The organism is Pseudomonas gregormendelii, assembly GCF_017114825.1.
Lineage (GTDB): Bacteria > Pseudomonadota > Gammaproteobacteria > Pseudomonadales > Pseudomonadaceae > Aquipseudomonas > Aquipseudomonas gregormendelii.
This window is the reverse complement of sequence record NZ_JADEVO010000001.1, coordinates 1-230686: the sequence shown is the minus strand read 5'-3', so window position 1 is coordinate 230686 and position 230686 is coordinate 1. Positions and strand designations below refer to the sequence as shown.

Annotated in this window: 206 protein-coding genes, 2 tRNA genes, 1 rRNA gene, 1 other RNA gene, 5 pseudogenes and 1 riboswitch (1 of these 216 cut by a window edge); of the genes and pseudogenes, 104 read left to right on the top strand and 111 right to left on the bottom strand. The window is 60.2% G+C overall.

Annotated features, from left to right (window positions below):
- A protein-coding gene (locus IMW75_RS01060) for an ABC transporter ATP-binding protein (RefSeq protein ID WP_045058008.1) crosses the window boundary here: on the top strand, positions 1-650 show its 3' portion. It extends 460 nt beyond the left edge of the window; only the last 650 of its 1110 coding nucleotides appear in the window; its start codon lies beyond the left edge, outside the window; the stop codon is at positions 648-650.
- A gap of 139 nt (positions 651-789) precedes the next feature.
- Here the strand turns inward: IMW75_RS01060 and ybaK are convergent, their stop codons facing one another.
- The gene (gene ybaK / locus IMW75_RS01055) at positions 790-1260 is read right to left on the bottom strand and encodes a Cys-tRNA(Pro) deacylase (protein ID WP_045058009.1); all 471 of its coding nucleotides are present in this window, start codon (positions 1258-1260) and stop codon (positions 790-792) included.
- 296 nt (positions 1261-1556) lie between these two features.
- Here ybaK and IMW75_RS01050 point away from each other — a divergent pair, with 296 nt between their 5' ends.
- The 11 genes from IMW75_RS01050 to IMW75_RS01000 all read left to right on the top strand — a co-directional run bounded on the left by IMW75_RS01050 (position 1557) and on the right by IMW75_RS01000 (position 14106).
- Positions 1557-2408 (top strand): MIP/aquaporin family protein, encoded by an 852-nt coding sequence (locus tag IMW75_RS01050; protein WP_122840064.1) that lies wholly within the window; start codon positions 1557-1559, stop codon positions 2406-2408.
- 77 nt (positions 2409-2485) lie between these two features.
- Positions 2486-3991, top strand: a complete 1506-nt coding sequence (glpK, locus tag IMW75_RS01045; protein ID WP_205891655.1) for a glycerol kinase GlpK — start codon at positions 2486-2488, stop codon at positions 3989-3991.
- A 96-nt stretch (positions 3992-4087) separates the two neighbouring features.
- Complete coding sequence (locus IMW75_RS01040; RefSeq protein ID WP_045058012.1) at positions 4088-4843, top strand: DeoR/GlpR family transcriptional regulator; 756 nt, start codon at positions 4088-4090, stop codon at positions 4841-4843.
- A 243-nt stretch (positions 4844-5086) separates the two neighbouring features.
- Complete coding sequence (gene glpD, locus IMW75_RS01035; protein WP_045058013.1) at positions 5087-6625, top strand: glycerol-3-phosphate dehydrogenase; 1539 nt, start codon at positions 5087-5089, stop codon at positions 6623-6625.
- A 491-nt stretch (positions 6626-7116) separates the two neighbouring features.
- Positions 7117-8031 (top strand): glutamate/aspartate ABC transporter substrate-binding protein, encoded by a 915-nt coding sequence (locus IMW75_RS01030; RefSeq protein WP_045058062.1) that lies wholly within the window; start codon positions 7117-7119, stop codon positions 8029-8031.
- Between the two features lie 190 nt (positions 8032-8221).
- Positions 8222-8968 carry an amino acid ABC transporter permease gene (locus IMW75_RS01025; protein ID WP_205891654.1) on the top strand — a complete coding sequence of 249 codons (747 nt, stop codon included), beginning with the start codon at positions 8222-8224 and terminating at the stop codon, positions 8966-8968.
- The gene (locus IMW75_RS01020; protein WP_045058015.1) at positions 8968-9639 is read left to right on the top strand and encodes an amino acid ABC transporter permease; all 672 of its coding nucleotides are present in this window, start codon (positions 8968-8970) and stop codon (positions 9637-9639) included. Before IMW75_RS01025 ends, IMW75_RS01020 begins: the two co-directional genes overlap by 1 nt.
- On the top strand, positions 9636-10370 hold the full coding sequence (locus tag IMW75_RS01015) for an amino acid ABC transporter ATP-binding protein (RefSeq protein ID WP_045058016.1): 735 nt from the start codon (positions 9636-9638) through the stop codon (positions 10368-10370). Before IMW75_RS01020 ends, IMW75_RS01015 begins: the two co-directional genes overlap by 4 nt.
- 171 nt (positions 10371-10541) lie before the next feature.
- Positions 10542-12443 carry a two-component sensor histidine kinase AauS gene (gene aauS / locus IMW75_RS01010; RefSeq protein ID WP_205891653.1) on the top strand — a complete coding sequence of 634 codons (1902 nt, stop codon included), beginning with the start codon at positions 10542-10544 and terminating at the stop codon, positions 12441-12443.
- Complete coding sequence (aauR, locus tag IMW75_RS01005; RefSeq protein WP_045058018.1) at positions 12440-13768, top strand: two-component response regulator AauR; 1329 nt, start codon at positions 12440-12442, stop codon at positions 13766-13768. Before aauS ends, aauR begins: the two co-directional genes overlap by 4 nt.
- 8 nt (positions 13769-13776) lie before the next feature.
- Positions 13777-14106: a GlpM family protein gene (locus tag IMW75_RS01000; protein WP_163019478.1), complete on the top strand. Its 330-nt coding sequence runs from the start codon at positions 13777-13779 to the stop codon at positions 14104-14106.
- 1 nt (position 14107) lies between these two features.
- Here IMW75_RS01000 and IMW75_RS00995 read toward each other — a convergent pair whose 3' ends face one another.
- The 3 genes from IMW75_RS00995 to metE all read right to left on the bottom strand — a co-directional run bounded on the left by IMW75_RS00995 (position 14108) and on the right by metE (position 18447).
- The gene (locus tag IMW75_RS00995; RefSeq protein ID WP_045058020.1) at positions 14108-14776 is read right to left on the bottom strand and encodes a DsbA family oxidoreductase; all 669 of its coding nucleotides are present in this window, start codon (positions 14774-14776) and stop codon (positions 14108-14110) included.
- Positions 14777-14947: 171 nt separating this feature from the next.
- The gene (locus tag IMW75_RS00990) at positions 14948-15967 is read right to left on the bottom strand and encodes an alpha/beta fold hydrolase (RefSeq protein ID WP_205891652.1); all 1020 of its coding nucleotides are present in this window, start codon (positions 15965-15967) and stop codon (positions 14948-14950) included.
- A gap of 167 nt (positions 15968-16134) precedes the next feature.
- A complete protein-coding gene (metE, locus tag IMW75_RS00985) occupies positions 16135-18447 on the bottom strand; it encodes a 5-methyltetrahydropteroyltriglutamate--homocysteine S-methyltransferase (protein WP_205891651.1) in 2313 nt (770 codons plus the stop codon).
- A gap of 122 nt (positions 18448-18569) precedes the next feature.
- On the opposite strand from metE, the gene metR reads away from it, so the two are divergent.
- A complete protein-coding gene (gene metR / locus IMW75_RS00980) occupies positions 18570-19487 on the top strand; it encodes a transcriptional regulator MetR (RefSeq protein ID WP_045058023.1) in 918 nt (305 codons plus the stop codon).
- A gap of 200 nt (positions 19488-19687) precedes the next feature.
- On the opposite strand, the pseudogene IMW75_RS00975 reads toward metR, so the two are convergent.
- The 3 genes and pseudogenes from IMW75_RS00975 to nosR all read right to left on the bottom strand — a co-directional run.
- Positions 19688-19870, bottom strand: a pseudogene (locus IMW75_RS00975) (LysE family translocator); the annotation flags it as partial.
- Between the two features lie 24 nt (positions 19871-19894).
- On the bottom strand, positions 19895-20323 hold the full coding sequence (locus IMW75_RS00970; protein WP_045058025.1) for an NUDIX hydrolase: 429 nt from the start codon (positions 20321-20323) through the stop codon (positions 19895-19897).
- A gap of 76 nt (positions 20324-20399) precedes the next feature.
- Positions 20400-21767: a response regulator c-di-GMP phosphodiesterase, NosR family gene (gene nosR, locus IMW75_RS00965; RefSeq protein WP_205891650.1), complete on the bottom strand. Its 1368-nt coding sequence runs from the start codon at positions 21765-21767 to the stop codon at positions 20400-20402.
- A 262-nt stretch (positions 21768-22029) separates the two neighbouring features.
- Between nosR and IMW75_RS00960 the strand changes: the two genes are divergently transcribed.
- From IMW75_RS00960 to IMW75_RS00945, 4 genes are read left to right on the top strand one after another with little or no spacing between them, the layout of a single operon-like run.
- The gene (locus tag IMW75_RS00960; protein ID WP_205891649.1) at positions 22030-23904 is read left to right on the top strand and encodes a putative bifunctional diguanylate cyclase/phosphodiesterase; all 1875 of its coding nucleotides are present in this window, start codon (positions 22030-22032) and stop codon (positions 23902-23904) included.
- A gap of 44 nt (positions 23905-23948) precedes the next feature.
- Positions 23949-24908, top strand: coding sequence for a cytochrome-c peroxidase (locus IMW75_RS00955; protein WP_205891648.1), 960 nt, complete (start codon positions 23949-23951; stop codon positions 24906-24908).
- A complete protein-coding gene (locus IMW75_RS00950) occupies positions 24905-26716 on the top strand; it encodes a DAHL domain-containing protein (protein WP_205891647.1) in 1812 nt (603 codons plus the stop codon). Before IMW75_RS00955 ends, IMW75_RS00950 begins: the two co-directional genes overlap by 4 nt.
- Entirely contained in the window at positions 26713-28077 is a 1365-nt protein-coding gene (locus IMW75_RS00945) for an ATP-binding protein (protein WP_045058030.1), read from the top strand. Before IMW75_RS00950 ends, IMW75_RS00945 begins: the two co-directional genes overlap by 4 nt.
- A gap of 27 nt (positions 28078-28104) precedes the next feature.
- On the opposite strand, the gene IMW75_RS00940 is transcribed toward IMW75_RS00945, so the two are convergent.
- From IMW75_RS00940 to IMW75_RS00925, 4 genes are all read right to left on the bottom strand, one after another.
- Positions 28105-29613 (bottom strand): glucosyltransferase domain-containing protein, encoded by a 1509-nt coding sequence (locus IMW75_RS00940; RefSeq protein WP_205891646.1) that lies wholly within the window; start codon positions 29611-29613, stop codon positions 28105-28107.
- Position 29614: 1 nt separating this feature from the next.
- Positions 29615-30556 (bottom strand): glycosyltransferase family 2 protein, encoded by a 942-nt coding sequence (locus IMW75_RS00935; protein WP_205891645.1) that lies wholly within the window; start codon positions 30554-30556, stop codon positions 29615-29617.
- Complete coding sequence (locus IMW75_RS00930) at positions 30553-30927, bottom strand: GtrA family protein (RefSeq protein ID WP_045058033.1); 375 nt, start codon at positions 30925-30927, stop codon at positions 30553-30555. The genes IMW75_RS00935 and IMW75_RS00930 overlap by 4 nt, the downstream gene beginning before the upstream one ends.
- A 168-nt stretch (positions 30928-31095) precedes the next feature.
- Positions 31096-32517 carry an amino acid permease gene (locus IMW75_RS00925; protein WP_045058034.1) on the bottom strand — a complete coding sequence of 474 codons (1422 nt, stop codon included), beginning with the start codon at positions 32515-32517 and terminating at the stop codon, positions 31096-31098.
- A gap of 635 nt (positions 32518-33152) precedes the next feature.
- On the opposite strand from IMW75_RS00925, the gene IMW75_RS00920 reads away from it, so the two are divergent.
- Positions 33153-36272, top strand: coding sequence for a transglycosylase domain-containing protein (locus IMW75_RS00920; protein ID WP_205891644.1), 3120 nt, complete (start codon positions 33153-33155; stop codon positions 36270-36272).
- Between the two features lie 65 nt (positions 36273-36337).
- Here IMW75_RS00920 and IMW75_RS00915 read toward each other — a convergent pair whose 3' ends face one another.
- Positions 36338-36661: a hypothetical protein gene (locus tag IMW75_RS00915; protein ID WP_045058036.1), complete on the bottom strand. Its 324-nt coding sequence runs from the start codon at positions 36659-36661 to the stop codon at positions 36338-36340.
- 306 nt (positions 36662-36967) lie between these two features.
- Between IMW75_RS00915 and IMW75_RS00910 the strand changes: the two genes are divergently transcribed.
- The 3 genes from IMW75_RS00910 (at position 36968) to IMW75_RS00900 (ending at position 38592) form a co-directional block, all read left to right on the top strand.
- Positions 36968-37543, top strand: coding sequence for a PadR family transcriptional regulator (locus IMW75_RS00910; RefSeq protein WP_205891643.1), 576 nt, complete (start codon positions 36968-36970; stop codon positions 37541-37543).
- Entirely contained in the window at positions 37540-38325 is a 786-nt protein-coding gene (locus tag IMW75_RS00905) for a siderophore-interacting protein (RefSeq protein ID WP_205891642.1), read from the top strand. Before IMW75_RS00910 ends, IMW75_RS00905 begins: the two co-directional genes overlap by 4 nt.
- A 78-nt stretch (positions 38326-38403) precedes the next feature.
- A complete protein-coding gene (locus IMW75_RS00900) occupies positions 38404-38592 on the top strand; it encodes a hypothetical protein (protein ID WP_205891641.1) in 189 nt (62 codons plus the stop codon).
- 71 nt (positions 38593-38663) lie between these two features.
- On the opposite strand, the gene IMW75_RS00895 is transcribed toward IMW75_RS00900, so the two are convergent.
- The 3 genes from IMW75_RS00895 to IMW75_RS00885 form a co-directional block, all read right to left on the bottom strand.
- Positions 38664-39878, bottom strand: coding sequence for a hypothetical protein (locus tag IMW75_RS00895; RefSeq protein WP_205891640.1), 1215 nt, complete (start codon positions 39876-39878; stop codon positions 38664-38666).
- Between the two features lie 278 nt (positions 39879-40156).
- Positions 40157-40795 (bottom strand): Pr6Pr family membrane protein, encoded by a 639-nt coding sequence (locus IMW75_RS00890; protein ID WP_237142223.1) that lies wholly within the window; start codon positions 40793-40795, stop codon positions 40157-40159.
- Positions 40792-41022: a VF530 family protein gene (locus tag IMW75_RS00885; protein ID WP_045058041.1), complete on the bottom strand. Its 231-nt coding sequence runs from the start codon at positions 41020-41022 to the stop codon at positions 40792-40794. The genes IMW75_RS00890 and IMW75_RS00885 overlap by 4 nt, the downstream gene beginning before the upstream one ends.
- Before the next feature lie 425 nt (positions 41023-41447).
- Between IMW75_RS00885 and IMW75_RS00880 the strand changes: the two genes are divergently transcribed.
- The 7 genes from IMW75_RS00880 (at position 41448) to cmoB (ending at position 51166) form a co-directional block, all read left to right on the top strand.
- On the top strand, positions 41448-42830 hold the full coding sequence (locus IMW75_RS00880) for a carbohydrate porin (RefSeq protein ID WP_205891638.1): 1383 nt from the start codon (positions 41448-41450) through the stop codon (positions 42828-42830).
- Positions 42831-43042: 212 nt separating this feature from the next.
- Entirely contained in the window at positions 43043-45454 is a 2412-nt protein-coding gene (locus tag IMW75_RS00875; RefSeq protein WP_205891637.1) for a glucose/quinate/shikimate family membrane-bound PQQ-dependent dehydrogenase, read from the top strand.
- Positions 45455-45645: 191 nt separating this feature from the next.
- Positions 45646-48063, top strand: a complete 2418-nt coding sequence (gene lon, locus IMW75_RS00870) for an endopeptidase La (RefSeq protein WP_045058044.1) — start codon at positions 45646-45648, stop codon at positions 48061-48063.
- Between the two features lie 193 nt (positions 48064-48256).
- The gene (locus IMW75_RS00865) at positions 48257-48649 is read left to right on the top strand and encodes a protease inhibitor I42 family protein (protein WP_045058045.1); all 393 of its coding nucleotides are present in this window, start codon (positions 48257-48259) and stop codon (positions 48647-48649) included.
- A gap of 2 nt (positions 48650-48651) precedes the next feature.
- Entirely contained in the window at positions 48652-49293 is a 642-nt protein-coding gene (locus IMW75_RS00860; RefSeq protein WP_205891636.1) for a lysoplasmalogenase family protein, read from the top strand.
- A gap of 140 nt (positions 49294-49433) precedes the next feature.
- A complete protein-coding gene (cmoA, locus tag IMW75_RS00855) occupies positions 49434-50213 on the top strand; it encodes a carboxy-S-adenosyl-L-methionine synthase CmoA (RefSeq protein WP_205891635.1) in 780 nt (259 codons plus the stop codon).
- Positions 50210-51166, top strand: a complete 957-nt coding sequence (cmoB, locus tag IMW75_RS00850) for a tRNA 5-methoxyuridine(34)/uridine 5-oxyacetic acid(34) synthase CmoB (RefSeq protein ID WP_205891634.1) — start codon at positions 50210-50212, stop codon at positions 51164-51166. Before cmoA ends, cmoB begins: the two co-directional genes overlap by 4 nt.
- 122 nt (positions 51167-51288) lie before the next feature.
- On the opposite strand, the gene tadA is transcribed toward cmoB, so the two are convergent.
- The 6 genes and pseudogenes from tadA to IMW75_RS00820 all read right to left on the bottom strand — a co-directional run.
- Positions 51289-51780 (bottom strand): tRNA adenosine(34) deaminase TadA, encoded by a 492-nt coding sequence (gene tadA / locus IMW75_RS00845; protein WP_205891633.1) that lies wholly within the window; start codon positions 51778-51780, stop codon positions 51289-51291.
- Entirely contained in the window at positions 51780-53156 is a 1377-nt protein-coding gene (locus IMW75_RS00840) for a multicopper oxidase family protein (protein WP_205891632.1), read from the bottom strand. The genes tadA and IMW75_RS00840 overlap by 1 nt, the downstream gene beginning before the upstream one ends.
- A 261-nt stretch (positions 53157-53417) precedes the next feature.
- Positions 53418-54995 (bottom strand): glutamine-hydrolyzing GMP synthase, encoded by a 1578-nt coding sequence (gene guaA, locus IMW75_RS00835; RefSeq protein WP_045062146.1) that lies wholly within the window; start codon positions 54993-54995, stop codon positions 53418-53420.
- Positions 54996-55094: 99 nt separating this feature from the next.
- A complete protein-coding gene (gene guaB / locus IMW75_RS00830) occupies positions 55095-56564 on the bottom strand; it encodes an IMP dehydrogenase (protein ID WP_045062144.1) in 1470 nt (489 codons plus the stop codon).
- A 243-nt stretch (positions 56565-56807) separates the two neighbouring features.
- Positions 56808-57356, bottom strand: coding sequence for a hypothetical protein (locus tag IMW75_RS00825; RefSeq protein WP_045062141.1), 549 nt, complete (start codon positions 57354-57356; stop codon positions 56808-56810).
- A gap of 162 nt (positions 57357-57518) precedes the next feature.
- Positions 57519-57784: pseudogene (locus tag IMW75_RS00820) on the bottom strand (sulfite exporter TauE/SafE family protein); the annotation flags it as partial.
- 207 nt (positions 57785-57991) lie between these two features.
- Here IMW75_RS00820 and xseA point away from each other — a divergent pair.
- Together xseA and IMW75_RS00810 are read left to right on the top strand one after the other, a co-directional pair.
- Positions 57992-59371 carry an exodeoxyribonuclease VII large subunit gene (xseA, locus tag IMW75_RS00815; RefSeq protein ID WP_205891706.1) on the top strand — a complete coding sequence of 460 codons (1380 nt, stop codon included), beginning with the start codon at positions 57992-57994 and terminating at the stop codon, positions 59369-59371.
- Positions 59372-59374: 3 nt separating this feature from the next.
- On the top strand, positions 59375-60196 hold the full coding sequence (locus IMW75_RS00810; protein ID WP_205891631.1) for a peptidoglycan DD-metalloendopeptidase family protein: 822 nt from the start codon (positions 59375-59377) through the stop codon (positions 60194-60196).
- A 52-nt stretch (positions 60197-60248) separates the two neighbouring features.
- Here IMW75_RS00810 and IMW75_RS00805 read toward each other — a convergent pair whose 3' ends face one another.
- The 4 genes and pseudogenes from IMW75_RS00805 to purL all read right to left on the bottom strand — a co-directional run bounded on the left by IMW75_RS00805 (position 60249) and on the right by purL (position 65283).
- Positions 60249-60536 (bottom strand): HigA family addiction module antitoxin, encoded by a 288-nt coding sequence (locus tag IMW75_RS00805; protein ID WP_082069249.1) that lies wholly within the window; start codon positions 60534-60536, stop codon positions 60249-60251.
- A gap of 14 nt (positions 60537-60550) precedes the next feature.
- Positions 60551-60828 (bottom strand): annotated as a pseudogene (locus IMW75_RS00800) (type II toxin-antitoxin system RelE/ParE family toxin).
- A 241-nt stretch (positions 60829-61069) separates the two neighbouring features.
- Complete coding sequence (locus tag IMW75_RS00795) at positions 61070-61381, bottom strand: YqfO family protein (protein WP_205891630.1); 312 nt, start codon at positions 61379-61381, stop codon at positions 61070-61072.
- A 5-nt stretch (positions 61382-61386) separates the two neighbouring features.
- A complete protein-coding gene (gene purL, locus IMW75_RS00790) occupies positions 61387-65283 on the bottom strand; it encodes a phosphoribosylformylglycinamidine synthase (protein ID WP_205891629.1) in 3897 nt (1298 codons plus the stop codon).
- Positions 65284-65557: 274 nt separating this feature from the next.
- On the opposite strand from purL, the gene mltF reads away from it, so the two are divergent.
- The gene (mltF, locus tag IMW75_RS00785) at positions 65558-67018 is read left to right on the top strand and encodes a membrane-bound lytic murein transglycosylase MltF (RefSeq protein ID WP_122838826.1); all 1461 of its coding nucleotides are present in this window, start codon (positions 65558-65560) and stop codon (positions 67016-67018) included.
- Positions 67019-67030: 12 nt separating this feature from the next.
- Here mltF and pdxJ read toward each other — a convergent pair whose 3' ends face one another.
- The 8 genes from pdxJ to lptF all read right to left on the bottom strand — a co-directional run bounded on the left by pdxJ (position 67031) and on the right by lptF (position 75417).
- The gene (gene pdxJ / locus IMW75_RS00780) at positions 67031-67777 is read right to left on the bottom strand and encodes a pyridoxine 5'-phosphate synthase (RefSeq protein WP_122838825.1); all 747 of its coding nucleotides are present in this window, start codon (positions 67775-67777) and stop codon (positions 67031-67033) included.
- Between the two features lie 51 nt (positions 67778-67828).
- Positions 67829-68512, bottom strand: a complete 684-nt coding sequence (gene recO, locus IMW75_RS00775; RefSeq protein ID WP_205891628.1) for a DNA repair protein RecO — start codon at positions 68510-68512, stop codon at positions 67829-67831.
- A gap of 132 nt (positions 68513-68644) precedes the next feature.
- A complete protein-coding gene (era, locus tag IMW75_RS00770) occupies positions 68645-69547 on the bottom strand; it encodes a GTPase Era (protein ID WP_059403406.1) in 903 nt (300 codons plus the stop codon).
- Positions 69540-70229 carry a ribonuclease III gene (rnc, locus tag IMW75_RS00765; RefSeq protein ID WP_010463056.1) on the bottom strand — a complete coding sequence of 230 codons (690 nt, stop codon included), beginning with the start codon at positions 70227-70229 and terminating at the stop codon, positions 69540-69542. Before rnc ends, era begins: the two co-directional genes overlap by 8 nt.
- Before the next feature lie 184 nt (positions 70230-70413).
- Positions 70414-71268, bottom strand: a complete 855-nt coding sequence (lepB, locus tag IMW75_RS00760) for a signal peptidase I (protein ID WP_205891627.1) — start codon at positions 71266-71268, stop codon at positions 70414-70416.
- 5 nt (positions 71269-71273) lie between these two features.
- On the bottom strand, positions 71274-73073 hold the full coding sequence (lepA, locus tag IMW75_RS00755) for a translation elongation factor 4 (RefSeq protein ID WP_045062133.1): 1800 nt from the start codon (positions 73071-73073) through the stop codon (positions 71274-71276).
- Positions 73074-73244: 171 nt separating this feature from the next.
- Complete coding sequence (gene lptG / locus IMW75_RS00750) at positions 73245-74306, bottom strand: LPS export ABC transporter permease LptG (RefSeq protein WP_045062132.1); 1062 nt, start codon at positions 74304-74306, stop codon at positions 73245-73247.
- Positions 74299-75417: an LPS export ABC transporter permease LptF gene (gene lptF / locus IMW75_RS00745; RefSeq protein ID WP_045062131.1), complete on the bottom strand. Its 1119-nt coding sequence runs from the start codon at positions 75415-75417 to the stop codon at positions 74299-74301. The genes lptG and lptF overlap by 8 nt, the downstream gene beginning before the upstream one ends.
- A gap of 400 nt (positions 75418-75817) precedes the next feature.
- On the opposite strand from lptF, the gene IMW75_RS00740 reads away from it, so the two are divergent.
- From IMW75_RS00740 to IMW75_RS00725, 4 genes are all read left to right on the top strand, one after another.
- On the top strand, positions 75818-77308 hold the full coding sequence (locus IMW75_RS00740; protein WP_205891626.1) for a leucyl aminopeptidase: 1491 nt from the start codon (positions 75818-75820) through the stop codon (positions 77306-77308).
- A gap of 149 nt (positions 77309-77457) precedes the next feature.
- Positions 77458-77886 carry a DNA polymerase III subunit chi gene (locus tag IMW75_RS00735; protein ID WP_045062129.1) on the top strand — a complete coding sequence of 143 codons (429 nt, stop codon included), beginning with the start codon at positions 77458-77460 and terminating at the stop codon, positions 77884-77886.
- Positions 77887-77894: 8 nt separating this feature from the next.
- Positions 77895-78260 (top strand): hypothetical protein, encoded by a 366-nt coding sequence (locus IMW75_RS00730; RefSeq protein WP_045062128.1) that lies wholly within the window; start codon positions 77895-77897, stop codon positions 78258-78260.
- Between the two features lie 226 nt (positions 78261-78486).
- Positions 78487-81333, top strand: coding sequence for a valine--tRNA ligase (locus tag IMW75_RS00725; RefSeq protein ID WP_205891625.1), 2847 nt, complete (start codon positions 78487-78489; stop codon positions 81331-81333).
- A gap of 119 nt (positions 81334-81452) precedes the next feature.
- Here the strand turns inward: IMW75_RS00725 and IMW75_RS00720 are convergent, their stop codons facing one another.
- Positions 81453-84614, bottom strand: coding sequence for a trypsin-like serine peptidase (locus IMW75_RS00720; RefSeq protein ID WP_205891624.1), 3162 nt, complete (start codon positions 84612-84614; stop codon positions 81453-81455).
- Between the two features lie 225 nt (positions 84615-84839).
- Here IMW75_RS00720 and rlmF point away from each other — a divergent pair, with 225 nt between their 5' ends.
- A complete protein-coding gene (gene rlmF, locus IMW75_RS00715) occupies positions 84840-85856 on the top strand; it encodes a 23S rRNA (adenine(1618)-N(6))-methyltransferase RlmF (RefSeq protein ID WP_205891623.1) in 1017 nt (338 codons plus the stop codon).
- 188 nt (positions 85857-86044) lie between these two features.
- Here rlmF and IMW75_RS00710 read toward each other — a convergent pair whose 3' ends face one another.
- Positions 86045-86326: an HU family DNA-binding protein gene (locus IMW75_RS00710; RefSeq protein WP_007905514.1), complete on the bottom strand. Its 282-nt coding sequence runs from the start codon at positions 86324-86326 to the stop codon at positions 86045-86047.
- Between the two features lie 484 nt (positions 86327-86810).
- Here IMW75_RS00710 and yejK point away from each other — a divergent pair, with 484 nt between their 5' ends.
- Positions 86811-87815, top strand: coding sequence for a nucleoid-associated protein YejK (gene yejK, locus IMW75_RS00705; protein ID WP_045062124.1), 1005 nt, complete (start codon positions 86811-86813; stop codon positions 87813-87815).
- Positions 87815-88165 carry a glutaredoxin family protein gene (locus tag IMW75_RS00700; RefSeq protein ID WP_045062123.1) on the top strand — a complete coding sequence of 117 codons (351 nt, stop codon included), beginning with the start codon at positions 87815-87817 and terminating at the stop codon, positions 88163-88165. Before yejK ends, IMW75_RS00700 begins: the two co-directional genes overlap by 1 nt.
- Before the next feature lie 80 nt (positions 88166-88245).
- Here the strand turns inward: IMW75_RS00700 and IMW75_RS00695 are convergent, their stop codons facing one another.
- The 5 genes from IMW75_RS00695 to IMW75_RS00675 all read right to left on the bottom strand — a co-directional run bounded on the left by IMW75_RS00695 (position 88246) and on the right by IMW75_RS00675 (position 92157).
- Entirely contained in the window at positions 88246-89184 is a 939-nt protein-coding gene (locus tag IMW75_RS00695; RefSeq protein WP_205891622.1) for a glutathione S-transferase family protein, read from the bottom strand.
- A gap of 84 nt (positions 89185-89268) precedes the next feature.
- Complete coding sequence (locus tag IMW75_RS00690; RefSeq protein WP_205891621.1) at positions 89269-89577, bottom strand: GIY-YIG nuclease family protein; 309 nt, start codon at positions 89575-89577, stop codon at positions 89269-89271.
- A gap of 40 nt (positions 89578-89617) precedes the next feature.
- Positions 89618-90088: a nuclear transport factor 2 family protein gene (locus tag IMW75_RS00685; protein WP_045062120.1), complete on the bottom strand. Its 471-nt coding sequence runs from the start codon at positions 90086-90088 to the stop codon at positions 89618-89620.
- 112 nt (positions 90089-90200) lie between these two features.
- Entirely contained in the window at positions 90201-91508 is a 1308-nt protein-coding gene (locus tag IMW75_RS00680; RefSeq protein WP_045062119.1) for a CynX/NimT family MFS transporter, read from the bottom strand.
- The gene (locus IMW75_RS00675) at positions 91498-92157 is read right to left on the bottom strand and encodes a FadR/GntR family transcriptional regulator (protein ID WP_045062157.1); all 660 of its coding nucleotides are present in this window, start codon (positions 92155-92157) and stop codon (positions 91498-91500) included. Before IMW75_RS00675 ends, IMW75_RS00680 begins: the two co-directional genes overlap by 11 nt.
- 256 nt (positions 92158-92413) lie before the next feature.
- Here IMW75_RS00675 and IMW75_RS00670 point away from each other — a divergent pair, with 256 nt between their 5' ends.
- Positions 92414-92557, top strand: a complete 144-nt coding sequence (locus tag IMW75_RS00670) for a hypothetical protein (protein WP_160298074.1) — start codon at positions 92414-92416, stop codon at positions 92555-92557.
- The gene (locus tag IMW75_RS00665) at positions 92554-94056 is read left to right on the top strand and encodes a S8 family serine peptidase (protein ID WP_205891620.1); all 1503 of its coding nucleotides are present in this window, start codon (positions 92554-92556) and stop codon (positions 94054-94056) included. Before IMW75_RS00670 ends, IMW75_RS00665 begins: the two co-directional genes overlap by 4 nt.
- A gap of 73 nt (positions 94057-94129) precedes the next feature.
- Here IMW75_RS00665 and IMW75_RS00660 read toward each other — a convergent pair whose 3' ends face one another.
- The 4 genes from IMW75_RS00660 to IMW75_RS00645 form a co-directional block, all read right to left on the bottom strand.
- A complete protein-coding gene (locus tag IMW75_RS00660) occupies positions 94130-94894 on the bottom strand; it encodes an amino acid ABC transporter ATP-binding protein (RefSeq protein ID WP_045062117.1) in 765 nt (254 codons plus the stop codon).
- Between the two features lie 11 nt (positions 94895-94905).
- Complete coding sequence (locus tag IMW75_RS00655; RefSeq protein ID WP_045062116.1) at positions 94906-96003, bottom strand: amino acid ABC transporter permease; 1098 nt, start codon at positions 96001-96003, stop codon at positions 94906-94908.
- A gap of 10 nt (positions 96004-96013) precedes the next feature.
- Complete coding sequence (locus tag IMW75_RS00650) at positions 96014-97195, bottom strand: amino acid ABC transporter permease (protein WP_045062115.1); 1182 nt, start codon at positions 97193-97195, stop codon at positions 96014-96016.
- A 65-nt stretch (positions 97196-97260) separates the two neighbouring features.
- Complete coding sequence (locus IMW75_RS00645) at positions 97261-98292, bottom strand: amino acid ABC transporter substrate-binding protein (protein ID WP_045062114.1); 1032 nt, start codon at positions 98290-98292, stop codon at positions 97261-97263.
- A gap of 469 nt (positions 98293-98761) precedes the next feature.
- Here IMW75_RS00645 and IMW75_RS00640 point away from each other — a divergent pair, with 469 nt between their 5' ends.
- The 5 genes from IMW75_RS00640 (at position 98762) to IMW75_RS00620 (ending at position 104082) form a co-directional block, all read left to right on the top strand.
- A complete protein-coding gene (locus tag IMW75_RS00640; RefSeq protein WP_205891619.1) occupies positions 98762-99418 on the top strand; it encodes an alpha/beta hydrolase in 657 nt (218 codons plus the stop codon).
- A gap of 96 nt (positions 99419-99514) precedes the next feature.
- Positions 99515-101002, top strand: coding sequence for an ATP-dependent RNA helicase RhlB (rhlB, locus tag IMW75_RS00635; RefSeq protein ID WP_045062112.1), 1488 nt, complete (start codon positions 99515-99517; stop codon positions 101000-101002).
- A 140-nt stretch (positions 101003-101142) separates the two neighbouring features.
- Positions 101143-102090, top strand: coding sequence for an ornithine cyclodeaminase family protein (locus IMW75_RS00630; protein WP_205891618.1), 948 nt, complete (start codon positions 101143-101145; stop codon positions 102088-102090).
- Between the two features lie 147 nt (positions 102091-102237).
- Positions 102238-103374, top strand: a complete 1137-nt coding sequence (locus IMW75_RS00625; RefSeq protein ID WP_045062110.1) for an NAD(P)/FAD-dependent oxidoreductase — start codon at positions 102238-102240, stop codon at positions 103372-103374.
- 81 nt (positions 103375-103455) lie between these two features.
- Entirely contained in the window at positions 103456-104082 is a 627-nt protein-coding gene (locus IMW75_RS00620; RefSeq protein ID WP_045062109.1) for a helix-turn-helix transcriptional regulator, read from the top strand.
- A gap of 200 nt (positions 104083-104282) precedes the next feature.
- Here the strand turns inward: IMW75_RS00620 and hmpA are convergent, their stop codons facing one another.
- Positions 104283-105461, bottom strand: coding sequence for an NO-inducible flavohemoprotein (hmpA, locus tag IMW75_RS00615; RefSeq protein ID WP_205891617.1), 1179 nt, complete (start codon positions 105459-105461; stop codon positions 104283-104285).
- A gap of 146 nt (positions 105462-105607) precedes the next feature.
- On the opposite strand from hmpA, the gene norR reads away from it, so the two are divergent.
- From norR to IMW75_RS00590, 5 genes are all read left to right on the top strand, one after another.
- Complete coding sequence (gene norR / locus IMW75_RS00610) at positions 105608-107158, top strand: nitric oxide reductase transcriptional regulator NorR (protein ID WP_205891616.1); 1551 nt, start codon at positions 105608-105610, stop codon at positions 107156-107158.
- Between the two features lie 136 nt (positions 107159-107294).
- On the top strand, positions 107295-108197 hold the full coding sequence (locus tag IMW75_RS00605) for a chemotaxis protein CheV (protein WP_045059306.1): 903 nt from the start codon (positions 107295-107297) through the stop codon (positions 108195-108197).
- Between the two features lie 27 nt (positions 108198-108224).
- Entirely contained in the window at positions 108225-108683 is a 459-nt protein-coding gene (locus IMW75_RS00600; protein ID WP_205891705.1) for a GNAT family N-acetyltransferase, read from the top strand.
- Positions 108684-108840: 157 nt separating this feature from the next.
- Complete coding sequence (locus IMW75_RS00595; RefSeq protein WP_045059304.1) at positions 108841-109167, top strand: hypothetical protein; 327 nt, start codon at positions 108841-108843, stop codon at positions 109165-109167.
- A gap of 84 nt (positions 109168-109251) precedes the next feature.
- Positions 109252-110001 carry a YkgJ family cysteine cluster protein gene (locus IMW75_RS00590; protein WP_205891615.1) on the top strand — a complete coding sequence of 250 codons (750 nt, stop codon included), beginning with the start codon at positions 109252-109254 and terminating at the stop codon, positions 109999-110001.
- Between the two features lie 87 nt (positions 110002-110088).
- Here the strand turns inward: IMW75_RS00590 and IMW75_RS00585 are convergent, their stop codons facing one another.
- Positions 110089-110346: a hypothetical protein gene (locus IMW75_RS00585; RefSeq protein WP_045059302.1), complete on the bottom strand. Its 258-nt coding sequence runs from the start codon at positions 110344-110346 to the stop codon at positions 110089-110091.
- A 289-nt stretch (positions 110347-110635) separates the two neighbouring features.
- On the opposite strand from IMW75_RS00585, the gene IMW75_RS00580 reads away from it, so the two are divergent.
- The 6 genes from IMW75_RS00580 to IMW75_RS00555 all read left to right on the top strand — a co-directional run bounded on the left by IMW75_RS00580 (position 110636) and on the right by IMW75_RS00555 (position 119239).
- Positions 110636-111796 (top strand): efflux RND transporter periplasmic adaptor subunit, encoded by a 1161-nt coding sequence (locus IMW75_RS00580; RefSeq protein ID WP_045059301.1) that lies wholly within the window; start codon positions 110636-110638, stop codon positions 111794-111796.
- Positions 111793-114894, top strand: a complete 3102-nt coding sequence (locus IMW75_RS00575) for a multidrug efflux RND transporter permease subunit (RefSeq protein ID WP_205891614.1) — start codon at positions 111793-111795, stop codon at positions 114892-114894. The genes IMW75_RS00580 and IMW75_RS00575 overlap by 4 nt, the downstream gene beginning before the upstream one ends.
- A 9-nt stretch (positions 114895-114903) precedes the next feature.
- A complete protein-coding gene (locus tag IMW75_RS00570) occupies positions 114904-115581 on the top strand; it encodes a heavy metal response regulator transcription factor (protein ID WP_045059299.1) in 678 nt (225 codons plus the stop codon).
- The gene (locus IMW75_RS00565; protein WP_205891613.1) at positions 115571-116935 is read left to right on the top strand and encodes a heavy metal sensor histidine kinase; all 1365 of its coding nucleotides are present in this window, start codon (positions 115571-115573) and stop codon (positions 116933-116935) included. Before IMW75_RS00570 ends, IMW75_RS00565 begins: the two co-directional genes overlap by 11 nt.
- A gap of 287 nt (positions 116936-117222) precedes the next feature.
- A complete protein-coding gene (locus IMW75_RS00560) occupies positions 117223-117447 on the top strand; it encodes a hypothetical protein (protein WP_045059297.1) in 225 nt (74 codons plus the stop codon).
- Between the two features lie 289 nt (positions 117448-117736).
- Complete coding sequence (locus tag IMW75_RS00555) at positions 117737-119239, top strand: sensor domain-containing diguanylate cyclase (protein ID WP_205891612.1); 1503 nt, start codon at positions 117737-117739, stop codon at positions 119237-119239.
- A 121-nt stretch (positions 119240-119360) separates the two neighbouring features.
- Here IMW75_RS00555 and lpxC read toward each other — a convergent pair whose 3' ends face one another.
- The 18 genes from lpxC to rsmI all read right to left on the bottom strand — a co-directional run bounded on the left by lpxC (position 119361) and on the right by rsmI (position 138857).
- Complete coding sequence (lpxC, locus tag IMW75_RS00550) at positions 119361-120272, bottom strand: UDP-3-O-acyl-N-acetylglucosamine deacetylase (RefSeq protein WP_045059296.1); 912 nt, start codon at positions 120270-120272, stop codon at positions 119361-119363.
- A gap of 112 nt (positions 120273-120384) precedes the next feature.
- Entirely contained in the window at positions 120385-121578 is a 1194-nt protein-coding gene (gene ftsZ, locus IMW75_RS00545) for a cell division protein FtsZ (RefSeq protein WP_045059295.1), read from the bottom strand.
- Positions 121579-121651: 73 nt separating this feature from the next.
- Positions 121652-122911 (bottom strand): cell division protein FtsA, encoded by a 1260-nt coding sequence (gene ftsA, locus IMW75_RS00540; protein ID WP_045059294.1) that lies wholly within the window; start codon positions 122909-122911, stop codon positions 121652-121654.
- Positions 122912-122926: 15 nt separating this feature from the next.
- Complete coding sequence (locus IMW75_RS00535; protein ID WP_045059293.1) at positions 122927-123796, bottom strand: cell division protein FtsQ/DivIB; 870 nt, start codon at positions 123794-123796, stop codon at positions 122927-122929.
- Between the two features lie 4 nt (positions 123797-123800).
- Positions 123801-124757 carry a D-alanine--D-alanine ligase gene (locus tag IMW75_RS00530; protein ID WP_122838791.1) on the bottom strand — a complete coding sequence of 319 codons (957 nt, stop codon included), beginning with the start codon at positions 124755-124757 and terminating at the stop codon, positions 123801-123803.
- Entirely contained in the window at positions 124754-126214 is a 1461-nt protein-coding gene (gene murC, locus IMW75_RS00525) for a UDP-N-acetylmuramate--L-alanine ligase (RefSeq protein ID WP_205891611.1), read from the bottom strand. The genes IMW75_RS00530 and murC overlap by 4 nt, the downstream gene beginning before the upstream one ends.
- Positions 126207-127277, bottom strand: coding sequence for an undecaprenyldiphospho-muramoylpentapeptide beta-N-acetylglucosaminyltransferase (gene murG, locus IMW75_RS00520; protein ID WP_205891610.1), 1071 nt, complete (start codon positions 127275-127277; stop codon positions 126207-126209). Before murG ends, murC begins: the two co-directional genes overlap by 8 nt.
- Positions 127267-128484 carry a putative lipid II flippase FtsW gene (ftsW, locus tag IMW75_RS00515; RefSeq protein WP_045059289.1) on the bottom strand — a complete coding sequence of 406 codons (1218 nt, stop codon included), beginning with the start codon at positions 128482-128484 and terminating at the stop codon, positions 127267-127269. Before ftsW ends, murG begins: the two co-directional genes overlap by 11 nt.
- Positions 128481-129827: a UDP-N-acetylmuramoyl-L-alanine--D-glutamate ligase gene (gene murD / locus IMW75_RS00510; protein ID WP_205891609.1), complete on the bottom strand. Its 1347-nt coding sequence runs from the start codon at positions 129825-129827 to the stop codon at positions 128481-128483. Before murD ends, ftsW begins: the two co-directional genes overlap by 4 nt.
- A gap of 5 nt (positions 129828-129832) precedes the next feature.
- Positions 129833-130915, bottom strand: a complete 1083-nt coding sequence (mraY, locus tag IMW75_RS00505; RefSeq protein ID WP_045059287.1) for a phospho-N-acetylmuramoyl-pentapeptide-transferase — start codon at positions 130913-130915, stop codon at positions 129833-129835.
- Positions 130915-132282 (bottom strand): UDP-N-acetylmuramoyl-tripeptide--D-alanyl-D-alanine ligase, encoded by a 1368-nt coding sequence (locus IMW75_RS00500; RefSeq protein ID WP_205891608.1) that lies wholly within the window; start codon positions 132280-132282, stop codon positions 130915-130917. Before IMW75_RS00500 ends, mraY begins: the two co-directional genes overlap by 1 nt.
- Entirely contained in the window at positions 132275-133738 is a 1464-nt protein-coding gene (locus IMW75_RS00495; RefSeq protein WP_205891607.1) for a UDP-N-acetylmuramoyl-L-alanyl-D-glutamate--2,6-diaminopimelate ligase, read from the bottom strand. The genes IMW75_RS00500 and IMW75_RS00495 overlap by 8 nt, the downstream gene beginning before the upstream one ends.
- Positions 133738-135477, bottom strand: coding sequence for a peptidoglycan D,D-transpeptidase FtsI family protein (locus tag IMW75_RS00490; protein ID WP_177328544.1), 1740 nt, complete (start codon positions 135475-135477; stop codon positions 133738-133740). The genes IMW75_RS00495 and IMW75_RS00490 overlap by 1 nt, the downstream gene beginning before the upstream one ends.
- Positions 135477-135770, bottom strand: coding sequence for a cell division protein FtsL (gene ftsL / locus IMW75_RS00485; RefSeq protein WP_045059283.1), 294 nt, complete (start codon positions 135768-135770; stop codon positions 135477-135479). Before ftsL ends, IMW75_RS00490 begins: the two co-directional genes overlap by 1 nt.
- A complete protein-coding gene (rsmH, locus tag IMW75_RS00480) occupies positions 135767-136714 on the bottom strand; it encodes a 16S rRNA (cytosine(1402)-N(4))-methyltransferase RsmH (protein WP_045059282.1) in 948 nt (315 codons plus the stop codon). The genes ftsL and rsmH overlap by 4 nt, the downstream gene beginning before the upstream one ends.
- Positions 136711-137166 (bottom strand): division/cell wall cluster transcriptional repressor MraZ, encoded by a 456-nt coding sequence (gene mraZ, locus IMW75_RS00475; RefSeq protein ID WP_008147486.1) that lies wholly within the window; start codon positions 137164-137166, stop codon positions 136711-136713. The genes rsmH and mraZ overlap by 4 nt, the downstream gene beginning before the upstream one ends.
- A 355-nt stretch (positions 137167-137521) precedes the next feature.
- Positions 137522-137875, bottom strand: an RNA gene (gene rnpB / locus IMW75_RS00470) — RNase P RNA component class A.
- Positions 137876-137951: 76 nt separating this feature from the next.
- Complete coding sequence (rsmI, locus tag IMW75_RS00465; protein WP_205891606.1) at positions 137952-138857, bottom strand: 16S rRNA (cytidine(1402)-2'-O)-methyltransferase; 906 nt, start codon at positions 138855-138857, stop codon at positions 137952-137954.
- 176 nt (positions 138858-139033) lie between these two features.
- Between rsmI and IMW75_RS00460 the strand changes: the two genes are divergently transcribed.
- From IMW75_RS00460 to IMW75_RS00445, 4 genes are all read left to right on the top strand, one after another.
- On the top strand, positions 139034-140845 hold the full coding sequence (locus tag IMW75_RS00460; protein ID WP_045059280.1) for a penicillin-binding protein activator: 1812 nt from the start codon (positions 139034-139036) through the stop codon (positions 140843-140845).
- The gene (locus IMW75_RS00455) at positions 140845-141207 is read left to right on the top strand and encodes a YraN family protein (RefSeq protein ID WP_205891605.1); all 363 of its coding nucleotides are present in this window, start codon (positions 140845-140847) and stop codon (positions 141205-141207) included. Before IMW75_RS00460 ends, IMW75_RS00455 begins: the two co-directional genes overlap by 1 nt.
- A 104-nt stretch (positions 141208-141311) precedes the next feature.
- Positions 141312-141905 carry a phosphoheptose isomerase gene (locus IMW75_RS00450; RefSeq protein ID WP_045059278.1) on the top strand — a complete coding sequence of 198 codons (594 nt, stop codon included), beginning with the start codon at positions 141312-141314 and terminating at the stop codon, positions 141903-141905.
- A complete protein-coding gene (locus IMW75_RS00445; RefSeq protein WP_045059277.1) occupies positions 141902-142480 on the top strand; it encodes a BON domain-containing protein in 579 nt (192 codons plus the stop codon). The genes IMW75_RS00450 and IMW75_RS00445 overlap by 4 nt, the downstream gene beginning before the upstream one ends.
- Positions 142481-142637: 157 nt before the next feature.
- Here IMW75_RS00445 and IMW75_RS00440 read toward each other — a convergent pair whose 3' ends face one another.
- From IMW75_RS00440 to rplM, 7 genes are all read right to left on the bottom strand, one after another.
- Positions 142638-143051 carry a ClpXP protease specificity-enhancing factor gene (locus tag IMW75_RS00440; RefSeq protein ID WP_045059276.1) on the bottom strand — a complete coding sequence of 138 codons (414 nt, stop codon included), beginning with the start codon at positions 143049-143051 and terminating at the stop codon, positions 142638-142640.
- Positions 143052-143067: 16 nt separating this feature from the next.
- Positions 143068-143685 (bottom strand): glutathione S-transferase N-terminal domain-containing protein, encoded by a 618-nt coding sequence (locus IMW75_RS00435; protein WP_007905304.1) that lies wholly within the window; start codon positions 143683-143685, stop codon positions 143068-143070.
- A gap of 151 nt (positions 143686-143836) precedes the next feature.
- The gene (locus IMW75_RS00430) at positions 143837-144619 is read right to left on the bottom strand and encodes a cytochrome c1 (RefSeq protein WP_045059275.1); all 783 of its coding nucleotides are present in this window, start codon (positions 144617-144619) and stop codon (positions 143837-143839) included.
- On the bottom strand, positions 144619-145830 hold the full coding sequence (locus IMW75_RS00425) for a cytochrome b (RefSeq protein WP_045059274.1): 1212 nt from the start codon (positions 145828-145830) through the stop codon (positions 144619-144621). Before IMW75_RS00425 ends, IMW75_RS00430 begins: the two co-directional genes overlap by 1 nt.
- The gene (petA, locus tag IMW75_RS00420; protein ID WP_045059273.1) at positions 145830-146423 is read right to left on the bottom strand and encodes a ubiquinol-cytochrome c reductase iron-sulfur subunit; all 594 of its coding nucleotides are present in this window, start codon (positions 146421-146423) and stop codon (positions 145830-145832) included. The genes IMW75_RS00425 and petA overlap by 1 nt, the downstream gene beginning before the upstream one ends.
- A 267-nt stretch (positions 146424-146690) precedes the next feature.
- Positions 146691-147083: a 30S ribosomal protein S9 gene (gene rpsI, locus IMW75_RS00415; RefSeq protein WP_002555064.1), complete on the bottom strand. Its 393-nt coding sequence runs from the start codon at positions 147081-147083 to the stop codon at positions 146691-146693.
- A gap of 14 nt (positions 147084-147097) precedes the next feature.
- Positions 147098-147526: a 50S ribosomal protein L13 gene (rplM, locus tag IMW75_RS00410; protein ID WP_007905295.1), complete on the bottom strand. Its 429-nt coding sequence runs from the start codon at positions 147524-147526 to the stop codon at positions 147098-147100.
- A 245-nt stretch (positions 147527-147771) separates the two neighbouring features.
- On the opposite strand from rplM, the gene IMW75_RS00405 reads away from it, so the two are divergent.
- Positions 147772-148812, top strand: a complete 1041-nt coding sequence (locus IMW75_RS00405) for an NADP(H)-dependent aldo-keto reductase (RefSeq protein WP_205891604.1) — start codon at positions 147772-147774, stop codon at positions 148810-148812.
- Positions 148813-148916: 104 nt separating this feature from the next.
- On the opposite strand, the gene IMW75_RS00400 is transcribed toward IMW75_RS00405, so the two are convergent.
- On the bottom strand, positions 148917-150053 hold the full coding sequence (locus tag IMW75_RS00400) for an acyl-CoA dehydrogenase family protein (protein WP_045059271.1): 1137 nt from the start codon (positions 150051-150053) through the stop codon (positions 148917-148919).
- A 220-nt stretch (positions 150054-150273) separates the two neighbouring features.
- Here IMW75_RS00400 and IMW75_RS00395 point away from each other — a divergent pair, with 220 nt between their 5' ends.
- A complete protein-coding gene (locus IMW75_RS00395) occupies positions 150274-151194 on the top strand; it encodes a GlxA family transcriptional regulator (protein WP_177328543.1) in 921 nt (306 codons plus the stop codon).
- 196 nt (positions 151195-151390) lie between these two features.
- Here the strand turns inward: IMW75_RS00395 and zapE are convergent, their stop codons facing one another.
- The 3 genes from zapE to IMW75_RS00380 form a co-directional block, all read right to left on the bottom strand.
- Positions 151391-152485, bottom strand: coding sequence for a cell division protein ZapE (gene zapE, locus IMW75_RS00390; RefSeq protein ID WP_045059269.1), 1095 nt, complete (start codon positions 152483-152485; stop codon positions 151391-151393).
- 91 nt (positions 152486-152576) lie between these two features.
- Positions 152577-153932 (bottom strand): tryptophan--tRNA ligase, encoded by a 1356-nt coding sequence (locus tag IMW75_RS00385; RefSeq protein ID WP_205891603.1) that lies wholly within the window; start codon positions 153930-153932, stop codon positions 152577-152579.
- A 24-nt stretch (positions 153933-153956) separates the two neighbouring features.
- Complete coding sequence (locus IMW75_RS00380) at positions 153957-154586, bottom strand: alpha/beta hydrolase (protein WP_045059267.1); 630 nt, start codon at positions 154584-154586, stop codon at positions 153957-153959.
- Positions 154587-154731: 145 nt separating this feature from the next.
- Here IMW75_RS00380 and IMW75_RS00375 point away from each other — a divergent pair, with 145 nt between their 5' ends.
- Entirely contained in the window at positions 154732-155166 is a 435-nt protein-coding gene (locus tag IMW75_RS00375; protein WP_045059266.1) for a Z-ring associated ZapG family protein, read from the top strand.
- 82 nt (positions 155167-155248) lie between these two features.
- Here IMW75_RS00375 and IMW75_RS00370 read toward each other — a convergent pair whose 3' ends face one another.
- The 3 genes from IMW75_RS00370 to IMW75_RS00360 all read right to left on the bottom strand — a co-directional run bounded on the left by IMW75_RS00370 (position 155249) and on the right by IMW75_RS00360 (position 159523).
- Positions 155249-155977 (bottom strand): YiaD family glycine zipper/OmpA-like lipoprotein, encoded by a 729-nt coding sequence (locus IMW75_RS00370; RefSeq protein WP_045059265.1) that lies wholly within the window; start codon positions 155975-155977, stop codon positions 155249-155251.
- A 103-nt stretch (positions 155978-156080) separates the two neighbouring features.
- Positions 156081-156725 (bottom strand): MBL fold metallo-hydrolase, encoded by a 645-nt coding sequence (locus tag IMW75_RS00365; protein ID WP_045059264.1) that lies wholly within the window; start codon positions 156723-156725, stop codon positions 156081-156083.
- A gap of 59 nt (positions 156726-156784) precedes the next feature.
- Positions 156785-159523: a winged helix-turn-helix domain-containing protein gene (locus IMW75_RS00360; protein WP_205891602.1), complete on the bottom strand. Its 2739-nt coding sequence runs from the start codon at positions 159521-159523 to the stop codon at positions 156785-156787.
- Between the two features lie 159 nt (positions 159524-159682).
- Here IMW75_RS00360 and IMW75_RS26810 point away from each other — a divergent pair.
- Positions 159683-159760 (top strand): annotated as a pseudogene (locus IMW75_RS26810) (outer membrane lipoprotein carrier protein LolA); the annotation flags it as partial.
- 75 nt (positions 159761-159835) lie between these two features.
- On the opposite strand, the gene IMW75_RS00355 reads toward IMW75_RS26810, so the two are convergent.
- The 3 genes from IMW75_RS00355 to IMW75_RS00345 form a co-directional block, all read right to left on the bottom strand.
- Positions 159836-161200 (bottom strand): DUF1329 domain-containing protein, encoded by a 1365-nt coding sequence (locus tag IMW75_RS00355; protein WP_045059262.1) that lies wholly within the window; start codon positions 161198-161200, stop codon positions 159836-159838.
- Between the two features lie 28 nt (positions 161201-161228).
- Positions 161229-163124, bottom strand: coding sequence for a DUF1302 domain-containing protein (locus IMW75_RS00350; RefSeq protein WP_205891601.1), 1896 nt, complete (start codon positions 163122-163124; stop codon positions 161229-161231).
- Between the two features lie 335 nt (positions 163125-163459).
- Positions 163460-165142, bottom strand: a complete 1683-nt coding sequence (locus tag IMW75_RS00345; RefSeq protein WP_045059260.1) for a fatty acid--CoA ligase — start codon at positions 165140-165142, stop codon at positions 163460-163462.
- Between the two features lie 231 nt (positions 165143-165373).
- Here IMW75_RS00345 and IMW75_RS00340 point away from each other — a divergent pair, with 231 nt between their 5' ends.
- Both IMW75_RS00340 and IMW75_RS00335 read left to right on the top strand, forming a co-directional pair.
- Positions 165374-166267, top strand: a complete 894-nt coding sequence (locus tag IMW75_RS00340) for a glycosyltransferase family 2 protein (protein WP_045059259.1) — start codon at positions 165374-165376, stop codon at positions 166265-166267.
- A 27-nt stretch (positions 166268-166294) separates the two neighbouring features.
- Positions 166295-166927 (top strand): CatB-related O-acetyltransferase, encoded by a 633-nt coding sequence (locus IMW75_RS00335; protein WP_045059258.1) that lies wholly within the window; start codon positions 166295-166297, stop codon positions 166925-166927.
- Between the two features lie 42 nt (positions 166928-166969).
- Here the strand turns inward: IMW75_RS00335 and IMW75_RS00330 are convergent, their stop codons facing one another.
- Positions 166970-167599 carry a LysE family translocator gene (locus IMW75_RS00330; RefSeq protein WP_045059257.1) on the bottom strand — a complete coding sequence of 210 codons (630 nt, stop codon included), beginning with the start codon at positions 167597-167599 and terminating at the stop codon, positions 166970-166972.
- 132 nt (positions 167600-167731) lie between these two features.
- On the opposite strand from IMW75_RS00330, the gene IMW75_RS00325 reads away from it, so the two are divergent.
- From IMW75_RS00325 to IMW75_RS00315, 3 genes are all read left to right on the top strand, one after another.
- On the top strand, positions 167732-168697 hold the full coding sequence (locus IMW75_RS00325) for a 2-hydroxyacid dehydrogenase (protein ID WP_045059256.1): 966 nt from the start codon (positions 167732-167734) through the stop codon (positions 168695-168697).
- A gap of 33 nt (positions 168698-168730) precedes the next feature.
- On the top strand, positions 168731-169729 hold the full coding sequence (locus IMW75_RS00320) for a class I SAM-dependent methyltransferase (RefSeq protein ID WP_045059255.1): 999 nt from the start codon (positions 168731-168733) through the stop codon (positions 169727-169729).
- A gap of 51 nt (positions 169730-169780) precedes the next feature.
- A riboswitch (yybP-ykoY riboswitch) is annotated at positions 169781-169882 on the top strand.
- Positions 169883-169993: 111 nt separating this feature from the next.
- Positions 169994-170578, top strand: coding sequence for a TMEM165/GDT1 family protein (locus IMW75_RS00315; protein WP_045059254.1), 585 nt, complete (start codon positions 169994-169996; stop codon positions 170576-170578).
- A gap of 145 nt (positions 170579-170723) precedes the next feature.
- On the opposite strand, the gene IMW75_RS00310 is transcribed toward IMW75_RS00315, so the two are convergent.
- The 4 genes from IMW75_RS00310 to IMW75_RS00295 form a co-directional block, all read right to left on the bottom strand.
- Complete coding sequence (locus IMW75_RS00310) at positions 170724-171542, bottom strand: M48 family metallopeptidase (protein ID WP_045059253.1); 819 nt, start codon at positions 171540-171542, stop codon at positions 170724-170726.
- Positions 171543-171671: 129 nt separating this feature from the next.
- Positions 171672-172295, bottom strand: coding sequence for an SOS response-associated peptidase (locus IMW75_RS00305; protein ID WP_045059252.1), 624 nt, complete (start codon positions 172293-172295; stop codon positions 171672-171674).
- Between the two features lie 35 nt (positions 172296-172330).
- Positions 172331-172591: a putative signal transducing protein gene (locus IMW75_RS00300; RefSeq protein ID WP_045059251.1), complete on the bottom strand. Its 261-nt coding sequence runs from the start codon at positions 172589-172591 to the stop codon at positions 172331-172333.
- 12 nt (positions 172592-172603) lie between these two features.
- Complete coding sequence (locus IMW75_RS00295; protein WP_122838762.1) at positions 172604-172786, bottom strand: CPXCG motif-containing cysteine-rich protein; 183 nt, start codon at positions 172784-172786, stop codon at positions 172604-172606.
- Between the two features lie 139 nt (positions 172787-172925).
- Between IMW75_RS00295 and IMW75_RS00290 the strand changes: the two genes are divergently transcribed.
- The gene (locus tag IMW75_RS00290; RefSeq protein ID WP_205891600.1) at positions 172926-174089 is read left to right on the top strand and encodes a 1-acyl-sn-glycerol-3-phosphate acyltransferase; all 1164 of its coding nucleotides are present in this window, start codon (positions 172926-172928) and stop codon (positions 174087-174089) included.
- A 38-nt stretch (positions 174090-174127) separates the two neighbouring features.
- Here the strand turns inward: IMW75_RS00290 and IMW75_RS00285 are convergent, their stop codons facing one another.
- The gene (locus IMW75_RS00285) at positions 174128-174406 is read right to left on the bottom strand and encodes a hypothetical protein (RefSeq protein ID WP_045059248.1); all 279 of its coding nucleotides are present in this window, start codon (positions 174404-174406) and stop codon (positions 174128-174130) included.
- A gap of 193 nt (positions 174407-174599) precedes the next feature.
- On the opposite strand from IMW75_RS00285, the gene IMW75_RS00280 reads away from it, so the two are divergent.
- Complete coding sequence (locus IMW75_RS00280; RefSeq protein WP_045059309.1) at positions 174600-174806, top strand: hypothetical protein; 207 nt, start codon at positions 174600-174602, stop codon at positions 174804-174806.
- Positions 174807-174864: 58 nt separating this feature from the next.
- Here the strand turns inward: IMW75_RS00280 and IMW75_RS00275 are convergent, their stop codons facing one another.
- A complete protein-coding gene (locus tag IMW75_RS00275; protein WP_045059247.1) occupies positions 174865-175449 on the bottom strand; it encodes a YajG family lipoprotein in 585 nt (194 codons plus the stop codon).
- 195 nt (positions 175450-175644) lie between these two features.
- On the opposite strand from IMW75_RS00275, the gene IMW75_RS00270 reads away from it, so the two are divergent.
- Positions 175645-175878: a hypothetical protein gene (locus IMW75_RS00270; protein ID WP_045059246.1), complete on the top strand. Its 234-nt coding sequence runs from the start codon at positions 175645-175647 to the stop codon at positions 175876-175878.
- Positions 175879-176615: 737 nt separating this feature from the next.
- Complete coding sequence (gene mqo, locus IMW75_RS00265; protein WP_045059245.1) at positions 176616-178124, top strand: malate dehydrogenase (quinone); 1509 nt, start codon at positions 176616-176618, stop codon at positions 178122-178124.
- Between the two features lie 53 nt (positions 178125-178177).
- Here the strand turns inward: mqo and IMW75_RS00260 are convergent, their stop codons facing one another.
- The 4 genes from IMW75_RS00260 to IMW75_RS00245 form a co-directional block, all read right to left on the bottom strand.
- On the bottom strand, positions 178178-178465 hold the full coding sequence (locus IMW75_RS00260) for a PA4642 family protein (protein ID WP_205891599.1): 288 nt from the start codon (positions 178463-178465) through the stop codon (positions 178178-178180).
- Positions 178466-178528: 63 nt separating this feature from the next.
- Positions 178529-179014, bottom strand: a complete 486-nt coding sequence (locus IMW75_RS00255) for a hypothetical protein (RefSeq protein ID WP_205891598.1) — start codon at positions 179012-179014, stop codon at positions 178529-178531.
- A gap of 152 nt (positions 179015-179166) precedes the next feature.
- Complete coding sequence (locus tag IMW75_RS00250) at positions 179167-179640, bottom strand: WbuC family cupin fold metalloprotein (protein ID WP_045059242.1); 474 nt, start codon at positions 179638-179640, stop codon at positions 179167-179169.
- Between the two features lie 3 nt (positions 179641-179643).
- Positions 179644-180201, bottom strand: coding sequence for a hypoxanthine-guanine phosphoribosyltransferase (locus tag IMW75_RS00245; RefSeq protein ID WP_007905841.1), 558 nt, complete (start codon positions 180199-180201; stop codon positions 179644-179646).
- Positions 180202-180364: 163 nt separating this feature from the next.
- On the opposite strand from IMW75_RS00245, the gene upp reads away from it, so the two are divergent.
- Positions 180365-181003 carry a uracil phosphoribosyltransferase gene (upp, locus tag IMW75_RS00240; RefSeq protein WP_045059241.1) on the top strand — a complete coding sequence of 213 codons (639 nt, stop codon included), beginning with the start codon at positions 180365-180367 and terminating at the stop codon, positions 181001-181003.
- Between the two features lie 2 nt (positions 181004-181005).
- On the top strand, positions 181006-182280 hold the full coding sequence (locus tag IMW75_RS00235) for a uracil-xanthine permease family protein (RefSeq protein WP_205891597.1): 1275 nt from the start codon (positions 181006-181008) through the stop codon (positions 182278-182280).
- A 114-nt stretch (positions 182281-182394) separates the two neighbouring features.
- Here the strand turns inward: IMW75_RS00235 and hemH are convergent, their stop codons facing one another.
- The gene (hemH, locus tag IMW75_RS00230; RefSeq protein ID WP_205891596.1) at positions 182395-183420 is read right to left on the bottom strand and encodes a ferrochelatase; all 1026 of its coding nucleotides are present in this window, start codon (positions 183418-183420) and stop codon (positions 182395-182397) included.
- 13 nt (positions 183421-183433) lie between these two features.
- Complete coding sequence (locus IMW75_RS00225; RefSeq protein ID WP_045059238.1) at positions 183434-184336, bottom strand: TIGR01777 family oxidoreductase; 903 nt, start codon at positions 184334-184336, stop codon at positions 183434-183436.
- 195 nt (positions 184337-184531) lie between these two features.
- Here IMW75_RS00225 and IMW75_RS00220 point away from each other — a divergent pair, with 195 nt between their 5' ends.
- From IMW75_RS00220 to IMW75_RS00170, 11 genes are all read left to right on the top strand, one after another.
- A complete protein-coding gene (locus IMW75_RS00220; RefSeq protein WP_045059237.1) occupies positions 184532-185518 on the top strand; it encodes an NAD(P)/FAD-dependent oxidoreductase in 987 nt (328 codons plus the stop codon).
- Positions 185515-185730 (top strand): TIGR02450 family Trp-rich protein, encoded by a 216-nt coding sequence (locus IMW75_RS00215; RefSeq protein ID WP_045059236.1) that lies wholly within the window; start codon positions 185515-185517, stop codon positions 185728-185730. Before IMW75_RS00220 ends, IMW75_RS00215 begins: the two co-directional genes overlap by 4 nt.
- Before the next feature lie 273 nt (positions 185731-186003).
- On the top strand, positions 186004-186963 hold the full coding sequence (locus tag IMW75_RS00210) for a YbgA family protein (protein WP_045059235.1): 960 nt from the start codon (positions 186004-186006) through the stop codon (positions 186961-186963).
- Positions 186963-187904 (top strand): MerR family transcriptional regulator, encoded by a 942-nt coding sequence (locus IMW75_RS00205; protein WP_045059234.1) that lies wholly within the window; start codon positions 186963-186965, stop codon positions 187902-187904. Before IMW75_RS00210 ends, IMW75_RS00205 begins: the two co-directional genes overlap by 1 nt.
- A 20-nt stretch (positions 187905-187924) precedes the next feature.
- Positions 187925-189370: a deoxyribodipyrimidine photo-lyase gene (phrB, locus tag IMW75_RS00200; protein ID WP_205891595.1), complete on the top strand. Its 1446-nt coding sequence runs from the start codon at positions 187925-187927 to the stop codon at positions 189368-189370.
- 69 nt (positions 189371-189439) lie between these two features.
- The gene (locus IMW75_RS00195; RefSeq protein ID WP_045059232.1) at positions 189440-190222 is read left to right on the top strand and encodes an SDR family NAD(P)-dependent oxidoreductase; all 783 of its coding nucleotides are present in this window, start codon (positions 189440-189442) and stop codon (positions 190220-190222) included.
- Positions 190219-191466, top strand: coding sequence for an FAD-dependent oxidoreductase (locus IMW75_RS00190; protein WP_205891594.1), 1248 nt, complete (start codon positions 190219-190221; stop codon positions 191464-191466). The genes IMW75_RS00195 and IMW75_RS00190 overlap by 4 nt, the downstream gene beginning before the upstream one ends.
- Entirely contained in the window at positions 191463-192278 is an 816-nt protein-coding gene (locus tag IMW75_RS00185; RefSeq protein WP_205891593.1) for a DUF1365 family protein, read from the top strand. The genes IMW75_RS00190 and IMW75_RS00185 overlap by 4 nt, the downstream gene beginning before the upstream one ends.
- A complete protein-coding gene (locus IMW75_RS00180; RefSeq protein ID WP_205891592.1) occupies positions 192265-193536 on the top strand; it encodes an SAM-dependent methyltransferase in 1272 nt (423 codons plus the stop codon). The genes IMW75_RS00185 and IMW75_RS00180 overlap by 14 nt, the downstream gene beginning before the upstream one ends.
- Positions 193529-194032 (top strand): DUF2878 domain-containing protein, encoded by a 504-nt coding sequence (locus IMW75_RS00175; protein ID WP_205891591.1) that lies wholly within the window; start codon positions 193529-193531, stop codon positions 194030-194032. Before IMW75_RS00180 ends, IMW75_RS00175 begins: the two co-directional genes overlap by 8 nt.
- A 53-nt stretch (positions 194033-194085) precedes the next feature.
- Entirely contained in the window at positions 194086-194391 is a 306-nt protein-coding gene (locus IMW75_RS00170) for a YkgJ family cysteine cluster protein (protein WP_045059227.1), read from the top strand.
- Positions 194392-194446: 55 nt separating this feature from the next.
- Here the strand turns inward: IMW75_RS00170 and IMW75_RS00165 are convergent, their stop codons facing one another.
- The 6 genes from IMW75_RS00165 to hemA all read right to left on the bottom strand — a co-directional run bounded on the left by IMW75_RS00165 (position 194447) and on the right by hemA (position 199817).
- A complete protein-coding gene (locus IMW75_RS00165) occupies positions 194447-194965 on the bottom strand; it encodes an acyloxyacyl hydrolase (protein WP_045059226.1) in 519 nt (172 codons plus the stop codon).
- Positions 194966-195084: 119 nt separating this feature from the next.
- Positions 195085-195876: a glutamate racemase gene (murI, locus tag IMW75_RS00160; RefSeq protein WP_045059308.1), complete on the bottom strand. Its 792-nt coding sequence runs from the start codon at positions 195874-195876 to the stop codon at positions 195085-195087.
- Positions 195869-196624 (bottom strand): molybdopterin-synthase adenylyltransferase MoeB, encoded by a 756-nt coding sequence (locus IMW75_RS00155; RefSeq protein ID WP_045059225.1) that lies wholly within the window; start codon positions 196622-196624, stop codon positions 195869-195871. Before IMW75_RS00155 ends, murI begins: the two co-directional genes overlap by 8 nt.
- Complete coding sequence (gene prmC, locus IMW75_RS00150; protein ID WP_205891590.1) at positions 196618-197448, bottom strand: peptide chain release factor N(5)-glutamine methyltransferase; 831 nt, start codon at positions 197446-197448, stop codon at positions 196618-196620. Before prmC ends, IMW75_RS00155 begins: the two co-directional genes overlap by 7 nt.
- Positions 197449-198531, bottom strand: a complete 1083-nt coding sequence (gene prfA / locus IMW75_RS00145) for a peptide chain release factor 1 (RefSeq protein ID WP_045059223.1) — start codon at positions 198529-198531, stop codon at positions 197449-197451.
- Positions 198528-199817, bottom strand: a complete 1290-nt coding sequence (hemA, locus tag IMW75_RS00140) for a glutamyl-tRNA reductase (RefSeq protein ID WP_205891589.1) — start codon at positions 199815-199817, stop codon at positions 198528-198530. Before hemA ends, prfA begins: the two co-directional genes overlap by 4 nt.
- Positions 199818-200099: 282 nt before the next feature.
- Between hemA and IMW75_RS00135 the strand changes: the two genes are divergently transcribed.
- From IMW75_RS00135 to ychF, 8 genes are all read left to right on the top strand, one after another.
- Positions 200100-201824, top strand: a complete 1725-nt coding sequence (locus IMW75_RS00135) for a tetratricopeptide repeat protein (protein ID WP_205891588.1) — start codon at positions 200100-200102, stop codon at positions 201822-201824.
- Between the two features lie 4 nt (positions 201825-201828).
- The gene (lolB, locus tag IMW75_RS00130; RefSeq protein WP_045059220.1) at positions 201829-202446 is read left to right on the top strand and encodes a lipoprotein insertase outer membrane protein LolB; all 618 of its coding nucleotides are present in this window, start codon (positions 201829-201831) and stop codon (positions 202444-202446) included.
- A 2-nt stretch (positions 202447-202448) separates the two neighbouring features.
- Positions 202449-203300 (top strand): 4-(cytidine 5'-diphospho)-2-C-methyl-D-erythritol kinase, encoded by an 852-nt coding sequence (gene ispE / locus IMW75_RS00125; RefSeq protein ID WP_205891704.1) that lies wholly within the window; start codon positions 202449-202451, stop codon positions 203298-203300.
- 36 nt (positions 203301-203336) lie between these two features.
- Positions 203337-203411, top strand: a tRNA-Gln gene (locus tag IMW75_RS00120).
- A gap of 45 nt (positions 203412-203456) precedes the next feature.
- The gene (locus IMW75_RS00115; protein WP_003208392.1) at positions 203457-204398 is read left to right on the top strand and encodes a ribose-phosphate pyrophosphokinase; all 942 of its coding nucleotides are present in this window, start codon (positions 203457-203459) and stop codon (positions 204396-204398) included.
- A gap of 141 nt (positions 204399-204539) precedes the next feature.
- On the top strand, positions 204540-205148 hold the full coding sequence (locus IMW75_RS00110) for a 50S ribosomal protein L25/general stress protein Ctc (RefSeq protein WP_045059218.1): 609 nt from the start codon (positions 204540-204542) through the stop codon (positions 205146-205148).
- A gap of 160 nt (positions 205149-205308) precedes the next feature.
- Positions 205309-205893, top strand: a complete 585-nt coding sequence (gene pth / locus IMW75_RS00105; protein ID WP_008037207.1) for an aminoacyl-tRNA hydrolase — start codon at positions 205309-205311, stop codon at positions 205891-205893.
- 22 nt (positions 205894-205915) lie between these two features.
- A complete protein-coding gene (gene ychF, locus IMW75_RS00100; protein WP_205891587.1) occupies positions 205916-207016 on the top strand; it encodes a redox-regulated ATPase YchF in 1101 nt (366 codons plus the stop codon).
- A 145-nt stretch (positions 207017-207161) separates the two neighbouring features.
- On the opposite strand, the gene IMW75_RS00095 is transcribed toward ychF, so the two are convergent.
- Positions 207162-208379, bottom strand: a complete 1218-nt coding sequence (locus IMW75_RS00095) for an MFS transporter (RefSeq protein ID WP_045059216.1) — start codon at positions 208377-208379, stop codon at positions 207162-207164.
- Positions 208380-208711: 332 nt separating this feature from the next.
- Between IMW75_RS00095 and IMW75_RS27285 the strand changes: the two are divergent.
- The 3 genes and pseudogenes from IMW75_RS27285 to IMW75_RS00085 all read left to right on the top strand — a co-directional run.
- Positions 208712-209908 (top strand): annotated as a pseudogene (locus IMW75_RS27285) (methyl-accepting chemotaxis protein); the annotation flags it as partial.
- Positions 209909-209926: 18 nt separating this feature from the next.
- A complete protein-coding gene (locus tag IMW75_RS27280; protein ID WP_414704631.1) occupies positions 209927-210769 on the top strand; it encodes a methyl-accepting chemotaxis protein in 843 nt (280 codons plus the stop codon).
- Between the two features lie 116 nt (positions 210770-210885).
- A tRNA-Met gene (locus IMW75_RS00085) sits at positions 210886-210962 on the top strand.
- A 158-nt stretch (positions 210963-211120) separates the two neighbouring features.
- On the opposite strand, the gene IMW75_RS00080 is transcribed toward IMW75_RS00085, so the two are convergent.
- Positions 211121-212230: a DUF2817 domain-containing protein gene (locus IMW75_RS00080; RefSeq protein ID WP_205891586.1), complete on the bottom strand. Its 1110-nt coding sequence runs from the start codon at positions 212228-212230 to the stop codon at positions 211121-211123.
- 152 nt (positions 212231-212382) lie between these two features.
- Here IMW75_RS00080 and ggt point away from each other — a divergent pair, with 152 nt between their 5' ends.
- Positions 212383-214215 carry a gamma-glutamyltransferase gene (gene ggt, locus IMW75_RS00075; protein ID WP_205891585.1) on the top strand — a complete coding sequence of 611 codons (1833 nt, stop codon included), beginning with the start codon at positions 212383-212385 and terminating at the stop codon, positions 214213-214215.
- Between the two features lie 97 nt (positions 214216-214312).
- On the opposite strand, the gene IMW75_RS00070 is transcribed toward ggt, so the two are convergent.
- Both IMW75_RS00070 and IMW75_RS00065 read right to left on the bottom strand, forming a co-directional pair.
- Positions 214313-214912 (bottom strand): flavin reductase family protein, encoded by a 600-nt coding sequence (locus IMW75_RS00070; RefSeq protein ID WP_045059212.1) that lies wholly within the window; start codon positions 214910-214912, stop codon positions 214313-214315.
- 44 nt (positions 214913-214956) lie between these two features.
- Entirely contained in the window at positions 214957-216300 is a 1344-nt protein-coding gene (locus IMW75_RS00065; RefSeq protein ID WP_045059211.1) for an MFS transporter, read from the bottom strand.
- Between the two features lie 203 nt (positions 216301-216503).
- Here IMW75_RS00065 and IMW75_RS00060 point away from each other — a divergent pair, with 203 nt between their 5' ends.
- Together IMW75_RS00060 and IMW75_RS00055 are read left to right on the top strand one after the other, a co-directional pair.
- Positions 216504-217922 carry a short-chain fatty acid transporter gene (locus IMW75_RS00060; RefSeq protein WP_045059210.1) on the top strand — a complete coding sequence of 473 codons (1419 nt, stop codon included), beginning with the start codon at positions 216504-216506 and terminating at the stop codon, positions 217920-217922.
- Between the two features lie 174 nt (positions 217923-218096).
- On the top strand, positions 218097-219266 hold the full coding sequence (locus IMW75_RS00055) for a hypothetical protein (protein WP_205891584.1): 1170 nt from the start codon (positions 218097-218099) through the stop codon (positions 219264-219266).
- A 12-nt stretch (positions 219267-219278) separates the two neighbouring features.
- On the opposite strand, the gene can is transcribed toward IMW75_RS00055, so the two are convergent.
- Entirely contained in the window at positions 219279-219914 is a 636-nt protein-coding gene (gene can / locus IMW75_RS00050; RefSeq protein WP_045059208.1) for a carbonate dehydratase, read from the bottom strand.
- 141 nt (positions 219915-220055) lie between these two features.
- Between can and IMW75_RS00045 the strand changes: the two genes are divergently transcribed.
- Positions 220056-220460, top strand: coding sequence for a serine kinase/phosphatase (locus IMW75_RS00045; protein WP_205891583.1), 405 nt, complete (start codon positions 220056-220058; stop codon positions 220458-220460).
- Positions 220461-220579: 119 nt separating this feature from the next.
- On the opposite strand, the gene rimI is transcribed toward IMW75_RS00045, so the two are convergent.
- Positions 220580-221032 (bottom strand): ribosomal protein S18-alanine N-acetyltransferase, encoded by a 453-nt coding sequence (gene rimI / locus IMW75_RS00040; RefSeq protein WP_007942632.1) that lies wholly within the window; start codon positions 221030-221032, stop codon positions 220580-220582.
- Positions 221025-221765, bottom strand: coding sequence for an energy transducer TonB (locus IMW75_RS00035; protein ID WP_205891703.1), 741 nt, complete (start codon positions 221763-221765; stop codon positions 221025-221027). The genes rimI and IMW75_RS00035 overlap by 8 nt, the downstream gene beginning before the upstream one ends.
- Positions 221766-221970: 205 nt before the next feature.
- Between IMW75_RS00035 and mksB the strand changes: the two genes are divergently transcribed.
- The 3 genes from mksB to mksF are packed head-to-tail and all read left to right on the top strand — an operon-like array spanning position 221971 to position 226776.
- Positions 221971-223248: an Mks condensin complex protein MksB gene (mksB, locus tag IMW75_RS00030; RefSeq protein WP_045059205.1), complete on the top strand. Its 1278-nt coding sequence runs from the start codon at positions 221971-221973 to the stop codon at positions 223246-223248.
- On the top strand, positions 223238-223939 hold the full coding sequence (gene mksE / locus IMW75_RS00025; protein ID WP_205891582.1) for an Mks condensin complex protein MksE: 702 nt from the start codon (positions 223238-223240) through the stop codon (positions 223937-223939). Before mksB ends, mksE begins: the two co-directional genes overlap by 11 nt.
- On the top strand, positions 223936-226776 hold the full coding sequence (gene mksF, locus IMW75_RS00020; RefSeq protein ID WP_045059203.1) for an Mks condensin complex protein MksF: 2841 nt from the start codon (positions 223936-223938) through the stop codon (positions 226774-226776). Before mksE ends, mksF begins: the two co-directional genes overlap by 4 nt.
- Before the next feature lie 114 nt (positions 226777-226890).
- Here the strand turns inward: mksF and IMW75_RS00015 are convergent, their stop codons facing one another.
- From IMW75_RS00015 to rrf, 4 genes are all read right to left on the bottom strand, one after another.
- Positions 226891-229194: a PqiB family protein gene (locus tag IMW75_RS00015; protein WP_205891581.1), complete on the bottom strand. Its 2304-nt coding sequence runs from the start codon at positions 229192-229194 to the stop codon at positions 226891-226893.
- On the bottom strand, positions 229187-229810 hold the full coding sequence (locus tag IMW75_RS00010) for a paraquat-inducible protein A (RefSeq protein WP_122838723.1): 624 nt from the start codon (positions 229808-229810) through the stop codon (positions 229187-229189). The genes IMW75_RS00015 and IMW75_RS00010 overlap by 8 nt, the downstream gene beginning before the upstream one ends.
- On the bottom strand, positions 229797-230456 hold the full coding sequence (locus IMW75_RS00005; RefSeq protein ID WP_205891580.1) for a paraquat-inducible protein A: 660 nt from the start codon (positions 230454-230456) through the stop codon (positions 229797-229799). Before IMW75_RS00005 ends, IMW75_RS00010 begins: the two co-directional genes overlap by 14 nt.
- 147 nt (positions 230457-230603) lie before the next feature.
- Positions 230604-230686, bottom strand: a 5S ribosomal RNA gene (gene rrf, locus IMW75_RS27510); the annotation flags it as partial.

Here is a 230686-nt window from a genome sequence, read left to right as displayed (position 1 = left end):
AGCCGCAATTGCTGCTGCTCGACGAACCGTTTTCCAACCTTGATGGCGAGTTGCGACGCAAGCTCAGCCATGAGGTGCGCGACATCCTCAAGGCCCGTGGCACCAGCGCGATTCTGGTGACCCACGACCAGGAAGAAGCCTTCGCCGTCAGCGATCATGTAGGGGTATTCAAGGAGGGGCGCCTGGAGCAGTGGGACACGCCCTACAACCTGTACCACGAACCGCTGACACCTTATGTCGCAAGCTTCATCGGCCAGGGCTATTTCATTCGCGGCAGGCTGGACAGTCCCGAGTCGGTGCAGACCGAACTGGGCGAGTTGCGCGGTAATCGGGCGTATACCTGGCCGGTCGGCGGCGCCGTGGACGTGCTATTGCGTCCCGACGATATCGTTTATGCACCGGACAGCGGCTTGAGAGCGCGGATCGTCGGCAAGTCGTTCCAGGGGGCTTCGACCTTGTATCGCCTGCAATTGCCGACGGGTGCACAGCTGGAGTCGATTTTCCCGAGCCACGCCGATCATCTGGTCGGTGCTGAAGTGGGCATTCGTGTCGCGGCCGAACACCTGGTGTTGTTCCAGGCCTCCGGCAGCACGGCGGCGCAGATTCCGGCAACCGAGACCGGCGTGCGCCGCTACAGCACAGCCAGCTGAGCCAAGCGCAGTTGAACCGGCTCGTTCCCCTGTGGGAGCGAGCCTGCTCGCGATGGACGTTAACGATTACGCGAAGATCCTGATACCCAGCGGCGCACTGCAGTCTTTCGCGAGCAAGCTCGCTCCTACAGGAGCGGTGTCAGGCACGCCCGATATCCGCAAACTTCGCCTGGGTATGCTCGGCCAGCACCGCAGGAGCCAGCTCCACTTCCAGCCCCCTGCGCCCCGCACTGACAAAGATGCTGTCAAACACCTGAGCTGAATTATCGATAAAAGTGCGCAAGCGCTTCTTCTGCCCCAGCGGGCTGATCCCCCCCAGCAAATACCCGGTCGAGCGCTGCGCTGCCGCAGGATCTGCCATCTCGACCTTCTTCACCCCCGCAGCGTGCGCCAAGCCCTTCAAGTCGAGACTTCCGACGACCGGCACCACCGCCACCAACAGTTCGCCTTTTTCACTGGCCGCCAGCAATGTCTTGAACACCTGTGCCGGATCAAGGCCGAGCTTCTCCGCGGCCTCCAAACCATAAGAAGCGGCCTTGGGATCATGTTCGTAACTGTGCACACGATGTTCGGCTCGAACTTTTTTCAACAAATCCAATGCGGGGGTCATGTCAGCTCCAGACTGGGCGGCGGTGGAAAAATCCACTGGCGGATTCTAGGTCATTGCCCCCTAAAAGGCTCTATCGCGCCACTGTTTCATCGGTGCGCAGCAGCGGTTTACCACTCGTCCGCATTCCTCCTGCCGGGTGAACAATAGGATCATTCACATGACTAATAGTTGAAATGTGACCGATGGTTCACTTTCGACCTTTGACAGCAGTGTTTCTTGTCTATATTTTTTCGAATACGAATGCTGCACGAATGACCCTACGCAACACACAGACAAAAACAACAACGAGGTTTTTAATGACAACTGCTTTACAACAACCGCCGCTCTCGAGCCAGTGCATGGCCGAGTTCCTGGGCACTGCCCTGCTTATCTTTTTCGGCACCGGTTGTGTGGCTGCGCTCAAGGTCGCGGGTGCCAGCTTCGGCTTGTGGGAAATCAGCATCATCTGGGGTGTCGGCGTGAGCATGGCGATCTATATGACCGCCGGCGTTTCCGGGGCTCACCTCAACCCCGCCGTCAGCATCGCGCTGTGCATCTTTACTGACTTCGAAAAGCGCAAACTGCCCTTTTACATCCTCGCCCAGGTCGCCGGTGCCTTCTGTGGCGCCTTGTTGGTTTACACGCTCTACAGCAACCTGTTCTTCGATTACGAACAAACCCACCAAATGGTTCGCGGCACCCAGGCAAGCCTGGAACTGGCCTCGGTGTTCTCGACCTTCCCGCACCCGGCCCTGTCCACGGCCCAGGCGTTTCTGGTTGAAGTCATCATCACTGCCATCCTGATGGGCGTCATCATGTCCCTCACCGACGACAACAACGGCTTGCCCAAGGGCCCGTTGGCCCCGCTGCTGATCGGCTTGCTGATCGCGGTGATCGGCAGCTCGATGGGCCCGCTGACCGGTTTTGCGATGAACCCGGCCCGGGACTTCGGTCCGAAACTGATGACTTTTTTCACCGGCTGGGGTGAAATTTCCCTGACCGGAGGGCGTGATATCCCCTACTTCCTCATTCCGATTTTTGCACCGATTGTCGGTGCCTGCCTCGGCGCTGCCGCCTATCGCGGGCTGATTGCCCGTCATCTGCCCAGCGCCGCGCCCGAGACCACGGATGCAGTACCGGCCATTGACGGCAAACCGCGCACTTCTTGATACCGTAGGCGCGTGATCCTGCCAATCTGGTCCCGCGCCTGACTCCACTCCCTTTTATTCGTCCCAAGGCAATCGACATGACCGACATTCAGAATAAGAACTACATCATTGCCCTTGATCAGGGCACGACCAGCTCGCGCGCGATCATTTTCGACCGTGATGCAAACGTGGTGTGCACCGCCCAGCGCGAATTCGTGCAGCATTACCCGCAAGCCGGTTGGGTCGAGCATGACCCGATGGAAATCTTCGCCACCCAGAGCGCCGTGATGGTCGAAGCCCTGGCGCAAGCCGGCCTGCACCACGACCAGGTGGCCGCCATTGGTATTACCAACCAGCGCGAAACCACCGTGGTCTGGGACAAGACCACCGGCCGGCCGATCTACAACGCGATCGTCTGGCAATGCCGGCGCAGCACCGAGATCTGCCAGCAGCTCAAGCGCGACGGCCACGAGCAATACATCAGCGACACCACCGGCCTGGTCACCGACCCCTACTTCTCCGGAACCAAGCTCAAGTGGATCCTCGACAACGTCGAAGGCAGCCGCGAGCGTGCGCGCAACGGCGAATTGCTGTTCGGTACCGTCGACAGCTGGCTGATCTGGAAATTTACCGGCGGCAAAGTGCACGTCACCGACTACACCAATGCCTCGCGCACCATGCTGTTCAACATCCACACCCTGGAGTGGGATGCGAAAATGCTGGAGGTGCTGGATATTCCGCGCGAGATGCTGCCGCAAGTTAAGTCCTCCTCGGAAATCTACGGCCACACCAAGAGCGGCATCGCCATCGGGGGCATCGCAGGCGATCAGCAGGCCGCGCTGTTCGGCCAGATGTGCGTCGAGCCTGGCCAGGCTAAAAACACCTACGGCACCGGCTGCTTCCTGCTGATGAACACCGGCGACAAGGCAGTGAAATCCCAACACGGCATGCTCACCACCATCGCCTGTGGCCCGAGCGGTGAAGTCGCTTACGCGCTGGAAGGCGCCGTGTTCAACGGCGGCTCGACCGTTCAATGGCTGCGTGACGAACTGAAAATCATCAATGACGCCCACGACACCGAGTACTTCGCCAACAAGGTCAAAGACAGCAATGGCGTGTACCTGGTGCCCGCCTTCACCGGCCTCGGCGCGCCGTACTGGGACCCGTATGCCCGTGGCGCACTGTTCGGCCTGACCCGCGGCGTGCGCGTGGATCACATCATCCGTGCCGCGCTGGAGTCGATTGCCTACCAGACCCGCGATGTCCTGGACGCCATGCAACAGGACTCCGGCGAACGCCTCAAGGCCCTGCGCGTGGACGGCGGCGCGGTAGCGAACAACTTCCTGATGCAGTTCCAGGCCGACATCCTCGGCACCCAGGTCGAGCGTCCGCAAATGCGCGAAACCACGGCACTCGGCGCTGCGTACCTGGCGGGCCTTGCCTGCGGCTTCTGGGGCAGCCTCGATGAGCTGCGCGGCAAGGCGGTGATCGAGCGTGAATTCGAACCGACCCTGGACGAAACCGCCAAGGAAAAACTCTACGCCGGATGGAAAAAAGCCGTGAGCCGCACCCGCGACTGGGAACCCCACGAAGGCGATGAATAAGCCAGCCAAGGCACTCAGTATCGGCATGTAACTGGTCGGGAGCAGATTCCTGCGGCATCATGGGCAAATTTTGCCCGGCAGCCCAAAGGAAGCCCCATGAATCTGCCTCCCCGTCAGCAGCAAATCCTCGAACTGGTCCGCGAACGCGGCTACGTGAGTATCGAGGAAATGGCTACGCTGTTCGTCGTCACACCGCAGACTATCCGCCGCGACATCAATCAGCTCGCGGAAGCCAATTTATTGCGCCGCTACCACGGTGGTGCAGCCTATGATTCCAGCGTCGAAAACACCGCCTACGCCATGCGCGCCGACCAGATGCGCGATGAAAAACAGCGGATTGGCGAAGCGATTGCCGCACAAATCCCTGATCACGCCTCGCTGTTCATCAACATCGGTACCACCACCGAGTCGATTGCCCGCGCCCTGCTCAACCACAGCCACCTGAAGATCATCACCAACAACCTGCACGTGGCCTCGATGCTCAGCGCCAAGGATGACTTCGACGTGCTGCTGACCGGCGGCAATGTGCGCCGAGACGGCGGCGTGGTGGGCCAGGCCAGTGTCGACTTCATCAACCAGTTCAAGGTCGACTTTGCCCTGGTCGGGATCAGTGGCATTGATGAAGATGGCAGCCTGCTGGATTTTGACTATCAGGAAGTGCGGGTTTCCCAGGCGATCATTGCCAATGCCCGGCAGGTGATACTCGCGGCGGATTCCAGCAAGTTCGGGCGTAATGCCATGATTCGCCTGGGGCCGATCAGCCTGATCGATTGCCTGGTGACTGATCAGCCACCCGTGCCGGCGTTGGCGCAGTTGTTGAGTCAGCACAAGATTCGGTTGGAAGTCGTTTAAGGCTTTCTGCCTCAAAAGATCGCAGCCTTCGGCAGCTCCTACAGGTTCACTCACCCCTGTAGGAGCTGCCGGAGGCTGCGATCTTTTGCTTTAAATGTTCGAAAATTTTCCTTTCCCCGCCCTTCGATCAGTATTTTCAATCGAAGTTGACTGGATGTGCGCGTATTTATGGGCTACCATTTTCACAAATGAACATTAATGTTCGAATTCAAATATAGATAACCAAAAACCAGAGGCCAGCCGATGCCCACTTCTACCTTGCCTACCCCCCCACTCTCCGAGGTCTACGATGTTGCCGTCATCGGTGGCGGGATCAATGGCGTGGGGATCGCAGCGGATGCGGCCGGCCGCGGCCTGTCTGTGTTCCTTTGCGAAAAGGACGACCTGGCCAGCCACACCTCCTCGGCCAGCAGCAAGCTGATCCACGGTGGCCTGCGCTATCTCGAACATTACGAATTCCGCCTGGTGCGTGAAGCCCTCGCCGAACGTGAAGTGTTGCTGGCCAAGGCGCCACACATCGTCAAGCAGATGCGTTTTGTGCTGCCCCACCGCCCGCACCTGCGTCCGGCGTGGATGATCCGTGCCGGCCTGTTCCTTTATGACAACCTCGGCAAACGGGAAAAGCTGGCAGGTTCAAAAAGCCTCAAGTTCGGTCCAGACAGCCCGCTGAAGAGCGAAATCACCAAAGGCTTCGAATATTCCGATTGTTGGGTAGACGACGCACGCCTGGTGGTACTCAACGCCATGGCCGCCCGCGAGAAAGGCGCCCACGTTCACACCCAAACCCGCTGCGTCAGCGCCCGTCGCACCAAGGGCCTGTGGCATCTGCACCTGGAACGCGCCGACGGCAGCCTGTTTTCGATCCGCGCCAAGGCCCTGGTGAATGCTGCCGGGCCATGGGTGGCGAAATTCATTCGTGACGATTTGAAGATGGAATCGCCCTACGGCATCCGCTTGATCCAGGGCAGTCACCTGATCGTGCCGAAGCTGTACGAAGGCGAACACGCGCACATTCTGCAAAACGAAGACCAGCGCATCGTGTTCACCATTCCCTACCTGAATCACTTCACTTTGATCGGCACCACCGACCGCGAGTACACCGGCGACCCGGCGGCAGTTGCGATTACCGAAGGCGAGACCGATTACCTGCTCAAAGTGGTGAATGCGCACTTCAAGAAGCAGGTCAGCCGCGAAGACATTCTGCACAGCTATTCGGGAGTGCGTCCTCTGTGCAATGACGAATCCGATAACCCGTCGGCCGTGACCCGGGATTACACCCTGGCGCTGTCTGGTAGCGGCGAAGAAGCGCCATTGCTCTCGGTATTCGGCGGCAAGCTGACGACCTATCGCAAGCTGGCCGAGTCGGCCCTGGCGCAATTGACCCCGTATTTCACCCACATCAAGCCAAGCTGGACCGCCCACGCGACCCTGCCCGGTGGCGAGGACATGAGCACCCCGCAGGCGCTAAGCGCCTTGATCCGTGACAAGTTCGACTGGGTGCCCACCGAAATCGCCCGCCGCTGGGCCACCACCTACGGCAGCCGCACCTGGCGCATGCTCGAAGGCGTGCGCGACCTGAACGACTTGGGCGAACACATCGGCGGCGGTCTCTATACCCGCGAAGTGGACTACCTGTGCAGCGAAGAATGGGCAACCACCGCCCACGATATCCTGTGGCGCCGCAGCAAACTGGGGCTGTTCACCACCCCGGCAGAGCAACAGAAGCTGGCGGATTACCTGAGCAAGGTCGAGCAGAACCGCAGCAAGATTGAAGCGGCCTGATCGATAGCTGGCGGTACGCAAAGCCCCTGGATTGTGAGATCCAGGGGTTTTTGCATTCTGCGCTGCACTCCAGGTTACTTGCAGGCGCCCGCTCCCACAGGGTGTTGGTGGTGGACGCAGCATTTGTGTTCGGCGCAGATCACTGTGGGAGCCGGGCTTGCCCGCGATGGCGTCTGCACATTCGACGTTGATGTGGCAGGGAGAAGACAGTTGCTCGCGCAGCTAATCCCTGCATCGCATTCGGTTTTCCGAACGCTACCTGTCGATCTATTCGGTTAACCGGATCATTGCACTCTCTAAAACCCGCAACAAATAATTAATCCCCTTATAAATCAACACTTTGATCTACAGCCCCAGGCCTGGCACGAGTCATGCTCTACACTCTTGGACGAATACCTGTTGTGCCGATCCATCAGGCGCACCAGGCATTCGAAGCACAAAAAGGGCCGATGAACTGGCTCCATAAAAAAAACAATGTCGAGGAAAATTTGATGCGTATCGTTCCCCACCTCCTGGGCGCAGCCATTGCTGCCGCTCTGATTAGCACTCCAGTTTTCGCCGCCGAACTCACCGGCACACTGAAGAAGATCAAAGAGTCCGGCACCATCACCCTCGGGCATCGTGACGCTTCGATTCCGTTTTCCTACATCGCGGACGCTTCCGGTAAACCGGTCGGCTACTCCCACGACATTCAGCTGAAAGTGGTCGAAGCGCTGAAAAAAGACCTGGACCTCCCGGACCTGAAGGTCAAATACAACCTGGTTACCTCGCAAACCCGTATCCCGCTGGTGCAGAACGGCACCGTGGATCTTGAGTGCGGTTCAACCACCAACAACGTTGAACGCCAGCAGCAAGTGGACTTCTCCGTCGGCATCTTCGAAATCGGTACTCGTCTTCTCTCCAAGAAAGACTCCACGTACAAGAACTTCGACGACCTCAAGGGCAAGAACGTCGTGACCACTGCGGGCACCACGTCCGAGCGCCTGCTCAAGTCGATGAACGCCGACAAGCAAATGGGCATGAACGTCATTTCCGCCAAAGACCACGGCGAGTCCTTCCAGATGCTGGAATCGGGCCGCGCCGTTGCGTTCATGATGGACGACGCACTGCTGGCCGGTGAAGCCGCCAAAGCCAAGAAGGCCACTGATTGGGCAGTGACCGGTGATCCACAGTCCTACGAAATCTACGGCTGCATGGTCCGCAAGGGCGACGAGCCGTTCAAGAAGGCCGTAGACGCTGCCATCGTGGCCACCTACAAGTCGGGCGAGATCAACAAGATCTACGAAAAATGGTTCATGGCGCCAATCCCGCCAAAAGGCCTGAACCTGAACTTCCCGATGAGCGACGAGCTCAAGGCCCTGATCGCCAATCCGACCGATAAAGCGGCTGACGACAAGAAATCCTGATTTCTGACTAACCTTACCTCCTGACGGGACCAAAATCCCTTCAGGAGGTTGTCACTCCCTGCTGGCATTTTCTGGAAACACTCGAACCGGTGGCTGTCGAGCCGCTCGTGTGTGCCTGACTATCATGGTCGGGGCGGGAACGGAGCTTCCCCAAGCGGGCACTTGTATATCGATCCGAGGGGAGACCCGAATGAATTACAACTGGGACTGGAGTGTGTTCTTCAAGTCCACCGGCGTGGGCAGCGAGATCTATCTCGACTGGTACCTCACCGGTCTGGGCTGGACCATCGCCATCGCCATCGTGGCATGGATCATTGCCCTGACACTGGGCTCGATCCTGGGTGTCATGCGCACCGTACCGAACCGCTTCGTATCGGGCATCGCGACCTGCTACGTCGAACTCTTCCGTAACGTGCCACTGCTGGTGCAGCTGTTCATCTGGTACTTCCTGGTGCCCGACCTGCTGCCGCAGAATCTGCAGGACTGGTACAAGCAGGACCTCAACCCGACCACTTCGGCCTTCCTCAGCGTCGTGGTGTGCCTTGGCCTGTTCACTACCGCTCGCGTTTGCGAACAGGTGCGTACCGGCATCCAGGCATTGCCCCGTGGCCAGGAAGCCGCTGCTCGCGCAATGGGCTTCAAGCTGTCGCAGATCTACTGGAACGTGCTGCTGCCCCAGGCTTACCGGATCATCATTCCGCCGCTTACCTCGGAATTTCTCAACGTCTTCAAGAACACGTCCGTCGCCTCGCTGATCGGCCTGATGGAGTTGCTCGCACAGACCAAGCAGACCGCCGAGTTCTCCGCCAACCTGTTCGAAGCCTTCACCCTGGCGACACTGATCTACTTCACCTTGAACATGAGCCTGATGCTGCTGATGCGCCTGGTCGAGAAGAAAGTTGCCGTGCCGGGCCTGATCTCCGTAGGGGGTAAATGATGGAATTCGACTTCTCGGGCATCATCCCGTCCTTGCCGGGCTTGTGGAACGGCATGGTCATGACCCTGCAACTGATGGCGCTGGGCGTCGTCGGCGGGATCATTCTGGGCACCATCCTTGCGTTGATGCGCCTGTCCCACAGCAAAGTGCTGTCGAACATTGCCGGTGCCTACGTCAATTACTTCCGTTCGATCCCGCTGCTGCTGGTCATCACCTGGTTCTACCTGGCGGTGCCGTTCGTGCTGCGCTGGATCACCGGCGAAGACACGCCGATCGGCGCGTTCGCCTCGTGCATCGTGGCGTTCATGATGTTTGAAGCGGCGTACTTCTGCGAAATCGTCCGGGCCGGCGTGCAGTCGATTCCCAAGGGACAAATGGGCGCGGCCCAGGCCCTGGGCATGACGTACAGCCAGATGATGCGGTTGATCATCCTGCCCCAGGCGTTCCGCAAGATGACCCCGCTGCTGCTGCAACAGAGCATCATTCTGTTTCAGGACACCTCGCTGGTCTACGCCGTCGGCCTGGTGGACTTCCTCAATGCTTCGCGCGCCAGTGGCGACATCATCGGCCGCTCCAATGAGTTCCTGATCTTCGCAGGTCTCGTGTACTTCACAATCAGCTTTGCCGCCTCGCTGCTGGTCAAGCGTCTGCAAAAAAGGTTTGCCGTATGATCTCTATCAAGAATGTCAACAAGTGGTATGGCGACTTCCAGGTACTGACTGACTGCAGCACCGAGGTCAAGAAAGGCGAAGTGATCGTGGTGTGCGGGCCTTCCGGTTCCGGCAAATCCACCCTGATCAAGTGCGTGAACGCCCTGGAACCCTTCCAGAAAGGTGACGTGGTAGTCGATGGCACATCCATCGCCGACCCCAAGACCAACCTGCCAAAACTGCGCTCGCGCGTCGGCATGGTGTTCCAGCACTTCGAACTGTTCCCACACCTGACCATCACCGAAAACCTGACCATCGCGCAGATCAAGGTGCTCGGCCGCAGCAAGGAAGAAGCTACGAAAAAGGGCCTGCAGTTGCTTGAGCGGGTCGGGTTGTCTGCCCATGCGCACAAGCATCCGGGCCAGCTTTCCGGTGGCCAGCAGCAGCGCGTGGCGATTGCCCGCGCACTGGCGATGGACCCTATCGTCATGCTGTTCGACGAACCGACCTCGGCGCTCGACCCGGAGATGGTCAACGAAGTGCTCGACGTGATGGTGCAACTGGCCCACGAAGGCATGACCATGATGTGCGTGACCCACGAAATGGGCTTTGCCCGCAAAGTGGCCGACCGCGTGATTTTCATGGACGCAGGCAAGATCATCGAAGACTGCAAGAAAGAGGAATTCTTCGGCGACATCAGCCACCGCGCCGAGCGTACGCAGCATTTCCTCAACAAGATTCTGCAGCACTAAAAGCCGCACGCCCTCCCCTGTAGGAGCGAGCTTGCTCGCGATGAACTCAAAGACCTCGCGTACATCCAGAATGAACGCGCCATCGTTGACGACCATCGCGAGCAAGCTCGCTCCTACAGGGGACGATGGCGGTTTCAAGATTTGTGTTGTGGTTGACCCAAGGCATCTGTGATGAAATGCGACCCCACTCTCTATCGCGCCGCGCCGCCATCACTCGCCGTGAAACCCCGTCTGATTCGCCATCTGTTCCTGCCGCCGCTGGTCATCGCCCTGATGATTGGATTGGGTTACGTCGGCTTCTGGGTCAGTGAACATTTCGGCATCCGCAGCCTCAGCGAAAACGGCCAGCGCCAGCTGGAACTGCATGCCCGCGCCGTCGAAAGCGAAATCAGCAAATACACCTACCTGCCCAGCCTGCTGGAACTTGAATCCAGCGTGTCAAAGCTGCTCGACGATCCATCGCCGGAACACCGGCAGACGGTCAATGAATACCTCGAAGGCCTGAATCGGCGCAGCCGCAGCCGGGCCATCTATGTCATGGACACCACCGGCCGCGTCATGGCCACCAGCAACTGGCGCGATGTCGACAGTTACCTGGGCGAAGACCTGTCCTTTCGCGCCTATTTCCAGAACGCCGTGCGCGGTCAGCCGGGGCGCTTCTACGGAATTGGCAGCACCAACGGCGAACCGGGTTATTACCTGGCCCACGGCCTTGAGGAACAGGGCAAGATCATCGGCGTCGCGGTGGTCAAGGTGAGGCTGGAAGCCATGGAAGAACGCTGGCAGCGTGCTCGCCTGGAAGCCTTCGTCAGTGATGAAAACGGCATCATCATTCTGTCCAGCGACCCGGCACGACGGCTCAAGTCGGTCATCCCGTTGAGCGACGAAACCAAGGAGAAACTCGCCCGCAGCCTGCAGTATTACTGGTTCCCGCTGAATGAGCTGCAACCCCTGGCGCGGGAAAAACTGGCCGAGGGTGAGGAGAAACTGACCTTCCCCGCCAACAGCGAGGTGGAGTCCGCCCAGGAGGACATCAGCTACCTGTCGCAGACCCGCCCCCTGAGCGACACACCGTGGAATTTCACCCTGCTCACGCCCCTGCAGGACTTGCGCCGTGAAGCGATCAACCAGGGCATCCTGGTGGCTGTCGCGTTCGCCCTCGTGGCGTTCCTGCTGATTGCCTGGAACGAACGGCGCAAGGTTATCGCTACCCGCCTTGCCGCCCGGGAAGCCCTGCAGGAAGCGAACAATCAACTCGAGCGTCGGATTACCGAACGCACCAGTGACCTGCGCGCCAGCAATGAACGACTCAAGGGCCAGATCCGCGAACGGCGCCAGGCTGAAGAGACGTTGCGCAGGGCCCAGGATGAACTGGTACAGGCAGGCAAACTGGCGGCGATTGGCCAGATGTCCACCAGCATTGCTCACGAACTGAACCAGCCGCTCGCCGCCCTGCGGACCTTGTCCGGCAATACCGTGCGCTTTCTGGAACGCGGTCAGCTCGACGTCGCCAGTACCAACCTCAAGACCATCAACGAGCTGATCGATCGCATGGGCCGGATCACCGCCAGCCTGCGTTCCTTCGCCCGTCGTGGTGACGACAAGGGCCAGGCCAGCCTCGGCAAGGCGGTAGAGGCTGCGCTGCAACTGCTCGGTGCCCGTCTGGAAAGCGCGCACTTGCAGCTGCACCGCGAATTCGCCGATGTCCAGGTGCAGATCGACCAGACTCGCCTTGAGCAGATTCTGGTCAACCTGATCGGTAATGCCCTGGATGCCATGCAGGCCCAGCCCCTGCCGCAACTGTGGCTGGAGGGTGAACCCCACGATGGCAAATATCGCCTGCGGGTGCGTGACAATGGCCATGGCATCGACGCCGAGGCGCGCAAACATCTGTTCGAACCCTTCTTCACCACCAAACCCGGCGAACAGGGCCTGGGCCTCGGCCTGACCCTGTCCGCCAGCCTGGCCGCCGCCACTGGCGGGCACCTGGGTGTCGAGCACCCGGCCAATGGTGGAACCTCCTTCGTTCTCAGTTTACCGTTGGTAAGCCCCCTTCACGCCGAGCCCCTATGAACCACGAACTGAGTGTGCTGATCGTCGAAGACGACCCTCATGTGCTGCTGGGCTGCCAGCAGGCGCTGACCCTGGAAGACATTCCCTGCGAAGGCGTGGGCAGCGCCGAGGAAGCACTGGAGCGGGTCGGCGAAAACTTTGCCGGGATTGTCATCAGCGATATCCGCCTGCCTGGCATCGACGGCCTGGAACTGCTGACCCGGCTCAAGGAACGTGACCGCAGCCTGCCCGTGGTGTTGATTACCGGGCATGGCGACATTTCCATGGCGGTCGGCGCCATGCAAAAAGGCGCCTATGACTTCATGGAGAAGCCGTTCTCCCCGGAACGCCTGGTCGACGTCGCCCGTCGCGCGCTGGAGCAACGTAGCCTGGCGCGGGAAGTCTCCTCGCTACGCCGGCAATTGGCCGAGCGCGACTCGCTGGAAGGCCGGATCATCGGCCGCTCACCGGCCATGCAGAATCTGCGGGAGTTGATCGCCAACGTCGCCGACACCTCGGCCAACGTACTGATCGAAGGCGAGACCGGCACCGGCAAGGAGCTGGTCGCGCGTTGCCTGCACGATTTCAGCCGGCGCCATGCCAGGCAGTTCGTCGCGTTGAACTGCGGCGGCCTGCCGGAGAATCTGTTCGAAAGCGAGATCTTCGGTCACGAAGCCAATGCCTTTACCGGCGCGGGCAAACGGCGCATCGGCAAGATCGAACACGCCGACGGCGGCACGCTATTCCTCGATGAAGTGGAAAGCATGCCGTTACCGCTGCAAATCAAACTGCTGCGGGTTCTGCAGGAGCGGACCCTGGAGCGCCTCGGTTCGAACCAGAGCGTGGCGGTGGACTGCCGGGTGATCGCCGCGACCAAATCCGACCTGGACGAATCGAGCAAAGCGGGTGAGTTCCGCAGCGACCTGTATTACCGACTCAATGTGGTCACACTGGAACTGCCACCGCTGCGAGAACGCCGCGAGGATATCCTGCAACTGTTCGAGCATTTCCTGCAGCAGTCCTCCCTGCGCTTCGACCGCGCGGTGCCTGACCTGGACAACCAGACCCTGTCGAACCTGATGAGCCATGACTGGCCGGGGAATGTGCGCGAATTGCGCAACGTCGCCGAGCGCTTCGCCCTCGGCCTGCCGGCCTTCAAGAAATCCGGCGCCAGCGGCAGCAATCAGGGCCTGGCGTTCGCCGAAGCGGTCGAAGCCTTCGAGCGCAATTTGCTGGTGGATGCGTTGCAGCGCAGCGGCGGCAATCTGACCCAGGCGAGCCAGGAACTTGGAATGGCCAAGACCACGCTGTTCGACAAAGTGAAAAAATACGGGTTGAGCCACTGATGGACCTGATTCTAAAGGCGAGCCTGGGCGCGGCGGTGGTGCTGATCCTCGCCGCGCTGGCCAGGACCAAAAACTATTACATCGCCGGGCTGGTACCCCTGTTCCCGACCTTTGCCCTAATCGCGCATTACATCGTCGGCAAAGGCCGGTCGCTGGATGATCTGAAGACCACCATCGTGTTTGGCATGTGGTCGATCATCCCGTACTTCATCTACCTGGCCACGTTGTACGTGATGGTCGACAAGATGCGGCTGGAAGCCTCACTGGCGGTGGCAGCGGTGGCCTGGCTGATTGCGGCCACCGTGTTGGTCGGCGTGTGGGTGCGCTTTCAAACCTGAGCTATTGATTCACCGTGCCGCCCTTGGCTTCACTCATGATCTGCCGAATTGCACCCACGAACGTCTCCACAGGTTGTCCGCCGCTGATCGCATACTGACCGTTGAAGACCACGGTCGGTACCGAACTCACTCCGCGGGACAACCAGAGCTGTTCTTCTTCCCGAACTTCCCGGGCGAATTCGTCTGACGCCAGGATCGCCTCGGCCCGCTGCTGATCCAGCCCGACACTCGCGGCAATCCGCGCCAGTTGCTGATGATCGGACGGGTTAGCTCCATCGCTGAAATACGCCTTGAACAGCGCCTCCTTCAGGTTGAACTGCAACCCTTCCAGCCCTGCCCAATACAACAGGCGATGGGCATCGAAGGTGTTGTAGATGCGGCTGTTGCCGTCCGTGCGGAAAGCAAAACCGACCTCGGCACCGCGCTCGCGGATCATCTCGCGATTTTTCTGCGACTGCTCAGGCGTGGAGCCGTATTTCTCGGTGATGTGCTCGGTGATGTTCTGGCCTTCGGGTCCCATCTTCGGGTTCAGCTCGAATGGCTGGAACCGGATCTCGGCCTGGACCTCGTCACCCAACAGATCAAGGGCCTGGGTCAGGCCGTACAGGCCGACGACACACCAGGGGCAGGATACATCGCTGACAAAATCGATTTTCAGGGGGGTAGTCATCACTCACCTCGCAGACTGGAACGCGTCGCAAAGGTCCAACGATACACCCGTAGGCGCTGCCAGAGGCTGCGATCTTTTGATTCTGGTCTAGAGCGATCTGGGCAAGATCAAGATCAAAAGATCGTCCGAACGCGGCCCGAGCCTGCGGCAGCTCCTACAGGGACCGGGGGGTTACAGGAGATTGGGGGCCGGCAGCGGATCGATCTGCGCCCAATGCGACGTGTCTTCGCGGTGAGCCTGCAAATAGGGCAGCACCGCCGCCAACAGCGGCGCCTTGAACGCTTCCTGGAATCGATGTGCCAGTCCCGGAATCAGCTTCAACTGACTTCCGTGAATATGCGCCGCCAGGTGCACGCCATGCATGACCGGCAGCAACGGATCAGCCGTACCGTGCACCACCAGGGTTGGCACCCGCAGTTGATTGAGCAGCGCCACCCGACTCGGTTCCGCGAGGATGGCCATGATCTGGCGTTTCACGCCTTCGGGGTTGAACGCCCGGTCATAGGATTGCGCCGCCTGTTGCAGCAACGCCTGGCGATCATCACTCACCGTCGGGCTGCCCAGCGCCGCGAGCAGATCAGCCTGTTGTTCCAGCGCTGCTTCGCGATTCGGCGCACCACGACGCGCAAGCAACTGCACCAACGCCGCACTCGGTGCCGGCAGTCCTTCGGCACCGGAACTGGTCATGATCAGGGTCAGGCTCTCGACCCGTTGCGGCGCCATCGCCGCCATGTGCTGGGCAATCATTCCGCCCATGCTCGCGCCCAGCACGTGGAACTGCTCAACGTGCAAGGCATCCATCAACCCAAACGCATCATCAGCCATGTCGGTCAGGGTGTAGGGCGCGGACACTGGCAAACCAAGTTTGTAGCGCAGCACCTCGAAGGTCAGGTTGGCGTCGACGGGTGCCTGGCGCCACGTCGAGAGACCGACATCGCGGTTGTCATAACGGATCACCCGAAAGCCTTGCTGACACAGCGCGACAACCACTTCGTCCGGCCAGTGAATCAACTGGCCGCCAAGTCCCATCACCAGCAACAGCGCCGGATCCGAAGCACGGCCAATACTCTGATATGCCAGGCTTACCTGTGCCAGATCGGCTCGTTCAGTTGGAACATCGACATCGCAACGCGAAGCCGCCATCGACGGCAGGCCGAACAACAACGCGGCCAGTAAAAGAAATAAACGCATGAAAAAACACCGAAACGCAGAACCCCAGTAGAGCGCGAGTCTGATGAAGTTTGTTCAAGCGCGCTGCCACAGTTCCATGACAGTTTGATGAAGAGTGCCGAGCGGTCATATTCGCAACCATGCGATCGTTGATGGTCGGATCGCCGCCCGGAGCATGCGCCGCCAGGCTATGCCAATCGAGTGCGCAACTGCCGAGCCGCCGCCACCATGTTCACCAGCGCAGCTTCGGTCTCCGGCCATGCACGGGTCTTCAGTCCGCAATCGGGATTGACCCACAGGCGCTCGGCCGGAATCCGCTTGGCGGCCTTGCGCAGCAAGTTAATCATCTCGACAGTATCCGGCACTCGCGGCGAGTGGATGTCGTAGACGCCCGGGCCGATATCATTCGGGTAGTCGAACGCCTCGAAAGCCTCCAGCAATTCCATGTCCGAACGTGAGGTTTCGATGGTGATTACATCGGCATCCATGGCCGCGATGGCCTGGATCACGTCGTTGAATTCGCTGTAGCACATATGGGTGTGGATCTGGGTTTCGTCACGGACACCCGAGGCGGTCAATCGGAACGCTTCCACCGCCCAGTCGAGGTACTCATGCCATTGCGCCCGACGCAGTGGCAGGCCTTCGCGGAACGCAGCCTCATCGATTTGCACGATCTTGATGCCGGCTTTTTCCAGGTCCACCACTTCGTCACGCAGTGCCAGGGCCAACTGTTGAGCCTGGACTTTGCGCGAAACATCTTCCCGGGGGAACGACCACATCAGCATGGTCACCGGCCCGGTCAGCATGCCCTTCATCACCTTCTCGGTCTGGTTTTGGGCATAGGTAATCCAGTCCACCGTCATGGCCTTGGGACGGCTCAGGTCGCCATAGATGATCGCTGGTTTCACACAACGGGAGCCGTAACTCTGTACCCAGCCGAACCGGGTGAAGGCATAACCGTCGAGCTGCTCGGCGAAGTATTCGACCATGTCGTTGCGCTCGGCTTCACCATGCACCAGCACATCCAGGCCCAGGCGCTCCTGGACTTGCACGGCGTGCCGGATTTCGCTGTGCATGGCATCGGTATAGTCGTTGGCAGACAGCTTGCCCTGCTTGAATGCCTGGCGCGCCAGGCGGATCGCACCGGTCTGCGGGAACGAGCCAATGGTGGTTGTGGGAAATGCTGGCAACTGCAGGCGAGCACGCTGTTGTTCAATACGCTGGGCAAACGGTGATTGGCGCCGGCTGTCAGCGGCACTTACCGCCGCTACACGAGCCTGCACGGCAGTCTTGTGAATACGCGGCGATTCGGCACGACTGGCCTCAATGGCATTGCTTTCAGCCAGCGCCGCTCGCACCTTGGGCGCTTGTGGATCGTTAAGCGCGTCACGCAGCACGGCGATCTCGCCACACTTTTGCACGGCAAACGCCAACCAGCTTTTCAGTTCCGGATCGAGTTTGTCTTCGCGGTCCAGATCCACGGGGCTGTGCAGCAGCGAGCAGGAACTGCTGACCCACAGGTTGTCGCCAAAGCGTTCCTGGGCCGGTTGCAATTGCGCCAGCACCGATTCCAGTTCGCAGCGCCACACATTGCGCCCGTTCACCAGGCCCACGGACAGGATCTTGTAGGTCGGCAGGCGATCAAGCACCTGGCCGAGTTGATCCGGAGCACGCACGGCGTCGATGTGCAGGCCTTGCACCGGCAGGCCGACCGCCAGGCCGAGGTTGTCTTGCAGACCACTGAAGTAGGTCGCCAGGAGTTTTTTCAGCGGTGAGTACTGGAGGATGTGGTAGGCGCGTTCGAATGCGCTTTTCCACGCCTGGGGCAGGTCCAAGGTCAGAATCGGTTCGTCGATCTGTACCCATTCCACGCCTTGCGCGGCAAGGCGACTGAGGATTTCGTTGTAGACCGGCAACAGCCGTTCGAGCAGATCGAGCCGGTCGAAGTCGTCGCCCTTGGCCTTGCCCAGCCACAGGTAGGTGAGCGGGCCGATGATCACCGGCTTGACGGTGTGGCCGAGCGCCAAGGCTTCGTCGACCTCGTCGAACAGTTGCTCCCAGCTGAGTTTGAACTGCTGATCGGCGCTGAACTCCGGGACCAGGTAGTGGTAGTTGGTGTCGAACCACTTGGTCAGTTCCTGGGCGTATTGCGCCTGGCCATGCTCACTGCCGCAGCAGCTGGCGGTGGCGCCACGGGCCATGGCGAACAGGGTATCGAGGGTCGGCAGGCCGTTCTCGTCTTTGGCGCCGTCAAAACGCTGTGGGATCACGCCGAAGGTCAGGGAATGGGTCAGCACCTGGTCATACCAGGCGAAGTCGCCTACCGGCAGCAAATCGATGCCGGCGTCTTTCTGCAGCTGCCAATGGGTGGCACGCAACTGCCGGCCGACGCTGTGCAGCGCATCCTGGTCGAGGTCGCCCTTCCAATACGATTCAAGGGCTTTTTTCAGTTCGCGGTCTGCGCCGATGCGGGGAAAACCAAGTGTGTGGGCCAACGCCATGGGGAATGCTCTCAATCAAAAGGGGACGTGAAACATGGCGCTATTGTCGACAGACAGGACAACATGAGACAAACTCAACCTTTTCGTGTTGATCACAAGTTTTCCTCATGGAGACCCCCCCGGTGCTTGAAATCCGCCACCTGAAAACCCTGCACGCCTTGCGCGAAGCTGACAGCCTGGTCGATGCGGCCGACCGCCTGCACCTGACCCAGTCGGCCCTGTCCCACCAGTTCAAAGAGCTGGAAGAACGCATGGGCATGCCGCTGTTCGTGCGCAAAACCAAGCCTGTGCGCTTCACCAGCGCGGGTTTGCGCCTGCTGCAACTGGCTGATGCGACACTGCCGCTGCTGCGTGGCGCCGAGCGCGACATTGCCCGGCTGGCTGGCGGCACGGCGGGACGCTTGCACATGGCTATCGAATGCCACAGTTGCTTCCAGTGGCTGATGCCGACCATCGACCAGTTCCGCGACGCCTGGCCGGAAGTCGAACTGGACCTGGCCTCGGGCTTTTCCTTCGCCCCGCTGCCGGCCCTGGCGCGCGGCGATCTGGACCTCGTGGTGACTTCGGACCCGCAGGAGCTGGCGGGTATCACCTATGTGCCGCTGTTCACTTATGAGGCAATGCTTGCAGTGGCCAATCAGCATCGTCTGGCGAGCAAGGCGTACATCGTGCCCGAAGACCTGATAAGCGAGACCTTGATCACCTACCCGGTGGAACGCGACCGGCTGGACATCTTTACCCGCTTCCTGGAGCCGGCGGACATCGAACCGGCGCAGGTTCGCACCTCCGAACTCACGGTGATGATGATGCAACTGGTGGCCAGCGGTCGCGGCGTATGCGGCATGCCCCATTGGGCATTGCATGAATACAGCTCACGGGGTTATGTGAAGGCCAAGCGCCTTGGCGAGAAAGGCTTGTTCGCGACGTTGTACGCGGGAATTCGTGCGGACATGCTGGATGCGCCTTACATGCGCGACTTCCTGCTGACCGCCAAGGACACCTCGTTCTCGACGCTCGATGGCGTCAGTGCCGTCCGGTAGGAGCGAGCTAGCTCGCGATGGACGCCAACGATGACGCGGGAAACCTGACACCCCTCGGCGCACTCAGGTTTTTCGCGAGCGAGCTCGCTCCTACACGGTTCGGCTGACATCGATTACGTGGAAAGCCTCACAGCCTGAGCCGTCCCTGGGCTTTTCAGGTTGCCTTACGCTGCTCCAGCATCAAGCGCACCGCCAGCGCCGCCAGCACACCCCCCATGAAATACCGCTGCACTGCCAGCCAGCCCGGGTTGTGGACGAACCACGCCAGCCTTGCGTCCCTGGCAGATGGAGCGGGAAATGAGATAGATCATGTTCGGCCCGGGCGTGAGCACCATCAGCAACGCCGCGGCGGCGAAAATCAACAGGTCGTGGAGTGGAATCATGGGCAATCCTTCGTCCGTAAAAGATCAGGCAGTCGCGATGAGCGAAGCTCGATAAAACGGCAGGATCAGGTCCCGTGTCAATGGCGCCAGCAAGACATCGCCATCGGTGGCCGGATCGATCCAGATCACCTCTTCGATCTCCGCCGCCGGCGACACGTCAGTCGCAATCGCCAGCTGAAACAGCTCGGCCTGCACGACAAAACCCGGCTCATTGGCGGCCGGGGCGCTGAACTGGCCGAGGTAGGCGGCGTGCGCAGGATCGATCAACAGCCCCAACTCTTCCTCCAACTCCCGCGCCAGCGCGTGCACCGGTTGCTCCTGGGCTTCGATCTTGCCACCGGGCTGCATGAAGGCGGTGGTACCGCGTTTACGTACCAGCAGCGTGCGCCCGTCCGGGCCGATCAGCAGCGCCGCGGCAATGTGGATGACGCGGGGGGTTGAAGTAACCGTCATGAAGGAAAACCTGCCCTGGATAAAAAACCCAAGGATACAGGTCCGCCTGTCCGTTCCCAATGGATCAGTACAACGCCTAAGCCCTCTCCTGCGCGTGCGCAACGTTAGCCGGCGGCTCCTGCGGGACTTTTACAAAGATGCTGTACTTCGCCCCCTCCATGGCTTCAAAGGCGATGAGTTTCTCCACCAGTGCCCCGTTCAACACCTTGCCGGCGTTAAGCAGCAGCATGCCATTGTCAGCATTGAGGTTGCGCGCCAGGATCATGCCCGCCGTCACGTCGCGAGTAGTCAACACCTTGACCGCGGGGTCGGCCAGCGAGACATCGCTCTGGCAGGCGGCGCAGACCTGGATGAAATCTTCCACCATCCCCGGGTCATAGAGCCGTCCCGCATAGTTGCGGATATAGAGCAGAGCTTCATCGCTGTTCATCTGCCGCTCCAGAATCAGCCCGCGTTGCAACTCGATGAAATCCACCGCCAGTTTCAGCAGCCGCGAACCGAAGGGAATGGCCTCGCCCTTGAGCCGGTCGGGAAAACCGGTGCCGTCCCAACGCTCCTGATGGTGAAGAATCAGGCGGGCCGCATCCTTCATCGGGTCGAGGGTCATCAGCAACGTCTCGCTTTGTTTCGGATAACCGCGATAACGTTCGCGGTCGTTGTGATGCAGCAAGTCCGCCGGGGCGGTCATCATGCTGTCCGTCCAGCTCAGCTTGCCAATGTTGTAGAGCGCTGCGGCCATGGTCAGGTCGCGACCGGTGCCTTCATCCACCCCATGGCGGTTGCAGTACACCCGCACCAGCTCGATGATCTGGCGATTGGTCTGCTTGGCCGGCGGCAAGCGCAAATTGGCCAGCAGTGAAAACACCTCGGTACCCGTGACGTAGCTGCGCTTGAGCTCTTCGTAGGCCAGGTCGAGCATATCGGCCGTCTGCTGCAATTCGGCAGTGCGCGCGGCCACATGCTTTTCCAGCGTGGCATTGAGTCGCTTCAGCTGCTCGTTCTGCTGATCGGTTTCCTGCACCAGGCGCAGGCGTTCGCGCTCCGAGTGCTGGTAGGCGAGTGATTGGCGCAGGGTGAGCAGCAGCTCCTCATCGTGCCAGGGCTTGCTGATGTAACGATGAATCTGCCCTTCGTTGATCGCCTTGATGATGGCCGCGGGATCGGCGTAGCCGGTAAGCATGATTCGCGTGGTATGGGGATAAAGCTGGTGGACATGCGCCAGGAACGTGGCGCCATCCATATTGGGCATGCGGGCATCGCTTATCACCAGGTCGATGGGCTGCAGCGCCATGATCTCCAGCGCCTGGGCACCACCGGTTGCCAGCAGCACGTCGTAGGGTTGACCGCGCAGCAGGCGGCGCAGGCTATTGAGAATCGACTCCTCATCATCAACCAGCAGCACTTTGGGTTTATGACTCAAAGTGGTGGGGGGTTGCTCTTCCATGATGTCACCTCGGATAACACTGCTGCATCGCCGGGTCCGGGCGGGGTGGACAGCGCCTGAAAGCGGAGTCTGGCCTACAGGCTAGATGAAATTGAGCGCCTTCCGGCAAATGATTTCATTTTGCCAGCGCGAAGCACTGGCCAGAGGTCTATGCTCAGGTGACTCGGATCCTTTATCTGTACGTTCGGCCAGGTGATCAGGGAAAGGATACCCCTCCTATGAGCACACTCCACGAAACCGTTGCCGGCTTCGGCTCACGTCAATGACGACCCTGCTGGCGCGGACCAACCGGCGCATTCTGATCATCGACGATGCACCGTCGATTCATGCGGATTTCCGCAAGATCCTCGCTCCCGCCATCGACGACGAACTGGCCCTGGCCGACGCCGAGGAAGCCCTGTTCGGCACGCAGCCGGTGGAGCGCCTGACATTCCAGCTCGACTCCGCCTATCAGGGGCAGGAAGCCCTGGCGCGAGTCCAGCAGGCCCTGGTGGAGGGGCGACCTTATGCGATGGCCTTCATCGACATGCGCATGCCACCGGGCTGGGATGGCCTGGAAACCATCGAGCAACTGTGGAAGGCCGACCCGCAGCTGCAGATCGCCCTGTGTACGGCTTACTCCGACTACAGCTGGGAAGACATCGCCGAGCGGCTGGAATTCGGCGATCAATTGCTGGTGCTGAAAAAGCCTTTCGACAGCCTGGAAATCCGCCAGATGGCCAGCGCCATGACCTGGAAATGGCAGATGGCCCAGGACGCGGCATTAAAAGTCTTGAGCCTGGAACAGACCATCGAGGCACGGGTGCACGAACTGCTCAAGGTCTCGCACCTGCTGCAATACGATGTGCTCACCGAACTGCCCAACAGCACGTTACTCGGGGACCGCTTGAACCAGTCACTGGCCCTATCCCGGCGCCATGACAAACAACTGGCGGTGATGTTTTTCGGGCTCGATCGCTTCAAGCGCATCAACAACGCGCTCGGCCATCCCGCCGGCGACCAGATGCTCAAACTGGTCGGGCGCAACATGGTGGCGGCGGTGCGTGCGTCCGACTCGGTGTTCCGCTATGGCTCGGACGAGTTCGTGGTGATCCTCGCCGACATTCGCCATCCCCAGCAGACCACCGGCATCGCCGAGAAACTCCTGAACGCGATCCGGGCGCCCCAGCACATTGCCGGCCACGAATTGAGGGTCACCGCCAGCCTGGGTATCAGCCTCTATCCGGACGACGGTTTTGATGCGATTTCGCTGATCAAGAAAGCGGAAACCGCAATGCGCAACGTCAAGGAGACCGGCCCGGACAGCTACCGCTTTTTCATCGAAGAAATGAACCAGCGCGCCTTGTACCAGCAAAGCATGGAGACCGGCATCCGCCTGGCGCTGGCTCGCAACGAATTTGTCCTGCACTACCAACCCAAGCTGGACCTTCGCAGTGGTCAGGTGGTCGGCGCCGAGGCGTTGATCCGCTGGCACAAGCCCGGCCACGGCCTGGTCTATCCATCGGCATTCATCGCAGTGACCGAAGACAGCGGCCTGATCGTGCCGCTGAGCAAATGGGTCCTGGCCGAAGCCTGTCGACAGAGCTGCGCGTGGCGGGCAGCCGGGGTGCCACCGATCTGCATGGCAGTGAATATGTCAGCCATTGATTTCCGTCAGCGGGATTTTGTCGATGGCATCGAGCAGATCCTCGCGCAAACCGGCATGGAGCCGGCCCTTCTGGAGCTGGAGATCACCGAAAGCGTGTTGATGCAAAACATCGAGTCCACCGTTACCTCCCTGCAACGGATCAAGGCCCTGGGGGTGCGCCTGGCCATCGACGACTTCGGCACCGGTTACTCCAGCCTGAGTTACTTGCGGCGCTTTCCCATCGACGTCCTGAAAATCGACCAGTCATTCATTCGCGGCTTGGGCAGCGACAGCAACGACGCAGCGCTGGTCAGCGCCATCATCAGCCTGGGGCGCAGCCTCAAGCTGACCATCATTGCCGAAGGGGTGGAAACCGCTGAGCAACTGGACTTCCTCAAGGCCCAACACTGTGAGGAAGTCCAGGGCTACTACTTCAGCAAAGCGGTGGAGCCCGAGGTATTCGTTCGCTATGTGGAGTCGCTGAGGCCCTCCTTGTCGACCCTCCCGTGAATCCGATCCAACGACACTCATGCCCAGCGCCAAGGAAACACCAGATGAGGTTGCGCTTTCACCACCTGCTGCTGATACCCGTGCTCGGGGTATGCCTGAGCGCCGCAGCCGCGCCGCTGGACGAACCGCTCAAACCCCTGCCGGCGGTGCCTCAACAGGACGCTCAGCGGGTAGCACTGGGGCGCCAGTTGTTCAATGAAACGCGTTTGTCGGTCAATGGTTCACTGTCCTGTGCCAGCTGCCACCATCTGACCAGGGGCGGCGCCGACAACAAGGCCTTTTCGATTGGCTTTACCGGTCTTCCGGTGGCGGTCAATACCCCCAGCGTACTCAACGCCAGCCTGAATTTCCGGCAGTTCTGGAACGGTCGCGCAGACTCCCTGGAAGCCCAGATCGACGAAGTCGTACAGAGCCCCAGCGAGATGGGCAGCAACTGGCAACACGTGGTGCAGACCCTGTCCGCCGATGCGGCCTACCGCACTTCATTTGCCAACGCCTACCCCGACGGGGTGACCAGGGACAACGTGCAGAACGCCCTCGCCAGTTACGAGCGCACGCTGATCAGCGCCAACTCGCGGTTCGACCAGTACCTGCTGGGCGATACCCAGATACTCAGTCGCGAGGAAAAGTACGGCTATCAGCGTTTCAAGGAATACGGCTGCATCGCTTGCCACCAGGGGGTGAACATCGGCGGGAACATGTACCAGAAGTTCGGCGTCCTGGGCGATTACTTCCAGGTGCGGGGCAACCCGGTGGAGGCCGACCTGGGGCGATACCTGGTAACCGGGGACGAAGAGGACCGCAACGTGTTCAAGGTGCCCAGCCTGCGCAACGTCGCAATCACCGCGCCGTATTTTCACGACGGCTCGGCCGCGACGCTCGAAGAGGCGGTGGACGTGATGTTCAAGTTCCAGCTCGGCCGTATTCCTTCGGCCGAAGATAAAAACCTGATCATCAAGTTTCTCAAGACCCTGACCGGCGAATGGGAGGGTAAAGCCTTATGACACTGTCCTACCGACGCAACATGACGCTGTTGGGCATCGTCGCCCTGATGCTGGCCTCGACGCTGCTGTTCCTGTACCTCAAATCCAGCGCGGACCAGACCACGACCTACGCCGAATCCAGGGACTTGATCGGCCGCATCAAACAGCTGAATGCGCAGTGGGAAACCGAAATCCTCAAGGCCAGGATCGCCATCAGCCACAATTATGACCCATTGGTTTCGCCACTCACCGAGATGACCCGGCTCTGGCAACGATTCGATTCGATGGAGTCAAGCCACGACCGCAATGCCTCGGCCGCCTGGCGCACCAGTCATGATGCCTTCCTTGCCGCCCTCAAGGAAAAAACCCGCCTGGTCGAACAATTCAAGTCGCACAACGCCGTGTTGCGTAATTCACTGGCGTTTCTGCCCACCGCCGAGGACGACATCCAGGCGCAACTGGCCGAACTGGTGGACGGCGACAAACTGCAGTTGCAGAACATCGCCACTGACACCTATGACTTGCTGCTCAGCAGCCTGGAATTCGCCCAGGTCACCTCTGATGGCAAGGCTGCCGACATTCTGCTCGGCTTGAACAAACTGAAGGTCAACAAAGAACGCCTGCCCGAGCAGTTTCACAGCCCGATCGACATCCTCAGCAGCCATATTTCATTGATCCTGCGCGAACAACCACTGGTCAACCGGCTACTGGAAAACATCGAGGCCATCCCCGTGGCCGAACGCCTGGACGACATTACCGACCTGCTCAACACTGACCAGCACAGGACCGTAGCCGTCGACCAGCGCTACCATTTTTCCATGCTGATATTTTCAGTGTTGCTGGTGCTGTGCCTGGTGTACCTGACCATTCACCTGATGCGCAGTTTCAGGGTGATCCAGCGAGTCAACCAAGCCCTGGAAGCCGCCAATGACGACCTCGAATTGCGGGTAGAAAAACGCACCCGTGAACTGCGCGATACCCAGAGTGAACTGCTCGACACTGCACGCCAGGCCGGGATGGCCGAGATAGCGACCAACGTGTTGCACAACGTCGGCAACGTACTCAACAGCGTTAACATTTCCGCCGACCTGGTGACTCGTAAACTGCGCGCCAGCAAGGCCCAGGGCCTGGCCAAGGCGATGCAGCTGATTAACGATCATCCAGGGGATCTGGGCACCTTCCTGACCCAGGACCCGAAAGGCAAACTGCTTCCCGGTTACCTCAATCAACTGGTGGAAGCGATAGCCCTGGAGCAGCAGGGCATGAGCGAGGAACTGGCGCAGTTGAGCAAGAGCGTCGATCACATCAAGGACATCGTCGCCACCCAGCAATCCTATGCGGGCGCCAACAGCCTCATGGAGCCGTTGTACATCAGCGAATTGCTCGAAGACGCCCTGCGCATGAACGCGGGCGCCCTGACCCGACATCAGGTGACGGTGGTCAAGGATTACAGCGCATTGCCGCAAGTCATGGGTGACAAGCACCGGCTGCTGCTGATCCTGATCAACCTGATCAGCAACGCCAAATACGCGATGTCGGGCCTGAGTAATCGTGCGCGGCAAATGACCCTGGCGGTGAAAATCATCGATGACACAACCCTGCAAGTCAGCGTCAAGGACGACGGCGAAGGCATTGCCGAGGAAAACATCACGCGGATCTTTGCCCACGGTTTTACCACCCGCAAGGAAGGTCACGGCTTCGGTCTGCATAGCTGCGCCCTCGCCGCCATCGAGATGAACGGCCACCTCACCGCCCACAGCGACGGCCCGGGCAAAGGCGCCCTGTTCACCTTGCGGATCCCGCTGCACCTCGTACAGGAGCCAGCATGAGCGAGGGTTTCAACCGACGCATCCTGCTGATCGACGACACTCCGTCCATTCATGCGGATTTTCGCAAGATCCTCATGCCTCCCCCGGTGCAGACGCAGGAGATGGATGCGATGGAAGCGACCCTGTTCGGCAGCGAGACCGCACCGACCCGCGTGACGGTTGAGCTGGATTCGGCCTACGGAGGGCAGGAAGGCCTGAATAAACTGAAGTGGGCACTGGACCAACAGCGACCCTATGCCCTGGCCTTCGTCGACATGCGCATGCCCGAAGGCTGGGACGGCGCCCAGACCATCGAACAACTGTGGCAGGCAGACCCGCGCTTGCAAGTGGTGGTGTGTACCGCCTACTCCGATTATTCCTGGGATGAACTGCTCGACCGCCTGCACGCCCATGACCGGGTACTGATTCTGAAAAAGCCGTTCGACAATGTGGAAGTGCAGCAAATGGCCAATACCCTGCTGGCCAAATGGGACATGACAGAACGGGCCAGCTTGCAGATGAATCATCTTGAGCATCTGGTGCAGCGGGAAGTCGACGAGCGCAAACAGCTTGAATCACAACTGGTGCAATCGGAAAAACTGGCGTCGCTGGGGCAGCTCGCCGCTGGCGTTGCCCATGAGATCAACAATCCCATCGGCTTCATCTCATCCAACCTCGGCACGCTCGATGGCTACTTCCAGCAACTGCAGGAAATGCTCGATGCCTATGGACAGGCAGAGACCTTGATCCAGGCCGGTGAGTGGGCCGAACGCCTGCAGCAGCTGCGCGAACGGATTGAACTGGACTTCCTGCGCGAGGACATTCCGCTGCTGATCAAGGAGTCCAAGGACGGTATCAACCGGGTCGGCCGGATAGTCAGGGACCTCAAGGATTTTTCCCGGGTGGACGCCAATCAGGAATGGCAGTGGATCAACCTGCAGCAGGGCATCGAGTCGACCCTGAACATCGTCGCCAACGAACTCAAGTACAAGGCCGATGTGCTCAGGGAGTATCAGGTGCTACCCGACATCGAGTGCCTGCCCTCACAAATCAATCAGGTGTTCATGAACCTGATCGTCAATGCCTCCCAGGCGATTGGCCCGGAACGCGGCACCCTGACCCTGCGCACCGGGCATGCTGCGCAGTCGGTATGGATCGAAGTGCAAGACACCGGCTCCGGCATCGCACCGCAGAACCTGCAGAAAATCTTCGACCCGTTTTTCACCACCAAACCCGTGGGCCAGGGCACAGGCCTGGGATTGTCCTTGTCCTACGGCATTATCAAGAAGCATCGCGGAGAAATCACGGTTCGCAGTGAAGTCGGCGTGGGCACCACATTCCGGGTCGAGTTACCCATTCGCCAGAGCAGCCAGGTCGACTGACGCCCCGCGAGGCTGGCATCAGCGGGTTCACCAGCGCAAAGTCTTGATCGGCGGTGGTTCCTTGACGACGATAAACCCGTAGTCGCCAATCAGGTATATCCGGTAGTACGGCCTGTCCACCAGCGCTGGATAGGCCAGGTATCCCACGCGCGTGGCATTGCGCCGTTCCTTCTCGGCGACCACATTGGTGATGCCGACGCCGGGAAGGTTCTCGGCCAGTATGTAGAAGTCGATGTTGAGCAGGTAATGCAGCACCGGCATCTGCCTAAACGAACCGGCCGCGCCGGTCAGCCAGTGGTCGGAATAGGTCACCGACAGGTAGATACGCTTGGCTTCGCGCAGCTCGCGATGGGCGCTGATGTCTTGCGCAAGACTGCCCAGGGCCTGGGTGGCGAAGGCTTTCTGCACGGTCAGCACCCGGCCGTAGGCGTAGGACAGCGACAGCATTGCCAGCAGCGGTAAGGCCAGCAGCAGCGGCAGGCGCGGGTGAAGCCGCGCCAATGCCAGGTGGCCGAGGTAGAACAGCAGCACCAGCAGCACGGCGAAGCCCATCAAGGTTCTGGCGCCTTCGTTGAAGTCGCGAAATAACAGCGCCATGCCCGACACAAGCAAGGTCACCATCGGCAGGGTCAGCAGGCATACCAGGCCGATGGACAGGCGTTTGGCTGCGCTGTCCGGACGCCTGGAAATCTCGCGCCCCAGCCCTGCGGCGCCCGCTATTGCACACAACAGCAGCCCGGCCAGCACCCAGGTAAAGCCGCCATGGAACAGCAACTGCACCTTTTCCAGCACGCGGCCGATATTGATCAGCACCTGCAGCCAGGGATCGGCGTCCAGGTTCAATAACAAGGTGCGATTTGCCTCGGTAAACGGGTAGGCGGTCACGCCGTAGATCAACGCGCCAAGGGCCGCCTGGGCGATTCTCCAGCCGATCAGATCTCGCCACTTGCGCCATTCCAGCTGGTCATGGGCGCCCTTCAGCACTTCAAGGCAGCACAAGCCCAGGAACACATTAAAACTGATCTGATACAAGCCCAAACCCAACGCAACAAGACCGGCAGGCACCAGCCACTGGAGGATGCGCGAGGTGTGGTGAAAACTGATCGCGTAGACGACCGCCACCACGCTCAATGCCATCGCAGGGCCATCGTATTGATAAGACAGGTTCTGCAGAAAAAACGGGTTGTACCACAGCGGCAACACCACCAGGCAGTTGGAGACCCTGGGCTCGCGCCAGTAGTGAAACGTCAGGCGGGTCAAGGCCGAAGCCATGGCCAGCGTGGCGATCAACAGCGGCAACGGAAAAATGTTCGGCGCGCCAGGGCTCAAAGTCAGGGCGTTGTACATCAGCTCGGCGAACAACCGTCCCTGCCCTGCCCATTCCATGCCGCCCGACAACGCGCGCCAGTTGTCATCGATATAGCGGTAGTCGGCAAGGATCAGCGGCAACACATACACCAGCGTCGCCAGCACAAACAACCACCAGGCCTGGCGCCGCCCCAGCTCACGGGTCAGAGCGTCACGCAGTCGGCCCATGTTAAAGATCGCGCCCCTGCCTGGCGCCGACGATGTCCCTTATCACATAACGCGGTCGATGCTTGGCCTCGATGTAGATGCGGCCGACGTACTCGCCGAGAATGCCGATGCCGATCAGTTGAACACCGCCGAGAAACAGAATGGCGGTCATCAGCGAGGGGTACCCAGGGACGCTGTTACCGAAGAAGATCTTGTCCAGCACCATGTACACCGCATACAGCACGGCAAAGACTGAAATGGCACCACCGATGTAGGTCCACAGGCGCAACGGCACCGTGCTGAACGAGGTCACGCCCTCCAACGCCAGGTTCCACAGTTTCCAGCCGTTGAATTTGCTGTTGCCGGCCACCCGCGAGGCGCGCTCGTACTCCACCACCACGGTGTCGAAACCGGCCCAGGACAGCACGCCTTTCATGAACAGCTGATGTTCCGGCAGCGCGCGAATCACGTCGACGACCTTGCGGTCCATCAGCCGGAAATCGCCGACATTTTCTTCGATGCGGGTGTAGGAAATGCGATTGAGCAGGTGGTAGAAAAGTGAGGCACTGTGGCGCTTCATGTAGCTGTCGGCGCTGCGATCACGGCGCTTGGCAAGCACCACGTCCGCCCCCTTCAACCACTGTTCGATCAACAACGGGATTACGCTGATCGGGTCCTGCAGGTCGACGTCCATGGGAATCACCGCATCGCCGGTGGCATGTTCAAGGCCGGCGAACAGCGCGGGTTCCTTGCCAAAATTACGCGAAAAATTGATCAGCACGACCTGCTCGTCGACCTGCGCGAGCGCGGCCGCCTGTTCGGCTGTACGGTCCGTGCTGCCGTCGTTGATGAAAACAATTTCGACTTCGGTCTGGTCCAGTTTCAGCTCGTTGCGCACGGCCTGGTAAAACAGATTGATGGCCTGCTCTTCATTGAACACCGGCACGATGAGCGAGATTTTCATACCTGATGCTCGCGGAAGACAACGTATTTGGAGAAGAGGAAACCCAGCACCAGGCTCAATGCGGAAAACAGCCCGACCGTGAGCAGGCCATGCAGTCGCCAGACGTCGGCAACATGGCCCACCCCCAGACTCAAGGCACCCATGGTCACCAGGAATAGAGCATAGTTGGCGACCGACGTTTTGCCGTCGAAGGTGAATTGCGCGTTCATGTAGAAAGAGAAAGAGGCGGCCACGCAGAACGCCATGAGGTTACTGCTGGCCTGGCTGAAGTCAGCCGCCACGCTGAGCAGGAAAAAAATCTGCCAATGGATCAGCGTATTTGCAATCCCGATCACCGTGTAGCTGGACATTCCTTTCCACAAGCGTCTCATGCCGCCCCCTCCGTTGCTGACTACCGTCATCCTCGGCACATAAGGGTTTGAGCTTGGCGACTGTCAGAAATCACAGGCGGGGGTATTTTTCAGACCGGCGGTGAGGTCCTTTTCCACAAAAAAGCCCCGATCAACAGACCGGGGCTTGGGCATTTCACCTACGTAGACTCAGGGAGCTGAACGCACCGCACCCTGGGATACATTGGTCGGCTGCAATTTGAACACGTAGAACAACACCGTCAGCAGCACCAGGAAGGCCGGGCCGACATACAGCGCCACGCGGGTGTCCGGGAAGTAGGCCATGAGGCACACCACCAGCACCAGGAACGCCAGCGCCAGGTACGAGCTGACCGGGAACAGCCACATCTTGTATTTCAGGCCGGCACGTTCGCTGGCGCTCAGGCCTTTGCGGAATTTGAGCTGGGCCAACAGGATCATCACCCACGTCCAGATCGCGCCAAAGGTGGCAATTGCCGTCACCCAGACGAAGACTTTCTCAGGCACCAGGTAGTTGAGCAGCACGCCCAGCAGCAAGGCGCCGATCGACAGCAGCAGTGCGCGACGCGGTACGCCGTTGCTCGAGGTCGTGGCAAAACCGGCCGGGGCCTGGCCATTCTGCGCCAGGCTGTAAAGCATGCGCCCGGTGCTGAAAATGCCGCCGTTGCAGGACGACAGCGCAGCGGTAATCACCACGAAGTTAATGATACCGGCTGCAGTCTTGATGCCCAGACGCTCGAAAGTCATCACGAACGGGCTGCCCTGGGTGCCGATTTCGTTCCACGGGTAGATCGACAGGATCACGAAGAGCGCGCCGACGTAGAACAGCAGAATGCGCCAGAACACCGAGCCGATCGCGTTCGGGATTGTCTTCTGCGGGTTTTTCGCTTCGCCGGCTGTCAGGCCGATCATCTCGACGCCGAGGTAGGCGAACATCACCATCTGCAGGGACATCAACACGCCCTGTACGCCGTTGGGCATGAAACCGCCGTGGGCCCAGAGATTGGAAATCCCCAGCGCCACGCCGTCGTTGCCGAAGCCGAACGCGATCACGCCAACACCGCCGATCACCATGGCAATGATGGTGACGATCTTGATCAGGGCGAACCAGAATTCGAATTCGCCGAAGGCTTTCACAGCGATCAGGTTAATCGAGCCCATGCTGATCAACGCCGCCAGGGCCCAGATCCAGCGCGGTACCTCGGGGAACCACACACCCATGTACACCGCCACGGCGGTGATTTCCGCCACGCAGGTCACCAGCCACAGGAACCAGTAGTTCCAACCGGTGAGGAAGCCCGCCAACGGGCCCAGGTAATCTTGAGCGTAACGGCTGAAAGACCCGGCGACCGGGTTATGCACGGCCATCTCACCGAGCGCGCGCATGATCACCAGGATCGCCAGACCGCCGATGATGTAGGAAAGCATGATGGCCGGGCCGGCCATTTCGATGGCCTTGGCCGAACCAAGGAACAGACCGACGCCGATACAGGCACCGAGCGCCATCAAGCGAATATGCCGTTCGCCGAGTTCGCGTTTAAGCGGGCCGCCCTGAGCGGTCTCGCCGTGGGGCAGGTGATTGCCGACTGGCATGGGGGTACAACCTCGTCTTGTTATTGGATATGACCACCGAGTAACCAAGCGCGGGCGGGTCGCCATTGCTTGCCTGAAACCGGACCTGCTTCGTGGGCAGAACCGTCTTGTAGGACAAAACCTCCAAGATCAGCGGGGCGTGCAGTATAAAAAGCTTACGGCAGGGTTTTTCACTCTATAAACCACGACATTCAGCGAGAACTCTCGGGAAAAGACCGGTTTGCGGAGGGGCATTACCTGGACATTGTAGGAATTTTCGCAGCTAAAACGGCGCGAAGTATTGCACGCTATTGGTGCGTCGTCATGTCCCTACTTAGGCCGTATTTACCCGCGAACAGCTCTATCTCAAGCCTGTCGGGCAAATCCTGGGCATTACTTGCATTCCAACCTGCATTCCAACTTGCAATACAACTTGTAGGAGCTGTCGAGTGAAACGAGGCTGCGATCTTTTGATCCGTTTTTTTAAACACAAGATCAAAAGATCGCAGCCTCGTTTCACTCGATAGCTCCTACGGGCTCCTGCGGGCTCCTGTAGGCTCCTGCGCACAAGCTTGTTCACAATTTTTTCGCCATCGCCAACCACCGACTAAGCTTCAGACAAGTCCGATCAATCTGCGTGAATGGATCAGTCGACTATGGGCGCTTTGTGGCAAACCGATTCGAGTAAAACCGTGGTCCAGACTGAAGCTGTGGATGAAGCGCCGTCACCTGAAAAACCCCGTGGTTCAAAACATGGGTGGAAGGCTTTTTTCCTGTTGCTGTTGATTATCCTCATCGTCGTCGGCTTGGCGGCCGCCAAGGAAATGCGCACCTCGAAATTCCAGTCCAGGGAGGTCAGCAAGTATGCCGCGACGCTCAATTACGACCTGCAACCCGGTCCCAGCGATGCCATTCGCTATCCCGGCGCGGGTCCTTTTGACCTGCGCCTGGGCTACAGCTCCCTCGGGGAATTTCTACCACGCCTGATCAAGCGTGATTACGTGGTGAAGTCGCAAACCCGTTTCTCCCAGGCGTTGATGGACTACAGCGACAAAGGCTTGTTTGTCCCCTACGCGGAAAAAATCCAGGCCGGGCTGTCAATCACTGACTGCCGGGCGGCCCCCTTGTATCAATACAAATACCCGCAACAGTTGTACGCAAGCTTCGATGCGATTCCGCCAGTGGTGGTCAGCAGCCTGCTGTTTATCGAAAACCGCTTCCTGCTCGACCCGCGTCAGCCCCATGCCAACCCGGCGGTGGACTGGCCACGGTTCGGCATGGCCGCCTGGTCCCAGGTTGCAAAATTGCTGCACATGCCCGGTCAGTCGGCAGGCGGCAGCACACTGGCGACCCAGCTGGAAAAATACCGGCATTCGCCCGATGGCCTGACGGTGTCCGGTGCGGAAAAGATCCGGCAGATGATTTCAGCCACCGTGCGCGCTTATCAGGCCGGGCCCGACACCCTGGTCGCCCGGCAAAACGTTGTGCGTGACTACCTCAACAGCGTGCCCCTGTCCGCCGTGCCCGGGCATGGCGAAGTGCACGGCATGGCCGAGGGTTTGCGCGTCTGGTACGGGGCCGATTTCAACCAGGCCAACCAACGCCTGGCCAGCACTCAAACGGATCCGAAAAGCCTGGCGGAAAAAGGCCTGGCCCTGCGCGAAATGTTATCGCTGATGATCGCCCAGCGCCGCCCTTCGCATTACCTGACCAAAGGCCACGATGAACTGGCCAGCCTCACCGACAGCCACATTCGCTTACTGGCGCAGAATGGCGTGATCGACGCGCCGCTGTCGGCCGCCGCACTGGCCAGCAAAGTCACCTATCGCGACTGGGCCACGCAGCCGACTATCCAGCCGATCGAAACCAATAAAGGCATCAGCGTCGCCCGCAGTCGTCTCGGCGGCCTGCTCAACCGTCCGCTGTACGATCTCGACCGGCTTGACCTGTCGGCCACCAGCACCCTGCAAGGCGACCTGCAAACCCAGGCCACCGAGTACCTCAAGCACTTGGCCGACCCCGTCTTCGCCGCGCAAATCGGCCTGATGGGCGAACGTCTGCTGACCCCCACCAGCACCGCCCAGGTGCGCTACAGCTTCACCCTGTTCGAACTGACCCCGGACGGTTCCCGGGTACGAGTCCAGACCGACAGCACCGACCAGCCCTTCGACATCAACGAAGGCAGCAAGCTGGAGCTGGGCTCAACCGCGAAAATGCGGGTGATGACGACTTATCTGCAAATCATCGCCGAGCTGCATGATAAATATGCCGCCATGACCGTGCCGGAACTGAAGAAAGTCGAGGTCCCGGACCAGGATCGCCTGAGCCGCTGGGCCATCGATTACTTCATCCAGAACAAGGACCGCAACCTGCAAACCATGCTCGGTGCCGCGCTTGATCGAAAATACTCCGCCAGCCCCGGCGAAGCCTTCTTCACCGGCGGCGGATTGCACACCTTCAACAACTTTCGCAAAGAGGACAACGGACGCCTGCCCACCTTGCGCGACGCGCTGCGTGAGTCGATCAACTTGCCTTTCATCCGGCTGATGCGCGACCTGGTGCGCTACACCACCTACTCCGGCCCGAACAACAGTGCCGAATTGCTCAAGGACGACCGCGACCCCAGACGCCAGGAATACCTGGCCAGTTTCGCCGACCGCGAAGGCACCTCGTTCCTGCTGAAATTCTGGAAAAAGTACAAGAACAAGGACACCCAGGCACGCCTCGAAACCTTCCTCGACGGCATGCGGCCGACGCCGATTCGCATGGCCGCAGTGCATCGTTACCTGCTGCCGCAAGCCAGCCAGGAAAGCTTCAACAGCTTCGTCCGTTCGCACCTCAAAGGCGCCAAGCTCACGGAAAAACTCACGGACGAACGCCTTGAGCGGCTCTACGAAAACTATCGTCCTGGCGCCTACGACCTGCCCGACCAGGGCTTCATCGCCAAGGTCCACCCCCTGGACCTTTGGTTGATGGGTTACCTGCTGAACAACCCCGACGCCAAGTTCAGCCAGATCGTCAAGGCCAGCCAGTTCGAGCGCCAGGAAGTCTACAGCTGGCTGTTCAAGAGCCGACACAAAGGCGCCCGGGACAGTCGCATCCGCACCATGCTGGAGATCGAGGCTTTCCTCGACATTCACCAGCGCTGGCAGAAAGTCGGCTATCCGTTCGATCACCTGGTGCCCTCACTGGCCACGGCCATCGGCAGCTCGGGCGACCGCCCGGCGGCGCTGGCTGAGCTGATCGGGACCATTCTCAACGACGGTGTGCGCATGCCGACGCTGCGCATCGACAGCCTTCACTTCGCGGCGAACACGCCCTATGAAACCAGCTTGATCAGTAATCCGGATGCCGGCAAACGGGTCATGCCAACCGAGGTTGCCAAGGCCATGCGCGAAGCCCTGTCGCAGGTGGTAGATGCCGGCACGGCCAAACGGGTCTCCGGTAGTTTCATCACGCCCGACGGCAAACCATTGGCCATGGGCGGCAAGACAGGCACCGGGGATAACCGTATCGAAGCCATCGGTTCGGGCGGGCGGATACTCAGTTCGAAGTCGATCAACCGCACGGCCACCTTCGTGTTTTTTATCGGCGATACCCACTTCGGCACCATGACCGCATTCGTACCCGGTCGCACGGCTGAAGCGTTCAAGTTCACTTCTGCCCTGCCGGTGCAGGTGCTCAAGGGGATGGCGCCGATACTCACGCCCTACCTGCAACCCGGTAGCCAGACCCAGTGCCAGCCGCCGGTGGTTTCTCGGCTTTCTTCGAACTAATCGCGACGCCGCCTTGTCCAGCAGTGGTTGCTGTGCATGACCCTGCTAGACGAGCAACTCCAGCGTCAGCCACTGATCGCCGACGCTTTTGAGCCAGGTGCCGATCCGGCCCAGGCAAGCGCCCAGCGCATGCAGGTCTGCCGTGACGGCCCAGGAGTGTCGGCAACCCTTTGCGCAAAGCGCTCAAGAGCCTCCGCCAGTTGTTGCAGTTGGTGCTGACGGGTGTAATTGCCCTGCAGCAACGCCTTGTGTTCATCGGCAGCGCCCTTGAGGTCTCGTAAGACCAGCAAGCCATCGAAGATCAGTTGATCCAGGACATGAGTCAGGGCCTTCCAAGCCAGGTGCGCAAAAACCGTACACTGGCGCCGGCTGAAGGCGGCCCGGCGCACGAGCGTTCAGGAAGGTCTTGAGATAAAGGACAACTTGGGGCTTGCACCTCACGTAGCGCATTGCATGGAAACATCGCTGGCAAAGCTTATCAAAATCAAGAGCGTAAGCATCCTGACAACCTTTTGAACGGCGCATTCATAAACCGCTCCCTGGCTTCAATAAGCGGCCGCCCACGCATGCCCTCGCACTCGCCTGCGCAAAACGCTTTCAGGGTATTGCCTGCCAGGCAACCGTTCGTCGAGCGACATTGCCCATCAATAAGATATATCTTACGCTCTATCTAAACACGACAGAGAGCAAGAAAAATGAGAGACCATCATTCCCCCCACCGTGAACACGGCGATGGCCGCGACGGCTTCGAAAAACGCCCAGGCCGCGAGCGCGGCGGCCGTGGCCCACGGGTGTTCGCCCCGGGCGACCTGAAGCTGCTGCTGCTGGCGCTGATCGCCGAGCAGCCCTGCCATGGTTATGACCTGATCCGCCAGATTGAAGGCCTGTTCGACGGTGCATACAGCCCCAGCCCCGGAGTGATCTACCCGACCCTGACCTTCCTTGAAGAAAGCGAAATGATTCAGGGCGACGCCGACGGCGGGAAAAAAAGTTACCGCATCACCGACGCCGGCCGCTTGTACCTGAGCGAGCAAGCCGTGGCGCTGGACGGCGTGCGCATGCGCATCGATGTCAGCAAACGGTCGTTGCGCGGCCATGACCGCCCCGCTGAAATTCACGAAGCGGTGCATAACCTGCGCCATGCCCTGCAACTGCACCACGGTCGCTGGAGCGCGGCAGAAATCGTCCGTGTCGCCAGCCTGCTCAATAACACCGCCAAAGCCATCGTCGACGGCCCTGCCGTTCAAGCAGCCCAGGAGAAAGCCGAATGACTGCAGTCCAGACCCAAACCATTCACCGCGTCACGCACGAGATTAAACGCCGGCGCCTGGAAGTCTTGCGCGTGGTCGACCTGACACCACGCATGCGGCGCATTACCTTGGGCGGGCCGGAACTGGCGGGCTTCATCAGCCTCGGTACCGATGACCACGTCAAACTACTGTTCCCACAGAATGCGGCTGAAACAGCGGCGCTGGAAACCCTGGTACTCGGCGCCGGCAAAACCGGGCAACCGCTGCCGGCCATGCGCGACTACACCCCGCGTCGCTACGACCTGGATACGCTGGAGCTGGACATCGACTTCGTGCTGCACGGCGACGGCCCCGCCGCGACCTGGGCCGAACAGGCCGAACCCGGGCAGTTCCTGCACATCGGCGGGCCACGGGGGTCGATGATCGTGCCGGATATCTTCGACAGTTACCTGCTGATCGGCGACGAAACCGCCCTGCCCGCCATCGCCCGGCGCCTGGAAGGCCTGGCGGCCAATCGGCGGGCCCTGGTGATCGTCGAAGTGGAGAACGGCGCCGAGCAGCAAAAGCTCGAAAGCCCGGCCGAGGTCCAGGTGATCTGGGTCTTGCGCGAAGGTGGCAAGGACCACCTGTTGCGCACGGTCAAACAACTGCAGGTACCTGCAGGCAACCTTTACGCCTGGGTGGCGACCGAGGCCAGGACCTCGCGGCAGATTCGCCGGGTGCTGCTGGATGAGCATGGGCTGGACGATCAATTCGTCAAGGCGGCGGGTTACTGGCGGCTGGACGACACGGTTGAACAATGAAGCTGGCGCAGGGCAACACATAACACCGTCCTCACAGCGTCGCTGACCTGCCGAGCCTTACCGGGGTTGCGGCAGGTATTGAAGAAAAAAGATTGTCCTCATGTATCCGGCATTACGGCGGCGAATCCAGCCCAGCAGTGGCTGCCCGGCCTGGATCAGCAGGCCGCCTGCGACCCGCTCCATGCGCGTCGGAATTACGACGATATGCCGGCGTTGATTCAGGCGCTGGAGGAATTCAAAATGCTGAACGTTACATTAGAATCATAGATCTCGACCTTTAAATGCGGGGTTCCTGATCCGCTGGCAAACCAGTCACTCGACGGTGGCTGGTTCTGCGCTCAAACCTGCGAATCCCAGATCACCGTGACAGTGCCCGAATACGTCGTTCCGGTCTCCATCGATGGGACCCTACTGGCCGGGATTTCAAAAGACAGTCTCCCCGGAGCTGAAACGTAATTGGAAACTTTGAATTTTTTCGGGATCAATGCCGAGAGCTTATAAACTGGCACCCAGCCTCCCGCCTCATCTATCAGGCCTGCAGGCGCTTGGAAAAAGGTATCCAGCTTTACAAGCTTGCCAGTCGTACTTTTCAAAGCGCAGTCACTAGACAGGGTCATCTCGCAACGTAATTTCACGGTAAACAGTGAAGAAGCGTCGAGATGAAAGCCAGTTTGACCCAGCAAAAATGTTGGCGGTCGCCCAATGCTCTCCCAGTGATCCCAGCCTCTCGGAGGGGAAAGCACCACTTTATTGCCACCAAAGATATTAACCCGCAACACGTGAGTGACTCTCAGCGTGACTTTCACCGAGATATTGCTCTGATACGGCGTCAGAAAATAACCAGGTTCAAACTCGGTCGCCACATTATAATTAATGAGGCCTTCGTAGATCCCTGCATCCATTTCATAAGGGTTGGGTGTATCGACCTCATAAATAAAGTTCATCGAGTCAAGATACAGCCCGGGAAGACTGTACCGTGTCTTTTTCCCGCAGACTGCCCCCTCCGGGCCGTACCAGAAAAAATTGTACAAACCCATCGACTTTCCCGAATCAAGGCCAGATACAGCGCGGCATGGAGCATTGATGTCCTGAAACCATCCACCGACCCACAAAGACTTATGCCCCTCTGGTGGGTTCTTGCCCGTGATAGACAAGACGGTCGCAGGGCTAAGATCATATCGGGCACCAACACCGCGTATATGAAGTGTTACCGAATATTGCTTTCCGTTGACGCCTTTTACCGAGAAGCGCGAGGCAGACGGTATCCTGAACTGGACCGTATTTTCTCGGAGGTCATAGATGGGGCCACTGTTGAACCGGACATTTACTTTCGAACTTCCTGTGTGCGGTGCGGCGCACTTATCGGGGTGCTCCGCACAGATCCCGGTGATAGAAGATTTGTTAACGAATTTTTTGTTGGGAGCGCCCCCGTCGGGCACAAACTCAAAATCAATATCAACGTTAGCCGCACAGGCTATCCCTGCAGCGCCTGCGAGGACAGCTACCAGTAAACCGCGAAGAAGTATTGAAGTAGAAATACGCGATAGGTCCATTTATCTTGCTTCCCTTTAAACATTAAATACGGCACCGACCTCCATTAACTCAGCGCTTTCATTACGGATGCAATCCAGACAGCAAAGTTTATGAGAAATCGAAAAATCCGACTGCGCATCTGCAATGAAGGAAGAACACTGCTAGATATACACGTCACCCAATCAAGTGATATAGGAATACTCCGAAATCTCACAGCGAATCCGCAGGTACAATGACCGCCGTCATTGACTATTACGTAGCAGCCTACTCAAGAGTTTTCATGCTGCGAAACTTGCTGTTAGCGATGCCGATCCAACCACAATACGATCAACGCGCTCGCCACGAACCCGGCCAATACGCCACTGGCGTTGATCAGGACTTGTGGATAACCCAACGTGTCCACATTGATGAACGGATAGGGGTACACCGCCAACGCGTGTCCGCGAAACAGCACATACACGAAGTAAATTATCGGGTAAATCACCCACAGGCCAATGTGCCGCAGGCGCAACGTGCCCTTGGGTACGCAGAACCACCAATAGGCCAGGTACAGCAACGGCATCACGTCGTGCATCAGCTCGTCGGCCAGGAACTGCCAGCCTTCAGGGTGCCACAGATGTCGCAGCAACAGGCTGTACGCCACCCCGACCACGACGATGCTTACCATCACCCCGCTGCTCACCCATGGCTGCAGGAACCAGCGTCGCGTGGCTGATTCCCGGGAGGTCAGCTCACAGGTCAGGACCGTGGCCACCAAGGTGTTGCTCAGCACGGTGAAATAACTGAAGAAACTCACCAGCCCACCCATCAGGCTGGCCTCAAGGGTGAAGCGCGAATAGAGAATCAGGTACAGCTGAATGCTCAGCCCCGCCCAGCCGAGCACGGCTGCCACGGCGACGAAACGGCCCCTTGCCACGGCTTGGCCGAGCCTGTTCAAAGCGGTCGCTTGGTGCGCATCAACCTGATGTACAACTGCTCGACTTTTTCCCGCGCCCATGGCGTTTTACGCAGGAAGGTCAGGCTCGACTTGATGCTCGGATCGCTCTTGAAGCAGCGAATGTCGATACGCTCGGCCAGCCCCGACCATTCATAGTGCTCGACCAGGGCGTTGAGGATTTGCTCCAGGGTCACGCCGTGCAGCGGGTTGTTGTTCTGTTCGGTCATGCCGGGCCTTTGCGCGAAGAAAGAATAAAGAAGCCGCGCACCTTAGCCGAGGGCTTCGATTGGTGAAAGGGCTCAGTTAACTGTAGGCCAACCAGAAAAGATCGCAGCCTTCGCCAGCTCCTGCGGTTTTGCGCACTCGCCTGACTCGCGATGCGCCGGGTGATCGCCATCCGGGGCGTATACCAGCGCCCGGGTACATTTGAGCACCGCTCCCACAGGGTGTGTTTTTGCCTGTCAATCCCTGCGGCAAGGGGTCGCACACGACTGTTACCAAATCCGAAAGGATGCATCTCAGCAAAAGCGCTTTCTCTATTTGTAACAGAACATTATCCTTACGCCCTTCCCGGCTGAAACGCTTCTGCTGACTGCTCCACCCTTGCGCTTTTCAGTTCATCCCCCAGAAAAAGATCAAAGAAATTTTTCCCATGCCCGATTTGCACGTTTCGCAAGACAGCGCTGTCTGTGCGCCTGTTGCCCGCCTGAAAATGCTCCACCTGATCGGCGGCTTCACCGCGATGAGCCTGGTTACCTGTGCCCAGGCCGCCCCGGCCTTCGATAGCGAATCGCCCTGGATGCTGGGTGACTGGAACGGCAGTCGCACCGAGCTTGCGGAAAAAGGCTATGACTTCAAGGTCGATTACACCGGTGAAATGGGCAGCAACCTGCACGGTGGCTACGACCACGATCGCACCGCACGCTACAGCGACCAGTTCGGTCTGGGCACCCATCTGGACCTGCAGAAAATTCTCGGCTGGGACGCGGCCGAATTCCAGCTGACCGTCACCGAACGCAGCGGCAACAACATCAGTAATGACCGCATCAACGACCCGCGCGTCGGCGGGTTTACTTCGGCCCAGGAAGTCTGGGGACGCGGGCAGACCTGGCGCCTGACGCAAATGTGGTACCAGCAAAAATTCTTCGACCAGAAGCTCGACATCAAGGCCGGCCGCTTCGGCGAAGGCGAAGACTTCAACAGCTTCCCGTGCGACTTCCAGAACCTGGCGTTCTGCGGCTCCCAGGTCGGCAACTGGGTCGGTGGTATCTGGTACAACTGGCCGGTCAGCCAGTGGGCCCTGCGCGTCAAATATCACCTGACACCGGAGTTGTACGCGCAGGTCGGGGCGTACGAACAGAACCCGTCCAACCTGGACCGCAACAATGGCTTCAAGCTCAGTGGCAGCGGCACCCAGGGGGCGATCCTGCCGGTGGAGCTGGTGTGGTCACCCAAGGTCAAGGGCCTGCCAGGCGAGTACCGCGTCGGCTATTACTACAGCAACGCCAAGGCCACCGATGCCTACAAGGACAGCAATGGCCAGCCGGCAGCCCTGAGCGGCGAGGCCTACCGCAGCGCTTCGAGCAAACATGGCCTATGGCTTGGCGTGCAGCAGCAACTGACCAGCCGTGCCAGTGACAACTCCCGGGGGCTGAGCGTGTTCGCCAACGGCACGATGCACGACAAGAAGACCAACGCCATCGACAACTACGTCCAGGCCGGGGTCGTTTACAAGGGCCTGTTCGATGCACGGGCCAAGGACGATATCGGTTTCGCCATGGCGCGAGTGCACGTCAACCCGGCTTATCGCAAGAACGCCGAGGCGACCAACCAGGCCCGCGCCGTGTCCGACTTCGACGATCCGACCTACCTGCCGCCGCAGGACACCGAATACAGCGCCGAACTCTATTACGGCGTGCACGTCACCGACTGGCTGACCGTGCGCCCGGACCTGCAGTACATCCGCCACCCGGGTGGGGTAGACAAGGTCGATGACGCGCTGATTGGCGGGATCAAGATCCAGTCTTCGTTCTAAACAACACCCTAACCCCACTGCAGGAGCGAGCTTGCTCGCGATGGACCCGAGAACACCGCAGGGCACCAGACACCCAGCGTCATCGTTAACGACCATCGCGAGCGAGCTCGCTCCTACAGAGGGCCGTTTTTTATCTGAACCATGCCCACGCCAGATCGTCATCTACAGTGAACTTGCGCGGGACTACTTAAAACGTCACGGAGAACCACACTATGAGCACTGATGGTGCTTTGAGTCGAAGCCGTCTATTGCCGACTCTGCTCGGCATTCTGCTTTTGCTAATGGGCCTGGCCATGCTGGCCGGGGGAATCAAGCTGAGCATGCTGGGCGGCTCGCTTTACTACCTGCTGGCCGGTATTGGCCTGACGCTGACCGGCGCGCTGCTGATCGCTGCACAACGTGCTGCGCTGAGCCTGTACGCACTGGTGCTGTTCGCCAGCACCATCTGGTCGCTGTGGGAAGTGGGCCTGGACTGGTGGCAACTGGTGCCACGCCTGGCGCTGCTGTTTGCCCTGGGCATCGCCATGTTGCTGCCGTGGTTCCGCCGTCCGATGTTGCGCGAAGGCACGGGCCCCATGACCACCGGCGTTCTCGCCGTGGCCGTGGTGATCGCCGGTGCAACCGCACTGGCCAGCCAGTTCACCAACCCGGGTGAAATCAAGGGCCAACTGGACCGCGACAGCGTGCCGGGCATGGCCAACACCGCCCCGGCCATGCCGGACGGTGACTGGAACTCCTACGGCCGTAGCGCCCACGGCGATCGTTACTCGCCATTGGCGCAGATCACCCCGGAAAATGTTCACAAACTGGTTCCGGCCTGGGAATACCGTACGGGTGACATCCCGGGGCCGAACGATCCAGGCGAGACCACTGCGGAAAACACCCCGTTGAAAGTCAACGGCATGCTGTATGTGTGCACGCCGCACAGCCAGGTGATCGCTCTTGATCCGGACACCGGCAAGGAAATCTGGCGTTTCGATCCGAAGCTCTCCACGCAGAACGCGGCGAACTTCAAGGGTTGGGCGCACATGACCTGCCGCGGCGTGTCGTATCACGACGACGCCGTCTACGCTTCCGAGCAAAGCCCGACCGGTACTGCCAGCCCGGCGCCGGCCAGCAACGCCTGCCCGCGTCGCATCTTCCTGCCAACTGCCGACACCCGCCTGATCGCCCTGAACGCCGACACCGGCAAGATGTGCGAAGACTTCGGTAACGGTGGCCAGGTCGACCTGAGCGCCAATATCGGCGGCTTCAATGCCGGCGGTTACTACTCCACCTCGCCACCCGCCGTCACCAAAGACCTGGTCGTGATTGGTGGTCACGTCACCGACAACGTTTCCACCGACGAGCCAAGCGGCGTGATTCGCGCGTTCGACGTGCACACCGGCAAGCTGGTGTGGAACTGGGACAGCGGCAAACCCGACGACACCACACCGATTGCCGAAGGCCAGGTCTACACCCGCAACTCGCCAAACATGTGGTCGATGTTCGCGGTCGACGAAAAACTCGGCATGCTCTACCTGCCAATGGGCAACCAGACCCCGGACCAATTCGGTGGCGATCGTACTCCTGAGTCGGAACTGCACGCTGCCGGCCTGACCGCGCTGGATATCGCCACTGGCCAGGTGCGCTGGCACATGCAGTTCACCCACCATGACCTGTGGGACATGGACGTCGGTGGCCAGCCTACCCTGATGGACCTGAAAACCGCTGACGGCGTCAAGCCAGCGGTGCTCGCCTCCACCAAGCAGGGCAGCATCTACGTACTGGACCGCAGCACCGGCAAGCCGATCGTGCCGATCAACGAAGTGCCGGTACCGCAAGGCGCTGTTGCAGGTGACCACACCTCGCCGACCCAGCCCAAATCCGACCTGAACCTCATGCCACCACCGCTTCAGGAGCGTGACATGTGGGGCGTGACCCCGTTCGATCAACTGATCTGCCGGATCGATTTCAAATCCATGCGCTACGACGGCCCGTTCACGCCGCCATCGCTGCAGGGTTCGATCGTGTATCCAGGCAACTTCGGCGTGTTCGACTGGGGCGGTATCTCGGTTGACCCGGTGCGCCAGATCGCCTTCGTGAACCCAAGCTACATGGCGTTCAAATCGAAAATGATCCCGGCCGCCGAAATCGCTGCCCAAGGCCCGCGTAAAAGCGAAACCGAAGGCGTGCAGCCAAACAAAGGCGCGCCATACGGCGTCGTCCTCGAAGCCCTGCTGTCGCCAATGGGCCTGCCGTGCCAGGCACCGGCCTGGGGTTACGTGGCAGCGATCGACCTGACCACCTCGAAAGTCCTGTGGAAGCACAAGAACGGCACCGTGCGTGACAGCTCGCCAGTACCGATCCCGCTGAGCATGGGCGTTCCGAGCCTGGGCGGGACCTTCGTCACCGCCGGTGGCGTGGGCTTCCTGAGCGGCACCCTCGACCAGTACCTGCGTGCCTACGACGTGAAGAACGGCAAGCAACTGTGGGAAGGCCGCCTGCCTGCCGGCGCGCAAACCACGCCGATGACCTACACCGGCAAGGACGGCAAGCAGTACGTGCTGGTCATGGCCGGCGGTCATGGCTCGCTGGGCACCAAGCAGGGTGACTACGTAATTGCTTATAAACTGTCCGAGTAAGTATTAGCGGCGGTTAAACGAAAGGCGACCCCTGTGAGGGGGTCGCCTTTTTTGTGCCCCGGGATTTTGTCCGGCATTCGAAGACTCCATGCTGTCAAAACACTGAACACATACCCTGAAATATCCCTCGCCATTGAAACCACCCCCCACCTGCCCCATCTAAGACCCATATCCCATTGCGCAGGTGCCCCATGAGCGACCAGCAAGAATTCCCCGAAGACCCCAGCGAGTACGCGGACCCCGAGAACGCCGAGCACCACTCCACCGGCAAAGGCCTCGCACTCCCCGGCCAGAACCTGCCGGACAAGGTCTACATCATCCCGATCCACAACCGCCCCTTCTTCCCGGCCCAGGTACTCCCGGTCATCGTCAATGAAGAACCCTGGGCGGAAACCCTGGATCTGGTCAGCAAATCCGAGCATCACTCCCTGGCCCTGTTCTACATGGACACGCCCCAGGAAGACCCGCGCCATTTCGACACCTCGGCGCTGCCGCTCTACGGCACGCTGGTCAAGGTGCATCACGCCAGCCGCGAAAACGGCAAACTGCAGTTCGTCGCCCAGGGCCTGACCCGCGTGCGCATTCGCACCTGGCTCAAGCACCACCGCCCGCCTTATCTGGTGGAAGTCGAATACCCGCACCAACCCACCGAGCCGACCGACGAGGTCAAGGCCTATGGGATGGCGCTGATCAACGCGATCAAGGAACTGTTACCGCTCAACCCGCTGTACAGCGAAGAGCTGAAGAACTACCTCAATCGCTTCAGCCCCAACGATCCATCCCCCCTGACCGACTTCGCCGCCGCCCTCACTTCCGCCACCGGCAACGAGCTGCAGGAAGTGCTCGACTGTGTGCCGATGCTCAAGCGCATGGAAAAAGTCCTGCCCATGCTGCGCAAGGAAGTCGAAGTCGCGCGCCTGCAGAAAGAAATCTCCGCCGAGGTGAACCGCAAGATTGGCGAACACCAGCGCGAGTTCTTCCTCAAGGAGCAGTTGAAGGTCATCCAGCAGGAGCTGGGCCTGACCAAGGACGACCGTAGCGCCGACATCGAACAGTTCGAACAGCGCCTGGAAGGCAAAGTGCTCTCGGCTCAGGCCCAGAAGCGCATTGCCGAAGAAATCAACAAGCTGTCGATTCTCGAAACCGGCTCGCCGGAGTATGCGGTCACCCGCAACTACCTCGACTGGGCGACTTCGGTGCCTTGGGGCGTCTACGGCAAGGACAAACTGGACCTCAGGCACGCCCGCAAGGTGCTGGACAAACACCACGCCGGCCTGGACGACATCAAGGACCGCATCCTCGAATTCCTCGCCGTGGGTGCCTATAAAGGCGAAATCAGTGGCTCCATTGTGCTGCTGGTCGGGCCGCCCGGTGTGGGCAAGACCAGTGTCGGCAAATCCATCGCCGAGTCCCTGGGTCGTCCGTTCTATCGCTTCAGCCTCGGCGGCATGCGCGACGAAGCCGAGATCAAGGGCCACCGGCGCACCTACATCGGCGCACAACCGGGCAAGCTGGTGCAGGCGCTCAAAGACGTCGAAGTGATGAACCCGGTGATCATGCTCGACGAGATCGACAAGATGGGCCAGAGCTACCAGGGCGACCCGGCCTCGGCGCTGCTGGAAACCCTGGACCCGGAACAGAACGTCGAATTCCTCGACCATTACCTGGACTTGCGCATGGACCTGTCCAAAGTCCTGTTCGTGTGCACCGCCAACACCCTGGATTCAATTCCCGGCCCGCTGCTGGACCGGATGGAAGTGATTCGCCTGTCGGGCTACATCACCGAAGAAAAAATCGCCATCGCCAAGCGTCACCTGTGGCCCAAGCAGCTGGAAAAAGCCGGCGTCTCCAAGGGCAGCCTGTCGATCAGCGACAGCGCGCTGAAAGCGTTGATCGATGGCTACGCCCGTGAAGCCGGGGTGCGCCAGTTGGAAAAACAACTGGGCAAACTGGTGCGCAAGGCGGTGGTGAAGCTGATCGACGAACCCAAAGCGGTGATCAAGCTCGGCCCGAAAGACCTCGAAGCCTCCCTCGGTCACCCGGTGTTCCGCAACGAGCAAGTGCTCTCCGGTACGGGTGTCATTACCGGTCTTGCCTGGACCAGCATGGGCGGCGCGACCTTGCCGATCGAAGCAACCCGCATCCATACGCTCAACCGTGGCTTTAAGCTCACCGGTCAACTGGGCGATGTGATGAAGGAATCGGCAGAGATTGCCTACAGCTACGTGAGCTCGAACCTGAAGTCTTTCGGCGGCGATCCGAAGTTCTTCGACGAAGCCTTTGTGCACCTGCACGTTCCAGAGGGCGCCACGCCCAAGGACGGCCCGAGCGCGGGTGTCACCATGGCCAGCGCCCTGCTGTCCCTGGCGCGCAACCAGCCGCCGAAAAAAGGCGTGGCAATGACCGGTGAACTGACCTTGACCGGGCACGTGCTGCCCATTGGCGGGGTGCGCGAGAAAGTGATTGCGGCGCGTCGGCAGAAGATTTTCGAATTGATCTTGCCGGAGCCCAATCGCGGGAGCTTTGAGGAGTTGCCGGAGTACCTGAAGGAAGGGATCACCGTGCACTTTGCCAAGCGTTTTGCGGATGTGGCGAAGATATTGTTCTGATCGCGCCTGCAACACCGTTCGCGAGCAAGCTCGCTCCCACAGGGATTGCGACAAACCTGTGGGAGCGAGCTTGCTCGCGATAGCGTCGGCAGTGACGCCGCCCTCTTCCTGGTCGCCTCCGAGCGACTGTCACACTCTGTCTCATCTTCAGTTATGCTCGCCGTTCGTCGTCACCGCCGGAGCCGTTGAGCCCATGTCCCCGATTCGCCTGCTTGTTCCCATGAGCCTCGCTCTGCTTGCCGCCTGCTCCTCGCAACCGGGCCAGAACCTGACCGTGGAAAAACAGAGCCAATGCCCGGCCAAGCTGCATAACGGGCAGAACCTGATTGTGACGCTGCCCAGCAACCCGACCACGGGCTACCGCTGGGCGATTCAGGACTCGGCTGGCGGCGTGCTGCACGCCCTCGGCCCCGAGGTGTACAGCAACCCTGAAGACGCCGGCATCGTCGGCTCCGCCGGGATTTCGACCTGGCGCTTCCAGGCCTTCGCCACCGGCACCGGACGCCTGCGCCTGACCTCCCAGCAACCCTGGGCACCTGAGGTGTTGCCGGTAGACACCTTCGACTGCGCGATCTCGGTGAACTGACCGTGGGCTGGCTGATTCTGGCGCTGATGGGCGCGGTGACGTTCCTGTACGGCCTCAGCGTGCATGCCACGCTGCTGTGTCTGCTGGTCAAGCCATTGCCAATACTGGCCCTGCTCGGCTGGTTGCATGATGCGCCGCCCAGTGAATATCGCCGCTGGATCAGCCTCGGCCTGATGTTCTCCCTGCTGGGCGATGTGTTGCTGGCATGGCCGATGGATTTGTTCGTTTTTGGTCTCGGGGCCTTCCTGGTCGCGCATCTGGCGTACCTGAAGGCGTATCTGAGTGATTGCCGCCGGTGGGCGGTAATGCCGCTGATCCTGGCCCTGGTTGTCGGCGCCCTGTTGTTGGGGATTCTGATTGCCAGTGGTTTGGGGCCTTTGCTGATCCCGGTGATTGTCTACGGCCTGGCGATCAGCACGATGCTCTGGCGCGCATTGGCCCGCCTGGGCACCGATGTGCCGCAACGTTCGGCCATGCTGGCGGCGGCCGGCGCAGTGGCCTTCGTGTTTTCCGACAGCGTGATCGGCATCAGTCGCTTCGTGATGCCGTTCGAGGCGGCGCCGTATGTGATCATCCTGAGCTATTGGCTGGGGCAGTGGGGGATTGCGGCTTCGGCGTTCGCCACCGAACCGCGCCGCGCCTGAGAAAAAATCGTCCGAACGCGACCCGAGCCTGCGGCAGCGCCTGCAGGGGATCGCGTTGCAAGGTAGGAGCTGCCAGGCTGCGATCTTTTGATTTACGGTTTATCAGACAACCCGCGCATCAGCGCGCCAAGTTGGCTAAAATGCCGGCCTTTTCCACCCATGCCGCTGGAACCGCCGTGAGCAAAGAACCCGATCGCCTTTTCGCCCAGCCGTTGGCCCAGGTGCCTGACTTCGCCTTCAACGAGGATGTGGTGCGGGTCTTCCCGGACATGATCAAGCGCTCGGTGCCGGGTTACCCAACCATCGTCGAGAATCTCGGGGTGCTCGCCGCGCAGTTTGCCCAGCCCGACAGCGTGCTCTATGACCTGGGCTCGTCCCTCGGTGCCGTAACCCAGGCGTTGCGCCGGCACGTGCGCACGGACGGCTGCCGCGTGATCGCTGTGGATAACTCGGTGGCCATGGTTGAACGCTGCCGCGAATACCTCAACGGCCAGGACTCGATGTTTCAGGAGTTGTTGCCGGTGGAGGTGATCGAAGGCGACATCCTGGCGCTCAAGTTCCAGCCGGCCTCGGTGGTGGCGCTTAACTTCACCCTGCAATTCATCGCACCGGAGCAGCGCACCGCGCTGCTCGCGCGTATCCGCCAGGCTCTGGTTCCGGGAGGCGCGCTGATTCTGTCGGAAAAACTGCGCTTCAACGATCCTGAAGAACATGCGCTGCTCACCGACCTGCACGTCGCCTTCAAGCGCGCCAACGGCTACAGCGAGCTGGAGATTGCCCAGAAGCGCAGCGCCATCGAAAACGTCATGAAGCCCGACAGCCTTGAAGAACACCGGGAGCGCCTGCTCGCGGCCGGGTTCTCGAAAGTCGTGCCGTGGTTCCAGTGTCTTAACTTTGCCTCGTTGATTGCCTTGCCATGATTGATCTGTCTCCCCTCGCCCGCCGTCTCGCTGGCACCCCGCTGGCCGATTGGGCCAATACGCTGCAAGCCCAGCTCGACAAGAAAATGGAAAAAGGCCATGGCGATCTGGAGCGTTGGCAAAGCGCGCTGGACGCCTTGCCGAAGATCCAGCCGAGTGAAGTCGATTTGCTCAACGGCCTGACCCTGGACACCGATTGCGACGACGACACCCGCGCGCAGATGCGCTCGGCGCTGATGGGTTTGTCACCGTGGCGCAAGGGGCCGTTCGATTTGTTCGGCGTGCACGTCGACACCGAGTGGCGCTCGGACTGGAAGTGGTCGCGGGTTGCGCCCCATCTGGATTTGAAGGGCAAACGCATCCTCGATGTCGGCTGCGGCAATGGCTACTACATGTGGCGCATGCTCGGTGCCGGTGCCGACAGTGTGATTGGCGTTGATCCGAACTGGCTGTTCTTCTGCCAGTTCCAGGCCGTGCAGCGTTACCTGTCCGAACCGAATGCCTGGCACCTGCCGTTTCCGTTCGAAGACCTGCCGCCGAACATGGAAGGCTTCGACACGGTGTTTTCGATGGGCGTGTTCTACCACCGCCGTTCGCCGATCGAGCATTTGCTGGCGCTGAAGGATTGCCTGGTCAAGGGTGGCGAACTGGTGCTGGAGACGCTGGTGATCGAAGGCGATCAGCAGCAGGTGCTGGTACCCGAAGACCGTTACGCACAGATGCGCAATGTATGGTTCCTGCCGTCGGTTCCGGCGCTTATGCTCTGGTTGCGCCGCGCCGGTTTCACCGAAGTGAAGTGCGTGGATGTGAGCGTGACCACTGTCGAGGAACAGCGCGGGACGCAGTGGATGAAGTATCAGTCGTTGAGCGATTTCCTTGATCCAGAGGATCACAGCAAGACGATCGAAGGCCTGCCGGCGCCGATGCGTGCCGTCATCGTAGCCCGCAAATAAACTTCCCCCTGTAGGAGCGAGCTTGCTCGCGATGAACTCGAGAGCGCCGTGGGGAATCAGGCTCCCAGCGTTTTCGTTGACGACCATCGCGAGCAAGCTCGCTCCTACAAGGGGATTGGTGATTAGGGTTTGGCCCGGCGCGCCTTGAAGAACTCGCTCAGCACCGCGCCACACTCCTGCGCCAAAACCCCGCCTTCAAACAACACCCGGTGATTCAAAAAACCCTGGGTAAAGAACTGCCCCTGGCTCTGCACAATCCCCGCCTTGGGCTCCAGGGCGCCATACACCACCCGCGCAATCCGCGAATGCACAATCAACCCCGCGCACATGCTGCAAGGTTCAAGGGTTACGTAGAGCGTGCTGCCGGGCAGGCGGTAGTTGCTGGCGGCCAATGCCGCAGCGCGGATCGCGACCATCTCGGCATGGGCGCTGGGGTCGTTGCCGCTGATCGGGCAATTGAAGCCACGACCGATGATTTCTCCATCCTGCACCAGCACCGCACCGACGGGCACCTCTCCCAATGCCGCGCCTTGGGCCGCGAGGGCCAGCGCCTCGCGCATGAAATCCTGGTCACGGCTGCGATCGATGATCGCAGCAGGGCGAATCTGCCGCATCACGCCACCTCGATGGCGGCCATCAGGCCGGTTTCCATGTGGTCGATCACATGACAATGAAACATCCACACGCCGGGATTATCCGCCACCAGGGCGACCTGTGCGCGCTCGTTCTTGCCCAGCAGGTAGGTGTCCGTGAAGTACGGAATGACCTTGTGACGGTTTGAGGCAATCACTTTGAAGCTCATGCCGTGCAAGTGGATCGGGTGCTGATACTGGGTCATGTTTTTCAGTTCGAAGATGTAGCTCTTGCCCTTTTCGAGCTTGGCAATCGGCCGGTCGGCGCAGGTTTTATCGGTGATGTCCCAGGCCTGGCCATTGATCTGCCAAAGGCTGGGCGGCTTGCCGTTATCGACGTTGACCGACACCGAGCCCACCCATTCGAAATTGAAGTTGAGTTTCTCGGCATTGGCCAGGTCCGGCTCGGCCACCGGGTTGCGCGGCAGTGCGGGGGGCCATTGGCTCGGCGCGTCGGTGTTGGCCACCGAGCGCAAGGTCCCCAGGCGGACCGGGCCGTTGCGCAGGTATAACTCTTCACCCGCGGCAGGCGCCTTGATCGCCAGGCAAATGCGCATGCCCGGGCCGAGCCAGTACTCCTTGCCCAGCGGGCGCGGTTCGATAGGGTTGCCATCCAGCGCGTAGATCTGCGCTTCAACGCCGGGAATGTTCAGTCGATAGGTCAGGGTGTTGTCGAGGTTGAGCAGGCGCACGCGGGTGATCTGCCCGGCGGGCAAATCGATCACCGCCTGGGACACTCCGTTGATGGTCGACAAGCGCCCTGCGGTGCCACCCCGGGCCGCTTCGCGAGGGATGCTGAACGCAACGAACGCGCCCTCTTCATCGACGTGCCAGCTCTTCAGGCTCAAGGTCTTTTCATATTTGAAACCGGTAGGCTCGCGCTCTTCCACAATCAGCGGACCGACCAGGCCACGGCCAAGTTCTTCGCTGCTGTTTACGTGGGGGTGGTACCAGTAGCTGCCGGCATCGGGGACACGAAACTTGTAGTCGAAATACTCACCCGGCAGAACCGGGAGCTGCGACACATAGGGCACGCCGTCCATCTCCAGCGGCAGGCGGATGCCGTGCCAGTGAATAGTCGTGGCGACCGGCAGGCGGTTGATGAAACGCACTCGCAGCCATTCGCCCTGGCGCACGCGCAACTCGGTGCCCGGCGCCGAAGGGCCGAACGCCCAGGCTTGGGTGGTGTGCCCAGGGACCAGTTCGACGTCCAGTGGCGCCGCGATCAATTCGTAGTCATGACCCGCGTCGGCGTCAGCCATCTTGCCCAGCCAGTACCGCGAGGCGCCACCCGCTCCGAGACCAACGACAACAAGACCGGACAGGCCACCGAGAATTTGGCGACGGGTAAAGGACATGAACTCAGCTACCTCACTTATCTGCACCGGCCCGGGGGCCGGTAAAAGGCGAATACGATACACCTGCAGTTGAGAAACAGTAAGGGCGGCGCGGCGGATGGCCGCAGCCGGAGGCGGGCCTAGCCGAACAAGATCACTGTTGCCGCATGGGCTTGACGCTTGAAGGGGGACTGCCGACTTTCGCCGCCTGATAAACAAAAGGCCCCATGAATTCACGCTCATGGGGCCTTCGGGTATTACAGGCGATCAGTCAGAGTGGGATCATTCCCACTCAATGGTCGCTGGCGGCTTGCTCGACACGTCGTAGGTCACGCGGGAGATGCCTTCGATTTCATTGATGATCCGGCCGCTGACGGTTTCCAGCAGTTCGTAGGGCAGGTGTGCCCAACGCGCGGTCATGAAGTCGATGGTTTCCACGGCACGCAGGGCCACGACCCAGGCGTAACGACGGCCATCGCCAACCACGCCAACCGATTTCACCGGCTGGAACACTACGAACGCCTGGCTGACCTTGTGGTACCAGTCGGCCTTGCGCAGTTCTTCGATGAAGATGTGGTCGGCACGACGCAACAGGTCGGCGTATTCCTTCTTCACTTCACCGAGGATCCGCACGCCCAGGCCCGGGCCCGGGAACGGGTGACGGTAGACCATGTCGTATGGCAGGCCGAGTTCCAGGCCCAGGCGACGGACCTCGTCCTTGAACAGCTCGCGCAGGGGTTCAACCAGCTTGAGGTTCATTTCTTCCGGCAGGCCACCCACGTTGTGGTGCGACTTGATCACGTGGGCCTTGCCGCTTTTCGCGCCAGCCGACTCGATCACGTCCGGGTAGATGGTGCCCTGGGCGAGGTATTTGATGTTGTCCAGTTTGTTGGACTGGGCATCAAACACGTCGATGAAGGTGCGACCGATGATCTTGCGCTTTTTCTCCGGGTCGCTTTCGCCAGCCAGGTTGTTGAGGAACTGGTCCTCAGCGTTGGCGCGGATCACCTTGACGCCCATGTTCTCAGCGAACATGGCCATCACTTGCTCACCTTCGTGCAGGCGCAGCAGGCCGTTGTCGACAAAGACGCAGGTCAGCTGGTCGCCGATGGCCTTGTGCAACAGGGCCGCAACCACCGAGGAGTCGACGCCGCCGGACAGGCCCAGCAGTACGTTGTCGGTACCCACCTGGGCGCGGATGTTGGCGATGGCGTCTTCGGCAATCTTCGACGGAGTCCACAGGGCTTCACAGCCGCAGATGTCGAGGATGAAGCGCGACAGGATGCGACCGCCCTGCTTGGTGTGGGTCACTTCCGGATGGAACTGCACGCCGTAGTAGCCGCGAGCGTCGTCGAACATGCCGGCGATCGGGCAGCTTGGAGTGCTGGCCAGGATGTGGAATTCCTGCGGCATCCGGGTGACCTTGTCACCATGGCTCATCCACACGTCGAGGCCGAACAGGCCGTCAGCGTCGATGTGGTCTTCGATGCCGTCGAGCAGGCGACTCTTGCCGACCACGTCGACACGGGCGTAACCGAACTCACGCAGCTCGGAACCTTCAACCTTGCCACCCAGCTGTTCAGCCATGGTCTGCATGCCGTAGCAGATACCGAAGACCGGCACGCCCAGGTCAAACACCGCCTGCGGGCAGCGCGGGCTGTTGGCTTCGTGCACAGACTCGGGGCCGCCGGCGAGAATGACGCCTTTCGGAGCGAATTCGCGAATCGCGTCTTCATCCATGTCGAACGGATGCAGTTCGCAGTACACGCCGATCTCACGCACGCGGCGGGCAATCAGCTGGGTGTACTGGGAACCGAAGTCGAGGATCAGGATGCGGTGAGCGTGAATGTCGAGGGACATGATTCAGTCTCGTCTAAGTAATTCAGAAACAGTCGTGATTCAGAAACAACTCGGGGCTGAAGAAAACAGCCCCGGTTACTTAACTTTGTGCTTGAAGCCTCAACCTACGCGGTAGTTTGGCGCTTCCTTGGTGATCTGCACGTCATGCACGTGGGACTCGGCCATGCCGGCGCCGGTGATCCGCACGAACTCGGGCTTGGTGCGCATTTCTTCGATGTCGGCACTGCCGGTGTAACCCATCGAGGAACGCAGGCCGCCCATCAGCTGGTGAATGATGGCGCTCAGGGTGCCCTTGTACGGAACACGCCCTTCGATGCCTTCAGGTACAAGCTTCTCGGCGCCTGCCGAGGAATCCTGGAAGTAGCGGTCGGAAGAGCCCTGGGCCTGGGACATGGCGCCCAGCGAACCCATGCCACGGTAAGCCTTGTACGAACGGCCCTGGAACAGTTCGATTTCGCCCGGCGCTTCTTCAGTACCGGCGAACATCGAGCCCATCATCACGCAGGAAGCACCGGCTACGATGGCCTTGGACAGGTCACCGGAGAAACGGATGCCGCCGTCGGCGATCAACGGAACGCCGGTGCCTTCAAGGGCTGCGGCGACGTTGGCGATGGCACTGATTTGCGGCACGCCTACACCAGCGACGATACGGGTGGTGCAGATCGAGCCAGGGCCGATACCGACCTTGACTGCATCAGCACCCGCTTCGGCCAGGGCCTTGGCGGCAGCGCCGGTGGCGATGTTGCCGCCGATGACCTGCACGTCAGGGAAGTTCTGCTTGACCCAGCGAACGCGGTCGATCACACCCTTGGAGTGACCGTGGGCAGTGTCGACCACCACCACGTCAACGCCGGCATTGACCAGCGCCGCAACGCGATCGCCCGTATCTTTACCGGTACCGACTGCAGCGCCTACGCGCAGACGACCTTGATCGTCCTTGCTGGCCAGCGGGTAAGCCTTGGCTTTTTCGATGTCATTGACGGTCATCATGCCCTTGAGGGCAAACTTGCCGTCAACGATCAGGACGCGTTCGATGCGGTGTTTGTGCAACAGCTCGCGAACGTCGTTCTTGTCGGCGCCTTCCTTGACCGTGACCAGGCGCTCTTTAGGCGTCATCACTTCACGGACAGTGGCTTCCATACGGTTTTCAAAACGCACGTCACGGGAAGTGACGATGCCGACCAGGTCGCCATCGTGCAGTACCGGAACACCGGAGATGTTGTGCAGGCGGGTCAGTTCGAACAGTTCACGCACCGTGGCGTCAGCCTCGATGGTGATCGGATCCTTGACCACGCCGGCTTCGTAACGCTTGACCTTGCGCACTTCGGCAGCTTGCTGCTCGATGGTCATGTTCTTGTGGATAATACCGATGCCACCTTCCTGAGCCATGGCAATTGCCAGTCGGGCTTCAGTGACGGTGTCCATGGCGGCAGAAACCAGAGGAATATTCAGCTCGATGCCACGGGTTAGGCGGGTCTTGAGACTGACTTCGTTAGGAAGCACCTCGGAATAACCGGGCACTAGGAGAATGTCGTCGAATGTCAGAGCTTCTTGGCTGATACGCAGCATCGCGGGGGCTCCCGAGCGGGAAAATGGAAGCGCGCCATTATAGTCAGACACCCCCTCGGGTTCAATGTAAAACTCTGTCTATTATCGACCTTGCTGATATACGGGGATTGCTGCACGGATTTTCGGGCGCTCCTGCTTTTATGTAGGAGCTGCCGAAGGCTGCGATCTTTTGATCTTGTTTTCTAAAAACAAAGTCAAAAGATCGCAGCCTTCGGCAGCTCCTACAGGGGGGGGGTGCAGGGATCAGAGTTCGACTTTTACCCAACTGACCGGCTGATCCAGCCAATCGGCAAACTCATCGATAAAGCTCTGTTTGAACCCTGCCTCGGCCCAATTGTTGAAGATAAACCCCAGGTTGGAAAACCCGCACTCCTGCAGGAACAGAAATCCGTTGATGTCATCTTCATGCCCGCATTCGGGGCAGGTGAAGTTATCGGTGCGCCCCGGCATCCAGTCTTCCAGGCTTTCGAACAGCGCCTCGCCGACTTCCTTGCGGCACTCGGCGCAGCCCGCTTCTTCCAGAAAGCCCTTGGCCGGCGTGTAGATGCAGCGCTTGGTAATGATCTCCAGGCCATTGATCGGCTCACCGAACGGCAGCGCTTGCGGGTGCAGCACCACGGCACGAGCACCGTCGGCGATTGCGTGACCCATGCGGCTGCCGGTGCGGCCGCAGGTGGTGAGTTCTTCCTTGATGATGTTCTTGCGCACCAGCCACCGCACGACCGCCCTTGCTCGGGGTTCGTGCACCGGCAGGGTGGAGATTTTCGGGACGATGATGCTTTGAGAATTCATGGCACAAGCCTGCATGTTCTGAATGATCACCCTTGTGGGAGTGAGCCTGCTGGCGATTCGGTCGTTGCAGCCACTTTGAAGTTGCCTGACCCACCGCCATCGCGAGCAGGCTCGCTCCCACATGGATTTGCGGCCGGCAGCTTAATCCCTGACGCACTCAGGTCAAGTACTCAAATAACGCCCGATCAACGCGATCCCGCTGGCCAGCACCAGCCAGGTCACCAGCCGCACGAACGCCTCGCGGGACAACCTCAGGGTCAAACGCAGGCCAACCCACAAACCCACCGCCATGGCCGGCAACAAACACAGCGCCAGTAACAACAAGGGTAGCTCGGCGTACACCCCTGCGACAGCGAACAGGCGGCAGACAACCGGGTTGGACGGGCTTTGACCCACAGGCTGTAAATCCCGTAGGCGCTGATAAACAATTGCGTGGCCCAGGTGACTACCTGGACAGCCAAGACGGCGCCTCCATGGACATTTCAAAAATACCCTGCAGGCGCTGCCGCAGGCTGCGATCTTTTGATCTGGATTTTCGGCGAAGCAGGCATTTTTCAAGATCAAAAGATCGCAGCCTGCGGCGGCTCCTACGGGGATCGTGCATTGCGCAGGAGATTGCCTTTATCATGCGCCCCATGATTAAAGATCCCTTTGCAAGACTCGGCCTGGACCGTGAAGTCCTGACTGTCAGCCAGCTCAACGGCCGCGCGCGGGTGTTGCTGGAAGACGTGTTCAGCAACATCTGGGTCGAAGGCGAAATTTCCAACCTCGCCCGCCCGGCGTCCGGCCATGTGTATTTCACCCTCAAGGACAGCGGCGCCCAGGTGCGTTGTGCACTGTTTCGGCAAAACGCCGCGCGGGTCCGCCAGGCGCTGAAGGATGGCCTGGCGGTGAAAGTGCGCGGCAAGGTCTCGCTTTTCGAGGGCCGCGGCGATTACCAACTGATCCTCGATACCGTGGAGCCGGCCGGTGACGGAGCGCTGCGGTTGGCGTTCGATGCGCTGAAGGAAAAACTCAGCGCTGAAGGCCTGTTCAGTGCCGAACGCAAAGTGGCGCTGCCGGCGCATCCGCAACGCATCGGCATCATCAGTTCGCCGACGGGGGCGGTGATTCGCGACATCATCAGCGTGTTCCGCCGCCGTGCTCCGCAGGTTCAACTGACGTTGATCCCGACGGCCGTGCAAGGTCGCGAAGCCACGGCCCAGATTGTCAGGGCACTGAAGCTGGCGGATGCCCGAGGCTTTGACGCGTTGATCCTGGCCCGTGGTGGCGGCTCGCTGGAAGACCTCTGGTGTTTCAACGAAGAAGCCGTAGCCCGCGCCGTGGACGCCTGCGTGACGCCGATTGTCAGCGCGGTCGGTCACGAGACCGATGTGTCGATCAGTGACTTCGTCGCCGACGTACGCGCCCCTACCCCTTCGGCGGCTGCGGAGTTACTGGCGCCGGACTCCAGCGACCTGGTGCGCCGTGTCGAAAGCCTGCATCGGCGCCTGGTGATGCGTATTCGCGATCGCCTGATGCGCGATCGTCTGCGCCTGGAGGGCATGTCCCGGCGCCTGCGTCATCCCGGTGAGCGCCTGCGTCAGCAAGCGCAACGCCTTGACGACCTGGACATGCGCATGCGCCGGGCCTTCGAGCGCAGCCTCAACACCCGTCGCGAACGTTTGATCCGCCTGGAAACCCGCCTCGCCGGCCAGCATCCCGGGCTCCAATTGGCGATGCTGCGCCAGCGCCTCGACAGTCTCGCGGAACGCCTGCCCAAGGCCATGCGCGAAGGGCTCAAGGACCGGCGCATGCAGCTGCAAAACCAGATGCAAACGCTGCACGTGGTCAGCCCCCTGGCGACCCTTGGCCGCGGCTACAGCATCCTGTTGGATGAACGCGGTAATGCGATTCGTAACGCCGCCCAGACCCACACCGGCCAGCGCCTCAAAGCCAGGCTGGGCGAAGGCGAGCTGCAAGTCAGGGTCGAAGACAATCACCTGACGCCCGTCACCCTTTCTTTACTGGATTGATCCATGCCGCGCATTCTCGCCTCGCTGTTTTTCTTGTGCCTGACCTTCAACGCCCACGCCGACAGCTACATCACTCGCGTGCTCAACAAACCGGTGCCGGGCGGCGTGGCGGTGGTGGACCTGGGCACCTCTGCGCAACCACCCAAGGCCAGCTATCAAGGCAAGCCGGTGCTGGTGGTGAAGGAACAGAACAACTGGCTAGCCATTGTCGGCGTGCCGCTGACGGTCAAGCCTGGCCCCCAGCAAGTCAGCAGCGGCGGGCGCAACCTGGCGTTCACCGTTGGCAGCAAGAAGTACCCGGAACAGCACATCACCCTGAAAAACACCCAGCAGGTCAACCCGAACCCGGCCAACCTCAAGCGCATTGAGGGCGAGCTGGCCGAGCAGATCAAGGCCTACCGCACCTTCAGCCCGAACACCCCGAGCAACCTGCTGCTGGACAAACCGGTCAACGGCCCCCTCTCCAGCAAGTTCGGCGTGCGTCGCTTCTTCAACGGCGAAGAACGCAATGCCCACTCCGGCCTGGACTTCGCCGTACCCGCCGGCACTCCGATCAAGACCCCCGCCGCCGGCAAGGTGATCCTGATCGGCAACTACTTCTTCAACGGCAACACGGTGTTCGTCGACCACGGCCAAGGCTTTATCAGCATGTTCTGCCACATGTCGAAAATCGACGTGAACGTCGGCCAGCAAATGCCTCGCGGCGGCGTAGTCGGCAAAGTCGGCGCCACCGGCCGCGCCACCGGCCCGCACATGCACTGGAATGTGAGCCTGAATGATGCGCGGGTGGATCCGGCGATTTTCATTGGAGCGTTTCAGCCGTAAGTGATCCCCCCATCAATCAGCGCACGGCTGAGAAAGCGGGTTTGATCGTAGCTCAATCGATGCGAGCAAACCGCTCGATCTGAGGCTGCTCGCGGTGCTCGGCCTGCCACAAATCGTAGCTGCACTGCATGGCCAGCCAGGTTTGGGCCTTGCTGATGCCAGCGCGCTCCAAACGTACAGCCAGATCGGGACTGATAGGCGCGTGCCCATGCAATATTCTGGAAAAAGTTTCCCGGGCATACCCGAGACGTCGAGCCATTTCAGTAATGGTGATCCCCAGTCCGGGAACCACGTCCTCAAGCAAGATTTCGCCAGGATGAGGAGGATTGTGCATACCCATTCAGCTGCCTCTGCTCAGTGGTAGTCAAGATAATCAACCAGCTCGACGTGGTCGTCGAACATGCGAAAAATGATGCGCCAGTACCACTTATGCTGACCGACCAATAGTCAGCCAGCTCGCCTCTCAAACTATGGAATCGCCAACCGGGGAGATCCAGCTCACTTGAGTGGCGGGCGCTGTCCAGGATGAGGAGGACTCGACGCAAGCGCTTTGCATGATTCGTGTTGATGCCTTTGGTTGAACCAGTCTCATAGAAAGCTCTGAGGCCTTTATGTTTCCAGCTGACAATCATGCGAGGATTGTGACGCGATACATCACGCACTGCAATGGCTTATCGGAGGATTTTTGATCGGGCTTCATGGGGTCGGTCACTCGGATATTTAAACCCAGGAAACTAGAGATTCGGGTTCCGAGCGACAACCCTAAAAACCTGTAGGAACCCTGCGAAGCACACGTCAGACGCAAGCTTACAGACAACAAAAAACCCGCCGACCAAACTGGCCCGGCGGGTTTCCTGTCTCAGCAACCAGAGATCAATAATCCTCCAGCCGCCATACCTCGTAAGCCGGTGTCTCATACGGGTGACTGAGCTTCAACGCGGCCACCACGGCCACGATCAGCTCATCCGCCACGACCAGCTCGACTTTCCATTCCTCCACCTGCTCGACCTCGCCAGCCTCGCCAATGAACGGCTGACTGCCGTCCAGCGGGCGGAACTGGCCTTGGCCCAGGACCTGCCACGAACAGTGGTCATAGGCACCGATTCGACCGCCACCGGCAGCGAACACAGCACTCTTGACCCCATCGACGTGGCTGGTCGGAACGAAAAAGGAGAGCTTGAACATGGGGCTTAGTTCACCCACACGCGAGCGTTGCGGAACATGCGCATCCACGGCGCGTCTTCGTTCCAGTCTTCCGAGCGCCACGAGTTCTGCACGGCGCGGAATACACGCTCAGGGTGCGGCATCATGATGGTCACGCGACCGTCACGGCTGGTCAGCCCGGTGATGCCGCGCGGCGAGCCGTTCGGGTTGGCCGGATACTTCTCGGTGACCTTGCCGTGGTTGTCGACGAAACGCATCGCCACGCACCCCGACAGATCGGCTTCGAGCAAGGCTTCTTCGCTGGCGAACTCGGCATGGCCTTCACCGTGGGCGATGGCGATCGGCATACGCGAACCGGCCATGCCCTGGAGGAAGATCGAGTTCGATTCCTGGACCTGAACCATCGCCACGCGCGCTTCGAACTGCTCGGAACGGTTGCGCACGAAGTGTGGCCAGAACTCGCTGCCCGGGATCAGCTCATGCAGGTTGGACATCATCTGGCAACCGTTGCACACACCGAGAGTGAAGCTGTCGTTGCGTTCGAAGAAGCCCTGGAACGCATCGCGAGCACGGCTGTTGAACAGCGCGGACTTGGCCCAGCCTTCGCCGGCACCCAGTACGTCGCCGTAGGAGAAACCACCGCAGGCCACCAGGCCCTTGAACTCGTTCAGGTCGACACGGCCGGCCAGGATGTCGCTCATGTGCACGTCAATGGCGTTGAAGCCGGCGCGATCAAATGCCGCCGCCATTTCCACCTGACCGTTGACGCCCTGCTCACGCAATACGGCAACCTGTGGACGAATGCCTTTCTTGATGTAAGGCGCAGCGACGTCCTGGTTGACGTCAAAGCTCAGCTTGACGCTCAGGCCCGGGTTGTCTTCTTCCAGCAGCACGTCGAACTCTTGTTCGGCGCAGTCGACGTTGTCACGCAGACGCTGGATCTGGTAGCTGGTTTCAGCCCAGGTACGTTGCAGCAGACGACGCAGGCCTTCGAATACGGTTTCGCCGTTGAACGTGATGTTGATCTGGCCATTGTTCATTGGCTGACCGATCACCGACACGCAGTCGCCCAGACCGGCCGCGCTGAACTGCGCGAGGATGTCTGGCGTGGCGTCCTGACGAACCTGGATCACGGCGCCCAGTTCTTCGTTGAACAGGATCGCGGCGATGTCAGCGGAGGTTTCTGCCAGACCATCGAGATTCAGGCTCAGGCCGCAGTGACCGGCAAACGCCATTTCCACTACGCTGGTCAGCAGGCCACCGTCGGAACGGTCGTGGTAAGCCAGCAGGTGACCATCGGCGTTGAGGCCCTGGATCACTGCGAAGAAGGCTTTCAGGTCTTCGGCATCATCGACGTCCGGCGCTTGCGAGCCGAGCTTGCCGTGAACCTGGGCCAGGATCGAGGCGCCCATGCGGTTCTGGCCACGGCCCAGGTCGATCAGGATCAGGTCGGTGGTGCCCTTGTCCATGCGCAGTTCCGGAGTCAGGGTCTGACGGATGTCAGCCACTGGCGCGAAACCGGTCACGATCAGGGACATCGGCGAGGTGACGGTCTTGTCTTCGCCGTTATCGTTCCAGCGGGTGGCCATGGACATGGAGTCCTTGCCCACCGGGATGGTGATACCCAGGTCCGGGCACAATTCCATGCCAACTGCTTTCACGGTGTCGTACAGACGTGCGTCTTCACCCGGGTGACCGGCCGCGGACATCCAGTTCGCCGACAGTTTGATGTCGGAGATCTTGTTGATGCGCGAAGCGGCGATGTTGGTCAGGGTCTCACCAATGGCCATGCGGCCCGACGCCGGAGCGTCCAGCAGAGCCAGCGGAGTCCGCTCGCCCATGGCCATGGCTTCACCGGTGTAGACGTCGAAGCTGGTGGCGGTGACGGCAACGTCGGCCACTGGAACCTGCCACGGGCCGACCATCTGGTCACGGGCCACGAGGCCGGTGATGGTGCGGTCGCCGATGGTGATCAGGAAGCTTTTGCTGGCGACGGCCGGGTGATGCAGAACGCGTTCAACGCAGTCGGCGATCTCGAGCGTCGACGGATCGAAGTCATCGCCCAGTTCGTTTTCACGAACAGCCGAGCGGTGCATGCGCGGAGCCTTGCCCAGCAGCACTTCGAGTGGCATGTCCACCGGGTTGTTGCCAAAGTGACTGTCGGTGACGGTCAGTTGCGGCTCGGCAGTGGCTTCGCCGACGACGGCAAACGGGCAACGCTCGCGTTCGCAGATCGCCTGGAAGCGTTCGAAGTCCGCAGGGCCAACCGCCAGGACGTAACGTTCCTGGGATTCGTTACTCCAGATTTCGTGCGGGGCCATGCCCGGCTCGTCGTTTGGAATGTTGCGCAGTTCGAAGCGACCGCCACGGTTGCCGTCGTTGACCAGTTCCGGGAAAGCGTTGGACAGGCCGCCGGCGCCGACGTCATGGATGAAGCTGATCGGGTTCTTGTCACCCAACTGCCAGCAACGGTCGATGACTTCCTGGCAGCGACGTTCCATTTCCGGGTTTTCGCGCTGTACGGATGCAAAATCCAGGTCAGCCGAGCTGGTGCCGGTGGCCATGGAGGAAGCCGCGCCGCCACCCAGGCCGATCAACATGGCCGGGCCACCGAGGACGATCAGCTTGGAGCCGACAATGATCTCGCCTTTCTGTACGTGTTCGGCACGGATGTTACCCATGCCGCCGGCCAGCATGATCGGCTTGTGGTAACCGCGAACCTCGTCGCCACGGGGAGTGGTGATCGACTGTTCGAAGGTACGGAAGTAGCCGGTCAGGGCGGGACGGCCGAATTCGTTGTTGAACGCGGCGCCACCCAGTGGGCCTTCGATCATGATGTCCAGCGCGGTAACGATGCGCTCAGGCTTGCCGTACGGCACTTCCCACGGCTGTTCGAAGCCCGGGATCTGCAGGTTCGACACGGTGAAACCAGTGAGGCCAGCCTTTGGCTTGGCGCCGCGACCGGTAGCGCCTTCGTCGCGGATCTCGCCACCGGAACCGGTGGATGCGCCCGGGAACGGGGCGATCGCGGTCGGGTGGTTGTGGGTTTCCACCTTCATCAGGATGTGCACCGGCTCCTGCACCGCGCCGTACTGGCGGGTTTCAGGGTCCGGGAAGAAACGACCGGCGACGTTACCGACGATCACCGAGGCGTTGTCCTTGTAAGCGGACAGGACGCCTTCGCTGTGCATCTGGTAGGTGTTCTTGATCATGCCGAACAGGCTTTTTTCCTGGCTCTGACCGTCAATGTCCCAACTGGCGTTGAAGATCTTGTGACGGCAGTGCTCGGAGTTGGCCTGGGCGAACATCATCAGTTCGATGTCGTGTGGGTTGCGCTTCAAGCCGACGAAAGCGTTGACCAGATAGTCGATCTCGTCTTCGGCCAGGGCCAGACCCAGCTCGGTGTTGGCTTTTTCCAGCGCGGCGCGGCCGCCGCCCAACACGTCGATCGCGGTCAGGGGCTTGGGCTCGGCGTGGCTGAACAGACCTGCGGCCTGCTCCAGGTTGGCCAGGACGATCTGGGTCATGCGGTCGTGCAAGGCGTCCGAGATCAGCTGCGCTTCAGTTTCGCTGAACTGGCCGGCGACATAGAAGGCGATGCCGCGCTCAAGGCGCTGGATCTTGCCCAGGCCGCAGTTGCGAGCGATGTCGCTGGCTTTGCTGGACCAGGGCGAGATGGTGCCGAAACGTGGCAACACCAGGAACAGACGACCGGTCGGCTCCTGGACTGGAACACTTGGGCCGTACTTCAGAAGGCGCGCGAGCACCTGCTGTTCGTCGCCGGTCAGGACGCCGGTAACCTCGGCGAAGTGAGCGAATTCAGCATACAAGCCGCTGACAGCCGGGACGCATCGGCGAAGTTGCTCAAGGAGTTTGCTGTGGCGAAAGGCAGAAAGGGCAGGAGCGCCGCGCAGGATCAACATCTTCGGGACAGCCTCGGGAAGGGGTGTGCTTTGAGGCCGTGCATTCTAGCCTAAACCGCCCGTGACATCACCCGAAACGGTACGCACGGCCGTACCCGAACGTCGGGCCGGGGTTTCAGGGTAGAAACAGGAGGCGTTCAGCGCTTATTTTTTCCATCAAGAAGCGCCGTAAAAGCCCATTCCTGCGGGTTGTGCGCCGTTTTTTGCTGCTCTAGCAGACTGGCCCAGTGCTGTCGAGATATGGCGCTCGTGGTCCTTTGCGTATACTGCGCAGATGTTTTCCCCAACGGCTTTGCGTCCGCGGTACGCCAAATGGCTGATCGCAACCGGACTCTTCCTGATGCTTGGTGGCTGTGTTGATAAACCCAACACACTCGAGCGTGTAAAGGAGGACGGCGTGCTGCGGGTGGTTACCCGAAACAGCCCCGCCACCTACTTTCAGGATCGCAGCGGTGAAACCGGCTTTGAATACGAGCTGGTGAAACGTTTCGCCGACGATCTGGGGGTCGAGCTGAAAATCGAAACCGCCGATAATCTGGACGACCTGTTCAATCAGGTGGGCAAGCCCAACGGCCCTGTGCTGGCTGCTGCCGGACTGGTCAGCAGCGAGCAACGCAAAAAGCAGGTGCGGTTCTCCCACTCCTACCTGGAAGTCACCCCGCAGATCATCTATCGCAACGGCCAGTCACGGCCTACCGATGCGGGGGATCTGGTGGGCAAGAAGATCATGGTGCTCAAGGGCAGCACCCATGCCGAGCAACTGGCAGAGCTTAAACGGAAATTTCCGCGCATTGAATACGAAGAGTCCGACGCCGTCGAAGTCGTGGACCTGTTGCGCATGGTCGATGAAGGCCAGATCGACCTGACCCTGGTCGACTCCAACGAAGTGGCGATGAACCAGGTCTACTTCCCCAACGTGCGGGTCGCCTTTGACCTGGGTGACGCCAGCAACCAGAGCTGGGCCGTGGCGGCAGGCGAAGACAACAGCCTGCTCAACGAGATCAACGACTACCTCGATAAGGTCAAGAAGAACGGCACCCTGCAACGTTTGAAGGACCGCTACTACGGTCACGTCGACGTGCTCGGCTACATGGGCGCCACGACCTTCGCCCAGCATTTGCAGCAACGGCTGCCCAAGTACGAACAGCACTTCAAGGCCTACGCCAAGAAAGAAAAGGTCGACTGGCGCCTGCTGGCGGCGGTGGGTTATCAGGAATCCCTGTGGCAGGCCGCAGTGACGTCCAAGACCGGCGTGCGTGGCCTGATGATGCTGACCCAGAACACTGCGCAGGCCATGGGCGTGTCCAATCGCCTGGACCCCAAGCAGAGCATCATGGGCGGCGCCAAGTACCTGGCTTACATGAAGGAACAGCTGGACGATTCAATCAAGGAGCCAGACCGCACCTGGTTTGCCCTTGCGGCCTACAACGTCGGCAGCGGCCACCTGGATGACGCGCGCAAGCTGACCGCCAAGGAAGGGCTGAACCCGAACAAATGGCTGGACGTGAAGAAGATCCTGCCGCGCCTGTCGCAGAAGCAGTGGTACAGCAAGACCCGCTATGGTTATGCCCGGGGCGGCGAGCCGGTGCATTTTGTGGCAAACATCCGCCGGTATTACGACATCCTGACCTGGGTGACACAGCCGCAGCTTGAAGGTGATCAGGTGGCTGAAGGCAATTTGCATGTGCCGGGGATCGACAAGTCCAAACCGAACCAGGAATCGCCGCAGCTTTAAAGCAAAAAGATCTTAGCCCTTCAACGCAGCAGCCAGAATCAGCGCCTTCATCTCGGAAACAGCCGACTTGAACCCCACAAACAAAGCATGCGCCACCAGCGCGTGGCCGATATTAAGTTCGTTGATGCCCTTGATCGCAGCCACCGCTTCAACGTTGTGGTAGTGCAGACCGTGGCCGGCGTTGACGATCAAACCCTGGGCCAGACCAAAAGCCACGCCATCCGCTACACGCTTGAGCTCTTCAGCCACTTGCGTCGGCGTCTCGGCGTCCGCGTAACGCCCCGTGTGCAGCTCGATGGCCGGCGCACCCACTCGGCGGGACGCTTCGATCTGGCGCTCGTCCGCGTCGATGAACAACGACACCTCGCAGCCAATTTTCGCCAGGCGGTCCACCGCCGCCTTGATCCGAGCCTCCTGCCCCGCTACATCCAGCCCGCCTTCAGTGGTCAGCTCCTGGCGAGTTTCCGGGACCAGGCAAATGTGCGCAGGGCGGATGCGCTCGGCGAACACCATCATCTCTTCAGTGACGCCCATCTCGAAGTTCATGCGGGTCTGCAGCACATCCTTGAGCAGCAGCACGTCGCGCTCCTGAATATGGCGACGGTCTTCGCGCAGGTGCACGGTGATGCCGTCAGCGCCCGCCTCTTCCGCGTCCAGTGCGGCCTTGACCGGATCCGGGTAACGAGTGCCCCGGGCCTGACGCAGGGTGGCAACGTGGTCGATGTTCACGCCAAGAAGAATGCGATTGCTGGTGGTCACGGAAGCGCTCCTGAAGAGGGGAAAGTTCGGTGCACAGCATACACGGGGATTTTACGGCTTTCGAAACAACTCTCGGGAAACCAGGGGACGACCGCCCAGATGCACGGCAAGTGCCTGGCGCATCAACCGTTTGGCGGCCGATAAAGCACCCGGTGCCGACCAGTCCGCTTCGGCCATGGCCAGCAATTCAGTGCCGTTGAACAGTCCGGGCTGCAACAGGTACACCCGCTCCAGTCCCGCGTCCACCTGCAGGCGATACAGACCGTCCGGCGCTACAGGCTCACCGTGGATATCAGTGCCGAGCGCGAAGCCGTAGCCCAGATCATCGAGCAACCGCCATTCAAAGGAGCGCAGCAACGGCTCCAGCGGACGACCTTCGGCCAGCGCCAGCAACGTCGCGGCGTAGTGGTCGAACACGCCCGGCAGCGGGTCTTCGGCGGGTAGCAGGCGAATCAGCAGTTCATTGAGGTACAGGCCACTGAACAGCGCTTCGCCGTTGAGCCAGGTGGAAACCCCCGAGGCTTCCATCCGCCCGACGTTCTTCAGCTCCCCTCGCCCGCGAAATTCGACTTCCAGGGGCACGAAGGGCCTGGCCAAGGTCCCGGCCTTGCCCCGCGCACTGCGCAACACCGCCCGTAGCCGACCTTGCGGCGTAAGGAAGTCGACCAACGCGCTGCTCTCGCGGTAGGCGCGGGAGTGGAGTACGAAGGCGGATTGGCCGCTGGGCTGGGACATGAAGTTCTCGCTGACTGTAGGAGCGAGCTTGCTCGCGATGGTGGATAACGATAACGCTGGCTATCTGAATGAACGCGGCGCTTTCAAGTCCATCGCGAGCAAGCTCGCTCCTACAAGGGGTCCCGCAGTGTATTACAGGTCGCCGTAACCCAGCGAACGCAGCGCGCGCTCGTCATCGGACCAGCCGCCTTTCACTTTCACCCAGAGGTTGAGCATGATCTTGGAGTCGAACAGCAGCTCCATGTCCTTGCGCGCCTCGGTGCCGATGCGCTTGATGCGCTCGCCCTTGTCGCCAATGATGATCTTCTTCTGGCCGTCGCGCTCGACGAGGATCAAGGCATGAATATGCAGGGTCTTGCCCTGCTGCTTGAACTCTTCGATTTCGACGGTGATCTGGTACGGCAGCTCTGCACCCATCTGGCGCATGATCTTTTCGCGCACCAGTTCGGCGGCGAGGAAGCGACTGCTGCGGTCGGTGATCTGGTCTTCGGGGAAGAAGTGATCGTTTTCCGGAAGGTAGCCGGCAATCACCCGCTCCAGCGCTTCGAGGTTGTGCCCGTGCTGGGCCGAGATCGGCATGATCTGCGCGTTCGGCAGCTGCTCCTGCAACCAGCTCAGGTGCGGCATCAGCTCGGCTTTGTCTTCGATGCGATCCGTCTTGTTCAACGCCACGATCAGCGGGCCGGTCACATACTGGACGCGCTCCAGGACCATCTGGTCCTCGTCGGTCCACTTGGTGCGGTCGACTACGAAGATCACCACGTCCACGTCTTTCAAGGCTGCCGAGGCCGTCTTGTTCATGTAGCGGTTGAGGGCTTTTTCGCCACCTTTGTGCATGCCCGGAGTGTCGACGTAGATCGCCTGCACGGCGCCTTCGGTCTTGATGCCCAGCATGTTGTGGCGGGTGGTTTGCGGCTTGCGCGAAGTGATCGCGAGCTTCTGGCCGAGGATGTGGTTCAGCAACGTGGACTTGCCCACGTTGGGACGGCCGACGATGGCAACATAGCCACAGCGTGTTGCGGTTGAATCAGTCATTGCCATTCTCCACACCCAGGGCAATCAGTGCTGCGGCGGCCGCTACCTGTTCGGCAATACGACGACTCACACCCTGACCTCGGCTTTTTTCATTCAATAAGGTGATTTCACATTCGACGAAGAACGTCCGGCAATGCGGCTCACCCTGGATATCCACCACTTCGTAACGCGGCAGCTCACACCCACGCGATTGCAGGAATTCCTGCAGGCGGGTCTTTGGATCTTTGTTGGTGTCGACCAGCGTCAGGCCTTCGAACTCACCGGCCAGCCAGGCCAGCACGCGCTCGCGCGCCATGTCCATGCCCGCGTCCAGGTAGATTGCACCAATCAGCGCTTCCAGGGCATCGGCCAGAATCGACTCGCGACGGAAACCGCCGCTCTTCAACTCGCCAGAGCCCAGGCGCAGGTACTCGCCCAGATCGAAACCGCGGGCCAGTACAGCCAGGGTCTCACCTTTCACCAGGCGTGCGCGCAAACGCGACAACTGGCCTTCGCGAGCCAGCGGGAAGCGATCGAACAGCGCCTCGCCAGCGACGAAATTGAGGATGGCATCACCGAGGAATTCCAGGCGTTCGTTGTTGCGCCCGGCAAAGCTGCGGTGAGTCAGGGCCAGGACCATCAGTTCCTGGTCCTTGAAGGTGTAGCCGAGCTGACGCTCTAGACGGCTTAAGGAAACGCTCACGGTGTACCCACGCTGAGTTCGTGGCTGAATTCCACCGCCATCGCCGGGGTGCGGCGCAGGCTTGGGACAATTAACGCTGTGTTCAAAAATTACGTCCTGAATATCATTGTTTTCATGCTTCGGGCGCCGATTGTAGCGGCTCCAGAAATGCATTCGGCGCTGTGTTCAACAGCGCCGTGTGTGATTACTTGATCAGGCCAACCCGCGAGAAGTTCGGCAGGTGACTGAGTTTGGGTTCAGGCCAGCTCATCCAGACCGCGAAGGCCTTGCCGACGATATTCTTGTCGGGGACCATGCCCAGCAGGTCCTTGGGAATGCTCGGATCATCCCAATAGCGACTGTCGTTGGAGTTGTCGCGGTTGTCGCCCATCATGAAGTAGTGCCCGGCAGGCACGGTCCACGAACGGTCCGGCGTTGCGCGATAGCGGCTCATTTCCTTGCGGATCAGGTGCTCGGCGACACCGAGTTTTTCCTTATAGAGCTCGGCACTGCCCAGGGTGCCCGGCTCGGAGCCGATCAACTGCTCGGCAACGGACTCGCCGTTGACGAACAGGCGCTTGTCGGCGGTGTAGCGAATCTGGTCGCCCGGCAGGCCCACTACACGCTTGATGTAGTTGACGCTCGGATCGCTCGGATAGCGGAAAACCATCACATCGCCGCGCTGCGGGTCACCGATTTCGATCACTTTCTTGTCGATCACCGGCAAGCGGATCCCGTAGGAGAACTTGCTCACCAGAATGAAATCGCCAACGTCCAGGGTCGGTTTCATCGAGCCGGATGGAATCTGGAACGGTTCCACCAGGAACGAACGCAGCACCAGCACGATGAACAACACCGGGAAGAACGACTTGCCGTATTCGACCAGCAGCGGCTCCTTGTTCAGTTTTTCGACCACCATCCCGTCAGGCTGGCTGACGCTGCCCTGATAGGATGCAATGGCTGCACGCCGACGGGGCGCGAGAAAAACCAGATCGAGCAACGCCAACAGGCCGCAGACGAACACGGCGATGACCAGCAACAGCGGGAAATTTAGTGACATAGGACCTAACTATCCAACCTGAGCACTGCAAGGAAGGCTTCTTGTGGAATTTCCACGTTGCCGACTTGCTTCATGCGTTTCTTACCGGCCTTTTGCTTTTCAAGCAGTTTCTTCTTACGGCTGACGTCGCCGCCGTAGCATTTGGCCAATACGTTCTTTCTGAGTGCCTTGACGGAGGTTCGCGCAATGATCTGCCCGCCAATGGCGGCCTGGATCGCGACGTCGAACATCTGGCGCGGAATCAGCTCTTTCATCTTCTCGGTCAACTGGCGACCTTTGTAGTGCGCGTTATCCTTGTGCACGATCAGCGCCAGGGCGTCGACCTTGTCACCGTTGATCAGCACATCCAGTTTCACCAGGTTAGCCGACTGATAACGATCGAAATGGTAGTCCAGCGAAGCATAGCCGCGGCTGGTGGACTTCAGGCGATCGAAGAAGTCCAGGACCACTTCGTTCATCGGCAGATCGTAGGTCACCTGGACCTGGGTACCGAGGAACAGCATGTCGTGCTGCACGCCACGCTTCTCGATGCACAGGGTAATGACGTTGCCCAGGTGCTCTTGCGGCACAAGAATGTTGGCCCGCACGATCGGCTCGCGCATGTCTTCGATGGAAGACAGGTCTGGAAGCTTCGACGGGTTGTCGACGTAAATCGTTTCACCGGTTTTCAGCAACAGCTCGAAAATTACCGTCGGCGCCGTGGTGATCAGGTCCAGGTCATACTCGCGCTCCAGGCGCTCCTGGATGATTTCCATGTGCAGCATGCCGAGGAACCCGCAACGGAAGCCGAAGCCCAGGGCGTCGGAACTCTCTGGGGTGTACTGCAGCGACGAGTCGTTGAGGGTGAGCTTTTGCAGGGCCTCACGGAAATCTTCGAAGTCGTCGGAGCTGACCGGAAACAGGCCGGCGTAAACCTGCGGCTGAATGCGTTTGAAACCCGGCAGGACGTCGACGTCCGGGGTTGAGCTCAAGGTCAGGGTGTCACCCACCGGCGCACCGTGAATGTCCTTGATGCCAGCGATGATGAAGCCTACTTCACCGGCCTTAAGGTCAGTGGTAGCGGTATGCTTAGGGTTGAATACACCGACGCTGTCCACCAGGTGGATCTTGCCGGTGGACTTGACGAGAATCTTGTCGCCCTTCTTCACACGGCCATGGCGCACGCGTACCAGGGAAACAACGCCCAGGTAGTTGTCGAACCAGGAGTCGATGATCAACGCTTGCAGCGGATCTTCGTAGTTGCCGGTCGGCGCAGGAATGGTGCGCACCAGACGCTCGAGGACTTCATCGACGCCCAGGCCGGTCTTGGCGCTGCACTCGACGGCATCAGTGGCATCGATGCCGATGATCTTCTCGATTTCTTCCTTCACGCGGTCCGGATCGGCCTGCGGCAGGTCGATCTTGTTCAGCACGGGCATGACTTCCAGGCCCTGCTCGATCGCCGTGTAGCAGTTGGCAACCGACTGCGCTTCCACGCCCTGGCCAGCGTCGACCACCAGCAAAGCACCTTCACAGGCCGCCAGCGAGCGACTGACTTCATAGGTGAAGTCGACGTGGCCCGGGGTGTCGATGAAGTTCAGCTGGTACTTGATGCCATCGCGAGCGGTGTAATAAAGGGTGACGCTGTGGGCCTTGATGGTGATCCCGCGTTCACGCTCCAGGTCCATGGAGTCCAGTACCTGGGCTTCCATTTCGCGCTCGGCAAGGCCGCCGCACATCTGGATGAATCGATCGGCCAGCGTCGACTTGCCATGGTCAATGTGGGCGATGATGGAGAAATTGCGGATATGACTCAAATCACTCACGGATCAACACTCAAAAAGGCTGCAGGCATAGCCCGCGGAAAAATAGCCGGGAATTGTACCTGATCCACGGCGCAAGCGTCACCTGCGCAGGTCGGACGGCACTGACAAAAACGCCCCGGTCTCACGACAAGGGCGTTTTTCATTGGCTCGTTGTTCGGGAAATACCCGCAATCAACCGGCCCGGCGCAACAACCAGACCCCGGCCAGGGCGCACACGCTGGCAGGCACCAGCACCGCAAACAGCGGCGAGAAACCGAACACCAGGCTCGATGGCCCCAGCAGATCCTGGACGATTCGGAAGGTGAACCCCACCAGTACACCGGTGAACACCCGCTGACCGAGGGTCACCGAGCGCAGCGGACCAAAGATGAAGGAGATCGCCATCAGCACCAGTGCCGCAGTGACCAGCGGCTGCAACACCTTGACCCAAAATGCCAACCAGTAACGGCCGTTATTCAGCCCCTGGTCGGCCAGGTAATGGATATACCCCCACAAACCGGAGATCGACAGAGACTCTGGCGCCATGACCACCGTGCTCAGCAGTTGCGGACTGAGGGCAACTTCCCAGCGCTCGACCGGGGCCGCAACCACTTCAGTGTTCTTCTCATGGAATACCGTGGTGGTGACATCGCTCAGCTGCCAGTGGTCCTTGTCGAACTCCGCACGCTTGGCGAAGCTGGCCGACAGCATGTGCCGCTCTTTGTCGAAGCGATAGCGGGTGACACCGTACAGCAAGCCGTTGGGTTGTACCGAGTTGACGTGAATGAACTCGTCACCCTGGCGATGCCACAGGCCGTGACGGGCACTTTGCGCGTCACCGCTGCCCTGGGCCAGCGAACGATTGGCCTGGGCAGCGCTTTCGGTGGCCGGCGCAACGTATTCGCCGATCAGGACTCCGACAACCATCAGCACCAGCATCGGCTTCATTACAGCCCAGACGATCCGGCCAATGGACACGCCAGCGGCGCGCATGATGGTCAGTTCGCTGTTGCTGGCCAGGCTCCCCAGGCCGATCAGGCAGCCGATCAATGCCGCCATCGGCAACATGTCGTACAAACGTCGGGGGGCCGTCAGCAGGACGTAACTCAGCACGTCCAGCAAGGTGTAGGTATCGCTCGCATCGCCCATCTCGTCGATGAAGGCGAACAGCGTCGCCAAACCGAGAATGATGCCCAATACGGCCAGGATGGCCACGAAAACACTGCTACCAATGTAGCGATCCAGCTTAACCACGGGCCACCTCCAGCGCGCTGCGGCGACTCGCCATCTTCAGGCGCAGGGGCTCCCAATAGAGCAAGCCCAGCCCAATCGCCAGGAAGATTCCGTGCACCCACCACAAGCCGAGGGCCATCGGGATCTTGCCTTTTTCGAGCGCGCCGCGAGCGGCAATCAGGATGGTCAGGTAGGCCATATAAAGAAGAATCGCTGGCAGCAGCTTGAGGAATCGCCCCTGGCGCGGATTCACTCGCGACAGCGGCACCGCCATCAGGGTGACAATAAAGACCAGCAACGGCAGGGACATGCGCCATTGCAATTCGGTGCGCGAGCGAACGTCATCGCTGCCAATCAGGCTGCTGGTGGGCATCGCGTCACGGTCGGTGACTTCGTCGCTGACATCCGGCTTGGGCAGCAGCACGCCGTACTCGTCGTACTTGATGGCGCGATAGTCGGCCTGGCCCGGCTTGCCGTCGTAGCGATAGCCATTGTCGAGAATCAGGTAGCGGTTGCCGTCAGGGCGGATTTCCTGGCGCCCCCTCTCGGCCACCAGCACGGAAATTCCGCGATCCTTCTGGTCGGTGCTGGTGTTCTTCTGGGAAATGAACACGCCACCGAGGTTGATGCGATCGTCCGTCAGGGTCTCGGTGTAGGTCACCCGCGTTCCATCACGCAGGGCCTGGAAGCGGCCCGGCTCCAGGGTGTCGAATTCAGTCAGGGCGTCTTGCTTGTTCAGCAGCAACTGGAACTGGTTGGCCCCTTGTGGCGCCAGGCTCAGGCTCAGCCATGCCACCACCAATGCCACCAGGGTGGCCGGGAACAGGGTCATGGCGAACAGCCGTTGCTGACTCATGCCGGTGGCCGACAACACGGTCATTTCGCTTTCGAGGTACAGGCGACCGTAAGCCAGCAGAATGCCCAGGAACAGGCCCAGTGGCAGGATCAGTTGCAGGAAGCCCGGCAGACGAAACCCCATGATCAGGAACAGGGAGCCTGGATCCAGCAGGCCCGCAGCGGCCTGGGCGAGGTATTTGATGAAGCGTCCGCTCATGATGATGACCAGCAGCACGGCGCTGACGGCGCTCAAGGTCAACAGGACTTCGCGGGATAGGTAACGAAAGACAATCAAACCAGACACTCCAGGGTTGTCAGGCGAAGGCGGCCAAACAAGCAAACGTAGCAGGCGGACCGCAAAGCAGGGCCGCCGAAAAAGATGGCGCATTATCCTGTGATTGCATGCGCCTGTCACTGCGCGCGTTCGCCATGCGGGGCTCACTCGCGATGCTCGTCAACGATTACGCGGGACGTCTGACACTCAACAGTGCTCTCAGGTTCATCGGCGCAACGCCGCCCGGATCCAGTTCGCTCCTGCAAGGGCGGCCGGAACCGTGACGAACCTGCGACCCAGGGTTGTCAGGCGCCGCCGACGAGGTTCAAACTGCGGCCTTTGCCGCAAGCCTGCCTTGCGTACTCTATTTATAGGCAAGTTCAGACACTTGCGTGTTGATCATTGATTCAGGGGCCCCGACATGGAACTGGTTGTAAAAAGCGTTAATCCGCAAACGTTGAAAACCGCCACGCTGGTGGTTGCCGTCAGCGAAGGCTGCAAGCTCGGCGCCGTGGCCAGCCAAATTGACGCACTGAGCGGCGGCGCGATCAGCGCCGTGCTCAAGCGTGGCGACCTCGCCGGCAAAGTTGGCCAGAGCCTGCTGCTGCACAGCCTGCCCAACCTCAAGGCCGAGCGTGTACTGCTGGTCGGCGTCGGCAAGGACGAAGAACTGGGTGATCGCCCATTCCGTAAAATCATTGCCGGCATCCTTAACTCCCTCAAGGGCCTGAACGGCAGCGATGCGGTACTGGCACTGGACGAAGTCGTGGTCAAGGGTCGTGACAGCTACGGCAAGACCCGCCTGCTGGCTGAAACCCTGGTGGACGGCCAATACACGTTCGACCAGTTCAAGAGCCAGAAAGCCGAGCCACGCGCCCTGAAGAAAATCACCCTGGTGACCATCAAGGCCGCCCAGGCTGAAGTCGAGCGTGCCGTGGCCCACGCTACCGCGATCGCCAACGGCATGGCGTTCACCCGCAACCTGGGCAACCTGCCGCCGAACATCTGCCACCCGACTTTCCTGGGCGAGCAGGCCAAGAGCCTGGGCAAGGAATTCAAGAGCCTGAAAGTCGAAGTCCTTGACGAGAAGAAGATCAAGGACCTGGGCATGGGCTCGTTCTACGCCGTGGGCCAGGGCAGCGCCCAGCCTCCGCGCCTGATCGTCATGCAATACAACGGCGGCAAGAAATCCGAGAAGCCGTTCGCCCTGGTCGGCAAAGGCATCACTTTCGACACCGGCGGCATCAGCCTCAAGCCGGGCGCCGGCATGGACGAAATGAAGTACGACATGGGCGGCGCCGCCAGCGTCTTCGGTACCCTGCGCGCCGTGCTCGAACTGAAACTGCCGATCAACCTGGTGTGCATCCTGGCCTGCGCCGAGAACATGCCGAGCGGCAACGCTGCGCGCCCAGGCGACATCGTCACCACCATGAGCGGCCAGACCGTGGAAATCCTCAACACCGACGCCGAAGGCCGCCTGGTGCTGTGCGACGCCCTGACCTATTCAGAACGTTTCAAGCCCCAGGCCGTGATCGACATCGCGACCCTGACCGGCGCCTGTGTCGTCGCCCTGGGCGCACACACCTCCGGCCTGCTGGGCAACAACGACGAACTGATCGGCCAGCTGCTCAGCGCCGGTCAGTCCGCAGACGACCGTGCCTGGCAGTTGCCACTGTTCGATGAGTACCAGGAACAGCTCGACAGCCCGTTTGCCGACATCGCCAACATTGGCGGGCCGAAAGCCGGCACCATCACCGCAGCCTGCTTCCTGTCGCGCTTTACCAAGAACCTCAACTGGGCGCACCTGGACATCGCCGGCACCGCTTGGACCAGCGGCGGCAAGGACAAGGGCGCCACTGGCCGTCCGGTGCCCCTGCTGACCCAGTACCTGCTGGACCGCGCCAAGGCCTAAATATCGCTCACTGACCACTGTAGGAGCGAGCTCGCTCGCGAAAAACTCAAGATCACCGCGATTAACCTGGTTTCCCGCGTAATCGTTGACGACCTTCGCGAGCAAGCTCGCTCCTACAGATTCCGCGGAAGTTGATTCCAGGAACCGCAATGACCAAAGTCGACTTCTATATCCTGCCCAGCGCCGATCCGTCGGCGCGGCTGGACTTCGCCTGCAAGCTCACTGAAAAAGCCTGGCGCATGGGCCATCGCATCTACCTGCATTGCAGCGATGCGAGCCAACGTGACGATCTCGACGCACGCCTCTGGGCGTTCAAGGGCGAAAGTTTCGTGCCCCATGGCCCCGCCGAGAGCGAGCCGCAGGGTCTGATTGTGCTGGGCCTGGGAGACGACTGCGGTCAACATCAGGACCTGCTGGTTAATCTCGACCTGAAAGTACCGACCTTTGCCAACAAGTTCGCCCGCGTGGCGGAAGTGGTGGTGGAAGACCCGGTGATTCGCCAGGCCGCGCGGGAGAGTTTCCGTTTCTATCGCGAACAGGGCTATCCTTTGCAAGACCACCGTTTACAGCGACTCTGAGTATTCCGATGGACACGCCAAAACAGCAACAGTCCGCGCATCTGCTGGACGACCTCGAGTCGATCCGCCAACTGCTCGGCGATGACAACCTGCAACCACCGTTGCTGACCGACACGGTCGAGGACGAGGATCAGGAACAGATCCCCATGCTGTTCGAGGCTGCCGGCAACCCGCCAGCCGCCAGCGAACCGCCCCCTGCCCCGGCTGCCGAAGATAAAGGCCCGGACGCCTTGCTGCATCTGGACGGCGAGCTGCGCGCCGCTGCCATGCTGATCATGCAAGACGTGATCGACGACTTTGCGCCGCACATCGAAACCGAAATCAAACGCCGACTGGCGGCGCGGATGGAGCGGCTGCTCAGCCAGTACGAGTAGCCCACGCCATTCCAATGTAGGAGGTGCCGCAGGCTGCGATCTTTTGACTTGATCTTCAACGATTCCGGAAAAGATCAAGATCAAAAGATCGCAGCCTTCGGCAGCTCCTACCGTGTTCGCACCGTGAGAGATGACGCGCCCTGTCCGCCCCTGCTCGCCCTTCGCCCCATGCCCCGCTATACTCGTCGGCTTTTCCTGAATTAATGCCAATAGGGTCCCGCCGCGCATGGATAAGACCTACCAGCCGCACGCCATTGAAACTTCCTGGTACAACACCTGGGAGTCTGAGAATTACTTCGCCCCGCAAGGCGCGGGCGAGTCCTACACCATCATGATCCCGCCGCCGAATGTGACGGGCAGCCTGCACATGGGGCACGGCTTCAACAACGCGATCATGGACGCCCTGATCCGTTTCCGCCGCATGCAGGGTCGCAACACTCTGTGGCAGCCGGGTACCGACCACGCTGGTATCGCTACGCAGATGCTGGTGGAGCGTCAACTCGAAGCCCAGGGTCAGAGTCGCCACGATCTTGGTCGCGAGAAATTCCTCGAGAAAATCTGGGAATGGAAGGATCAGTCCGGTGGCAACATCAGCCGCCAGATCCGCCGCCTTGGCTCGTCCGTAGACTGGAGCCGCGAGCGCTTCACCATGGACGACGGCCTGTCTGAAGCGGTCAAGGAAGCATTCGTGCGCCTGCACGAAGACGGCCTGATCTACCGCGGCAAGCGCCTGGTCAACTGGGACACCAAGCTGCACACGGCGATTTCCGACCTCGAAGTGGAAAACCACGACGAGAAAGGTTTCCTGTGGAACCTCAAGTACCCGTTGGCCGACGGCGCGAAAACCGCTGAAGGCAACGACTTCCTGATCGTCGCGACCACTCGCCCGGAAACCATGCTCGGCGACGCCGCCGTGGCCGTTAACCCGAACGATGAACGCTACAAAGCCCTGATCGGCAAATTTGTCGAGCTGCCGCTGGTCGGCCGCCGCATTCCGATCATCGCCGACGATTACTGCGATCCTGAGTTCGGCACCGGTTGCGTGAAAATCACCCCGGCCCACGATTTCAACGACTACGAAGTCGGCAAGCGCCACAATCTGCCGCTGCTGAACATCTTCGACAAGAACGCCGCCGTCTTGCCGGCCTGCCAGGTGTTCAACCTCGACGGCACACTGAACGAAAGCATCGACGGCAAGATCCCGGCTGAATACGCAGGCCTGGACCGCTTCGAGGCGCGCAAGCAAATCGTTGCCGCCTTCGACGCCGCCGGCCTGCTGGTCAGCGTCGACGATCACGCCCTGAAAGTGCCGAAAGGCGATCGCTCGGGCACCATCATCGAGCCGTGGCTGACCGACCAGTGGTACGTGTCGACCAAGCCTTTGGCCGAGCCTGCAATTGCTGCCGTTGAAGACGGCCGCATCCAGTTCGTGCCGAAACAATACGAAAACATGTACTTCTCGTGGATGCGTGACATCCAGGACTGGTGCATCAGCCGTCAACTGTGGTGGGGTCACCGGATCCCGGCCTGGTACGACGAGTCGGGCAAAGTCTACGTCGGTCGCGACGAAGCCGAAGTGCGCACCAAGCACAACCTCGGCCCGGACGTGGCGTTGCAACAGGACAACGACGTACTCGACACCTGGTTCAGTTCGGGCCTGTGGACGTTCTCCACGCTCGGCTGGCCTGAGCAGACCGAATTCCTGAAGAAATTCCACTCCACCGACGTGCTGGTGACCGGTTTCGACATCATTTTCTTCTGGGTTGCCCGGATGATCATGCTCACCATGCATTTGGTGAAAAACGAAGACGGCACGCCGCAGGTTCCATTCAAGACCGTGTATGTGCATGGCCTGGTGCGCGATGGCCAGGGCCAGAAGATGTCCAAGTCCAAGGGCAACGTCCTTGACCCGCTGGACATCATCGACGGCATCGAGCTGGAAGATCTGGTGCAGAAACGCACTTCCGGCATGATGCAGCCGAAACTGGCGAAGAAGATCGAGAAGCAGACCCGCGACGAATTCGCCGACGGCATCGCCAGCTACGGCACCGACGCCCTGCGCTTCACTTTCTGCTCGCTGGCCTCCACCGGTCGCGACATCAAGTTCGACATGGGCCGCGTCGAAGGCTATCGCAACTTCTGCAACAAGATCTGGAACGCGGCGCGCTACGTGCTGGACAAAGGCGAAGACTGCGGCCAGAACGGCGAAGCCTACGAACTGTCCCTGGCGGATCGCTGGATCATCTCGCAGCTGCAACGCACCGAAGCCGAAGTGACCCGTCAACTCGACCAGTTCCGCTTCGACCTGGCCGCACAAGCCTTGTACGAGTTCATCTGGAACCAGTATTGCGACTGGTACCTGGAACTGTCCAAGCCGGTGCTGTGGGACGAAAACGCGCCGGTCGAACGCCAGCGCGGCACCCGTCGCACCCTGGTTCGCGTACTGGAAGTTGCCCTGCGCCTGGCGCACCCGTTCATGCCGTTCATCACCGAAGAAATCTGGCAGCGCATCGCGCCGCTGGCCGGCATCGAAGGCAAGACAATCATGCTGCAGCCTTGGCCAGTGGCCAATGAAGAGCGCATTGACGCAGCCGCCGAAGATGACATCGAATGGCTGAAAACGCTGATGCTCGGCACGCGTAACATTCGCGCCGAAATGAACATTGGTCCAGGCAAGCCGCTTAACCTGTTCCTGAAGAACGTCAGCGCCGAAGACCAGCGTCGTCTCACCGAAAACGAAGCCCTGCTGAAGAAGCTCGCGCGCCTCGAGTCGATCACTGTGCTGGCGGCAGACGAAGAAGCACCACTGTCCGCGACCGCCCTGGTCGGCGAGATGGAAGTGCTTGTGCCAATGGCCGGCCTGATCGACAAGGACGCCGAGCTGGCGCGCCTGGACAAGGAAATCCTGCGTTTGCAAGGTGAAGTCCAGCGCGTGGGCGGCAAGCTGTCGAACGCCGGTTTCGTCGACAAGGCGCCGGCCGAAGTCATCGAGAAGGAACGCGCCAAACTGGCCGAAGCGCAACAGGCTTTGGGCAAACTGGCCGAGCAGCATGCGCGGATTGCCAGTTTGTAACGGCACGGCGCAATGAAAAGGGAGGGCCATACGGCTAATGCCGTATCGGTGTTCGCTGGGAGTGTATGGATACGGGCCAAGTGCTTTGTGTAATCAGCATTTGGCCCGCGCCTGAGCGGCTACTGCAGTATGTCCCCACGGGGTACGGATCGTTGCCCTGCGATATCTTCAGTGATGGTGCAGATTGTCAACGGGAGCATTTGCTCGGGTATGGCTCTAGCTCTGACAAGGACAGCTTTATAGCCATTTTGATCATTGCAATCAGTGGCTTCGGGTGTTCCGAGTTTGTACAGGTAATTTTCGATTTGCGGATTATTCATCGATAACCAATTGACATGGTAGCGACCTCCCAATTTCTTGATTTGCAGCTCTGGAGTCGGGGCCGGACCTGCCTTGTGCAATTTGGCCGCCAGGATCAGTGCATTTCGAGCCGTACGGCTGTCGACGAGGGCAGAACCTGATGACATTCCGACGATGCACAGCATGTTCATGCCGATCTCAGGCCCGATCGTGGCGTTTATATAGGGATTCCGGGACGGGAGTGCTGGGCCGTAGCCGGTTGGGTCCTGGCATGCCTGTACATCATTGGTCGTTTTATAGCGATAGTGGTCCTTATCAATACCGAACGATAGATCCCAAGTGGGATAGACAGGATTGCCTTGCTCATCGAGTGTCGGTTTGGCGTGCTGCAAGGGACGGCGCGGCAGGGTGACGGAAAAGACCGGGGCGAGGTCGCAGCCCACAGCGTTGGCGTCAAACACGCCATCGAAGAAACAGCGGTTGAGAAAGGTAACGTCATTGCCGTAACTGCTGCCTGGAGATTCACTCCTGTCACTTGAGCCTTGACCCTCGGTGGTGACGCTTACAAGGGCGAATACCGTATTTAAGTTACGCGTCAGCATGGGGCTGCCGGAGCTGCCTGGGGCTACGCCCGTGCATCCATTCATGACCATATCCGGCCAAACCCAAGGCTGGTTTATGACCGGTCCGCCTTCCTCACTGGTGCAGGCAGCCACTTGCAGGGTCTTACCAGAAGGAGCCCCCACATTGAGCACATTGCTTCCTTCGGTTGGGAGCGTTGAGGCCAAGAGAAAAGGTTTAATGCCGTGCTGGATCAGGGTTTCCAGTGAGGCTTCCAGTTTGAGCAAAGCCAGGTCCCTTGACTTGACCTCGCTGTAACTGACTTTAGAAATCTTGTAGGCCTGACGCTGACCTCGCGTGTCGGCAAACAAGTTGAATATTACGACTCCTTTTGTCGGCTTGTTGAGGATGACCTCGCCATTGGTGTGTGAGATACAGTGACCAGCGGTCAGGACATAGGCCGGAGAGTTCGCATCGCTGGCAACACTTCTGGTATCCAGTAGAGTACCCGTACACGGCCAGCCCCCTTTGGTTTTGACCCGACCAATTCCCCTCCAGTGGTCATGAGTGCCGTTATTAGTAAGCACTTTATAAGCCGAATTGTTTACCAGGCCTTCACCGTAATCGTAAACATCGGCAGTTGCAGGGGCTGACGTTGTAGGGCCCGATGTTGTTGCCTGGCGTTGTGGCCCACTAGTCTTGCCAAACGTAGCTCGCATACCCGCGACATCCGTGTCGGCCTGCATGCCCAGCGCCCGATGCTCATGAGGTTGCAGGACAGAGGCAATGGCGCTGAAGAAGCTGTCGGTGTCTTGTTTGACATCAATGTATTCGTCGTTGATCGGGGAATAGGCTCTGTAATGGCCATTGCCGTAATTACGCAGGATCACGTCGTTTTTATTTGCGGCAGCCAGATCAAGACGCTGCCCTGGCTCCAGGATCGTCAAGTTGCGGTCCAATCTGGACAGTTCCTGTTTTGCTATCTGACGCGTCAAGGTATCGGCATACGGGTTATAGAAGCGCGGGTGGTCAACAGCATCCTGTGCCTGCTCGCGTCCCACTGTTTTTTCCAGTTTTGTCCTCGCTTCAGTAAATGCTGCGGGCAGTGAACCGGTCGCCAGGTAAGCGCGTTGTTCGCCCTCGGACAAAGGTGTTGTCTGGAGGAATGCTTCAAGACGTGCATGTGAAAGGTTCGGCGTTTCATTGTGGAGTTTACGAACCAGCTCGGATGCGGCGGGTCTGCTCCAGAACGGCATGAAAGGGTTTTTAAAGGCTTCGGGTAATCCAGGGTCGGCCTGACTGCAACTGGCATGCAGTATTGCATTGAACAATTGTGGACGGTGTTGTTCCGCCAGGAGTGCGATCTGCTCACGCAGGTGAACAATGCGGCCGGCGCGTGTTTCGCTGCCCCTGAAGTCCCCACCTCGCCCCAGTTGGGAGTCTTCCGGCTGTTCAGCCAGGAGGAGGCTGAACAATTGTTCCTGGCTCGATACCCCGGCAGAACGGTCGGACCTGCCCAGGTATTCACCGTTATTAGCGCGCGTCAGGTGAATCGTATGCTCGATACCTTCCACGTTGCCGCTCTTGGTGTATGTCGCCAAATGGCTGCCTTCTGAATCGAGCAAGGCGAGCGCCGTATTTGCCGGCCAGCCAGCTGTTTGCACGGCCAGTGCGAGTACCGGGCCGTGGTCGCCATCCTGCGGCAGGTAACCCTTATTGGGCATGTGGGTGATGATGTCGTTAATCAAACGGTCTGCATGACCGCGTCGTTGCATATCCGCCCTTTCGCCCTGCGATGGATTTTGCGAGTCAAGCAGCGGAAATTGATAGGGCTCGGTGTGGGTCTTATTGGCAGGCCTTGTCGAATTGGCAGGGTCGTTCCAAACCGATGCTCCTGGATAGGACGAACGAGTAACCGCGTCGAAACCAAAGCTGCCTTCAGGCACGTCTGGATTGACCGGCCGACCGGCGAGGCTCCTTGCCGCGCGTGGAAGGAGCGCGCCGCGCTTATTGGCGGGCTTTGCTTGTTCGAGCGATACAAGCGTCTCTGCTATTTTGTTCGGTTTGGCGCCTGTTTTATGGTGTTCGTCTGCCCCCAGCATAGGCCTTTCTAAGTCGATCAGTGCCGACGGGTATTTGTACAGGTCCACACGTTGTTGTTCTGCCGGCAGCGGCGTGACTCTTGGTTCGTGTCCGGAGCCCAGGTAAAAAAAATATCTCACATAATCCATAACACGGTAGGGAGGGAGTCGCGGTCCTTCTGCCCCTATTTTTGAGATGACCTCTTCCAGGAGTGAGTTGTTATTTTTTACTTGGAGAAGTCCGTACTTGGGCTCCGAAAAGATCTCTCCGGCAGCTGCGGTCATTAACGAGATCGGCGTTGTCGAAAATGGAGGAGAAAAAAGTGCAGTTGTTGGCATTGTCGCGTTCCCTATTAAAAAGCTGACCGGTCAAGGCAGCGCGGACTGCAAGCCCTGACCGGCGGCAAAATATTAAGGAATGAGTCAATGCAGAACCTGACGCCGGACAGGCAATGAGTTTCGGGAGATTGCAGGTGATCGCAGTGTTTGTCACAACTGGGTTCACAAGGCCTGGATGTGGGACAATGCCCGTCACTTTCAGCCATACCCGAATCGATCACACCCATGAACGCCCCCCGCACACCAAGACCTGCGCGCAAGAAGCCCGAATCCGCGACCCCGGCCAAAGCCGTCGAGCCCCGCGAAAAGGCCAGCCTGCACCCGCGCAACCGCCACCAGGGTCGTTATGACTTCCCGGCGCTGATCAAGACCACGCCCGAACTGGCGAAGTTCGTGATCACCAACCCATACGGCAAGGAAAGCATCGACTTCGCCAGCCCGGACGCGGTGCGGGTGTTCAACCGCGCGCTGCTCAAGTCGTTCTACGGCGTGGCCCACTGGGACATCCCGGCGGATTACCTGTGCCCGCCGGTTCCGGGGCGTGCCGACTATGTGCACTTCCTGGCCGACCTGTTGGCCAGCGTCAATGACGGCGAAATCCCCCGTGGCGCGCCGGTCAAGGTGCTCGACATCGGCATGGGCGCCAACTGCGTCTATCCGCTGATTGGCTACAGCGACTACCGCTGGCACTTCCTCGGCTCGGAAATCGACCCGACCGCCGTGGCCGCTGCCAAGGCCATCGTCCAGTCCAACGGGCTGAACAAGGCCATTCAGTTGCGCCAGCAAACCAACCCCAAGCGCATTCTGCTGGGGTTGCTGGAACCCGGCGAACGCTTCGACCTGACCATGTGCAACCCGCCGTTCCACGCTTCGATGGACGAAGCCACCAAGGGCAGCGAGCGTAAATGGCGCGCACTGGGTCGCGCCGACCCGAAACGCAAGCTGCCGGTGCTGAACTTTGGTGGCCAGTCGGCTGAACTGTGGTGCGAGGGCGGCGAGGCGCGCTTCGTGACTCAATTGATCGCCGAGAGCGCGCATTTCCAGCACAAGGTGCTGTGGTTCAGCACCCTGGTGTCCAAGGCGTCGAACCTGCCCGCGATCGAGATCGCCCTGAAAAAGGCCGGCGTGCTGGAAAGCCAGGTCGTGGAAATGTCCCAGGGGCAGAAGAAAAGCCGTTTCGTCGCCTGGACGTTCCAGACCAAGAGCGAACAGCAAATCTGGCGTCAGCGCTGGGCTCGCTGAGACCGTAGGCGCTGCGGCACGCTGCGATCTCTTGATGTTGTTGTGAAAGATCAAGAGATCGCAGCCTCGTTTCACTCGACAGCTCCTGCAGCGGTGATACTCCCGCGATGGTCCGAGCCCTCCGGCAAATCACAGGCACAAAAAAACCGTGCCCGGATCGCTCCGGAGCACGGTTTTTTTTACACGTCTTACTTGTTAACAGCGTCGGTCAGGCCTTTGGCCACAACCAGCTTGATAACTTTCTTGGCAGCGATTTCGATGGCAGCGCCAGTCGAAGGGTTGCGGCCAGTACGGGCAGGACGTTCGGTCACTTTCAATTTGCCGATACCTGGCAGAGTGATTTCGCCGCCATTTTCCAGCTGATCGGCAACGATTTGGCCCAGTTGGTCCAGAGCATTACGCGCGGTGGTTTTTGGCGCGTCGATAGCTTCAGCGATGTCGGCGATCAGTTGGTCTTTAGTAAGAGCCATGTAGTGTTCCTTCCCTATCAAATTCATATGGATTGCAGAGTGCAGTGTCAGCCATCGAGCCCGATCTTCTGGATCTGGCACCCTCGGCCAATAACCACGGGATCGGGGTTATAGATACCGAAATCAGGGTTTGGTTCGACCTGACAAATGCTGAATGCACGCTTAACGCAGTGACTTCGCGCAAGACCGGGCAAAACTAGCACAGAGACGGGGAAATATCCGCCTCTAGCTACCCATTTGGTCAGCTTTATTGGTCTAAAACGTTAAAAAACAGCATAAGGGCCGCTGCGCACCCGCAAATTGCCCCTCAACCCCCGTAGGAGCTGCCGAAGGCTGCGATCTTTTGATCTTTTTTGTTTAAAAAGCAAAGTCAAAAGATCGCAGCCTTCGGCAGCTCCTACAAAGGGCATGCATACCTAGTTGCGGTACACTGGGCGCTTTTTCGGGGAGCGCGCCCTCCTCTCTACAATCAGCCGAGAAGCCCATGCCGATCCGCCATTGCATCGTCCACCTGATCGACAAAAAACCCGACGGCACGCCTGCAGTTCTGCATGCCCGCGACGAAGAGTTACCTGAGTCGAGCGCCATCGAGAACATGCTTGCCGACCTCAACGAGAGCTACAACGCCAAACAAGGCAAGGCATGGGGTTTGTTCCATGCCGAGTCCGGGGCGCACCCGTTCAGCGGCTGGCTGAAGGAGTATCTCGAAGGGGGCAAGGACTTCACGGCATTCAGCCGGGTGGCGGTGGAGCATCTGCAGAAGCTGATGGAGGAATCCAACCTCTCGGTCGGTGGGCACGTGCTGTTTGCACACTATCAGCAAGGCATGACTGACTACCTGGCCATCGCCCTGCTGCATCACAGCGAAGGCGTCGCCGTGACCGAGCAGCTCGATGTGACCCCGTCCCGCCACCTGGACCTGGGTCAGCTGCACCTCGCGGCGCGGATCAACGTGTCGGAGTGGCAGAACAACAAGCAGTCCAAGCAGTACATTTCGTTCATCAAAGGCAAGAACGGGAAAAAGGTCTCGGAGTACTTCCGCGACTTCATCGGCTGCCAGGAAGGCGTCGACGGCCCCGGTGAAACCCGCACGCTGCTCAAGGCCTTCAGTGATTTCGTTGAAAGCGAAGACCTGCCGGAAGAGTCCGCCCGGGAGAAAACCAAGACGCTGGTGGACTACGCCAGCAGCCAGGCCAAGATGGGTGAGCCCATGGGCCTGGAGGAACTGTCCGGGTTGATTGATGAAGAACGTCCTAAGGCGTTCTACGATCACATCCGCAACAAGGACTACGGCCTGTCTCCGGAGATCCCTGCGGACAAACGTACCCTGAATCAATTCCGTCGTTTCACGGGCCGTGCCGAGGGCCTCTCCATCAGCTTTGAGGCGCACCTGCTGGGCTCGAAGATCGAGTACGACGAAGAAGCCGGCACCCTGATCATCAAGGGCCTGCCAACCCAGCTCACCGATCAGCTCAAGCGTCGCAACTGATGCTGCGGGGCGTGCTGAAAAAATTCCTGCTGATCCTGCTGGTGATCGTGGTCTATCAGAACTGGGGCAAGATCGAGCGGGTGTTCAATCCGTCCCAGGTGGTATCGGAGCAGACCCAGGCCAAGGCCGATGTGGTGCTCTACGCCACTGAATGGTGTGGTTACTGCAAGTTGACCCGACGGTTTCTCGACCAGAAAGGCATTCCCTACAAGGAGTTCGATATCGAGAAGGATGCCCAGGCGCGCAAGGCTTACGAGGCGCTGGGTGGCGGCGGTATTCCGATCATCGATGTAAACGGGACGTTGATTCGCGGGTATGACCCGGACGCCATACTCGCAGCCTTGAAATAAACAAGATCGCAGCCTTCGGCAGCGCCTGCAGATGAGCACCGCTCTAATTCAGGAACTGCCGGAGGCTGGGATCTGTTGATCTACCGCTGCTTTTCGAGACGAAACCCGAATCGCGGGAAATGCACATGCACCACCCCGCACCGCTCATCCTCGCGACGCAGAATCAGCTCTTCACTTCCGGCAAACACCAACTCACCCGCCACCGGATCAACCCCATAATCCGTGGCCGCAATCACTACCTGCTGACCCGCCTCGAAACCGTTAGGTTCTGCAAAGCGTTCCTGCGGCAACTGCGCCGGTGTAGCGCTGCGTGCCACCTCAAGCGCTTGCTCTGCAGTCATCTCGCTCGCAGCCCCATGGCCAAAGCCCAAGACGCGGCCCAACCAGGCTGACACTGCCGGATACCCATCGACCAGCGGCGAAGTGACCGGCGTCGCCTTGAGGAACCACAGTGGATGCGCCAGGGCGAAATCGGCAATCGACGGCTCGCCGAAGAGGAAATCACCCTGCTCGCGCTCCAGTTGCTGTTCGAGTCGCGCCATGATCGTCGGCCACTGGTGCCTGGCTTGCTCGGCAGACACGCGGGTGGCGCTGCCACCACTGAACAGCCCGGCGCGATCCGCCAGGAAGGCCTTGATTGCTTCCGGCGGCAGGCTGGCAAAACGCACGGCGACAGATTCCGGCTGGAACACCAGGCTAACGGCATGCTGGAACACCACTGAGTCCGCCCAGGCGGCGAAGGACGCAGCGATCATCTCCTGACCTTCCGGGAAGAGTGCCGGCAAGGCTTTTTCCTGCTCCAGGCGCCGGGCAATCAACGCAGTGTCGCAGTAGATGTCTGCACCGACCTGCAACACCGGCGTCTTGCGATAGCCACCCGTCAAGGCGGTGAGGTCAGGCTTGGGCATCACCGGTGAAATCTTCACCGAGCGCCAGGACAGCCCCTTGAAACCCAACAACAGGCGGGCCTTTTCGGCGAAAGGGGACGTCGGGTAATGATGCAGGATCAACTCGGACATGCTCGGCTCCGCCGCGCGAATTAGGAGTCAGCAGCTTAGCGCGCAATCGGCAGGCGGCCTACGGGTCTGCCTGATGGGAACTGATCAGTCAGATTGATAGTTCGCGACCAGGCACTCCTTGGCGCTTTTCCTGAGTTTCTTGATCAGCCGCTCCTGACGTAGCGCTTCACTCCTGTCGCGACAGGCCTCGGTGTACACCAGGGCCACGGCCGGGCTTGAGAGGAAGAAGCGCGCACCTTTACCCCGCTGATGAGTGGCGAAGCGGCGCACGGGGTCGTCGCTGATCCCGCAGTACAGCGAACCATTGGCGGCACGTACGAGGTAGACGAACCAGGGCTTGCTGATCAGCGGCGTTTCGACGGCGCTAACAGACGTTTGGCTGAGACTGTTCAATTGACGATCTGGATTGGGAAAGAAACAAGTGGCGATCTTATCAGCGCCCGGCCTGGAATGCCTTCAACCCCTTCAATGCCTGGGCCCGAACGGCGTTTTTTACCAAGGGCGACCAGCCCAATAGCAGACCTTTTAAACCCAGCGCCTGGCGCGACCAGGACCACAGGTCAAAAAGGTCGTGGTGCTCGCAGATTTTTCCGTCGCGAAACACGAACCGCGCCTGGATGTCGTTGACCACGGTATTGCCGGTCTGGCTGAACAGGTACGTCGCCACCCAATGTGCACTCCCGGTGCGCTCGTCGGCGCGGACGTCGTCGAACGTCAGGGAAAAGTCCTTGGCGCGAGTGGTGAGCATGCGCCACATATCACCCGCATCACGCCCATGCAGTTCACCGAAGGCCGGGTCACTGAACACCACGTCATCGGTGTAGCAGGCGCTCATGGCCTCGGCATCCAGCCGCTGGAAAGCCTGGTAAAACCGGGTAATCAATGCTTGGTGGGCATCACTCATGTGCAGGCTCCCTGGGTTGCAAAACAGTTTTGAAGATTGCCCGCACGATAGCCTGCCAATTCGCGGAACACTATCGGCATTCGTGGGCCGAATACCGATAGTGTCCGAGGTGTCAGAGTTTTTCGCTGACTACTTGAACGTACAACGATCGCCCGGCTCCCAGGCCGGCAAGGATCGCGCCCAGGCCGATGACCCCGAAAATCCAGCCGACCGCCGCCCAGCCGCCGGTCCAGTCATGCACGATGCCGACCGCCAATGGCCCCATGGATGCCAGGGTGTAGCCGAAGCCTTGGGCCATGCTCGACAGGTTCGCCGCTACGTGGGCATCTCGCGAGCGCAGCACGATCAGGGTCAGCGCCAGGCTGAACGCCCCGCCCTGTCCCAGCCCGAGCAGAATCGCCCAGCCCCACAAGCCATCGATCGGCGCATACAGGCACCCGAACAGGCCACTGAGGGTCAAAGCCATAACGACCACGATGGCCAGGCGCTGGTCCTTGCCGCGAGTCGCCAGCCAGGGAGCCGCCAAGGAACTGGCCAACTGCACAATCACCGAGCCGGACAGCACCAGCCCCGCCTGGGTCGGCGTCAGGCCGCGACCGATCAGGATCGAAGGCAACCAGCCAAACACGATATACGCCAGGGACGATTGCAGGCCCATGTACAGGGTCACTTGCCAGGCCAGCGGGTCACGCAGCAAACCGCGAACCCGGTAGGCGACATTGTGCGCACCGTGTTTGTGCCCGACTTGCGGCAGCCAGAACAGCGCCGCGACCAACGCCGGAATAACCCAGAAGCCCAGGCCCGTTGCCCAGCTCTGGTCGAAATGTTCGCTCAGCGGCACGGTGGCGCCTGCGGCCATCGCTGCCCCCAGGCACAGGGCCATGGTGTAGACCCCGGTCATGGTACCCGCGTGTTTGGCAAAGTCGCGCTTGACGATACCCGGCAGCAATACGCCGATCACACCAATGCTGGCACCCGCCAGCACGCTGCCGGCAAACAGGCCGATTTCGCCAAACGAACTGCGCAGGATGATTCCTCCGGCCAGCGTCAGCAGAATGCCCAGCACCACCCGTTCGGCGCCGAAACGGCGCGCCAGGATCGGTGCCAGCGGTGCGAACAGGCCGAGGCACAGCACCGGCAAGGTGGTCAGCAGACCGGCCTGGGCCGCCGATAATCCGAGGCTTTTCGACACGTCACTGAGCATCGGCGCCATGCTCGACAGCGCCGGGCGCAAGTTCAATGCCACCAGGATCAGGCCCAGCAACAGCAGCCAGGGCCGGCGCAGGATCGGATGGCTGTTCTGCACCTCGTCGTCATCGGCCTCGGCATCGATCAGCAGCTCTTCGAGCTCTGCCGTGCGTTTGGCTTCAGGGATGTTGCTGTTACGGCTGGACATGGTTTTCTCGTGTTCAAGGTTCATTGATCAACTGCCTGGACAGGGCTTTGGCCCGTTCCGGGTCACGTTGCTCGACGGCGTCCAGCAGTTCGATATGCAGGTCGAACACTTCCTGGCGCCGTGGGGTGATGTTCAGGGTCTGGCGCAGTTGCGCACCGACGATGCTGGAGAAGTAGCGATACAGCTCACTGAGCGTGGGGTTGTGTGCGGCATCGACCAGGCGCCGGTGAAACACCAGGTCGCAGGCGATGTAGCTGTCGAGATCGCCATGGTAGTGGCTGCCGCTGACCCCCAGTGCTTCACGCAAGGCCACCAGGTCTTCGTCAGTGCGGCGCAAGGCGGCCAGGCCAATGGCCTCGACTTCAAGAATGTGCCGGGTTTCGCGGGCCTGCTCATGAGAGCAGCGGGACAGCGCTTTGAGGGTGTCGAGTGGATCGATCACCGCGCGCAAGTAACTACCGTCACCCTGGCGAATCTCAATCAATCCGGAAAAGGCCAACACGCGCATGGCTTCACGCACGGTATTACGGCTGATACCGAGCTCTGCGGACAACTCGGGTTCGGTGGGCAGGCGTTGGCCCACAGTCCACGTGCCTTCGGTAATGCGTAAACGAAGCTGATCCAACGCCTGGTCGACCAGAGATCTTTTTACCAATGGAGACATCTGAGCCAAGACACCCTTGCAGTCATCCAATCATAGGATGTATTTCCTGACATGTTAGTCAGGTTTGCTCCTAAAGGCAACCGCTGCTCCATCCAGGTAGAACAGCCAGCTCACATCCGACAGATATTGAGGAACTTTCCCGCAACAGCCTCAGGCCTTTCCGATAGATGATCGCTGCACCCGGCCAATAGACTTCCTGCACCCAAGGCACTGCCTTGGGGCGTGCTTCAGCGCCTCCTAACTTCACACAGACAAGGAACACGCTATGCAGGAATTCAAATACGGCAACAAATCAGAACCTTCATTCTTTCTGGACACTGCCCCTGATCTGGTCGTCGTCCGAACCCTTCCCGGCTTGCCAGCCCTTCTCGACACCACCGCCCCCCCCTGGACCATGCACAACGGGTGATTCATTTCGAGTCGTCAGGACTGAGCGTTTTCAAGTTGCCAGCCGACTCCGGGAATCTGCAGGCCTGCAAGCGCTGCTTGCGTCAACTACCCAACGTGCGTTTCGCCGGCAGCGTCCTGGTGGCGGCGGACACCAGGGAACCCGTGATCTATACCGAAAATATCTTCATCAAGTTTATCGACTCACACGACTCGCTGGCCTGCGAAACCGTACTCGAAGAAGCAGGACTGACGATCAAGACAAAAGTCGTTTACGCACAAAACGCTTATTTCGTGACGCCAGGAGAAGGCTGCGGAACACAGGTATTCAATCAGGCACTGACCTTGCTCGAACGTGAGGATGTGGAGTACTGCCATCCTGAACTCCTGACAAAACGTCACTCACGCACTATCCACCCCAATCAGTGGCACCTGAAAAAAACCACTGTAAGCTATCAGTATGAAATTGATGCCAGTGCCAACGTCGAGGCTGCCCACGCCCTGAGTCTGGGCGCGAATGTAGTGATCGCCGTCATAGACGATGCTTTTGATATCGACCATCCCGAATTCACCTCGGCCGACAAAATCGTCGCCCCGAGGAGCTACAGAAACCCAAGGCAACCCGGAGCCGACCCGCGCCCTCAGCACGCCGATGAAAGCCATGGTACCGCCGCCGCAGGTGTCGCCTGTGCCGATGGCCTGCATGGCGCAAGCGGAGTCGCACCCAGAGCAAGACTGATGCCGATCAGCCTGGGTGACGCGGAGTCACTGGGAGGTCAGACCGAAGCGAACGCTTTCGTCTGGGCTGCGCTCAATGGCGCGGACATCATCAGTTGCAGTTGGGGCCCTCCGGACGGAAACTGGGCCGACCCTATGGATCCGGCCCATCATCAAGTCCATCCGTTACCCGCCAGTATTCGCCTGGCCATCAATTTCGCCGCGCTCAGAGGGCGAAAGGGCAAGGGCTGCCCGATTTTCTTCGCCGCCGGCAATGGCAGTGAAAGTGTCGACAATGATGGTTATGCCAGCCATCCACTGGTCATGGCCGTAGCCGCCTGCAACGACCACAGCCGCCGCAGCGCCTACAGTGATTACGGAAAAGCCATCTGGTGCGCGTTTCCCAGCGATCAGGAACAGCACCCGGATTACAATTTCCAGCCCAGCAGTTTTCCCGCTCGCACCCGCGGCATATGGACAACAGATCTGCGAGGAAGAAATGGCTACAACGACAAAGCCCTTGGGCAAGGTGACTTGTGGGGCAACTACACCGAGAGCTTTGGCGGAACGTCGAGCGCCTGCCCCGGCGCCGCCGGGGTGGCGGCTCTGGTTTTATCGGCCAACCCCGCGCTGACACGCACCGAGGTTCGCTCGATCCTTGCTGACTGTTGCGACAAGATCACTCATTTCCTGGATGGAGCGATGGGAGAATATGATCAGAATGGCCATAGCCACTATTACGGTCACGGCAGGCTCAATGCATTGAAGGCAGTGCAGTTGGCCTTGGATAAAAAGACCAGCTGATAGCAGGCGGTTGTCGATTGGAAAAAAATAAACCCGGCACTCAGTCCGGGTTTATTTCACTGCCGAGCGTCGATCAATGCAGGATCTGGCTCAGGAACAGCTTGGTGCGCTCATTCTGCGGGTTGTCGAAGAAGTCATTCGGCGCCGCCTGTTCAACGATCTCGCCTTTGTCCATGAAGATCACGCGGTTGGCCACGGTACGGGCGAAGCCCATTTCGTGGGTCACGCAAAGCATGGTCATGCCGTCTTCGGCCAGGCCGATCATGGTGTCCAGCACCTCTTTCACCATCTCGGGGTCGAGTGCCGAAGTCGGTTCGTCGAACAACATGATTTTCGGCTTCATGCACAGGGCACGGGCAATCGCCACGCGCTGCTGCTGACCGCCGGACAGTTGCCCCGGGAATTTATGCGCCTGCTCCGGAATGCGTACGCGTTCCAGGTAGTGCATGGCGATTTCCTCGGCCTTGCGCTTGGGCATCTTGCGCACCCACATCGGCGCCAAGGTGCAGTTCTGCAGGATGGTCAGGTGCGGGAAGAGGTTGAAGTGCTGGAACACCATGCCGACTTCGCGACGCACCGACTCGATCTGCTTGAGGTCGTTGGTCAGCTCCACGCCATCGACCACGATGCGCCCCTGCTGGTGTTCTTCCAGGCGATTAAGACAGCGAATAGTGGTGGATTTGCCGGAACCCGACGGGCCGCACAGGACGATTCGCTCGCCCTGCTTGACGTTCAGGTTGATGTCCTTGAGTACGTGAAACTGCCCGTACCACTTGTTCACGCCCTGCATCTGGATAATGCCTTCAGGGCTCACAGGCTGTTTAATTGCTTCGCTCATAAAAAGAACTCCTAACGCTTGTGGCCAGTGTCGAGCTTGCGTTCCAGATGCATGGAATAGCGCGACATACCAAAACAGAAAATCCAGAACACCAGGGCGGCGAACACGTAGCCTTCAGTGGCCATGCCCAGCCATTTCGGGTCGGCGGCCGCTTGCTTGACGCTGTTGAGCAGGTCGAACAGGCCGATGATGATCACCAGGCTGGTGTCCTTGAACAGCGCAATGAAGGTGTTGACGATGCCAGGGATCACCAGCTTCAGGGCTTGCGGCAGGATCACCAGGCCCATCGAGCGCCAGTAGCCAAGGCCCATCGCTGCGGCTGCTTCGTACTGACCTTTGGGAATCGCCTGCAAGCCACCGCGCACCACCTCGGCCACATAGGCCGACTGGAACAGGATCACGCCGATCAGGGCCCGTAGCAGCTTGTCGAAGTTCATGCCTTCTGGCAGGAACAACGGCAGCATTACCGAGGACATGAACAACACCGTGATCAACGGCACGCCGCGCCAGAATTCGATGAAGGTCACACAGACCACGCGAATCGCCGGCATGTTCGAGCGCCGCCCCAGTGCCAGGACAATACCCAGCGGCAAGGCGCCGGCAATCCCGACGGTGGCGATCACCAGGGTCAGCATCAGGCCGCCCCATTGGCTGGTCGCCACCTGGGTCAGGCCAAACACACCACCGTGCAACAGGCACCAGGCAATGATCGGATACAGCACCAGGAAGCTCAGCCCGTACACCGCTTTACGCGGGAAGCGCGAGATGAACAACGGCGCCACGCCGATAACCGCCAGCCACACGGTCAGGTCCACGCGCCAGCGCATGTCCACCGGGTAGTAGCCGTACATGAACTGGCCGAAGCGCTGCTGAATGAACACCCAGCAGGCGCCCTCCTTCGTGCAGTCGGCCTGGCTGGTCCCGACCCAGTTGGCATTGATGATCGCCCAGCTGAGGATCGGCGGCACCACGAGGTAGATCAGGTAGAACGCAAACAGGGTCAGCAGGGTGTTGAGCCAGCTGGAGAACATGTTGGCGCGCATCCACGCCACCACACCGATACTGCGGTCCGGTGGCGGCATGTCAGGTTTGAAAATATGAGTACTCATGCGCTATTCCTTACCGCTCGATCAGCGCAATGCGCTTGTTGTACCAGTTCATCAGCAGGGAAATGCTGATACTGATCGCCAGGTACACGCTCATGGTGATGGCAATCACCTCGATCGCCTGTCCGGTCTGGTTGAGCACCGTGCCGGCAAACAACGAAACCATTTCCGGATAACCGATACCGGCGGCCAGCGAGGAGTTTTTCGCCAGGTTCAGGTATTGGCTGGTCAGCGGTGGAATGATCACGCGCAGGGCTTGCGGGATGATCACCTTGCGCAGGGTCGGACCGTTGCGCAGCCCCAGGGAGTGCGCCGCCTCGGTCTGGCCATGGCTGACCGACTTGATGCCCGAGCGCACGATCTCGGCAATGAATGCCGCGGTGTACACGGTGAGCGCCAGGGTCAACGCCAGCAGTTCAGGGATCAATACCCAGCCACCGACGAAGTTGAAGCCTTGCAGCTTGGGCATTTCCCAATGCACCGGAGCGCCAAAGATCAACGCGCACAGTGCCGGGATCACCAGGAACAGTGCCAGGCCGACCCAGAATTTGTGGAATGGCACGCCGGTTTCTTCGAAACGTTTGTTGGCCCAGCGGCACATCAGCACGATAGCGACAATGGCCACGCCCACGCCGGCCACGAATGGCCAGAAACCATCCGACGCCAACGCCGCCGGCATGTTCAGGCCACGGCTGCTGACAAAGAAGGTATCGCCAAAGTTATGACTGGCACGCGGTCCTGGCATGGTCAGGAATACCGCGAAATACCAGAACAGGATCTGCAGCAGCGGCGGAATGTTGCGGAAAACCTCTACATACACCGTCGCCAGCTTGGCAATAATCCAGTTTTTTGACAGCCGTGACACGCCGACGATGAACCCGAGGATCGTCGCCAGGATCACGCCGATGAACGTCACCAGCAGCGTATTGAGCAGGCCTATGACAAACACCCGTGCATAGCTGTCCGATTCGGTGTAGTCGATCAGGTGTTGAGCGATGCCGAAACCGGCACTGCGCTCCAGAAAGTCGAAGCCGGAAGTGATGCCCCGGTGTTGCAGGTTGGTCTGGGTGTTGTCGAACAGAAACCAGCCCAGCGAGACCACCGCCACGATGGTGATGATCTGGAATAGCCACGCACGCACTTTGGGATCGCTGAGGCTGAGCCTCTGCTTTGGTGCGCCGATTGAATTTTGCATGAAGTGCCCCGCAAAGAATGGAACAGAACATCACCCGGCGGTTGGCCCACCGGGTGACAGAACCATCAGCGCACTGGTGGTGCGTATTGAATGCCGCCGTTGTTCCACAGCGCGTTCAGGCCGCGGTCGATTTCCAGCGGGGTGCCCTTGCCGAGGTTTTTCTCGAACACTTCGCCGTAGTTACCTACTTGCTTGATGATCTGTACGACCCAGTCTTTCGGCAGTTTCAGATCCTTGCCGTATTCACCGTCAGCCCCGAGCATACGAGCGACGTCCGGGTTCTTGGTGGCCTTGGCTTCAGCTTCGACGTTTTTCGAAGTGATGCCGGCTTCTTCAGCGTTGAGCATGGCGTAGCCAGTCCAGCGGACCACCGCCAGCCACTCGTCATCGCCGTTACGCACGACAGGGCCCAGTGGCTCCTTGGAGATGGTTTCCGGCAGAACCACGTAGTCTTTCGGCGCGGCCAGCTTGCTGCGCTGGGCGAACAGTTGGGACTTGTCGGAGGTCAGCACGTCGCAACGACCGGACTCCAGCGACTTGGCGCTTTCATCGGAGGTGTCGAAGGTGATCGGGGTGTATTTCAGACCGTTGCCACGGAAGTAGTCGGAAACGTTCAGCTCAGTGGTGGTACCGGCCTGGATGCAGATGGTTGCACCGTCCAGTTCCTTGGCGCTCTTGACGCCCAGCTTGTTGTTTACCAGGAAGCCGATGCCGTCGTAGTAGGTGATGAAGCCTGGAAATTTCAGGCCCATGCCCGCGTCACGGGAGCTGGTCATGGTGGTGTTGCGCGACAGGATGTCGATTTCGCCGGACTGCAGCGCGGTGAAGCGCTCCTTGGCGTTCAACTGACTGAATTTAACCTTGGTCGCGTCGCCGAATACGGCAGCGGCTACAGCGCGGCAGAAGTCAGCATCGATGCCGAGGATCTTGCCAGTGGCGTCCGGAACCGAGAAACCCGGCAGGCCGTCACTTACACCGCACTGTACAAAACCTTTCTTCTGCACTGCATCCAGGGTTGCACCCGCCTGAGCGAACCCGCTGACGCCAAGTACTGCGGCTGCAGTCACGACGGCCAGGGTGGATTTCAACATCTTCATTCAAACCTCCAGTTTTGCTCTTGTTGTGTCGGAGCGTGAGTCCAGTCGCACCCTTATGAGGCGTTGTTGACCCGTGTTGGCTTTTTTTAGGGTCAAGCGACGTAGGACCTTAGCTATGAGTCTAGTAGGAGAAAATCCACATCATGGATCACTCACTTCTCACCAGTCGGCCGAACGGGCTGTAGCCCTTCACGTTCGCGAAGCCCGTAGCGGCCACTGGCGAACATCCATCACCGGATTTTTGTTGCTATCCCGCCACCAGCAGTACACTGATAGTGTTACCGCCAGTCGCTGGATTGATTGCTCGGGTTTTCCCATAGCAAAGCCCGTACCAGACCGCCCGCCAAAGCGATTCAAAGACAGGTCAATAGCAAAACTTGTAACCTTGCGACATCTTCTTAACTGATCAACCAGACGCGCACTCAGATCTCGCACTCAATGAGAGCGCACGCACAAAAATGGAGCGAACATGACCGAGCCCCTGATTCTTCAACCCGTCAAGCCAGCAGACGCCTGTGTTATCTGGCTGCACGGCCTGGGCGCCGACCGTTATGACTTCCTGCCAGTGGCCGAAGCGTTGCAGGAAACCCTGTTGAGCACCCGCTTTGTTTTACCCCAGGCACCCACGCGCGCGGTCACCATAAATGGTGGCTACGAGATGCCCAGCTGGTACGACATATTGGCCATGAACCCGGCCCGGGCAATCAGCCGCGAGCAGCTGGATGAATCAGCAAAACGGGTGCTGGACTTGATCGAAACCGAGCGCGCCAGCGGAATAGACACCTCGCGAATTTTTCTCGCCGGTTTTTCCCAGGGCGGTGCCGTGGTGTTGCACGCGGCCTTCCTGAAATGGCAAGGCCCGCTGGGTGGCGTACTTGCCCTCTCCACCTACGCTCCGACGTTCAGCGACGAGCTGGACATTTCCGCCAGCCAGCAGCGTATTCCCGTGCTGTGCCTGCACGGCCAATACGATGACGTTGTGCAAAATTCGATGGGGCGCAGTGCCTACGAGCACTTGAAGGCCCGTGGTGTCACCGTGACATGGCAGGAATACCCAATGGGGCACGAAGTGTTACCCGAAGAGATCAGCGATATCGGCGCCTGGCTGACCGAGCGCCTACGCTAAACAGACTGTGTAAAAGCTGCCTTTGATCATCACACTACGCCGCGCCCGATTCTTGCATTACACTGGCCGGCGTACATTCCTTAATCAATTGATGAGATGACCGTGCTCAAAGCACTCAAGAAAATGTTCGGTAAAAGCGAGACTGAGCAGCTCGCGCCAGCCTCCAGCGCTCCGTCTCACTCACCCAGCCACCGCGCCGACGGTAATCAGTCTGGCCGGACCGCCACCGCAGCGGTACCCAAGCACGAGCCGATGACCCCACCGGCTGCCCCCACTGTCGAGGTAACAGCCGACGAGCCGCCGCGCAGCGAAGCCCCCAAGCCTGTCAGGCCGCGTCGCGAACCCAAGCCCAAGGCACCGGTTATTCCCTGGAAACTCGAAGACTTCGTCGTCGAACCCCAGGAAGGCAAAACCCGTTTCCACGATTTCAAACTCGCCCCTGAATTGATGCACGCCATCCAGGACCTGGGCTTCCCGTATTGCACGCCGATCCAGGCCCAGGTGCTGGGCTTTACCCTTGCTGGCAAGGATGCCATCGGCCGCGCCCAGACCGGCACCGGCAAGACCGCTGCGTTCCTGATCTCGATCATCACCCAGTTGCTGCAAACCCCGCCGCCCAAAGAGCGCTACATGGGCGAGCCACGGGCATTGATCATCGCGCCAACCCGGGAACTGGTGGTGCAGATTGCCAAGGACGCCGCTGACCTGACCAAGTACACCGGCCTCAATGTCATGACGTTCGTTGGCGGCATGGACTTCGACAAGCAGCTCAAGCATCTCGAAGCCCGTCACTGCGACATCCTCGTGGCCACGCCCGGCCGTTTGCTGGACTTCAACCAGCGCGGCGACGTGCACCTGGACATGGTCGAAGTCATGGTCCTGGACGAAGCCGACCGCATGCTCGACATGGGTTTCATTCCGCAGGTGCGGCAGATCATTCGCCAGACCCCGCCGAAGAACGAGCGTCAGACGCTGCTGTTCTCCGCGACCTTCACCGAAGACGTGATGAACCTGGCCAAGCAATGGACCACCGAGCCGTCGATCGTCGAGATCGAGTCGCAGAACGTCGCCAGCGAAAACGTCGAGCAGCACATCTACGCCGTTGCCGGTGCCGACAAATACAAACTGCTCTACAACCTGGTCAACGACAACGGCTGGGAGCGGGTGATGGTGTTCGCCAACCGCAAGGACGAAGTGCGTCGCATCGAAGAACGGCTGGTGCGTGATGGCGTCAACGCCGCGCAGTTGTCCGGTGACGTACCGCAGCACAAGCGCATCAAGACGCTGGAAGGCTTCCGCGAAGGCAAGATCCGCGTGCTGGTCGCCACCGATGTTGCCGGTCGCGGCATTCACATTGACGGCATCAGCCACGTGATCAACTTCACCCTGCCGGAAATGCCGGACGACTACGTGCATCGTATCGGCCGCACCGGACGTGCGGGCGCCGATGGCGTGTCCATCAGCTTCGCCGGTGAAGACGACTCCTACCAGTTGCCGTCCATCGAGGCACTGCTGGGTCGCAAGATCAGCTGCGAGACGCCGCCGACCCATTTGTTGCGGGCGGTTGAGCGTAAGCGCCCGTAAATACGGGCCGCAGTAGAAGAGGCGCAGCCGGCAACGGACTGCGCTTTTTTTTGCCTGGTTTTTCTCGAACGGAGCTTGCCGGAATAAACTAAAAGTCCATAATAGACAAAATAGTTCAGATGCAGTCTCCGGAGCCGTTCATGTCCAGCACGCCTTACGTGATTACCCAACCTCAAGCACGCGAGTTGCTCGATCAAATCGACGTGCCGCAGATCCTGCGCAAACTGTTCCGTGACCTGGCCGCAGGCCACGCGGTGCAACCGGCGCAGCAACTGGTTGAATTCCCCCAAGGCGCTGGCGACTTCATCAACTACTTGGGCGTGCTGGCCAAAGATGGCGTTTATGGGGTCAAGACGTCGCCTTACATCGTGCGCGAGCAAGGCCCGTTGGTGACGGCGTGGACGCTGCTGATGTCGATGCAGACCGGTCAACCGCTGTTGCTCTGTGATGCCGGTGAACTGACCACGGCACGTACGGCAGCGACCACCGCCGTGGCGGTCGATGCCCTGGCGCCGCCAACAGCGCAGCGCCTGGCAATTATCGGCAGCGGCAAGGTGGCCCAGGCGCACCTGCATTACGTGAAGGGCCTGCGTGCCTGGCAGAGCATCAACCTGTATTCCCCGAGCCTGGACGGTCTTGACGCTGGAGCGAAGGCACGGCTCACAGGGCTTGATCCGCGCCTGACGCTGGTTTCCAGTCGCGAAGCGGCCGTCCTGGACGCTGACGTGATTATGCTGTGTACCTCCTCCGCCGGCCCCGTCATCGACCCGTCCACCTTGAGCAAACCGGCCCTGATCACCTCCATCAGCACCAACGCGCCACGGGCTCACGAAGTGCCGCCGCACTGCCTCAACGCCATGCAGGTGTTCTGCGACTATCGTGTGACCACGCCCGGTTCGGCCGGGGAAATGCTGATTGCCGGCGAACAGCATGGCTGGGACAAGGACAGTATCGTCGGCGACCTGCCCGAGCTGATGAGCGAAAAAGTGCAGCGTCCGGCCTACGATCGCCACGTGTTCTTCCGCTCGATCGGTCTGGGCCTGGAAGACATCGCACTGGCCAATGCCATCTACCGCCTACAGCACTAACACCACCAACCCCTGTAGGAGCTGCCGAAGGCTGCGATCTTTTGATCTTGACCTGGTAAAAGCAAGATCAAAAGATCGCAGCCTGCGGCAGCTTCTACACAGGGGGGTATCAATAACATTGGCATTTGCGCCCATCAGGAGACATGCATGAGCCAGGCAGACTTCATCATCATCGGCGGCGGCATTGCCGGCGCTTCCACCGGTTTCTGGCTGTCGCAGCACGCGCGGGTGATTGTGCTCGAACGCGAATCCCATCCGGGCTACCACTCCACCGGCCGTTCCGCGGCGTTGTACACCGCCGCTTACGGCACACCACAGGTTCGGGCATTGACCCAGGCCAGCCGGGATTTCTTCGATGCACCACCGCCAGGCTTCTGCGAACATCCACTGCTGACCCCGCGCGGCGAGATGACGGTGGACTTCAGCGGCGACCCTGCCGAACTGCAGAACCAGTACCTGAGCGCCAAGGCCACAGTGCCGCAGATGCAGCTGCTCAGCGCCGAGGAAGCGTGCGTGCGCCTGCCGATCTTGCGCCGGGAAAAAGTTCATGGCGCCATCTATGACCCGACCGCCAGCGACATTGATACCGATGCGCTGCATCAGGGTTACCTGCGTGGAATCCGCCGCAACCAGGGCCAGGTTCTGACCGATACTCAGGTGGTGAGCCTGAGCCGGGACGCCGAGGGCATCTGGCAGGTGCAAACCGACGGCCAAACCTTTAGCGCCCCGGTCATCATCAATGCGGCAGGCGCCTGGGCGGACAAAATCGGCGCCCTCGCTGGCGCGCAGCCACTGGGCCTGCAACCCAAGCGCCGCGCGGCGTTCATCTTTGCCGGGCCCGAAGGCGTGGACATCCACCACTGGCCTATGCTGGTCAGCCTGGATGAATCCTTCTATATGAAGCCCGACGCCGGGATGTTCCTTGGCTCCCCAGCCAACGCCGACCCGGTCGAACCCCATGATGTGCAACCCGAAGAGCTGGACATTGCCATGGGCATCTACCAGATCGAGGAGGCCACCACCCTGACCATCCGCCGCCCGACCCGCACCTGGGCGGGCTTGCGCAGTTTTGTCAGCGACGGCGATTTGCTGTCCGGCTTCGATCCGCAGGTACCTGGACTGTTCTGGGTGGCGGCTCAAGGCGGTTACGGGATTCAGACCTCTCCAGCGATGGGCCAGGCCAGCGCTGCACTGGTGCGCGGCCAGGACCTGCCGGAAGCCCTGTCGAAATTCGGCCTCAATGCCGCCATGCTCGCACCCGCCCGCCTGAACCAGCAGGGGTAGTCAGGTGACGTCCACTCCCGTTTGCTGCAAACTTCCAGCGCCCTGCCTTATGGGCGCTGACGTCGCCCGGAGCACCACTGAATGAACGCCCCCGAGAAAGATCCGGCCCTGGATAACTACCGAGCCATCAGCGACGCGATTGCGACGCTGTTCTTTCCCCATGCCGAAGTGGTGCTGCACGATCTGCGCACGCAGAAAGTCGACTACATCGCCAACAACCTGTCGAAACGTGAAGTCGGTGACGATTCCTCGCTGGAAGACATGCTCAGTGAAGAGGTTAGCGAACGAAACATCGGGCCGTATGAAAAGCTCAACTGGGATGGTCAGAAAATTCGCAGCCTGAGCAGCGTGTTGCGTGACAGCGCTGGCCATCCTTTGGCGGTGCTGTGCATCAATCTGAATATTTCGCTGTTCGAAAACGCCAAGGCGGCGCTGGATCTTTTCCTGTCGCCGAGCAAGCTGATACCGCAACCGGACTCACTGTTCCGTGATGACTGGCAGGAGCGGATCAACACCTTCCTCCATGCCTGGCTGCGCGAGCGACAGCTGAGCCTGAGCATGCTGACCCGCGACCACAAACGCGAACTGGTCCTGGCTCTGCACGCCGAAGGCGCCTTCAAAGGCAAAAGCGCCTCCAACTATGTGGCCAATGTCCTGAACATGGGACGGGCGACGGTTTACAAACATTTGAAGGAACTCAAGGGCTGACCTGACTCTCCCGGGGCCGGCTTGCAAGGGGTGACTGTACAGGCCTCATCGCGGGCAAGCCTTGCTCCCACAGATCTCACCGACTGTGGTTACAGGGCTTGCCGCCACTGCCAGACCTCACCACCTGTGGGGGCAAGGCTTGCCCGCGATAAGGCCATCAGCTACACCTTTGCAATCCGCCCGTGCAAAAGGTGCGGTGGCTATTCCAGCGCGGATGCTGGCCCGAAGAACTCGTAGCGGCTTTGCTTCTCCGGCACACCCAGCGCCTTGAGATGGCGCTTGACCGCCGCCATGAAGCCCTTGGGCCCAAGGAAATAGGCATCCAGATCGCGTTCCTGCGGCAACCACTCGCCTAACTGTTCCTGGCTCAACACCCCCACCTTGTGCGCCGCCGGGCTCACGCCGTCATCTTCGGCATAGCAGTAGAACCGCTTGAGCTGCGGATGACGTTCGGCAAGCCCGTCGATCCAGTCACGAAACGCATGGACGCTGCCATTGCGCGCGCAATGGATGAAGTGCACCGGACGCTCAGTTGCCAGCGCCGCCTCAAGCATCGCCAGGGTCGGGGTAATACCAACGCCGCCACTGATCAGCACCAGGGGTTTGTTACTGGCGCTCAGGGTAAATTCACCCGATGGCGGGAACAGCTGGATGGACGCACCGACGTGCAGTTGATCGTGCAGGTGGTTGGAGGCACGACCGCCGTGCTCACGCTTGACGCTGATGCGGTATTGGCCATTGGTCAAGGCCGACAGTGAATAGTTACGGCGAATTTCTTCACCATCGAGTACCAGTTTCATGCCGATGTACTGGCCAGGCTCTGCTGCCAGGATCGGGCCCTTGTCGGCAGGCTCGAAGTAGAACGAAATGATCTCCGCACTCTCCTCGACCTTGGCCGCCACGATGAACTCCCGCGCGCCACGCCAGCCGCCAGGTGCCTGTTCCTTCTGGTCGTAGATGCTTTTTTCCGCGCCGATCAGGATATCGGCCAGCTGACCATAGGCAGCGCCCCAGGCGGCCATCACTTCAGGCGTGGCGATCTCGTCACCCAGCACTTCGGAAATGGCACGCAGCAAACAGCTGCCAACGATCGGGTAATGCTCCGGCAGGATTTGCAGGGCCACGTGCTTGTTGATGATCTTGGCCACCAGATCACCCAACTGGTCGAGTTGATCGATGTGACGGGCATACATCAGCACACCGTTGGCCAGGGCACGCGGCTGGTCACCACTGGCCTGGTGGGCCTGGTTGAACAAAGGGCGCACTTCAGGGTACTCGGAGAGCATCATCCGGTAGAAATGGGTAATTAATGTTTCGCCACCGCTTTCCAGCGACGGCACGGTGGATTTGACGATGGCACGATCTTGAGCGCTCAGCATAAGGTAACTCCTGGGTTTCTATTCGTTTGCCCTTACGTATCAGTTTTCATGCCAGATTTAATTTTCATATATATCAATAGCTTACCAACTATATAGTCATTTAGACCTGATTTGATTTATAGTCATATCGACTATATGGAGTCACTATGACTGCAAAATCCTTGCTCACCACGCTGCTTCCGCTGGTCTCTGACCTGTCCCGCGAGCTCCCGGAGGGCGAGCGCTATCGACGCCTGCTCGAAGCCATGCGCGCCCTGCTGCCGTGCGATGCCGCAGCCCTGCTGCGCATCGATGGCGAATGGCTGGTGCCCCTGGCAGTCGACGGCCTGAGCACCGATACCCTGGGGCGGCGCTTTAAGATCAGCGAGCATCCGCGGTTCGAAGCGCTGCTCAGCAGTCCGGGCCCCACCCGGTTTGCCGCCGATAGCGAGCTGCCAGACCCCTACGATGGGCTGGTCGATGGCCTGCATGAGCATCTGGAAGTCCATGACTGCATGGGCTGCCCGTTGTTTATCGACGAACGCCCCTGGGGCCTGCTGACGCTCGATGCCCTAGATCCGCAACGCTTCGAACCGATTGAGCTGGATGCGCTGCAAGCGTTCGCCAGCCTGGCGGCGGCCACGGTCAATGCAGCCGAACGGATCGAACGCCTGGCCAACAGGGCCGAAGACGAGCATCAGCGCGCCGAGGTTTATCGCCAGGCGAGCGGCCAGCAGAACCGCGAGATGATTGGCCAGAGCAAGGCGCTCAAACGCCTGGTTGAAGAAATCGACCTGGTGGGCAGCAGCGACCTCACCGTACTGATCACTGGCGAAACCGGGGTCGGCAAGGAACTGGTGGCCCAGGCCATCCACGCTGCGTCTGCCCGCGCCGAGAAACCGATCATCAGCCTCAACTGCGCCGCCCTGCCCGACACCCTGGTGGAAAGCGAGCTATTCGGCCACGTGCGCGGCGCCTTCACCGGCGCCACCAATGACCGGCGCGGCAAATTCGAACTGGCCAATGGCGGCACGCTGTTTCTCGACGAAGTGGGCGAGCTGTCGCTGACTGTGCAGGCCAAACTGCTGCGCGTGCTGCAAAGCGGCCAGCTGCAACGACTGGGGTCGGACAAGGAACATCAGGTGAACGTGCGCTTGATTGCCGCGACCAACCGCGACCTGGCCGAGGAAGTGCGCAGTGGTCGCTATCGTGCCGATTTTTATCACCGGCTGAGCGTCTATCCCCTGCTGGTGCCGGCGCTGCGCGACCGCGGGCGCGATGTACTGTTGCTCAGCGGATACTTCCTTGAGCAGAACCGCTCACGCATGGGCCTCAACAGCCTGCGTCTGAGCAGCGATGCCCAGGCCGCGTTGCTGGCCTACGACTGGCCGGGCAACGTGCGAGAGCTGGAGCACCTGATTGGCCGCAGCGCCCTGAAGGCGCTGGGTCACTGCAAGGAGCGGCCGAAGATTCTCACCTTGAGCGCGGCGGATCTGGACCTGCCCTACGGCAACGTCGAAGCAGTGCCAGAGCAACCCGCCGGTGCAGCGGTGGCACTGGTGTCGGGTGACCTGCGTGAAGCAACCGAAAATTATCAGCGACAACTGATCAGCGCTTGCCTGGAACGCCACCACGACAATTGGGCCAGCGCGGCGCGGGAGCTGGGCCTGGATCGGGCGAACCTTGGACGCATGGCCAAGCGCCTCGGCATGAAGTAACAGAGCTCGTTCGATCTTTTGATCCATCGAACATCGATTGAAGGCTAAAGCCTGCCCCCGACAAGTCGATAACCCGGCATCGATAGTTGTTGGCGGTCCCCGGCCCGCCCATCACCTTTCTCCACAGAAGGTTTTTATGTCCTCCACCAAAGCCCGCGCAGACTCACTCTCGCTTCTGCTATTTACCTTGCGCAGCGGCAAGCTGATGGCGATTAACCTGCTGAAAGTCAGTGAAATCATCCCCTGCCCGCCGCTGACCAAAATGCCGGAGTCACACCCCCACGTCAAAGGCATCGCCAGCCTGCGCGGAATGTCGTTGTCGGTGATTGACCTCAGCCGTGCCATTGGCGAACGACCGCTGGAAGACCCCAACGGTGGCTGCCTGATCGTCACCGATGTCAGCCGCTCCAAACAGGGCCTGCACGTGCAGGCAGTGAGCAAGATCGTCCACTGCCTGACCACCGATATCCGCCCACCGCCCTACGGCTCTGGCGGCTCGCGCTCGTACATCACCGGGGTCACCTCGGTCGATGGCACGCTGGTGCAGGTGCTGGATATCGAAAAGGTCATCCACGGCATTGCCCCGGCCCAGATCGAATCGGCACCGACCGAACTCAGCATGGAAGACGCCGACATACTCGGCAACGCCCGGATCCTGGTGGTCGATGACAGCCAGACCGCATTGCAGCAATCGGTGCACACCCTGCGCAACCTCGGCCTGCAGTGCCACACTGCCCGCAGCGCCAAGGAGGCCATCGATTGCCTGCTGGACTTGCAAGGCACCGAACAGCAGATCAACCTGATCGTTTCAGACATAGAAATGTCGGAGATGGACGGCTATGCCTTCACCCGGACCTTGCGTGAAACCCCGGATTTCTCCCACCTCTATGTGTTGCTCCACACGTCTCTGGACAGTGCGATGAACAGCGAAAAGGCTCGTCTTGCCGGCGCCAACGCCGTGTTGACCAAGTTCTCCTCGCCGGAACTGACCAAGTGCCTGATCGAAGCCGCCAAGACCGTTGCAGAACAAGGTCATTGAGGTGTGAGCAAGGATTTCTGTTTTCTGCTGCGGCGCGACCTCGCTGAAGCGGTGCCTGCGATCACTTGGCCGCAGGGTATTGTCCTCTGCGAGTACCGCCCGGACCTGGCTGAAGCCGTTCATCGTTTGATGGAACAGGGTTATCTGCACGGTGGCGGTCGCGTGCCGGCCCTGGATACCTGGCAAAGGCGTTTTGAAACCGATCCCGAGTACGACCCGTCCCTGTGCTTCATCGCGCTGGACGATGAAGGGATTGTGGGTGTCTGCCAGTGCTGGACGAGTGCCTACATCAAAAACCTGGTGGTGCATCCGCGGGCCCAAGGCCGAGGTTTAGGCCAGGCACTGCTGCTCCATGCTTTCAACATATTCCAGTGTCGGCGCGAAGGATTTGTCGATTTGAAGGTGCTGGAAGACAACCTGAGGGCGCAGCGGTTGTATGAGCATGTCGGGATGTATGTGGTTCGGCGCGAACCGGTACCTGCCTGATATCGCCAGGATCGCAGCCTGCGGCAGCTCCTGCAGACGAACGCGGTCGACCCTGTAGGAGCTGCCGAAGGCTGCGATCTTTTGGCGGTCGGGCAAACTTATCCTGTGGAGGCATACTCCAACTTCGGACAACCCATGCCCCAGGATCCCGGAACCCATGAAAGCAATCACCCTGACCTTCATCTGCCTCGGCGCCCTCGCCACTCAGGCCCAGGCTTCCAGCTCCGACGCCTGGGCCGCCTTCGACAAGGCTGTGCTCACCAGTTGCACCAAGGCGAGCGGCCTGAAGAACGCCAAACCGGTTGGCAACGCCGCTCAATTCGATGACCGGGTCGAGTACACCGCACTGCTGCTGCAAGGCCAGTACCCGCAAAAACACATGAAAGGCCAGCAAGGCACCGAGCTGTGCCTCTACAACAAGAAAAGCAAAACAGCCTATGTCACCGAGTGGGATTCCATCCGCCCGCCGGCCAAAAACCGGTGAATGGCGCATAACTTGCTTCCAGGCAGGCCTGCGTGGTGATTTTCCGTCACCGCTTGACTGCCTTCGGATGCGACTGACTGCTCAATGAATACGACGTTTTCCTGCGTAGGTTGTGGCAAATGCTGCACCGATCACCATGTCCCCCTGACCCTGGATGAAGCCCGCATGTGGGCCGCTGACGGCGGTCAGGTGATCGTGCTGGTCGAGGGTTTTCTCGCTAATGGCCTGGGCCTGCCAGTGCAGCAACGCGAACATGCCGAGCGTCGCTCGGTGCAGGTCAGCAGCGGCGAAACCGAGGCCTTCGTGGCCATTACCTTTGCCGCCTACAACCAGGGTCGCTGCCGGAATCTTGACGAAGACAACCTGTGTCGCATCTATGACCGCCGCCCGTTGGTCTGCCGCATCTACCCCATGGAGATCAATCCGCACATTCCGCTCGACATCGCGGTGAAGGAATGCCCGCCACAATCGTGGGAAAGCGGCCCGAACCTGATCGTCGGCGGCACCCTGGTAGATCAGCCACTGGCCGAGCTGATCCAGCGCTCCCGCCAGGCGGACCGCGACGACGTGCTGGTCAAGGATGCGATGTGCGCGCTATTGGGCATTCGCACCACGGCGTTGAAGGGCGACGGGTTCACCGCGTACCTGCCGGATATGGCGGAATTTGCCACGATCTTCGATGAGCTGGCCGGCCAGACGCTGCCGGAATGGGCCAGTGAGTGGCTGTTCCATGTGTCAGGCGACGACATCGCCGGCCAGGTGCAAGCCGCCGGTGCCGAGGTGACCAGCGAGGCAGCGCAAAACTATGCGTTTATTTCGTTGCGGTCGGCCTGATCTGAACACCTATCGCGGCCAAGCCCGCCCCTGTGGGAACGAGCCTGCTCGCGATGGCAGTGCACCCATCAGCAATTATCCAGAAACCTAGCGCTTACCCATCGAACGACGGGTACCCGGAGGCGCAGCGCCTGGGGTCTTGGTGTGGCCATTCTTCGCGCCATTCTTGTACCAGGGCTGGCTGGCGTTTTTTGTCGCAGCGAGCTCACCTGGCTTGAACGGGAACTTGAAGGCCGGGATTGCAGTTTTGGTTTCGCTGTCTGCGTTGGAGTCGACGCTGTCTGGCAAGTCTGCCGAGGCGTCGCTCGAAGCGTCGGCAACCGGCGGTTGTGTCGGGGAAGTCATGAAAGCTCCGGGTGATGCAAAAGAGTCGGGCCCGGTCAGCGAGCCGCGAAAGGCGGCAGTATACCTGCCCGGCCGACCCACGCACGCGCACCTTCGGTCGGCACTGCAAGAATTTTCAACGCCTGCTGACAACCGCTGCCTACGGGTAGGTGACGGTGCCTCTTACAGCCTTGGCAGCCAAACTGACAGCGCTGTCAGTTGGCAGTCACTTTGCTGACGGTGTAACAGGGCTATAAGGGAGGTATAAATCTCCCTCCCATTTCGATCTTCTGCCCGGCGCCCCACTCGCATGCGAATCCAGAAAAAGACCGCCCTGCTCGCCACCCTTCTGATCGCGCTGATTGCGCTGGGCATCTGGTACCTGAGCAAGCCAGCCACGGCGAAACTGGCCACGCCGAACGCCATTCCCGTGCGCGTAGTGAACGTCGCTGAAAAAGATGTTCCGCGCTTTGTCAGCGGCATTGGTTCAGTGCTGTCCCTGCACAGTGTGGTGGTGCGTCCGCAGATCGATGGTGTGCTCACCAAATTGCTGGTCAAGGAAGGACAATTGGTGAAAGCAGGCGACCTGCTCGCCACCATCGATGACCGCACGATTCGCGCCAACCTTGATCAGGCCCGCGCGCAATTGGGTGAAAGCCAGGCGCAGTTGCAGGTGGCACTGGTCAACCTCAAGCGCTACAAATTGCTCAGCGTCGACGATGGCGTGTCGAAGCAGACCTATGATCAGCAGCAGGCGCTGGTCAACCAGCTCAAGGCCACGGCCCAAGGTAACCAGGCCTCGATCGATGCGGCGCAAGTACAACTTTCCTACACGCAGATTCGCTCCCCGGTCACCGGGCGAGTGGGTATTCGCACGGTAGACGAAGGCAATGTCCTGCGCATGACCGATACGCAGGGGCTATTCACGGTGACCCAGATCGACCCGATTGCCGTGGAGTTTTCCCTGCCCCAGCAAATGCTGCCGACCCTGCAAGGCCTGATCAACGACCCCGAGCATGCGCAGGTATCAGCCTACATCGGTGCCGACACCGACGGCGAGACCGGCAACCTGCTGGGCGAGGGGCATCTGACGCTGATCGACAACCAGATCAATGCGAACACCGGGACCATCCGCGCCAAGGCCGAATTCAACAATCCCGGGCAAAAACTCTGGCCCGGCCTGCTGGTGACGGTAAAAATTCAGACAGCCCTGGATAAAGCCGCGCTGGTGGTTCCACCCACGGTCGTACAGCGCGGGCTTGATCAACATTTCGTCTACCGGGTCAAGGGTGACAAGGTTGAAATCGTCCCTGTGCAGATGGTGTATCAAGGCAGCGGGCAGGACATTATCAAGGGCGTGAAGCCCGGCGATGTACTGGTCAGTGACGGTCAATCCCGGCTCAAGCCCGGCTCCACGGTGCAGGTGCTGACCGAGCCGCCGCAGGTCGTGCAGTCGGAGCCCAAGTCATGAAAGGCCGCGGTTCGGTTTCCGCCTGGTGCATCGATCATCCGGTCGCGACGATCCTGCTGACGTTCGCCCTGGTGCTGCTCGGGGTGATCGCGTTCCCGAAATTGCCGATCGCACCCCTGCCGGAAGCCGAATTCCCCACCATCCAGGTGGCTGCGCAATTGCCCGGGGCCAGCCCGGAAACCATGGCTTCATCGGTGGCCACGCCGCTTGAAGTGCAATTCAGCGCCATCCCCGGCGTGACCCAGATGACCTCGAGCAGCGCCCTGGGCTCGACCAACCTGACCCTGCAGTTCACCCTCGACAAAAGCATCGACACCGCCGCCCAGGAAGTGCAGGCGGCGATCAACACGGCCTCAGGCAAACTGCCCAAGGACATGCCTAACCTGCCAACCTGGCGCAAGGTCAACCCGGCCGACAGCCCGGTGCTGATCCTCAGCATCAATTCGACCCTGCTGCCCGGCCCGGAACTCAGCGATCTGGTGGAAACCCTGCTGGCGCGGCAGATCAGTCAGATCGACGGCGTAGGCCAAATCAATATTACCGGTCAGCAGCGTCCGGCCATCCGCGTCCAGGCTTCCGCAGACAAGCTCGCAGCGATCGGCCTGACCCTGGCCGACATCCGCGTGGCCATTCAGCAGACCAGCCTCAACCTGGCCAAAGGTGCGCTGTACGGTGAATCAAGCATCTCGACCCTGTCAACCAACGATCAGTTGTTCCACCCCGAGGAATACGGCCAACTCATTGTTTCCTACAAGGACGGTGCCCCGGTTCATCTCAAGGACGTGGCCAAAGTCGTCAACGGTTCGGAAGATGCCTACGTGCAAGCCTGGGCCGGTGATCAACCCGGGGTGAACCTGGTGATCTCGCGCCAGCCGGGGGCCAACATTGTCGAAACAGTCGACCGCATCCAGGCCGCGTTGCCCGGCCTGGAGGCCATGTTGCCGGCCTCGGTCCAGGTCAAGGTGCTGATCGACCGCACGCAGACCATCCGTGCGTCGCTGCACGAGGTGGAAATTACCCTGCTGATCGCAATCGCCCTGGTCGTCGCGGTCATGGCGCTGTTCCTGCGCCAGCTCTCCGCAACGCTGATCGTCTCGGCGGTTCTGGGGGTTTCGCTGGTCGCCAGTTTCGCCCTGATGTACATCATGGGCTTCAGCCTGAATAACCTGACCCTGGTTGCCATCGTGGTGGCCGTGGGGTTTGTGGTCGACGATGCGATTGTGGTGGTGGAGAACATCCACCGTCACCTGGAGGCCGGCGATGGCATGCGCGAGGCGGCGATCAAAGGTGCGGGCGAGATCGGTTTCACCGTGGTCTCGATCAGCTTCTCGCTGGTGGCGGCGTTCATCCCGCTGCTGTTCATGGGCGGCGTGGTCGGGCGGCTGTTCAAGGAGTTCGCCCTGACCGCCACCGCTACCATCATGATTTCGGTCGTAGTGTCGCTGACCCTCGCGCCGACCCTGGCCGCGCTGTTCATGCGTGCGCCGGTGCATCATGCCAACCGCAAGCCGGGGTTCGGCGAACGCCTGCTGGGGTGGTACGAAAAAGGCTTGCGTCGTGCCCTGGCGCACCAGAAGCTGATGATCGGGGTGTTCGGCGTTTCGTTGGGCCTGGCCATTGCCGGCTACATATTCATTCCCAAGGGTTTCTTTCCGGTGCAGGACACCGGGTTCGTCCTGGGCACCACCGAAGCCGCTGCGGATATTTCCTACGGTGACATGGTGAAAAAACACCTGGCCATGGCCGAGATAGTCGCCGCCGACCCGGCCGTGCAGGTGTTCTCCCATTCGGTCGGCGTGTCGGGCAGCAACCAGACCATCGCCAACGGCCGGTTCTGGATATCCCTGAAAAAACGCGGCGACCGTGATGTCTCGGCCAGCGAGTTCATCGACCGGATTCGTCCGCAATTGATGAAAGTCCCCGGCATCGTGCTGTACCTGCGTGCCGGCCAGGACATCAACCTGAGCTCCGGCCCGAGCCGCGCGCAGTATCAATACGTGCTCAAGAGCAACGACGGCGCGACGCTCAGCACCTGGACCCAGCGCCTGACCGACAAGCTGCGCAGCAATCCGGCGTTCCGCGACATCTCCAACGACCTGCAACTGGGCGGCAGCATCACCCACATCAGCATCGACCGCAGCGCCGCCGCGCGTTTCGGCCTGACCGCAAGCGATGTCGACGAAGCGCTGTACGACGCCTTCGGCCAGCGCCAGATCAACGAATTTCAGACCCAGATCAACCAGTACAACGTCATTCTGGAGCTGGACACCCGGCAACGCGGCAAAGCAGAAAGCCTCAACTATTTCTATCTGCGCTCGCCATTGAGCGGGGAAATGGTGCCCCTTTCGGCCCTCGCCCGATTCGATGCGCCAACGGTGGGCCCGCTGTCCATTGCCCACGATGGCATGTTCCCGGCCGCCAACCTGTCATTCAACCTGGCCCCCGGCGTGGCCTTGGGCGATGCAGTGATCATGCTCAACCAGGCCAAGGCCGAGATCGGCATGCCTGCCGCCATGAGCGGTAATTTCCAGGGCGCAGCCCAGGCCTTCCAGAGTTCGCTGGCCAGCCAGCCGTGGCTGATCCTGGCGGCGCTGGTGGCCGTGTACATCATCCTCGGCGTGCTCTACGAGAGCTTTGTCCACCCGCTGACCATTATCTCGACGCTGCCATCGGCGGGGCTCGGGGCCGTGATCATGCTGTGGATCTGCGGGCAGGACTTTTCGATCATGGCGCTGATCGGCCTGGTACTGCTGATCGGCATCGTGAAGAAAAACGGTATCCTGATGATTGATTTTGCCCTCGATGCCCAGCGCAACCGTGGCCTGACACCGCAAGAAGCCATCTATGAAGCCTGTATCACGCGGTTCCGGCCGATCATCATGACCACCCTCGCCGCACTGCTGGGCGCCTTGCCGTTGATGCTCGGCTACGGCACCGGCGCCGAACTGCGCCAGCCACTGGGGATTGCGGTGGTCGGTGGCCTGCTGGTGAGCCAGGCGCTGACGCTGTTCACCACGCCGGTCATATACTTGTGGCTGGAGCGGCTATTCCATCGACCTGAACCAGCCCCGGTAGCGGCGCTGGCGACCACAGACTGAGGCGGGGTCATGCGCGTCCTGATTATCGAAGACGAAGAAAAAACCGCAGACTACCTGCACCGCGGCCTGACGGAACAAGGCTACACCGTGGACCTAGCGCGCGACGGCGTGGAAGGCCTGCACATGGCGCTGGAAAGTGACTATGCGGTAATCGTCCTCGACGTCATGCTGCCGGGCCTCGACGGCTTTGGCGTCCTGCGGGCGCTGCGTGCGCGCAAGCAAACCCCGGTGATCATGCTGACCGCCCGCGAGCGAGTCGAAGACCGCATCAAGGGCTTGCGCGATGGTGCCGACGACTACCTGGGCAAGCCGTTCTCCTTCCTCGAACTGGTCGCGCGCCTGCAAGCGCTGACCCGCCGCAGTGGCGGACATGAACCCGTGCAGGTGAGCATCGCCGACTTGTGGATCGACCTGATCAGCCGCAAGGCGACCCGTGCCGGAACCCGCCTGGACCTGACCGCCAAGGAGTTCTCGCTGCTGAGCGTACTGGCCCGTCGCCAAGGTGAAATTCTCTCGAAGACCGCGATCGCCGAGATGGTCTGGGACATTAATTTCGACAGCGATGCGAACGTCGTCGAGGTCGCGATCAAGCGTCTGCGCGCCAAACTCGACGGGCCTTTCGACGAGAAATTGCTGCACACCATTCGCGGCATGGGCTACGTGCTGGAGAGCCGTAGTGTCCAGTAACTCGATCGCCCTGCGCCTCAGTGGCATGTTCACGCTGGTGGCGTTGCTGGTGTTCCTGTTGATTGGCGGGGCCTTGTACCAGCAGGTCGACAAGGGCCTGGGCCTGCTGCCCGAAGCCGAACTGGATGCGCGCTACAGCGTGCTCGAATCCACCGTCGGACGTTACGGCACGCCCGAGCACTGGGTGAAGATCAACAACAAGCTCAAGCTGCTGGGCGAGGAAGACAAGCGCATACGCTTCTGGATCATCAGCGGCGATCCCCACTATGAATACGGCGAGCTCACGCCCCGGATCCGCGCCTTTGCCCAAGGCCCCCTGGGCATGCGCGACCTGAAGCTGCCGGACCAGCCTTATCCACTCAAGGTGTTGGTCAGTCAGTTTCCCGCCAAGGACCAGCGTCCCGCGCTGCGCTTCATGATCGGCATCGACACCGAAACCTTTTTCCAGACGCAGCACCACTTGCTGATCGCGCTGATCAGCCTGGCGATCGTTGGCGTGCTGCTGGCTTCTGCGCTTGGCTATTGGGTGGCACGCATCGGCCTCAAACCCCTGATCAAATTATCCCAGGAAGCCCAACGCCTGGCGCCGCCACTTCTATCCGCCCGGTTGCAACTGTCGCCGCTGCCGCCGGAGCTGAACCAGTTCGTCAGCTCATTCAATTCGACGCTGGAGCGGGTCGAGCAGGCCTACTCACGCCTTGAGTCCTTCAATGCCGACGTGGCCCATGAATTGCGCTCGCCACTGACCAACCTGATCGGCCAGACCCAGGTCGCGCTGACTCGCGGAAGGTCGGCGGAACATTACTTCGAAGTGCTGCAATCGAACCTCGAGGAACTGGAGCGACTGCGCTCGATCATCAACGACATGTTGTTCCTGGCCAGTGCCGACCAGGGCAGCAAGGCCACCAAACTGACTTCGACCTCACTGGCGGGTGAAGTGGCGACCACCCTGGAGTACCTGGATTTCATCCTCGAGGACGCTCAGGTTGAGGTCCAGGTCAGCGGCGACGCGCAGGTGCGAATCGAGATCGCACACCTGCGCCGGGCGCTCATCAACTTGTTGAGTAATGCCGTGCAGCACACGGAGCCCGGGCAGGTGATCCTTGTGCGCATCGAAGCCCAGGCTCATCAGGTCAGCATTGGCGTGGCCAACCCGGGCGCGCCGATCGCCAGCGAGCACCTGCCGCGCCTGTTCGAGCGCTTCTACCGGGTTGATGCTTCGCGCAGCAACAGCGGGAACAACCATGGCTTGGGGCTGGCGATCGTCAAGGCCATTGCCCTGATGCATGGCGGGGATGTGTTTGCGCGCAGTGATGAGGGCGTGAATACGTTCGGGATTCACCTGCCCATCTGATACGCCAGCTGGGTTCTTCCCGCTGAAAATATACGGCCTGACCCGCCGCAATCGCGAGCAGGGGCACTCCCACAGGGATTTTCCCCAACACTTTGAAATCAATTGTGGGAGTGAGCCTGCTCGCGATGCGGGCCCCCGCACTCCGGCGGTAACAGGCACACGCCAAGCAACGGCTATTTTTGCCAAATACGCAACAGTCCTTTCACGAATCCACTCTTTTTCCCCTCCCCGTTCAGCCTTATCTTTGCGCCACCAAACAGCACTTGCCAAGCAAGAAGGTTTTAAAGATGTCCAACTCCATGGGTATTGCCAGCGCTTTCGTTTTGTCCTCATTGTTCCTTTCCCCACTCGCCATGGCTGAAGAGTCCCTGACCTTCGCCACCCGCAACGCTGAACGCGCTGCGGCGTTCGAAGCCTATCAGGGTGAGATGACGGCCAAGGCTCAGGACGCTGGCCAGACCCCGCAAGCATCGACGCTCCACGCCCAGCCCGAGGCCGGGAAAGACAGCTGACCCGCTGCAGAATTCTATTTCCCTCGACACTTTTCATCGGCTCTTCCCTTTGAAAAGTTGTCTTCAAGCCGCTGCTATCAGCGGCTTTTTTTCGCCTGCCAATTCTTGCAATAAGTGCAACGATAGGCAAAACGGTCCACTACCTGCTTAACTCTGTAGGAGCGAGCTCGCTCGCGAAAAACGTTAACGATAACGCAGGCTGTCTGGAACAACGCGATGCCTCGACGTTCTTCACGAGCAAGCTCGCTCCTACAAATGCCCAACCGAAGTTCACGCAGACCTCATGCCCATGACCGCCAGTCGCCTCCCTCAATTTTCAGGCAAGACCGGTCGACCTGAACTCATGGTGATCCTCGGCAGCACCCTGACGGTCATCGCGATTCTCGGCATCGTCACCTTCCTGCTGATCCGCGAACATGCCGGAGCGAAGGAGACCGCCACCCGCAGCGCAACCACCATTGCGCAACTCATCGATGCCGACGTGTTGCGCACCGTCGAGCTCTACGACATGACCCTGCAAGGCCTGATCGCTGCCGCGCAACGGGACGACCTGCGCCAGGTCTCACCGCAGATCCGCCACCTGGTGCTGTTCGACCGCTCCACCACGGCCCGATTCAAAGGCGATATCCTGCTACTCGACAAGCATGGCGAGGTCCTCGCCGACTCATCCCTGATAGAGCCCCGGCCAGGAAATTTCGCCGACCGCGACTACTTTCAGGCCCACGTCACCAACACCGGCAGCGGCATGTACATCAGTCGCCCGTTCAAGCCCCGCTGCGATTGCGAGGACAGCAATGAATGGCGAATCAGCTTCAGCCGTCGTATTGCCTCGTCGACCGGGGAGTTCCTGGGAGTAGCCGTGGCATCAATGCGCCTGACCTACTTCGACCAGCTGTTCAACAGCCTGTACATCGGCAGCGACAGCACGCTGAACATCATCGACGACGCAGGCATCCTCCTGGCGCAGAAGCCCTACCTGGAGCATGACTCGATCGGCAAGAGCTTCGCCACCCGCCCCAATGTCGTGCGCATCCTGCGCGAAGGCAGTGGCAGCTTCGAGAGCGTTTCGAGTATCGATGGCCGGCAACGCCTCTATACCTTTTCCCGGGTTGGTAATCTGCCGCTGACGGTCATCGTCGCGCTGTCCGGCAACGACGTGTTTGCCGCCTGGCGGCGCACGGCGCTGGTGATCAGCGGGGCTACGGGCGTGCTGTGCATTGGCTTGCTGTGGCTTAGCTGGTTGCTGTGTCGGGAACTGCGTTTGCGCCATCAAGCCGAACAGGAACTGGCGCAACTGGCCGCCACCGATTCCCTGACCGGGGTCGCCAACCGCCGGATCCTTGACCTGACCCTGCGCCACGAATGGTTTCGCGCACAACGCTCAGGCCAGCCGCTGTCGGTGCTGATGATCGACGCCGATCACTTCAAGGCCTTCAATGACCGTCATGGGCATCAAGGCGGGGACGAGGCCTTGCGCACGATCGCCAAGGTAATCGCGGCCAATGTACGGCGTCCTGCGGACCTGGTGGCGCGCTACGGTGGCGAGGAGTTTTCGGTGATCCTGGCGGAAACTGACAGCACGGGTGCCCGGCAGATTGCCGAAAAGATCCGGATGGCGGTGCAACAGTTGCCGAAGACGGAGGGAGACGAGCTACCCATGACCGTCAGTATCGGTATCAGCACCTGGACTACCCAGACGGATGTGACCCTGGAGCAACTGCTGTTTGCAGCGGACAAGGCGCTGTATCAGGCCAAGGAGCAGGGGCGCAATCGGGTAGTGGCAGGCAGTTGATGGTTTCGCTGCCCCGTCAGGCCTGCTCGCGATGACGCCGGATCAAGCAACGAAATGTTTGTTAAGAGCCATAAAAAAAGGCCACCCGAAGGCAGCCCTTAAAAACTAGAGAGGTTTTTACTTACACGGCCGCAACTGGACGCATGTAAGAGATCGGTGCAGTGCTGGCGTCTTCGAAAGTCACGACTTCCCAAGCATCTGTCTGCTCAATCAACTTGCGCAGCAGCTGGTTGTTCAATGCATGCCCGGACTTGAAGCCCTTGAACTCACCTATCAGGCTATTGCCCAGCAGGTAGAGGTCACCAATAGCATCGAGGATCTTGTGCTTCACGAATTCGTCTTCATAGCGAAGGCCGTCTTCGTTCAGTACGCCATCCGCGTCGACCACAATAGCGTTTTCAACGCTGCCGCCGAGTGCGAGGTTGTGCTTGCGCAGGTACTCGATATCACTCATGAAACCAAAGGTACGGGCGCGGCTGACTTCTTTTACAAACGAAGTGCTGGAAAAATCCACGCTTGCACTTTGTGTGCGGTCACGGAAAACCGGGTGATCGAAATCGATCTCGAAACTCACCTTGAACCCTTCGAAAGGGACGAAAGTGGCGCGCTTGTCGCCATCTTCCACTGTCACTTCACGCAGGATGCGGATGAATTTCTTGGCGGCGTCCTGTTCTTCCAGGCCAGCCGACTGAATCAGGAATACGAAAGGTCCAGCGCTACCATCCATGATTGGAACTTCGGACGCGGAGAGCTCGACGTAGGCGTTATCGATGCCCAGGCCAGCCATGGCCGAGAGCAAGTGCTCCACCGTATCCACTTTGGTGTCACCACTGACCAGCGTGGTCGACATCGTGGTTTCACCAACGTTTTCCGCGCGGGCAGGAATCTGCACCACAGGGTCGAGATCGGCACGACAAAACACAATGCCGGTGTCGATAGGTGCGGGCTTGAGGGTCAGGTATACCTTCTCCCCGGAGTGCAGGCCTACACCTGTGGCACGGATAATATTTTTCAGTGTGCGTTGTTTAATCATGGCTTGGGCCGCTTCAGCGCAAATTGCGAACTGGTATCAACAAAGGCTGGCGATAATAGCAGACCAGACCTTTGCTGAACACCAATCACCTTCATAGCCCTGATACATTCCATCAATCGGCCTGACGACGCAGGAAGGCCGGGATGTCCAGGTAGTCCAGGTCATCTTGCGGATTCATCTTCGCGGCAGTCGCTGCACCGGCCTGGGCCTGGTTGCGCATGACGGTCGGACGGTCCAGATCACGGTAGTTCACGGCAGGAGCTTCCTGACGAGCGGGCGCGTGTTGCTGTGGCTGCGAGGTCACGGAGGTGTGCATGGTGTTGTCGATGACCTTCACCGGCTTCTCGATTTTCGCGCCCAGGCCGGTCGCTACTACAGTCACGTGCAGCTCGTCGCGCATGTCCGGATCGATAACGGTACCGACCTTGACCATGGCGTGCTCGGAAGCGAAGGCTTCGATGATGCTACCCACGTCGGAGTACTCACCCAGGGACAGGTCAGGACCGGCGGTGATGTTCACCAGGATGCCGCGTGCACCTTGCAGGTTCACGTCTTCCAGCAACGGGTTGCGAATGGCCGCTTCGGTGGCCTCGCGTGCACGGTTCGGACCGCTGGCGCAGCCAGTGCCCATCATCGCCATGCCCATTTCGCTCATCACGGTACGTACGTCGGCAAAGTCGACGTTGATCATGCCGGGACGCTTGATGATGTCGGAGATACCGCGAACGGCACCCGCCAGTACATCGTCAGCCTTGGCGAAAGCCGACAACAGGCTTGCGTCCTTGCCGAGGATGGTCAGCAGCTTCTCGTTGGGGATGGTGATCAACGAGTCGACGCTTTCAGACAGCAGACGGATACCTTCGTCGGCGATCTGCATGCGCTTGCGGCCTTCGAAAGGGAACGGACGGGTCACGACAGCAACCGTCAGAATCCCCATTTCCTTGGCCACTTCGGCAATGATCGGGGCCGCACCGGTACCGGTACCGCCGCCCATGCCGGTGGTGATGAACAACATGTTGGTGCCTTGCAGCACTTCAGCAATACGCTCGCGGTCTTCCAGCGCGGCTTGACGGCCGACTTCCGGATTGGCGCCAGCGCCGAGGCCCTTGGTCACGGCTGTGCCCAATTGCAGGATGGTCCGCGCGCCGACGCTTTTCAGCGCTTGGGCATCAGTGTTAGCGCAAATGAATTCGACGCCTTCAATGTTGCTCTTGGCCATATGGTTGACAGCGTTGCCGCCGCCTCCGCCAACACCGATAACTTTAATAACCGGGCTTGCGGGGATGTTGTCTACGAGTTCGAACATTTTCCCTCTCCTTACATTCTCTAGTTTTTTCGCCTACTGCGTTTGTTGCGGTCGTGCGGTGCTGCGTAATTCTTTAGAAGTTGCCTTGTACCCAGCTCTTGATGCGATCGAGCAAGGCAGGTTTGGCTTCTTCATTGCTATAGCCGTCGCGGCTACTGATGCCCGAGAACGAAATCCCGTCAGACTGCTTCTGCAGGCCGTACATCAACAGGCCAACGCCAGTGGAATAGATCGGGTTGCGCACCACGTCATCCAGGCCCTTGACGCCATGCGGCACGCCCAGGCGGACCGGCATGTGGAAAATTTCCTCGGCCAGTTCGACCGCGCCTTCCATTTTCGAGGTGCCACCGGTCAGCACGATGCCGGCCGGGATCAGGTCTTCGTAACCGCTGCGACGCAGCTCGGCCTGGATCAGGGTGAAGAGTTCGTCGTAACGCGGCTCGACCACTTCGGCCAGGGCCTGGCGGGACAGCTCGCGCGGTGGCCGGTCGCCAACGCTTGGCACCTTGATGGTCTCGCCAGCACCGGCCAGCTTGGCCAGGGCGCAGGCGTAGCGGATCTTGATTTCTTCGGCGTACTGGGTCGGTGTGCGCAACGCCATGGCGATGTCGTTGGTCACCTGGTCGCCCGCAATCGGGATCACTGCGGTGTGACGGATCGCACCTTCGGTGAAGATGGCGATGTCGGTGGTGCCGCCGCCAATGTCGACCAGGCACACGCCCAGCTCTTTCTCGTCGTCGGTCAGGACCGAATAGGCCGAAGCCAGTTGCTCGAGAATGATGTCGTCGATTTCCAGGCCGCAGCGACGCACGCACTTCTCGATGTTCTGAGCAGCGTTGACGGCGCAGGTGACCACGTGGACCTTGGCTTCCAGACGGACGCCGGACATACCCAGGGGCTCACGTACGCCTTCCTGGTTATCGATCACGTAGTCCTGAGGCAGGGTGTGCAGCACACGCTGGTCAGCCGGGATCGCCACGGCCTGGGCAGCGTCAAGAACCCGCTCGAGGTCGGCGGAGCTGACTTCGCGATCACGAATCGCCACGATGCCGTGGGAGTTCAGGCTGCGGATGTGATTACCCGCCACGCCGACGAACGCCGAGTGGATCCGGCAACCGGCCATCAGCTGCGCTTCTTCGATTGCGCGCTGGATCGATTGCACGGTGGACTCGATGTTCACCACCACGCCTTTTTTCAGGCCACGGGAAGGGTGCGTACCTATCCCGACGATTTCCAGCGTGCCATCGTCCGCGACCTCGCCGACCAGCGCCACCACCTTGGAAGTGCCGATATCCAGACCGACGATCATTTTGCCGCTTTGCACGTTTGCCATGGGTCCTGCCTCTTCTTAATTCTTCGCGACAGCGGGTTGGGCTGTCGTGGGCGCTGCAGGTTCCCGCCAGCCAACAGCGAGGCCGTTGGCGTAGCGCAGATCGATGCGCGCAATGTTCGTAATCTGTTCTTTAAGCGTCTTGTCATAGATGGCGATAAAACGGCGCATCTTTTCCAACAGGTTGCCGCGTCCCAGCAGCAACTCGATGCCTGGGCCTGCACTGCCGGCTCCGGTGGTCAGGAACCAGCTGCCGCGTTCACGCAGTTCCAGCCGTGCAATCGAGAAGCCCAACGGCCTGAGCATCTGGCTCAGCACCTGGTACTGCTGCATCACCTGCTGCTGGGCCCGTTGTGGACCGAACAGCTGTGGCAGGTGTTCGTAGTTCGCCAGCTCACGCGGGGTGAACGCCTGGCCCTGGTTGTTAAGCAACGACTCATCGCCCCAACGGGCCACCGGCAGCTGCTCTTCCAGGCGAATCACAACCTGGTCCGGCCATACCCGCCGCACTTCGGCGTGGGCGATCCAGGGCATTTGCTCCAGTTCGGTACGCATGCTCGCCAGGTCGATGGTGAAGAAGCTCGCCGCCACAAAAGGGGCGATCCGCTGCTGCACTGCTTGCTGGCTGATGTAGCTCAGGTCGCCTTGTACCGCGATCTTGCTAATCGGCCGGTCAGCGTAAGGCAGCAAACGCTGCGCACCTTCGTAAGTACCGAAACCCAGGGCGACCAGCAGCACTGGCCAGAACAGGGCTTTGAGAAAACCGAAGTTGGCTTTCGGCAGGCGCGCGGACATCGGCTCTTTGGCCACCATTCGGCTTGCACCCCGCGGCACCGGCTTACGGCCGGGCGGTGCGGGAGGCTGATGTCTCAGCTGGGCGCCTTGCATGGTCTTAACCTCGCGGCTCTAGGCTGGCGGCCAAAATGGCCAGAACCAGTTGCTGGAAATCCAGACCGGCAGCACGGGCCGCCATCGGCACCAGGCTGTGATCAGTCATGCCCGGCGCGGTATTGACTTCGAGAAACCAGAACTGCCCATCGGCGTCCTGCATCACGTCTGCCCTGCCCCAACCGGCGATACCCAGCGCCTCACAGGCTTTCGCCGTGAGGTCGATCAATTCTTTCTCTTTGTTGCTGTCGAGCCCGCACGGGATCCGGTATTGGGTATCGGAGGCCACGTACTTGGCGTCGTAGTCGTAGAAGCTGTGCGGTGTGCCCAGGGCAATCGGAGGCAACACCTGGTCACGCAGGGTGGCGATGGTGAACTCCGGACCTTGAATCCATTGCTCGACCAACACTTGCGAATCGTAGGTACTGGCCGCTTTCCAGGCGTCGATCAACTCGGACGTGGAAGTCACTTTGGCCATGCCGATACTTGAACCTTCATGGGCCGGTTTGACGATCAAAGGGAAGCCCAGTTCCGTCGCTGCAGAAATACAATCGGCCTCGCTGCAGAGCACGGCGTGGCGTGGCGTCGGAATGCCGAGGCTGTGCCAGACCTGCTTGGTGCGCAACTTGTCCATGGCCAGCGCCGACGCGAGGATGCCACTGCCGGTGTACGGGATGCCCAGGCATTCGAGCAGGCCCTGCATGCTGCCGTCTTCACCGCCACGACCGTGGAGAATGATGAAGGCGCGGTCGATCTTTTCGCTCAGCAGGCGTTGCAACAGATCGTCGCCCACGTCGAGACCAAACGCATCCACCCCGGCGCTTTGCAGCGCCTCGAGCACGGCGTTACCCGATTTCAGGGAAACCTCGCGCTCGGCGCTCCGGCCACCGAACAGCACGGCCACCCGACCGAAGTCTTTCGGCGCGATGGTGGAAAAGAGGTTGGCGTATGCAGCGGTCATTTCAACTTCCCCACGCTCGGCGCAGCAACGGCGCCAACGAATAACGGACTGTTCAACAGTTTCGGGGCGAGGCCACCGATATCACCCGCGCCCTGGCACAGCAGGATGTCGCCGGCACGCAGCAGTGGCTTGACGATCGGTGCAAGGTCAACGCCGCGCTCGATGTAGATCGGGTCGAGCTGACCACGCTGGCGGATGCTGTTGCACAGCTTGCGGCTGTCGGCGCCCGGGATGGGTTCCTCACCGGCCGGATAGACTTCCATCAGTAGCAGCACGTTGGCGTCGGCCAGTACATTGACGAAATCGTCGTACAGGTCGCGGGTGCGGCTGTAGCGGTGCGGCTGGTAGACCATCACCAGACGGCGCTCCGGCCAGCCACCGCGCACGGCCTTGATCACGGCGGCGACTTCGGTCGGGTGGTGGCCGTAGTCATCCACCAGCATCACGTTGCCGCCCTCTACCGGCAGTTCGCCGTAAACCTGGAAGCGTCGGCCGACACCCTGGAAGCCCGACAGGCCCTGGACGATGGCCTCGTCGCTGACGCCTTCGTCGGTGGCGATGCAGATGGTCGCCAGGGCGTTCAATACGTTGTGATTGCCCGGCATGTTCACCGAGACATCCAGCGGCTCGCGCTCAGGGCGTAGCACGGTGAAGAAGGTCTGCATGCCCTGCTGGCGCACATTGATTGCGCGCACGTCGCAGTCATCGCCGAAGCCGTAGGTGACGGTCGGACGCTTGACCAGTGGAAGGATTTCGCGCACCACCGGATCGTCCAGGCACACTACCGCCAGACCGTAGAACGGCAGGTTGTGAAGGAACTCGACGAAGGTCTTCTTCAGCTTGTTGAAGTCGCCGTCGTAGGTCGCCATGTGATCGGCGTCGATGTTGGTGACCACGGCCACCAGCGGCTGCAAGTGCAGGAAACTGGCGTCACTTTCATCGGCCTCGGCGATCAGGTACCGGCTGGTACCGAGCTGGGCATTGGTGCCTGCTGCATTCAGACGACCGCCGATGACGAACGTCGGGTCCAGGCCACCTGCGGCGAACACCGAAGCGATCAGGCTGGTGGTGGTGGTTTTGCCATGGGTACCGGCGACGGCAATGCCGTGACGGTAGCGCATCAATTCAGCCAGCATTTCGGCGCGCGGCACCACCGGGATTCGACGTTCCAGGGCGGTGGCGACTTCCGGGTTGGAGGTGTTCACGGCGCTCGAAGTGACCAGCACATCGGCCGTCGCGGCGTTCTCGGCGCGGTGGCCGATAAAGATGTGGGCACCGAAGGATTCCAGGCGCTCGGTCACCGGCGAAGCCTTCAGGTCGGAACCGGACACTTCATAACCCAGGTTCAACAACACTTCGGCAATGCCGCACATGCCCACGCCGCCGATACCGACGAAGTGGATGCGACGGATGCGGCGCATCTCCGGATGAGGCATGGCTTTCTGATTCTCAACCATGGGCCACCTCCAGGCAGGTATCGACAACGTTACGGGTAGCATCTGGTTTGGCCAGGCGGCGGGCTGCGGTGGCCATGTCATTGAGTCGTTGCGGTTGCATCAGGACCTCTGTCAGGCGTGCGGCAAGATCCGCAGCGCCGGTCGTTCTTTGTGGCATCAGGAAGGCAGCGCCTTCACGGGCCAAATAATCGGCGTTGCGGGTCTGGTGATCGTCGATGGCATGGGGCAAAGGCACCAGCATCGAGGGCAGACCGGCGGCAGCCAGTTCACTGATGGTCAGCGCGCCTGCGCGGCACACCACCAGGTCGGCCCAGCCATAGGCTTGGGCCATGTCTTTGATGAAAGGCTGCACCTGCGCCTCGACGCCGGCAGCGCGGTAGCGCTCTGCAGTCACTTCATCGTGGTTTTTGCCAGCCTGATGGAACACTTCCGGGCGCAGGTCGCCAGCGACTTGGGCCAGGGCTTCAGGCAGCAACTTGTTCAATGGCTCTGCGCCCAGGCTTCCGCCCAGGATCAGCAAACGCGCTTTGCGACCGGCCAGGGCCGAACGCGGTGTTTCGAGGAACAGTTCGGTACGCACCGGGTTGCCAGTGGTACGGCGGCTGTCCGACAGGGTAAAGGTGTCGGGGAAGGCTTCACACACCCGGGCGGCCAACGGCACCAGCAACCGATTGGCGGTACCGGCCACCGCGTTCTGCTCGTGAACGATCACTGGCACACCGGCCAGTTTGGCAGCAACACCACCAGGACCGGTCACATAGCCACCAAAGCCGACCACGCAGACCGGCTGCAGCTGGCGAATGATCGCCCGCGCCTGCCAGACCGACTTGAGCAACATGATCGGAGCCTTGAGCAGCGACAACTTGCCCTTGCCACGCAGACCACTGGCATTGATGCGGTGCAGCTCGATACCGGCCATCGGTACCAGTTCGTTCTCGATGCCACGCGGGGTGCCGAGCCAGTGCACGGTATAACCGCGGGCCTGGAACTCGCGTGCACAGGCCAGCGCCGGGAACACGTGGCCACCGGTGCCGCCCGCCATGATCAGCACGTTAGCGCCCATGGGTCGGCTCCTCGGCGAAGTCGCTTTCCTGGAATTCCATCTCTTCGCTGCCAAGATGGGTTCGACTCTCCCATTCGATGCGCAGCAGCAGGCCCAGGCACGCACAGCAGATCACCAGCGAGCTGCCGCCATAGCTGAGGAACGGCAGGGTCAGGCCCTTGGTTGGCAACAGGCCGACGTTCACGCCGATGTTGATCAGGAATTGACCGATCCACAGGAACGACAGGCCATAGGCGATGTAGGCGGCAAAGAACTGCTTGGCTTTTTCCGCCCAATAACCGATGTACATCCCGCGCACACAGACGAAGGCAAACAGCGCAACCGTGAACAGCGAACCTACCGCACCCAGCTCTTCGGCCAGGACCGAGAACACGAAGTCGGTGTGGGCTTCCGGCAGGTAAAACTGCTTTTGCACGCTGTTGCCCAGGCCAACGCCCAGCCACTCGCCGCGACCGAAAGCGATCAACGCCTGGGACAGCTGGTAGCCGGCGCCAAACTGGTCAGCCCATGGGTCGGCAAAGTTGGTCAGACGCGCCATCCGGTAAGGCTGCATCTGGATCAGCAGCACGACTGCGCCGACTGCCAGCAGCACCATCAGCAGGAAGCGGAACAACCCGACCCCGCCGAGAAACAGCATGGCCGCAGCGGCACCCATCATCACGACGGTGGCACCGAAGTCCGGTTCCATCAGCAACAGGCCGGCCATCGGCAGCAGCACGATGAACGGTTTGAAAAAGCCCATCCAGCTTTCACGTACTTCTTTCTGGCGCCGCACCAGGTAGCCGGCGAGGTAGATCACCACGAACACCTTGGCGATTTCGGAAGGCTGCACGTTGAAGAAGCTGAAGCCGATCCAGCGCATCGAACCGTTCACTTCACGGCCAATGCCGGGAATGATCACCATCACCAGCAAGCCGAACGCGCCAATCAGCATCAGCCAGCCCAGGCGCTGCCAGGTGGCGATCGGGATCATCATGGTGACGATGCAGGCGCCCAGGCCCAGCACCACATAGATCAGGTGGCGGATCATGTAATAGAGGGCGCTGCCCGACTGTACGGCAGCGACTTCGGTCGACGCCGAGGCAATCATCACCAGGCCCAGGCCCAGCAATGCCAGGCACCCGGCGAGCATCGGGAAGTCGAGATCGATGCCGCGCCCGGTAATGATCGGCGACGGGTACGGCTTGATGATATTAAGCAGGCTCATGCCAGATCCTCCACAGCGCGGACGAACTGGTGACCACGGTCTTCGTAATTCTTGAACATGTCGAAACTGGCGCAGGCCGGCGACAGCAGCACCACGTCACCTGGATGGGCGGCGGCGCGGCATTGTTCCACCGCCTCGACCAGGGAGCCGACGCGGATCAGCGGCACACGGTCGCCAATGGCTGCACCGATCTTGTCGGAGTCACGGCCCATCAGGATCACGGCACGGCAGTTGGCTGCCACCGGATCGCGCAAGTCGGTGAATTCTGCCCCCTTGCCGTCGCCACCGGCGATCAGCACGACCTTGCCGTCGATATCGGCGCCCAGGCCTTCGATGGCTGCCAGTGCGGCGCCTACGTTGGTGGCCTTGGAGTCGTTGTAGTAGCCCACGCCATCCAGGTCGCGGACCCATTGGCATCGGTGTTCAAGGCCGGCGAAGGTGTGCAGGCTCGACAGCATGGCGTCGAACGGCAGGCCCACGGCGTGCCCCAGCGCCAATGCCGCCAGGGCGTTGGATTGATTGTGGGCACCGCGAATCTTCAACTCGCGCACCGGCATCAGGTTTTGAAATTCGAAGGCCAGGTACTTCTCGCCGTCTTCTTCGCGGATACCGAATGCCTTGAAATCAGGTTTGCTCAGGCCGAAGGTCCAGCATGGCTGGCCTTCGCCCATCAGCGGACGGCTCAGGGCATCCTGGCGGTTGACCACGAACTGGCGGGCGCCGCGGAAGATCCGGTGCTTGGCCAGGTGATAGGCCGGCAGGCCGCTGTAGCGGTCCATGTGGTCTTCGCTGACGTTGAGCACGGTCGCCACTTCAGCGCCGAGATTGTCGGTGGTTTCCAGCTGGAAGCTCGACAGTTCCATGACATACAGCTCGACGTCGTCGGCGAGCAGGTCCAGCGCCGGCGTGCCCAGGTTCCCGCCGACCGCCACGCGCTTGCCGGCCGCTGCGGCCATCTCGCCGACGAGGGTGGTGACGGTGCTTTTCGCATTGGAACCACTGATGGCGACTATCGGTGCCTTCGCGTTACGCGCGAACAGCTCGATGTCACCGGACAATTTCACCCCACGGGCGGCGGCGGCCTGCAAGGCCGGGGTCGCCAGCGCCAGGCCGGGGCTCACGTAGAGCTCGTCGGCACGGCACAGGAACTCGACGTCAAGCTCGCCACAACGCACTTCCACGTGCGGATAGTCACGCTTGAGCGTGGCCAGTTCCGGTGGATCTTCCCGCGTGTCGGCGACAGCAAACGACGTGCCCCGGTTCGCCAGGAAGCGAACCAGGGACATGCCGCTCTTGCCGAGGCCGACAACGATGCGGAAGTGGTCAGAAGCGATCAGAGACACTCGTTCTACCTCAGCTTCAGGGTGGCAAGGCCAACCAGTACGAGAATCACGGTGATGATCCAGAATCGGACGATCACGCGCGGCTCGGGCCAGCCCTTGAGTTCAAAATGGTGGTGTATGGGTGCCATGCGGAACACCCGGCGGCCGGTCAACTTGAAGGAGGCCACCTGGATGACCACCGACAGGGTTTCCATCACGAACACACCGCCCATGATGAACAGGACGATTTCCTGACGGACGATGACCGCGATGGTGCCCAGGGCAGCGCCCAGCGCCAGCGCGCCGACGTCACCCATGAAGACTTGTGCCGGATAGGTGTTGAACCAGAGGAAGCCCAGGCCCGCACCGATCAGCGCGCCGCAGAATACGATGAGTTCACCGGCACCCGGCACATAAGGAATCAGCAGGTATTCGGCGAATTTCACGTTACCCGACAGATAGCAGAAGATCCCCAGCCCGCCACCGACCATCACGGTCGGCATGATCGCCAGGCCATCGAGACCGTCGGTCAGGTTGACCGCATTGCTCGAGCCGACGATGACGAAGTAGGTCAGGACAATGAAGCCTGCGCCCAATGGAATGCTGTAGTCCTTGAGCATCGGCAGGATCAGCGTGGTTTCCACAGGCGTGGTGGCGGTCATGAACAGGAAGATCGCCGCGCCCAGGCCGAATACCGACTGCCAGAAGTATTTCCAGCGGCTCGGCAGGCCACGGGAGTTTTTCTCGATCACCTTGCGGTAGTCATCCACCCAGCCGATCGCGCCGAACAGCAGGGTCACCAGCAATACGGTCCAGACGTAGCGGTTGCTCAGGTCAGCCCAGAGCAAGGTGCTGACGCCGATCGAAGACAGGATCAGCGCGCCGCCCATGGTCGGGGTGCCCGACTTGGACAGGTGCGATTGCGGACCGTCGTTACGAACCGATTGGCCGATCTGACGCTTCTGCAGGGTACGGATCATCCACGGGCCATAGCACAGAGAAAGGACCAGCGCGGTCAGCACACCGAGAATCCCGCGCAGGGTCAGGTACTGGAAGACCGCGAAGCCTTTGTAGAACTGTTGCATGTACTCCGCTAGCAGCAGCAGCATTAATGTTTCTCCAAACTGGACCCGCACAAAGCGGCAACGATGTTTTCCATCGCAGCGCTGCGCGAGCCCTTGATCAAAATGGTGGTGTTGGTGTCTTGCTCGGCGCCGAGGGCCTGGATCAGTTCAGCCTGAGTGCTGAAGTGACGGGCGTGCTCGCCAAACGCGGTCACGGCGTGGGCCATCATTGGCCCAACAGCGTAAAGCGCGCTGACTTTGCCGCGGGCGTATTCGCCCACGTCGCGGTGCCCCTGCTCCGCCCAGTCACCCAACTCGCCGATATCCCCGAGCACCAGAACGGTGCGGCCGGAAAAGCCGGCGAGTATATCAACGGCGGCGCACATGGAGGTGGGGTTCGCGTTGTAAGTGTCATCGATGACGCGCATGCCGTTGCTGGCCAGCTGCGCAACGGTGCGACCCTTGACCGGTTGCACCGCGCCGAGGCCGGTGGCAATGCCGAACAGGGATACTCCCAGCGCATGGGCAGCGGCTGCGGCAGCCATGGCATTGGCGACGTTATGGGTGCCGAGCAGGTTCAGTTGAACACGCTCCACACCGTCGGGACTGTGCAGGTTGAACGCCGGGCAGCCGCGAGCGTCGCGATCCAGATCACTGGCGTAGAAGTCGGCCGCGACATTGCTCAGGGCAAAGGTCAGTATTTTGCGACCGGCTGCGCGGGTCTTCCAGATTTCAAAAGCCTTGTCATCGAGATTGAGCACGGCGACGCCGTCGGCATCCAGCCCTTCGATAATCTCGCCCTTGGCCTCGACGATTTTTTCCGGCCCGCCAAACTCACCCACGTGGGCAGTCCCGGCGTTATTGAGCACGGCGACATGGGGCTTGGTCATCGCGACGGTGTAGGCAATTTCGCCGAGACGCGAAGCACCCAGTTCGATCACGGCAGCAGTATGTTCCGGCGCCAGTTCGAGCAAGGTCAGGGGCGCGCCCAGGTCGTTGTTCAGGTTGCCGCGGGTGGCCAGCACGGGACCACGGGTGCGCAAGATGCTTGCAAGCATTTCCTTGACCGTGGTCTTGCCGCTGGAACCGGTAATGGCCGCCACGGGCTGGGTGAACGCGACACGGTTGATCGCGCCCAGTTGACCGAGGGCCTGGCGGGTGTCTTTGACCACCAGTTGCGCCAGCGGGCTGTCGGCGACTTCACGCTCGACCAATGCCGCTACTGCGCCTTTGGCGGCGACGTCATTGAGATAGTCATGCCCGTCAAACCGCGGACCGGTCAGGGCCACGAACAACTGGCCCGGCTGGATCGCGCGGCTGTCGATGCTGACGCCGTTGAAGCTCGCATCGGCACTGACCAGGCGGGCGTTCAGCGCGCCGGTGAGTTCGCTCAATTTCAAGGCTTCAAGCACGGGCGACCTCCCATGCGGTCAGGGCGCGATCGGCCTCGACCAGGTCGGAGAACGGCTGACGTTCGCCGTTGATTTCCTGATAGTCCTCGTGGCCTTTGCCCGCCAGCACGATGACGTCATCGGCCGAGGCACCGGCAATCAGCTGGGCAATTGCCTGGCCACGACCGGCAACGAAGGTTACGTTATCCACAGCGCTGAAACCGGCACGGATGTCGTCGAAGATCACCGAAGGGTCTTCGGTACGCGGGTTGTCATCGGTGACCAGCACGCCGTCCGCCAGACGCTCCACCACTTCAGCCATCAGCGGGCGCTTGCCGCGATCACGGTCACCGCCGCAGCCGAACAGGCATAACAGGCGCCCTTTGGCGTGTGGGCGCAGGGCCATCAATACTTTTTCCAACGCATCCGGTGTGTGGGCGTAATCGACCACCACCAACGGTTGAGTGCCGCCGCCCAGGCGCTGCATGCGACCGGCCGGGCCTTCGAGTTTCGGCAGCACCTTGAGAATTTCGTCGAGCGCGTAATCCAGGCCGAGCAAGGCGCCGACTGCGGCCAACACGTTGCTCAGGTTAAACCGGCCGAGCAATGTGCTGCGCAAGTGATGCTCGCCCTGAGGCGTGACCAGCGTGGCGCGCACGCCTTCGTCGTCGAAATGCGCTTCACGGCAATAAAGGTAGGCGCGGGCGTCTTCGAGGCTATAGGTGATCAGTCGCGACTCGCGTTTGTCAGCGGCCAGCTGGCGGCCGAACTCGTCGTCGAGATTCACCACGCGGCATTTCAGGTCATTCCAGGCAAACAGCTTCGCCTTGGCTTCACCGTAAGCCTGCATGGTGCCGTGGTAATCGAGGTGATCGCGGGACAGGTTGGTCATCACTGCCACGTCGAACGCCAAGGCCGTCACTCGCCCCTGATCCAGGCCGTGGGAGGACACTTCCATGGCCACGGCCTTGGCCCCGGCTTTCTTCAAGTCGGCGAGGGTCGCCTGGACGGCTATCGGGTTTGGCGTCGTGTGCAGGCCGCTCTCCAGGGCGCCGTAGAAACCGCTGCCCAGGGTGCCAACAATGCCGCAGTGCTGACCGAGCAGGTCCAGGGCTTGCGCGACCAGCTGGGTAACGCTGGTCTTGCCGTTGGTGCCAGTGACGCCGACCAGGTTCAGGTGGCGGCTCGGGTCACCATAAAATCGCCCGGCGATGTCCGACAGCTGCGCTGCCAGGCCCTTGACCGGAATCAGCGGCACGTCAGTGATCGGCAGCACGGTAGCGCCTTCAACCTCATAGGCCACGGCTGCGGCGCCGCGCTGCAAGGCATCGCCGATGTGCGCACGGCCGTCGAACTTGCCGCCAGGCACGGCCAGGAACAGGTCGCCAGCCCGCACATTGCGGCTATCAAGGGTCAGTTCGCGGATCAGCAGATCACGACCGGCGTGGGCAAATATCTTGTTCAGACTTAGAGACATCAGCCGCGCCCTCCATTGGCTTTCAGCGGAACAGCCGGGGTGGCATTGGCCTGCTGGACCGGAGGCAGGTTGTCAGGAGTGATGTTCATCAGGCGCAAGGTCCCGGACATCACTTTGCTGAACACTGGCGCCGATACCAGGCCGCCGAAGTAACCGGCTTTGCTTGGTTCATCGATGACTACAACGATTGCGTACCGCGGGTCGCTCATCGGGCCGAAGCCGGCGAACAGCGAACGGTAGGAATTCTCGGCGTAACCTTTGGTGCCAACCGAGGTTTTACGTGCGGTACCCGACTTGCCACCCACGTGATAAGCCGGGACCTGGGCACGGAACACGCCGCGCGGGGCTTCGATCACTTGTTGCAGCATGGTCTGCATGGTCTTCGCGACTGTCTCGGGCAATACCTGGGTAGTTTGCGGCGCCTTGTCGGTCTTGATCAGCGTCAGCGGCGCCAGGCGACCGTTGTTGGCCAGCGCCGAAAACGCGTGCACCAACTGGATCGCAGTCACGGAGATACCGTAGCCGTAGGACAACGTGGCGGTTTCAGCCTTGCGCCATTCGCGGTAGTTCGGCAGGTTGCCGACGCGCTCGCCCGGGAATCCCAGGCCGGTGTCCTGGCCGAGGCCGACTTTCTGCGCCAGGCGGAAAATGGTTTCGCCGCCAATGTCGAAGGCGATCTTGCTCATGCCGACGTTACTGGAGTTGATCAGGATGCCGGTCAGATCGAGTACCGGGCCCTCGGACTTGGATACGTCCTTGATGGTGTATTTACCGATCTGCAAGGTGCCTGGATAGACCTCGACGGTATCGGTCGGTTTCCAGCGCCCGGATTCAATCGCGGCGCTCATGGAAATCGCTTTCATGGTCGAACCCGGCTCGAACACGTCGATCATTGCGCGGTTGCGCATCATCGCCGGCTGCAGGTTGCGACGGTTGTTCGGGTTGTATGTTGGCTGGTTGACCATAGCGAGGATTTCGCCGGTCTTCACATCCATGATCACCAGGCTGCCGGCCTTGGCGCCATTCTCGATGATTGCGTTGCGCAGCTCGCGGTTGGCCAGGTATTGCAGGCGCAGGTCAATGGACAACGCCAAGGGCTTGCCGGCCTTGGCGTTTTTGGTGACCTGTACATCCTTGATCAGTCGGCCGCGCCGGTCCTTGATGACCTGGCGCTTGCCCGGGACACCCGCGAGCCATTCGTCATAGGCCAGCTCGACTCCTTCGCGCCCGTGGTCGTCGATATCGGTGAACCCGACCATGTGCGCGGTGACTTCACCGGCAGGATAAAAACGCCGGAACTCTTCGATGCCATAGACGCCGGGTACTTTCAGGTCTAGTACCGACTGCCCCTGCTCCGGGGTCAGGCCACGCACCAGGTAGATGAATTCCTTGTTGGCCTGGGCTTCGAGACGCTCGCTCAGGGCTTTCGGGTCCTGGCCCAGAGCCGCCGCCAGTGCTGGCCACTTCTCTTTGGCCTGTTGCATTTCCTTGGCGTTGGCCCACAGCGTGGTGACCGGCGTACTGACGGCCAAAGGCTCGCCGTTACGGTCGGTGATCAGGCCACGGTGAGCCGGAATGGGAATGTGACGAACGCTGCGCGCATCGCCCTGGCCTTTAAGGAACGCACGGTCAACGATTTGCAGGTCAATGATACGCCAGCAGATCGCCGCGACCATGACGCCGAGCAAGCCCAGTACCAGGCGAAACCGCCATGGGAACAGTGCGCCCTCGAGTTTCATCATGGCGCCACCATTTGCACTTCAGCTGCGCCGGGAATGCGCATCTTCAGTTGCTCTGAGGCCAGAACTTCGATTCGGCTGTGTGCGGTCCAGGTACTCTGCTCGAGAATCAGCCGCCCCCACTCCGCCTGCGCCTTGTCGCGCACGCTCAATTCGTTGTACAGCGAGTTCAGCAACTGGCGGTTCCAGTGGGCACTGTAGGACACGCCGATAGCCGACACGAGCACACCGACAAATAGCAGCAGCATGAAAAAGCTTCCGCCGGGAAGTGGCTTGGCGAAAAGCTTGCTCACCGCAACTTCTCCGCGACACGCATGACGGCGCTACGGGAACGTGGGTTGGCTTTGAGTTCGGCCTCGGAGGCGGACTGCGCTTTGCCATGGACTTTGATTTTCGGCTCGAAGGCCACATGCCGCACCGGCAGGTTGCGCGGCAGGTTGTCCGCTTCGCCTTTCACCAGCTTGCGCATGAAGAGCTTGACGATGCGGTCTTCCAGGGAATGAAAGCTGATCACTACCAGGCGGCCGCCGATTTCCAGGCACTCCAGGGCGGCTTCGAGGCCAGCCTCCAGGTCGCCCAGCTCGTTGTTGACGTGGATACGCAAGCCCTGGAAAGCACGGGTGGCCGGGTTCTTGCCCTTCTCCCATGCCGGGTTGGCGACTTTCAGGACTTCAGCCAGGTCGCCGGTGCGCTCGAATGGCTTGATATCGCGACGCTCAGCGACGGCTCGAGCCATGCGTCCGGAAAAACGTTCTTCGCCGTATTCCTTGAACACCCGGGCAATCTCTTCCACCGGCGCGGTGTTGACGAATTCGGCAGCGCTGATCCCTCGCGAAGGATCCATGCGCATGTCCAACGGGCCGTCGTTGAGGAAACTGAAACCGCGCTCAGGGTCGTCAAGCTGAGGGGAAGACACGCCGAGGTCCAGCAGGATCCCGCTGACCTTGCCGGCCAGCCCGCGCTCGGCCACTTCCGAGCCCAGCTCGGCAAAGCTGCGCTGCACAACGACAAAGCGGCCGTCTTCGGCCGCCAGCGTTTGCCCAGTGGCAATCGCTTGAGGATCTTTGTCGAATCCCAGCAACCGGCCATCGGGCCCCAGCTGGCTGAGGATCAAACGGCTGTGTCCGCCGCGTCCGAACGTACCGTCCAGATAGCAGCCATCAGGACGTACGGCGAGAGCCTCCACGGCTTCGTCAAGCAGTACGGTGATGTGGTTGAAGCCGCTATCAATAGTCACAGAATTAAATCACGCAGTTCATCAGGCATGGCGCCCGGTTGTTGAATAGCAGCCAGATCAGCGGCAGAAACCGCATCCCAGGCATCCTCGTCCCATAATTGGAACTTGTTCAGTTGGCCTACCAACATCGCGCGCTTATCCAACTTGGCATATTCACGCAAACGCGGCGGAACCAGAAAACGACCACTGCCATCGAGCTCGAGGTCGACGGCGTTACCAATCAGTAAACGTTGCAGGCGGCGGTTTTCTTCGCGAAGCGAAGGCAGTGCGCGCAATTTGGTTTCAATAATTTCCCACTCATCGAGGGGGTAAACACACAAACAGGGATCAACGGCATCGATCGTGACAATTAACTGCCCGGAACTACGCGAAACGAGCTCGTCGCGATACCGGCTCGGCATAGCGAGACGGCCTTTTGCGTCGAGACTGATAGCGTTAGCTCCGCGAAACACGTCAGCGTTTCTCCAAATATTAGCGTTTTGAGCTCAAAAAACCCACTTCATGCCACTTTCCGCCACTTGCGCACACTATAGGAATGCGCCCACCACACCGTCAAGGCGCGCGGTAAAGGAAAAGTCTTACATAACTGTGATTTAGGAGCGCAAAAGGGGGGGCAACGAGAATCTGACGCATAATCTTGCTCAATAACTTGAACCAGCACTGAAGGCTGCGCCCGGAAGTTAAAGTAGTTTGTTAAGTGTAAGATTTTTTTGGTATTACGAAAGTGCTTCTGCTGAGGTTTCTGGAAGGAGGAAAAGCGCTACTGCCTGCGCCCTGTCCAATGCTGCAAACAGGGAGGGGAAAAAGGTGGAGAGTCGATCTGTAAGCCGGGTTCTGTCTTGAACAGTCATTCGTCTACGATGGCCATCACTGGACATCTTTAGCAACCTACCCGGTCCCAGCGCGGGCCACGCCTTGGGACCCTATTTGGTCTTGCTCCAAGTGGGGTTTACCTAGCCACGAACTGTTGCCAGACGTGCGGTGCGCTCTTACCGCACCTTTTCACCCTTACCGGCGCCGAAGCGCTTAGGCGGTTATTTTCTGTGGCACTTTCCGTAGGCTCACGCCTCCCAGGCATTACCTGGCACTTCGCCCTATGGAGCCCGGACTTTCCTCCCCCCCCTAATTTTCATAGAGGGCAGCGACTGTCCGATCGACTCTCCGCCGCGAAGGTTAACGGGACAGCGGCCGAAGAACAAGCGCTAAAAGCCTTTGGCCACTCCTGCGCGTCGGGTTTTCACTCGCCCTTCTGTTTTTCCAGCGCGACCTGATACAACACATTCTTGCGCTCACCGGTGATTTGCGCGGCCAGGGCGGCGGCACGCTTGAGCGGCATCTCTTCGAGCAGAAGATTGAGGATGCGCATGGCCTCGCTGCTGACCGCATCTTCTGTTTCAGGCATGGACCAACCCGCCACCAGCACCACGCACTCGCCCCGCTGCTGATTGCTGTCCGACTCGACAAACTCGCGCAACTCGGCCAGGGGCAGCCCCTTGAGGGTTTCGAAAGTCTTGGTGATCTCCCGGGCCAGCAAGGCCGGACGCTCACCACCAAACACCAGTTCCATATCCTGCAGACACTCCAGGATACGGTGCGGCGCCTCATAGAAAATCAAGGTACGCGGTTCTTCCTTGACCAGCTCCAGGCGGGCCCGGCGGCCTACTGCCTTGGCGGGCAGAAACCCTTCGAAGATGAAGCGGTCCGACGGCAGGCCCGCAGCCGACAATGCCGCAATCAATGCACAGGCACCCGGGACGGGCACTACATTAATGCCGGCCGCGCGCGCCTGGCGCACCAGGTGGTAGCCCGGATCGGAAATCAACGGCGTGCCGGCATCGGATATCAATGCCACATCGTCCCCTGCCAGCAACCGGGTAATAAAGCGGCTACCTTCATCCCGTTCGTTGTGCTCATGACAGGCCGCCAGCGGCGTTGGAATGCCAAAGTGCTGCATCAGGCGCTGGGAGTGCCGGGTATCTTCGGCGGCAATCAAGGCGACATCACGGAGGATCTTCAGGGCGCGCGCACTGATATCGTCCAGGTTGCCGATGGGCGTCGCCACCACATAAAGCGAGCCAGCAGCGGAATTCAAAGCACCTGGAGCAGTCAAAGCGCACACCTCATGATCGTTAAAAGTCGCCATTGTAGCGCGTAGCGCCGCTGGCGACAGGCGTCTGCCACTGCAGGTTTACCTGCCTCAGTTGCGTTGCTGCAACATTTGCATGAGCTAAATTGATCGATTCACGCCAGTAACATCGCGCCCCGGCCAGTGCTTGGGTACAATTCCACGCTAATTTGATCGAGTATCAGGAACACTACATGATCGCTTGCCTGCGGCTGTTCACTGCCCTCTGCCTCGCTGCCTTGCTGGCGGCCTGCGCCAGCTCGCCCTCCTCCAGCCTTGGCGACCTTCCACGGACTCCGGATGCCAGTATCGAGCAACTGCTCGAGCAGGCTTCCCAGAGCAAAGACCCGGAAAAAGCTGCGCTGTTACGCTTGAGCGCCGCCGACCTGGCCTATCGCCAGGGTAACGCTGGCCAATCGGCGCAAATCCTCCAGCAAGTACCGGTGGAACAACTCAAGCCTGGACAGCAGGTGTTCGCCAGCACGCTGGCCGCAGAACTGGCGATGGTGCGCAATCAGCCCAAGGCAGCGCTGACTGCATTGAGCCATCCGAGCCTGCAGCGCCTGAGCGAACTGCCGGTCGAGCAACAGGTGCGTACCGGTACCGTGCATGCCCGCGCGCTTGAAGCCGACGGACAAGCGTTGGCGGCTGCACGGGAGCGCATTTTCATTGCGCCCATGCTCGAAGGCGAAGCCGCCGGCAAGAACCATGAAGCGATCTGGACCCTGATCGCTTCGCTGCCAACCGACCAACTGCAGCCCACCTCCACCGATGACCTCGGTGGCTGGATGAGCCTGGCGCTGGCCGTGAAGACGGCGGGCACCCTGGAGCAACAGCAGGCCGCGATCGACAACTGGCGCGCCCAGAACCCCAAGCATCCGGCAGCCATCCAGTTGCCAATCCCCCTGACCAAGCTCAAGGAACTGGCCAGCCAGCCCCTGGGCAAGATCGGCCTGCTGTTGCCACAGGACGGCCCGCTGGCCGCTGTCGGCAAGGCGCTGCGCGAAGGCTTCATGGCCGCGCACTACCAGGCACAGCAAGCCGGTCAGAATCCGCCGGCCATCGAGTTCTATGACAGCTCGCGCCTGACCTCCATGGACGAGTTCTATCGCAAGGCCCAGGCCGACGGCGTGCAACTGGTCGTGGGGCCACTGGAAAAGCCACTGGTCAAACAACTCAGCACTCGCCCGCAACTGCCGATCACTACCCTGGCCCTGAACTACAGTGAAGGCACCCAGGGTCCGGCCCAACTGTTCCAGTTTGGGCTTGCCGCCGAAGACGAAGCCCGGGAAGTCTCCCGCCGCGCTCGCGCCGACGGCCTGACCCGCGCCGCCATCATGGTACCCAAAGGTGAATGGGGCGACCGTGTACTGCGAGCGTTCAGCCAGGATTGGCAAGCCAACGGCGGCAGCATCGTCGCCACCGAACGCGTTGACCAGCCGGTGCAACTGGCCCAGCAGATTGCCGACATGTTCCAGCTGCGTCAGAGCGAAGGTCGTGCCAAGAGCCTGCAAACCACGATAGGTTCGCAGGTCGCCGCCCAGCCTTCGCGTCGCCAGGACATCGAGTTCATCTTCCTGGCGGCAACTCCGCAGCAAGCCCAGCAGATCAAGCCGACCCTGAACTTCCAGTACGCGGGTGACGTGCCGGTCTACGCCACGTCCCACGTGTACAGTGCCAGCGGTGATGTGAACCAGTACAACGATATGAATGGCGTGCGGTTCTGCGAAACCCCATGGTTGCTGGACGTCAACGATCCGCTGCGCAAACAGGTTACCGCCCAATGGCCACAAGCCGCCGGCAGCCTGGGACGCCTGTATGCGATGGGCGCCGATGCCTACCGCCTGGCACCTCGCCTGGGGCAGCTCAAGGCTTTGCCGGACAGCCGCATCGAGGGTGAGTCGGGCAGCCTGGGCATGACCCAGAACCAGCGCGTCGAACGTCAGTTGCCGTGGGCGCAGTTCGTCAATGGCCAGGTCCAGCGCCTGCCGGACACCTCGCGCTGATGCCCGAGAGGACACGCCGACAAAGCGGTCAGGATGCCGAGCGCAATGCGCTCGAGCATCTGCAACAACAGGGTCTGCGCCTGCTGGCGCAGAACTGGTTATGCAAACGCGGCGAGCTTGATCTGGTCATGCTCGATGGCGATACAGTAGTATTCGTTGAAGTCCGCTACAGAAAAAACACTCAATGGGGTGGCGCGCTCGATAGCATCGATGAGCGCAAACGGCAGAAGCTGATTTTTGCCGCGCAGTATTTTCTTCAGCGCGAGTCGCGCTGGGCCAATTCCCCTTGCCGTTTCGACGTGATTGCCATCGACAGCAATCTCGATCAGTTGAACTGGTTGCAAAATGCCTTCGACAGCTGATCGACTGCGCGCTGAACCGGACACTTCCACCCAACACTTTTGCTCTTTGCTTTGCGGGCTGCACATTCCTGTGCCAGGTAGCCGCGCTAATTAAGGTCACACAGATGGACATGCAATCCCGAATTCGCCAGCTTTTTCAGGCCAGTATCGACACCAAGCAAATGGCGATGGACGTACTTGCACCGCACATCGAGCAAGCCAGCCAGGTGATGGTCAACGCCCTGCTCAACGAGGGCAAGATGCTGTCCTGCGGCAACGGCGGCTCTGCTGGTGACGCCCAGCATTTTTCCTCGGAGCTGCTCAACCGCTTCGAACGCGAGCGCCCCAGCCTGCCAGCCATTGCGCTGACCACCGACAGCTCGACGATCACCTCGATCGCCAACGACTACAGCTATAACGAAATCTTCTCCAAGCAGATCCGCGCCCTGGGCCAACCAGGCGACGTATTGCTGGCAATTTCGACCAGTGGCAACTCGGCCAATATTATTCAAGCGATCCAGGCCGCACATGATCGCGAAATGATTGTCGTAGCAATGACGGGCCGCGACGGTGGTGGCATGGCATCACTGCTTTTGCCCGAGGACGTCGAGATCCGCGTCCCGGCCAACGTCACTGCACGTATTCAGGAAGTCCACCTGCTGGCGATCCATTGCCTCTGCGACTTGATCGACAGCCAACTGTTCGGGAGTGAAGAATGACCCCTAATCGCCTAGGCCTGATGGCCCTGACACTATGCCTCGGTATCAGCGGCTGCACTTCGGTGGTTAACGCCAGCCGTGAGGCGCCGATTGATGATGACCGCGGGACCCGCACCTTCGGCAGCAAGATCGATGACACCCTGATCGAAACCAAGGTCGGCGTGAACATCGCCAAGGCCGACCCCGCCCTGGACAACGATTCGCACATCGTAGTCACCAGCTTCAACGGCGTGGTATTGCTGGCCGGGCAAACGCCTACCGCAGACCTGAAGGCCAAGGCCGAACAGGCCGCCTCTTCGGTCCAGCGCGTGAAGACGGTGCATAACGAACTGCAGGTACTGCCACCTTCAGGCTTCCTCGCTCGCCAGAACGACACCTGGCTGACCTCCAAGATCAAGACCCAGATGCTGACCGATGCGAGCATTCCGGGCTCGCGCATCAAGGTTGTCACCGAGAATGGCATCGTCTACCTGCTGGGCCTGCTGACCAAGCAGGAAGCGGCCCAGGCGACCAATCTGGTGCAAGGCGTGTCTGGCGTGCAGAAGATTGTCAAGTTGTTCGAGTACATCGATTGATGCGCCACGATCTGTAAGAGCTGTCGAGTGAAACGAGGCTGCGATCTTTTGATCTTTGGAAAAATCAAAATCAAAAGATCGCAGCCTTCGGCAGCTCCTAAGGGTTTGAAGGTGGTGAAGCAATAAAAAAGGCGATCCATCCGGATCGCCTTTTTTATTACTTCACCACCTTCAAACTCGGCCTTCCGCTTGGTCGCGGCGGCTCGCTGTCGGGCGGCGGAACATCGTCATCCGGCTCGATCTCTTCCTCGTCTTCCATAGGCGATTCCAGATCAAACACCATGCCCTGACCGTTCTCCCGAGCATAAATGCCCAGGATCGATGCGATAGGCACGTACAGGGTGTGCGGCACGCCACCGAAGCGCCCTTCGAAGCTGACCGCTTCGTTGTCCATGTGCAAATGCCGCACGGCTGCCGGCGATACGTTCAGGACAATCTGCCCTTCACTGGCAAAACCCTGAGGCACCTGCACCGACGGGTACTCGGAATTGACCAGCATGTGCGGGGTGCAATCGTTATCTACAATCCACTCATAGAGCGCGCGGACCAGATAAGGTCGACTGGAGTTCATAGCGGCTCCTTAAGCCTTAGCGCATATCGCGTTCGACACCAGACAGACTTGCCTGGAAAGCCTCACGCGCAAACGAGCGCTCCATATAATCAAGCAGCGGCTTCGCAGGCCGCGGCAATTCAATACCCAGAATCGGCAAGCGCCAGAGTATTGGTAATAGGCAGCAATCCACCAGACTTTGTTCCTCACTGAGGAAAAACGGCTTGTCCGCGAACAACGGCGACACGCCTGTCAGGCTCTCGCGCAGCTCCTTGCGGGCCACGACGCGGGCTGCTTCCTTGGTCCGCGAATCCAGAATCAGATCCACCAGGCCACACCAGTCACGCTGGATACGATGGATCAGCAGACGGCTGTTGGCACGCGCCACGGGATAAACCGGCAGTAGCGGCGGGTGCGGGTAACGCTCATCCAGATATTCCATCACTACGGTCGATTCCCACAACGCCAGGTCACGATCAACCAGGGTGGGCAAACTCCCGTAAGGGTTCACTTCGATCAGTTTAGGCGGCTGGCGACCAGCTTCCACATAAATGATCTCGGCGCTGACACCCTTCTCTGCGAGTACGATGCGTACCCGGTGGGAATAGTGGTCGGCGGGGTCGGAGTAACAGGCCAACCGATTGGTCACGCCCATGGCGGTCCTCCTCGCTTGTTGAAATTTCGAAAGCGGAAAAAACGAGCGCGCCCAGAGGGCGCCTCTCCGTAACCTCTGGATAACCAGATACGTTACATCTTCAGAGACGCCCTTGGGCGCGCGCGATTAACAGCAATTGCTTGAAACGTTATCAGTGCACGTCTTTCCAGTATTCGCGCTTGAGCAGGTAAGCGAATACGAAGAAGAACGCCAGGTACAGCAATACGTACGTACCGATGCGCTGATGTTGCAGCTTAACCGGGTTAGCCGAGTAAGCGAGGAAGGTTACCAGATTCTTGACCTTCTCATCGAACTGCTCTTCAGTCAGCGCCCCACTTTTCGGCACGATGGTCAGTTGATCACAGGCTTCATGCGTCAGCGGCGTACCCGTCAGAGGGTCATATTGCTTCTTGCCGTCCTCGACGATCTGCACCTGCTTGCAGCCGACAACCTGGCGACCTTGCAGGCCGACCAGCACGTTAGGCATGCCGACGTTCGGGAAGACCTTGTTGTTGACGCCCCAAGGGCGCGCAGGATCTTCGTAGAACGACTTCAGGTAACCATACAGCCAGTCGGTGCCACGCACGCGGGCGACCAGGGTCAGGTCGGGCGGTGCCGCACCGAACCAGGTCTTGGCATCTGCCGGTTGCATGCCGATGCTCATGTGGTCGCCGATCTTGGCACCCGTGAACACCAGGTTCGAGAGCATCAGGTCGTGCGGGATACCCAGGTCGTCGGCAACTCGCTCGTAACGCTGAAACTTGGCGCTGTGGCAACCCATGCAGTAGTTGGCGAACGTACGCGCGCCGTCTTGCAAGGCAGCCTTGTCGGAAACGTCGATGTCGACCTTTTCCAGCTCTGGACCGCCGTGCTCAGCGGCAAAGGACAGCACAGGCAATGCAGCAAGAATCAGTACAGCAAATAGCTTTTTCATCAGCCAGTCACCCTATCCGGAACCGGTTTGGTCTTCTCGAGCCTGGTGTAGAAAGGCATCAGAATGAAGTAGGCGAAGTACAGGAAGGTACACACCTGCGACAGCAAGGTACGGCCCGGAGTCGGAGCCAGGACACCGAGGATGCCCAGGATCACGAACGACACGCAGAACAACACCAGCCAGATCTTGCTCAGCCAGCCCTTGTAGCGCATTGACTTGACCGGACTGCGATCCAGCCACGGCAGTACGAACAGCACCGCGATGGCCGCACCCATGGCAATTACGCCCAGGAGCTTGTCTGGAACCGCGCGCAAGATCGCGTAGAACGGAGTGAAGTACCAGACCGGAGCAATGTGCTCTGGGGTCTTGAAGGCGTTGGCCACTTCAAAGTTCGGCTTCTCCAGGAAGTAGCCGCCCATTTCCGGGAAGAAGAATACAATCGAGCAGAAGATGAACAGGAACACCACCACGCCGACGATATCTTTCACGGTGTAGTACGGGTGGAAGGCAATGCCGTCCAGCGGTACGCCGTTTTCGTCTTTGTGTTTCTTGATGTCCACGCCGTCCGGGTTGTTCGACCCGACTTCGTGCAGCGCCAGGACGTGCAGCACCACCAGACCGAGAATCACGATCGGCAAGGCCACGACGTGTAGCGCAAAGAAGCGGTTCAGGGTGATGCCGGAAATCAGGTAGTCACCACGGATCCACTGGGTCAGGTCGTCACCGATGACCGGGATCGCACCGAACAGCGAGATGATCACCTGGGCACCCCAGTAGGACATCTGGCCCCAAGGCAGCAGGTAGCCCATGAAGGCCTCAGCCATCAGCGCCAGGTAAATCAGCATGCCGAAGACCCACACCAGCTCCCGCGGCTTCTGATACGAACCGTAGAGCAAGCCACGGAACATGTGCAGGTAGACCACGATGAAGAACATCGAGGCACCCACCGCGTGCAACAGACGCAGGATGGAGCCGTACTCGACGTCACGCATGATGTATTCGACGGAGGCAAAGGCTTCTTCCGCCGACGGGGTGTAGCTCATGGTCAGCCAGACACCGGTGACGATCTGGTTGACCAGAACGAGCAGTGCGAGGGAGCCAAAGAAATAGAAGAAGTTGAAGTTCTTCGGAGCGTAATACTTGCTGAGATGGTCTTCCCACATTTTAGTGGCAGGAAAGCGCGCATCCACCCAATCCATGAACTTGCTCATCACGCGTTCTCCGTATCGACGCCGACGACAATGATCTCGTCGGTCTCATAGGAATGCGGGGGAACTGGCAGGTTCAAAGGCGCAGGTTGCGACTTGTAGACGCGGCCAGCCAGGTCGTAGTGGGAACCGTGGCAAGGGCAGAAATAACCACCTACCCAATCCTTGCCCAGATCTGCGGGAGCCACTTCCGGACGGAAAGTCGGCGAGCAACCCAGGTGCGTGCAGATTCCGATCAGCAGCAGTACCTCTGGCTTGATCGAACGCGTTTCCGGGTCGACATAGGTCGGTTGTGTCGAGTTCTTGGAGGTCGGGTCAGACAACTGGCCCTCGATCTTCTTCAGATTCCCCAGGATTTCCTCGGTACGGCGGACGATGAACACCGGCTGACCGCGCCACTCAGCAATCATCTGCTGACCTGGTTCGATTTTGCTGACATTCACTTTCACCGGTGCACCTGCGGCTTTCGCCTTGGCACTGGGAAACCATGACCCCACGAACGGGACCGCAGCCCCCACCGCTCCTGCAGCACCCACCACGGATGTGGCTGCTACCAAGAAGCGACGCCGGCCTGCATTCACGCCGTCATTGCTCATTCAGTCCTCTCCCATCAGCTTTGTGGCCTGTTAAATCAGGCATCTACTAAGTAAATCTATGTACTTATAAAAATTTTGCCGAATGGTAATGAAAAGCCCCAATTCTGACAAGGTAATTACCCAAGAGCTCCACTGCCAAGCCTTGCAGTATAGGGCCTCTGCGGCTGTGGCAAGTTGTCACAGAGCAATTCTTTGATAAATCGCACCCATAAAAAAACGCCCAGCTCCGTGAGGAACTGGGCGTTCTTTTTTGAACGTGGAAGCGAATTAACGCTTCGAGTACTGCGGACGCTTACGCGCTTTACGCAGACCCACTTTCTTACGTTCAACTTCACGAGCATCGCGAGTCACGAAGCCAGCTTTGCGCAGAGCGCCACGCAGGGTTTCGTCGTACTGCATCAGAGCGCGAGTGATACCGTGGCGGATTGCGCCAGCTTGACCACTTACACCACCGCCGATCACGGTGACGTAGATGTCGAACTTCTCGACAGTCTCAGTCAATTCCAGCGGCTGACGAACTACCATGCGGGCAGTTTCGCGGCCGAAGAAATTATCCAGCGAACGGTTGTTGATGGAGATGTTACCAGTACCCGGACGCAGGAAAACGCGTGCGGTTGCGGTCTTGCGACGGCCAGTGCCGTAATTTTGAGTCGCCGACATAATGAACTATTCCGTTAAAACTTCAGTTCTTGGGGCTGCTGAGCAGTATGAGGGTGTACAGCGCCCGCATAGACTTTCAGCTTACGATACATGTCGCGACCCAGCGGGTTCTTAGGCAGCATGCCTTTGACCGCGGTCTCGATCACGCGCTCAGGGGCTTTAGCAATCAGCTTTTCAAAGTTGATCGACTTGATGCCGCCCGGGAAACCGGAGTGGGAGTAGTAGATTTTGTCGGTGGTTTTAGCACCGGTTACACGAATCTGCTCGGCGTTGATAACGACGATGTAGTCGCCGGTGTCAACGTGAGGAGTGTACTCAGCTTTATGCTTGCCACGCAGACGGCTCGCGATTTCGGTGGCCAGACGACCCAGGGTCTGACCTGCAGCGTCGACGACAAACCAGTCGCGCTGTACTGTTTCCGGTTTAGCAGTAAAAGTTTTCATTCTTTATAGCCTCAGGGGCCGCCCTGTAAATTAGACGGCGGATCTTACTGAATAGTGCGTACTTTGACAAGTCAAAGGCAGCCGGATACAGACGCTTTCGGGGGCTCGGGTCGGCGCGTCCGTTCAACGGCAAGATTCTTCGGCGGCGGCGCATCACTTCCACTGCAGAAAGAGGTGCGCAATTATGCAGATTGCGAAAAATATTTCAACCTGCTTTTATGATTGTTTTGCCCAAGGAGCACCCGATGGACTATCGACAGCTAGGCCGGACCCATCTGAACGTAAGCGCAATCTGCCTCGGAACCATGACCTGGGGCGAGCAAAACAGCGAGGCTGAAGCCTTCGCACAGATCGAACGGGCCAAAGGCGCTGGGATCAATTTTATCGACACCGCGGAGATGTACCCGGTGCCACCCAAAGCCGAAACCTACGCCACCACCGAGCGCTACATAGGGAATTACTTCAAAAGCCGCGGCGATCGCGCCGACTGGATCCTGGCCAGCAAGATCGCCGGCCCCGGCAATACGATCGACTACATCCGCGACAAGAACCTGCGGCACAACCGCCAGCACATCACCGAAGCCGTAGATGCGAGCCTCAAGCGCCTGCAGACCGACTACATCGATCTTTACCAACTGCACTGGCCGGAGCGCAGCACCAACTTCTTCGGCCAGCTGGGCTACAAGCACCAGACCGAAGCCAACCTCACTCCCTTGGAAGACACCCTCGAAGCGCTGGACGAGCAGGTCCGGGCCGGCAAGATCCGCCACATTGGCCTGTCCAATGAAACCCCGTGGGGCACCATGCGCTTCCTGGCGCTGGCCGAAGCCCGTGGCTGGCCGCGCGCCGTGTCGATCCAGAACCCCTACAACCTGCTCAACCGCAGTTTCGAGGTCGGCCTGGCGGAAATCGCCATCCGCGAACAATGCGGCCTGCTCGCCTATTCGCCGCTGGCGTTCGGTTTCCTGTCCGGCAAGTACGAAGGTGGCGCCCGCCCGCCAAAAGGCCGCCTGAGCCTCTACAGCCGCTTCAGCCGCTATTTCAACCCGCAGTCCGAGGCGGCCTGCAGCCGATACGTGGCATTGGCCCGTGAGCACGGCCTGGACCCTGCGCAAATGGCACTGGCGTTCGTCAACCAACAGCCGTTCGTGACCAGCAACATCATTGGTGCCACAACCCTGGAGCAGCTGGAGAGCAACATCGCCAGCTTCGAGCTGAAGCTGTCGGATGAAGTGCTTGAGGGGATTGAGGCGATACACAAGGATCACCCGAATCCTGCACCTTGATTAATCCTTGAAACCAATCGCGGGCAAGCCACGCTCCCACAGGTTCGGTTATTCCTGTGGGAGCGTGGCTTGCCCGCGATGGCGGCCTGACAGTCACCGCAACATCAAAGCGACCGGGCAATGATCTCCTTCATGATCTCGTTGGTCCCGGCATAAATGCGCTGCACTCGCGCATCCGCCCACGCCCGGGCCACCGGGTATTCCCACATGAACCCGTAGCCGCCATGCAACTGCACGCACTCATCGAGCACCTTGCACTGCAGGTCGGTACCCCAATATTTGGCCATCGCCGCCGTCGGCACATCCAGCTTGCCCTGCAAGTGCAATTCCAGGCAGCGATCAACGAAGACCCGGCCAATCTGAATTTCAGTGGCCATTTCCGCCAGCTTGAACCGAGTGTTCTGGAAGTCCGCAATGGCCTTGCCGAATGCCTTGCGCTCACGGGTGTAGTCGAGCGTCCACTGCAGCGCCGCTTCAGCCGAGGCCAGGCCGCCGATAGCCACCGTGAGCCGCTCCTGGGGTAATTCCTGCATCAGATAGGCAAAACCCATCCCTGCTTGCCCCAGCAGGTTTTCCTTGGGCACGCGCACGTCCTGAAAGAACAGCTCCGAAGTGTCCTGGGCCTTCATGCCGACTTTCTCCAGACGCTTGCCCTTGTCGAAGCCAGGCGTATCGGCCTCCACCAGAAACAGACTGGTGCCCTTCGCGCCGGCTTTCGGATCGGTCTTGGCCACGACAATCACCAGGTCAGCCAGAAAGCCGTTGGTGATGAAAGTCTTGGAGCCGTTGATCACATACTCGTCGCCATCCAGCACCGCAGTGGTCTTTACCCCCTGCAAGTCGGAGCCAGCCCCTGGCTCGGTCATGGCAATCGCCGTGACCATTTCCCCAGAGACCAGTTTCGGCAGGTATTTGTGCTTCAACGCCTCGCTGCCGTAGTGCAGGATATATGGCGCAACAATGTCCGAATGGAGAGAAAAACCGATACCGGTCAGCCCGAGTCGACCCACTTCTTCGATCACCACCGCGCTGTATAGGAAGTCCGCCCCCAGCCCGCCATATTCTTCCGGCAGATGCGAGCACAGCATCCCCGCCTCCCCCGCCTTGTTCCAGAGTTTACGGTCGATGTAGCCCTGTTTCTCCCATTGCGCATGAAACGGTACCGCCTCCTTATCGAGGAACGATCGAACGCTGTCGCGAAAGAGTTCGTGCTCGGAACTGAACAAGGTTCTGGGGATCATGCGGCACCTGTCGTTATTGTTGGAAGGATGGGGCCTTCAGAGACTATGCCTCGGCTTCGATACAGGACACTGGACACATCAGACAAAAAATAAGACGATCCAGCCGTCTGGTGACCACTTTCCCTTATAAAAATAAAGTTGAATTATGTCCAACCAAGCCTCCACGCCTTTACGGCGCGTCAGCATCCTGGCTATCGACCGGGTTTTCGCTTCCACCCTCATGCAAGCCAAGGATTTCTTCCACCTTGCCAGCCTGCGCTATGGCAAACAGCTCGGCCACGGTCTCGTGCCGGCCTTCGAGACTCGTCTGGTCAGCCCGGATGGCAAGCCAGTGAACAGCTTCAGTGATGTCATCATGCCGGTGGACGGCGGCCTGGAAAACGCCGACATCATCGTCCTGCCGGCGTTCTGGGACGACTTCGAGACGCTTTGCCAGCGCTACCCGCAAGTCCTGCCGTGGCTACGCCAGCAACACGCCCGCGGCGCCGTGCTGTGCGGCGAGGCGACCGGCGTATTCTGGCTCGCCGAAGCCGGGCTGCTCGACGGCAAGGAAGCCACGACCTACTGGCGCTTCTTCAACGCCTTCGCCGAACGCTTCCCCAAGGTCCAGCTCAATCAGGACAAGCACCTGACCGACGCCGACAACCTGTACTGCGCCGGCGGCACCACCTCAGCCTGCGACCTGTACATTTATCTGATCGAACGCTTCTGCGGCGCCAACGTGTCGCAAGCCGTGGCCCGCGACATCCTTTATGAAGTGCAGCGCAGCTACTCCCCCGGCCGCATCGGCTTCGGCGGACAAAAATTGCATCAGGACGTAATCATCCTGCAGATCCAGCACTGGCTCGAAGAACACTTCGCCGACAAATTCCGCTTCGAAGACGTCGCCCGCGAACACGGCATGAGCATCCGTAACTTCATGCGCCGCTTCCAGACCGCCACCGGCGACAAACCACTGCACTACCTGCAACGCCTGCGCATTGAAACCGCCAAGGGCCTGCTGTCCGGCAGCCGCAAAAGCATCAAGACCATCAGTTATGAGGTGGGCTACGACGATGCAAGCTTCTTCGCCCGCCTGTTTCGCCAACATACGGATCTGTCACCGAATCAGTATCGGCAGCAGTTTCAGCAGGCAGCGTAGCCCCGAGAAAAATACAAGACCTGTGGGAGCTGGCTTGCCAGCGATAGCGATTTGTCAGCGCAATGAATATTGCCTGACACGACGCCATCGCGGGCACGCTCGCTCCCACAGGGATTGCAGTGCCTTCGCTTTTTTCTTCAGCACAAATCAAAAAGGGCCTGCAATTGCAGGCCCTTTTTATAAGCTGAAGATCTGTTTAAGGCTTATGCGCCCTGGACAGGAATTCATGGGACTGCATTTCCAGCAGGCGGCTGAGGGTGCGCTGGAACTCGAAGTTCAGGCGACCGCCGGTGTAGAGGTCTTTGAGCTCGACTTCGGCGGAGATGATCAGCTTCACGTTACGGTCGTAGAATTCGTCGACCATGTTGATGAAGCGCCGGGCGATGTCGTCGGTGGTGACGCTCATCTGCTCGACGCCGCTGAGCAATACCGCGTGGAAGATCTTGCCCAGTTCGATGTAGTCGTTCTGGCTGCGCGGGCCGTCGCAGAGTTCGCGGAAGTCAAACCAGGCCACGTCGTCACAGGTGCGCAAGGCGCGGATTTCGCGATTTTCGATCATCAGCACGTCGTTCTCGACTGCTGCGGTGCATTCCGGCGTCAGGGCGCGGAAGCTCTTGCGCAGGCTTTCGTGTGACGCCTCGTTCAGCGGGAAGTGGAACAGCTCCGCTTGCTCGAGGTGGCGCAGGCGATAATCGACGCCGCTGTCGACGTTGACGATCTCGGTGTTCTGCTTGATCAGCGCGATGGCCGGCAGGAAACGCGCACGCTGCAGGCCGTCCTTGTACAGGCCGTCAGGCACGATGTTCGAGGTCGCGACCAGGGTCACGCCATTCTTGAACAACTCTTCCATCAGCGTGCCAAGGATCATGGCGTCGGTGATGTCGGAGACGAAGAACTCATCGAAACAGATCACCCGGGACTCGTCCGAGAAACGCTTGGCGATGATGGTCAGCGGGTTTTTTTCGCCGCCCAGTGTCTTCATTTCTTCGTGCACGCGCTTCATGAAGCGGTGGAAGTGGGTGCGGGTCTTTTCCTTGAACGGCAGCGCTTCGAAGAAGGTGTCGACCAGGTAAGTCTTGCCGCGACCTACGCCGCCCCAGAAATACAGCCCCTTGATCGGGGTCTGGTCTTTCTTGCCGAACAGTTTCCCGAGAAAACCGGGTTTGTTCTGCGAGGCCGCCACCAGATCGTCGTACAGGCGCTGCAAATGACGTACGGCAGTTTCCTGCGCGGCATCATGAAAGAATTCCGGGCGTTTCAGATCAGCTTGATATCGTTCTAGGGGCGTCATAATTCGTTAGCAAGGCAACAAAAACGGGCCGTCACTGTAGCGACGGCCCGTCGGAATGGCAATCAGCCCTTGGTCGGACCGAGCCGTCGATTTATTCCTGAACCGGAGTCAGCGCGATCCGCAACGCATCAATGCCGGCATCGCGAGCGGCGCTGTCAGCGAACGTGGCGCTGTCGGCCACACACTCGCCTTCGAGCCAGACGTTGAAGCTCAAGTCTTCGCTACGCACGTCCAGAGCCTGGCCCGCTTGCAACTGTTTGGTCACCTGACCTGCGGTTTTACCGTCAGCAAAGTTGCGCGACAGCAGCAACTGCTCACCATCAGCCGCCAGCAGGCGGAATCGGAAGCTGCCGTCGTCTTCGCGGAAGCTGACGAAGCGCGCGGCCTTGGTGGCTTTCTTTTTCGTGGTGGCAGCCACTTGAGTCTGGGCGACGAACGAGCGCAGACCGACCGCTTCACGCAGCTCGTTGAGGAACGGCGTGGCCACGGCACGGGCCTTCTTGGCGCCGATCTGCAGCATGTCTTCCAGGTCTGCCGGGCGTTCGATCAGTTGATGATAACGCTCGCGGGATTCACCCAGTTCGCTGTCGAGCAGCTGGAACAGACGGTTCTTCGCCTCGCCCCAACCCAGGCCCTGCAGCAGCTCACTGCGGAATTCGTCGGACTGCGCCGGGGTAGCGAAGGCCTGGAACAGCGTGAACAGGTGCGAGTTGTCCGGATCTTTCGCTTCGCCCGGTGCTCGGGAGTCGGTCACGATGCGCGAGATCGCGTCCTTCATTTCCTTGGCGCTGCTGAACAACGGGATGGTGTTGTCGTAGCTCTTCGACATCTTGCGACCGTCGAGGCCTGGCAACGTGGCGACGCTTTCTTCGATCAGCGCCTCGGGCATGGTGAAGAATTCCTTGCCCTGGCCAAACAGGTGGTTGAAGCGCTGGCCGATGTCCCGGGCCATTTCCACGTGCTGAATCTGGTCACGACCCACCGGCACCTTGTGCGCGTTGAACATCAGGATGTCCGCGGCCATCAGCACCGGGTAGCTGTACAAGCCCATGGTGATGCCGGCATCCGGGTCTTCACCGCTCTCGACGTTCTTGTCCACCGAGGCCTTGTAGGCGTGCGCACGGTTGAGCAGGCCCTTGGCGGCGACGCAGGTCAGCAGCCAGGTCAGCTCGGGGATTTCCGGGATGTCGGACTGGCGATAGAAGGTCACGCGCTCTACATCCAGGCCACCGGCCAGCCAGGTTGCGGCAATTTCCAGACGCGAGCGCTGGATGCGCAGCGGGTCATCGCATTTGATCAGGGCGTGGTAGTCGGCCAGGAAATAGAACGAATCGGCATTGCTGTCACGGCTGGCGAGGATCGCCGGACGGATGGCGCCGGCGTAGTTGCCCAGGTGTGGCGTGCCGGTGGTGGTGATGCCGGTGAGGATACGGGTACGAGTCGTCATGGGTTATCGCTTGTCAGACTGCAATCAATTCGAGAGACGCGGCAGGATCAGATCCTTGAGATCGGTCAGCTTGCCATGAAAAAAGTGTCCGCATTCTGCCACTTTCAGCAGCTCATGGGGACGCTGGAGTTTCCCGGACCAGTCGTAGACCAGTTGCGGATCGATGACTTCGTCGGTTTCCGGCTGGATCAGCGTCAGTTCGCCCTGCAGCGGCACCTGATCCTGATCCCCCAGGCGCATGACGGCCGGCGCTACCATGAACAGATGCTTGAGCTGTTCACCCTGGGCTTCCAGGCGCCCGCCGAGACTTGCTGCAACAAAACCACCAAAGGAGAAACCCAGCAGCGTCAGAGGTAGATCAGGATGTTTCGACCGCAACCAGGCAGCGGCGGCCTGGGCATCATCGACCTCGCCGGTCCCCATGTCATGGGAGCCGGCGCTGGCGCCTACGCCCCGGTAATTGAAGCGCAGGGTCACCAAACCGGCGTCGCGGGCCGTGCGCTGCAGGGTCGAGACCACTTTGTTGAGCATGGTGCCGCCCTGCACCGGGTTCGGATGGCAGATCAGCGCAATGCCGCGCGGCTGCTCATTTTCCAGGTACAAACTTTCCAGTTCACCGACTGGGCCATCAATCACTACAGGGGTTTCGCGCATAAGCAAGGAAGGAACTCCGTGACCTCGAATCGGGTCGACTCGTCTAGCAATTTGTCTGTGCCAATCTATCTGCGAGAGAATCGCGGTATACAGCGCAGGTTCGAGCCGTTAACGTAAAGCAAAGCCGTTTATAGAGGAAGGACTCGTGGAACACTCGCTCTTAGTTTGGTTGTTGCCGACTCTTGCCCTGGTTGTGGGTGTCGCCATTGGTTTCCTGATCGCTCGCCTGGTGCCGAATGCCGCGCCTAACAGCACGCAACGTCAGCTGGATGATATTCAGGAACGTTTCGACAGTTATCAGAACGAGGTGGTCACCCACTTCAACAGCACCGCGACCCTGGTCAAGAAAATGACCCAGAGTTACCAGGAAGTGCAGGATCATCTCGCCGATGGCGCAAACCGTCTTGCCCTGGATGAGCAGACTCGCCAACGCTTGCTCGCCGCCCTGCATGCCGATTCAGCCCAGGCGCCTCGTGAGCGCCTGACGCCGCCGCGCAACCAGGAGCCGCCTCGCGATTACGCGCCCAAAGCGCCAAACGCACCGGGCATGCTCGATGAGCATTACGGCCTGAAGAAGTAATCAGGTTTCGCGCAACATGAAAAAGCCCCCGGATGAGTGATTGTCCGGGGGCTTTTTTCACACCTGATATTCAGCCAGGCGCTTATGGGTACTGCTGAACAGTACCTTGCTGCTGACCACCATATTGCTGGCCCGGAATCGCCTTCAGGTTGACCTCAACCCGACGGTTCTGCGCCCGACCATTGACGTCAGCGTTGCTGGCTACCGGGTTATCCGGACCGGCGCCACGGGCTGTGAGGTTGGCACTGCTGACGCCCTGGGACGTCAGGTAGGTCGCCACGCTCTGGGCGCGCCGCTGGGACAGGTCCATGTTGTGCTGGCGACTGCCGGTGCTGTCGGTGTAGCCGACGATTTCGATCTGGTTCTGGTTGAACTCCTTCAGCGAGCCTGCAAGGTTGTTCAACGGCTGATAGAAGCTCGAGGCGATATTCGCCGAATCGGTGGCGAACGTGATGTTACCCGGCATGATCAGCTTGATCTGATCACCCTGGCGCTGCACCTCCACGCCGGTGTTGGCCATGCTGGCGCGCAGCTTCTTCTCCTGCTGATCAGCGTAGTACCCGTAACCGGCAGCGGAAGCACCTACCACTGCGGCGCCGATCAGCGCGCCCTTGCCACGATTGTTATGGTCGATGGCGGCGCCCGCAAGCGCCCCGGCCAGAGCGCCGAGGCCGCCGTACTTGGCGGTTTTGCTCATGCCCTGGGAACCGCTATCGGCCTGACCCTGGTTGTCATACGGGTTCGGCGAAGCGCAGCCAGACAGCAGCGCGATGGCAGTAGCGGCAATAATCAGACGAGGCGTGGTGAACATGAAGAGCTCCTACTTTTTGCATTCTGTGGTGCAACGGACTTAAGCATTGAACCTTTGCCGGCGTTGGATCATTTTGCGCGATAAAAATTCCATCAAGCAGACATCAGGCGCGCACGAACGGGTTTTCACGCATTTCGTCACCCAGTCGCGTGTCCGGTCCATGCCCGGTGACCACGGTCGCCTCTTCATCGAGGGTATACAGGCGCTGCTTGATCGACCGCACGATAGCGGCCTGATCCCCGCCCCATAAATCCGTGCGCCCTACCCCGCGACGAAACAGGGTGTCACCGGCGATGAGCAGCTTAGCGTCAGCAAACCAGAAACTCATAGAGCCGGGTGTGTGACCGGGTGTGTGCAATGCCACGCCACAGCCGCAAGCCAGTTCTTCATCGTCGGCCAACCAGCGATCTGGCGGGGGCACCGGCGTGTAAGGCACGCCGAACATCTGGCATTGCATCTCCAGGTTGTCCCAGAGGAACTGGTCCTCCTTGTGCAGATGCAGGGTCGCCCCGGTTTTCTCTTTCATCTGACCGGAAGCCAGGAAGTGATCCAGGTGTGCGTGGGTGTGGATGATGCTCACCACCTTGAGCCCGAGGGCGTCGAGTCGCGCCATGATCAGCTCAGGGTTGCCACCGGGATCGACGACGATGGCCTTTTTCGTAATCGGATCGCCGATGATCGTGCAGTTGCACTGCAACGGGCCGACGGGGAAGGTCTCGCGGATGAGCGTGGGGCTGGCAGCGACCATGGTGGTTCCTGAAAAGAATGGATGGCCTATTCTGGCACAGGCTGGCGGGCCCGACAGCGTCACCCCAATACACCCAACTCCTTCGCCCGCGCCACCGCCTGAGTCCTGCGCTCTACCCCCAGCTTGCTGTTGATATGACTGGCATGCGTCTTCACCGTATGCAGCGAAATAAACAGCTGATCACTGATCTCCTGATTCGAGCACCCTTGGGCAATGAGCTTCAGGACGGCCAGTTCTCGGGCACTCAGTTGCTCGCAGGTGTGGGATGGCTCCGAGGCAATGCGCGGTGGTATGGCGGGCAGATGCTCTGCCAGGGCGGCGCAAACCGCGGTCCTGGCGTTGTGCTGAAGTTGTTCGCGCAACCAGGCCGGATGTTTGCTCAGCAAGCCGTCGAAAGGTTGCACCACGCCACCCATCGCAGCATCAAGGGCCTGAGTGAGGCTTTGCCGGGCGTCAGGTTCGCGGTTGCTGGCCAGTAGCAGCTCGGTCTTCTGGGTCAGCACCATGACGCTGAGCATCTGACGCCCGGTTTGCTGGCCGTTTTCCAGCAATGCGTTCAACCGCCCCTCGGCCAGCATCAACTGGCCCTGGATGACCTCCAGCAAAGCCTGCTGCAATTCGATATGCAAGGGCAGTTGCGGATGAAATTCCGGCGGCGCAGCGGGGTTTTCGCCGTTGTAGGTCTGGCTCAGACGCGCCAGCCAGGCTTCGGCCAGGTCGGTGCGGCCCTGGGCCAGCCACAGCTCGCATTTGACCAGGGTAATCATCGCCAGGTAATAAATCGGCGGCACGTCCCAGATATGCATCAGGCGCTCGGCTTCGGCGAGTTCGGCGAATGCCTTGGAAAACCCGCCGCTGCTGCCTTCGATTCGGGCAATCACGCAATGGCCGATCAGTACGCTGATATCCCGGCAGGCTCGTGCTTCGCTGAGGCCAGCCTGCAGTCGAATGCGCGCAGCCTGTGGCTGCAGGCGCATGGCCAACAGAAATCCTTCGTATAACGTCAGGCGTGCACGAACAGCATAGAGTCGTTGCGGCGACAGCCCTTGCAGGCGTTGCAGGCCCTGGCGCACTTCATCCAGTGCCCGCAGGATTTCCCCGCGGGCCTGGAGCACTCGGGCACGGTCGTAATGCGCCAGCGCCTCGAACAATGGATTACCCACCCGCTGTGCCAGCTCCAGGGAATCGCGGTTCAACCCGCGTGCACGCCACAGGTCGCCGTCGGCGATGGCCAGGTTGGACAAGGTCGACAGGCACATCAAGCGTTGGCCATAGCGCTTGGAAGGCAGGCTCTCCAGGGCTTCAGTGCAATACAGCAGGGTCAGTTCACGGTTGCCCCGTCCGCGGGCGATGATCCCGCTCAGGGCCAGCCACTGCGCCAGCATGGACTTTTGCGCCGTGGCCGAAGGGGCCGGCAGGAAGCGGCTCAGATGACTGGCCAGTTCTTCGGCAGCGTCGAGTTGGCAGGCCAGCCCCAGAGCCCAGCTGTACAGCACGATCAGGCGCGGCGTGCTGATCAGCAGGCTGTCGGGCAAGTCCATCTTCCAGCGCAGCAACATGCCGACGTTCTGTTCGGCCAGCAGCTGCTCTTCGGACAGGTTCTGCACCAGGTTCGCTGCGACGTCCAGGTGACCGGCGCGCAACGCCTGTTCCACCGCTTCATCGAGTAGCCCCTGGGCGTTGAACCAGCGGCATGCGCGCAGGTGCAGGCTCGCTGCCGGCACGATGGCCTGGGCGGTCGGGCGGGTGCGCAGCAGATCGGAAAACAAATGGTGATAACGATACCAGCGGCCCTGCTCGTCCAGGGGCACCAGGAACACCTGGTGAGCCAGCAGGAAGCGCAGGATCTCTGCGCTGTCGTGAGCCTCGCGAACGGCGTCGCACAGTTCGCTGCAGAAACGCTCCTGGGGGGCGGTGTCGTAGAGGAAGGCCTGCACTTCGGCGGGCAGGCAATCGATGACTTCTTCAAGCAGGTAATCGCGGATCAGCCCTTCCCCACCATGCAGGGACTGAGGCAATGCACCTTCACTGCCCACTTCGGAGGCGGCCAGCAGCCAGAAACGCAGGCCAGCGACCCAGCCTTCGCTGCGCTCTATGAGGTTTTCCAGGGCTTCGCCGCGCAGTGAGGTGCTGTGGCGATCGAGCAGGCTCTGGGCTTCGTCGTGAGTCAGGCGCAAGTCCTGCTCGTGCAGTTCGAGCAATTGCCGGGACAGGCGCAGGCGCGCCAGATGCCAGTCCGGGCGCTGGCGGCTGGTCACCATCACCAGCAGGCCGTCAGGCAGATGATTGAGGAAAAATTGCAGGCAACGGTCGAGCACCGGCCCCTGGGCCAGGTGGTAGTCATCGAGCACCAGCAACAGTGGAGCCGTTGGCAGCAAGTGCACGGCCAGCTCATCGAGCAAGCCGTCCAGCCACTCCTCGAAAGCAAATGGCTGATGGCGCTGGCGCATTTTCAGCAGGCCAAGGGACTGGCTGCCAAGCTTGGGATAAAAATCCTGGAGGCCTTCGAGCAGCCGCTCAAGAAAACGCCCAGGGTCGCTGTCACGCGGACTCAGGCCCAGCCACAGACTCTGCCAGTGCGCGGGCAGACCTTGACAGAATTCCACGGCCAGGGAGCTCTTGCCGAACCCTGCCGGGGCGCTGACCAGCAACAGCCTGCCGCCAAGCCCGGCACTCAGTCGCTCGCACAGGCGCGGCCGCAGCACGTGGCCATCAGGCAGCGGCGGGCGAAAAAAACGTCCGTCCAGTGCCGCGACGGCAACGCTTGCAGGGCCCGGGATGGGGGACAGATCAGTCATGGCCGGCTCTTGTTTGATGGCGGGTGGCGGCGTTGCAGATGTCCGCAGACTAGCGGTAAACGAAGAGGTAATGAAGGTTATTGCTACAAATGGCTACAAAAAGGCCATCAAGCTCTACGCCCGAATGCATGCAGGCCCGTAGGAGCGAGCTCGCTCGCGATGGTCGTTAACGATGACGTGGGTTGCCTGACTCCCCGCGGAGCCCTCAGGTTCATCGCGAGCAAGCTCGCTCCTACAGGAGCGATAGGCAAAAAAAAACGCCCCGAACCAGTCGGGGCGTTTTCAGAGGGTGCGGCCTCTGCTCAGTGCAGCTTAGCGAACACCTTCCTGACGCAATGCCGCAGGGGTGAAGTCGCTGGTGGTAGCAGTGAAGCCGAAGTCATATGCCGACTTCTCTTCGTTCTTCATGCCCAACGCCAGGTAACGACCCGATTGCAGGTCATACAGGGTTTCCAGGGCATACCACGGCACTTGTTTGTCGTAGTAGTTCTCGGCGTGGGCTTCCGCAACGCGCCACAGTTGATTACGACCGTCGTAGTGATCGATCACCGCCGCCTGCCAGGTGTCTTCGTCGATGTAGAAGTCACGCTTGGCGTAGATATGGCGCTGACCTTCCTTCAGGGTTGCAACCACATGCCACACCCGGCGCAGCTCGTATCGAGCCAGGTCCTGGTTGATGTGGCCGGCCTTGATGATGTCGGCGTACTTGAGCTTCGGATCGTCGAGCTTGTAGCTGTCGGAGGCGATGTACATCTCTTTCTTGCCTTCGAGTTTCCAGTCGTAGCGATCTGGCGCTCCGTTGTACATGTCCAGGTTGTCAGAGGTACGCAGGCCATCGGCGGCAGTACCCGGCCCGTCATAAGACACTTGCGGGGCGCGACGCACCCGACGCTGACCGGCGTTATAGACCCACGCCGAACGCGGCTCCTTCACTTGGTCGAGGGTTTCGTGCACCAGCAGTACACCACCGGCCAGACGTGCCGGCGCGGTCACTTTCTGCTTGAAGTAGAACAGGATGTTGCCCGGGTTCGCCGGATCGTAATCCTTCATCTTGTCGCGGAACACGAACTGGTCCTGGAAATACACCAGGCTGAACGAGCCGTTAGGCTGTGGAGTGGCCTGGGTGACCAGGCGAGTCACGCTGCCGCCGCGATACCGGGTGATGTGGTTCCAGATAACCTCAACGCCAGTTTTCGGGATTGGGAACGGGACGGCAGTCTCGAAGTTTTCCAGGCCGTTACCACCGGACACCAGTTTGGTGTTGACGGCGTTTTTCTTGATGGAGGCGAACACTTCATCCGGCACTGTGGCACCGCGATGGGACGGGTAGACCGGCATCTTGAAGGTTTCCGGGTAACGCTTGAACATCGCGTACTGGCCCGGGGCAAGCTTCTCTTTGTACTGATCCACGTTCTGCGCGGTGATGGTGAACAGCGGTTTTTCACTGCCGTACGGGTTGGACAGGAAGCCCTTGCTGTCGACTGTGCCCGCATTTTTGGCCATGGGTTTCCAGGCCGGGATCGAACCGTCGGCGTTACCCGCCATCTCGGCGCCCATCGGTGTCAGGCTCTTGCCCAGCTTGTCTGCCTCGGCAGCGGGAACCGCCGCCATGACGCTGGTCGCCAGCAGCGAAAGTCCCAGAACACCGGCTTGGAACAGACTCTTTGTTATTTTCATATGTGTGTTCGTCCTGAAAATACTGTGCTTAGAAGTTCACGCCGACGCTGAGCGCAACAAAGTCGCGATCGTCCACAGTGGTATATTTGCCGTCGAAGAAGTTGGTGTACGCCAGGCTCGCGGTGTAGGTGTTCTGGTACTCGGCATCAACGCCCAGGCTGACCGCTTTGCGACCTTCCTCGAAGTTGCCGCCAGGGCCAGGCGAGTAGCCGCTCACGTCATGGGACCAGGCCACGTTAGGCTTGAGGTTCACGCCGGCGAATACGTCGTTGTATTCCCAGATCGCACGACCGCGGTAGCCCCACGAGGTTGCGGTGGTGAAGCCTTCGTTGGTGCAATTGCGACTGCGGTTGTTCTGCGGCGAACCAGCACCTGCACCGTTGATGGTGCTGGCGTTGAGGATGTTGGCGCAGGTGTCGGTACCGGCTGGGCCAGTCGGTGGCAGCTCACCTGGACCGTAGACCGGATCGCGGCCGTAGCGCACGTCAGAGGAGCTTTCCAGGCCGCCGACGTGAGTCACGCCCACTTCACCTACCAGGGTCAGACGGCTCGCGCCCATCACTTGATCGAAGAAGTGCGTCAGGGTGGTCTGGAACTGGGTGATTTCCTTGCGACGATAACCGTGCAGGTCCTGGCCAGGAACGCCAGTCAGTAGCGAAGCATTGCCCAGGGCGCCGCCCAACGGACGCACACCGGCGAACAGGATGTCGGTGGAGTTGAGCTGCACCGGCGCGTTCGGACGATAGCTGATCTCACCGCTCCACGCCGTACCGGTAGGCAGGGTGGTGGAGAAGCTCAAGCCGTACAGGCGAATGTCTTCCGGGTATTCGATGAAATACTGCGAGTTGCCCGCCACCAGCAAAGGTGCCAGTGCAGCGAATGGACCCGGCAGGCCCGCGGCGGTGTTGTACACCGATTGCGGTGCACCCGTGGCGCTGAAGATCGGCGCACGGCTGTGGTAGTTCATGAAGTAGGCACCGAATTCGGTGTCCAGCGGATCGAACATGTACTTCAGGGACGCGCCCCATTGGCCGCTGTCCCGCGCATCGCGATCGGGGCCGCGACGGACCAGCACACCTTCCTCGTTGACGTCTACGCCAGCGCCAGCCAACGGTCCCAGGGCAACGGCCGGGATGGTCGAGCGTTTGTTCAACACCCGCAGGTTGCTGTCACAGCCATCTGCAACGATGTCCGGCTGGGAGAAGAAGGTGCCGCAGTTGTCGACGACGGTCTGGTCCCATTCCAGCTGGTAGAACGCTTCAGCCGAGAGATTCTCGGTGAGGCTCTGGGAGACGTAGAACATGTTGACCGGGATCAGGCCTTCCTTGATCTCGGCACCCGGACGACGGAATGCGGATACGTCGATCGGGTTGATCGAGTTGATGCCACCGCCGATGAACGTACTTTCGCCCCAGCTCACTACCTGCTTGCCCAGACGCACGGAGCCCGGCTGATCGGCGATGGAGTAGTTGTGGTAGACGAAGGCATCGAGGATCTGGCCGCCGGAGGATTTGGCGCCTTCCTTGCGGTTGTCGTTGCTGACGTTCTTGAATTCAAGGTCTTCGTTTTGCAGTGCGAAGTCGTACCAGTATTTGCCCCGCACGAACACACCGGTGTCGCCGTATTTCAATTCAAGGTCATGGATACCCTTGAAAATCTTCGAGAAGGCCTGGCCGCTCTTGAAGTTCAGGTGACCGTCATCGGAAGTCTGGGACAGCCCTTGGCCGCCGTTGTTGACCCCGATGAGGTTCTTGTTCGGCGACTGGGTGGAAACGCTCATGCCCAGGGAGAGAGAAGAGTCGAACTGACCTTCGATTTCACCAATGTTGAAACTGACGCCGAATGCGGGCCCGGCGAGCGTAGAAGCAAGACTGACCGCCAGAGGCAATTTCGCCCGGCGCCAGAACTGGTTTACTGATGTCATCGACGCTACTCCATGTGCATTATTGTTATGGCAGTGAGTACTTTTAAAAACGTTGTGGCTGACCGGACGCCAGGGCGTTCCGAATTCAATCCAATGTGCATCGCCCCGTTTGTGCGTTTGCGCTCGTTCTTAAAAATCCTTGAGCGGACTATAGCCAGCAGGTAGTAGAGCTTGATCCCTCTAAAGTGTGATTTGCAGCTGCCAGCCACTCTGGAACAGTCCTTTCGCCAGTCCGACAACTGTCGGCACGGGAAGAATGGCTGAAAATTCAGATTTCACAAGCCAAGCGCTTGCTTGGTGGGGCTGGCGTGCCTTTTCGGGCACGCCAGGATCGCTTAAAGCGTCGAGAGGAAGGTGCTGTTGTTGGCCTGCCATTCGGTAATGTCGAGGCGGATTTTTTTCTTGTCCAGCTTGCCGACGCTGGTCTTGGGAATTTCGGTAACAAGAGCAATCTGGCTCGGGATCGCCCACTTGCTCAGGTGCCCCAGTTCCACGAACGGCTTGAGGTGTTCCTTGAGTTCCTTGGCCCCGATTACGTGGCCTTCGCGGATCACCAGCAAGGCGAACGGGCGCTCGCCCCACTGCGGATCGGCGATGCCCACCACTGCTACTTCGCGTACCGCTACATGACGGCTGATCAGGTCTTCGAGGTCCAGGGAGGAAATCCACTCGCCGCCGGTCTTGATCACGTCCTTGATGCGGTCGCGAATATCGATCACGCCCATGGTGTCCAGGGTCGCCACGTCGCCGGTGTGCAACCAGCCGCCCGCCCACAGCTCGGCGCCCTTCTGCGGTTCATTGAAATAGCCTTCAGTGAGCCATGGCGCGCGCAGTACCAGTTCCCCCTGAGTCTCGCCATCGGCCGGCAGGAAATGACCCTCGGCGTCGACGATCGCCGCCTCCACCAGGGGGCCCGGCACACCGGCCTTGATGCGGTAAGTGGTGCGCTCATCTTCAGTGCCTGCCATCAGCTCGTCGTTGAGGTGCGCACAGGACACCAGCGGGCCGGTTTCCGACATGCCATAGGCTGCGGTCAACTGAATGCCCTTGGCCTTGGCGGCCTCATACAGCGCCCGGTTCAGGGCACTGCCGCCGATGACGATTTTCCAGCCGCCAAAATCGGTGTCCTGCGCGGCCTTGGCATTGAGGACCATCTGCAGGATGGTCGGTACGCAGTGGGAAAAAGTGACCTTCTCCTTGCGCCACAACTCCACCAGAAACTCCGGGTCGTAACGACCGGGGTAAACCTGCTTGAGCCCGAGCATGGTCGCCACGTACGGCAAGCCCCAGGCATGCACGTGGAACATCGGGGTGATCGGCATGTACACATCATTGGTGCCCAGCAGGCGCACGCTGTCGATGGCGCCCATGATGGTCGACACCCCCATGGTGTGCAGCACCAGTTGTCGATGGGTGAAGTACACGCCCTTGGGGTTGCCGGTGGTGCCGGTGGTGTAGAAGGTGGTGGCGACCGAGTTTTCGTCGAAATCCTCGAAATCGTATTGGGCGCTCGCTGCCGCCAGCAGTTGCTCGTACTCCCCCACGAGATTGGGCAGGTCAGCAGTTTTTTCCGGCAGGTCGGTCAGCAGCAGGGTTTTCTCGACGGTGGTCAGGTGCCCGGCGATCGCGTTGTACAGGCCCACGAACTCGCTGTTGACCAGCACGAAGCGGTCTTCAGCGTGGTTCATGGTGTAGAGGATCTGTTCCGGTGACAGACGTACGTTGATGGTGTGGATCACCGCGCCGATCATCGGGATGGCGAACATGCATTCCAGATAGCGATGGCTGTCCCAGTCCATCACCGCCACGGTATCCCCCGGCTTGACGCCGGCGGCGGTCAGTACGTTGGCGAGTCGTGCCACGCGCTCGATCAGGGTCGGGTAGCTGTAGCGCAATTGATCGCGATAGACGATCTCGCGGGTCTTCTCGTAGCGGGCACCCGACATCAGCAGGCGTTTAATCAGCAGCGGGTATTGGTAAGCGCCTTCGGCTGGGGGGATAACGCGAGTCTGCAACATAAGAATCCCTTTTCCTGACTGCACGGTCGTGGCTGAAAGCAGCACTCTAATGCGCCGGCCCGGGCATCAAATCAGCCAAAGGAATGATTTCGTCGGAGGGTCAGATGCTGGCTTTGCGCCATCACCCGCAACCTCTGGCGGCCACGCTTATTGCCTGTGCAGGGCAACTTGTAATGGATGCCAGCAGGGTTTCGTGCGAGCCTATGCACTTTTACCGACACAATGACAGCGATGAATACTGAAGTGACCGACCCTCTGGATTGCTCCAGTAAACAAGCGCCCCTGGTTTCCATTGTGGCGCCTTGTTATAACGCGGAAAAATACCTGGAAGAGGCGATCGCCAGCATCTTCGCCCAGGATTACCCGAATTTTGAAGTCATCATCGTCGACGATGGCTCCAGCGACAACAGCATCGCGATGCTCAGGCAATTGCAGCAAACCCATGACTTCCAGCTGTATACCCAGGCCAACCAGGGCGTCAGCGCGGCCCTCAACCACGGCTTGCGTTATGCCAAGGGCGACTACGTATCCACGCCGGACCTGGACGACATCATGCTGCCGCAGTCCGTGCGCATCCGGGTGGATTACCTGGAACAGCACCCGCAAGTTGGCTGTGTGGGGGCGCTGATCATCTACATGGACAGCGACGGCAATACCATCAAGCAGCAACAACGCGACGAGATCCGCACCTACGACTTCGACAAGGTGCTCAGCGGCGCCGTGGTGATCGGTGCTCCGGTTGCGCTGTATCGCATGAGCGCCATGCGCAGTGCCGGCTTTTATGCGCCAAGCCTGCGGGTCCAGGATTTCCAGATGACCCTGCGCATCGCCCGCCTGGGTTACGAGGTGCATGAGCTGCCGGTGTGCGTGACCCGCTATCGCCGTCACCCCAACAACCTGTCGAGAAAGTACAAGGTGCTGCTACAGGCGGACCTTGAAGCCATCGCGCCGTACCTGGGCCACCCCGCATACCAGAGCGCTCGCACGCAACTGGTGAACAAGGCCCTCAAGTACGCGGTCGTCGAAGACAAGAAGGAAGCCTGGAAACTGTTGCGCTCCATTCCCTGGCGTCACCTGAACCGCACCAGCTTCCGCCGTTTGAAACGCTTGATGCTGCATCGCTGAACGCCCTCCCCGCTTCCAGGCCTGGCCATGAAATTTCTCGAAAAACTCAAACAACGAAAAATCCGCAAGCACCTCAAGCGCCTGGAAAAACTGCAGCGGGCGCCAGAGAAAATTCGCCTGCGCTACCCCCGCTATGAAATAGGCGTGGGGACCTATGGCATTCCCGAGGTCATGGAATTTGGTGACGATACGATCCTGAAGGTCGGCTCCTACACCTCGATAGCCGAAGGCGTGCAGATTCTGCTCGGCGGCGGGCATCGCACCGACTGGGTCAGCACCTACCCGTTCCCGTTGATGATTGACGAAGCCCGGGATATTCCCGGGTGCAGCCCGACCAAGGGTGATGTGGTAATCGGCAGCGACTGCTGGATCTGCGCCAATGTGCTGATCCTGTCGGGCGTCACCATCGGTCATGGCGCGGTAGTCGCCGCGGGGGCCGTGGTCACCCGTGACGTGGAACCCTATGCGATCGTTGGCGGCAACCCCAGCCGGCACATTCGCTGGCGCTTCGAGGAAGACGTGCGCCAGGAACTGTTGGCATCTGCCTGGTGGGACTGGCCGATGGAAGAGGTGAAGACTGCGTCACGGGTGCTGTGCAGCAGTGACATGGACGGGTTTCTGGATTACGTCCGCCAGCGCCAGTCGAATCAACCCGGGTGACGGATTGGCCGCGACAAGATGGCGCGGCGCTCCCCAGTTCCTTCAATGCATTTCGGTAAACGCCAGTTTCACCCCGATGGCAATCAGCACCGCGCCCATCGTCCGATCGAACCAGTGGCCCATGCGCGCAAATCCGGCGCGCACTCGCTGCTGGCTGAACAGCATCGCCACCAGGCAGAACCAGATCGCCGTGGCCACCGCCAGATAGACGCCGTAGCCAGCCTGCACCGACAACGGCGTGTGCGGGTTGATCACCACCGTGAACAGCGACAGGAAGAACAGCGTGGCCTTCGGGTTCAGACCATTGGTCACAAAGCCCGAAGTGAAGGCGCCACGGGCAGTGCGCTCACCGGCTTCCTTGTGCAGGTCGTCGGTCACCGGCTTGGCCGGTTTCGCACGCAGCGCCTTGAATCCGATGTACAGCAGGTACGCGGCAGCGGCCCATTTCAAGGCGTTGAACAGCACGATCGATTGCGACACGATCAGCCCAATGCCCAGCAGCGAATAACCCACATGCAGGAATATCGCCGAGCCAACCCCCAGTGCAGTCCAAGTGCCGGCGCGACGACCGTGGGTCACGCTTTCGCGCACCACCACCGCAAAGTCCGGGCCGGGGCTGGCCACGGCGAGCAGGTGAATGAGGGCAACGGTCAAGAACTCTGTCCAATACATGCGCAAATCCTTAGTGGCAGGCCTGGCGAAATCCAGCGGCGTATAGGTCAGCCCTGCGATGAGTAACTGATTGTTTCATCTGTTAGGCTCGGCAGATTACGCCTTCAGATCAATGCACAAAAGGTACAGTTGATGACGAACACTCACCGCGCAGTTTTCCTCGACCATCCTTCCCTGGACCTGGGCGACCTCGACCTGGCACCGTTGCGCGATTGCTTCAGCGACTTGCAACTGTTCGCCCAGACAACGCCAGACCAGGTGATCGAGCGCCTCAAGGGCGCGACTGTCGCCATCAGCAATAAAACCGTGATCGATGCAGCCGCAATCGCCGCGAGCCCCGGGCTGAAGCTGATCCTGATTGCCGCCACCGGCACCAACAATGTCGATCTGGCGGCCGCGCGCGCCCACGGCATCACCGTGTGCAACTGCCAGGGATACGGCACACCCTCGGTGGCGCAACACACCATCATGTTGCTGCTGAACCTGGCAACGCGCCTGGCCGACTACCAGAAAGCCGTGGACGAAGGACGCTGGCAACAGGCGAAACAGTTCTGCCTGCTGGACTATCCGATCGTCGAACTGGAAGGCAAGACCCTTGGCTTGCTGGGGCATGGCGAACTGGGTGGCGCCGTCGCCCGGCTGGCGCAAGCATTCGGCATGCGCGTGCTGCTGGGCCAGATACCGGGGCGCCCAGCCAGGCCGGATCGACTGCCGCTGGCAGAGCTGCTGCCGCAGATCGACGCCCTGACCCTGCACTGCCCACTGAACGAACACACCCGCCATTTCATTGGAGCCCCGGAGCTGGCCTCGATGAAACCGGGCGCATTTGTAGTGAACACGGCCCGAGGTGGCCTGATTGACGAGCAGGCGCTGGCCGACGCTTTGCGCAACGGCCACCTCGGCGGCGCGGCCACCGACGTGCTCAGCGTAGAGCCACCGACCGCCGGCAATCCACTGCTGGCCGACGACATCCCTCGCCTGATCGTCACCCCGCACAACGCCTGGGGCAGTCGTGAAGCGCGCCAGCGGATCGTCGGCCAACTCACGGAAAATGCGCAGGGATACTTCAGCGGTAAAGCGCTGCGTGTCGTCAGTTGATAGACTGCGGCACTTTTTTCCAGGGAGCAGATTATGGATCCGCGCAGTGAAGTACTGCTTCGTCAGGCCGAGTTATTCCAGGGTTCGGTATTGCTCGCCGGGTTGCCCGCCGATGATCTGCTGGGACGCCTGCCCGATGCCCACGGCTGGTGCTGGCACGCTGGCGATCAAGCAGCCCTCGATGCCCGCTTCGCCGGGCGCAGCCAATTTGGGGTGACCGCGCCAGAGCGCGAGTTCGAAACAGCGGTGGTGTTTCTGCCCAAATCCAAGGACCTCACCGACTACATTCTCAACGCCCTGGCCTCGCGCCTGGCCGGTCGCGAGTTGTACCTGGTGGGCGAGAAGCGCAGCGGCATCGAAGGCGCCGCCAAGCAACTCAACCCTTTTGGCAAACCGCGCAAGCTCGACAGCGCGCGCCACTGCCAGCTGTGGCTGGTCACCGTCGCCGATGCGCCACAGGCCAAATCCCTGGAAAGCCTGGCCCAGACTTATGAGCTGGACCTGTCTGAAGGACCGCTGACCGTCATCAGCCTGCCCGGGGTGTTCAGCCACGGCCGCCTGGATCGCGGCAGTGCGCTGCTGCTCGAGCACCTCGACAAGTTGCCAAGCGGTCATTTGCTGGATTTTGGTTGCGGTGCCGGTGTGTTGGGGGCGGCGGTCAAGCGCCGCTATCCGCACAATCAGGTGACCCTGCTCGACGTGGACGCCTTCGCGGCCGCCAGCAGTCGCCTGACGCTGGCCGCCAACGGCCTTGAAGCAGACGTGATAACCGGTGACGGTATCGACGCGGCACCCATGGGTTTGAGCGCGATTTTAAGCAACCCGCCGTTCCATGTGGGCGTGCATACCGATTACTTCGCCACCGAGAACTTGCTGCGAAAAGCAGCCAAACATCTGAAAAACGGCGGGGAACTGCGCCTGGTTGCCAACAGCTTCCTGAAGTACCAGCCGCTGATCGAAGAGCACCTTGGCGTGTGTGCGATCAAGGCCGAAGGACAGGGCTTCAGGATCTATCGCGCCAAGCGCGGCTGAAATCTTTTCTGCAAAAAGAAACTTGCTCATTCGGATTTGCCTAGGCAGAATCCGCTCCGTCCTAGGGGAGTAGTCTCCCACGAGCGCCACGCTCGTCCGGCATACGTCAACATACTTGGTCCTCAGACCATGGCGTATGCGACCTCGAGGTCCGCACAGACGGACCTCAGGGTTTGACAAGACCTATGACACGAACACCTTACCCGGGGCGGGGAGGCTGTACGTGTCATAGCCGTGTCGACCCGCCCCTTAGGAAAATCCCTGATGCTGGACTCTCTACTCGTTCCAACCGCAATCGTTGCCTTGGCCGAAATCGGTGACAAGACGCAACTGCTCGCCCTCATTCTCGCCGCGCGTTTCCGCAAGCCCTGGCCGATCATCGCCGGCATCGTCGCTGCCACCCTGGCCAACCATGCGGCTGCCGGCGCAGTGGGCGCATGGGTCGGCAGTTTCTTCTCGGATGCGATGCTGCACTGGATCCTGGCCGCGAGCTTCGCCGCCACTGCGCTGTGGACCCTGGTGCCGGACAAGATGGATGACGACGAAGCCAGCACCGCACGCAAGTTCGGGCCGTTCGTGACCACGCTGATCGCGTTCTTCCTCGCTGAGATTGGCGACAAGACCCAGATCGCCACGGTCATACTCGCAGCACAGTACCCGGAATTGTGGCTGGTAATCATTGGTACCACCCTGGGCATGTTGATTGCCAACGTGCCGGTGGTTCTGGCGGGTAACTTTGCCGCGGAAAAACTGCCATTGACCCTGATTCGCCGCCTGGCGGCTTCGGCGTTCTTCATCCTGGCGATCGTTGCGGTGTACAAGGCGATGCAGAGCAGTGGGTGGGTTTGACGCGCTAGGTCTTAGAACGAGTTAACGTTCATCGCGGGCAAGCCCGCTCCCACAGGGTTGGTGGTGATCACAAAATTGTGGCCACCACGGGACCTGTGGGAGCGGGCTTGCCCGCGAAGGCGTCAGCGGCATCACCCCATGATTATCAAGACTTCGGCGCTTTCTCGTAGAGCGGCATCACCTTCGGAATCGCTGCTTCCAGCGAAGCGATCCGGCTGGTCGAAGCCGGGTGAGTGCTCATGAACTCCGGCGGCGAACCTTCCGAGACCTTGCTCATCTTGTTCCACAGGGTAATCGCTGCATTCGGGTTGTAGCCGGCACGGGCGGCCAGTTCCAGGCCGATCAGGTCCGCTTCGTTTTCATTGGAGCGACTGTTAGGCAAGGTCATGCCGTAGTTGGCCACGGTGTCCGCCAGCGCCAGGCTGTCCTGGCCCAGGCCGAACAGCGCACCGGCGCCCTGCTTGGCCATCTCGATACCATAGGCTTTGGACATTGCTTCACGCCCGTGCTCGCGCAGGGCGTGGGCGATTTCATGGCCCATGATCGCCGCGATTTCATCGTCGGTCAGCTTCAACGTGTCGATCAGCCCGGTGTAGAAAATGATCTTGCCGCCCGGCCCGCAGTTGGCGTTGAGTTCGTCGCTCTTGATCAGATTGACTTCCCACTTCCACTGCGCCGAATCAGGACGGAACACCGGCGCCTGGGCGATCAGCCGGCTGGCAATCGCCTGGACGCGCTTGGCATCATTGCTGGTTTTGTCCAGGACGCCCTGGGTGGTCGCTTCACCGACGGTCTTCTGGTAGGACTGGGCATACATCTGGTTGACCTCGTCGGTCGACAGCATGCTGAACATGTACTGCTTGCGCTCAACACCTACCGCGCCACCGCTGGTGGTGTTGACCGACTGACAACCGGCGAGCAGCAGACCTGCGCTCAGTGCACACAAAACCAATGTCTTGTTCATCGAAAAGCTCCTTGAAAACATGCCGGTATCCTAGGCGCGGAATGAAATCGGCGCCAGATACAACAGACATACAGACGCGCATTTGAGGAAAAGATCCGAACCCGAGCCGAAAATTGCCCATGGCAGCGCCTACCCCGGCGTCAAACACTCCGGGCCATTGAGCTTTGGATCGTTTATCAGGTTGGCCAGCACCCGCTCGCGCAAGGGCGCAGGCTCGCTCGCCAGCAGGGCCTGCAAGGCATGCAACGGCGTCTCTGGATCGAGCCACGCTTGCTGCCCGGCGGCATCCAGAATCAATGGCCGACGCTGGCTCGCGGCCGGCTGCGTGATCACCGCGGTACTCAACCACACCTGCTCCTGCACCGGATATGCCTCCCAGATTGCCGCGAAAAACAGCGACGCGCCCTCTCCCGGCGTCAGCCAGTACGGACGCTTGCGCGCGGTGCCGCGCCATTCGTAGAACCCGTTGGCCGGCAACAGGCAACGGCGCAGGCGCAGGGCTTCGCGGAACATGGGTTGTTCGGCCACGGTTTCAGCTCGGGCATGCGCGGGCGTGCGGGAAAGATCGGTCAGCCACGGCGGGGTCAGCCCCCAGCGCGCGCGCGCCAACTCGCGCTGGCCATCAGCGCCAGCGCGCAGCATCAGCACCGAATCGGTAGGGGATATGTTCCACTGGGCCTGCTGATCAGCGGGAAAACCAGGCAGGGCCGCAAAGGCGGGGTTCCAGCGAAACAGGGCATAACGTCCACACATGGGGCAGCACAACTCTTGATCAAACGAACGCCAGCCTAACAGACCAGCGTGCCGGGGAAACTCTCCGGTTCATCCCCGGGCAGCGGCAGCGCGGCATTGTAAGCGCTGATCAGCTCACGCGCGTAGGCCGCCTGGTCATTGTCAACCGACAGCCCGAGCAACCCGTAGATGGGCAATTCTCCCGTACCTCCGACCAGGTCCCGCCCCACCAGGTGGGCCTCGATCCCCTCGCTGGCCAGCATGCCTTGCAGCAACTCCCCTTCCATCAGGTTTTCCGGTTCGTAGATCCGCTGCATGTCACGCCCCTTTCACTCGTTTTCGCTATGGACTTCCAGCAACCATTCCTGACCATCGGTCTGCAGTACAAAGGTTATCGGGCGACAACACACCGGACAGTCCTCGATATACGTCTGATCGCCACCGGACAAGTCCAGTACAGCCTCGGCTTGCTCACCACAATATGGACATTCGTAGCGCTCGGTTTCCAGCATCGCGGTCTCCCAGGTGACTTGTGCGTATAATCGCCGGTCTATTTGCAGGGCTATTTTTGTCTGTCTATTTTTCAGACCGTGCCCCGTTGGTTTGATCAAAACCTTTACTTACCCTAGCCGTTTCCAACAAGAGAGCATGATGGGCGAATTCGATACCATCCGACCTTACGACGACAGCGAAGTCCCGGCGGTGCTGGCACGGCTGCTCAGCGACAAGGCGTTGCTAGATATCCTCACCCACTTCCGCTTCCCGCGCTTTGCCGGAGCCCTTGGCTGGGCGCTTAAACCTCTTATAGCTCATCGGTTGCGGCGTGAGTTCGCCGGCGTGAATTCAGTGGCAAGCCTGCAGGATAAAGTCGAAGTTTATGTCGACCACACCATTGAGCGTGCTACCGACGGCGTCACCTACAGCGGCGTCGAGCAATTCAAGTCCGGCAGCGCCTACCTGTTCATCGCCAACCACCGCGATATCGTGATGGACCCGGCCTTCGTCAACTATGCCGTATACCACGCGGGGCTGCCGACCCCACGTATCGCGATTGGCGACAACCTGCTGCAGAAACCCTTCGTCAGCGACCTGATGCGCCTGAACAAGAGCTTCATCGTGCATCGCTCGATCACCGGTCGCCGGGAAAAGATGGCGGCGTACCAGTTGCTCTCGGCGTACATCAATCATTCGATCCGCAACGACTGCGCCTCGATCTGGATCGCCCAGGCTGAAGGTCGGGCCAAGGATGGTGATGACCGGACCGAGTCGGCGATCCTCAAAATGTTTCATATGAGCCGCAAGGACGAGCCGTTCGGCGAGGTCATTCGGTCTCTGAACCTGACTCCGGTATCGATCAGCTACGAATACGATCCCTGCGACCAGGCCAAGGCCCGCGAACTGTACATACGCGCCACCACTGGCACCTACACCAAGGTGCCGGGCGAGGATGATGTCAGCATTGCCAAGGGAATCACCGGCTACAAGGGCCGAGTGCATGTGAACTTTGCGGCGCCCATCACCCAGGTCTTCGACGACACCAAGCAATTGGCGATCGAGATGGACAAGCAGATTCTCGGGGGGTATCGGCTGTTTCCGGTGCATTACCTGGCCTACGCCCAATGGCAGGACGCGGATCCGCAACTGCAGGTGCCAGACGCGGCCAAGGTATTTGCGGCGGATGAGTTGGCCAAGGCTCAGGAGGAGTGGCAGCGGCGCCTGGACGAATGCCCTGCGGAACATCGTCCATACCTCATCCAGCAGTATGCGACGCCGGTGCGTAATCAGTATCGGGTCAAGGCCGGATTGCCCCTATAGGCCGGAGCTGCCGCAGGCTGCGATCTTCTTTTAGAGGTTCAAAACTGCGTGCTGACCCACGACACGACCAGCGCCAGCGCCAGGCACGCAAAACCAAAGCGATAGAAAAACCGGTTCATGCGCAAGGTCGCCCAATCCAGGGTCGGCTCCACGCTTGGCCGGCTCTGGCGCTGGGCCTCGATACTGGCCAGTGCGCGCTGCTCGCGGCGACGGGTGGCATGCAGCAGCCAGCTGCCCGGGAAGGCGAGCAGCAGGGCCAGCAGGTTGATCAACTTGGCGGGATGGGCGATAAACAGCGTCATCAAATGCAGCGACATCACGAACCTCTGGCGAATCGGATATGGCAAGTCGCCAGATCGACGACTGCGGCGCGGATTCTACCGAAAGGCCGCCCACCTGCCCCACCTTTCCGACAAATAACGAAAAACTGAGCAAATGCTGTTCTGTGTCACGGCGACGTCATCTGACTGGGTCAGTCTGGCGCCCCTCGAAACCGACACGGAAAACGTCATGCTGCACGCCGAAAACCAGGATCGCCTCTACCTGATCGCCGCAAGCGAAGAACAGCAGAACCTTGTGGGAAGCCTGTCCTTCAATGTCCAGGACCGCCACTGGCTGGTGTATTGCGCATTGGGCGGGCATCAGCATGAGGACTTGCCGGAGACGGATTTGCTCACGGGGATCAGCGTGCTGGATTTCTATTCCCAGGCGGCCTGACATAAAAATGCCCGGGCCATTTCTGGTCCCGGGCATACTTTTTTCATCTCGCGAACGCTTATTGGCCCAGCACCTGACCCACTGTCGGGTCCTTGAACAGGCGCGTCAACGCATCACTCAACACATCGCTGACCAGCTTGGTGTTGGTTTCCTGATTAGGTGCCATGCCGAAACGCTGGTCCAGGGAGGCGCCGTAGCGACCGCTGTAACGACGATTGGCATTCTGCACATCGGAGCGGAACGTGGCGCCGATGGTAGCCTCGGTCACGTACATGCCTTCCTTGGGCGACTGATACTTGAGCTCGGCCAGGGTCACAGTCAATTGCGGCGCGTTATTGGCGCTGGAAACCGGGGTGAAGCCCAGCAAACGCACGGCTGCTTCAGCCTGGGCCTGCAGCTTCGGCAGGATCTGCGCACTTTGCACGGTGATCGCGCTGGTCTCCGGGTACATGCCACCGCGGGTACCCAGGGTTGGCGAAGGACGGCCATCCACCACCCGCACCACCACCTGCTGGCCATGGCCAACGGGCGCGAGCTGCGTGGTCAGCTTCGGCTCCGGGCTCAGTTGTTGCGGGCTGTGGGCGCAGCCGACGAGGGTCAAACTGGTCACAGCGATCAAACCGAACAACAAGCGTTGCAACATGCTCTTCTCTCCAGAATCAGGCACAAACAAGGTCGCAGTATAGCTGTGCGCCACGACAGGGAACCAGCGCCACAAATAAGGAAAAGCCTGAAGTGCATTTAGGAATCATTGTCTGTCACACACCTGTCATCGCTCATACACCGTCCCGTCACCGCTCAATGCCAACCTTCAGGCAACCCCAGGAGGAATCTTGCCATGCGCTTTCTCATTTCGCTGTTCGCCCCCCGCCCCCTGCACCGCTGTTTTGCTCTGCTCGACCGCCAGGGTCGCTGCCAGGCGTTCAAGCAGTGCAGCCTCCAGCCAATGGGGGACGGCTGGGTCGAAATCGACGAGATCCGCCTCAACTGGTTGCACCAGCCACTGCCTCAAAGTGCCCGGGTGATCCAGCGCCAGCCACGTGCGCGGGCGCCGCGTATGTTGACCACCTGACCGGACGCCGAACAAAAGTCATAAAACACGACCATTTCCCTGCGTTTCTTCGCTACAATCTCCCCCCGATTATAAGGACGTCTCCTGATCGGGCCCCGCAACATTGTCAATGCGCCTGTATTGACCCTCGACATCGCCCACAGAGAGCCGCCCACACAGATCGAGTGAAGCTGGCGTGCTTGCTGTTTCCTGAGCAAAACCCCTACTTTTCGCGAATCTGCAGAGCTGTCGTTACGCTCGGTCACTGAGCTGTTTGCCCGTTTTGCCTGTCATGCACTCCATGAAGGCGATACATCCGGGCACGGTGCCAGGCTGGGACAGCCCTTTTTGAGGTTCACGTCTTCAAAAGAGCGTGAAAAAAACGGGTTTTCACAACTTCACAAGAGTGTGGCGAGCAAATGAATAGTTTTGCGTCTGAATATGCACCATTAGCGTCTGAAACAGCCCAACGACACAGGACCGAGTACTCCTCGAACACCGGAGCCTGAAGCCTGTCCGCTACGGATTTGGTTGCACAAACGGATGTATCGACCATAAGTCGAATTGCCTCCCGCGCGCTGAAATGAGTTCATGTAGCTCATAGGCCCGGCCGGTAGCGTCCGTCGAAGTTGCGATAAATTGCGAAGATTCGGACATGGAGATCCTGGCCATGAGTACCTGGGGCATCACTGACACGCCCCGGAACACCTGGCAGCCATGCCGACAATTTGGTGCTGCAGATTTTGGAGACGCGTTAAATGGCGCATAACGAAGCAGTCGACGTAGTACTGGTAGGGGCCGGCATCATGAGTGCCACCCTGGCCGTACTGCTCAAAGAGCTCGACCCTGCGATCAAGCTGGAAGTCGTCGAGCTGATGGATTCCGGTGCCGCGGAGAGTTCCAACCCGTGGAACAACGCCGGTACCGGTCATGCCGGGCTGTGTGAGCTTAATTACACGCCGCAGGCCGCCGACGGCACCGTCGACATCAAGAAAGCCGTGCACATCAATACCCAGTTCGAGGTGTCGAAGCAGTTCTGGTCCTACCTGACCCGCAAAGGCACGTTCGGCTCGTGCAAATCGTTCATCAGCCCGGTCCCTCACCTGAGCTTCGTGCAGGGTGACAGCGGCGTGTCTTTCCTCAAGGAACGTTTCAATATCCTGAGTAAGCACCACGCGTTCTCGGACATGGAATACACCGAAGACAAGGCCACCATGGCCGAGTGGATGCCGCTGATGATGCCCGGCCGTCCAGCCGGCGAAGTGCTTGCCGCCACTCGCGTGATGAATGGTACCGACGTCAACTTCGGCGCCCTGACCAATCAATTGCTCAAGCACCTGACCAGCGCCCCCGATGCCCAGGTCAAGTACTGCAAGCGCGTTACCGGTCTCAAGCGTAATAACGGCGGCTGGACCGTCAGCATCAAGGACGTCAACAGCGGCAGCACCCGTGAAGTCGACGCCAAATTCGTCTTCCTCGGCGCGGGCGGCGCGGCGCTGCCGTTGCTGCAGGCGTCCGGTATCGAGGAAAGCAAAGGCTTCGGCGGCTTCCCGATCAGCGGCCAGTGGCTGCGTTGCGACAACCCGGAAGTGGTCAAGCACCACCAGGCCAAGGTCTACAGCCAGGCTGCCGTGGGTTCGCCGCCAATGTCCGTGCCGCACCTGGACACTCGCGTGGTCGACGGCAAGAAGTCGCTGCTGTTCGGACCTTACGCCGGTTTCACCACCAAGTTCCTCAAGCACGGCTCCTTCATGGACCTGCCGCTGTCGGTTCGCGCCGGCAACATCGGCCCGATGCTGGCCGTGGCGAAGAACAACATGGACCTGACCAAATACCTGGTCAGCGAAGTGATGCAATCGATGGAACAGCGCCTGGAATCCCTGCGCCGTTTCTACCCTGAAGCGAAAGCCGAAGACTGGCGCCTGGAAGTGGCCGGCCAACGGGTGCAGATCATCAAGAAGGACCCGAAAAAAGGCGGCGTCCTGCAGTTCGGTACCGAGCTGGTTGCGGCCAGGGACGGTTCCCTGGCAGCACTGCTGGGTGCTTCGCCGGGCGCATCGGTGACTGTTTCGATCATGCTCGAGCTGATCGAGAAGTGCTTCCCGAACAAGGCGTCGGGTGAATGGGCGGCCAAGCTGGCGGAAATTTTCCCGGCTCGGGAAAAGGTTCTGGAAACCGACGCGGCGCTGTATCGCAAGATCAATGCGCACAACAACGTTGCGCTGGAACTGGTTGAAGCCAGTAACGAGACCGAAAGCTACGCTTGATTCGGCCTCACAAAAAAACGCCCCATTGGGGCGTTTTTTGTTGGTAAAAGATCTTAACCGCGAGCTTTTTTGATCAGCTCGATGTATTCGGCCGCGTTGCGCTGATCCTTGATCACCGCAACGAAGTCATTGCCCTGCTCATCCTTGCCATCGAGCTCATGCCCGGCCTCGACGAAAAACGTCAGGAATCGCTCGAAATCATCGATGCGCAAGCCGCGGTAGGCCTTGATCAGTTTGTGCAGCGACGGCGAAGTGGCGTCGACCGGCTCGAAATCGAGGAACAACTTGATCTGCTCATCGCCGATCTCGTCACCAATCACTTGCTTCTTATCTTTACGCATTGCCGACTCCAGCTCGCAGACATTTCACGGGGCGGGCAGTTTACCCCTCACTTGGCGCCGTACTCAACGCGGACGAACGCTGCCCGTGTGCAGGTCGGCCCAAACGTGGCCGTTGGCGTAGCTGAGGAACTGGCAATACACGGTGTCGTTGCGCAACAAGTCGATCACCACCCGGTATTGCGCCATTGGGTAGAAAAGCGTCAGGGTCTTGCTTGAGCTGTCGTAGGTCGGCTTCTTCAGGCTTTTGCTTTCGCCGTCAAAATTGACCAGCACCTGATTGATGGTCGCACCTTTGTTCAGGGACTTGCCCTTGAGGCGGATCATCAGCGGCGAGGTGACGGGAATGGGCTGCTGGTTCGACTGGCGCTGGCTGCCCACCACCACCGAGTACTCGGTGACCTGGAGCAATTGCTGTTGATCAGGTTCGGCGTCACGCACGTTCAGGTCATCGGGGGGCAGGAACTGCGAGTGCATCGGCGCAGGGGCTGCGGCCAGGGGCAGGCTTGCGGTCAGTAACAGGACGGCGCAGCTGCGAATCAAAAGGCTCATGAGGGGCTCCGAAGAAGAGGCCAGCACTTTAGCATGCGCCAACATCATTCATTGTGGGAGCGAGCCTGCTCGCGATAGCGTCAGGCCAGGCGACATCTTCGCGGCTGACACACCGCTATCGCGAGCAGGCTCGCTCCCACAGGGATCGAAGATCAATCGAACTGCGCGCGCATCCAGGCGTGGTATTCGGCCACACCGGGCTCGCCTTCGCGGGGAGCCCAATCCGGGAGTTCGCCTTCACCTACCGGGCGATACGGGCCGGCCTTGCACTCGAACATCAGGCTGTCGGCTTCCAGCACCACCAGGCCATGAAACACGCCCGTGGGCAGGTCAACGCCAATGCTGTCGCCACCCGCCTGGAGGATACGCTTGCTCACCACCGCTCCCGACTCATCAAAGATCAACAGCCCGAGACGCCCCTTGAGTACCAGCAGGGTTTCCGCCTTGTTGTCACCCAAATGCCGGTGAGGCGGAATGTATGTGCTCGGCTGCAGACCTACCGCCATGCGGTGGCAGGCATCTTCCATCTGATGAAAGTTATGATGCTGGCGCCCGCGCGGATTCGCCGCCGCTTTCTCGGCCAGTTCAGCGAACAGCGTGTTATCAAGAAAGCTCGGCGTGGTCATTGCTTACATCCCCTTGACGGCAAAAATCCCATTGGCGTTGCGCCAGTAACCCTTGTAGTCCATGCCGTAACCGAAGATGTAGCGGTCGATGCACGGCAGGCCGACGAAATCGGCCTTGAGGTCCGGGCGGGCCTTGCGGTCGTGGTCCTTGTCGATCAGCACGGCGGTGTGCACCTTGCGCGCACCGGCGTGCTTGCAGAAGTCGATGATCGCTCCCAGGGTATGACCTTCATCGAGGATGTCGTCGATGATCAGCACGTCACGGTCGATGAACGACACTTCCGGCTTGGCTTTCCAGAACAGATCGCCGCCGCTGGTTTCGTTGCGATAACGGGTGGCGTGCAGGTAGGACGCTTCCAGCGGGAACTGCAGGTGAGTGAGCAGCTTGCCGGCGAAAATCAGGCCGCCGTTCATTACGCAAAACACCACAGGATTGCTTTCAGCCAGTTGCTCGTTGATGTGCGCACCGACGCGGGCGATGGCCGCCTCGACTTCAGCTTCGGTGTACAGGCAGTCAGCCTCTCGCATGATTTGACGGATATGCTCGAGATCAGCGGACATGGCGCTCTCCAAGGGTGGCGGATTCGGGAAAAGCGGGCAAAGGTACGCATCAAGCCAGGCCAGATCAAGCGTTTGTGGACTAACGTACTCTATGTCTATAGGACAACACCCTCGGATAGATTAATCTAAGCCGGTTTTTTTGCCCGCCGCCGGAGCTTTTCCCATGCCCATCCTCGAGATCCGCCATCCGCTGATCCGTCATAAACTCGGCCTGATGCGCCGTGCAGACATCAGCACCAAGAACTTTCGCGAGCTCGCTCAGGAAGTCGGTGCCCTGCTGACCTATGAAGCCACCAAAGACCTGCCCCTGGAAGCCTACGACATTGAAGGCTGGTGCGGCACCGTGTCGGTCGAGAAAATCGCCGGCAAGAAAATCACCGTGGTACCGATCCTGCGCGCCGGCATCGGTATGCTCGAAGGCGTACTCAGCCTGATCCCGGGCGCCAAGGTCAGCGCCGTGGGCGTGGCCCGCAACGAACAGACGTTGCAGGCTCACACCTACCTGGAAAAACTGGTTCCGGAGATCAACGAGCGTCTGGCGATGATCATCGACCCGATGCTGGCCACCGGCAGTTCCATGGTTGCGACCATCGACCTGCTGAAGAAAGCCGGTTGCCGCGACATTCGCGCCATGGTGCTGGTTGCGGCGCCCGAAGGCATTGCCGCTGTGGAAAAGGCTCACCCGGACGTGACCATCTACACCGCTTCGATCGACGAAAGACTGAACGAACACGGCTACATCATCCCGGGCCTGGGCGATGCCGGTGACAAGATCTTTGGCACCAAGCAGAAGGACGCTTGAGCATGCAGGATGAGTTCAACGATCCGCTCTGGCGCACGGTGCTGTCCGGCGCGCAGATGCTGTTCGTGGCCTTTGGCGCCCTGGTTCTGATGCCTTTGATTACGGGTCTGGACCCTAACGTGGCGCTGTTCACCGCAGGGTTGGGGACGATCCTGTTCCAGATCGTCACCGGTCGTCAGGTCCCGGTATTCCTGGCGTCGAGCTTTGCCTTCATCACTCCGATCATTCTCGCCAAAGGCCAGTTCGGCCTGGCGGCAACCATGGGCGGCGTGATGGCAGCAGGTTTTGTCTACACCTTCCTCGGCCTCGCCGTGAAGATCAAGGGCACCGGCTTCATTGACCGCCTGCTCCCACCGGTGGTGATTGGCCCGGTGATCATCTCCATCGGCCTGGCCATGGCGCCGATTGCCGCCAACATGGCGATGGGCAAGGCGGGCGACGGTGCCGAGCTGATTCCTTACCAGACGGCAATGCTGATCTCGATGCCCGCCCTGCTCACCACCCTGATCGTGGCGGTATTCGGCAAAGGCATTTTCCGCCTGGTGCCGATCATCTCGGGTGTGCTGGTGGGGTTCGCCATGGCGTTCTATTTCGGCGTGGTCGACACCGCAAAGATTGCTGCCGCGCCCTGGTTCGCGATCCCGCACTTCACCGCACCGGAGTTCAACTGGCAGGCGATCCTGTTCATCGTCCCGGTGGCCCTGGCGCCAGCGATCGAACACATCGGCGGTGTCATTGCAGTCGGCAGCGTGACTGGTCGTGACTACCTGAAGAAGCCGGGCCTGCATCGCACCCTGCTGGGTGACGGCATTGCAACCACGGCAGCCGGCCTGTTCGGCGGCCCGCCCAACACCACTTATGCCGAAGTGACCGGCGCGGTGATGCTGACCAAGAACTACAACCCGAAGATCATGACCTGGGCGGCGGTCTTCGCCATCAGCCTGGCGTTCGTCGGCAAATTCGGCGCGCTGCTGCAAAGCATTCCGGTACCGGTGATGGGCGGGATTCTCTGCCTGTTGTTCGGCTCGATCGCGGCAGTCGGGATGAACACGTTGATTCGCCACAAGATCGATCTGGGCGAAGCGCGCAACCTGGTGATTGTGTCGGTGACACTGGTATTCGGGATTGGCGGGGTGCTGGTCGGCACTGGCACAGGGCCGGACGATTTCGGCCTCAAAGGCATTGCGCTGTGCGCGGTGGTGGCCATTGCCCTTAACTTGCTGCTGCCAGGGCATGACAGCTGGAAGCACAAAAAGGCGGATGAGCCTCTGCTGTAAGCCAGTTTTGAAATCGCCATCGCGGGCAAGCCTTGCCCCTACAGATCCTCAGTCGAACCACATGGATGCGCACTGACATGAAATCTGTGGGAGCCAGGCTTGCCCGCGATGCTTTTACAGCGCCAAAGGCGCTCGCTCGCACAACGTGCTCAACGCCTTAGCCCACTGCGGGTCATCGTTCAGGCACGGCACCAGCACCAACTCCTCTCCCCCCGCTTCACGGAACTGCTCCAGCCCGCGGTCGCCGATCTCTTCCAGGGTCTCGATGCAATCGGCGACAAACGCCGGACACATCACCAGCACCTTCTTAACCCCCATTCCGGCCAACTCATCAAGGCGGGCTTCGGTGTACGGTTCGATCCACTTCGCCCGACCCAGGCGCGACTGGAATGACACCGACCACTTGCCGTCCGGCAGCCCCATCCGTTTGGCGAACTCCGACGCGCTGCGCAGGCATTGGGCCCGATAACAGGTGGCCAACACTTCTGGCGAAGCGTTTCTGCAGCAGTCTTCATTCTTGAAACAGTGCTGCCCCGTGGGATCCAGCTTGGTCAGGTGGCGCTCGGGCAAGCCGTGAAAACTCAACAACAGGTGATCGTAATCCTGCTCCAGGTATGGCTTGGCACTGGCAACCAGCGCGTCGAGGTACTCCGGCTGATCGTAAAAAGGCTGCAGCACCGAGAACTGCACATCCAGCTGGTGCTCGCGCACGACCCGCCGCGCCTCTTCAATCACCGTGGTCACGGTGCTATCGGCAAACTGCGGATACAGCGGTGCGAGGGTAATTCGCTTGTGGCCCTGGGCAACCAGCTGCAACAGTTTGGACTCGATCGACGGCTCGCCGTAACGCATGGCCAGCTCAACCGGCCCCTGGGTCCAGTGCGCAGTCATGGCCTGCTGCAGACGACGGCTGAGCACCACCAGCGGCGAGCCGTCCTCCCACCAGATCGAAGCGTAGGCGTGCGCCGACTGTTCCGGGCGCTTGATCAGGATCAGCGAGACCAGCAGGCGTCGCACCGGCCAAGGCAAGTCGATTACATACGGGTCCATCAGAAATTGATTGAGGTAACTGCGCACATCCGCCACCGAAGTGGAGGCCGGGGAGCCAAGGTTGACCAGAAGCAATGCGTGATCGGTCATGCAACGTCCTATTTCAAAGGCGGCTGGACAAGTCGTCCAAAGCCGCACGCAAATCGGTGAACTGGAAGGTGAAACCCGCTTCCAGCAAGCGGACCGGCATGGCCTTCTGGCCACCCAGCAACAACAGGGACATTTCCCCCAGGCACACTTTCAACGCCAGGCTCGGCATTGGCATGAACGCTGGACGATGCAGCACCGCACCCAGGGTCTTGGCAAACTCGCTGTTGCGCACCGGTTTCGGCGCGCAGGCATTATAAGGACCGCTGGTGGTGTTCTGGTGCAGAAGAAAATCAATCAGGCCGACCTGATCCTTGATATGGATCCACGGCATCCACTGCCGACCATTACCCAGAGGCCCGCCCATCGCGAGTTTGAAAGGCAGTAACAGGCGCGACAAAAAGCCGCCATCGGCCGACAACACCAACCCGGTGCGGATCAGGATGACGCGCAGGCCCAAGGCCTCGGCACGCTGGGCAGTTTCTTCCCAGGCGATGCACAGCTGACTGGCAAAATCGTCAATCACCGGTGCCGACTCCTCGGTCAACTCGCGCTCGCCTCCGTCGCCATACCAGCCGACCGCAGAACCGGAGATCAGCAGCGCTGGTTTCTGTTCACGGGTTTCCAGCCAGGCCAGCAAGGATTCGGTCAGGGTGATGCGGCTGCTCCACAACAGTGCCTTGCGTCTGGATGTCCAGGGTCGATCAGCAATGGGCGCGCCTGCCAGATTGATGATGGCATCCAAAGGTGCCTGCCCGAGGTCTTCCAGCCGGGCAATTCCACGGACCTGGGCGCCGCATATTTTCGCGACCTTTTCCGGTTGGCGGCTCCAGACGGTCAGCGTGTGTCCCTGGCTCAACCAGTGTTGGCAGAGTTGGCGTCCTATCAAACCAGTACCGCCGGTCAGCAATATGTGCATGACTTCTTCCTCGCGTGGCCTTTTATCCTGCTCACTAGTCTATTTTTATAAGCAGGGATCTTTGGTATCGGGCAGTGTCTGTTTAAACAATAGGCCAACCTGTCAGAACTAGAACGCTAAAAGTTATACCAAAAAACAATATTGTACAGGTTTAAACCACGGCGTAGTCTGTACAGAAAGGTAAACGAGGCCCCTATGACTGTACCTATCGCAATCATCGGCACCGGCATCGCCGGGCTCTCCGCCGCCCAAGCCCTGACAGAGCTCGGGCATGTTGTTCAACTTTTCGATAAAAGCCGCGGCAGTGGCGGTCGCATGTCGAGCAAGCGCAGTGATGCGGGGGCTCTGGACATGGGCGCGCAGTATTTCACTGCCCGTGACCGCCGCTTCTCCACGGAAGTGCAGCGCTGGCAAGCCCAGGGTTGGGTCGCCGAGTGGACGCCGCAGCTGTACACCTTCCACGGTGGCCAACTGAACCTGTCGCCGGATGAACAGACCCGTTGGGTTGGCACACCGCGCATGAGCGCCATCACTCGCGGCCTGCTGGGCGACCTGGAAGTGCAGTTCGGTTGCCGGATTACCGAGGTCTACCGCGGTGAACAGCACTGGCACCTGCAGGACGCCGAAGGCTTTACCCATGGCCCATTCAGCCACGTGGTCATTGCCACCCCCGCCCCGCAGGCGACTGCCTTGCTCGCCTCGGCGCCTAAGCTCGCCGGTGCCGCCGCCGGGGTGAAAATGGATCCGACCTGGGCCATCGCACTGGCGTTCGACCAGCCGCTGGACACACCTATGGAAGGTTGTTTCGTGCAGGACAGCCCGCTCGACTGGCTGGCGCGCAACCGCAGCAAACCCGGGCGTGACACCGCGCTCGACACTTGGGTTCTGCACGCGACCAGTGCCTGGAGCCGGCAACACATCGACCTGCCCAAGGAAGCCGTGATCGAACAATTGCACGGCGCATTCGCCGAATTGCTGCACAGCGCCATGCCGGCGCCCACCTTCAGCCTGGCCCACCGCTGGCTCTACGCCCGTCCAGCCAGCAGCCATGAATGGGGCACCCTGGCTGACGCCGATCTGGGACTCTATGCCTGTGGCGACTGGTGCCTGTCGGGCCGCGTCGAAGGCGCCTGGCTCAGCGGCCAGGAAGCTGCCCGTCGTCTGCACGAGCACTTGCAATGAATCGCATCAACCCAAGTAAACTGCTGCTGTCGAAATGGACAGCAGCCCAACCGCAACACCGCGAAAAACACTTTATGGTGACCGAGCTGTTCCGTGATGAGGAAGGTGTGGTGCTGGAAATTGAGTTGCAGGCGGTATTAACCAAACGCAATCAACGCATGGATTGGCAAGCCCTGAAAAACAGCGACGCCTGGAAGTTGGGCTGGAATTAACCACCGGCAGGCGCGAGCTTGCTCGCGAAGAAATCCCAGACGTCGCGTTCATCCAGATTCCCCACGTCCTCGTTCACCACCCTCGTCACCAAGCTCGCTCCTGCAGAGTCCTGGCAGTCTAAACGCCGCCCGTGGCAACCCCCGCCGGCAGGGCATGCACAAGCTCCTCACAAAACCTGTACAAATGATTTGACTTGTACAGCTTCGAATCTATGATGAAGTCATGTTGTACATATCTTCGGGTTTGTACAGGTCTGGATTCGAGGTGCCCTGATGTCCAACTCCGCCGTGAAACCGAAAATTGCCATCAGCGCCTGCCTGATGGGCGCCGAAGTTCGCTTCAACGGCGGACACAAGGAATCGCGGCTGTGCAGTCGCACTCTCACCGATTACTTCGAGTTTGTACCGGTCTGCCCTGAAGTGGCGATAGGCCTGGGTATCCCGCGCCAACCGATTCGCCTGATTGGCGACCCTGAACATCCTCAAGCGGTCGGCACGGTCAACCCGGACCTCAATGTCACTGAGCCGCTGGCCGCCTATGGCGAACAAATGGCCGCTGAACTGGGCGATATCTGTGGCTACATCTTCATGCAGAAGTCGCCTTCCTGCGGCCTTGACCGGGTCAAGGTCTACCATGCCAACGGTGCACCAGTAGACGGCGGCGGACGCGGCATCTACGCCCAGGCCTTTTGCGAGCGTCATCCGGATTTGCCGGTGGAAGAAGACGGCCGGCTCAACGATCCGGTACTGCGGGAAAACTTCCTGACTCGGGTGTTCGCCTATAGCGCCTGGCAACAATTACTGCGCGAAGGGCTGAGCCGTCGCGGCCTCACCGAATTCCACTCACGCTACAAATACCAGCTGATGGCTCATAACCCGGTGCAGTACAAAACCCTGGGCAACCTGCTGGGCACCATGGGTCAGACAGAGCCCGACACCATCGGCCCGCGCTATTTCAGCGAGCTGATGGCAGCCTTGAAAAAATGCGCCACGCGGCGCACGCACAGCAATGTCCTGCAGCACATCAGCGGTTATCTCAAACAGGCGATAAGTGCCGAAGACAAACAGGAAATGCAGCACGTTATTGGCCAATACCGCCACGGCATCGTGCCATTGGTGGTGCCCATGACCCTGCTCAAGCACCACTTCCGCCAACACCCGGACCCTTACATCGCGCAACAGGTTTACCTGCAACCGCACCCGGAAAACCTCAGCCTGCGAAATGCGATTTAATGACTAACCCACTCGACACCAGCGCCAGCGAAGACCTCGGCGACGATTTCAAGAAAGCCCTGGACGAAGGCTGGCTGCCGATCCGTGAAGTGGCTCGGCAAACCGGCGTGAATGCCGTGACCTTGCGAGCCTGGGAACGGCGTTACGGTTTGATCGTGCCGCAGCGCACGCCCAAGGGGCATCGGCTGTTCTCGGCTGAACATGTGCAACGTATCCTGACCATCCTCACCTGGCTCAATCGTGGCGTGGCTGTCAGCCAGGTCAAGCAATTGCTCGACACTCCACAAGTCACCAGCGAACCGATCGAAAACGATTGGCATGTGCTGCGCCAGACCTTGCTGCTGGCAGTCACCGGACTGAATGAACGTGCCCTCGACGACGCCGTCAATCAGGCGATGGCGCTGTACCCACCGCGAACCTTGTGCGAGCAGCTGTTGCTGCCGCTGCTCAAGGAGCTGGAACAACGCTGGCAGGGCCAATTTGGCGCGCAGATGGAGCGAGGTTTCCTTTACTCCTGGTTACGCAGCAAGTTCGGCGCGCGCATTTACCACAACAACCGGCAATTACGCAGCGCACCTGTGCTGCTGGTCAATCAGTCAGACCTGCCACTGGAACCGCACCTGTGGCTGACCGCCTGGCTCATCAGCAGCGCCGACTGCCCCGTCGAAGTGTTCGACTGGCCGCTACCGAACGGGGAACTGGCACTGGCGGTTGAACACCTGCAAGCCCGTGGCGTGCTGCTGTATTCCAGTAAAGCGATGAACCTGGGTCAGCTACCGAAACTTTTGAATGGCATCGGTTGCCCAAAATTGATTGCCGGACCGACCGTCTGTATTCACCACGTCGAGTTGTCCGCAAAAACCTCCGGTATTCCCGAGCTGTTCCTGGCCGAAGATCCCTTGTCGGCGCACCAGGAACTGGTCCTGCGGGGGGTCATCTGATGAGCTCAACGGACACCCGCATGCAACTGATCTGGCTGCGCAGCGACCTGCGCCTGCACGACAACACAGCGCTCTCGGCCGCTGCTGGCCGTGGCCCGTGCGTGGCCGTCTACCTGCTGAGCCCGCAGCAATGGCTGGAGCACGACGATGCCGCGTGCAAGGTGGATTTCTGGCTGCGCAACCTGGCCGTGCTCAGCCACTCGCTGGGCGAACTGAACATACCCCTGCTGATCCGTACCGCCACCCACTGGCATCAAGCGCCACAAGTGCTGCTCGAGCTGTGCCAGCAACTGCAGATCGAAGCGGTACACGTCAACGAGGAGTACGGCGTCAACGAAACCGCTCGAGACGCTGCGGTGGCCGAGGCGCTCGAGGCCAAAAACATCGGTTGGCATAGCTACCTCGACCAACTGTTCTTCAAGCCAGGCAGCGTGCTGACCAAGACCGGTACTTACTTCCAGGTCTTCAGCCAGTTCCGCAAGGTCTGCTACGAACGCCTGCACCGCTCATTGCCGGGCCAAGTACCGGCACCCGCGCCACAAACCGCGCTGGACATCGAGAGCGACAAAGTCCCGGCCCAGATAGAAGGCTTCGAAGCGCCTGGCGAACACTTGCGTTCGTTTTGGCCGGCGGGTGAAGCCGAAGCCCGGCGCCGCCTGGACGCCTTCGTCGATGCCCAGATCGACTACTACAAAAGCGAGCGGGACTTCCCTGCCAAACCCGGTACAAGCCAGCTGTCGGCCTACCTGGCAGCCGGCGTGATCTCCCCGCGCCAATGCCTGCACGCGGCCCTGCAAAGCAATCAAGGCGAATTCGAGAGCGGCAAGGTCGGGGCAGTCACCTGGATCAATGAACTGCTGTGGCGCGAGTTCTACAAACATATTCTGGTCGGCTACCCGCGGGTCTCTCGCCACCGGGCGTTCCGCCCGGAAACCGAGGCCCTGGCCTGGCGTGACGCGCCTGAAGAGCTACTCGCCTGGCAGGAGGCACGCACCGGTTTGCCGATCATAGATGCCGCCATGCGCCAGTTGCTTGAAACCGGCTGGATGCACAATCGGCTGCGCATGGTAGTGGCCATGTTTCTGACCAAGAACTTGCTGATCGACTGGCGTGAAGGCGAGCGCTTCTTCATGCGCCATCTGATCGACGGCGACCTGGCGGCGAATAACGGTGGCTGGCAGTGGAGTTCCTCCACCGGCACCGACTCCGCCCCCTATTTCCGCATCTTCAATCCGCTGAGTCAGTCGGAAAAATTCGACACTGAAGGCCTGTTCATCAAGCAGTGGGTACCGGAACTGAATGGGTTGAATAAAAAGGAAGTGCACAACCCGGCCGATCTTGGTGGGCTGTTCGGCGTTGCCGACTATCCATCGCCGATCGTCAATTTGAGCACCTCGCGCCAACGGGCGCTGGCTGCATTCAAGAACCTGCCGTCGAGGCAGGACGCAGGAGGCGGCCATGCATGATGTAGCAGTGAGCCTTGCCACACAGTTTGCACTGGGCCCGGTGATCGCCGGGCTGCAAAGGAGAATGGGATGAGCCTTACACCTGCACGCCGTTATTGGTTGACCGGCGCCAGCAGCGGCATTGGCGCCGCATTGGCCGAAGAGATCCTCAAGACTGGCGCGCACCTGGCCGTCAGCTCGCGCTCGACGGCGCCGTTGAAAGCGCTGGCACAACGGTATCCCGGTCAAGTCCTGGTCGTGGCGGGCGACCTGACCAACAGCCAGACGGTCCGCGAGATCGGCGAGCAGATCACCGAGCAATGGGGGTCGCTGGACACCGTCATCCTCAATGCCGGCACTTGCGAGTATGTCGACGCCCAGCAGTTCGATGCCTCGATCATCGAATACGTGGTGCGCACCAACCTGCTCGCCAGTGCCTACTGCGTTGAAGCCGCGCTGCCTCTGTTGCGCGCGGGCACCGCGCCGCACCTGGTGGGAGTGGCCAGTTCGGTCACCTACCTGCCGCTGCCACGGGCCGAGGCCTACGGCGCATCGAAGGCGGGTTTGCGCTACATGTTCGAATCCCTGCGCATCGACCTGGCGTGCGAAGGCATCGAAGTCACCGTGGTCAGCCCGGGCTTTGTCGATACACCGCTGACCGCCAAAAACGATTTTCCGATGCCCCTCAGCTGGCCTGTGGATAAAGCCGCCCGGCATATTTTCGCCAAGCTGAATAACCGACCACTGGAAATCGCCTTCCCGGCGCTGTTCATGGCGGCCCTGTGGCCACTGTCGAAGATGCCCAACTGCGTCAAGCTGGCGATCGGCAAACGCATGGTGCGCAGCAATCCACCGATACAGGACATCCCGTGAAAATAGCCATCATTGGCAGCGGCATTTCGGGGCTGACCAGCGCCCACCTGCTCAACCGCAGCCACGAGATCACCCTGTTCGAAGCCAGCGACTGGATCGGCGGGCATACCCACACGGTGGATGTCACCGTGGATGGGCGCAATTACGCCGTGGACACGGGTTTCATCGTGTTCAACGACTGGACTTACCCCAATTTCATTCGCTTGCTCGGTTTGCTCGGTGTGCGCTTCAAACCCACCACCATGAGTTTTTCCGTAACGGACCCGGACAGCGGCCTGGAATACAACGGCAACAACTTCAACAGCCTGTTCGCCCAGCGCAGAAACCTGCTGTCCCCCGGGTTCTGGGGCATGTTGCGCGACATTGTGCGCTTCAACAAACAGGCGCTGCGCGACCTGGAAGAACAACGGATCAGCGCTGACACCACCCTGGATCAATACCTCAAGGCCGGCAAATACGGCGAACGGTTCATCCTGCATTACATCGTGCCCATGGGCTCGGCAATCTGGTCGATGTCCATGGCTGACATGCTGGCTTTCCCACTGCAGGCGTTCGTGCGGTTTTTCAAGAACCACGGCCTGCTGTCCGTGACTCACCGCCCGCAGTGGCAGGTGATCGAGGGCGGCTCGAGTGCCTACGTGGCACCCTTGATCGCGCCGATGGCTGACCGGATCCGCGTCAACTGTGCGGTCACGCGAGTCGAGCGTGACGCCGACGGCGTCGTTATCCACAGTGCTGCCGGCGTCGAGCGCTTTGATAAAGTGGTGTTCGCCTGTCACAGCGATCAGGCGTTAAAACTGCTGTCCGCCCCGAGTGCCGCCGAGCAATCGATCCTCGGTGCAATGCCCTACGCCGATAACGAAGTGGTGTTGCACACCGATACTCGCCTGCTACCCGAATGCGAACTCGCCCAGGCGGCCTGGAATTATCGGCTTGGAGGGCCCGGGCACACGTCAGCGGCCGTCACCTACGACATGAACCTGCTGCAGGGCATCGACAGCCCTACCCGGTTCTGCGTCAGCCTGAACCAGAGCGCAGGCATCAGCCCATTCAAGGTACTGGCCAAATACACTTACGCTCATCCGCAGTTCAGCCTGTCTGCGGTCGCCGCCCAGGCTCGCTGGGAAGAGCTCAACGGTGCGAACCATACCTGGTACTGCGGGGCTTATTGGGGCAACGGATTTCATGAAGATGGCGTGGTCAGCGCACTGCGCGTGGCTGGCGCGTTGGGTGAAACCCTGTGAACAGCGCCCTCTACAGTGGCTGGATTGCTCACCGACGGTTCAGTCCGCGGCAGCACCAATTTCGCTACCGGATCGGCTTGCTCTACCTGGACCTCGACGAGCAGGACGCGGTACTCGCGCTGTCGCCGCTGGCGGGTCGCAGCCGCCTGGCGCCGTTCTCGTTTCGTGAAGGTGATTATCTCAAGGCCTTTACCGGTACCGGCATGCGCTTGATCGACGCGGTGCGCCAACAGGTCGGCCAGGCCATCGGCCATGTGCCGCAAGGGTCGATCTGCCTGCTGACCCAGGTACGCAGTTGGGGCCTGGCGTTCAACCCGGTCAGTTTTTTCTACTGCCACGAAGCCGATGGCCAACTGGCGGCGATTCTCTGCGAAATCACCAATACCCCCTGGCGTGAACGCTATCACTACGTGTTGCCGGCCAGACCGCCGGAAAACCTTGCGGATTTCCATCAGCATTTCGCGGTGGCCAAGGCCTTTCATGTATCGCCTTTTTTACCCCGGGACCTTGAGTACCGGATGAGCTTCAGTCCTGCCGCAGCAAAACTGGGCGTGCACATGGCGGACTGGCAAGGCGAGCTGAAGCTGTTCGACGCCACGCTCAACCTGGAGCGCGAAGCCCTCGATCGCACCAGCCTGCACCGATACTTGCGTCGCTTTCCATGGATGACCGGGAAAACCTGCCTGGCAATCTACTGGCAAGCCGTACGCCTGCTGTTCAAGGGCACCCCCGTTTTTGCTCATCAACCTGCCGATGGCAGCGTTCAAACCGCCACTGTTGTCCCCAAGGACTGCCGCCATGAAATCCTCTAGCGTTTCGGCCAAGGCCCCGTTGTTCAATACCAATGGCATCACAGGCCTGTTATTGCGTCGCGGGGTACTGCGGCAACTGGCGCACCTCAAACATGGACAGCTGGTGGTCGTTGAAGACGGCGAGCGTCAGATGTTCGGCACGCCAGGCAGCCATTTGCTCGGTGAAATCCACATTCTCGACGCCGCGGCCTGGGGCCTGGTGGCGAGCAACGGCTCGATCGGCGCCGGTGAAGCGTTCATCCATGGTTATTGGAGTTCGCCGGACCTGACTGCCGTCGTGCGGGTCTTCGTCAGCAATCTTGACGTGCTGGACGCCCTGGAAGGCGGCCTGGCAAAGCTGGGGCGGCCGCTGGTGCGAGGTTTGCACTGGGTCAACCGCAACACGCGCAAGGGCTCGCAGAAGAACATCGCCGCGCATTACGACCTGGGCAATGAGCTGTTCGAACAGTTTCTCGACCCGACCATGATGTATTCGGCGGCACAGTTCCTCACGCCCGAGGACACTCTCGAGCAGGCGCAGTTGAACAAGCTGGAACGAATCTGCCAGAAGCTTGCGCTCAAGCCGACCGATCACCTGCTGGAGATTGGTACGGGCTGGGGCAGCATGGCGCTGTACGCAGCGCAGCAATATGGCTGCAAGGTCACCACCACCACACTGTCCAAAGAGCAGTTTGCATTTACCGCGCAACGGATCGAGGCGCTCGGGCTGCAAGATCAGGTCACGCTGCTGCTGTCGGACTACCGCGACCTCACTGGCCAGTACGACAAGCTGGTGTCGATAGAAATGATCGAAGCCGTCGGCCACCGCTTTCTACCGACTTACTTCAAGCAATGTGCGCAGTTGCTCAAGAGCAACGGCCTGATGCTGTTGCAAGCCATCACCATTCGCGACCAGCGCTACGAGCAGGCCAAGAGCAACGTCGACTTCATCCAGCGCTACATTTTCCCCGGAGGCGCCCTGCCCTGCGTGCAGAAAATGCTCGAAATCGTCAGCCGCGACACCGACATGAACCTGCTGCACATGGAAGACTTCGGCCTGCACTACGCCAAGACACTGCGCCTGTGGCACGAGAATTTTCGTCGGGCGCACAACCGCCTGAGCGAAATGGGTTACGACGATCACTTCCTGCGGCTGTGGGAGTTCTACCTGTGCTACTGCGAAGGTGGTTTCCTGGAACGCACCATCGGTACCGCGCAAATGCTGCTGGCCAAACCGGCGGCAATCACTGAGCCGCTGCTGGGTCGATTTCATGCGTGAGCGCTTTGCCAATGCCGTGCTCTTCCAGATGGGCTGGTTCGCTTGCGTAATGGGTGGCGACAGTTTGTGGTTACTGGTGCCACTGGCGGCATTGGTGATCCATCTGCTGTGGATAAGTCGCTGGAGCGATGAAGGTCGCTTGATTCTCAGTGTGGTCCTGCTGGGGACTACAGTGGACAGCACACTGCGCTGGCTGGGGGTGTTCGACTTCACCGACGTCGCGCCATTGATACCCCTGTGGCTGATGTTGCTCTGGGCACTGCTGGCCACGACCTTGCGCCACTGCCTGGCTTGGAGTGCCAAACCGTGGCGGCTTGCCAGCATTCTGGGCGGCCTTGGCGGGCCGCTGTCGTATTACGCCGGCAGCCAACTGGCCGGCGTGCAGTTTCCCTATGGACCCTGGCCGACACTGGTGGGCATCGGCCTGCTCTGGGCGCTGCTGTTTCCGGCACTGCATTTCATGGCCCGACGGCTGGCGTCGAACACTCCACACTAAACGTCTGTCAGGGCTTTCACACTCGTGCAGCCCACTGCCTTACACTGCGCACCATGAAAACCATTCCCCTCACACCCGTTGCCGAGCCTGCGGTCACCTGCTCGACTTGCGCAGCCTGCTGCTGCCAGCTCGAAGTCATGCTGATTACCGACACGGGCGTGCCCGAGCGTTTTATCGACACCGATGATTGGGGTGGGGAAGTCATGCTGCGTCTGGATGACGGCTGGTGTGCGGCGCTGGATCGCAACACCATGATGTGCACGATCTACGAGAAGCGTCCGTTGATCTGCCGGGAATTCGAGATGGGGGCACCGGAGTGCATCGAGGAACGCCGGGGCATTACCACGGCGTATCGTTGAACGCAGATTCATGCGGGAACCGGCAAGCCCGTTCCCGCATGAATTAATCCCGCCGTTACAGGGGCATCGTGTAATGCAGGGCGTAGCTTTCGACACCGTCGTTATGGCTGCTCAGGCCGGCATTGGAATAGTGCGTGGCACGAATCCCGACCTCATGACCGCCCGTGAAGCGCAGGCCGAAACCGATGCGGTCTTCGAACTGGAAGGACTGGCCAATGTTGTTGTCTTCAAGCTGGGTGTCGGAGAAAAACGCCACACCTACCCCGGCTTCGATGTACGGCTTGACGTTCTGGCCGGCAAACTCGTAGACGAACACGGGTGCAAACGACAGGCTGTTGTTACTGGAAGTCTTGTCACCCTCCCAGTAGGTATACGCGCCGCTCCAGAAACCGGTGAGTCGACCAACGTCGGTCTGCCACCAGCTCTTGTCCCAATCAAACTGCATGCCCAGCCGATAGGTCATGGTTGAATCGCTGGTCGCTCCGACCCCGAACTCCACGCCTGCCGCCTGTGCGGTAAAACTGTGCCCCAATAGTGTGGCCGCAAGCGCAGCCAAGCAGAATAGTCGCTTCACTAGAAACATCCTTTTCCGAACGAATTCGTATGGTTTTTTTGGTGTCGCCATTAATCACAGCTATAGAAGTCTGCGCCTACTCAGAAGTTCAGACTATTCCGATACATTTCACATTTTTTTTACAAGTCGAAACTACGCACTACGCCGGGGGAATTCCAGAGTAATGGCAAGATATTACTGAAATGCTGTGGATTGGCGCTGGTCCAGAACTGCGCAGCCCGCGCCGGGCCTGCGGCAAGCAGCTCGCGTTCGGCCAACAAACGCTGAAGCTGGCGTGCTACTGCAGCCCCGGTATCGATCAAGCTGATGTGCGCCGGGATCATCTGCTTGAGCAGCGGCTTGAGGAAGGGATAGTGGGTGCAGCCAAGAATGATCGTGTCGCAGCCGGCGTCGAGCAAGGGCTGCACGTAGCCGAGTAACAGCTTGCACAGCACCGGGCTGTGCAGGTCGCCGTCCTCAATCAGCTCCACCAGGCCCGGGCATGGCTGGGTGATCACTCGTACGTCGGTGGCAAAACGGTCGAGCAGCGCGGCGAATTTGGCGCTTTGCAACGTACCGGTAGTGGCGAGTACACCGACCACACCACTGCGGGTCGCGGCCGCTGCGGGCTTTACTGCGGGCTCCATGCCGACGATGGGCCACTGAGGGTAGTCACGGCGCAAATCGGCCACGCCTGCCACCGTGGCGGTATTGCAGGCCAGCACCAGCGCCTTGGCGCCCTGTTGCTGAAAAAAGCGCGCCATGACGCTGCAGCGCGCACGGATGAACTCCGGCGATTTCTCGCCATAGGGAACGTTGCCGCAATCGGCAACGTACAGCAGAGTCTCGTCGGGCAACAGGCGCTGGATCTCGGCCAGTACCGATAGCCCGCCGACACCGGAATCGAATACGCCAATCGGCGCCTCACGCACGGGCAGGACCGCAGACCGCGCAGCCCGGATCGCGCTTGACCCGAAGTTCACGAAAGCGCGCGCCCAGGGCATCGATCAGCAACAGCCGCCCCACCAGCGGTTCGCCGAACCCGGCCAGCAGCTTGAGCGCTTCGAGTGCTTGCAGGCTGCCGACCAGGCCCACCAGAGGGCCAATGACCCCGGCTTCGCTGCACGTCAGTTCGGCTTCGCTGCCGTGGCCATACAAGCAGTGGTAGCAGGGACTGTCCGGACGTCTTGGGTCGAACACCGACAATTGTCCTTCGAGGCGAATGGCGGCGCCGCTCACCAGGGGTTTGCCAGCCAGTACGCAGGCGGCATTGACGGCTTCGCGGGTGGAAAAATTGTCCGAGCAGTCCAGCACCAGGTCCACCGCAGCCACTGCGGCGGCCAGGGAATCTTCGTCGAGGGCGGTGCGCAGGGCTTTGAGCTGGATTTCGGGATTGATCGCGCTCAGTCGGCGGATCGCCGAGTCGACCTTGCTCACGCCGACGCTGTCTGTGTCGTGGATAACCTGACGCTGCAGGTTGGTCAGGTCGACGCTGTCGAAGTCCGCCAAGTGCAATTCGCCCACGCCCGCCGCCGCCAGGTAAAGGGCTACCGGCGAGCCGAGACCGCCCAGGCCGATGATCAGCGCCCGGCTGGCTTTGAGCCGCAATTGGCCATCGATATCGACGTGCTGCAGCAGAATCTGCCGACTGTAGCGCAACAATTCCTGATCATTCAGCACGGCAGGCGTCCAAGGCTGATACGTTCGTGGCCGCCCAGGTCGGTGCGGCTGTGGACTTCTTCAAAGCCACGGGTCATCAGCAAATCGCGCACGGCGAGAGCCTGATCGTAACCGTGTTCGAGCATCAGCCAGCCACCGGCATCGAGGTGGTTCGGGGCCTGGTCGACGATCAGGCGCAGATCGTCGAGACCATCGATGCCGGCGACCAACGCACTGGCAGGCTCGAAGCGCACATCGCCCTCGGCCAGGTGCGGATCGGCGCTGGCGATATAAGGCGGGTTGCTAATGATCAGCTCGAAGCGCTGACCTTGCAACGCACTGAACCAATGACTGCTCAGCACGGTGGCGTTGTTCAGGTGCAGGCGCTGGCGATTGCGCTCGGCCAGCGCGACGGCTTCCTGCACGCGATCCACGGCGGTGACTTGCCACGCCAGGCGCTCGCTGGCCAGGGCCAGGGCAATTGCGCCGCTGCCGGTGCCCAGGTCGAGCACCTTGGCAGGGGCGACCGGCAACAACTCCAGCGCGGCCTCTACCAGCAGCTCGGTGTCCGGGCGCGGGATCAGGGTGTGCGGTGCGACTTCCAGGTCGAGCTTCCAGAAACCCTGTTGGCCAAGAATATAGGCCACCGGCTCGCCGCCACGACGGCGCTGCAGGTACCCGGCAAATTTGAGCGCCGCTTCACTTGGTACGATGCGCTCCGGCCAGGTGTGCAAAAAGCTCCGGGACTTGCCCAGGGCCGCAGCCAGCAGCAACTCTGCGTCCAGGCGCGCGGTGGGCGAGTCCGGTAGATCGGCGGCGCGTAGCAGGCTGGCAATGATCGTCATTTACTCACCTATCGCTGCCAATTGATCAGCCTGGTACTCGGCCAGCAACGGCTCGATTACCGCATCGACGCCACCGGTGAGAATTTCATCGAGGGAATACAGCGTCAGGTTGACCCGGTGGTCGGTGACCCGGCCCTGGGCAAAATTGTAGGTGCGAATCCGTTCCGAGCGATCGCCCGAGCCCACCAGCAGCTTGCGCTCGCTGGCGATGGCATTGGCGGCGGCACTGGTCTGCTGGTCGTTCAGCTTGGCCGACAGCCAGGACATGGCGCGCGCACGGTTCTTGTGCTGGGAACGCTCTTCCTGGCACTCGACCACGATGCCCGACGGCAAGTGAGTGATGCGGATCGCCGAGTCGGTCTTGTTGACGTGCTGGCCACCGGCGCCTGAGGAGCGATAGGTATCGACCCGCAAATCCGCCGGGTTGATCTCGATCGCTTCCTGCTCGTCCGGCTCGGGCAATACCGCCACCGTGCAGGCCGAAGTGTGGATACGACCCTGGGATTCGGTGGCAGGAACCCGCTGCACCCGGTGCACGCCGGATTCGAACTTGAGCTTGCCGTAGACGTTGTCGCCCTCGACGCGGGCGATCACTTCTTTATAGCCGCCGTGTTCGCCGATGTTCTCCGAGAGGATCTCCACCCGCCAGCCACGGCGCTCGGCGTAGCGCGAATACATGCGAAACAGGTCGCCGGAAAAAATGGCCGCCTCATCACCGCCAGTGCCGGCGCGGATTTCGAGAAACACGTTGCGGCCGTCGTTCGGGTCCTTGGGCAGCAGCATACGTTGCAGGCTGGCTTCGATTTCGAGCAGTTGCTCCTTGGCTTCGCGGACTTCTTCCACGGCCATTTCGCGCATGTCCGGGTCGCTGTCCTTGAGCAGCGCCTGGGCGCCTTCCAGATCACCCTGAACCTTGAGCAACTGCTTATAGGTTTGCACGATAGGTTCGACTTCCGCGTATTCCTTGGAATAAGTACGGAATTTGGTCTGGTCGGAAATGACTTCGCCGTCGCCAAGCAAGGCGGTCAGTTCCTCGAAACGGTCCTGGAGGATGTCCAGCTTATTGAGCAGTGAAGCTTTCATTGCGGTTTCTTATCCGAAAAGCTATCCGATGGGCCCTCACCGAGGGCAAAGAGTTCCTGGGCCATGGCCAGCGCATCGAGGCGACCTTCGGCAGAGAGCTTTTTCAACTGCACGCTCGGGGCGTGCAGGAGTTTGTTGGTCAGGCCGCGTGCCAGTTGGATCAACACCTCTTCGGCGCTGCCGCCATTGGCCAGCATGCGCTGGGCCTTCTGCAATTCTTCGTCCCGCAGGCGTTCGCTTTGCTGACGATAGGCCTTGAGCACGTCCACCGCGGCCAGTTCACGCAGGCGCACCATGAAATCTTCAGCGCCGATGGAGACCATCTCTTCCGCCGCCTGCGCCGCACCTTGACGACTCTTGAGGTTTTCCGCGACCACTTCGTGCAGGTCGTCGACGCTATAGAGGTAGACGTCTTCGAGTTCGCCAACTTCCGGCTCGATATCCCGGGGAACGGCGATGTCCACCATGAAGATCGGCTTGTGCTTGCGCAGCTTCAGGGCGCTTTCCACCGCGCCCTTGCCGAGGATCGGTAACTGGCTGGCGGTGGAGCTGATGACGATGTCACTGCGCACCAGTTCGGCCGGGATATCCGACAGCAATACCGCATGCGCGCCAAACTGCTCGGCCAGGATGCTGGCGCGCTCCAGCGTGCGGTTGGCGACCACGATACGCTTGACCCCGAGTTCGTGCAGATGACGGGCGACCAGGGTAATGGTCTCGCCGGCGCCAATCAGCAAAGCCTGGCTGCGCTGCAAGTCGCTGAAAATCTGTTTCGCCAGGCTGACTGCGGCAAAGGCCACCGACACAGGGTTCTCGCCGATGGCAGTGTCGGTGCGCACCTGCTTGGCCGCATTGAACGTAGCCTGGAACAGTCGCCCGAGCAGCGGCCCGATTGTCCCGGCTTCCCGGGCTACCGCGTAGGCCGATTTCATCTGGCCGAGAATCTGCGGTTCGCCCAACACCAGCGAGTCGAGCCCGGAGGCGACTCGCATCATGTGACGAACTGCCGCATCATCTTCGTGCACATAACTGCTGGCGCGCAGCTCTTCGATGCTCAAATGGTGATAATCGGCCAGCCAGCGCAACACCATGTCAGCCGAAAGGTGATCCTGCTCTATATAGAGTTCGCTGCGATTGCAGGTGGAAAGGATCGCGGCTTCGCGGCTGTCGGTCAGTCGGCAGAGCTGCTGCAAAGCCTCTACCAGCTGCTCAGGGGAAAAGGCCACGCGCTCGCGGACGTCTACTGAAGCAGTCTTGTGGTTAATACCGAGTGCAAGGAAGGCCATTCAAGGTCGCTGATAGTGACGTGAAGCCGGCAATTGTCCTACTTCGACAGATTCAGAACAACTACTCGATATCTATCGCCCCTGTAGGAGCTGCCGAAGGCTGCGATCTTTTGAGATTTTAAAGGTGCGGTAAGGGCAAGATCAAAAGATCGCAGCCTGCGGCAGCTTCTACGATCGTCCTGACCACCTGACTCTGTAAAGTCATCCTTCGAGACTCGGTTATGTTTGGCCGAAGGCTTGTGTCATGATGATCCGACCGCAGGTTAGTCGTCCTCTTCCTATATGAATAGATCCTCCGCGTTGCTCCTTGCTTTTGTCTTCCTCAGCGGCTGCCAGGCCATGGCGCCCGTGTCTCCGGACGATCCGTCGCCGGTCGAAGACAGCACTCCGGCCCCTGAAAAGCCCAAGGTCTACAGCTCCTTCAGCGAAGAAACCGTCTTCAGCCTGTTGAGCGCGGAACTGGCTGGCCAGCGCAATCGTTTCGACATTGCCCTGGACAACTACGTGACCCAGGCCATCAACACCCAGGATCCGGGGATCTCCGAGCGGGCGTTCCGGATTGCCGAGTACCTGGGCGCCGACCAGGCCGCCCTGGACACCGCGCTCATCTGGGCAAAAAACGCCCCGGACGACCTCGAGGCGCAACGGGCTGCTGCCGTGCAACTGGCTCGTGCCGGGCGCTATGACGACTCCATGGTGTACATGGAGAAGGTCCTGCAAGGCAAAGGCGACACCCACTTCGACTTCCTCGCCCTGTCCGCTGCCGACACCGACCAGGACACGCGCAACGGTTTGATGCAAAGTTTTGACCGCTTGCTGCAACGCCATCCCGACAACGGCCAGCTGATTTTCGGCAAGGCCCTGTTGCTGCAACAGGACGGCGATGCCAAGGGCGCCTTGTCCCTGCTCGAAGACCATCCGCCGGAAGATGGCGAAATCGCCCCGATCCTGCTGCGGGCGCGCCTGTTGCAGTCCCTCGATCGTGGTGACGAGGCCCTGCCGCTGCTGCGCAAAAGCATCAAGCAATACCCCGACGACAAACGCCTGCGCCTGACCTACGCACGCATGCTGGTGGAACAGGACCGCATGGACGACGCAAAGGTCGAGTTCTCCAGCCTGGTCCAGCAATACCCTGAAGACGACGAACTGCGCTATTCGCTGGCACTGGTTTGCCTGGAAGCCAAGGCCTGGGAAGAGGCCAAGGGCTACCTCGAAGACCTCATTGCCCGGGACAGCCATGTCGACTCGGCGCACCTGAACCTAGGACGTATCGCTGAAGAGCACAACGATCCACAGGGCGCCCTGGCCGAATACGCACAGGTAGGGCCGGGCAATGATTACCTGCCGGCACAATTGCGCCAGGCGGATATCCTGATGAACAACGGCAAGACTGCCGAAGCCCAGAGTCGCCTGGCCGCTCAGCGAGACGAACAGCCCGATTACGCCATCCAGCTGTACCTGATCGAGGCCGAAACCCTGTCCGCCAACAAGCAACAGGACAAGGCCTGGGCTGTTCTCGAAAAATCGTTGCAGCAATACCCGGACGACCTGAACCTGCTGTACACCCGCGCCATGCAGGCGGAAAAACGCAATGATCTGGCGCAAATGGAAAAAGACCTGCGCCTGATCATCAAGCGCGACCCGGACAATGCGATGGCGTTGAACGCCCTCGGCTACACCCTGTCTGACCGTACAACGCGATACGCCGAAGCCAAGGCCCTGATCGAACAGGCGCACCAGATCAACCCGGAGGACCCGGCGGTTCTCGACAGCCTCGGCTGGGTCAACTACCGGCTGGGCAATCTGGACGAGGCCGAGCGCTATTTGCGCAAGGCCCTGGAGCGCTTTCCCGACCAGGAAGTCGCCGCTCACCTGGGCGAAGTCCTTTGGGCGAACGGCAAACAGCGTGAAGCGAAGCAAATCTGGGGCAAATTCCTCAAGGATCAGCCCGACAGCCCACTACTGCGCGGCACCATCAAGCGCCTGACCGGATCAGAGACTCTTTAAGATTATGTTTTTGCGCCATTTCATCGTTTTCAGCTTCATCGCCCTGCTCGCCGGTTGCGCGGGCTTCGGCGCTCGCGAATCCGTCGAAGGTCACGGTAATTCCGCCCAATGGCGTGAGCACAAACAGCAGCTCACGGGACTGGATGGCTGGCAGATCAACGGCAAGATCGGCATTCGCGCACCCAAGGATTCGGGCAGCGGCACCCTGTTCTGGCTGCAACGCCAGGATTACTACGACATCCGTCTGTCTGGCCCCCTGGGTCGGGGCGCTGCACGCCTGACCGGTCGCCCCGGCAAGGTGTCGCTGGAAGTCGCCAACCAGGGTCGTTATGACGCGCCGAACCCGGAAATCCTTCTCGAAGAACAGCTGGGCTGGAAATTGCCGGTGTCCAACCTGGCCTGGTGGGTGCGCGGACTCCCGGCTCCCGACAGCAAAAGCCGCCTGACCCTGGACGCCGATAGCCGCCTGGCCAATCTCGACCAGGATGGCTGGCAGGTTGAATATCTGAGTTATGCCGAGCAGAACGGTTTCTGGCTGCCCGAGCGCATCAAGCTGCACGGTACCGACCTTGACGTCACGCTGGTGATCAAGGAATGGCAACCACGCAAACTGGGGCAGTGAACATGACTGCTGCGCGCCTGACGCTGCCCTCACCGGCCAAGCTCAACCTGATGCTGCACATCCTTGGTCGCCGCGAAGACGGTTATCACGAGCTGCAGACGATTTTTCAGTTCCTGGATTACGGTGACGAGATCACCTTCGCCGTTCGCGATGACGGCGCGATCCGTTTGCACACCGAATTCGACGGCGTCCCTCACGACAGCAATCTGATCGTTCGCGCTGCAAGACAACTGCAGGAGCAATCCGGCTGCCCGCTCGGGATCGACATCTGGATCGATAAAGTCCTGCCCATGGGCGGCGGCATCGGTGGCGGCAGCTCCAATGCCGCCACCACCCTGCTCGGCCTGAACCATCTCTGGCAACTGGGCTGGGACGCAGATCGCCTGGCCGCACTCGGCCTGACACTGGGCGCAGACGTCCCGGTTTTCGTGCGTGGCCATGCCGCTTTTGCCGAGGGCGTGGGGGAGAAACTCACCCCTGTAGACCCCGAAGAACCGTGGTATCTCGTACTGGTACCGCAAGTATCTGTAAGTACAGCAGAAATTTTTTCTGATCCGCTGTTGACACGTAACACTCCTCCCATTAAAGTGCGCCCCGTTCCCAAGGGAAACAGTCGAAATGACTGCTTGCCGGTAGTAGCAAGGCGTTATCCAGATGTACGTAACGCATTGAATTTGTTAGGTAAATTTACCGAAGCAAAACTCACCGGAACTGGAAGTTGTGTGTTTGGGGGCTTCCCAAGCAAAGCTGAAGCTGATAAAGTCTCGGCCCTTCTTACAGAGACCCTTACAGGGTTTGTAGCAAAAGGAAGCAACGTTTCGATGTTGCATCGCAAGCTGCAGAGTCTGCTCTAAAGGAACCGAGTACTGGGTACTCGTTGCAACAGATACAGGGGCGTCGCCAAGCGGTAAGGCAGCAGGTTTTGATCCTGCCATGCGTTGGTTCGAATCCAGCCGCCCCTGCCATTTTCTATACTCATCCAGGTTACCCTCAGCCTCTAGGTACTGCGCGTGTCCAAGATGATGGTCTTTACGGGGAATGCCAACCCCGATCTGGCTCGGCGTGTCGTACGTCAGCTGCATATCCCTCTCGGTGACATCTCTGTCGGTAAGTTCTCCGACGGCGAAATTACTGCCGAGATCAATGAAAACGTCCGCGGTAAAGATGTCTTCATTATTCAGCCGACTTGCGCTCCGACCAACGATAACCTGATGGAACTGGTAGTGATGGCTGACGCCTTCCGCCGCTCCTCGGCTACTCGTATCACTGCTGTAATTCCTTACTTTGGTTATGCCCGTCAGGATCGCCGTCCGCGTTCCGCACGTGTGGCTATCAGCGCGAAAGTCGTGGCTGACATGCTTACCGTAGTCGGCATCGACCGTGTTCTCACGGTTGATTTGCATGCTGACCAAATCCAGGGTTTCTTCGATATTCCGGTAGATAACATCTACGGCTCCCCGGTTCTGGTGGATGACATTGAAGATCAGCGCTTCGAAAACCTGATGATCGTATCCCCGGACATTGGTGGCGTCGTGCGTGCACGTGCCGTTGCCAAATCTCTGGGTGTGGATCTCGGGATCATCGACAAACGCCGTGAGAAAGCCAATCACTCTGAAGTGATGCATATCATCGGTGATGTCGAAGGGCGTACCTGTATTCTGGTCGATGACATGGTCGATACCGCCGGCACCCTGTGCCACGCGGCCAAGGCCCTGAAAGAGCATGGCGCTGCCAAGGTTTTCGCCTACTGCACACACCCTGTGCTGTCCGGTCGGGCGATCGAAAACATTGAGAATTCCATGCTGGACGAACTGGTGGTGACCAACACCATCCCGTTGTCCGCTGCTGCTCAAGCCTGCTCGCGTATCCGTCAACTGGATATCGCGCCGGTGGTTGCTGAAGCGGTCCGCCGCATCAGCAATGAAGAATCGATCAGCGCGATGTTCCGTTAAGGGCCCTGCCCTTCTGGAACATCTCGTTGACGAAAAGCGCCCCGCCCCGGCATTCCTGTCGGGGCGGGGCTTTTTTGCCCATATCGCCTTTAGCGCTGGTCGCAAACGCTAGGGCGAATGTGGTTATTTTGGAGATACAACATGAACGAATTTACCCTGAATGCTGAAGTGCGTTCCGACCTGGGGAAAGGTGCGAGCCGCCGCCTGCGTCGTCTCGCAAGCCTGGTACCTGCTGTAGTTTACGGTGGCGAAAAAGCCCCTGAATCCATCAGCATGCTGGCTAAAGAAGTTGCCAAACTGCTCGAAAACGATGCGGCTTACAGCCACATCATCGAACTGAACGTTGGCGGCACCAAGCAAAACGTGATCATCAAGGCTCTGCAGCGTCACCCGGCCAAAGGCCACGTGATGCACGCTGACTTCGTACGCGTTGTAGCTGGCCAGAAACTGACCGCTGTCGTGCCTGTACACTTCGTTGGCGAAGAAGCTCCGATCAAGAAAGGCGGCGAAGTTTCGCACGTTACTTCCGAAATCGAAGTGACCTGCCTGCCGAAGGACCTGCCTGAGTTCATCGAAGTCGACCTGTCGAACGCTGAAATCGGCGACATCATTCACATGTCCGACCTCAAAGCCCCTAAAGGCGTTGAGTTTGTTGCTCTGGCACACGGTGACGACAAGGCTGTTGCCAACGTTCACGCTCCACGTGTTGCTCCAGAAGAAGACGCTGCTGAAGAAGGCGCTGCAGAGTAATTTCACTCTGTTCGCCGGAGTGACCGGTAACATCGCGGACTAGTACGTAGCGAGAAAGCGGGCGAGAACGCGGAGTTTACATAATGGTAAATGAGCACTTGTCGTCCACTTTCGCCGCACTCGGCGATGTTAACCACCACTCCAAGGAAGGGCCCCTATCGTGACTGCCATAAAACTGATCGTTGGCCTGGGAAATCCAGGCGCTGAATACGAACAGACCCGGCATAACGCAGGGGCCCTTTTTGTTGAGCGCATCGCGAACGCACAAGGCGTGAACCTTGTGGCGGACCGCAAATATTTCGGCCTGACCGGGCGCTATTCGCATCAGGGTCAGGATGTTCGTCTGCTGATCCCCACCACCTACATGAACCGCAGCGGCCAGGCCGTGGCGGCACTCGCAGGATTCTTCCGCATCAAGCCCGAAGAAATCCTGGTGGCGCATGACGAACTCGACCTGCCTCCGGGCGTTGCCAAGCTCAAGCAGGGCGGCGGCCATGGCGGTCACAACGGGTTGCGCGACATCATTGCGCAACTGGGCAATCAGAATACCTTCTACCGCTTGCGGCTTGGCATTGGCCACCCGGGCGTAGCCAGTATGGTTTCAAACTTCGTCCTGGGTCGTGCGCCACGCGCCGAACAGGAAAAACTCGATGCCAGCATCGACTTTGCCCTCGGCGTGCTGCCGGATATCCTCGCCGGTGAATGGAACCGCGCGATGAAAAACCTGCACAGCCAGAAGGCCTGACTTTTACCCGAGGGGAAACACCATGGGATTCAATTGCGGCATCGTCGGCCTGCCTAACGTCGGCAAGTCCACCCTGTTCAACGCCCTGACCAAATCCGGGATCGCGGCCGAGAACTTCCCCTTCTGCACCATCGAACCGAACACCGGGATCGTGCCGATGCCGGATGCGCGCCTGGAAGCTTTGGCTGCCATCGTTAATCCGAAGCGTATCCTGCCGACCACCATGGAGTTCGTCGACATCGCAGGCCTGGTGGCCGGCGCGTCGAAAGGTGAAGGCCTGGGCAACAAGTTCCTGGCCAACATCCGTGAAACCGATGCGATCGCCCACGTGGTCCGCTGCTTCGAAGACGAGAACGTGATTCACGTTTCCAACAGCGTCGACCCGAAACGCGACATCGAGATCATCGACCTGGAACTGATCTTCGCCGACCTCGACAGCTGCGAGAAGCAACTGCAGAAAGTCGCGCGCAACGCCAAGGGCGGCGACAAGGACGCCGTGGTTCAAAAGGCATTGCTTGAGCAACTGATCGCTCACTTCACCCTGGGCAAGCCTGCACGGACCCTGATGAAGAGCATGGGTGCCGACGACAAGGCGGTGATTCGTGGCTTCCACCTGCTGACCACCAAGCCGATCATGTACATCGCCAACGTCGCTGAAGACGGTTTCGAGAACAACCCGCTGCTGGACATCGTCAAGGCCATCGCCGAAGAAGAAGGCGCCATGGTGGTTCCGGTCTGCAACAAGATCGAAGCCGAAATCGCCGAGCTTGAAGACGGCGAAGAGAAGGACATGTTCCTTGAGGCCCTGGGCCTGGAAGAGCCTGGCCTGAACCGCGTGATTCGCGCCGGATACGAAATGCTGCACCTGCAGACCTACTTCACCGCCGGCGTTGAAGAAGTCCGCGCCTGGACCGTACGCGTCGGTGCGACCGCACCACAAGCCGCTGGCGTGATCCACACCGACTTCGAAAAAGGCTTCATCCGCGCCGAAGTCATCGCCTATGACGACTTCATCCAGTACAAGGGCGAAGCCGGTGCCAAGGAAGCCGGCAAATGGCGCCTGGAAGGCAAGGACTACATTGTTAAAGACGGCGACGTGATGCACTTCCGTTTCAACGTGTAAGACTCCCCGCTCAAGAAGAAGCCGCGTTCAATACGCGGCTTTTTTGTACCTGTCAGATTATTCGAAGATCGCAGCCTCCGGCAGCTCCTAGAGGGTGTACACCTCACATCAGTAGGAGCTGCCGAAGGCTGCGATCTTTTGATCTTCAGGCCTTTCTGGTTCTCGGCAGGAAGATCGCCAACACCCCCAGCAATGGCAGGAACGAGCACAGGAAATACACGAACTCAATCCCGCGGGCATCCGCCAGATAGCCCAGCAGCGCCGCGCCAATCCCGCCAAAACCAAACATCAAGCCAAAGAATATCCCGGCGATCATCCCGACATTGCCCGGGACCAGCTCCTGGGCGTACACCACGATGGCCGAGAATGCCGACGCCAGGATGAAACCGATCACCACGCTCAAGACGCTGGTCCAGAACAGGTCAACGTGAGGCAAAAGCAGGGTGAAAGGCGCAACACCAAGGATCGAAAACCAGATGACGGCCTTGCGCCCAATCTTGTCGCCGATCGGGCCACCGAAGAACGTACCGGCTGCCACCGCCCCCAGGAACAGAAACAGATGCAGTTGCGAACTGGCCACCGAGAGGTCGAATTTCTCGATCAGGTAGAAGGTGTAGTAACTGGTGAGGCTGGACATGTAGAAGTACTTGGAGAACACCAGCAGCCCCAGCACAACCAGTGCGCCGGTCACCCTCCCCTTCGACAGACCGTGGGTTGCCGCCTGCCCTTGTTTGAGCTTGAACAGGTTCAGGTGATTGGCGTACCAGCGGCTGATGCGGTGCAGCACAAACAGCGCAAACACCGCGAACAGGCCGAACCATGCCACATGCCCCTGGCCGAACGGAATGATAATGGCTGCCGCCAGCAATGGGCCGAACGCCGAGCCCGCATTGCCGCCAACCTGGAAAGTAGACTGCGCCAACCCGAACCGCCCGCCCGAGGCCAGTCGCGCTACCCGGGAAGCCTCCGGGTGAAAGGTCGAAGAGCCGATACCGATCAGCGCCGCCGCCAGCAGGATCATTGGAAAGCTGCCGACCACCGACATCATCAGTATGCCGATCAAGGTGCATACGCTCCCGGCCGGCAGCAGCCACGGCTTGGGATGACGATCTGTGTGATAGCCGACCCATGGCTGCAACAGCGAAGCGGTCAGTTGAAAAGTCAGGGTAATCAGGCCGACCTGGGTAAACGTCAGGCCGTAATTGGCCTTGAGCATCGGATAGATCGACGGCAAGACCGACTGGATCAGGTCGTTGATCAAATGGGCCAGCGCCACGGCGCCGATGATGCGCATGACCAAAGGGCTGCTTTGTGAAGTCGCTGATGCCGGCGCGGCGCCGGTCTGGGCATTGCTGATAGCCATGAGAATTTCCGCACAACGGGTGGGTGCAAATGGGCAGGAGCGTCAATGTGCCATTTTTCAGTGCATCAGCGCCATCCCCTTAGCCTGCTAACGACATTTACGAATGCTTTCCATGCGGGTAATAGCGCATCGCCATGGTCTGAATCTTGCGTTACCACTTCCTTTAGACGCGGCCCCTTACAAAGGGGACCGAGAATGGGAAGTTTCGCTACGCAGTCGGCCTACAGAGCGGACGAGGGTGAACTTTCGAGGCCTTTAAACGGGCACCAGTCGCGGCCAACACGGCCTCGGCGCACGCCAATGGTGCGTGGTGCCCAGGGGAGTCACGGGGCATGCAGGCTTTTTTATCACCGGGCATTGGCTTGCTGGGGCGCTTTGGCTTCGCACGCAAGTTTCAACTGTTGTTTTTGCTGTTCATTCTGCCGCTGGCGGGCAGCCTGTGGATGATCGGGCAGGATTACCGCAGCAAACTGAATCTGATCTCCGAAGAGCGTGCCGGGGTTCGGCAACTGCTGTCACTGGATGCGCTCGACAATCTGCTCGCAGCCCAACGGGATCGCGCCGCGCGCTGGCGAGCCACGGAAACCAATCGTCAACCCACGCCCGCCACGCTCGCCGCCATGGCTGCGTTTGACGAGGCCCAGCCAGCCATCGCCCAAGCGGCTGTGGAGCTGGGTAATACCCTCGCTGCCGAAGGTGCCCGGGATGAAACACTGGCGCGCTACCAGGCCCTGCAGGCCGCCCTTGAAGGCCTGGATTCAAAAAGCCTCGGCAGCATCGGTTGGTGGCCCGACGGTTACGATCGCTTCACCGGTGCCTTGAGCGCCCTGCAAGCCCTGCGCGAGCAAATTGCCATGGACAACCGGCTGACCCTCGCGCCATGGCTGGAAACCTATTTGCTGACGCAGATCTCCACTCAGCACGTGCCGGACCTGATCGAACGGGTCGGACGCCTGGCGAGCATCGGTCAGGCCTCAGTGGTGTCTGGGCAATTCACCTTGCAAAGCCGCTTGCAGCTACGAGACCTGCGCAGTCGTATCGGCGACGCCCGGGAGCAGCTTGTGAAAACCGCAGGCTTGCTGGAATCGCGCCTGCCCAGCGACTTGCAAACCTGGTCAGGGCGCTACCAGGACAGCCTCAAGCACCTGGATGCCGAGCTGAAAGTTCTCGATGACGGCGTATTCGGCGGTAGCATCAAGCTCAAGCACGAAGACTTTGAGCGTGGTCTGGACGCCTTGCTGGTCGACCTCGCCTCCCTGCGCCAACAGTCCCTGGGCTCGCTGGATCAGCGCCTGGATAACTACCATGGCTCGGCGATGCGCCAGGTCATCGGTGTGGCGACGATTTTCGGCTGCCTGCTGCTGGCGGCGCTGTATCTGTTCACCTGCCTGCAAACGTCCATCCGGCGCAGCGCCAGCGGTATTACAGTGCTGGCCGAAGCGCTGCGCGATGGCAACCTCAGCCTGCAGGTGCCGGTACAGGGTCGCGACGAGCTGGCGGCTATCAGCACCGCGCTAAACGTCGCGGTGGTGCAGTTGCGCAACAGCATGCTGGGGGTGGATCACGAGACCCTGCAATTGAGCAACGCCGTGCGCGCGCTCAACCAGCATTCCAGCGGCGCATTGGGCGAAGTCGAGGCACAACAACTGCAGATCAGCCAGATCGCCGCGGCGGCCACCCAACTGGCCGCCACGTCCCAAGGCGTGGCCCAGAGCTGCGAACAGGCCTCGGGCAGCGCCCAGCACACGCGGCGCATTGCTGCCGACAGCAGTCGCGACAGCCAGCGCACCACGGCAAGTATCCAGCAGCTTAACCAGCGTTTGAACGAGACCGCGGCGGCACTCGGCCGGGTGAGCGAACAGGGGCAGCAGATTCAGCTGGTAGTGGACACCATTCGCGGAGTGGCCGAGCAGACCAACCTCCTGGCCCTTAACGCCGCCATCGAGGCCGCCCGCGCGGGCGATCAGGGCCGCGGCTTCGCCGTGGTGGCTGACGAAGTGCGCAGCTTGTCGAAACGCACGCAGTCCTCTACCGCGCAGATAGCCCAGACCGTTGATAGCCTGCGGCAAACGGTGGATGAAGCGGTGAGCCTGATGGAAGCGGCCTGCAGCCAGGCACAGAACGATGCGCAGTCGGTCACCGGGCTGGGCCAACGACTCGGGGAAATTGCCAGCGCAGTGCAAGGCGTCACCGACACCCTGGCGCACATTGCGACAGCGGTAGAGGAACAGGCCAGCACCGCCGATGAGGTCAGCGGCAACATCCAGCAGGTTGATCAGGCGGCAGTGCGGCTGCTGGAAGGGGCCCGCGCCGTAAACCTTGCGGCGGACACCTTGAGCCAAGGCAGCAAGGCATTGAGCGCCAATACCGGGAGGTTTCAGCTCGGCTGACAGCCTCCACCGCCGCGTTTTATAGCACCATGTGGATAAGCGGTTGAAAGCGTAGAGAAATATTTTAAATTTACGCTTGACGCATCCCCGTTACCGGTGAATAATGCGCGCCACTTGGCTACATAGCTCAGTTGGTTAGAGCATAGCATTCATAATGCTGGGGTCCGGGGTTCAAGTCCCTGTGTAGCCACCAAGTACTAAAAACGGCTTACCGAAAGGTAGGCCGTTTTTTTATGCCTCGAGAAAAGTACGCAGGCTTCTCTGCTGACACAAATCCTGCAGGAGCGCGGCTTGTCGGCAAGGAGATACTCTAGTCCTGGATCGATTTTGCGGCCGCTATCGCCAGCAGGATCACCACCGCATCGACGCCAACGCAGACACCCCCCGCTCCCAGATCTGCCACGTCCGCAGCCAGACCATCGCCTGCCAGTCGCCGTCCGCGGGATAGAATTGTTCCAGCAGGTTCTGCTTGATTCCACGCCCTACCGCATCACTTGGATTGCCGTGCAGATGAAGCCAATGGTCGTCGCGCAAATGACGATGTACTTCGGGCCCCGGATAAGTCCCACACTCGATCACAAAAGGCATCAATCGCACTTGCGGCAGCGCGTCGATCAGCGCCTGTGAGGTGTAGCCGGTGGCCGTCGCGGCGACGCCGGTTTCGCTCAAGGTGTCGGCGCCGGTCAGCAGCGTGTAGAGCCACGGCCCGTAGATTGCCTGCGCATCCGCCAACGCTGGATAAGCGGACTCGGTGATGGTCAGCAACATTGGATGGCCGTACTCCCCCGCGCCGGTGTGCAAGTCGAAGCACATGGCGACATCAGCGTGGGCGACGTGCTCCTGGAGGATCTGCTGCAGCGTACGATTCGACCAGCTCGGTGCCCGTCCGCCAAAAAACAGGCCGTCAGGATGACTGTGTTGGCCGCCCTCGACAATCGACATCACCGCCGGCCAGCCGTGCTTGTGGATCTGCTCGTCAAGCAGCGCATCGGCGCGATCACGCTCGGGGCCCGCCAGCTGGGTACAGGCATAGATTTCATGCAGCGCTGCATAGGCCTGGTTGTCCGGGAGCGAATCGTCAAAATCCAGGTGATTGCGGTTAAGGTCGATGTTGTCTTCGTTGACCCGGCGCAGCCACGCTGTGCCCCAGGGATTGATCAGATGGACAAACACCACCGCGACATCGGTGGGCAACACGCGCTTGCCCAACTCCTGCACCCACTTGATCTGGCAGCCCGAGCCATAGAAGCCTTCAACCCCGTGAGTGCCACTTAGCGCGATCAGCAAGCGCTTGGCGCCCGGATCACCGAGCACCGCCACATCGGTACTCAGCCGTTCACCGAACGGGCCGTTGAGGGGATGCGGATATTCGGTCACAGTCGCGCCGGCGGCATTCGCTGCGGCCAGAAACTGTTGACGCTGCGCGCCATAGCTTGGCTGTGTGGGGAAGTCGGTGTACATGTCTGCCTCTTGTTGATCTTCTGACGTGTCTGCTGCCCTTGACCCTACAGAAAATCCGTCAATGGATGAAGGACTAAAACCGCCTATGGTTTGCGTCACTGGCTGTAGGCCGATAAAGTCCCCGGACCTTTCCCACGGACGGAGTGCCCCGCGTGTTCACAGCCTTTAACTGCAATCGCTATCGGTTGTCAGCCCTTTCGCTGATTGCCGGTGCGCTAACGCTTGCCGCGTGCAACGCTCCGCCCGTTTCGACATCACCCCTCGCACCGGAAGCGGCCTCGGGCTATCGCACCGACCTGCAGGCCCGGCACGCCTCAAAGCATATGGCCGCAGCGGCCAATCCGCTCGCCGCCGAAGCCGGACGAGCAATGTTGCGCCAGGGCGGTTCGGCAATTGACGCCGCTATCGCGATGCAAGCGGTGCTGACGCTGGTGGAGCCGCAATCCTCGGGTATCGGCGGCGGCGCCTTGATCGTACTTTGGGACGGCAAAACAGTGCGCACCTACGACGGTCGTGAAACCGCGCCCGCCGGTGCCACCGAGAAGCTATTCCTGCAAGCCGACGGCCAACCGATGCCGTTCACGCAGGCACAGATTGGCGGTCGTTCGGTGGGCACACCCGGCGTGCTGCGGGCACTGGAACTGGCTCACCGGAAACACGGGCGCCTGCCCTGGGCACAGCTGTTCGAACCGGCGATCAGACTCGCGGAGCAAGGTTTTCCTATCTCACCTCGTCTGCATCAGTTGATCGCGTCGGATTCGTCCATGCCGCGCTCGCCGGACATGATGGCGTATTTCCGCAACGCCGATGGCAGCCCGAAAGCCGCAGGCACTCCCCTGAAAAACCCGGCGCTGGCCGCCACGTTCAAACGGATCGCCAGGGAAGGTGCCGATGCGCTGTACAGAGGTCCCATCGCCCAGGAAATCGTGGACAAGGTTCAGGGGCATGCCAATCCCGGCAGCCTGTTGCTGAACGATCTGATCGGCTATACCGCCAAGGAACGCGCACCACTGTGCACCGATTACAAGCGCTGGCAGGTCTGCGGCATGCCGCCGCCGTCATCGGGCGGAATCGCCGTGGCGCAGATCCTCGGCACCTTGCAGGCCCTCGAAACTCGTGACCCGCGTTATGCCCTGGCGCCACTGAAACCGGTCAAAAGCACCCGAGCCGCCGGCATCGAACCTGCGCCTGCAGCTGTGCACCTGATCTCCGAAGCCGAGCGACTTGCGTATGCCGACCGCGCCCAGTACGTCGCCGACAGCGACTTCGTGCCCGTCCCGGTAAAAGGCCTGGTGGACCCGACGTATCTGGCCAGCCGCGCCGCCCTGATCGGCGAACGCAGCATGGGCACGGCCACACCTGGGACACCTCCGGGCATCCAGGTGGCCTATGCACCGGACCGTTCACCTCTGCGCATCTCGACCTCGCAAGTGGTGGCCGTCGATGACCAGGGTGGTGCGGTCTCCATGACCACCACCGTGGAATCCGCCTTCGGCTCTCACCTGATGGTGCAAGGCTTCCTGCTCAACAACCAGATGACCGACTTCTCGTTCATCCCGGAAGAAAACGGCCGGAAAGTCGCCAACCGCGTCGAGCCGGGCAAACGCCCCCGCTCCTCCATGGCGCCCACCCTGATCTTCGATCGACAGACCGGCGAGTTCCTCGCCACCCTCGGCTCCCCAGGCGGCTCGCAGATCATCGAGTACGTCGCCAAGTCGACCATCGGCCTGCTCGACTGGAACCTCGACCCGCAGGCCGCCATCAATCTGCCCAACTTCGGCAGCCGTAACGGCCCGACGGAACTGGAACGGGGGCAGTTCAGTACACAGCTGATTCAAACGTTGAAGGACAAAGGGCACAACGTGAACGAGATCGACATGACCAGCGGCACCCAGGCGATAGTTCGGGTCAAGGATGCGCAGGGCAAGGTCACATTGGCGGGCGGTGCTGATCCGCGCCGCGAGGGGGAAGCGTTGGGGGATTGAGCGTTTTGTGCGAGTGGGAAAGGGCTTACCGGGTGGCAGGCCCTTTTTTAGGCAGTGCATCCGGGTCAGGCTAATGTTGGCTGGCAGCGGACCCGATTCAAACCAGCAGAATCTTGCCGTCCACCGGATCACCAATCTTCAGGAAATGCCCGCCCGCGACGTGATGCAAGGTGCGCAGCTCGTCGTGCCCTTCGAAGTGCCAGCGGCCATCGCTGAACACCCGCGCGTCAGCCTGGGCAGCTATGACTTCGGCGAGAAACAGATCGTATTGCTGGTGATTACCAGGCTCCGGCAACAGTCGACATTCCAGCCAGGCGACGCAGCCTTCGAGCATCGGCGCTGCCACCTGCTCGCCGCTGAATGTCTGCAGTGCATAGGCCTGGAACTTGTCCTGGCCCGGCGCCCGGGAGATTTCCAGCCCGGATGTAGAACCGACGGTCTGGACGATGTCGGCCTGGGCGGCGCAGGGCACGTTCAGCACGAAGGTCCCCGAAGCTTCCAGCAGGTGTCGGGTCCAGGTGGACTTATCCAGCACCACGGCAATTTTCGGCGGCTCGAAATCCAGTGGCATAGCCCAGGCCGCCGCCATGATATTGCGCTGGCCATCGTGGGCGGCGCTGACCAGTACGGTCGGCCCGTGATTGAGCAGGCGATAAGCCTTGTTCAAGGGTACGGGCCGGCGATGGGAAGCGTGCATGCTGTCTGCTCCAGGAGAAAACGCTGATTGTAGCGGGATACGGGTTAATCCTGCTCAGGTCGCCAGTTGACTGGCGAACTGTCCGACCGCGTCGACCACCCTCTGCGCGCCGTCCTGCGCGCACCGAAATACGCCGCGCTGGCGACCCCGACCACGCCCATCACTGCACTGAATATTACGCATATCCAGGGGCTCCAAGGCATTAGCCCGATCAGCAACAACGGCGTGATACTGGCCCATGCGGCGTAGGCGATGTTGTAGGTGAAGGAGATTCCCGATACACGAATATGCGCTGGGAACAGCCCGACCATCACCGACGGCACCGCACCCACCACGCCGCAACACAGACCGGCAATGGCATAAGCCAGGCCAATCCAGCTCCCGCCATTGATCAGGCAGCTATAGAGCACTGCAATGCCCACTGGCAGCAGCAGGCTATAGAGCATAACGGTACGCCAGGCGCCGATGCGATCCACCAGTAATCCGGCGAGCACGCAACCCACATTCAGGAACACGATGCCCAGGGCGCTGAGCCCGAAGGTGTAGCTGGCGCTCATACCGAAGGTTTTCTGCATCATGGTCGGGGTGATCACCACGAACACCACCACCGCCGAGGTCAGAACACAGGTCAGGATCATCGCCGGCAGCATGGCCAGGCGATGTTCGCGCAGGACCGTGCGCAATGGCAGCTCGACCGCCGCTTCGCGCTTGGCCTGCATCGCCATGAATACCGGGGTTTCGCTGAGCCAGCGGCGCAACCAGACTCCAATCACACCAAACACCCCGCCTAGCAGGAAGGGATAACGCCAGGCGTAATCGAGGATTTCCTCCGGGGTGAAGACCTGCGCCAGGAACGTCGCCGCCAGCGCGCCGATCAGGTAGCCGAAGGTCAGCCCGGCCTGCAGGAATCCCAACGCGTAACCGCGATGGCCGACCGGCGCGTGTTCGGCGACGAAGACCCAGGCGCTGGGCACCTCACCGCCTACCGCTGCGCCCTGCAGGATACGCAGGGCCAGCAACAGCAACGGCGCAAAATAACCGATCTGGGCGTAGGTCGGCATGATCCCGATGAGCAGGCAAGGCAACGCCATCATCAAGATGCTCAGGCTGAAGACCTTCTTGCGTCCCAGTCTGTCAGCAAAATGCGCCATCAGGATGCCGCCCAATGGGCGCGCCAGGTAACCGGTGACGAAGATCCCGAAGCTTTGCAGCAGGCGCATCCACTCCGGCATTTCCGGGGGGAAGAACAGTTGGCTGAGGGTCAGGGCGAAAAATACGAAAATAATGAAATCGTAGATTTCCAGCGCCCCGCCCAACGCGGCAAGGCCGAGGGTCTTGTAGTCCGAACGAGTGAACGGCGCCGGGCGCACATCGGTTTGGGCAGTCATGAAAAAACACTCTGGCACGGGCAAAAAATTCTAGGCGCCCATGGTCTACGCAAATCCGTCTGCGGACAACCCGTTAGACCAAAGTCCCAAAGCGGTAAAAGTTGGTCACAAAAAATACAGCGTTTGATTTACTGTTGGCACCTGTCCAGACGGGCCCACGAGGCCCTGAAGACCACAATAAACATAAAATTCGAGGTTCTCCCGTGGCCGCTGATATCGACGATAGCCGCTATGCCCGCTTTGCCCTGCGCTGCTCAAGCTTTGCCGAACGCTGGTTCCCCGACTCCTGGGTGTTTGCGGCACTGGCCGTGATCATCGTGGCCCTTGCCACCATGGCAATGGGCGCCAAGCCCACCGATGCCGCCATGGCCTTCGGCGATGGCTTCTGGAGCCTGATTCCGTTCACCATGCAGATGGCGTTTGTGGTGATCGGCGGTTATGTCGTCGCCAGCTCGCCACCGGCTGTGAAACTGATCGACCGATTGGCACGCATCCCGAAAAACGGCCGCTCCGCCGTCGCCTGGGTCGCGCTGATTTCCATGGTCGCGTCGTTGCTGAACTGGGGACTGTCCCTGGTATTTGGTGGCTTGCTGGTGCGTGCCCTCGCCCGCCGTACCGATCTGAAGATGGATTATCGTGCTGCCGGCGCCGCTGCTTACCTGGGGTTGGGTGCGGTCTGGGCCTTGGGTCTGTCGTCATCGGCGGCGCAATTGCAGGCCAACCCGGCCAGCCTGCCGCCGTCGATCCTGTCGATTACCGGGGTCATTCCCTTCACCGAAACCATTTTTCTCTGGCAGTCGGGCGTACTGCTGCTGGCGCTGATCATCATTTCTCTGATCATTGCCTACGCCACCGCCCCTGGCCCCAATACGGCCCGTGACGCAAAAGCCTGCGGCATCGACCCGAGTTTCAATCTGCCGCCACTGCAACCGCGCACCCGCCCTGGCGAGTGGCTGGAACACAGCCCGCTGCTGACCATCCTGCTGGTCCTGCTGGCGGCCGGCTGGTTGTTCCATGAATTCTCGACCAAGCCGGCGATCAGCGCGATCTCCGGGCTGAACACCTACAACTTCCTGTTCATCATGCTCGGCGCCCTGCTGCACTGGCGTCCGCGCAGCTTCCTCGATGCAGTCGCCCGAGCCGTGCCGACTACCACGGGAGTGCTGATCCAGTTTCCGTTGTATGGTTCGATCGCCGCACTGATGACCACCGTCAAGGGTACCGATGCGCAAACCCTGGCGCACCACATCTCGACCTTCTTCGTCAGCATCGCCTCCCACGACACCTACGCGCTGTTGATGGGTGTGTATTCGGCGATCCTCGGCTTCTTCATTCCGTCCGGCGGCGGCAAGTGGATCATCGAAGCACCCTATGTGATGCAGGTGGCCACCGACCTCAACTACCACCTGGGCTGGGCGGTGCAGATCTACAACGCCGCCGAAGCGTTACCTAACCTCATCAACCCCTTCTACATGCTGCCGCTGCTGGGCGTACTGGGATTGAAGGCCCGGGACCTGATCGGATTCTCGTTCGTGCAGTTGCTGGTGCACACGCCACTGGTGCTGTTTCTGCTGTGGGCGCTGGGCACGACGCTGACCTACACGCCGCCCGTGATGCCATAAATGTCGCTGGATGCACCTGTTCAAGCAGGTGCATCCAGAGTTGTTCGGTGGATTGTTCCTACCCCACGGTTCGCCATCTCCTGACACCATTACAGGCTGCAGCTGACATCGCACGCGCGATGGCTGCAGTAACCTTCGACAATTGCGCAATCACAGGCTTAAAAGGATCTGAGCATGTTCAAACGCACAGCACTTACCCTCGCGGCCCTCACCCTGGGTGCCGCCGCCCACGCCGATGTCGATCTGAAACTGGGCAGCACTGAACGCGTCACGCGTCTGTTCGCCTACCCCAACAACTGCGGAGTCGTGTGCTTTCGCAACTGGACGCTGGAGCAAACCGTCGAGCACTACCTGGGCCAAAGCGTGCAGCGCGATGGCTACGCCACGGCAAAGGTGCGGGTCAAAACCGATAACGATCAGCTTTACGCGCAAATCACCGGGGTGCCTGCCGGTTATCACAAACCACTGCAAGCCCTGCTCGACGCCGGAGACCTGGCCTGGTCCGGCGCAAACAGACTGAACGCTGACGGCAAGTGGGCGTACAACTGGTCACTGTTCCTGCCTTTGGGCATGGCGCTGAACAATCGTAAAAGTATCGAGCTGTTGCACTTTCCGCCGGACTATTCGCTGACCCAGGCCCAGGATTACCTGCGCTCGGCCACCACTGATCGTTGGGCCACGCTGCTAACCGCCAACGGCATCCCAGCCGCGCAAACACCCGCTTACCAGACCATCATCGACATCGCCCCGATTGCCGCACCCGCGACTGCGGGCAAGGACCTGGAGGGCGTTTACAATTATTTCACCGACTATCAGACCACCATGGTCAGGGAGCTCAGCCGCACTGCCAGCGGCGCGGCATTACCCATGATCGCGTTTGGCGCGCCGGTGCGCAGCTGGGTCAAGGCGCAATACGGCCCCACCGTCAGCGTGTTGGGGCTGGCGACGATCAGCCCAAATGCCGGGGTCAAAGTACCCGTGTTGGGCGCCAATCACCCGAGCTACATCTGGTACGCGGCCAATCCAGCCGCCTATTCCGGCAAGGATGCCCAGGCCCAGGCTGACGCGGCAGGCCTGAAGGTGATGGGCCAGGATTTGAGCGCTGCGTGTTGGCAGGCCGGCATGGGCAGCGCCCCCGGCAGGGATCCGGCGACGCAATTGAAGAGCTGTACCCAGACCTGGCAAGTCACTCGCACGGAAAAAACCTGCGAACTGTTCTATACCTCGATTCGCAACCTGCCCCCGGCCCAGGCCGTCGCCAACTGTGCATCGGCACCGATCAGGTCCCAGCTCAGCCAGCTGAAAACTTCGGCGACCACGGTTGCACCGGGCCAGGGGCTGTAGACGCGAAAAGCGCTACAGCGGACGCAGACGGTACTGTGGCGGCAACTGCTCGAAGCCGCTGATGGTTGCGTTCAGGCTTTTCCAGCGACCGTCCTTGATGCCGTAGATGCAACCGTGAATCGACAGTTTCTGTCCACGATGCCAGGCATTTTGCACAATGCTGGTGTGGCCGACGTTGGCCACTTGCTGGATCACGTTCAGCTCGCAGAGGCGGTCCACCTGCTCCTCTTCAGTTGGCAACAGCGCCAGCTCTTCGCGTTTTTCGTAATACAGGTCGCGAATCGAGCGCAGCCAGCCATCAATCAGGCCCAGCTGGCGGTCCTGCATCGATGCCCGGACGCCGCCGCAACCATAGTGGCCGGTCACCAGGATGTGCTTGACCTTGAGCACGTCCACCGCGTACTGAATCACCGAAAGGCAGTTCAAGTCGGTATGCAGCACCACGTTCGCCACGTTGCGGTGGACGAACAGGTCGCCGGGCAGCATGCCAACGATTTCGTTCGCCGGCACCCGCGCATCGGAGCAACCGATCCACAGGTATTCGGGGGTCTGTTGGCGAGCCAGCTTGGAGAAGAAGTCCGGATCTTCCTGTTTGATCGCTTCAGCCCAGCGTTCGTTGTTATCAATCAGATCTTGTAATTCGTTCATGCTGTAGAGCCTCAAGAATGGTGCGCTTCTATGACAGACAACCACCCGTCGGGGTCACGCGATCGATGCAACTAAGGCAGGTGGAATTCTCGCCAGCCCTGTGGGTCCACCCTAGTAAGGCCCACAGTATGAGGAAATACCATGACTGATTCACGACGTCCTTTCGACTCGGCGCAACCCGAGCCCATCGATGACAACGAAGACCGCATGGGTTCATTGCATGAACTGGACTTTGACGAAGACGAACCCGGCGCCCGGATTGGCGACGAACTGCCGGACAACGAGCGCGAACAACGGATGCCGCCTGAGCGGGTGCGGGAGGCCGGCATGACGGGCGCCTCCACCAAAGACCACGAACCCACGGATGATGACATGAGCCCGGAAACGCTCATCCTCGAAGACGGCGCAAGGGATGCCCGGGAAGCAGGCGAAGAAGGTCAGGCAGACTGGGACTTGAGCATTGTCGATGAAGATGACATCGGCGGAGGCAATGGCCTGGATGAAGCGGAACTGGCGCAGCGTGATCCGCTGGACGGGAATCGCTGACCTACCCGATTGACGGAATTCTCCCGTGTAGGAGCTGCCGCAGGCTGCGATCTTTTGATCTTGGTGTGGATAAAATCAAAAGATCGCAGCCTTCGGCAGCTCCTACGGGGTATCTGTGTTCAATCCACCAGTGTGCAGGCCATGACCACCGCATCTTCCCGGCCGCCAACCGCCGGATAATAGTCCCGGCGCCGCCCTATCTCGTTGAACCCGTACCGCTCATACAAGCGAAACGCCGAACGATTGCTGTCCCGTACTTCCAGGAAGCACTCCCGTGCCTCGGCCTTGTAGGCAATCGACATCAGGTGCTCCAGTAACGTCAGGCCCAAGCCACGGCCCTGGTTCTCCGGCTTGACCGTAATGTTCAACAGGTGCGCTTCATCAAGAATGATCTGTACCACGCCGTGGCCGACCTGTTGCTGCCCTTCGAACATCAGCCAGATCTGGTACTTGCCGAGCCCATCAAGAAAAATCCCGCGGGTCCACGGATGGCTGTAAGCCGCGTATTCGATCTTCAGTACAGCGTCCAGGTCCGCCTCGATCATGGGGCGAAACGATACAGCGTCACTCATTTGATTCTTTCCAGCGCGCCATCAGCCGACGCATGGCTTGCCAGACATCAGCCTTACGCTGTGGCTCTTCCATTAATAATTCCAGGCCCGGCAGGGCCCAGACCGAGCCCAGGCCTTCGACCTGGAGTTCACGGTTGAACGATTCGGCGTTTTCCTCGCCAGCGAAACGTACCGCCGGCAGACCGATCAGCCATACGCAGACGCACGGTGCATCTTCCAGTCGGGCCGAGAGGAAACCCTGCACGAAGTCACGAGCGGCTTCCGGGCCTTGATCCATGGTGCCCCGGGCCAGCAGCGGCCAGCGCACGGGGTCACCGACTATCTGTGGGCTGTCCGGCAGGCCGGCGGCGCGCAGCATGTCCTTGAGCAGCAGATAGGCAGGGTCGCGGGTTTGAAAGGTTTCACCTGTGGGTAACTCGACCAGCAGCAGGCAGCGACCGGCGCGCAGCAACTGCAGGGCGAAACGCGGCGGCGGCACTACTGGTGGCTTGACCACGACTGGCGCGGCCACTTCTTCGACTTTTGCATCCGTGCGGGTGCTGGCCAGCGAAGGCCGAGGCACCTCGATCTTCACCCGCTCGGCGGGCTTGGCCTGCGGCTGCACGGGCGCCTCAGCCACAGCGGCCATTGCTATCGGAGCGACGACCACGGGTTGCGGTGTCTCCAGCAGCTCGGGCCGCGACGGCGCGGCGAAGGGCAATTCGGTGCGCGGCAGCCAGTTGACCACCTGCATGGCGGTCAAATAAGCGCGGCGACGGGACTCGATAAGCAAAGGTCGGCCACTTGTGGATAACTAAAGTGCGTGGATTCTACCGCCCTTCTCGCAAGATCGCCCGCGCTTGATCGACAGAAAGCCGACTGTCCGTCCCGAGAGTTAATCGCAATGGGCGCGATGCAGTACAATCGCTGCTTTTATCGCCAACCAGCCGGCCATTCCGATGATCGAACCCAAGCGCGTCTTGCGCGCCCTCGCTGAACACTGGGCACTTCTGGAGCCACTGTGCGAGCACTTCGACCAGGGCACGTTGAGCCTCAACGAACTGCGCACGCAATTGGGCGCCCAGCAACTGGACAGCACGCCGCAGGACATCACCAGCCTGCTGGATGTGTGGATTCGCCTCGACATCCTGGTGCCTGTGGCAAAAAGCCCGAACCGTTTCGAGCTCAATGCGCAGATTCACGACTTCCTCGCCTACTTGCGCCGTGAGCACCGCCTGGGTCTGTGTCTGGAAATCGAAGCCTACTTGCGCCACCTCGAGCGCCTGGCCGGTTACATCCAGGATGCGTTCGACATCCGCGACGGCCACGACCTCGCACGTCAATTGCGCCTGTTGGACATGCGCGTACGGGACGTTTTGAAGAAACTTGCCAACGACGAACAGGCTCTTGTGGCCGTCGCCGAGCGCGCCAAGACCAGCGACCGGCAGATTCCCCTGCGCCAGCGTTACGCCGAAGTGCTGGCGACCTGGGACGAATACGTCGAGCCGATGATCCAACTGGTCAATGCCGACGGTGCTTTCGAGCAAGGCGTACGCAAGGTCGAGAATGTCCTGCTGAAGATGCTCACCGAACAGCAACGGCTGGGCCACCTGGTCGACGACGACATGCTGCTGCGCACCCATGCGCGCATCCTCGAAATGCAGACCAGCGCCCAGTTGACCCTGCGCCACGCCCGCGAACTGCTCCTGCCGTTGCGTGAAGAGGCCCGTCGGCACAATGCCGTGACCCGTGGCGCGGCGCTGGCCTTGTCGGCTATCCGGCGCAAAGGCCTGGACGCGGTCCCCCAAGCGGCCATGCCAATGTTCACCCGCCCGCAAAGCACCTTCCTTGGCAGCGCCAGCCAGGTCGAAGCGTACGTGTATGCACTGGCCCGTTTCGAGCCGAAACCGGCGCGTTTCCCCAAGGCTCACAAAACCCAGAAAGGCGAAGCCCCGCGTGCGCCACGTACCGTTCGCGAAATGCTTGAACGCTGCGAAGACGCCCTGCCGATGCCGGACCTGATGGCCTGGCTGCTGGAGCAGGAGCCAGACGGCGCCACCGACGAGTTGCTGTACTGGTTCTCGCGCCTGTCGCGGGAAAAACGTTTCCAGCGCGAGCGTCTCGAACGCCGCGACTACCACACTCATGAGCACCAGGTCAGCCTGCGCTCCTTCGCCCTGCTCTCGGCCCGCGACAGCGCCGCCGAGGATTCCGCGAGCATCCCACATGCATCTTGATCTATCCGAACTGTCCCAGCTGGCACCGATATTCCGCGAGCTGTTCAAGGGCTACCACGTCAGCCGCCGTGATCCAGAGCTGTACGCGCAACTGTCGAACTTCCAGGACCAGTACCGCACGCTGTTCAAGGCATTGGGGTTCGAGCTGGTCTGCGATACCCGCGGCTTCTATTACTTCGTGCCGGACCTCGCCGCCGCTGCGGTGAACAAGACCGCCCAGCGCCTGGCGCTGTTTACTTTCATTCTGGTCGAGCATCTGGCGGATCAGGGGCGGGACCCGATCGCCGTGCTTGACGGAGGCAGCCTGGGTCGCGATGAATTGCCGTCGCTACTGGAAAAGTACCGCGACCTGTTTATCCAGGCCGAAGTGCAAACTGTCGAAGAGCTCGAAGAAAAAATCATGCGCCGCATGACCCAACTCGGTTTCGCCGGCGAAGAAAACGGCGTCTATCGCTTCCTGCCGCCGATGCACCGCTTCCTCGATGTCTGCCTGTCGGTGCAGCAGGACCGCAACCTGGCGGCCAGTCTGCACAGCGTGTTGCCGCTGCCGGTTCCATTGCTGATCGATGACGACAGCGATGAAAAGCTGCTGCAAACCGATGATCCACTGGATCTGACTGACTTCGAAGAAGAAAGCGAAGAGGACGCCATGGCGCGCGCCATTGCCGAAGAACAGGAGACCGACGCATGAGCAAGGAACGCTACGGCATTCGCCGCTTCGCCCTTTTGAATACCGCCGGCTACAGCCTCGGCCTGTTCCCGCTGGAAGAGCCGCTGTCGGTTTACGGCGCGAACAACCTCGGCAAATCCGCCTCGATCAACGCGCTCCAGTTCCCGATCCTGGCGCGCATGTCGGACATGAGTTTCGGCAAGTACAGCCTGGAACAATCCCGGCGCTTCTACTTCGCCTCGGACACCAGTTACATCCTCGTTGAAGTGTCCCTGCCCCATGGCCCGCACGTGATCGGCGTGGTGGGTCGCGGCCCGGGCGGTGGTTTTGGTCACCAGTTCTTTGCCTACGCCGGCAAACTGGACCTGGCGCACTACCAGAAGAACGACACCTGCCTGCGTCAGAAAGAGCTGTTCACCAACCTTGAGCGCGAGGGCCTGAAAGCCTACGAACTCAAGCCGGATGAATTGCGTCGTTTGCTGGTGGGCGGTCACACATCGATTCCGCTGGACCTGACCCTGATTCCACTGCGCTCCACCAGCGAACAAAGCCTGAAGACGTTCCGCGCGCTGTTCATCAACCTGTTGCACATGCGCGAAATCACCGCGGCCAAGCTCAAGCAGCTGTTCCTCGATGCGTTCGAACACAGTCTGCGCTCCGGCAGCGTGGACTACATCGCGGCGTGCGAAGAAGCATTCCGCGATGTGCGCCGCATGGAGCAGGATTACAATTCGCTGGTCACGGCCGGCCCGCTGGTCGAAGCCCTTGCGGCCGGCGTGACCCAGCGCAATATCCTGCGCGGCAAACTGCACCGCATCTCGCCGCTGCTCGACTCGTTACTGGGCACCTGGTCGGACTATGCCAGTGCGCGCAAGGAAGAGCTGACCATCCAGGCCGAGCACTACCGCAACGAACAGGACGCATTGCAAAACGATCAGCGCGGCGGCACTCAGGAGTTGATGCGCCTGGAACGGGAAATTTCCGGCATCCAGCGCTGGCTGGGGGAATTGTCGGTACTGAAGAATCGCTTTGCCCTGGTCGATGACGTCAAGGTCCTGGAACAGCAACTGCTGGCGGCCAAGGATGCGCACGACGAACTGGCCGGTGCGCTGGCCCAGTCCCGCCAATTCAGCGCCGAAGACCTCGAAGAGCGTCTGCGCGACCTGGAAAAACGCCTGAAGTCGGTCAAGCAGCAGCTCGATCATGCCGACAACAACAGCTACGCCCGACTGCGCGAAGAGTTCTCGCAACAGGACGTCGAGCGCTTGATGCGCCTGTTCAACAGTGCCCTGTTCAGCCTGCCACTGGGTGAACACGGTATTGCGCTGGATGAGGACGGACAGTGGGTCAAGTCCATGGAGCTGATTCTGGACAGCTTCAAGGGCGAGCGATTCGAAGTGCCTGGCTTGTCCATCGATATGTCGCACATCGAGCCGCCGGCCCTGCAAGCCCTGGCTGACCGCGCCGCATTGCGCGACCAGAAAGAGCGCCTGGAAAAAGAACTCAAGCAACTCAAAACTCAAGCTGCCGTGGCCGCCGACCGCGCGGCGAGCAAGACCCAGACCGAAGCGTTGTACCAGCAAGTGCTGGACGCGCAAAAGGCGCTGGAGGATTTCCGTCGCTCGCAAACCCTGAGCGCCGAAGAAGGCGACAAGCTGGAACAGCTGGCCCAGATGGAAGCCGCGCAGGACGAATTAAAACGCTCCAGCGATGCATTCACCGAGCGAGTCCAGCAACTGTCGGCCAAGCTGCAACTGGTAGGGCGGCAGATCGGCGACATGGAAGCCAAGCAGCGCACGCTCGACGACGCCTTGCGCCGCCGCCAACTGCTGCCGGCAGACCTGCCGTTCGGTACGCCGTTCATGGACCCGATCGACGATTCCATGGACAACCTGCTGCCGCTGCTCAATGACTACCAGGACAGCTGGCAGGGACTGTTGCGCAGCGATGGACAGATCGATGCACTCTACGCCCAGGTGCGTCTCAAGGGTGTTGCCAAGTTCGACAGCGAAGACGACATGGAGCGGCGCCTGCAACTGCTGATCAATGCCTACGCGCATCGCACCGACGAAGCGCTGACCTTGGGCAAGGCCCGCCGCGCCGCGGTCACTGACATCGCGCGGACACTGCGCAATATCCGCAGCGACTACGACAGCCTTGAGCATCAACTGGCCCTGTTCAACCGCGAGATCAACAAACGCCAGGTGTCCAACCTGCAGAGCTTCCGCATCGTGCTAGCGCCGAACAAGGAAGCTTTGAAACACATTGACCAGATCATCCACAGTGCCGGCCAGTACGAAGAAGGTGAAACCCTCTCGGTATTCGACCTCAGCCAGAGCGCCGATCAGGACAACAGGAACGAGGAGGCCAAGGAGTATCTGGCACGCCTGGTTGCTGCCAACCACAACCAGTTGGGCCTCAAGGACCTGTTTGAACTGGCATTCGAGATCACCAAGGTCAACGGCCAGCCCGTCATCCACACCGACATCGATGGTGCTGCGTCCAACGGCACCACCATGACCATCAAGGCGCTGACCAACATGTACCTGTTGTTGCACTTGATGGACCGCGACCAGGCTGGCCGGGTGCGCTTGCCCTACTACCTCGACGAAGCGGCGGACATCGACGAGAAAAACCAGGCAGCCTTGCTGGAAACCAGCCTGCAACTGGGTTTCGTGCCGATTCTGGCGAGTGTCAAACCGCAGGTTTGCGCCAGCGTCGCCATTGACCTGGAAGGCGGCAGCGGACCGAACGGGATTTACATCGACGAGGCGGACTGGAAATACATTCGCCGTCACGATGAAGTGAAGCCTGTGGTCAATGTGGCAGCCGATGAACCGGAGCTGGATGCGGTCTGAATTTGCCTGATCCAAACAAAAGGCCGCGATCCAATGGACCGCGGCCTTTTTTGTCCAAGCTGCTTGGGGAATGCGAGGGCCTGCTCGCGATGACGGCAGCACCGCCGCCGATAATTATTTACCGATCGCGATCTTCGGCGCCCAGGTCAGCCATTCATCTTCGAACTTATCAAATAAAGGGAATGTCTGTTCCGCTCGCGCAGGGTTACCCATGCGCTCGCCATCCGGGGTGGCGAACGCGATGCCACCCTGAATCAGGGTTTCCAGAGACTCGGTGCGCATCGTCGCTCCCTTGAACAGTCCATAGTCGAATCCGAAACCGCTGGAGTTCCAGAACCGCGTACCGCTGCGCACCAACGGCGCGTACTTGGGTTCAATCAGGATGTGGATCAGTACGCGATCCCCTGTCTGCCCCAGCTCATACCCCGTCACCTTGCCTACCGCCACTTCCCGGTAGGTGACCGGCACGCCGATCTTCAACGAGCCCCGACGAGCCGCGCTCAACACCAGGCTCAAGCCAGGCTCCACCTTGGCTATTTCTGGCGGGCTGGATAAGGCCACGAAACTCTTCTGCGGGCCCAGGCTCTTCGGCGCGGGCTGCACCTCAATGTATTGACCGGTCACGAGGGTTTCAAGGTTCGCGGTCTTGATCAGACCCAGCTCCGGCTTGACCACCCAGAATTGACTGCCGACCCGGGCAATACGCTCCGGTACTTCGGTAATTCGCGCGGTGAGCACCACGGATTGCAGGTCATCGGTGAGATCAACGTCCTCGATCTTGCCGACATCCAGCCCCTTGAACCGCACAGGCGTGCCGGTGCGCAAACCGTCGGCGCGGTCGACCTTGATGGTGACCAGGGTGCCTTTCTCGTTGGCCTCGTCGTGGCTGGGGAACAGGCGGAACCGGGGGATACGCTTCTGCAACGGCGCCTTGGCTTGCGGTGTCTCAAAAGCAATACCACCCGCCATCAGGCTTTGCAGTGACTCGCTCTTGACCTGGATGCCACCCGTCAGCCCACCCGTGAGGGTGACGCCACTCGCATTCCAGAATCGGCTGGAGGCATTGACCAGGCCTTCATATTCTTTCTCGATGTGAACGCCAATCACCAGCTGTTTACGGGTCTTGGAGAATTGATAGCTCTGGACCGAACCGACCTTCACCTGCTTGTAGAGAATCGGGCTGCCCACTTCCAGCGAGCCGAGGTTCTCGGTAAACAGGACCAGGTGCAGCCCGGGTGAGCGCAGGTCCAGAGGCGGAGCCTTGGGTCTTGCGACAAATTCACGCTGCGGCGCCGCCCCCTTGTCGCCGGGGCGTATGGCGATGTAGTTACCCTTCACCAGCGCTTCCAGACCCGTGATGCCAGCGAGGGAAATCGAGGGTTTGACCACCCAGAACTGAGTGCCATCGACCAGATAATCCTCGGCCAGCGGGTCCAGGGTCAGCTCGGCAGTGGCCGCCGTCAGGTCAGGATCGACCTTGAGCACCTTCAGGTTGCCGACCTGAATCCCTTTGTACATGACCGGCGTACGACCAGCCTGCAAACCTTCGAAATCACTGAGCTTGACCTTGATACGGATACCGGCTGCGGCAGCGTCGAAATCTTCATAGAGCCGGAACGGCAGACTCGGATCGGTTGCCGGGCTGTCCTTGCGGTTTTCCGGGGTCGCAAAGGCAATACCGCCTGCAACGATGCTGGCCAGGGATTCGCTGCGCACCTTCACGCCGGAAAGATTGGCGTCGATGCTGATGCCGCTGGCGTTCCAGAAACGGGTATGTTTACGCACCAGATTGGCGTAAGTAGGCTCAATGAAGACCTTGAGCTCAACAGTGCTTTGATCTTCAGACAACAGGTAGCTTTTCACCTGGCCGACCTTGATCTGCTTGTAGAACACCGGGCTGCCGCGGTTGAGCGAACCCAGTCGGTCGGCCTTGATGGTCAGGTGCAGGCCGGGCTTGGCGTCGGATAACGGTGGCTCTTCGGCAAGCGCCTTGAACTTGCGAGTGGGCTCGCCTTCGCCCGGGCTGATCGCGACATAGTTACCCGAAACCAGGGTCTCCAGGCCAGTAATACCAGCCAGGGTGACGCTTGGCTTGACCAGCCAGAAGCGGGTGCTGGTGCGCAGGTATTGCTCGACATCCTTGTTCATCTCGACGGTGGCGATCACGCCTTTGGAGGCGCCTTCGTCGTCGAGTTTAAGGGTCTTGACCTTACCCACCGACATGCCTTTGTAGACGACTTCGGTCTTGTTGGCCTGAATGCCTTCACCACTTTCGAACCGCACCTGAACCTCGATGCCGGTCTCGTTATAGGCTCGCCAGCCGAGCCAGCCGCCGATGATCAGGGCGATCAGGGGTAACACCCAGATAGCCGACCAGTTCGAGGCCGGTCGGGTTTTAGCTGTTGGCAAATCAGTCATGGTCGTCGTCCGACTCCGTGTTATCCCAAATCAGTCGGGGATCGAAAGTAACTGCAGCAAGCATCGTCAGAATCACCACACTGGCGAACGCAATGGCACCAAGATTGGCTTCGACGCTGGCAAGCCGTCCGAAATTCACGACCGCCACGAGAATGGCGATCACAAAGATATCGAGCATCGACCAGCGGCCAATGAATTCAATAAAGCGGTACATCAGAATGCGCTGGCGGGCCGACAGCGGCTGGTGGCGTTGTACCGAGAACAACAGCAATGCAATGCCTACCAGTTTGAAGGTCGGCACGACGATGCTGGCAATGAACACCACGGCTGCAATGGGGATCATGCCGTGCTGAACCAGCTGGATCACCCCGGACATGATGGTGCTGGGATCGCCCTGCCCCAGGGAGGTAACCGTCATGATGGGCAATACATTGGCCGGGATATACAAAATCGCAGCAGTAATCAGTAGCGCCCAGGTTCGCACCAGGCTGTTCGGACGGCGCTCATGGACTAACGCACCACATCGAGTACAGACCTGCTCGTCGGTGTCAGCGTCCTGCCTGTTCAACTCATGGCATTCGGTGCAAATCAGAATGCCTGCATCAATCGCCCGCATGGGCATCCTCTCCTGATAGAGCCTGCCAGATCTGGTGGGGCGACATCACCACTTCCAGCCAGACCTGAACCAACAACAAACTGATGAAACATGCCAAACCGAGTCCGACGGTAATCTCTGCCATATCTGCCAGCTTCACGATCGCAACCAGGACGCCCATGAGATAGACCTCAAGCATGCCCCAGTCGCGCAAATGGTGATAAATGCGATATAGCAACAAACCGTAACTGCGGCCGACGTCAAAGCGAATGCTCAGCAATACCGCCAGCTGGCACAGCAACTTGAGCAGCGGGATGGCCATGCTGCACAGGAACACGACGACCGACACGCCTTGCATGCCGGTGTCGAACAACCCCACAACACCGCTCCAGACAGTGTCTTGCGACGATTGTCCGAGTAGATTGAGCTCCATGATGGGTAAAAAGTTCGCCGGGATAAACAACAGAAGAGCGGCGATCACCAGGGCGAGACTGCGTTGCACGACGTTATGCCGGTGCGCGTAGAGTTCATAGCCACAACGAGGACACAGCGCTTTCTCGCCATGGGCGAGCTGCGGCTTGCGCATCAGCAGGTCGCACTCATGACAGGCTACCAAGTCTTCCAGCGGTAATTCTGACAGCCCGGGGGCGTCAACCGAATCTGGCATAAAGGCGCTGGCTCCGAAATAGTTGGACCTATTCTAGTGTCCTGAACTGAAAATAACTGTGCCTATTTGTGCTGCAAATAGTTGCTTTTGTTCCAGACAAAAGCAAAACCCCTACCTGCATACGCAGATAGGGGTTTCGGAATTTAATCTTGACGATGACCTACTCTCACATGGGGAAACCCCACACTACCATCGGCGATGCATCGTTTCACTGCTGAGTTCGGGATGGG

Bases quoted from the DNA above. Each gene is read 5' to 3' on its own strand.
- ybaK (WP_045058009.1), bottom strand. From the start codon at position 1,260: ATGACCCCCGCATTGGATTTGTTGAAAAAAGTTCGAGCCGAACATCGT.
- IMW75_RS01050 (WP_122840064.1), top strand. From the start codon at position 1,557: ATGACAACTGCTTTACAACAACCGCCGCTCTCGAGCCAGTGCATGGCC.
- glpK (WP_205891655.1), top strand. From the start codon at position 2,486: ATGACCGACATTCAGAATAAGAACTACATCATTGCCCTTGATCAGGGC.
- IMW75_RS01040 (WP_045058012.1), top strand. From the start codon at position 4,088: ATGAATCTGCCTCCCCGTCAGCAGCAAATCCTCGAACTGGTCCGCGAA.
- glpD (WP_045058013.1), top strand. From the start codon at position 5,087: ATGCCCACTTCTACCTTGCCTACCCCCCCACTCTCCGAGGTCTACGAT.
- IMW75_RS01030 (WP_045058062.1), top strand. From the start codon at position 7,117: ATGCGTATCGTTCCCCACCTCCTGGGCGCAGCCATTGCTGCCGCTCTG.
- IMW75_RS01025 (WP_205891654.1), top strand. From the start codon at position 8,222: ATGAATTACAACTGGGACTGGAGTGTGTTCTTCAAGTCCACCGGCGTG.
- IMW75_RS01020 (WP_045058015.1), top strand. From the start codon at position 8,968: ATGGAATTCGACTTCTCGGGCATCATCCCGTCCTTGCCGGGCTTGTGG.
- IMW75_RS01015 (WP_045058016.1), top strand. From the start codon at position 9,636: ATGATCTCTATCAAGAATGTCAACAAGTGGTATGGCGACTTCCAGGTA.
- aauS (WP_205891653.1), top strand. From the start codon at position 10,542: ATGAAATGCGACCCCACTCTCTATCGCGCCGCGCCGCCATCACTCGCC.
- aauR (WP_045058018.1), top strand. From the start codon at position 12,440: ATGAACCACGAACTGAGTGTGCTGATCGTCGAAGACGACCCTCATGTG.
- IMW75_RS00995 (WP_045058020.1), bottom strand. From the start codon at position 14,776: ATGACTACCCCCCTGAAAATCGATTTTGTCAGCGATGTATCCTGCCCC.
- IMW75_RS00990 (WP_205891652.1), bottom strand. From the start codon at position 15,967: ATGCGTTTATTTCTTTTACTGGCCGCGTTGTTGTTCGGCCTGCCGTCG.
- metE (WP_205891651.1), bottom strand. From the start codon at position 18,447: ATGGCGTTGGCCCACACACTTGGTTTTCCCCGCATCGGCGCAGACCGC.
- IMW75_RS00970 (WP_045058025.1), bottom strand. From the start codon at position 20,323: ATGACGGTTACTTCAACCCCCCGCGTCATCCACATTGCCGCGGCGCTG.
- nosR (WP_205891650.1), bottom strand. From the start codon at position 21,767: ATGGAAGAGCAACCCCCCACCACTTTGAGTCATAAACCCAAAGTGCTG.
- IMW75_RS00960 (WP_205891649.1), top strand. From the start codon at position 22,030: ATGACGACCCTGCTGGCGCGGACCAACCGGCGCATTCTGATCATCGAC.
- IMW75_RS00955 (WP_205891648.1), top strand. From the start codon at position 23,949: ATGAGGTTGCGCTTTCACCACCTGCTGCTGATACCCGTGCTCGGGGTA.
- IMW75_RS00950 (WP_205891647.1), top strand. From the start codon at position 24,905: ATGACACTGTCCTACCGACGCAACATGACGCTGTTGGGCATCGTCGCC.
- IMW75_RS00945 (WP_045058030.1), top strand. From the start codon at position 26,713: ATGAGCGAGGGTTTCAACCGACGCATCCTGCTGATCGACGACACTCCG.
- IMW75_RS00940 (WP_205891646.1), bottom strand. From the start codon at position 29,613: ATGGGCCGACTGCGTGACGCTCTGACCCGTGAGCTGGGGCGGCGCCAG.
- IMW75_RS00935 (WP_205891645.1), bottom strand. From the start codon at position 30,556: ATGAAAATCTCGCTCATCGTGCCGGTGTTCAATGAAGAGCAGGCCATC.
- IMW75_RS00930 (WP_045058033.1), bottom strand. From the start codon at position 30,927: ATGAGACGCTTGTGGAAAGGAATGTCCAGCTACACGGTGATCGGGATT.
- IMW75_RS00925 (WP_045058034.1), bottom strand. From the start codon at position 32,517: ATGCCAGTCGGCAATCACCTGCCCCACGGCGAGACCGCTCAGGGCGGC.
- IMW75_RS00920 (WP_205891644.1), top strand. From the start codon at position 33,153: ATGGGCGCTTTGTGGCAAACCGATTCGAGTAAAACCGTGGTCCAGACT.
- IMW75_RS00910 (WP_205891643.1), top strand. From the start codon at position 36,968: ATGAGAGACCATCATTCCCCCCACCGTGAACACGGCGATGGCCGCGAC.
- IMW75_RS00905 (WP_205891642.1), top strand. From the start codon at position 37,540: ATGACTGCAGTCCAGACCCAAACCATTCACCGCGTCACGCACGAGATT.
- IMW75_RS00895 (WP_205891640.1), bottom strand. From the start codon at position 39,878: ATGGACCTATCGCGTATTTCTACTTCAATACTTCTTCGCGGTTTACTG.
- IMW75_RS00885 (WP_045058041.1), bottom strand. From the start codon at position 41,022: ATGACCGAACAGAACAACAACCCGCTGCACGGCGTGACCCTGGAGCAA.
- IMW75_RS00880 (WP_205891638.1), top strand. From the start codon at position 41,448: ATGCCCGATTTGCACGTTTCGCAAGACAGCGCTGTCTGTGCGCCTGTT.
- IMW75_RS00875 (WP_205891637.1), top strand. From the start codon at position 43,043: ATGAGCACTGATGGTGCTTTGAGTCGAAGCCGTCTATTGCCGACTCTG.
- lon (WP_045058044.1), top strand. From the start codon at position 45,646: ATGAGCGACCAGCAAGAATTCCCCGAAGACCCCAGCGAGTACGCGGAC.
- IMW75_RS00865 (WP_045058045.1), top strand. From the start codon at position 48,257: ATGTCCCCGATTCGCCTGCTTGTTCCCATGAGCCTCGCTCTGCTTGCC.
- cmoA (WP_205891635.1), top strand. From the start codon at position 49,434: ATGCCGGCCTTTTCCACCCATGCCGCTGGAACCGCCGTGAGCAAAGAA.
- cmoB (WP_205891634.1), top strand. From the start codon at position 50,210: ATGATTGATCTGTCTCCCCTCGCCCGCCGTCTCGCTGGCACCCCGCTG.
- tadA (WP_205891633.1), bottom strand. From the start codon at position 51,780: ATGCGGCAGATTCGCCCTGCTGCGATCATCGATCGCAGCCGTGACCAG.
- IMW75_RS00840 (WP_205891632.1), bottom strand. From the start codon at position 53,156: ATGTCCTTTACCCGTCGCCAAATTCTCGGTGGCCTGTCCGGTCTTGTT.
- guaA (WP_045062146.1), bottom strand. From the start codon at position 54,995: ATGTCCCTCGACATTCACGCTCACCGCATCCTGATCCTCGACTTCGGT.
- guaB (WP_045062144.1), bottom strand. From the start codon at position 56,564: ATGCTGCGTATCAGCCAAGAAGCTCTGACATTCGACGACATTCTCCTA.
- IMW75_RS00825 (WP_045062141.1), bottom strand. From the start codon at position 57,356: ATGAATTCTCAAAGCATCATCGTCCCGAAAATCTCCACCCTGCCGGTG.
- xseA (WP_205891706.1), top strand. From the start codon at position 57,992: ATGATTAAAGATCCCTTTGCAAGACTCGGCCTGGACCGTGAAGTCCTG.
- IMW75_RS00810 (WP_205891631.1), top strand. From the start codon at position 59,375: ATGCCGCGCATTCTCGCCTCGCTGTTTTTCTTGTGCCTGACCTTCAAC.
- IMW75_RS00805 (WP_082069249.1), bottom strand. From the start codon at position 60,536: ATGGGTATGCACAATCCTCCTCATCCTGGCGAAATCTTGCTTGAGGAC.
- IMW75_RS00795 (WP_205891630.1), bottom strand. From the start codon at position 61,381: ATGTTCAAGCTCTCCTTTTTCGTTCCGACCAGCCACGTCGATGGGGTC.
- purL (WP_205891629.1), bottom strand. From the start codon at position 65,283: ATGTTGATCCTGCGCGGCGCTCCTGCCCTTTCTGCCTTTCGCCACAGC.
- mltF (WP_122838826.1), top strand. From the start codon at position 65,558: ATGTTTTCCCCAACGGCTTTGCGTCCGCGGTACGCCAAATGGCTGATC.
- recO (WP_205891628.1), bottom strand. From the start codon at position 68,512: ATGTCCCAGCCCAGCGGCCAATCCGCCTTCGTACTCCACTCCCGCGCC.
- era (WP_059403406.1), bottom strand. From the start codon at position 69,547: ATGACTGATTCAACCGCAACACGCTGTGGCTATGTTGCCATCGTCGGC.
- lepB (WP_205891627.1), bottom strand. From the start codon at position 71,268: ATGTCACTAAATTTCCCGCTGTTGCTGGTCATCGCCGTGTTCGTCTGC.
- IMW75_RS00740 (WP_205891626.1), top strand. From the start codon at position 75,818: ATGGAACTGGTTGTAAAAAGCGTTAATCCGCAAACGTTGAAAACCGCC.
- IMW75_RS00735 (WP_045062129.1), top strand. From the start codon at position 77,458: ATGACCAAAGTCGACTTCTATATCCTGCCCAGCGCCGATCCGTCGGCG.
- IMW75_RS00730 (WP_045062128.1), top strand. From the start codon at position 77,895: ATGGACACGCCAAAACAGCAACAGTCCGCGCATCTGCTGGACGACCTC.
- IMW75_RS00725 (WP_205891625.1), top strand. From the start codon at position 78,487: ATGGATAAGACCTACCAGCCGCACGCCATTGAAACTTCCTGGTACAAC.
- IMW75_RS00720 (WP_205891624.1), bottom strand. From the start codon at position 84,614: ATGCCAACAACTGCACTTTTTTCTCCTCCATTTTCGACAACGCCGATC.
- rlmF (WP_205891623.1), top strand. From the start codon at position 84,840: ATGAACGCCCCCCGCACACCAAGACCTGCGCGCAAGAAGCCCGAATCC.
- IMW75_RS00710 (WP_007905514.1), bottom strand. From the start codon at position 86,326: ATGGCTCTTACTAAAGACCAACTGATCGCCGACATCGCTGAAGCTATC.
- yejK (WP_045062124.1), top strand. From the start codon at position 86,811: ATGCCGATCCGCCATTGCATCGTCCACCTGATCGACAAAAAACCCGAC.
- IMW75_RS00700 (WP_045062123.1), top strand. From the start codon at position 87,815: ATGCTGCGGGGCGTGCTGAAAAAATTCCTGCTGATCCTGCTGGTGATC.
- IMW75_RS00695 (WP_205891622.1), bottom strand. From the start codon at position 89,184: ATGTCCGAGTTGATCCTGCATCATTACCCGACGTCCCCTTTCGCCGAA.
- IMW75_RS00685 (WP_045062120.1), bottom strand. From the start codon at position 90,088: ATGAGTGATGCCCACCAAGCATTGATTACCCGGTTTTACCAGGCTTTC.
- IMW75_RS00680 (WP_045062119.1), bottom strand. From the start codon at position 91,508: ATGAACCTTGAACACGAGAAAACCATGTCCAGCCGTAACAGCAACATC.
- IMW75_RS00670 (WP_160298074.1), top strand. From the start codon at position 92,414: ATGCAGGAATTCAAATACGGCAACAAATCAGAACCTTCATTCTTTCTG.
- IMW75_RS00660 (WP_045062117.1), bottom strand. From the start codon at position 94,894: ATGAGCGAAGCAATTAAACAGCCTGTGAGCCCTGAAGGCATTATCCAG.
- IMW75_RS00655 (WP_045062116.1), bottom strand. From the start codon at position 96,003: ATGAGTACTCATATTTTCAAACCTGACATGCCGCCACCGGACCGCAGT.
- IMW75_RS00650 (WP_045062115.1), bottom strand. From the start codon at position 97,195: ATGCAAAATTCAATCGGCGCACCAAAGCAGAGGCTCAGCCTCAGCGAT.
- IMW75_RS00645 (WP_045062114.1), bottom strand. From the start codon at position 98,292: ATGAAGATGTTGAAATCCACCCTGGCCGTCGTGACTGCAGCCGCAGTA.
- IMW75_RS00640 (WP_205891619.1), top strand. From the start codon at position 98,762: ATGACCGAGCCCCTGATTCTTCAACCCGTCAAGCCAGCAGACGCCTGT.
- rhlB (WP_045062112.1), top strand. From the start codon at position 99,515: ATGACCGTGCTCAAAGCACTCAAGAAAATGTTCGGTAAAAGCGAGACT.
- IMW75_RS00630 (WP_205891618.1), top strand. From the start codon at position 101,143: ATGTCCAGCACGCCTTACGTGATTACCCAACCTCAAGCACGCGAGTTG.
- IMW75_RS00625 (WP_045062110.1), top strand. From the start codon at position 102,238: ATGAGCCAGGCAGACTTCATCATCATCGGCGGCGGCATTGCCGGCGCT.
- IMW75_RS00620 (WP_045062109.1), top strand. From the start codon at position 103,456: ATGAACGCCCCCGAGAAAGATCCGGCCCTGGATAACTACCGAGCCATC.
- hmpA (WP_205891617.1), bottom strand. From the start codon at position 105,461: ATGCTGAGCGCTCAAGATCGTGCCATCGTCAAATCCACCGTGCCGTCG.
- norR (WP_205891616.1), top strand. From the start codon at position 105,608: ATGACTGCAAAATCCTTGCTCACCACGCTGCTTCCGCTGGTCTCTGAC.
- IMW75_RS00605 (WP_045059306.1), top strand. From the start codon at position 107,295: ATGTCCTCCACCAAAGCCCGCGCAGACTCACTCTCGCTTCTGCTATTT.
- IMW75_RS00595 (WP_045059304.1), top strand. From the start codon at position 108,841: ATGAAAGCAATCACCCTGACCTTCATCTGCCTCGGCGCCCTCGCCACT.
- IMW75_RS00590 (WP_205891615.1), top strand. From the start codon at position 109,252: ATGAATACGACGTTTTCCTGCGTAGGTTGTGGCAAATGCTGCACCGAT.
- IMW75_RS00585 (WP_045059302.1), bottom strand. From the start codon at position 110,346: ATGACTTCCCCGACACAACCGCCGGTTGCCGACGCTTCGAGCGACGCC.
- IMW75_RS00580 (WP_045059301.1), top strand. From the start codon at position 110,636: ATGCGAATCCAGAAAAAGACCGCCCTGCTCGCCACCCTTCTGATCGCG.
- IMW75_RS00575 (WP_205891614.1), top strand. From the start codon at position 111,793: ATGAAAGGCCGCGGTTCGGTTTCCGCCTGGTGCATCGATCATCCGGTC.
- IMW75_RS00570 (WP_045059299.1), top strand. From the start codon at position 114,904: ATGCGCGTCCTGATTATCGAAGACGAAGAAAAAACCGCAGACTACCTG.
- IMW75_RS00560 (WP_045059297.1), top strand. From the start codon at position 117,223: ATGTCCAACTCCATGGGTATTGCCAGCGCTTTCGTTTTGTCCTCATTG.
- IMW75_RS00555 (WP_205891612.1), top strand. From the start codon at position 117,737: ATGACCGCCAGTCGCCTCCCTCAATTTTCAGGCAAGACCGGTCGACCT.
- lpxC (WP_045059296.1), bottom strand. From the start codon at position 120,272: ATGATTAAACAACGCACACTGAAAAATATTATCCGTGCCACAGGTGTA.
- ftsZ (WP_045059295.1), bottom strand. From the start codon at position 121,578: ATGTTCGAACTCGTAGACAACATCCCCGCAAGCCCGGTTATTAAAGTT.
- ftsA (WP_045059294.1), bottom strand. From the start codon at position 122,911: ATGGCAAACGTGCAAAGCGGCAAAATGATCGTCGGTCTGGATATCGGC.
- IMW75_RS00535 (WP_045059293.1), bottom strand. From the start codon at position 123,796: ATGCAAGGCGCCCAGCTGAGACATCAGCCTCCCGCACCGCCCGGCCGT.
- IMW75_RS00530 (WP_122838791.1), bottom strand. From the start codon at position 124,757: ATGACCGCTGCATACGCCAACCTCTTTTCCACCATCGCGCCGAAAGAC.
- murC (WP_205891611.1), bottom strand. From the start codon at position 126,214: ATGGTTGAGAATCAGAAAGCCATGCCTCATCCGGAGATGCGCCGCATC.
- murG (WP_205891610.1), bottom strand. From the start codon at position 127,277: ATGGGCGCTAACGTGCTGATCATGGCGGGCGGCACCGGTGGCCACGTG.
- ftsW (WP_045059289.1), bottom strand. From the start codon at position 128,484: ATGAGCCTGCTTAATATCATCAAGCCGTACCCGTCGCCGATCATTACC.
- mraY (WP_045059287.1), bottom strand. From the start codon at position 130,915: ATGCTGCTGCTGCTAGCGGAGTACATGCAACAGTTCTACAAAGGCTTC.
- IMW75_RS00495 (WP_205891607.1), bottom strand. From the start codon at position 133,738: ATGTCTCTAAGTCTGAACAAGATATTTGCCCACGCCGGTCGTGATCTG.
- IMW75_RS00490 (WP_177328544.1), bottom strand. From the start codon at position 135,477: ATGAAACTCGAGGGCGCACTGTTCCCATGGCGGTTTCGCCTGGTACTG.
- rsmI (WP_205891606.1), bottom strand. From the start codon at position 138,857: ATGGCGACTTTTAACGATCATGAGGTGTGCGCTTTGACTGCTCCAGGT.
- IMW75_RS00460 (WP_045059280.1), top strand. From the start codon at position 139,034: ATGATCGCTTGCCTGCGGCTGTTCACTGCCCTCTGCCTCGCTGCCTTG.
- IMW75_RS00455 (WP_205891605.1), top strand. From the start codon at position 140,845: ATGCCCGAGAGGACACGCCGACAAAGCGGTCAGGATGCCGAGCGCAAT.
- IMW75_RS00450 (WP_045059278.1), top strand. From the start codon at position 141,312: ATGGACATGCAATCCCGAATTCGCCAGCTTTTTCAGGCCAGTATCGAC.
- IMW75_RS00445 (WP_045059277.1), top strand. From the start codon at position 141,902: ATGACCCCTAATCGCCTAGGCCTGATGGCCCTGACACTATGCCTCGGT.
- IMW75_RS00440 (WP_045059276.1), bottom strand. From the start codon at position 143,051: ATGAACTCCAGTCGACCTTATCTGGTCCGCGCGCTCTATGAGTGGATT.
- IMW75_RS00435 (WP_007905304.1), bottom strand. From the start codon at position 143,685: ATGGGCGTGACCAATCGGTTGGCCTGTTACTCCGACCCCGCCGACCAC.
- IMW75_RS00430 (WP_045059275.1), bottom strand. From the start codon at position 144,619: ATGAAAAAGCTATTTGCTGTACTGATTCTTGCTGCATTGCCTGTGCTG.
- IMW75_RS00425 (WP_045059274.1), bottom strand. From the start codon at position 145,830: ATGAGCAAGTTCATGGATTGGGTGGATGCGCGCTTTCCTGCCACTAAA.
- petA (WP_045059273.1), bottom strand. From the start codon at position 146,423: ATGAGCAATGACGGCGTGAATGCAGGCCGGCGTCGCTTCTTGGTAGCA.
- rpsI (WP_002555064.1), bottom strand. From the start codon at position 147,083: ATGTCGGCGACTCAAAATTACGGCACTGGCCGTCGCAAGACCGCAACC.
- rplM (WP_007905295.1), bottom strand. From the start codon at position 147,526: ATGAAAACTTTTACTGCTAAACCGGAAACAGTACAGCGCGACTGGTTT.
- IMW75_RS00405 (WP_205891604.1), top strand. From the start codon at position 147,772: ATGGACTATCGACAGCTAGGCCGGACCCATCTGAACGTAAGCGCAATC.
- IMW75_RS00400 (WP_045059271.1), bottom strand. From the start codon at position 150,053: ATGATCCCCAGAACCTTGTTCAGTTCCGAGCACGAACTCTTTCGCGAC.
- IMW75_RS00395 (WP_177328543.1), top strand. From the start codon at position 150,274: ATGCAAGCCAAGGATTTCTTCCACCTTGCCAGCCTGCGCTATGGCAAA.
- zapE (WP_045059269.1), bottom strand. From the start codon at position 152,485: ATGACGCCCCTAGAACGATATCAAGCTGATCTGAAACGCCCGGAATTC.
- IMW75_RS00385 (WP_205891603.1), bottom strand. From the start codon at position 153,932: ATGACGACTCGTACCCGTATCCTCACCGGCATCACCACCACCGGCACG.
- IMW75_RS00380 (WP_045059267.1), bottom strand. From the start codon at position 154,586: ATGCGCGAAACCCCTGTAGTGATTGATGGCCCAGTCGGTGAACTGGAA.
- IMW75_RS00370 (WP_045059265.1), bottom strand. From the start codon at position 155,977: ATGTTCACCACGCCTCGTCTGATTATTGCCGCTACTGCCATCGCGCTG.
- IMW75_RS00365 (WP_045059264.1), bottom strand. From the start codon at position 156,725: ATGGTCGCTGCCAGCCCCACGCTCATCCGCGAGACCTTCCCCGTCGGC.
- IMW75_RS00360 (WP_205891602.1), bottom strand. From the start codon at position 159,523: ATGACTGATCTGTCCCCCATCCCGGGCCCTGCAAGCGTTGCCGTCGCG.
- IMW75_RS00355 (WP_045059262.1), bottom strand. From the start codon at position 161,200: ATGAAAATAACAAAGAGTCTGTTCCAAGCCGGTGTTCTGGGACTTTCG.
- IMW75_RS00350 (WP_205891601.1), bottom strand. From the start codon at position 163,124: ATGACATCAGTAAACCAGTTCTGGCGCCGGGCGAAATTGCCTCTGGCG.
- IMW75_RS00345 (WP_045059260.1), bottom strand. From the start codon at position 165,142: ATGTTGCAGACTCGCGTTATCCCCCCAGCCGAAGGCGCTTACCAATAC.
- IMW75_RS00340 (WP_045059259.1), top strand. From the start codon at position 165,374: ATGAATACTGAAGTGACCGACCCTCTGGATTGCTCCAGTAAACAAGCG.
- IMW75_RS00335 (WP_045059258.1), top strand. From the start codon at position 166,295: ATGAAATTTCTCGAAAAACTCAAACAACGAAAAATCCGCAAGCACCTC.
- IMW75_RS00330 (WP_045059257.1), bottom strand. From the start codon at position 167,599: ATGTATTGGACAGAGTTCTTGACCGTTGCCCTCATTCACCTGCTCGCC.
- IMW75_RS00325 (WP_045059256.1), top strand. From the start codon at position 167,732: ATGACGAACACTCACCGCGCAGTTTTCCTCGACCATCCTTCCCTGGAC.
- IMW75_RS00320 (WP_045059255.1), top strand. From the start codon at position 168,731: ATGGATCCGCGCAGTGAAGTACTGCTTCGTCAGGCCGAGTTATTCCAG.
- IMW75_RS00315 (WP_045059254.1), top strand. From the start codon at position 169,994: ATGCTGGACTCTCTACTCGTTCCAACCGCAATCGTTGCCTTGGCCGAA.
- IMW75_RS00310 (WP_045059253.1), bottom strand. From the start codon at position 171,542: ATGAACAAGACATTGGTTTTGTGTGCACTGAGCGCAGGTCTGCTGCTC.
- IMW75_RS00305 (WP_045059252.1), bottom strand. From the start codon at position 172,295: ATGTGTGGACGTTATGCCCTGTTTCGCTGGAACCCCGCCTTTGCGGCC.
- IMW75_RS00300 (WP_045059251.1), bottom strand. From the start codon at position 172,591: ATGCAGCGGATCTACGAACCGGAAAACCTGATGGAAGGGGAGTTGCTG.
- IMW75_RS00295 (WP_122838762.1), bottom strand. From the start codon at position 172,786: ATGCTGGAAACCGAGCGCTACGAATGTCCATATTGTGGTGAGCAAGCC.
- IMW75_RS00290 (WP_205891600.1), top strand. From the start codon at position 172,926: ATGGGCGAATTCGATACCATCCGACCTTACGACGACAGCGAAGTCCCG.
- IMW75_RS00285 (WP_045059248.1), bottom strand. From the start codon at position 174,406: ATGTCGCTGCATTTGATGACGCTGTTTATCGCCCATCCCGCCAAGTTG.
- IMW75_RS00280 (WP_045059309.1), top strand. From the start codon at position 174,600: ATGCTGCACGCCGAAAACCAGGATCGCCTCTACCTGATCGCCGCAAGC.
- IMW75_RS00275 (WP_045059247.1), bottom strand. From the start codon at position 175,449: ATGTTGCAACGCTTGTTGTTCGGTTTGATCGCTGTGACCAGTTTGACC.
- IMW75_RS00270 (WP_045059246.1), top strand. From the start codon at position 175,645: ATGCGCTTTCTCATTTCGCTGTTCGCCCCCCGCCCCCTGCACCGCTGT.
- mqo (WP_045059245.1), top strand. From the start codon at position 176,616: ATGGCGCATAACGAAGCAGTCGACGTAGTACTGGTAGGGGCCGGCATC.
- IMW75_RS00260 (WP_205891599.1), bottom strand. From the start codon at position 178,465: ATGCGTAAAGATAAGAAGCAAGTGATTGGTGACGAGATCGGCGATGAG.
- IMW75_RS00255 (WP_205891598.1), bottom strand. From the start codon at position 179,014: ATGAGCCTTTTGATTCGCAGCTGCGCCGTCCTGTTACTGACCGCAAGC.
- IMW75_RS00250 (WP_045059242.1), bottom strand. From the start codon at position 179,640: ATGACCACGCCGAGCTTTCTTGATAACACGCTGTTCGCTGAACTGGCC.
- IMW75_RS00245 (WP_007905841.1), bottom strand. From the start codon at position 180,201: ATGTCCGCTGATCTCGAGCATATCCGTCAAATCATGCGAGAGGCTGAC.
- upp (WP_045059241.1), top strand. From the start codon at position 180,365: ATGCCCATCCTCGAGATCCGCCATCCGCTGATCCGTCATAAACTCGGC.
- IMW75_RS00235 (WP_205891597.1), top strand. From the start codon at position 181,006: ATGCAGGATGAGTTCAACGATCCGCTCTGGCGCACGGTGCTGTCCGGC.
- hemH (WP_205891596.1), bottom strand. From the start codon at position 183,420: ATGACCGATCACGCATTGCTTCTGGTCAACCTTGGCTCCCCGGCCTCC.
- IMW75_RS00225 (WP_045059238.1), bottom strand. From the start codon at position 184,336: ATGCACATATTGCTGACCGGCGGTACTGGTTTGATAGGACGCCAACTC.
- IMW75_RS00220 (WP_045059237.1), top strand. From the start codon at position 184,532: ATGACTGTACCTATCGCAATCATCGGCACCGGCATCGCCGGGCTCTCC.
- IMW75_RS00215 (WP_045059236.1), top strand. From the start codon at position 185,515: ATGAATCGCATCAACCCAAGTAAACTGCTGCTGTCGAAATGGACAGCA.
- IMW75_RS00210 (WP_045059235.1), top strand. From the start codon at position 186,004: ATGTCCAACTCCGCCGTGAAACCGAAAATTGCCATCAGCGCCTGCCTG.
- IMW75_RS00205 (WP_045059234.1), top strand. From the start codon at position 186,963: ATGACTAACCCACTCGACACCAGCGCCAGCGAAGACCTCGGCGACGAT.
- phrB (WP_205891595.1), top strand. From the start codon at position 187,925: ATGCAACTGATCTGGCTGCGCAGCGACCTGCGCCTGCACGACAACACA.
- IMW75_RS00195 (WP_045059232.1), top strand. From the start codon at position 189,440: ATGAGCCTTACACCTGCACGCCGTTATTGGTTGACCGGCGCCAGCAGC.
- IMW75_RS00180 (WP_205891592.1), top strand. From the start codon at position 192,265: ATGAAATCCTCTAGCGTTTCGGCCAAGGCCCCGTTGTTCAATACCAAT.
- IMW75_RS00175 (WP_205891591.1), top strand. From the start codon at position 193,529: ATGCGTGAGCGCTTTGCCAATGCCGTGCTCTTCCAGATGGGCTGGTTC.
- IMW75_RS00170 (WP_045059227.1), top strand. From the start codon at position 194,086: ATGAAAACCATTCCCCTCACACCCGTTGCCGAGCCTGCGGTCACCTGC.
- prmC (WP_205891590.1), bottom strand. From the start codon at position 197,448: ATGACGATCATTGCCAGCCTGCTACGCGCCGCCGATCTACCGGACTCG.
- prfA (WP_045059223.1), bottom strand. From the start codon at position 198,531: ATGAAAGCTTCACTGCTCAATAAGCTGGACATCCTCCAGGACCGTTTC.
- hemA (WP_205891589.1), bottom strand. From the start codon at position 199,817: ATGGCCTTCCTTGCACTCGGTATTAACCACAAGACTGCTTCAGTAGAC.
- IMW75_RS00135 (WP_205891588.1), top strand. From the start codon at position 200,100: ATGAATAGATCCTCCGCGTTGCTCCTTGCTTTTGTCTTCCTCAGCGGC.
- lolB (WP_045059220.1), top strand. From the start codon at position 201,829: ATGTTTTTGCGCCATTTCATCGTTTTCAGCTTCATCGCCCTGCTCGCC.
- ispE (WP_205891704.1), top strand. From the start codon at position 202,449: ATGACTGCTGCGCGCCTGACGCTGCCCTCACCGGCCAAGCTCAACCTG.
- IMW75_RS00110 (WP_045059218.1), top strand. From the start codon at position 204,540: ATGAACGAATTTACCCTGAATGCTGAAGTGCGTTCCGACCTGGGGAAA.
- ychF (WP_205891587.1), top strand. From the start codon at position 205,916: ATGGGATTCAATTGCGGCATCGTCGGCCTGCCTAACGTCGGCAAGTCC.
- IMW75_RS00095 (WP_045059216.1), bottom strand. From the start codon at position 208,379: ATGGCTATCAGCAATGCCCAGACCGGCGCCGCGCCGGCATCAGCGACT.
- IMW75_RS27280 (WP_414704631.1), top strand. From the start codon at position 209,927: ATGCTGGGGGTGGATCACGAGACCCTGCAATTGAGCAACGCCGTGCGC.
- IMW75_RS00080 (WP_205891586.1), bottom strand. From the start codon at position 212,230: ATGTACACCGACTTCCCCACACAGCCAAGCTATGGCGCGCAGCGTCAA.
- IMW75_RS00070 (WP_045059212.1), bottom strand. From the start codon at position 214,912: ATGCACGCTTCCCATCGCCGGCCCGTACCCTTGAACAAGGCTTATCGC.
- IMW75_RS00065 (WP_045059211.1), bottom strand. From the start codon at position 216,300: ATGACTGCCCAAACCGATGTGCGCCCGGCGCCGTTCACTCGTTCGGAC.
- IMW75_RS00055 (WP_205891584.1), top strand. From the start codon at position 218,097: ATGTTCAAACGCACAGCACTTACCCTCGCGGCCCTCACCCTGGGTGCC.
- can (WP_045059208.1), bottom strand. From the start codon at position 219,914: ATGAACGAATTACAAGATCTGATTGATAACAACGAACGCTGGGCTGAA.
- IMW75_RS00045 (WP_205891583.1), top strand. From the start codon at position 220,056: ATGACTGATTCACGACGTCCTTTCGACTCGGCGCAACCCGAGCCCATC.
- rimI (WP_007942632.1), bottom strand. From the start codon at position 221,032: ATGAGTGACGCTGTATCGTTTCGCCCCATGATCGAGGCGGACCTGGAC.
- IMW75_RS00035 (WP_205891703.1), bottom strand. From the start codon at position 221,765: ATGCAGGTGGTCAACTGGCTGCCGCGCACCGAATTGCCCTTCGCCGCG.
- mksB (WP_045059205.1), top strand. From the start codon at position 221,971: ATGATCGAACCCAAGCGCGTCTTGCGCGCCCTCGCTGAACACTGGGCA.
- mksE (WP_205891582.1), top strand. From the start codon at position 223,238: ATGCATCTTGATCTATCCGAACTGTCCCAGCTGGCACCGATATTCCGC.
- mksF (WP_045059203.1), top strand. From the start codon at position 223,936: ATGAGCAAGGAACGCTACGGCATTCGCCGCTTCGCCCTTTTGAATACC.
- IMW75_RS00015 (WP_205891581.1), bottom strand. From the start codon at position 229,194: ATGACTGATTTGCCAACAGCTAAAACCCGACCGGCCTCGAACTGGTCG.
- IMW75_RS00010 (WP_122838723.1), bottom strand. From the start codon at position 229,810: ATGCGGGCGATTGATGCAGGCATTCTGATTTGCACCGAATGCCATGAG.
- IMW75_RS00005 (WP_205891580.1), bottom strand. From the start codon at position 230,456: ATGCCAGATTCGGTTGACGCCCCCGGGCTGTCAGAATTACCGCTGGAA.